Below are 224,091 nucleotides of genomic sequence, written 5' to 3'. Positions count from 1 at the left end.
GCGTGGCACGCACACCGTTGCCGGTCAGCGCGACATCGGTGACCGTGCCGACCTGCACCCCGTTGTAGGTGACGTTGGAGAATCGGTAAAGCCCCCCGGTTTCGGGCAGGTCCAGCTTGACCACCACCCGGCCGATCCCGAGCATGGTCGGCACCTGCATGTAGCCGAAAAGCATGGCTGCCACGCCGATCACCGACGCCACCAGGAACAGGATCAGCTGAATCCGGACAAAGCGTGTCAGCATCTAGCCACCGCCTCCCGAGGCCACCGCTCCCGGCGGGGCCTGACCCGATGACCGCAGAATCGGCTCTTGCAGCGGATCGTAGGAATAGTTCAGGTACCAGGGATCACCCGGCGCCGGAACCAGTTTTGCGTCCTCGTCGCCCCACTGCGTGCCGGCGAACATGGCCCGCTTGAGTCGCGGTTTGGTGAGGTCGAAGACGGCGAACAGGTTCAAGAAATCGCCCCGCACGGCGCGCTCGATCGCGTTGGGGCCGTAGGGGAAGGCCGAGGCGTAAGCCACTGCCGAGTTGAGCTCCGGTCCGATGTCGGCCAGCGAACGCAACGCCGGTTCGATGTGGATGAGGTCGGAGACCAGTTGATGCCCGGAGTCGTTGACCAGACCGGCCGATAGGTCGCTGAACTGCCCCAGCTTGGTCATCGCCGTGACGAACTTGGGGCGCTCCCTGATCAAGACGTCGATGGCCGGGGGGATCTTGTTCAGCGCACGGTTGATGGTGTCGCGCTGCCCGGCAAAAGTCGTGGCCGCCCGGTTCATCTCGCCGATGGCCTCGACGATATTGTCCCGCTGCCGGTCCAGCGCGCCGGTGAAGTTGTCCAGCCGGACGATCAGATCGCGAATGTCGGCTTCGCGTCCCGCCATGGAGGCGCTGAAGTTGTGGATGATGTCACCGATCTGACCGAGCCCGCCCCCGTTGACCAGCACCGCCAGCGACGAGAGGGTCTGCTCGGTGGACGGATAGGTCGACGAGTCGCTCAAACCGATGGTGGCCCCCGACATCAGCCGCCCCGTCGGCGCCTGCCCGATCGGCGGATTGAGCGCTAGGTGCATCGAACCGAGCAGGCTGGTCTGCCCGACGGTCGCCACCGCATTGGCCGGGACTTCGACGCCGGGGTTGACTGCGATGTCGACGTTGGCATGCCAGTTGCTGACGGTCATCTTGCCGACGCTGCCGATCACCACGTCGGAGAGCATCACCGGCGAATTGGATTCCAGTGTCCCGACATTGGCCAGCTGGACCGTGAAATGCTGCGCCCCGGCTCCGCGGCCCTGAACACCCGGCAGAGCCATCGAGTTGAGCCCACCGAAGGCGCAGCCGGTCGCAGTGCAGCAGACCAGGAAGGCGACCGCCGCGCCACGCCGCAGTGAGTGCAGACCGATCATGGCGTGGGTCCCCCTTCTGCGGGCAGCGGTCCCGGCGGTCCGGGCGGCGGGCCGGGTAGCGGCGGGCCGCCCGGCAGCAGCATTCCGTCGAACGTGGTCGGGCTCGGCAGCGGCACCCCGGGGATCAGCGGCGGTGTCGCTGCGGCGGGCAGTCCGTCCGGTGCCAAGGAGCCGCGTGGTTGTAGCGGATCCGTCCAGCCCGGGGGCGGGGGGACGTCACCGTGCAATCCGGTGTAGGCCGAGATCGACGGCTCCTGTTCGGGCAGGTTGCCCGGGTGCTCCGCGTGCGGCATCAACGCCGGGTCGGTGTAGATCAACTTCTCCGGGCTGGCCGCCTTGGTCAGATATGGGGATATCGGCAACGGGAGCCCGTTGAAATTCAGCAGCCGCAGGGCCGGCCCGAGGTATTGCTCGCACAACTTGCCGGTCTCGGTCGACGTCGCGTTGCCGATCGCGCCGGTCATCGTGCAGATCGCTTGAACCGGGTTGCTGAAGTTGGCAAACGCGAACGAACCCACCGGGGTCCCGCTGGACACGTTGTACATGTTGAGCGTATTGGCGATCGCGTTCGGGGTGATATGCAAGATGTTGCGGATCGCGTTCTTCGAATCAACCAGCGTCTGGCTGACATTGGCCACACCCTTCAGCGCCTCGGCGGTTTCGGCGCGGCTGCCCGCCACGAAATCCCGCACCGTGTCGATCGCGCCGGCGAAATCGGTGAGAGCTGCATCCAAGTTGGATCGGCTGTCGTTGACCACGCTCGTCAAGGTGGCGAGCCGGGATTCGAACACCACGATCTGCTGATCGCTGTCGCGCAGCGCAGTCACGAAGGTCTGCAGGCCCGAGATGATGTCGACGATGTTGCCGCTACCCTCGGCGAAGATCCGGGCCATGCCGGACAGCTGCGCCAACGTCTCACGCAGCTTGGCGCCGTTGCCGTCCATCGCGTTGGCCGCACTGTCGATGAAGCGCGACGCCGATGTTCCCGAGACGCCGCTGCGCGGCCCCAATTCGGCGGCAAGCCGATTCAACTGGGTCTTGACCTCGTCCCACTCGACCGGGACCGCGGTGTGCTCTCGCGGGATCACTGCGCCATCAGGCAAGGTCGGTCCGTCACCGCGATGGTAGGCGGGCGTCAACTGAACGAACCGCGCCGCCACCAGGTTGGGCGCGACGATGACAGCTTTCGCGTCGGCCGGGACCGGCACCTTGCGGTCGACCCGCAGGGTGAATTTCGCCTGCGTACCCTGCGGTTCGATGCGGTCGATGGTGCCGACCTTCACCCCGGCGACCCGGACCTCGTCACCGGGATAGATCGCGGTCGCCGAGGAGAAGTACGCGGTGATCCGGGTCGGTTTCAAGATGGTTTGGCGGACCAGGATGCCCGCACCCGCCAGCAGCAGCAGTGCCACGAGGGCGGCCGCCGCCATCTGCAGAGGTTTACGAGTCTTCATCGGGGCGGCAAGTCTCCTGGTTGCGGAATCCCGTTGATCGGGAACGGCAGTTCGGCACGCGGCCCGGCATTGTCCGGCGGTTGCCCAGCATCGACGCCGCGCCGGAAGCCAAAGATGTAGTCCATGAACGGCTGAAGCAGCTGCGGCAGGAAGATGTTCGGCACGTAAGCGCTGTAGTAGGCCCCGTTGGACACCGTCTCGCCTTGGGTGAGTTCGTATTTCGCCAGGCCGGGCAGCGCCTTGGCGAGGTTGTCCCGGTTCTTCTCCAGGATCTTGTTCAGCTCGATGATCTTGTCGAGCGTCGGTTTGAGCTGTTCGTTGTTCTGGGCGACCAGTTCGGACAGCTGCCGCGACACCGCCGACGTGCTCACCAGTAGGTTGACGATTGCTTGCCGTCGGGTGTTGAGCACTTCGACAAGGCTGTCGGCGTCCAGGATCAGCGAATTGATCTGCTTGCTGCGTTCGGAGAGCACACCGGTGAGATCCGCGGCCGACTTCAGCAGGTCGGCAAGGCCTTCGTTGCGGCTGTTCACCGCCCGGGACAGCCGGCTCAGTCCGTCGAACGTCGGCCCCAACTGCGGAGCAATCTGGTCGATGGTGTCCGAGAGGGTGTCCAGCGACCGGTTCAGCGACTCGGTGTCGGTGCCGGCGGTATTGGAGGTCAGTTCGCCGACGACGTCGACCAATGAGTACGGCGACGACGTACGCGTGAGCGGGATGGCCTCGAGCGGACGCATCTTGCCGCTGCCGGCCGGCTCCACGGTCAGCACTCGCTCGCCGAGCAGCGACCCGGTGCGGATGTGCGCGGTGGTCTGCGATCCCAGCGGGTACTTGCCGGCCAAGGTGAACGTCACCAATGCGTCGCCGTTGTCGAGGGCGACATCGGTGACCGAGCCGACCTTGATCCCCGACAGCGTGACGTCGGCACCGGTGCTCAGGCCACCGGCTTCGGCGAACCGGGCCTGGTAGCGCACGCAGGTGGCCCACTGGATCAACTGCTCGGGCTGCAGCCCGATCGCGACCACGAAGGCCACGACCACAATGCCGATCAAGCCCATCCTGCTCAGATGGCCGCCGCGATACTTCAGCATCAGCGGGCCCCCCGCCGTGCCGGCGCGGGACCGGGCAGCGTGCTGCTCACTCGGTGTCGCTGCATCGGCCCTCCTCCGCTTTGATCCACGGGAACACCGCGGTGCGTCCCTGGGTGTCGCTGACCCGGATCTGGACCGCGCAGAGGTAGTACTGGATGAACCCGCCGTAAGCGCCGAGCCGGATGGCCTTGCGGTAGTTCTCCGGCGCCTTCTGCAACGACATGTCCAGGCCGGCCAGGTCGGCGTTGATCGCGGTGGTCAACCGATCGACCTGAGTGATGGTGTGGGTCAACGGATCCCGCGCGTTGCCGAGCAGATCGGCCAGCGACGCCGTGCCGCGGTCCAGTGCCGTCACCGCGGTCCCGATCGGGTCGCGGTCGGCCGCCAGCCCGGCGACCAGCTTGCCGAGCCGGTCGATCGCCCCGGAGAACCGCTTGTCGCCGTTGGACAAAGTGGCCAGCGTCGTGCGCAGTTGGTCGATCAGGGACTCGATCACCTGGTTGTTGTCGGCCAGGGAGGTCGAGAACGACGACGTCCGCGACATCAGTGAGTCGATGGTGCCGCCTTGGCCCTGCATGATCTGGATCAACGAGGCCGTGAGCGAGTTGACGTCGGTGGGATTGAGTCCACGGATCACCGGCTTGAGGCCGTTGAGCAACAGGTCCAGATCCAGTGCGGGCGCAGTCCGCTCCAGCGGGATCTCCGAACCCACCGGCAACAGCCGGGTCGAGCCCGGCCCGTCCGTCAGTTCCAGATAGCGGTCACCGACCAGGTTCAGGTAACGCACCGAGGCCTGTGTGCCGGTGGTGAGCGGAATGTTCCGGTCGGCCCGGAATTTGACCAGCACCGTGCCGTCCGGACGCAGGGAGACGCGACCGACCGTGCCGACCCGGACTCCGGCCACCCGCACGCTGTCGCCGGCCTTGAGCCGGGAGGCGTCGGAGAAGACCGCCTGGTAGCCCGCCGTCGGTCCGGTCCGGACCTCGGCGAAGATCGCGAACAGAAATATCGTGGCCAGCACCATCACCGCGGCGTAGATGCCGAACTTGACCAGGGGTCCCAGTTCTCTTCTCATCCCGGCATCCCCACCTGGGCGCTGTTGCGAGGCGGCCCACCGATCGGTCCGAACAGCGCCTGCTTGAGGCCATCGGAGTTGAGCAGGATGCCCTGGTTGCCGTATTCGTACGGGTTCGCTCCGGTGTCGGCGATCAACGCGGGCACCCGGTATTCCGGCGGTACGTCGGGCAGGCCCAGTTCGGTGCAGTAGGAACGGTCGGAGCGGGCCGCCACCTTCGGCAGATGATCGGGGTAGCGGTAGCGTTCCTTGGCCAAGGTGAAGCTGGCCGTGATGATGATGCCGGGCACATGGAACGGCACGGACTTGGCGAACGGCACCAAGCCGCCGATCGAGCAGCCGAGTTCCTCGTGGTATTTATCCAACAGTTGCGCGGTCGGCTCCAGCACGTGCGTCAGGTCGGTCAGGGCCTGCCGGTTCTCGCCCAGCACCTCGTTGCCGGTATCGGCAAGACCGATCGCGGCCATCAGGAAGGTGTCCAGGCTGTTCTGCTCGGCCACGATGCTCTCACTCATGGTGTTGGTGGCGCCCAGCGCGGCGGTGAGATCGGGCGCCGCGTCGGCGTAAGACCGGAACACCGGTGCCATGGTGGCGGCCTCGTGTTCCAGGGTGCCCAGGCTGGGCTCGATCTCGGCCAGCAGCTTGTCGAAGTCGGTGAGCGCCTGCCCCAACTTCTGCCCGCGTCCGTTGAACGCGGTCGAGACCGCACTCAGGGTCTCGTTCAGCTTCTTCGGATCGATCTTGTCCAACACCCGCACCAGTTGCTGGAACACCGTGTTGATCTCGACGGTGACATGCTCGCCCGCCAGCACCTGGCCGGCATGCAGCCTGGTTGCATCCGGATCCGGCGGCGCCACCAACTCGACCGACTTAGCGCCGAACACGGTCGAGGAGGCGATCCGGGCGGTGACGTTCGCCGGAATCAACCGCAGTTGCTCCGGTTGCATCTCCAGCCGCAGGACCGCGGTGCCGTCCGGTTGAGGATCGATGGCCCCGACCTTGCCCACCTGAACCCCGCGCAGTTTGACCTTGGCGTCGGGATACATCACCAGACCGGCCCGCTGCGAGACCACCGTGACCGGCACCGTGCCGGTGAAGCTGCCGCGGAACAAGCCGATCGCCAGCCCGACGACCACCGCGATCGTCACGATCGTCACCAGCCCGACCAGGGGCCGCAGGTAGGCCGGCTGCTCCCGGCGCTGACCGACGGCCCGACGTCTCCGCGCGGTGGAACCCCGCTGGTCCGAGTCGTCGACTTGTCGTCCCAACGGTGGATCTGCGGTCGCCCCGAGAACCATTACCCCGCCGTCACCCTGCCGTCAGCGTGATCCATCGCCGCCCCCTTCCACGATGGTGACCGCCGATACCGCAGTCGGACCGCCGATGTTGTGCGCCAAGCCGATCCGGGCGCCATCGACCTGATTGACCGCCGTACCGCGCAACTGCTCGAAGAGTTCTACGCACTGTGCCACACCGGTGGCACCCGGGGGGTGGCCTTTGCATTTCAAACCGCCACTGGGGTTCACCGGCAGCGCGCCCCCGACGCTGGTCACCCCGGTTTCCAGCAGTTTGTAAGCCTCGAACCGTTCCGCGAACCCGAGATCTTCGTAGCTGATCAGTTCCACCCCGGTGAAATAGTCGTGCACTTCGGCGACGTCGATGTCGGCCGGCGTCAATCCGGCCATGGCGAACGCCTGCTTGGCGGCGCGCACCGTCGCCGGAAACGTCGTCATGTCGCGCTTGTGCTGGTGCATCACCGAGTCCAGGCCCAGCCCGACCCCGCGAATCCACACCGGTCGATCGGTGAAGCGGTCGACCACGTCTTCGGCGGCGAGCACCAAAGCGGCCGCGCCGTCGCTCTGCGGCGCGCAGTCATAGACGCCGAACGGCGACACCACCATGGGGGCTTCGAGGGCTTGTTCCAGGGTGATCTCGAAGCGCAGCCGAGCCTTGGGGTTGGCCACTCCGTGCCGGTGGTTCTTCACCGCCACCATCGCCAGATGTTCCCGGGTGGCGGGCGATTCGTGCAGATAGCGCTGCAGATGCAAGGCGAAACCGGCGGGGGCCACCAAGCCGAGCGGATAGTCCCACGCCATGTTGCCCACCGCCCCCTCCCAGGCCCACAGCATGTCCTTGGTGGCGATCTCACGGAGTTTGTCCGCGCCGATGACCAGGGCGACGTCGAGCGCGCCGGAGGCTACCGCGAACAGTGCGTTGCGGACCGCGTCGTTGCCGGTGGCGCAGGAGTTCTCCACCCGGGTGACGGGCAGGTCCGGCAGCCCCAGTGTGTCGGCCAGGATCCCGGACGGAAAGCCGTCGGTGGTGCCCAGCGCCCCGAACCAGGCCGCCTGGACATCGGTCTTGGCCAGTCCCTTGTCGACGGTCGCGGCGCACTCGGCGAAAGCCATCGGCAACAGGTCCTTGATGCCCAGCGCGAAATGCTCCCGGAATGGCGTCATCCCGGCGCCGACAATCGCCACGCGTCTCATGCGACCGCCTCCGGTTGATCCGCCGGGTCGAACGGCTCGAAGGCGTAGCCGTAGTCGGGCACCCCGGAGCGCACCGCGATCCGGCGCAGCACCAGCCGGCCGCGGTCGCCGATCCAGGCGCTGCCGGCCGGGGCTCCGGTCACCTTCACCAGGGCCCGGACCGCGACGTCATCGAGCTCGACGATCACCAGCGAGTAGGGCGTCCGCAGACCCGGGACCGGCAGGTGCACGCTGACCTCGGTGTAGACGGTGCCGGTGCGAGGGAGTTCCACCAGCTCGTAGTCGGTGCTCAGCGTGCTGTCCGCGCCGACCCGGTAGCGCGGCGGGAAGTCGAGTTCGTCGCTGTCGGGGTGCTTGCCCGCCTCCCAGCGCACCTTGGCCTCGAAGGCACGCTCGTAGGCCGCCAGCGAGATCGGCAGGTCCGCGCCCGGCGTCAGCACGCTCGGCGGTACCGGCCGGGCGACCGGTTCGCGGCGGTGCACCGTGACCTCACCGCCGGACACGTTGATGCCGGACAGGTTGGCCTGCTCGACCGCGATCAGCGGTCCCTCGGTCTGCGTCTCGGCCAGCACCGCCAGTGCGAACAGCCCCGAGCTGGCGCCGTTGGTCGGCAGCGGCGCCGGCTCGCCGCTGCACAAGGCGACGGCGCGCTCGTGCTCGACCCCGGCCAGCATCACCGGGGTGTCGGCCCAGGCCTGGGCCAGCGATGCCACCACTCCCCGCTCGTGCAGCAACCGCGGGTCGCCGTAGTCGTGCACCACCCCGTCATTGCGGGTACGCACCGGCAGGCTGCGTGCGATGCGGGCCGCGGTGCGCACCCGCAGCCCGTTCTCGGCGGTGAGGACCGCCACGGCGCCGCTCCCATACGGCGGTCCCAGCTTCGCCTCTCCTCCGTCGAGCCTTGCTGATCCGTCGGCCGGGACGACATCGACGCCGATGATCAGGGTCCTCGGCCGCGCCGAACTCAGGGCGTCCAGCGCGGCGGGCGCACCGCCGAGCCGCTCGACCACTTCCAGTTCGGGATCCAAGCCCAACCCGGCCAGCAGCACCGCGGCGTTGCTGCTCTCGGTCAACGGAAGGTCGCGGCTCACGATCACCAGCCGCTCCACCGCCCCGCCTTCGGCCAGCGCGGCACGGCCGGCCTCAACCGCCAGGGTGATGGCGTCCTCGTCGTCACCGGCCAGCCGCCGCAGGGCGGTTCCCCAGCACGGCAAGTAGGTGCCAATCGAAGCTACGTGCGGCATCTCGATCCCAGGCTTTCAGGTGACCGCGCCGACGGTCTTCAGTTCGATGATCCGGTCCCAGTCCAGGCCGAGGTCGGTCAGGATCTCGTCGGTCTGCTCGGCGAAGCCGGGGGCCGGGCCGGTTTCGGCGGCGGTGACGTCGAACTGCACCGGACTGGCGACCAATTCGAGCTCACCCGCCCGGATGACATAGTCGTTGGCGCGGATCTGGGCGTCCTCGGCCGCCTGCAGGGTGTCCTGGACCGGCGCCCACGGCCCGGCCAGCGTCGCGAAGCGTTCGCTCCACTCGGCCAAGGAGCGGGCGGCGATCGCCTCGGTGAGGATCTTGACCGCTTCCGCGGTGTTGGCTGCGATCTGCTCGGCGGTGGCGAACCGCGGGTCGTCGATGAGCTCGGGGCGGTCGATGTGCCGGCAGACGTCGGCCCAGAACTTGGTCGGCTGCATCATCACGAACGAGATGTAGCGCCCGTCGGCGGTGGCGTACAGACCGGTCAACGGATTGACCGGCGAGCCGTGCACGCCGGGCACCGGCGCTTCCAGCCGCTGACCGAGGTGTTTGGTGAGGGCCACCGTGTGGCCCATCGCCCACAGTCCGCTGCCCAGCAGCGACACGTCGACGACCGACGGCTCACCGGTGCGTTCCCTTTTCAGCAGCGCCGCCGCGATCCCGCCGGCCAGGTTGGTGCCGGAGATGGTGTCGCCGTAGGCGGGCCCCGGCGGCGCGATCATGCCCTCGGTCCCGGGCGGGGTGATGGTCGCCGCGGTCCCCGCCCGGCACCAGAAGGCGGTCATGTCGTAGCCGCCCTTTTCGGCCTCGGCCCCGCGCGGGCCCAGTGCGCTGCCGCGGGCATAGATGACCTTCGGGTTGATCGCCCGGATGTCGTCGACGTCGATGCCGAACTTGCGCCGGTGCGCCGGCAAGAAGCTGGTCAGGAACACATCGGCGCGGCGGGCCAGTTCATAGAGCACCTCCCGCCCTTCGGGCACCGCCATGTCCAGGCCGATGCTGCGTTTGCCGCGGTTGGCGTGTTCGATGTTGGGATTCGGGTCACCCTCCACCTTCAGCTGGCCGGTTTGGCGCAACCCGCGCTGTGGGTCTCCGGTGACCGCGTGCTCGACCTTGATGACCTCGGCGCCCCACTCGGCCAACACCGCACCGGCCGACGGAACGAAGCCGTACATCGCGACCTCGAGCACCCGGATGCCCTCCAGCGGCCTCATCCGGCCGCTCCAACGGGTGCGGCAAACGTCTTGCGCTCCAGGAACTCCTCCAGCCCGGCGACGCCCATCTCCCGTCCGATCCCGGACTGCTTGTATCCCCCGAACGGGGCGTCCGGATGAAAGTAGTTGCCGCCGTTGATCGAGAACGTTCCGGTTCGGATCCGGCGGGCCAGTGCCAGCGCCCGGTCTTGGCCGCCGAAGATCGCACCCGACAGTCCGTAGATCGAGTTGTTGGCGATCCGTACCGCGTCGTCGTCATCGTCGTAGCCGATCACCGTCAGCACCGGCCCGAAGACCTCTTCCTGGGCGATCTCACTGTCCGGATCGACTCCTGTGAGCAGCGTCGGGGTGTAGAAGAAGCCGGGATCGACCTTTTCCCCGCCGGTCACCAGGGTGGCCCCCGCTGCCACCGCCCGTTGCACCATGCCGTCGACCTTGTCGCGCTGCTTGGCACTGATCAGCGGGCCCATGTAGGTCTTCGGGTCCGTCGGGTCGCCGTAGCGCACATGCGAGAAGTTGGTCTTGATCAACTCGACGATCTCGTCGTGATGACTGTTGGGCACCAGCAACCGCGACGTCAGCGCACAGCCCTGGCCGGCGTGCGTGACCATCGAGAACGCGGCGAAGACCGCGGCCATGTTGAAGTCGGCGTCGTCGAGCACGATCGCCGCCGACTTGCCACCGAGTTCTAAGAAGACCCGCTTGAGCGTGCCGCTCGCGGCGGCCATGATCGCCCGCCCGGTCGGGGTGGATCCGGTGAAGGTGACCATGTCCACGTCCGGGTCGGTGGTCAGCACCGCGCCGACCTCCGCGTCCGACGAGCTGAGCACGTTGACCACGCCGGCCGGGATGTCGGTGTGATTGGCGATGATCTCCCCGAGCGCCAGCGTCACCAGCGGGGTGTCGGGCGCGGCCTTGAGCACCAGGGTGCAGCCGGCCGCCAGCGCCGGGGCCAGCTTCGCCAGGGCCAGCTGGTTGGGGTAGTTGTACGCGATGATCGCGGCGACGACTCCGGCGGCTTCTTTCTCCACCCAACGGTGGTGCAGCATCCCGCGGCTCTCGGCGTTGCCGAGGTCTTCGGTCATCGGATAGTCGCGGAGCAGATCGGCGTAGTAGCGCACGATCGCGATCGGCTGGTCCAGCTGGGCGCCCTGGGTCAGCGCCGCCGTGGCCCCGACTTCGGCGATGGTGAGGTCGGCGAGTTCGTCACGGTGCTCGACGAGCGCGCGGTGCAGTTGATCGAGGCAGCGGATCCGCAGCGCGGTGTCGGTCGCCCAGTCGCCGGCGTCGAAGGCGCGCCGTGCGGCCGCGACGGCGGCGGCAGCCTGCTCCACGCCGGCGTCCGGCGCATAGCCCAGGACCTCTCCGGTGGCCGGATTGAGTGATGCGTAGGTACGGTCCGCGCCCACCAGCTTGCCGTCGATGAGCAGCTGCCGGGCGGCAACCTGCTCGGTGGCCTTCGCACCGCCGGAACCATCTGCATCATTCGGCGGTCCCAGCTTCGGCTCTCCTCCGTCGAGCCTCGCTGAACCGCCGGCGACGATCGCTGCCGTTTCCTGCGAACCCATGCAAGCCTCCCGCCGGGTAACTACATTCTCATGTGCGGCGAATCATACATCTCGACAGGGAGAACTCAAGCGGGGTTGGCCGCTTGTCGGCCCGACCGCTGGGCAACGCCTCTGCGCGGCGATTCGGCATCGCCCCTGCTGGGAGCCGGTTCAGCCGAACCTTGCCAGAAACAGTTGTACGAGAGTACGATTCTCACACCTTGGAAAGGGGATTCTTTGTGACCGAGACGGGCCTCGTGAGAACGGCTGTTGTGACCGGGGGCGCCTCGGGCATCGGTGCGGCCGTGGTGAACCGTTTGCGGGCCGACGGCCACCGGGTGGCGGTCATCGATCTGAAGCCCGGCGGTTCAGCGAGCCTCGACGGAGGAGAGGCGAAGCTGGGAGCGCCGCACGGGCACGGCGAGCAGGATCTCGCCTTCGCCGCCGACGTCACCGATCGCGGCCAGATCGACGCCGCGTTGACCCAGATCCGACAGCAGCTGGGGCCGGTCACCATCCTCGTCAACGCCGCCGGCAAAGACGGCTTCAAGAAGTTCAGCCACATCAGTTTCGAGGACTGGCAGCAGATCATCGACATCAACCTCAACGGCGTCTTCCACACCATTCAGGCGGTGCTGCCCGACATGGTCGAGGCCGGCTGGGGACGCATCATCAACATCTCCTCGTCGAGCACGCACTCCGGCACTCCTTATATGGCGCACTACGTGGCGGCCAAATCCGCCGTGAACGGACTCACCAAGACCCTGGCACTGGAGTACGGCCCCAGCGGAATCACCGTCAACGCCGTGCCGCCCGGCTTCATCGACACCCCCATGCTGCGCAACGCCGCGGACCACGGGTTCCTCGGCGACATCGAGGACAACATCGCCAAGACCCCGGTGCGCCGGATGGGACGGCCCGAAGACATCGCCGCCGCGTGTGCGTTCCTGGCGTCAGAGGAGGCCGGCTACATCACCGGGCAGATCCTGGGCGTCAACGGCGGTCGCAACACCTGACACTCGCCGCACCGACGGTGTGCACCAACGAAAGGAACAGTTGTGGGACGTGTTGCCGGAAAGGTCGCATTCATCACGGGCGCAGCCCGCGGACAGGGCCGTAGCCACGCGCTGCGGCTGGCCGAAGAAGGCGCCGACATCATCGCCGTCGACCTGTGCCAAGACATCGAGACGATCGGCTATCCGATGGCACGGCCCGAGGACCTCGAGGAGACCGCCAAGCTGGTCGAGAAGACCGGCCGCGGCATCGTCACCGCGCAGGCCGACGTGCGCGACGCGGCGGCGCTGAAGAGCGCACTGGACGCCGGGCTCGCCGAATTCGGCAAGCTCGACATCGTCGTCGCCCAAGCCGGCGTGGCCGGCATGAAGGGTAACCCCCCGCTGCAGGCGTGGACCGACGTCATCAACACCAACCTGGTAGGCACCATCAACGGCATCCAGGTCGCACTGCCCCATCTGGGCGAGGGCGCATCGATCATCGCGACCTCCTCAGCGGCGGCGCTGATGGACGCCCACCAGAAGGCCAATCCCGGTAACGACCCGGGTGGAATGGCCTACATGACCTCCAAACGCCTTATCGCGCAGTACGTTCACGACTTGGCCACCGAGGTGGCGGTGCGCGGTATCCGCGCCAACGTCATCCACCCGACTAACTGCAACACCGATATGTTGCAGAGCGAGCCGATGTACCGGTCGTTCCGCCCCGACCTGGAACACCCGACGCGCGCCGACGCCGAACCGGTCTTCTACGTCCAGCAGGCGATGAAGGTGCCGTTCATCGAACCGGAGGACATCTCCAACGCGGTTCTGTGGCTCGCGTCTGACGAGGCCCGGTACGTCACCGGCATGCAGTTGCGGGTCGACGCCGGCGGATACCTCAAGTGGTACGACTACCACGTCTGATTGCGGCTGAGGCGGATTCGGCACGTTCGATAGGAGCAGCATGAAAGTTTGGGTTGACCCGGAGCGCTGTCAGGGCCACGGTCTGTGCAAGATGATCGCGCCCGATTCCTTCGACCTCGACGACATCGACGGTCACTCCACGGCGGCAAAGGAAGTCGTCCCCGCCGACCAACACGACCTGGTGCGGGAAGCCGCCCGCTCCTGCCCGGAGCAGGCGATCATCCTCACTGACGACGACAGCCAATGACAAGGGAGACAACGCGTTGAGTATCGACGAAGCAGTCACCAACAGTGATCCCAAGAAGGACCAGCCATATCACTTCGACCGGCACACCGCCGAGTACCGGCTGAACTTCGAGTCGATCACCGCGGAGATGCACACCAAGTGTCCGATGGCCTGGACCGAGGCCTACGACGGGCATTGGGTTGCCGCCGGCGGAAACGAGGTCTTTGAGCTGGCCCGGTGCCCGCACATCTCCAACGACCACGACGTCAACAACGAACGGCGGGGTTATAAGGGAATCTCCATCCCGCCGGCCAAGCGAGCAGTCGGGGTGCGCGGCGGCATGCTCGAAATGGACGGCGACGAACATCGCTTCTACCGCAACGTGGTCAACCCCTACCTGTCCCCCGCTGCGATCAAGCGGTGGGAGCCCTTCATTCACGACATCGTCCGCGCCTGCATCAACGAGAAGATCGAAGAAGGCCACATCGACTTCGTCGATGACCTGGCCAACATCGCGCCGGCCGTCTTCACGCTGGCGATGCTCGGTATTCCGCTGAAGAACTGGACGATCTACTGTGAGCCGGTCCATGCGGCGGTCTACACCCCCGAACACGATCCGGACTCGGTGCGGGTCGCCGAGCTGCACCGCCAGATGGGCCTAGATCTGCTCACCAATTACTTTGAGATCAAAGAGAACCCGCGCCCCGGCATCGTCAACGCGCTGGCGCAGGCGCGGATCGACGGGCAACCGGTACCCGACATCGATGCGCTCGGCATGGTGGGCCTGGTGATCGGCGGCGGTTTCGACACCACCACCGCGCTGACCGCCCACTCGCTGGAGTGGCTGTCGCAGCACCCCGAGGAACGTGAACGGCTCAGCCGAGACCGGGACACCCTGTTGGACCCGGCCACCGAGGAGTTCCTGCGCTACTTCACCCCGGCTCCCGGCGACGGACGTACCTTCGCCGCTGACACCGAATTGGTGGGCACCCGATTCAAGGAGGGTGAGCGACTGTGGCTCTCCTGGGCGATGGCCAACCGGGACCCCTCGATCTTCGATGACCCCAACCAACTCATCATGGACCGGAAGGGCAACCGGCACTTCAGCTTCGGCCTCGGGGTGCACCGCTGCGTCGGCTCCAACGTGGCGCGCACCGTCTTCAAGTCGATGTTGACCGCCGTACTCGACCGGATGCCCGACTATCGGTGCGACCCGGAGGGAACGGTGCACTACGACACCATCGGTGTCATCCAGGGTATGCGGCACCTGCCGGCCACGTTCACCCCCGGCAAGCGGATCGGGCCGGGTCTGGACGAGACGCTGGAGAAGCTGCAGCGGATCTGCGACGAGCAGGAGTGCGCCCGCCCGATCACCGAGCGCAAGGAAAGCGTGGTCATCGACTGAGACCGCGAACGCCCATTGTGCGGTTTCGTACGCGCTGGGCGGCGGGTTGCGTACGAAACCGCACAGCCGGCGGGGCCGGGTCAGCCTCGCGGCAGACCCAGCACCTGCTGAGCAATGATGTTGCGGTGGATCTCCGAGGTTCCCCCGGCGATGGTGCCCGAGAAGCTACGGGCATGGCGTTCAAACCAACTGGCGAAATAGCTGTCGAGGTTCATCGGCGCATACGGGCCTGAATTCGCCGGATGGACCAGGCCCGCCGACCCGGCCGCGTCCAGCGCATGACCGGATGCAACCATCTCGGCTTCTGAGCCGAGCAGCTTGAGCACCGACAGCGCCGGCACATCCTCTTCGCCGCGGGCGGCCCGAGCCAGTGCTCGGGAGCCCAGCAGGCGTAACGCCTGATAATCCATGACGGCGGTGGCGAATTGGTCGCGCTCCAACGCGCCATCGGGGCGAAAGTCGGCGATCACGTTGTCCAGTCGGTCGGCGAACCCGAGCCACATCATGGTGCGCTCATGCCCGAGGGATCCGTTGGCCACCCGCCAACCACCATTGAGCGGGCCGACGAGATTCTCGCCCGGCACCCGCACATCGGTAAAGAACACCTCGTTGAAGTCTTTGTCGTCGATTCCGCAGATGGTTGGGAACGGGCGACACACCACTCCCGGAGTGTCGGTGGGGATCAGCAACACGCTGATGCCCTTGTGCTTCGGCGCATCCGGATCGGTGCGCACGAACGTCAGCAGCACGTCGGCATCGTGCGCACCGGAGGTCCACACCTTCTGGCCGTTGACGATGTAGTCGTCTCCGTCGCGGTCCGCCCTGGTGCGCAACGACGCGAGATCCGAGCCGGCGCTCGGTTCGCTCATCCCCAGCGACGCGGTGATCTCGGCGCGCAGAATCGGCACCGCCCAGCGTTGTTTCTGCTCGTCCGTTCCGAACGAAAGCAGCGACGCCGCAATGATATTCACACCCTGTGGATTGAAGCTGTGATAGATCCGGCGCCGGCACAGCTCCTCGAGGTGGACGAACTGCTGCAGCAACGTGGCGTTGCGGCCGCCGAATTCCGGCGGGTTACCGGGCAGCAGCCAGCCGTTGTCGAACAGCAACCGCTGCCAGCGCCGCGCCCACCCCGGCATGTGCGACACCGACCGCGGGCGCTCCAACGTGTCGGCCTCGGCGGGAAGATTGGCTTCGAGGAAAGCCGCGAACTCGGCGCGGAAGTCCTCGACCTCGGCGTCAAATGTGAGTTGCAAGGTACTCCTCGGCGATGGCCGCGCGGTGCTCCGCCGCGCCACCGAGCATCAGCTCACCGGCTTTGGCCCGCTTGAGCGCGAACTGCAAGTCGTTCTCCCAGGTAAAGCCCATCGCGCCGAAAAGCTGCAGGCCGTGCCGGAAGACAACCGACTGGCATTCTCCGGCCGCGGCCTTGGCCATCGCCGCGGCCATCCGCCGCCGGGGATCGTCAGCCGCGATCGTCAGGGCCGCGAAATACGCCAGGGCACGGGCCCGCTCGATCGCCACGTGCATGTCGGCGGCCTTGTGCTGGACGGCCTGGAAAGAGCCGATCGGCACCCCGAACTGCTGCCGGCTGCGCACATGCTCAAGAGCCAGATCGAGGATGCGCTGGCAGGCGCCGACCATCGTCATCGCCATCCCGGTGAGCGCGACGTGGCGTGCCCGGTGGACATCGACGCGCATCCGCGCGGTGTCGGCTACCTCGACTCCGGCGAAGGTCACATCGGCAACATGCAACGTCGGATCGAACACCGAGGCCTTCCGCGTCGTCACCGCCGCGGCGTCGACCAGGAACACCCCGGCCTCGGCGACCACCGCCAGCCGGTCGGCCCGATCGCCGTCGAGCACGTTCAGCGCGGTTCCCTCCAGCACCCAGCCGGCTGCGTTACGGTGCGCGGTCACGCCGCTGAACACGGCCGCGCCGGTGGAGCCGTCGGGGCGATGGTGTTCGCCGACCAACGGGGCGAACTGTGTCATCGTCGCCAGAAACGGCGTGGGGTCGGTCGCGCGGCCCAGTTCCTCGAGGACGATCGCCAGCTCGACCGCGGTCTCCGGCTCGTGCAGCTCGGTCCAGCCCAGGTCGACGTAGACCTTCCACAACGAGTCGATCGCCTCGTGCGGGTCGCCGTCGGCCTCGGCGACACTGCGCACCAACGAGGGTGAGCACTGCTTGCCCACCACGTCGCGCACTGTGCCCTGCCACAGTCGCTGATCCTCATCGAACTCCAACAGCATTGCGTCACCTCCTCGACACGCGCGTTGAGAATAACATTCTCGTTAGCGAATGTAACGATCTCGAACGGAGTTACCGTGTTGTCACACCGTGTCGCGCGGTGAAGGCGGTCGCTGCGCCACCTGCCTGCATCGGCAGGGGACCTCCCGGATGAGAATCCAGTTCTTGCAAGCAAAGAATACAGCTATACAATGAGGGTCGGCCTACGGTGCGGGCGCAGGGTCCGGCGACACGGCGAAGGGCGGCGTTGATGATCGAACACCCGGACGGCACCCGTACGCCCGTCATCGATGCCAGCGTGCACATCTTCGCGGCGTCGAACGCCGACTTGCGCAGTTTCCTGCGGGAGCCCTACCGCAGCCGCGGCTTCCCCGATTACGAGATGGACTGGTACGGCGCGCCGGGGGGCGAGTACGCGCCCGGCACCGAGGGCCCGGAAGGCCAATACCCGGGTTCGGACCCCGATGTGGTTGCCGGGCACCTGTTCACCGACCGGGGTGTCGATGTGGCCGTGCTGCATCCGATGACGCGCGGGGTCATGCCGGATCGGCACCTGGGGTCGGCGATCGCCGCGGCGCACAACGAGATCCTGGTGTCACGCTGGCTGGACCACCCCGAGCACGGCCAACGTTTCCGCGGCACCATCCGGGTCAACCCCGACGACATCGCCGGAGCACTGAAGGAGATCGACCGGTGGAAGGACCATCCCCGGGTGGTGCAGATCGGTGTCCCGTTGCAGTCGCGCGAGTTGTTCGGCAAACCGCAGTTCTGGCCCCTGTGGGAGGCGGCCATCGATGCCGGCTTGCCGGTGGCCGCACACATCGAGGTGGGATCGGGCATCGCCGCCTCGCCGACGCCGTCGGGCGGCACCCGGACCTACGAGCAGTACGTCAGCTTCATGGCGTGCAACTACCTCTACCATCTGATGAACATGATCGCCGAGGGCGTCTTCGAGCGGATGCCGTCGCTGAAGTTCGTCTGGGCGGACGGCGGTGCGGATCTCCTGACCCCGTTCATCTGGCGGATGGACTGCTTCGGCAGACCGCACCTCGAACAGACTCCGTGGGCGCCGGAGATGCCCAGCGACTACCTGCCCGATCACGTGTACTTCGTCCAGGGCGCCATGGACGGCCCCGGGGACACCGAGTTCGCCGGGGAGTGGTTCGGCTACACCGGCAAGGACGACATGGTCATGTACGGGTCGAGCTATCCGCACTGGCAGCGCAACGAATTGTCGGTACCGAGCACCTTCAGCGCCGAACAGCGCGACAAGTTGTGCTGGCGCAATGCCAGTGCGCTCTACGGCATAGAAGTTCCGGCCGCCGCGGGCGCACACTAGAGAACAGCTGGGATCAAGGGAGAGCACCATGACTGTGACAGCCACAGAGCGTAAGCCGGCGGCCGAGCGTGTCGCCGTGCGATGTGTGGACTCCGATGTCCATCCGGTGCCGCGGCGCGGCGAACTGACCCAGTACATCCCCGAGCCGTGGCGCAGCAAGTACTTTCTGGCCCGCCGGATCGGCGAGCAGATCTACTACGACGCCCCCGACTACGCTCACGCCTTCGCCATGCGGGTGGACGCCTTCCCGGCCGATGGCGAATTCCCGGGCAGCAGCCCGGAGTTGGCGTTCAAGCAGTTGATCATGGAGGCGGGCGCCGATTACGCGATCCTGGAGCCCGCCGCCTACCCGGCGCGGACCCCCGAAGCACAGCATGCGATGTCGTGTGCGCTCAACGACTGGCAGGCCAACCACTGGCTGGACAGCCACAACAACTGGCATCAGCGGTGGCGAGGTTCGATCTGCGTCGCGATCGAGGACCCGTTCGGCTCCGCCGCCGAGATCGAGAGGTGGGCCGGCCACCCGTACATGGCGCAGGTTCTGATCAAGGCCGAACCGCGGCCGTCGTGGGGCGATCCCAAATACGACCCGATCTGGGCGGCGGCCACCAAGCACGACATCACCGTCAGCTGCCACCTGTCCCGCAGCCACCACGAAGAGCTGCCGATGCCGCCGGTGGGCATGCCCAGCTACAACCACGACTTCATGGTCACCTACTCGTTGCTGGCCGCCAATCAGGTGATGAGCCTGGTGTTCGACGGTGTCTTCGACCGTTTCCCGACTTTGCGCATCGTGCTCGTCGAGCACGCCTTCACCTGGATCTTGCCCCTGATGTGGCGTATGGACGCGATCTACGCCGCGCGCAAATCATGGCTGGACATCAAGCGCAAGCCCAGCGACTACGTCAAGGACCACATCAAATTCACCACCCAGCCGCTGGACTACCCGGAGGACAAGACCGAGCTGGCCCGCGCTTTGGAGTGGATGGAGTGCGAGAAGATCCTGCTGTACTCCTCCGACTACCCGCATTGGACGTTCGACGACCCGCGCTGGCTGGTCAAACACCTGCCCAAGGCGGCCCGGGAAGCGGTGATGTTCAAAAACGGCCTGCAGACCTACCACCTTCCCGACACGGTCCCGGCCCTCGAGGGTCAGGTTCGGGTGTTTTAGCATGAGCCACGACGACCAGCGGCCCCGGCTGGCCCAGGGCCGCGAGCACATCGTTGCCACCGTTGACGAAATCCCTCCCGGCACACACAAACTCGTGCCGATCGGACATCACGGCGTGGGTGTTTACAACATCAACGGGACGTTCTACGCGATCGCGAACTTCTGCCCACATCAAGGCGGGCCGCTGTGCGCCGGGCGACTGCGCGGCCGCACCGTCGTCGATGAGACCGCGCCCGGTGACGCCACGATGGTCCGGGACCTGGACTACATCTACTGCCCGTGGCATCAATGGGGTTTCGAACTAGCCACCGGCACCACCGCGGTCAAACCCGAGTGGAGCATCCGAACCTACCCGGTGCGGGTCGTCGGTAACGACGTCCTGGTCCAGGCCTAGCACACAGGAGTATTCGGTGCCCTCTGTCGAAATCAACGGCGGAAACGTTGTCTACGAGATTCTTGGTACGGCAGGTGATCTGATCGTCCTGACTCCCGGTGGCCGGTTCTCCAAAGAGATTCCGGGGCTGCGTCCGCTGGCCGACAAACTCGTCGAGGGCGGCTACCGGGTGCTGCTGTGGGACCGCCCCAACTGCGGGGCTTCCGACGTGCAGTTCTACGGCCAGTCCGAATCACATATGCGCGCCGAAACGCTGCACGGGTTGCTCACCGCTCTGGACACCGGGCCGTGCATCATCGCCGGCGGTTCGGGCGGAGCGCGCGACTCCATGCTGACCACCATGCTCTACCCGGAGCTGGCCACAAAGCTGGTGCTGTGGAACATCGTCGGCGGCGTGTACGGCACTTTCGTGCTGGGGTCCTACTACGTGGTGCCCAACATTTTGGCGGTCCGCGGTGGGGGTACCGAGGCGCTGCTGGGCCTGCGCGAATGGCAGGAACGGATCGAGGAGAACCCGGCCAACAAGCAGCGGCTGCTGGACCTGGACCGCGACGACTTCCTCAAGGTGATGCTGCGCTGGCTGGGCGCCTTCGTGTCGAAGCCGGGACAGACGATTCCCGGCGTCGACGACGAAATGTTCGACCGCATCAAGGTTCCCACGCTGATCATCCGCGGTGGCGAGAACGACTGGGACCACCCGAAGCGCACTTCGCTGGAGGTGAACTGTCTGATCAAAGGGTCCGAGCTGATCGACCCGCCGTGGCCGGAGGATGCCTGGGAGCGCGCGGGCGAGGAGCGTGCCGCCGGAAAAGTGAGTCACTTCAACATGTTCGACACCTGGGTGCAGGCCGCCCCGGCTATCCTGGAATTCCTGGGTCGTTGACGGGGTCAGCGGGTGTGGATATGAACCTCGCAGTTCAGCGACGCCTCCAACGCGGTGTGGATGCGGCTCTCTCCAACCCGCGCCACGTCTGGTTCGTCCAGCGTCACATGGACGACGTCGAGACCATGGCCTCCGGTCGTGCGGCCGATCTCGCCGGTCAATCCCAGCCCGGCCAGCACCCCGCGCGCGTCATCGTCGGTGCCCCTGCTCAGGTAGGTCACCACCCCCGGCACCGGCGTCGTGTCGAATGCCTTGGCGCACAATTGTGTTCCGGTATCGACCATTTCCGTGTCGGCTCCGGTGATCAGCAGCCGGACCTGTCGCCGACCCACCGGCATGGCCGCAACGTCGGTCGCCACCAGCTCGATGCCGACCTGACCGGCCAGGTCACGCAGCACCGCCATTCCAGCCGTCAACTGCTCGGGTGTCAGCCGCCCGGTCGGGTCCACATCGACGCGTACCACCGCCGTTCTCACGTCCGCGAGCCTAACCAAACGAGGTGGCAATGACGACAACTGCCGCGACACCGCAGATCACCGTCGCCGCCTGGCCCGGCTGTGCGCCGCGCCTGCTCACCGGCGCCGCCGAGGACGGTGCGAGCTATCTCGCCGCCGGCGGCTATGGTGCGCTCCCTGACGCCGAGGAGTTCCTCGCCGAGGTGGAACGCAGCGGGCTACTCGGGCGCGGTGGCGCGGCGTTCCCACTGGCGGTCAAGATGGCCTCGGTACGCGCCGCCGCCGTCCGCCGTGGCCAGGGCCCGGTCGTGGTCGCCAACGGCGAGGAGGGCGAACCGGCCTCGATCAAGGACCGCTGGCTGCTGCGCAACCGCCCGCACCTGGTGCTTGATGGACTGCGGCTGGCGGCCGCGGCCGTGGGCGCCACCCGCGGCTACGTCTACGTCTCGGATCCCGCAGCGGCCCGCAGCGTCGAGAATGCGCTCGCCGAGGTCGGCCCGGAAGTCTTTGGCGGACTGGCGCTCAGCGTGTTCGCCGTCGACGCCGGGTACGTCGCCGGTGAGGAGACCGCGGCGGTACGGGCGCTAAACGGCGGCCCGGCCAAACCGACCGACAAGCCACCCCGCCCCTACCAGCAGGGCGTCGACGAGCGCCCGACCCTGGTCTCCAATGTCGAGACGCTGGCCAATCTTCCGTATCTGCAGCGGCATGGCGCGGCAGCGTTCCGCTCGGCCGGGACCGCATTGTCACCGGGAACTTTCCTGGCGACGGTGACCGGCGGCGCCCGCCCACCCGTGCTCTACGAGCTGCCGCACGGAGTCGCGGTCGCCGAACTGCTGCAGTTGCATGGAATTCCGCTCGATCAAGTGCGCGGGCTGCTGATGGGCGGCTACTTCGCCGGCCTGCTGAACCGCGAGGGGCTGGACGCCACCCTGGATCACGAGACACTGCGCGCCGGCGGCAGCGGACTGGGCTGCGGGGCGATCGCGGTGCTCACCGACGACTGCCCCGTCGCAGCGGCGGCCTCGGTGCTGGCCTATTTCGGCCGGGAGAACGCCGGGCAGTGTGGGTCGTGTTTCAACGGCACCGCGGCGATGGCGGCGGTGGCCGAGGCACTGCGAGACGGGGTCGCGACGGCCGAGGAGGTCGAGCGGCTACAGCGCTGGGCCGGGGTGCTGCCCGGACGCGGCGCCTGCGGCACGCTGGACGGCGCCACCAATGTGGCGGCGAGCCTGTTGATCCGGTTCCCCGACCTGGTAGCCGACCATCTGGCCGGCGCCTGCGCGACCTGCCGCGGGGGTGCTTTCCGGGCCGAACGTCCCTACGCGGTCGAGGAGGTCACGGCATGAAGATCCGGCTGGATCGCACCATGTGCGACGGGTTCGGCTTCTGCGCCAAACACGCGGCGAAGTACTTCTCCCTCGACGATTGGGGCTATGCGTCGCTGACCGGTGACGGCTCGGTGGACGCGGGAGACGAGCGTGACGTCATGCGTGCGCTGCTGGACTGCCCGGTGCACGCCATCATCGAGATCACCGAGGAGGACGACGACCTATGAGCGCACCGGGACGTCCTCTGCCGGCGATCAGCCTGGAGAACGAGTTCTTCTGGACCGCGGGCGCCGACGGCGTGCTACGGGTCCAGGAGTGCCGGGACTGCGCGGCGCTGATCCATCCGCCGGCTCCGGTGTGCCGGTACTGCCGCGGCCAGAACATGGGTGTGCGCGACGTATCCGGGCGGGCCACCCTGGCCGGGTTCACCATCAACCACCGGTTCAGCCTGCCCGGGCTGCCGGCACCCTACGTGGTCGCGCAGGTGGCGATCGACGAGGATCCCCGGGTTCGACTGACCACCAACATCATCGACTGCGATCCGGACCGGCTCGAACTCGGCCAGCAGGTGGAGGTCGTCTTCGACAACATCGAGGATGTGTGGCTGCCGCTGTTCCGGCCGGCGGCCCAGAGCGCGCACGACTCCGCAACCAAGCCACTACCATCCGACGAGATCGCCCCCGAGGACTTCGCGCAGCACGTGCGCCCGATGGTCAGCGCCGGCAAGTTCGAGGACAAGTCGGCTATCACCGGGATCGGCGCCTCCCGGCTGGGCCGCCGGCTCATGGTCGCGCCGCTGGCGCTGACAGTGGAGGCCTGCCGAGCGGCCGTCACCGACGCCGGGCTGACCTTCGATGACATCGACGGGCTCTCCACCTATCCGAGCCTGGATGTCGCGGGCATGGGCGAAGGCGGCGTCACCGCCCTGGAGGGCGCTTTGGGATTGCGCCCGACATGGATCAACGGGGGCATGGACACCTTCGGCCCCGGCGGCTCCGTCATCGCCGCGATGATGGCCGTGGCCACCGGCCTGGCACGCCACGTGTTGTGTTTCCGAACTGTCTGGGAATCAACATTCAACGAGTTGCTGAAAGCGGGCAAAGCCTCACCCCCGGGCGGAAGGCGCACGAACAGCTGGCAGATTCCGTTCGGCGCCACCTCGGCGGCGCATACCTTGGCGCTCAACGCCCAACGGCACTTCCACCGCTACGGCACCACCCGCGAGACGCTGGGCTGGATCGCCTTGAACCAGCGGGCCAATGCCGCGCTCAACCCGACCGCGATCTACCGCGAGCCGATGACCATGGACGACTACCTGTCCGCGCGCCCGATTACCACACCGTTCGGGCTCTACGACTGCGACGTCCCCTGTGACGGCGCGGTGGCGGTGATCGTCTCCGCGGTGGATGCCGCCCGTGATCTGGCCAAGCCGCCGGTGCGCGTGGAGGCGGTCGGCACCCAGATCATCGAGCGGACCGACTGGGACCAGAGCACGTTGACCCACGAGCCGCAGGTGCTGGGTCAGGCCGCGCATTTGTGGTCGCGCACCACCCTGCGTCCGGCCGATGTCGACGTCGCAGAACTCTACGACGGGTTCAGCTTCAACTGCCTGTCCTGGATTGAGGCGCTGGGCTTTTGCGGTATCGGCGAGGCCAAGAGCTTTCTGGACGGCGGCGCCAACATCGCCCGCGACGGCGTGCTTCCGCTGAACACCCACGGCGGTCAGCTCTCGCACGGGCGCACCCACGGGATGGGGCTGATCCACGAAGCCGTCACCCAGTTGCGCGGTGACGCCGGCGAACGCCAGGTGCCCGGCGCCCGGGTCGCGGTGGCCAGCAGCGGCGGGCTGACACCCAGCGGGGTGCTGTTGCTGCGGACCGACACATGAGCCCAGACGTTCGCCCACGGACGGTCAACGCCGACGGCGTACCGATGTCGGCGCTGCTGGCCGAAGTCCCCGAGCCGCGCGCCGTGGTGGTCGCCTTGCACGGCGGCGGCACTACGTCTGCGTATTTCGACTGTCCGGGCCAACCTCAACTGTCCCTGCTGAGAACCGGTGCCGCGCTGGGCTACACGGTGATCGCCCTGGACCGGCCGGGCTACGGCAGTTCGGCGCTGTATCCGGAGGCGATGGACGCTCCGGAGCAGCGTGTCCGGCTCGCCTACCGGGCGCTCGACCGGATTCTCGGCGACCGGGCTCGCGGTGCCGGGCTGTTCGTCCTGGGCCATTCCAACGGTTGCGAACTGGCGCTGCGGATGGCCGTCGACGAACGCGGCGCCGAATTGCTCGGCCTGGAACTGGCCGGCACCGGGCTGCATTACCAGGCCGCAGCGCGCGACGCCTTGAGCACCGCCGGGCCCGGGCAGCGGCCGGTCGGCCTGCGCGAACTGCTCTGGGAGCCGGCCTCGTTGTACCCCGACGAGGTGCTGCGCGGAGTCCTTCAGGCTTCCCCGGGGGCACAATACGAGGCCGCCATGGTGACCGCTTGGCCGCGCACCGACTTCCCGGCGCTGGCCGCTCGGGTCGGGGTTCCGGTGCGCTTCACCTTCGCCGAACACGAGAGGATCTGGCAATCCGACTCGGCGGCACAGCGCGAGATCCGCGAAATCTTTACCGCCACTCCAAGCTTCACCAGCAACGAGGAGCCGGGATCCGGACACAATCTCAGTGTCGGTTTCGGCGCGCAGCGCTATCACCGGTCGGTGCTGTCATTCGTGGAGGATTGCGCCGCGAGCGTCGGCGCCGCACAGGATTCGGAGGTCAGTTGATGCGGGTCGGTTTCATCGGATTGGGCAGCCAGGGCGCGCCGATGGCGCGACGCATCGTCGAGGGCGGGTACGCCACCACACTGTGGGCCCGCCGGCCCGAGACGCTCGAACCGTTCGCCGATACCGCGGCCGGCGTCGCCGGCAGCCCCGCGGAGCTGGGCCGGGCCAGCGACCTGGTCTGTCTGTGCGTGGTCGGTGATGCCGACGTCGACGAAGTGGTTCGCGGCGAGAACGGCGTACTGGCCGGAATGCAGCCCGGCGGCATCATCGCGATCCACAGCACGGTGCACCCCGACACCTGCCGCCGGTTGGCCGAACACTGCGCGGAGCAGGGCGTTTCGGTGATCGACGCGCCGGTCAGCGGTGGAGGCCCGGCCGCCGAGGCCGGAACGCTGCTGGTGATGGTCGGCGGTGAGGAGGGCGCGGTGGAAAAGTGCCGGCCGGTGTTCGACACCTACGCCGACCCCGTCGTGCACCTCGGCGGGATCGGATCGGGGCAAGTAACCAAGTTGCTCAACAACCTGTTGTTCACGGCCAATCTGGGCACCGCCGCGACCGCTCTGGCGCTGGGCGAGCAACTCGGGGTGTCGGCGGGGCGACTCGCCGAGGTGGTGTGCCGCGGAAGTTCGAACAGCTTTGCGCTCAACAGCATCCGCGGGTCCGGAGGCACGCTGGATCGTCTCGCCGGGATGGCCGGGGCGCTGTTGCGCAAGGATGTGCGGCTGGTGGCCGACTTGGCGCAGCAGGCCGCGGCGACCCCCGGTGCGGTTCTCGACGCCGCCGATGCCGCACTTGCGTTGATGGATCACCCGCGATAACGGGGAGACTTTGGCGAATCCCCTTCCGGTATCAACCCGTATGCCTTACAGTTGGGCCTACGGTCTGACTGCCGGTCACGGCGTTTTCCAGCCGCTTCGTGCCGCTGAGGAGGATTCAATGACCAAGCCGAAGCTCGTCTTCGACCCGTTCTCCGAAGAGTATTTCAACGACCCGTTCGACATCTATCGCCGTATGCGCGTCGAAGCTCCGCTTTACTACGACGAGAAGGAGGACTTCTACGCGCTGAGCCGCCACGAGGATGTGGCGGCGGCGCTCAAGGACTTCGAGACCTACTCGTCGGCCCGGGGTTGTGACCTGGCGATGGTGCGGGGTGGCGAACCGCCGCAGAAATCCATTATCTTCATGGACCCGCCCGAACACCGACACCTGCGCAGCCTGCTCAACAAGGCGTTCACCCCCCGGGCGATCCAAGCGCAACGTGCGACCATCGTCGAGCAGGTCGAGCGTTTCCTGCGCGCCGCTGACCCGGAACGTTTCGACGTGGTGCAAGACTTCTCCGGGCCCTTCCCGGTGGAAGTGATCACCCGGATGGTCGGCGTTCCCGACGAGTACCGCCAGCAAGTGCGGCACTGGATTGACACCTCTTTGCACCGCGAGCCGGGGCAGATCGAGACCAGTGCCGAGGGCATGCAGGCCAACATGGAGACCGCGGTGTACTACTACGGTCTGGTTCAGGAGCGGCGCGCCGACCCGCAGGACGACATGCTCAGCAGGCTGATCGCCGCCGAGATCCCCGGCGAGGACGGCCAGCTGCGGCGGCTGGATGACATCGAGATCACCGCGTTCGCAACGCTACTGGGCGGTGCCGGCGCCGAGACCGTCACCAAGCTGATCGGCACCGCGGCGGTGACCTTCGCCCGTCACCCGGAGCAGTGGCGCAAGCTCCTCACCGACCGCAGCAAGGTTCCGGCCGCCGTGGAGGAACTGCTGCGCTATGAGGGTCCGGTGCAGTACAACGTGCGCTACACCCTCAAAGAGGCACACGTCAGCGGCGGCACGATTCCGGCGGGCAAGCCGGTGTTCTTGCTCAATGCCGCGGCGAACCGGGACCCGGAGGCGTTCACCGACGCCGACACCTTCGATATCGACCGGGATCAGACTGAGGCGCAGCACCTCGGCCTGGGGTACGGGATCCACAGCTGCCTCGGCGCGGCGCTGGCCCGGATGGAGAGCGCGATCGCGCTGGAGAAGCTGCTGGACTTCATGCCCCGCTACGAAGTGGATTGGGACGGGCTGCAGCGGGTGCACATGCAAAACGTCTCGGGCTGGCTTAATGTGCCGGTGCGTGTGGTCCGGTAGGGATGCCACGAATGACCACGCGAAAGGTCGTAGTCGATTACGGGCTGTGCGAGGCCAATGCGATCTGCATGGGCATCAACGCCGAGGTTTTCCATGTCGATGACGAGGACAACTTGTACATCCTCAAGCCCGACATCACCCCGGAGACCGAACGCGATGTGCACGAAGCGATCCGGAGATGCCCCCGGCAGGCGCTGTCGATCATCGAGGAGGGTGACTAGGCGACCGCAAGCGCGCGGCGGAGCCGGGCGAAGCGGGTCGCCGCCTGGGCGATCTAGCGCGCCGGGAACCCGGACAGGATGACCGCGTTGCAGTCGGCGGCGGCCTGGCGCAGCTTCGCCGCCTGCTGATAGCCCTCGGAGTGATACCAGGCCCGGGCGGCATCCACCGACTCGAACTCCAGGACCACGGTTTGATTTCCGTGCCAGTCGCCTTCGAGCACCTCAGGCTGGGTCTCGACGGCCAGGATAGTCGCGCCACCCGAAGCCATCGTCGGCTGAGCGGCTTTACCGTAGGCGATCATGCCCGCCGGGTCGTTGATGGCCTCGGTCAAAATGACATATCCCTTGGGCCCGTTGGTCATCAGTTCTCCTCTTGCGAATCGGTGACATCGTCGATGGCGTGTTCAGGGCACTGCTTGATGGCATCGCGCACGGCGCCCTGAAACTGCGGCGGCACCTCGTCGACGATGGCCTCGGAATACCCGTCGTCGTTGATGGCGAACACCTCGGGGCAGATCGTGGTGCAGATACCGTGCCCGGCACAGCGATCCGGGTCGACCCACGCCTTCATCGCGCCGCCTCCCCGGCCGGGGTGAATTCCAGATTCAGATCGATCAGACCACGCAGGATGTAGGTCGGAATGTAGCTGAACCGGCGGGCATCGGCGGGACCGTGCAGTTCGTCGGAGATCCTGATCTCGGCGGTGCGGTCCAGCAGGCGCTCGATCGCGATCCGCGTTTCGGCCCGCGCCAGCGGCGAGCCGGGGCAGCTGTGGATGCCCCGCCCGAAGGTGATGTGCTGGCGTGCGTTGGTGCGGGCAGGATCGAAGGTGTCGGGGTCGGTGAAGCGGCGCGGATCCCGATTCGCGGCAGCGCTGATCACCATCAGCGTGGTGCCGGCCGGGATCTCGACGCCACCGACTTCGGTGTCGACCCGGGAGAGCCGGAAGTCGCCCTTGACCGGGCTCTCGAAACGCAGCACCTCCTCGATGAAGTTCGGGATCAGGCTACGGTCATCACGGAGGCGCTGTTGAATGTCGGGCTGCTCGCCGATGATCTTCAGCGCGGAGCCGAGCAGGCGCACCGTGGTCTCCTGCCCCGCCGAATAGACGTTGGCCGCCACCCGGGCCACGTCCATCGGGTCCGGGACGGAGCCGTCGGGGAAGGTCGCCTCGGCCATGCCGGTGAGTACGTCCTCGCGCGGTGTGCTGCGGCGCTCGGCGACGTAGTCGGCGAAGGTGGCGTAGAGGAACTCCAGCGGACTGTGCGCCAGCGCCTTGGCATCGGTGCTGCCGACCCCGCCGCCGACGTTGTGGTGCATGTTCTTGACGAACTCGTCGCGGTCTTCCGCCGGGACGCCCAGCAGGTCGGCGATGACCAGCAGGGTGAACGGCGCCGCGAAGCCGCTGATGAACTCGCCGGTGCCGGGCGCGAGGAAGCCGTCGAGCACCGCATCGGCGAGCTCCCACATGGCGTCCTCGTTCTCCTTGAGGCGCTTGGGGGTGAGCAAGCGCATCAGCAACGCCCGGTGGTTGGTGTGCGTCGGCGGGTCCAGGGTCGGCAGTTGGTCGCTGAACGGCAATTCATCGCGGTGCTTGTCGATCAGACCGGACACGGTCTGACCGCCTAGGTCACCATCGAGCGGCACCGGGAATCCGGGGAACGGGCCGGTCACCGCGATGCATGAGGAGAACACCTCGGCATTGCCGGCCACCGCGCACGCCTCGTCCCAGCCGGTCACCATCATCACGCCGTGGTGCGGCTCCCGGGTGACCGGCGAGCGTTCCCGCAGTGCACGCAGATACGGGTAGGGGTCGGCAACCACCGCGGAGTCCTGAAAGAAGTCAATCGTGTCTGGATCCATCACGAGCCGGCTCCACTCCCTCCAAGGAACACTCTCATAAGCGAGAATCCCATTCTCATAGGTGGTCAACAGACTTTCATATGGGCGGAGGCCCGTCAACGGCGGGCCAGATCAGCTGTTGGACCGCGCGGCGTCCATCAACGCGTTGGCCTGGCGATCACCGTGCTTGTGCTGGCTCAGCGCGCGAATCTGAACGTCGTGCCCCTCGGCGGCTTTGCGCAGCGCGCCCACGGTGGCCTGCTCGCGGGCGATGTGGGCAAAGGGGTCGAAGGAGTACCAGCGCATGGCGTTCTCGTGCGTCATCTTGTTGATCTCGGCGTCGGTGACATCATTGGCGCACAAGACGTTCCACAGCTCTTCGGGCGCGCCCGGCCACATCGAGTCGCTGTGCGGATAGTCCGCCTCCCAGGCGATGTTGTCGATGCCGATCTCGTGACGCAGCTTGACACCGACCGGGTCGGAGATGAAGCAGGTCAAAAAGTGCTCCCGGAAGACCTCGGACGGCAGCTTGTCGCCGAAGTTCTGACCGGTCCAGGTCGAGTGCATCTCGTAGGTGCGGTCCACCCGCTCCAGGAAGTAGGGGATCCACCCGGTCCCGCCCTCGGACAAGGCGATTTTGAGATCCGGGTATTCCTTGACCGGCCGGGACCACAGCAGGTCGGCCGCCGCCTGCACAATGTTCATCGGCTGCAAGGTGATCATCACGTCCATCGGTGCGTCGGGTGCGGTGATCGCCAGCTTCCCCGACGACCCGATGTGCACGTTGAGCACGGTGTTGGTGTCACATAGCGCCCGCCACAACGGGTTCCAGTACTCATCGTGGAAGCTCGGGTATCCCATCGCGGCCGGGTTCTCGCTGAAGGTCAGCGCGTGTACGCCCTTCTTGGACACCCGCCGCACCTCCGCGGCGCACTTCTCGGCGTCCCAGATCACCGGCAGCGCCATCGGGATGAAGCGTGCGGGATAGGCCCCGCACCATTCGTCGATGTGCCAGTCGTTGTAGGCCTGCACCAGCGCCACCGAGAAGTCCGGGTCATCGGTGGCGAACAGCCGGCCGGCGAAGCCGGGGAACGATGGGAAGCAGATCGAGCCCAGGATGCCGCCGGCGTTCATGTCCTTGACCCGCTCGTCGACGTTGTAGCAGCCCGGCCGGATCTCGTCGAGGCCCTGAGGCTCCAGGCCGTATTCCTCCTTGGGGCGCCCCGCGACCGCGTTGAGTGCGACATTGGGGATCACCACATCACGGAACTGCCAGGTATCGGAGCCGTCGGGATTGTGCACCAGGCGCGGCGCGTCATCGAGGTACTTGCGCGGCAGGTGGTTGGCGAACATGTCCGGCGGTTCGACGGTGTGGTCATCGACGCTGATCAGAATCATGTCGTCCTTGTTCACGGCCATCCTCCGATCCGGGTCCGGCGCGACGGCCGGCCTTATGACGTCTTCAATGAAAACTAGCTTCCCCTTTTCAGAGAATCAACCTTCTGCCGATCCGGTGGTTGCGGGCGCGGCCGCTCGGCCCGGCGCGACCGACGGGCGGCTCGCCCCGCCGCGCTACCTGCGCTGACGCCCCCGTATTGACCAAACGCGAGAAACATGGAAATCTGTTGGTCAAATATGAGAATGCGATTCTCGCTAGCGAGGAGGAACCATGCGCCTGACCCCGCTGTCGGAGTCCCAGTGGGACGATGAGGCGGTCCAGCGTGCTCTCGCCCAGGTGCTGACCGCCGACCGGCGCAACTCCCGCGGCGCCGGCTCGGCGATGACCATGCTGGTTCATCACCCGAAGCTGGCCCGGGCATTCCTCAAATTCAATGTCGAGCTGCTGTACCGCGGGACGCTCCCGGGCAATCTTCGCGAGCTCGCCATCCTGCGGGCGGCCCACCGGCGCGGCTGCGAATACGAGTGGGTGCACCACATCACCATCGGCAAGGAAGCCGGCCTCACCGACGCCGACATCGAAGACCTGCAGCACGGCGCGGGACGCGACGAGCTGTACCAGGCCGTGGTGACCGCCGCCGACGAACTCGACGAGACCTCCCGGCTCTCCCCCGCCACCGAGGCGGTCCTCACCAAACACCTGGACGAGAAACAACTGATGGAACTCGTCTTCACGGTCGGCTGCTACAGCATGCTGGCCATGGCCTTCAACACCTTTGGCGTTGAACTCGACGAAGAACCCGAATCAGAGAGGTAACACCGTGCCCCATTTCCCGAAGCCGGCTGCAGGCAGCTGGACACAGGCCTATCCCGAACTCGGCACCGAACCGGTCGATTACAGCGACTCGTTCGATCCGGCGCACTTCGCCGACGAGCAGGAGGCGATCTTCAAACGCACCTGGCTACACGTCGGGCGTGTCGAGCGGCTGCCCAAAACCGGCAGCTACTTCACCCGGGAACTGCCCTCGGTATGCAAGGGCACCTCGATCATCGTCGTCAAGGGCAAAGACGGCGTGGTGCGCGCGTTCCACAACATCTGCCGGCACCGCGGAAACAAGCTGGTGTGGAACGACTTTCCCAATGAGGAGACCGAAGGCACCTGCCGCCAGTTCACCTGCAAATACCACGCCTGGCGCTACAGCCTGGACGGCGACCTCACCTTCATCCAGCAGGAAGGCGAGTTCTTCGACGTCGACAAGAGCCAGTACGGCCTGGTGCCGGTGCGCTGCGAGGTGTGGGAGGGCTTCATCTTCGTCAACTTCGACGACAACGCCGGCCCGCTCAACGAGTACCTGGGTTCACTGGCCAAGGGCATCGAGGGCTACCCGTTCGGCGAGATGACCGAGGTCTACTCCTACAAGGCCGAGATCGGCAGCAACTGGAAGCTGTTCCTCGACGCGTTCGTGGAGTTCTACCACGCGCCGATCCTGCACCAGGGCCAGTACACCAAGGAAGAAGCCGCCAAGATCCAGAAATTCGGCTACGAAGCGCTGCACTACGAGCTGGCCGGACCGCACAGCCTGCAATCGACGTGGGGTGGTCAGTCGCCACCGGCTGACCTCAACATGGTCAAGCCGTTGGACCGGGCGCTGCGCAGCGGACTGTTCGGCCCCTGGGACAAGCCGGATCTCATTGCCGACCTCGAACTGCCACCGTCGGTGAATATCAAACGAGTGCCGCAGTGGGGCATCGACTCCTTCGTGTTCTTCCCCAACTTCATGATTCTGATCTGGGAGCCGGGCTGGTACCTGACCTACCAGTACTGGCCGACCGCTGCCGACAAGCACACCTTCGAAGCGAGCCTGTACTTCGTGCCGCCGCGCAATGCCCGGGAACGTTTGGCCCAGGAACTGGCCGCGGTGACGTTCAAGGAATACGCGCTGCAGGACGCCAACACCCTGGAAGCAACCCAGACCATGATCGGCACGAAGGTCGTGGACGACTTCTTGTTGTGCGACCAGGAGATCCTGATTCGACACCTGCACAAGACCGCCCGTGACTACGTATCCGAGTACAAGAAGGAGCACGCCAATGGCGCTACCGTCTGACTTCGCTGACCTGCAGCCCTACGCCGATTGGGATCTCGCCACCGAGCCTGAGCGCTACGCCAAACGGCTGGCCTCCACCATGGGCGAGATGCAGGAGTTCTATGACGCCGCGTTCGGCCGACTGGAGGACGCGATCACCTACCTGGACAAGTTCGACCTCCATGATCTGCCCGATGAAGCCCGTTCGCTGATGCACATCATGCAGTCTTTGGTGATGGTGTCCTTCCCGATCGAGGCCTGGAAGCAGCCGCGGGTGCCCGACAGCGGTGCCGCGTGGGTGCAGTTGATCAAGGAACCGGTCGTCTAAAGGTGCTGACGCTCAAGGCAGCCGGGCTGCTCGACGTCGACTCCGGAGAGATCATCCGGCCCGGTGTTATCCGGGTCGAGGGGGACAAAATCGTCGGCATCGGCGGATCTCCGGCGTCCGGTGCGGACGACGAGGTGCTGGATCTGGGTGACCTGATCCTGATGCCCGGACTGATGGACATGGAGGTCAACCTGCTGATGGGCGGCCGGGGCGAGAACCCCGGCCTATCCCAGGTGCAGGACGATCCGCCGACGCGGGTACTGCGCGCGGTGGGCAATGCGCGGCGCACGCTGCGGGCCGGCTTCACCACGGTGCGCAACCTCGGGCTGTTCGTCAAAACCGGCGGGTATCTGCTCGACGTGGCGCTGGGCAAGGCGATCGACGCCGGCTGGATCGAGGGGCCGCGGGTGGTGCCGGCCGGTCATGCGATCACCCCGACCGGCGGCCACCTGGACCCGACGATGTTCGCGGCGTTCATGCCCGGCGTGTTGGAGCTGACCGTCGAGGAAGGCATCGCCAACGGTGTCGACGAGATCCGCAAGGCAGTCCGCTACCAGATCAAGCACGGCGCACAGCTGATCAAGGTGTGCTGCTCGGGCGGCGTGATGTCGTTGACCGGAGAGGCTGGCGCCCAACATTATTCGGATGAAGAGCTGCGCGTCATCGTCGACGAGGCACACCGGCGCGGGCTGCGGGTCGCCGCGCACACCCACGGCGCTGAGGCCGTCAAGCACGCGGTTGCCTGCGGCATCGACTGCATCGAGCACGGGTTCCTGATGGACGATGAGGCGATAGCGATGCTCGTCGAACACGACCGCTTCCTGGTCACCACCCGACGCCTGGCCGAGGCGATGGACGTGTCCAAGGCCCCGCCCGAACTGCAGGCCAAGGCTGCCGAGATGTTCCCCAAGGCGCGCACCTCGGTCAAGGCCGCCTATGAGGCGGGAGTCAAGATCGCCGTCGGCACCGACGCGCCCGCCATCCCGCACGGCCGCAACGCCGACGAACTGGTCACCTTGGTGGACTGGGGCCTGCCGCCGGCGGCAGTGCTGCGGGCCGCGACGGTGACCGCGGCTGAGCTGATCAACGTCGCCGACCGGGGCCGGCTGGCCGAGGGCCTACTCGCGGACATCATCGGGGTGCCGGGAGACCCGTTGTCCGACATCACCGTTACCCGCAACGTGAAGTTCGTCATGAAAGGCGGTCAGGTCTATGTCAACAAGAACTGACGAGCTCGTCGAGATCCAGCAGCTGCTCGCCCGCTACGCGGTGACGATCACCCAGGGCGACATCGACGGACTCGTGGCGGTGTTCACCCCGGACGGCACCTACAGTGCATTCGGCGAGACCTATTCGCTGGACCGGTTTCCGGTGCTGGTGGACGCCGCCCCCAAGGGCCTGTTCATGACCGGAACCCCGGTGATCGAGCTCGACGGCGACACCGCGACCGGTACCCAACCACTGTGCTTCATCGACCATGCCAGCCATGACATGCGGATCGGCTACTACAACGACACCTATGTGCGCACCGCGGACGGGTGGCGGCTGAAGACCCGGGCGATGACGTTCATCCGCCGCAGCGGCGCACACGACTCCGGCCGCCCACACGCGATCGGTCGGCCCTCATCGAAATGAATGTCTCTGAATTCCACGCAGATCTGCGCGCCTGGCTCGACGAGAACGACCTGACCCCTGGGCCGGATCACTCCCTGGAGGGCCACGTCCAGCAATTCGGCCGGGTCTGCGCCGCGCTGTACGAGGCCGACTGGATGCGGTACGGCTGGCCGGTCGCGGCCGGGGGGCTGGGCGGTCCGGCGATGCTGCGCGCGGTCGTCGGCGAAGAGGTCGTCGGTCGCGGGCTGGCCGAGCCCGGGCCCTACTCGATGCTGGAAGTCCTGGCGCCGACCATGATCGACTACGCGCCACCGGAGCTGGCCGCGGAGATGGTGCCTCGGCTGCTGTCCGGCCGCGAGCAATGGTGCCAGGGCTTCTCCGAGCCGGGCTCCGGCAGCGATCTGGCGTCGCTGTCCACCCGCGCCACTTCCGACGGCGACAACTGGATCATCAACGGCCAGAAGGTCTGGACCAGCTTCGCCCAGTATTCGACGCGCTGCGTGCTGCTGACCCGCACCGCTCCCGGGCATGACGGCATCACCGCGTTCTTCGTCGACATGGACGCCCCCGGCATCACCGTGCGTCCGCTACGGACGATGCACGGCGTGGACGAGTTCTGCGAGGTCTACTTCGACGACGTGGTGGTTCCCGCCGAGCGGATGCTCGGCCGGCCCGGCGACGGCTGGCAACTTGCCATGGATCTGCTGCCGTTCGAGCGCTCCACCTGCTTCTGGCAGCGAATCGCCTATCTGTATTCGCGATTGGATCGGCTCATCGCCGAGACGACCGCGGTCGATGATGCTGCGCTGGGCGAAGCCTATCTCGCGTTGCACACGTTGCGCTGCCGCTCGCGCGCCACCCAGCACCGGCTGGCCGGCGGCACGCGGCTGGGCCCGGACACCTCGATCGACAAGGTGCTGCTGGCCACTGCCGAACAGAAGCTCTTCGATACCGCGCGTGACCTGTTGCCGGGAACCATCGAGCTCGACGAGTCGTCCTGGCGCACCGAGTTCTTGTACTCGCGCGCGGCGACCATCTACGGCGGCACCTCGGAGATCCAGCGCAACATCATCGCCCGCCGCCTGCTCGACCTCGGGAAGGAATGACGATGACCACCGCGATGGATGCTGCGTCGATCGCGCTGCTGGAAGAGACCCTGCGCAAGACCATGGCGACCACTTCCGGCGCCGAGCTGGATGGCGCCCTGGCCGAACTCGGCTGGGCGGAAATGCTTTCCGAGGATCCGGACCTGGCGATCCCGCTGGTGTTCCGGCTGCTCGGCGAGACGGGGTCGCACGCCTCGGTGCTCAACGACGTGATCTTGGAGACCATCGGCGGCCTGCCCGGCGGCACTCCCCCGATGCCCTATACCGGCGGCAGCTGGGTGATCTGGGAACGAAGCGAACGCGACGGCAATCCCGTTCTTGGCGGGCTTCCGCTGCGCGAAGTACCCGGCGGCGAACTGATGCGCGTGGGTGAGGCGCGCCGCGCATTGGCGTGGTGGCTGGTCGGCTCGGCGCGGGCCATGCTGGCACTGGCCCGCCAGCACGCCGTGGACCGGGTGCAGTTCGGTAAACCGATCGCCGCCTTCCAGGCCGTTCGGCACCGGCTCGCCGAAACGCTGGTTGCCATCGAGGGCGCCGAGGCCACCCTCACCGCGCCCGCTGTCGGCAGCCCGGACCTGAGCTCCATGCTGGCCAAAGCCGCCGCGGGGAAGGCCGCGTTGACCGCGGCCAAGCACTGCCAGCAGGTGCTCGGCGGCGTCGGCTTCACCGCAGAACACGATCTGCACCGCCACATCGAGCGCGTACTGGTTCTGGACGGATTGCTCGGCACCGCCCGAGAATTGACCCGCCGGGTGGGTGGGGGTCTGCGGGCCCGCCGGTCGGCACCGCGACTGGTGCAGCTGTAGCAATTTCGGCACGGCTGCCACCGCTACGCGGGCATAACCGCGCCGAAATCGCCTGGGGCTAACCGCGCGGCAGGCCTAGCACCCGCTGCGCGATGATGTTGCGCTGGATCTCCGAGGTGCCACCGGCGATGGTGCCGGAGAAGCTGCGCAGGTAGCGATCGAACCAGCTCGACGTCGCGTAGTCCTCGTTCATCGGCGTGTAGGCCCCCGAGTTGGCCGGGTGCTTCAGGCCACCAATGCCGGCCGCGTCGAGCGCGTGCTCGGCGGCGGTCTGCACCGCCTCGGAGCCCAGCAGCTTGAGCACCGACAGCGCGGGGACGTCCTGCTCGCCACGCGCCGCCTGAGCCAAGGCCACCGAACCGAGCAGCCGCAGCGCCTGGTTGTCCATCACCAAGGTGGCGAAGCGGTCACGGTTCAGCGCCCCGACCGGCCGGAAGTCATGGATCAGGTCGCGCAATCGGTCGGCGAAGCTCATCCACAGCAGGGTGCGTTCGTGGCCGAGTGAGCCGTTGGCCACCCCCCAGCCGCCGTTGAGCGGACCCACCAGGTTCTCGACGGGCACCTTCACATCGGTGAAGAAGACCTCGTTGAAATCGACATCGTCGTGGCCACACGCCGAGGCGAACGGCCGCCGGACCACACCCGGGGTATCGGTCGGTATCAGCAGCACGCTGATGCCCTTGTGCTTCGGGGCATCCGGGTCGGTGCGCACGAAGGTCAACAGCACGTCGGCATCGTGGGCCCCCGACGTCCAGACCTTCTGGCCGTTGACCACGAAGTGATCGCCGGTGAGCACCGCGCGGGTCTGCAATCCGGCCAGGTCCGAACCGGCGCCGGGCTCGCTCATCCCCAGCGAGGCGGTGATCTCCGCGCGCAGGATCGGGACCGCCCACCGCAGCTTCTGCTCTTCGGTGCCGAACGACAGCAGCGACGCCGCGATGATGCCGACCCCCTGCGGGTTGAAGCTGGGGTAGATCCGCCGGCGAGACAGCTCCTCGGAGTGCACATACTGCTGCAGAATGGTGGCGTTGCGGCCGCCGAATTCCGGCGGATTCCCGGGCAGCAGCCAGCCGTGGTCGAACAGCAGTCGCTGCCAGCGCCGCGCCCAGTCCGGGACGTGCGAGCAGGAGCGGGACCGCTCGAGCGCCTCGGCCTCGGTGGGCAGATGCTCGTCCAGGAATGCCGAAAACTCGGCGCGGAAGCTCTCGACGTCGGAATCAAAGGCCAGTTGCACCGACACTCCTCGGTTCGGGCGTCCCGGGGTCTCCGGCTGGCGGACCGGCCCGGATATTGCCAGTCCACTTCCATAGACGCACATATGAGAATATCATTCTCGAATGGAGAAGTTACGATCTCTGAATCGTCATCCCCTTGCCGGTGTCGCGCGCCGCCGGCGGGTTACCGTCCAGTACAGTTGCGCTGTGCCCCGCCTAGCGCACACCAGCCCGGAGTGCCGGTGACCAGCCCGAGCGAAGAACCCGCGTGGAAGCAGCGTGCGGTCGAACGCTCCATCAAGACCGCGAAAATCCGCGCGGCCCAACGTGTTCAGCGCTTTCTGGATGCCGCGCAGTCGATCATCATCGAAAAAGGCAGCACCGACTTCACCGTCCAGGAAGTCGTGGACCGCTCGCGGCAGTCGCTACGCAGCTTCTACCTGCAGTTCGACGGCAAACACGAGCTGCTGCTGGCGCTCTTCGAGGACGCCCTGAGCCGCGCGGCTGAACAGATTCGCGCCGCGACAGCGAATTACGCCGATCCGCTGGAACGCCTCAAGGTCGCCGTCGAGTTGCTGTTCGAATCGTCCCGCCCCGACCCGGCCGCCAAACGGCCGCTGTTCACCGATTTCGCCCCGACCCTGCTGTTGACCCACCCCGCCGAGGTCAAGGTCGCCCACACGCCGTTGTTGGCGCTGCTCACCGAGCTGACTGAACAGGCGGCGGCCGCCGGACAGCTGCGCGCCGGGCCCAACCCCCGGCGGGCGGCCGCGATGATCATGCAGACGGTCATGTTCAACGCTCAATCCAGTCCGGCTTCAACCGATCCGGCGGCCAACCCGCTCACCGCCGACGAGGTCTGGGACTTCTGCGCACACGGCTTCGCCCGCAGCTGACCGGCCGCAGGGCGGGTGACCGCCGATTCGCACGCTCGCCCCGAACCCTGGACTTCCCCTGTCGAAACGCATAATCTCATTCAGCGAACGCAATTATCGGAATCAGAGAAGCTGATTATCCATGTCGGTGCAGACAGAGGTGATGCGCATGCCGACCGCCCCCTACCGGATCGTGCAATGGACGACCGGCAACGTCGGGAAGAGCTCCGTCCGGGCGATCGCCGCCAATCCGGATTACGAACTCGTCGGACTCTTCGCGTGGTCGGACGACAAGGTCGGTCGTGACGTCGGCGAGCTGGTCGGCATCGACCCGCTCGGCGTCACCGCCACCAACGACACCGCGGCGCTGCTGGCGCTCAAACCGGACTGCATCGTCTACAACCCGATGTGGATCAACGTCGATGAGCTGGTGGCGATCCTGTCGGCGGGCGTGAACGTGGTGACCTCGGCATCGTTCATCACCGGGCACAATCTCGGCGAGGATCGCGCCCGGCTCGACGAGGCCTGCCGCAAGGGCGGCGCCACCCTGTTCGGTTCCGGGGTCAGTCCGGGCTTCGCCGAGCTGCTGGCCATCGTGGCGGCGACGGCGTGCGACCGGATCGACAAGATCACCATCACCGAAACGGCCGATACCACGCTGTATGACTCACCCGACACCGAACGCCCGGTCGGCTTCGGCACGGCGATCGACGACCCGGATCTGGCGCCGATGGCCGCCAAGGGCACCGCGGTGTTCGCCGAGGCGGTGCAGCTGGTCGCCGACGCGATCGGCGTCGAGCTCGACGAGATCACCTGTGTGTCCGAATACGCCCAGACCACCGAAGACCTGGCCATGGCGTCGTGGACCATCCCGGCGGGGCACGTGGCCGGGGTGTTCGCCAGCTGGCGGGGAATCGCGGCCGGCGAGCCCGTGATCGACATCAACGTGCGGTGGCGCAAAGGCCAGACGCTGCAGCCGGATTGGCAGCTCGACGGCGACGGGTGGAAGATCACCATCGACGGCCGCCCGACGGTGAACATGCAGGTCGGGTTCACCCCGCCGCCGGACATGATCGCCTCGGCGAAGTCTCTCGACGACTTCTTCGAGCTCGGCCACATCATGACCGCGATGCCGCCGATCAACGCCATCCCGGCCGTGGTGGCCGCCGAACCCGGCATCGCTACCTACAACGATCTGCCGCTGAACCTGCCCCGCTGGCCGGCTCGGAAACGCTAGCGCTGTCCCGTGTCGCCCGGCGACAGCAGCCGCTCGGCCGCCGAGTACGGGTCATCGCTCCCGTCGACCACCAGCTCGGCGAGTCTGTTGAGCGCCGGGTGGGTCCGCAGCCGCGTCTGGGCCAGCGACAGGATCTGGGAGCGCGCCCGTGCCAATCGGCGCTCCCGACTGTCGGCGCGGTGGTGCGCCTCGATGGTGTCCACCAGCTCACCAAGACCCACACCCTGCGCGGCGATCAGCGTGAGAATCGGTGCGCCGGTGTGCTTCAACTCGACCCGAAGCTCGCGAACGGTTTGCTGGGCACCCTCGCGGTCGGCTTTGTTGACCACCACCACGTCGGCCACTTCCAGCAACCCGGCCTTGGCGGCCTGAACCGCATCGCCGGCACCGGGGTTGAGCACGACGACCGTCGGGTCGGCGATCGCGGCGATCTCGATCTCGGATTGCCCCACGCCGACCGTCTCCAGCAACAGCACGTCGTAGCCGAGCCCGGCCAACAGCTGGATGGCCGCGGGCACCGCTTCGGCCAGCCCGCCCAGGTGGCCGCGGGAGGCCACCGAACGGATCAGCACCGCCGGATCGTTGATGTGCGCCGCCATTCGGATGCGGTCGCCGAGCAGGGCCCCGCCACTGAACGGCGAGGACGGGTCGACGGCGAGTACCGCCACCCGCATACCGCGGGCCCGATACGCCCCGACCAGTGCCGCGATCGTGGTGGACTTGCCCGCGCCGGGCGGGCCGGTCACCCCGATGACCCGGGTGGTGGCTGGGCCGACGGCGGACAGCACCTCGACCCGCCGGCCGCTTTCGACCAGGCTGAGCAGTCGCCCGGTGGCGCGGATCGAGCCGTCCCGGGCCGCCGCGAGCAACTCGGCGATCGTCATCGGCCCATCAGTTCTTGTTCGCGGTGAGCCGATCGATGATGTGGGCGAAGTCCTCGGTTCGAAACGACTGGTCTTCGGCCATGTTCGCGAAATCCAGGGTGGCCAGCACCGAGCGCTCCAGGTGGATGTTGAGCAGCCGCTTGGTGCTCTCGACGGCCTGGCGGGGCAGCTCGGCGATGCGCTTGGCACATGAGATCGCTTCGGCCAGCGGGTCTTCCACGACGTGGTTGGCCAAGCCGAGCTCCACCGCCCGCGCGGCCGGGATGCGCGCCCCGGTCAGCGCGTACTCCTTGGCCTGCAGCAGGCTCATCTGTAGCGGCCAGGTCAGCGGGCCGCCGTCGGCGGCGACCAGGCCCACCTGCACGTGCGGATCGGCCAGATAGGCGGATTCGGCCATGTAGACGATGTCGCTGAGCGCCACCAGGCTGCAACCCAGCCCGACCGCGGGCCCGTTGACGGCGGCGATGACCGGTTTGCGGCAGCGCGCCATGCCCAGCACGATTTCGCGGCCGTGCAGAATCGTCTTGGCGCGCAGCGTCTCATCACGGCGCAGCTCGTCGAGGTAGGCGAAGTCGCCCCCGGCGGAGAATGCTCGCCCGCTTCCGGTCAACACCGCCGCGCGGGCGTCGTGGTCTTCGTCCAGCTGCGCCCAGAGTCTCGCCAGACCGGTGTGCAGCGCGTCGTTGACGGCATTGAGCGCCTCGGGGCGATTGAGCGTGATGATCCGCAGCGGACCGTCGGCGCGCACGTCGATCTCAGCAGGTATGTCGTACATTTCAAGCTCCCAATCCCAGGATTCGGCCGGCAATGATGTTCTTCTGGATCTGCGAGGTCCCGCCCATCACGCTCTGCGCGCGACTGTAAAGGTAAGCGCTGAGCAGATCGGGATCGTCGACACCGCCGACGGCCAGTGCGGCGTGGCCCACCGATTGCTCCACCCATGTCATCAGCAACTTGTCCAGCGAGCCTTCCGGGCCGTGCGACAGCCCGTCGAGCTGTTCGGAGAGCCGACGGCGCACATGCAACCGTAGCATCTCGGTTTCCACTGCCGCCCAGGCCAATTCCTCCGGAACGTCGCCAGCTACGCGCTTCGCCATCTGGCGGACCAGCTTGCCGTAGCGCGCCGAATAGCCCAGGGTCGAAGGCTCACGCTCATGGCCGACGACGGTCATCGCCAGCGCCCAACCCTCCCCCGGCGCACCGACCATCTGGCTCGCCGGAACCGTCGCGCCGTCGAACAGCACCTGACCGAATTCGGTGGTGACACCGTTGATCATCTGCAATGGCCGCTGCTCGACACCGGGCTGGTGCATGGAGATGATGAACGCCGAGATGCCCCGGTGCCGGGGGGCGTCCTTGTCGGTGCGAGCCAGCAGCAGACACCAGTCGGCGACATCGGAGTAACTGGTCCAGATCTTGTGCCCTGCAATGACGTAGTTGTCGCCGTCACGGGTCGCGGTGGTGGTCAGCGACGCCAAATCCGACCCGGCCCCGGGCTCGGAGAAGCCCTGGCACCAACGCTGCGTGCCGTCGATCATCCCCGGCAGAAATCGTTGCTGCAGTTCTTTACTGGCGTGCCGGCCCAGGCCCACGACCAGATAGCCCAGGCTCGGCCGCGGCGGAGCCCCGGCGGCAGCCAACTCTTCGTCGACGATCACGTCATAGACCGGCGGCAGCTCCTGGCCGCCGTACGCGCGCGGCCAGGACACGCCGAAGAAGCCGGCACCGTAGAGGGCTTGATGCCATTCGCCTTGGCGCGCCCAGTACTCGTCGTCTCCGGCCGCGGGGAAGGTCCCGGCCCGCTCGGTCAGCCAGGCCCGAAGCCGGCTGCGGAAGTCGGCTTCGGCGGGCGAGTCACGAAAGTCCATCAGCGATCTCCCTAATCGTCACGGGCCACAGGCCGGTCGAGGTCAGTGCGCGCCGCAGGTACACGTGCGCAAGGCATTCCCAGGTGTTGCCGATACCGCCGTGAACCTGGATCGCGGTCTCGCAGACGGTCCGAGCGGTGCGGGCGCAATAGATCTTGGCGATGCGCGCTGCGCGCACCGCGTCGGCCGGGGCTGCTTCATCGACCGCCCACGCGGCGTGCCGCAGCACGCTAACCGAGCCCTCGATCAGGGCCAGTCCCTCGGCGAGCAGGTGGGCGATGGCCTGATAGCTGCCGATGGGTTTGCCGTACTGCTCCCGGAGCTTGGCGTAGTCACACGCCAGCGCGTGCGCACCACGCGCGGTGCCGACCAGATCGGCACAGGTTGTCACCAGCGCCAGCGCCTGCCAGGCCGCGACATCCTCGGCGCCGAGTTCGCCGGCCTGCTGCAGCGCACCGGCCAGCTCGGCTCCGGGCCGGGTCAGGTCGGCGCCGGTGCGCGCCGCGCCGACCGGGGCGGTCAGCACCGCGTGCTCGTGCACCGTCGCGGCGTGCGCCGCGCCGCGGGCGTCGATGGCGACCTGCTGGAACGCCACCGTGGCCGGACCCGCGCCCAGTGCCACATGCCGGCCCAGATCGTCGGCGAGCACCGGGCCGAGGAACGGCACGTCGACCAGGCCGCGTCCGAACTCCTCGGCGACGATCGCCACCTCCACCCCGGATGCCCCGTCAGAGCGCAGCGAGCGCCAACCGGTCTGGGCGACAGCCTTTTCCAGCCGCGTCACGCGACCGGCATCGTCGAGTTCGGCGACCGAGCCCGGCCCCAGGTCGTCGGCGAGCTTGGCTGCAGCATCCCGCAGTTGTCGCTGCTCAGCATTCAGCCGGACATCCATAGGCGCTCCTTCAGTAGTCGACGCAACAGCTTTCCGGACGGCAACCGGGGGATCTCGGGCACGACCACCACCCGGCTGAGGCGTTTGTAGGACGCGAGGCGGTCGCCCACCAGCGCGGTCAGCTCGGCGTCGCTGACCGGCGCGCGCAGTGCGACCGCCGCGACGATGGCCTCCCCGTCGCCCCGGTCAGGCACCCCGAACACGCCGCAGTCGGCGACGGCTGGATGCTCGTGCAGCACCGCCTCGATTTCTGCGGGGGCGACCTGAAAGCCGCGGACCTTGATCATCTCCTTGCAGCGGTCGGTGATCCGCAGCCGACCGTCGGCGTCGAGGTAGCCGATATCCCCGGTGTGAAACCAGCCGCCGCGCAACACTTCCGAGCTCGCCTCGGCGGGAAGGTAACCGGCCATCAGTGAATCGGACCGGGCCAGGATCTCACCCGGGGCGCCTGGGGGCAGCGGCTCGCCGGTATCGACATCCACCACCTGAACCTCGACTCCGGGCACCGGCCGCCCGACGGTGGACAACACCGCCTCGTCCGAGCCGGCGCCGTCGGGCGGACTGCAGGCGATCACCGGCAGTTCGCTGGTGCCGTAGGCCGGTACCCAGCCCACCCCGGTGCGCCGGGTGACCTGCTCGGCGACGGCGACGGTGACGGGGGTGGCGCCCCACATGATGAAACGCAGCGACGACAAGTCGAACGACTCCAGGTCCGGATGCCCGGCGATGGCCAGCGCGATCGGCGCCACCGCCATCTCGACGGTGATCCGGTCGTCGCCGATCGTTCGCAGCATCACGTCGACGTCGAACCGGCGGTGCAGGCGCACCCGCGCTCCGACGCTCAGCGCGGTCAGGATGTTGAGCAGGCCGAGGATGTGCGACGGCGGGGTCATGACCTGGATCCGATCAGCGGCGGTCAGCCCCAACGCATCCCGCCAGTGCCGCACCCCCGCGGCCAGCGAGGCGTGCGTGTGCCGCACCGCTTTGGGCAAACCGGTGGTGCCGGAGCTGAACACCAACAGGGCGTCGGCGTCGGCGGGCGGCGGATCGCCGCCCCAGGTTCCGTCGGGTAGCGCGGCCGTAGTTTCGTCGAGGTGCCGCATCGGCATCAGCTCGGCCAGCACCGGATGGTCACCCAGGGCGTAGCGGGGCTCGACCAGCGCCAGCGCGTGCGCCACCTCGGCGCGCTTCCAGGCGGGGCTGATCAGGGCGGCGACCGCACGCAGTCGCCAGATGGCGTGCACGGCGACGACGAACTCCGGCCGGTTCGACGCCATCAGCGCCACCCGGTCACCGGCGGCCACGCCGTCGGCGGCAAGGGCAGCGGCCAGCGCGCCGGCCGCTGCGTCGATGTCCGGCAGCGACAACTGCCGGTCCTCGAACGCAACCACCGCGGTGGATGACGCAGGCGACCCAGACGACATTTGAGAAGATCCTATCGGTTTGAGAGAATAGTATTCTCTGTAACGAAGAACGCAAACCGGAAGGGGTGGTCATGGCGGTCACTCATGTTTTCCAGCGGGCGACCGTGACCCGCATCGTCAAGGAGACCGCCGAGGCGTACACGTTCGTCCTGGCGCCGCACGGGGGGGCGTTTCCCTACCGGGCCGGTCAGTACTCGACGTTTCAGGTGAAGGTCGGCGGCGAGGAGCTGTACCGGTCTTACTCGATGTCGAGCGCGCCGGAGACCGACTCCGAGCTGATGACCACCGTCAAACGTGTTCCCGGCGGGAAAGTGTCGAACTGGTTGCTGGACAACGTCGCCGAAGGCGACCAGTTGACGATGACCCGCGCCGCGGGGACCTTCTGCCTGGATTCCTCGGACGCTCCGCTGCTGGGGTTCTCCGGCGGCAGCGGGATCACCCCGATCCTGTCGCTGGCCAAGAGCGCGCTGGCGGCCACCGACCGCCCGGTACGGCTGCTCTGCGCCGACCGGGATGCCGCGTCGGCGATCTTCGACGAGGCGCTGAACCGGCTCGCAGACCGATATCCGGGCCGGCTGTCGGTGCAGCGGCATCGCGACGACACCGACGGCCTGCTGGATGCCGCCGCCGTCACCGCGTTCGTCGGCGACGACACCGGCGCCGACTGCTATCTGTGCGGCCCGGAAGGATTCATGGCGGTGGTGCGGCAGGCCTGGCCGGGCCCGGGCCGGCTGTTCGTCGAGGACTTCGACATGGCCGTCCCAGCGGCACCGGCGACACCTGCCATCGACACCGCCACCGAGGTGAGCGGCACGGTAACGATCCACCTCGGGCGCAAGCAGGCGTCGGTGCCGCGGGTCGCCGGCGAGACCCTGCTGCAAAGCGCCCGGCGGGCCGGGCTGGCCCCGCCGTTCTCGTGCGAGGCCGGCAACTGCGGAACCTGCATCGCCCACATCAGCGAGGGCAGCGCGACAATGATCGCCAACACGGCTCTCGACGATGACGAGGTCGCCGACGGCTACATCCTGACCTGTCAGGGTGTTCCCGAAGGCGGCTCGATCACCGTGCACTACGAGTAGGTTTCGCCGCCTCAGCCCGCCGCCGCGCCCAGCGTGCTCTTGGTCTCCAGGTACTCCTGGAACCCGGCGTCGCTCCATTCCCGGCCGTTGCCGCTGCGCTTGTAACCGCCGAACGGCGCGTTCATGTCGAAAGCGTGGTTGATGGTCACCCAGCCGGCCCGGATCCGCCGGGCCACCGCACGCGCCGCCTCCACGTCGGCGGCCGAGACGTAGCCCGCCAGGCCGTAATCGGTGTCATTGGCGATCTCCACCGCCTCGTCCACGTCGTCGTAGCCCAGGATGCACAGCACCGGCCCGAAGATCTCCTCGCGCGCGATCGTCATCTGGTTGTTCACGTGCGCGAAGACCGTCGGTTTGACGTAGTAACCGGTGTCCAGCCCGGCCGGACGTCCGGGTCCGCCGGCGGCGACCGTCGCGCCTTCGGCAATACCCTTCTCGATCAGCCCCTGCACCTTCTCGAACTGCATCTTCGACGCCACCGGCCCGATGGCGCGCGCATCCTCCGGATCGCCCACCTTGACCTGTCCGGCCACCGCGTTCGCGATCGCGATCGCCTCCTCCATCCGCGAGTTCGGCACCAGCATGCGCGACGGCGCATTGCAGCTCTGCCCGGAGTTGACCATCATGTTCGCCACGCCGGCGGTGACGCTGTCGACGAACGCGTCGTCATCGAGCACGATGTTGGGGCTCTTACCGCCGAGCTCCTGAGTCACCCGCTTCACCGTGGGTGCGGCGTGCTCGGCCACCGAGACGCCCGCGCGGGTCGACCCGGTAAACGACACCATGTCGATGTCGGGGTGCTGCGCCAGTGCCACCCCCACCCCGGGGCCGTCGCCGTTGACCATGTTGTACACACCGGCCGGAACGCCTGCGGCGGCCATGATCTCGGTGAAGATGTAGGCAGAGAACGGCGCCACCTCCGAGGGCTTCAGCACCATGGTGCAGCCGGTCGCCAATGCCGGATAGACCTTCACCGCGATCTGGTTCAACGGCCAGTTCCACGGTGTGATCAGGCCGCACACTCCGATCGGTTCCCTGGTCACCAGCGTCTGGCCACGCTGCTCTTCGAACGAGAAGTTCTTCAGCGCGTCGATCGCGGTGACCATGTGGCCGATGCCCAACTGCACCTGCGCCCCGGCGGCCAGCGCCGGCGGGGCACCCATCTCCTCGTGCACCGCGTCGGCGAGATCGCCGCTGCGACGCTGGTATTCGGCGAGGATCGCCTGCATGAGGTCCAGGCGCTCGGCGCGGCTGGTCTGCGACCAGCCGCCAAATGCCCGGCGGGCCGCCGCGACCGCGCGGTCGACATCGGCTGCGGAACCGAGGGCGATCTTGCCGCAGACCTGCTCGGTGGCCGGGTTCTCCACGTCGAGGGTCTTCGGCTCGGCCGGATCCACCCACTGCCCGTCGATGTAGAACTTGACGTATTCGCGCATCACAACACTCCTTTGTGCTACCGGGTTTCCTCGGGCTGGCGCCGAAGGCGGCCGGCGTGTGCCAGGCCGAAGCTGTATCGGATGTGGTCGGCATGACCGTCCGGCACCACCGGGAAGATCACCGGCGCACCGATATCCCGGATCTGTGCGATCCGTTCCCCGACCTCGCCGATGGTCCACCGCGGCTGGTACACGCCCGGGCTTTCGGCCACCACCGCCCGGGCCACCCGGCCCGCCAGTGCGATCAGCACTTCGCCGGTGACCGAACAGGATTCGTGGGCAAGCCAGCCCACCACGGGTGCGACCAGCTCCGGCTTCATCGGCGGATAACCGGAGGTGTCGATGCCCTCAGCCATCCGCGTCACCGCCGCCGGCACCACGACATTGCACCTGACACCGGAAGCTGCGCCCTCCAGCGCCGCGACGTTGCTCAGCCCGATCACACCCGCTTTGGCGGCCGCATAGTTGGCCACCTCGAAGTTGCCGTACAAGCCGCCGATCGACGAAGTCAACACGATGCGACCGTAACCCGCATCGCACATCACCGGAAAGGCCGGACGCACGACATGGAAGGCACCGCGCAGATGCACGTCGAGGACGGCATCGAAATCGGTATAGCTCATCTGCCGCAACGAGGCCCGCCGAACGTTTCCGGCGTTGTGGATCACGACGTCGAGTCGGCCGTAGTGCTCCAGCGCGGACCCGATGATGTCCTGCCCGCCCTGCGGTGTGGCGACCGACGCGGTGCAGGCGACCGCGTCGCCCCCGTCCGCCCGGATCGCCGCGGCGACCTCCTCGGCCGGGTCCACGCGCATGCCGTCGCCGGTGAGGTCGGCCCCGGTGTCGTTGACGACGACGCGGGCCCCCCGCGCCGCCAGCAGTTGCGCGTAGGCGCGGCCCAGCCCCCGCCCGGCACCGGTCACGACGGCGACCCGGCCGTCGAACCCGAGGTCGTCAGATCCGCTCAAGCGAAGGGTTCCTCACCGGCGAGCTTGGTCCGGTGCAGCATCCGGCCCGAGGCCGCATCGTAGGGGCGGGCCCGGTGCATCGTGCCGGTGTTGTCCCACATGACCAGGTCACCGACCGACCACTGGTGCCGGTAGACAAATTGCGGCTGGGTGGCCCAGTCGCGCAGTCGCACCAGGGTTTTGGTGCTCTCGGAGTAGTCCATGCCGACGATGTGGCTGGCGGTGCAGCCGAGGATCAACGACTTGCGCCCGGAGCGGTGCGTCCAGACCAGCGGCAGCTCGCACTGGCCGATCGCCATCATCTGTTGCAGCGTAGCGGCGTCCGGCTCGGGGTCGTAGTACAACAGTGAATTCCACGCCGAGTGCATCGCCCGCAGCGACTCCAGCCGCTGCTTGTCCTCGTCAGGCAGCTCCTCATAGGCGGCATAGGTGTTGCAGAACTCGGTGTCGCCGCCACCACCGGCCGGCAGCACCTTGCTGAGCAGCAGCGACGCCAGGATCGGCACCTGGTTCATCGTGCCATCCAGGTGCCAGTAGAAGGAACCTTTGAGGTAATCGGCCTGCTTGTTGATCTCGGTGTCCAACGTGACGTCGTAGACGGCCGCACCGTCGCGCTCGGGCGCCAGCGTGCCCAACGTCTCGGTGAAGGCGACCTGTTCGGCGTCGGTGAACCCGATCTGCGGGAACACCAGGACACCGCGCTGTTCGAGAAGCTCACGGATCGCCCCGGCATGGTCACCGGACAGCAGCGCGTCCTTGTCGGCGCGGATCTCGGTGGCGATCCGCGGGGTGAGATCGCGGGTGGTCAGCGTCATCGCGGTCATCTACTCCAGAACCAGACCCTTCAAATCGCCGGCCGCGCGCCAATCGCGCAGCAGGTCTTCGAACGCATAGAAACCCGGGCCGTAGGGCTCACCTAGATGCGAACGGATCTTCTCACCGCCCCCGCCGCCCTCGTTGTTGTAATAGCCGGGCGTGCACTGTTGTTCGAACGCTGAATTGTCGACAGCGGTCTCCCGGATGGTGCGGCACCAGTCCTCTTGAGCCTCCGATTCCGGTTCCACCGTGCTCGCTCCCCGCGCCAGCGCTTCGGCGATGATGTAGGCGATGTGTTCACCTTGAAGCTCGTAATTCGCCGCGATGTTGGCCGAGATGCCCACCTGGGTGAAGCCGGTGAAGAACTGGTTGGGGAAACCCCGGCTGGTCATGCCGTGCAACGTCCGGTAACCGTCGCGCCAGTGGTCGTACAGCGACAGCCCATCGCGGCCCTCGATCGTGTCGATCGAGTAGCGGCGGCTGATATCGGTGGTGATCTCGAAACCGCTGGCATAGATGATGCAGTCGACCTCGTACTCGACGCCGCCGGCGACCAGCCCCGTGGCGGTGGCCCGTTCCACGCCCTTGGCGTCTGAGACGTCGACAAGTGTCACGTTAGGCCGGTTGAACGTATCGAGATAGTCGTCGTTGGAACAGGGACGCTTACACAGGAACCGGTAGTACGGCTTGAGCGCTTCGGCGGTCGCGCGGTCGGCGACGATGTCGTCGATGCGGCGGCGCAACCGCTCCATGATCTTGTAGTCCTCGACCTCCCGGATCGCCATGAATTGCTCCGGGGTCATCGCCGCCGGGTCTTCCAGGGCCAGCACCTGCTCAGCAGTGTTGCGGCCCAGCTCGGTCCAGAAATCGCAGACCAGGTCCGGTTGTCCCAGCGCCATGCCTTCGAACGTCCAGGCGTGGAAGTTGCGCTGCCGCTCCCGCTGCCAGCCGGGCTTCAGCGTCTTCACCCACTCCGGATCGGTGGGCTTGTTGCCCCGGAAGTCGACGGTCGAAGGCGTGCGCTGAAACACGTACAGATGCTTGGCATATTCGCCCAGGAACGGGACCACCTGCACCCCGGTGGCACCGGTGCCGACCAGCGCGACCCGTTTGTCGGCAAGCTTGTGCAGTCCCCCGGTGCTGTCCCCGCCGGTGTAGGCGTAGTCCCAGCGCGCGGTGTGGAAGCTGTGGCCGGTGAACTCCTTGATGCCCGGAATGCCGGGCAGCTTCGGCCGGTGGAACGGCCCCGACGCCATCACCACGAAGCGCGCCCGGATGTCGTCGCCCCGGTTGGTGGTGATCTGCCAGCGGCAGGTCTGTTCCTGCCAGCGCAGCTCACGGACCTGGGTGGAGAAGATCGCCGAGTCGTACAGGCCGAAATGCTTGCCGATGCGCCGGCAGTGCTCGTAGATCTCCGGACCGTCAGCGAACTTCTTGCTCGGGATGAAGTCCAGCTCTTCGAGGAGCGGGATGTAGCAATAGGATTCGTTGTCGCACTGGATTCCGGGGAAGCGGTTCCAGTACCACACCCCGCCGAAGTCGCCGCCGAGCTCGATGACCCGGACATCGTCGACGCCGGCCTTTTTCAGGTGCGCCGCCGACAGCAGTCCGGCGAACCCGCCGCCGAGCACCGCGACGTCGATGTCCTCCACGATCGGGTCGCGCGGTGTTACCGGCGTGTACGGGTCGACCTCGTAGTAGTCGGCGAAGTCATCCTCGACCTCGATGTATTGACGGGAGCCGTCGGTGCGCAGCCGCTTGGCCCGCTCAGCGGCGTATTTCGCTCGTAGCGCGTCGATGTCGAAATCGTCCGGTGTGTGGGTCGGCGGGCACTCCGTCATCGATTGTTTCCTTTCGGGAGCTCCTGCGGTTCACCGGAGCCCATGTACTTCGCCAGCTGGTGGTGCAGGTTGACGATGGCGCGCTCCCGATATGGGTTGGGCTTCGCACCCTGGTAGCCAAGGGATTTCATGCCCTGCTGAACCGCGGCCATGTTGGAGAAGTCCTGCGGCAGCACCGAGCGCCAGCCCGGGTCGCCGACCGGGGTGTACTCCCAATCGGTCTGCGGTTCTTCACCTTTGGGGAAGAGCTCGAACACCGAGACCTCGAAGATGCATTTGTCGGGGTTGTAGCTCGGGTGCGGCCGGGCGCTGTAGCACAGCGCACTGGTGAGGCCCTGGCCGATCTGGAAGTTCGGGAAGATCTGCCACGCGGTGCCGGCCTGGCCGAGCACATCGGCGGGGATCGTCGGCCAGATGACGCCGCGGGCCGCGTCGTCGCGGCGTGCCGATGCCAGCCAGTGTTGCAGGACCTGGTCGGCCGGAGTGCCCTCGGGAAGCTCGTCGACCAGCCGCTTGGCGGCGTTCACCAGGGTCGTCGTGGTGGTGGCGTTGGTCTCCTCCATGGTGTAGATCTGCATCTCGGCAGTCGACACCCGTGGGTCGGCGCCGGTGCCCAGGCGGATCTTGGACTTCGTCGTCTCCAGGTCATCGGGGGCGTCGTAGCCGATGTTGCTGTGCTTGCCCTGCACTTTGGCCCAGCCCTTGAACTCGCCGAACTTGTTGAACTCCGGGTGGGTGGTATAGACGTGGTAGGTCTCGTTGAAGGCCTCCATGGCGACCTTCCAGTTGCAGTCGAATTCCAGCCACCGGCGCCACTTGTAGCGCATGTTCTCCAGCCCGAACGGGTCGAGGATCTTGGCCGCGGGAAACAGGTAGTCGGCCAGCGATTCGCAGTCCGGATCCATATTGATCCAGATCCAGCCACCCCAGGTGTCGACGCGCACCGGCCGCAGGTGAGTGTTCGCCGGCGTCAGCGTGCCCTGCCAGTCGTCCTGTTCGCGAATGTGGGTGCACGCCCCGTCCAGCCCGTAGGTCCACCCGTGGAAGCCGCAGACGAAAGACTTGCGGGTGCGCGCGCAGGCGTTCTTCGCCCCGGTCGGGGTGTCGATCAGCCGGCGGCCGCGGTGCATGCAGACGTTGTGGTGAGCCGCAAAGGTTTCCGCGCCGGTGCGCACCACGATGATCGAGTCGTCGAGGATGTCGTAGGTGAGGTAGCTACCGATCTCCGGCAAGTCCTCGACTCGCCCGACCTGCTGCCACACCTTGCGCCATAGCTTGTCGCGTTCGGCGCGGGCATAGTCGCCGCAGGTGTAGGCCTCCACGCCGATCGTCATCGGTTGCGACAGTTCTTCGGCCGGATCGGCGGTGCGCGCCGGATCGGTCATCACATCCTCCTCATTGCCGCGCGGAAGGTTTCGTCCTTGAGGAACAGCGAGGTGTTGTCGTCGGCGAGGTGACTCCATTTGAGGTCGAGCCCGCCGTCGACCAGCAGCGTCTGGCCGGTGATGTAGCTGGACAGATCCGACAGCAGAAACAGGATCGGCCCGGCCTGCTCGTCGGGCCGTCCCCGGCGCCCCATGGCGATCGCCCGCCGGTCGCGATCGGGATCGTCGTCGACATAGGTGCCCGACGCCGCGGTCTCGGTGACCCCCGGAGCCACCGCGTTGACCCGGATCCCGGCCGCCGCAAGTTCGAGCGCCATGGTGCGGGTCATCGCGGCGATGCCGGCCTTGGCTGTGCCGTAGGCGATGTGGAACGGCGCGGTGTTCATGCCGCTGATCGAGGAGATCGACACGATCGAGCCCGGCAGCCGCTGGGACACCAGTTCGGCGGCGACGGCCCGGCTCATGAAGAACGCGGTCTCGAGGTTCTGCGCGAAGATTTCGCGCCAATCGGAGCGGGCGACCCGGGTAGCGGGCATCCAGGTCGCCGGCGCGGCCCCGCCGGCGACGTTGACCAGCCCGTAGAGCGGCCCGTCGGCCTGCCGCGCCGCATCGAGCACCGCAGCGATGCCTTCGTCGGTGGCGGCGTCGGCCGCCACCGGCAGCACCGACAGGCCTTGGGCGGCCAGCGGCGCGACATGCTCGGCGAGGTTGGCCGCGGACCGGCTCACCGCGATCACCGTGGCTCCGGCGGTTGCCGCCATCGCGGTGATCGTGGTGCCGATGCCGCCGCCGCCGGCCCCGGACACCACGACGACACGGCCATCAAGGCCCAGGAGGTCCGAGTGGCCCAGGAGGCTGGAGTGATCCGCCATGACCCGCTTTCTCCTGGCACCGGCAGCAGATCGGCACGCCCGTCAGACGGGATATGCCGATTTGTCCGGACAACATACGTCATTCTTCGTTCTGAAGAACACTATTCCGCAGCACTGTGCGCGCAGTCAAGGGCGCATCGGGGCGCCCCGGCGGTTTTATTGTCTGGACTAACGCGGGCAGTGGCACTGCGCCACGGGAGCGGGCTCGTCGTCGCGGCGGTCAGCACGTCACGCTTGTCGAACAGCGGAAGCGCACGCGCCGAGGCGTGCGCCAGGGGCTACGATCGTTGTCAAACTGGACCTTAGGAGATTGAAGTGCCGTCCGGTCAACGCCGGGGCCGTTGGTCCGGGGTCCCCCTGAAAGACCGTCAGGCCCTGCGCCGCGACGCATTCATCGCGGCCGGCGTACAACTGCTCGGCGGCGAGAACGGGCCCACGCTGACCATCCGGTCGGTCTGCCGCGCTGCGGCGCTGACCGAGCGCTACTTCTACGAAAGCTTCGCCGACCGCGATGAATTCGTCCGCGCCGTCTACGACGACGTGTGTACCCGCGCGATGGCGGCCCTGCTGTCGGCACATACGCCGCGGGAAGCCGTGGAAGGCTTCGTTGCCCTGATGGTCGACGACCCGGTGCGCGGCCGGGTGCTGCTACTGGCTCCGGAGACCGAGCCGGTCCTGACCCACTCCGGTGCGCAATGGATGCCGACGTTCATCGAGATGCTGCAGCGCAAGCTCACCCGAATCGGTGATCCCGGCCTACAGAACATGGTGGCGACCGGGCTGATCGGCGCCCTGACCGCCTTGTTCACCGCCTATCTCAACGGGCGGCTGGTGGCCAGCCGGACACAGTTCATCGACTTCTGCGTCGACATGCTGCTCAACACCGGCCGGGTCGAAGATGCGGACAATGGTTAGCACAACACGCCCCCGCGAACTTGCTGCTACCGGCATACACAGATATATTGCCTGCAACTAGCGGACACAGATACTCAGGAGCTGTTATGACGCGTGAGTGGACTGACCTCGAGTTGCTGCACGAGCTCGAGCCGGTCGTCGAGAACGCGGTCAACCGCCACTTCTCCATGACCAAAGACTGGAATCCCCACGACTACGTCCCGTGGTCGGAGGGCAAGAACTACTACGCCCTCGGCGGGCAGGACTGGGACCCGGAGCAGTCGAAGCTCTCCGAGGTCGCGCGCACCGCCATGGTGCAGAACTTGCTGACCGAGGACAACCTGCCGTCGTATCACCGCGAGATCGCGATGAACTTCACCATGGACGCCCCGTGGGGCACCTGGGTCAACCGATGGACCGCCGAGGAGAACCGCCACGGCATCGCGCTGCGCGACTACCTCGTCGTCACCCGCAACTGCGACCCGATCGAGTTGGAGACCCTGCGGATGGAGACCGTCAACCGCGGCTTCAGCCCGGGGCAGAACCACCAGGTCCAGGACGATCTGTTCGCCGAGAGCCTGTTCGACTCGGTCATCTACGTGACGTTCCAGGAGCTGGCCACCCGGATCTCGCACCGCAACACCGGCCGGGCCTGCAATGACCCGGTCGCCGATCAGCTGCTGGCCCGGATCTCGGCCGACGAGAACCTGCACATGATCTTCTACCGCGACATCAGCGCGGTCGGGTTCGACATCGCGCCGGACCGGGCGATGTACTCGCTGCACCGGGTGCTGGCCAACTTCCAGATGCCCGGATTCGTGGTCCCGGAGTTCCGCCGCAAAGCGGTCATCATCGCCGTCGGCGGTGTCTACGACCCGATCATCCACCGCGACGACGTGGTGATGCCGGTGCTGAAGAAGTGGCGCATCCTCGAGCGCGAGTTCAGCGGCGAGGCGGCCCGCTACCAGGACGAGATCGGCAAGATCGTCGCCGAGCTGGATGAGACGTGCGAGAAGTTCGAGGTGGCCAAGCAGCGCCGGCTCGAGCGGGAGGCCAAGATGGCCGAGAAGCGCGCCGCCAAGAAGGTGCTGGAGCCATCAGCGCCGTAGTCGGCAGCGGCGAACTGCGGCGCCCAGCTCCGCCGCGCTTGCAGTCCGCGCTGAAGATCGGTTCGATCCGGCTGGCCAGCCCGGTGGTGCTGGCCCCGATGGCCGGCGTCACCAACGTGGCCTTCCGCACCCTCTGCCGCGAGCTGGAGCAGGCCCGGGCCGGCACGGTCAGCGGACTGTACGTGTGCGAGATGGTGACCGCCCGGGCGCTCGTCGAACGGCACCCGGCCACCCTGCACATGACGACGTTCGCGCCGGAGGAGTCCCCGCGCTCGCTGCAGCTCTACACCGTCGACCCCGACACCACCTACGCCGCGGCGAAAATGATCGCCGACGAAGGCCTGGCCGACCACATCGACATGAACTTCGGCTGCCCGGTGCCCAAGGTGACCCGGCTCGGCGGCGGCTCGGCGCTGCCCTACAAGCGCCGGCTGTTCGGCAACATCGTCGCCGCGGCAGTGCGCGGCACCGCCGGCACCGATATTCCGGTGACCGTGAAATTCCGGATCGGCATCGACGACGCCCACCACACCCACCTCGACGCCGGGCGCATCGCCGAGGCCGAGGGCGCGGCCGCGGTGGCCCTGCACGCCCGGACCGCCGCGCAGCGCTACTCCGGTACCGCCGACTGGGCGCAGATCGCCGCGCTCAAAGCGCAGGTGCGCTCGATTCCGGTGCTCGGCAACGGCGACATCTTCGAAGCCGGTGACGCGCTGGCCATGATGGCCGCCACCGGCTGCGACGGCGTCGTCATCGGCCGAGGCTGCCTGGGCCGGCCCTGGTTGTTCGCCGAGCTGTCCGCGGCCTTCGCCGGCCGTCCGGCCCCGACCCCGCCCACGCTGGGCGAAGTCGCCGACATCATCCGCCGCCACGGCGAGCTGTTGGCGTCGCATTTCGGCGAGGACAAGGGCATGCGGGAGATCCGCAAGCACGTCGCCTGGTATCTGCACGGGTTCCCGGCCGGGTCGGAGTTGCGCCGCAGGTTGGCCATGGTCACCACACTGGCCGAACTCGACACGCTGCTCACACAGCTCGACGGGTCCATCCCGTTCCCCGCCGCCGCGACCGGGCCGCGCGGCCGACAGGGGTCAGCGGCCAAGGTTGCTCTTCCTGAAGGATGGCTGACCGACCCGGACGACTGCGCGGTGCCGACCGGGGCTGACATTATGCACTCAGGTGGCTGAAATGAGACGTTCTCGACATCGCGTGTCTGGAAACTTCTCAGTAGAATAAGTAGCTTGTTGCCCCAGGTGGGTTCGTCCCTGCGGGGGCGGAACGGTACGGAGAATCAACGGTGATCATCCGTGCACGCTGACGTGCGAGCGACGCCCGTCAGTCCGAAGACGCGGAGGCCCGTGAAGACATGAGTGACGGCGACAACGCCACTCCTGGTCACTGGCCTGGAGACGGCGGGGACGACGGTGACCATCAGCTGATGACGATGACCCCGCCCGGACCCGCGCCCTGGGAGCGTTGGCAGACCCCGGCCCCGGATGCAGCACCGGCCCCCCGCCGTTCGGCGTCGTCCCGCCGCCGCAACGGCGGTGACGGGTCGGTGACCGTCGCCGACCTGATCGCCAAGGTCAACGGCGGCGTCCCGCCGTCTGGCGGCCGCAGCCGGCGCCGCGCCGCCCCGGCGGCCGCGGAGCCCGCAGAACCCCCAGCAGCCGAAGACCCCGCGGACCCCGCGCCGGAATCGTGGCCGGCCTTCGAAGTCGTGGACGCACCGGCTTTCGACGCCACCGACATCGAGGTCGCCTATCCGTCGGAGTTGCCCGATCTCGACCTGATTCACGGCACCGAGCTGGCCGACGCCGACGACATCGACTGGGGTGTCTGGGACGGGTTCGAGCCCACCACCGAACTGCCGGACGTGGCGGGCGAGATGGTGCGCATCGACGCGCCGGGCACCGACGACGAAACCGACAGCGAATCCGACCAGCCGTACCCGCGCAAGACCCGCCGCCGGGCGATGGCGGCGGGCCGGATGGTGGCGGCCATGCTGGCGGTTCTGGCCCTGGTGCTGACCGGCTCGGCGTGGCAGTGGAGCACGTCGAAGAACCGCAGCCTCAACCACGTCAACGCGCTAGACCCCGATTCGCACGACATCCTCGACGCAGCCGGCCAGTACGGCGACGAGAACTTCCTGATCGTGGGCGCCGACACCCGCGCCGGCGCCAACAGCGACATCGGTGCGGGCACCACCGAGGACGCCGAAGGTGCCCGATCCGACACGATCATGCTGGTCAACATCCCGGCCAACCGCAAACGCGTGGTGGTGGTGTCATTTCCTCGCGACCTGGCCATCACGCCGATCCAGTGTGAGGTCTGGAATCCCGAGACCGGTGCCTACGGCCGGATCTACGACCCCGACACCGGCTCCTACAGCGCCGAGACCGTCTACACCGAGACCAAGCTCAACTCGACATATGCCTTCGGTGGCCCGAAGTGTCTGGTCAAAGAGATCCAGAAGCTGTCCGGGCTGGCGGTCAACCGGTTCATGGCCGTCGACTTCGTCGGCTTCGGCAAGATGGTCGACGCGCTCGGCGGCGTCGAGGTGTGCACCACCAGCCCGCTCTACGACCTCGAGCTGGGCAGCGTGCTGGAGCACAGCGGCCGGCAGCGGGTCAACGGTGCGACAGCGCTGAGCTACGTGCGGGCGCGCAACGTCACCACCGAGGACAACGGCGACTACGGCCGCATCAAACGCCAGCAGCTGTTCCTGTCGTCGCTGCTGCGCTCGCTGATCTCCACGAACACCTTCTTCTCGCCGACCAAGCTCAACAACGTGGTCAACATGTTCATCGGCGACAGCTACGTCGACAACGTCAAGACGAAGGACCTGGTGAACCTCGGGCAGTCGCTGCAGAAGGTGGCGGCCGGGCACATCACCTTCGTGACCGTACCGACCAGTGAGACCGACGAGAACGGCGACGAGGTTCCGCGGTTGGACGACATGCGGGCGCTGTTCGACGCCATCATCAACGACGACCCGCTGCCCGGCGAGAACGACCACAACGCCACGACGATCTCGACCACCACGGCCAGCCCCACCACGCAGTCCCCCGCCCAGTCCTCGACCAACGCCGCCAGCCCGGCCGCCAAGCCGCAGAGCGAGCAGGTGCGGGCGGTCACCACTTCCCCCGGTGAGGTCACCGTGCGGGTGTCCAACGCCACCGACGTCTCGGGCCTGGCCGCCTCCACCTCGGCAGGTCTGCAGCGGTGGGGTTTTGACGTCGACAGCGCCGACGACTACCCGGGTACGGTCAAGGCCACCAAAGTCCTGTTCTCCCCGGGCAACGAACAGGCCGCGGCCACCGTTGCCTCAGCACTGTCCGGCGCGCCGATCGAGCGGGTCACCGGGTTGGGCAACATCGTGCGGGTAGTGCTGGGTTCGGATTTCCGGAGCGTCAGCAAGCCGGCCGCCGTCGGCTCCCAGGTCACCGTGCAGCTCAACCGCGGCGCCAGCGTCGAGCCGACCGAGCTGCCCGCCGACCTGACGGTCACCAACGCCGCCGACACCACCTGCGAGTAGTCGCCGCAGCGCCGTCGGGCGCCGCCCAGGTTAGTCTTGAGGGCATGCGAACCGCCTATCACGAGCAACTCTCGGACTTGGCCGAACAGCTCGGCACGATGTGCGGCCTGGCCGGGATCGCCATGGAACGTGCCACTCAGGCCCTGCTGCAGGCCGACCTGGTGGTCGCCGAGCAGGTGATCACCGACCACGAGAAGATCGCGTCGATGAGCGCCCGTGCCGAGGAGAGCGCCTTCGTGCTGCTGGCGTTGCAGGCGCCGGTCGCCGGGGATCTGCGCGCGATAGTCAGCTCCATCCAGATGGTCGCCGACATCGACCGGATGGGCGCGCTGGCGCTGCACGTCGCCAAGATCGCCCGCCGCCGCCACCCGCAACACGCACTCCCCGAAGAGGTCAACGGATATTTCGCCGAAATGGGCCGGGTGGCAGTGGATTTGGGCAACAGTGCACAGGAGGTACTGCTGTCGCGCGACCCGGAGAAGGCCGCCCGGATTCGCGAGGAAGACGACGCGATGGACGACCTGCACCGGCATCTGTTCTCGGTGATGATGGACAAGGAGTGGCGGCACGGCGTCGCGGCGGCCGTCGATGTGACACTGCTCGGCCGCTTCTACGAGCGGTTCGCCGACCACGCCGTGGAGGTCGCCCGCCGGGTGATCTTCCAGGCCACCGGCAAGTTCCCGGACGAGAACACGCTGCCCTCACCCGGGTAGCACCGGCTCACCCAATGGCGGCGAGCCGCTTCAATCGACTCCGCCGGCCTCGCGCTGCCCGCTAGCCGAAGCGGCCGGAGATGTAGTCCTCGGTTTCCTTGCGGCTCGGATTGGAGAAGATCTTCTCGGTGCCGTCGATCTCGATCAGCCGGCCCGGTTTGCCGACATCGGCCAGGTTGAAGAACGCCGTCTGATCACTCACCCGGGCCGCCTGCTGCATGTTGTGGGTGACGATGACGATGGTGTACTGCTGCTTGAGCTGGGCGATCAGCTCTTCGATGGCCATCGTCGAGATCGGATCCAGCGCCGAACACGGTTCGTCCATCAACAGCACGTCGGGTTGCACCGCGATGGCGCGGGCGATGCACAGGCGCTGCTGCTGCCCCCCGGAGAGGCCGCCGCCCGGCTTGTCCAGCCGGTCTTTGACCTCGTTCCACAGGTTGGCGCCGCGCAGCGAGAATTCGGCGGTCTCGTCGAGGGTGCGGCGGTTGCGGATGCCCTGCAGTTTGAGCCCGGCCACCACGTTGTCGCGAATCGACATGGTGGGGAAGGGATTCGGGCGCTGAAACACCATACCGACGGCCTTGCGTACGCCCACCGGGTCGATTTCGGGCCGGTAGATGTCCTCGCCGTCGAGCAGCACCGAACCCTCGATTCGGGCGCCCGGGGTGATCTCGTGCATCCGATTGAGGGTGCGCAACACGGTCGACTTGCCGCATCCGGACGGACCGATGAACGCGGTCACACTGCGCGGCGCGACCGAGAGCGTCACGTCGGCGACGGCGTGGAACGACCCGTAATAGATGTTCAGGTCGGCTAGGTCCAACCTTTTAGCCACCGTGCAGCACTCCTCTAAACCTCATCGAAATTTCACACCCACCGCTTCGCGCACGCTGGATTGCCGACAGACTAGAACTTCTTGGGCGCCAACAGGCGCGCTCCGAACCTGGCCGCGATGTTGAGGATCGCGATCAGGATGATGAGCGTCAGGGCAGCACCCCAGAGCCGGTCGGTGGGGACGGCGCTGGTGCCCGCGCCCGCCGACGTCTGGTCGTACATCATGCCCGGCAACGACCCCATGAAACCGTGGAACATGTCGAAGTTCATCGCCTGCGAATAGCCGACCAAGATCAGCAGCGGCGCCGTCTCGCCCATCACCCGTGCCAGCGCCAGCAGGATCCCGGTGATGATCCCGGACAGCGCCGTCGGGATCACGATGCTGGTGATGGTCTTCCACTTCGGCGCGCCCAGCGCGTAGCTGGCCTCCCGCAGATCCATCGGAATGATCCGGAGCATCTCCTCGGTCGCCCGCACGATCACCGGCACCATCAGCAGCACCAGCGACAACGACACCGCTAAGCCGGAGCGGTGAAAACCGAGGGTGGCCACCCACAGGGCATAGACGAACAGCGCCGCCACGATCGAGGGCACCCCGGTCAAGATGTCGACCATGAAGGTCGCGACCTTGCCGAGGCGGGTCCCGGCACCGTATTCGACCAGGTAGATCGCGACGAAGATGCCGAGCGGGATGGACAGCGCCGCGCACACCAGTCCCTGCAGCAGCGTCCCGACAATCGCGTGGTAGGCGCCGCCTCCCGCCACGAACGCCGTCATGCCGGCCTGCGAGTGCGTCCACCAGGCGCTGGAGCTGATCGCGGTGAACCCGTGTTCGATCACCGAATACATCACCCACACCAGCGGGACCAGCGCCACCGCCATCGCCAGGGTGACCAGCACCGTCGCGACGGCGTTGGCCACCCGGCGCCGCAGGCTGACCGCCGCGAACGTGCGCTCCTTGACCGGCCGGTCCAGCAGGGCGGTCATCAGTGCACCTTCTTCGTGATAGCCGCGCGCGCCAACGCGTTGACCACCAGCGTCAGCACGAACAGCACCAGCCCGGCCGCGATGTAAGCGCCGGCCTTGTACTGGTCGTTGAACTCCGATGCGGTGGCGGCGATCTTGGTGGCGAACGTGGAGCCGCCGTCGAACAACGACCAGTTGAACGCCTTCTGGGTGGCCCGCAGGATGATCAGCAGCGCCACCGTCTCGCCGAGGGCACGTCCCAGGCCAAGCATCGCGGCGCTGATGTATCCGGACCGCCCGAACGGCAACACCACTGTCTTGACCACTTCCCACCGCGTCGCTCCCAGCGCCAGCGCCGCCTCGATCTGGCCGCGGGGCGTCTGGGCCAGCACCTCGCGCGTGACCGCGGTGATGATCGGCAGGATCATCACCGCCAGCACGATCCCGCCGGTGAAGATGGTGCCGCCGCCAGCCACCGATGCGTTGCCCGTCGCGAACAGGAAGAACCCGCCGAGGTGCTCGTTGAGCCATTGCGCGGTGCCACGCAACTGCGGCGCCAGCACATATAACCCCCATGCCCCATAGATGATCGACGGCACGGCGGCAAGAAGTTCGACCATGTACGCGAGCGGCCCGACGAGCCGTCGAGGGGCGTATTCGGCGAGATAGATCGCGACCCCGAGGGCCACCGGCATGGCCAGCAGCAGCGCGAACACCGAGACGAACACCGTCACCCGCAGCATCTCGGCAATGCCGAAATGCATGGCGGAGGTGTCGGTGGTCACCCAGCTGCCGGCGAAGGTGAAGAAATTCTCCTGGTTACGCCGCAACGCCGGAATCGCCCGCAGCAGCAGGAAGCCGCCGACAGCGGTGATCAAGACGATGATCAGCACACCGGAGCCCTCCGCCACCAGGCGGAACAGCCGGTCGGGCAGGCGGCTTCCGGTGGAACGCGTCACCGCCGGCCTGACCAGTGGCCCGGCTAAGCCGGATGACTTCGACGACTCCGACGACGTGGTACCAAACGACTCGGCGACGTTAGACACCTCCCATCGCGTGCGGCACAGCGGCTACTGAATCGCGTCGATCGCAGCGCTCAGGCGCCGCTGGAACTGGTCGGGGAGCCGGACGTATCCCGCACCGGACAAGCCGTCCTGACCGCCGGTCGACGCCGACTTCAGGAAGGACTTCACGGCCGCCGACGTGTCCGGGTCGTAGCCCTTGGAGCAGACGATCTCATAGGTCACCAAGACTAGCGGGTAGGCGGCCGGTTGCCTGGTGCCGTAGAGCGACTTCAGGTCCAGGCGCATGTCGTTGCTGTCCTCGGAGACGAACCCGGCCGACTGAATGGCCACCCCGGCCGCCTCGTCGGTGGCGGCGACCACTCCGGCGCCCGAATCGATCATCGCCGACCGGAGATTGGCCTGGTCGGCGAAGCCCTTCTCGACGTAGCCGATGGCACCGGGCGTGCTCTGGACCGCCTGCACCACCCCGGCCGACTTCTGCGCGCCTTCTCCGACACCGCCCTGGAACTCACTGCCCTCGCCCTTGGTCCAGCTCTGCGGCGCGGCGGCACTGAGGTACTTCTGGAAGTTGTCGGTGGTGCCCGAGGAGTCCGATCGGTAGATCGGCGTGATGGCGGTGGCCGGCAGCTCCACACCGGGGTTCAGGGCGACCAGCGCGGGGTCGTTCCAGCTGGTGATCGCTCCGCTGAAGATCCGCGCCAACACATCGCCGTTGAGCACCAGATGCTCGACCCCGTCGAGGTGGTAGGCCATGCTGACCGGGCCGAAGACCAGCGGCAGGTGCCACGCCGGGTTGCCGCCGCCGCAGCGGGCGGCCGCCTGGGCGACCTGGGCCTCGCTCAGCGGGGAATCGGATCCGGCGAAATCGACGTGCCCGGCGATGAACTGTTCGCGGCCCGCGCCCGATCCGGTCGGGTTGTAGGACAGGTTCTTGCCCGCGCACTCCTGGCCCCAGACCTGGTTGAACACCGCGATCGCGTTCTGCTGCGCCGTGGACCCCTCGGCGGTCAGGGTGTTCTTCCCGGCGCACGCGGCCGACCCCGAACCGGCGGCGCCGGCCGAGCCGCCGGTGTTGTCGTCGCTGCCGCAGCCGCTCAGCGCCAGACCCAAGGTCGCCGCCAACAGTGCAAGGCCCGCCGTTTTGGGCTTCATCGTTTCTCGCTTTCCCACGCTCGTTCCGGTACGAATCCCCCCGGAACGTATGCGGCACTTATGGATGGCATCCACCCGGCAGGTGAACGCGTGGTGAATAGATCGCCCGCCAGTCAGCCACGATCAACCGCGGCGTAGGCGGTGTCGACGCTGTGCACAGTGAAACCCAGCTGCTCATAGGTCCGCAACGCCGCGGTGTTGTCCGCTTCGACGTAGAGCAGCACGGTCGGCGAGTCGACGTCGGCGAGCCGGTCGGCCAGGTAGGCCAGACCCACTTCGGTCAGCGCCCGCCCCAGGCCGCGGCCCTGAGCGGCTGGATCGACCCCGACGACGTACACCTCGCCGATGGGTGTCGCGCCGGGGTGGATCTTGGTCCAGTGGAACCCCAGCAGATGCGGCTCGGCGGCCCCGTGGAGCTCGTCGAACGCCAGGAAGAGCCCGTGCGGATCGAACCACCCCTCGGCGCGCCGCTCGGCCACGTCCGCGGCCGTCCAGCCGCCCTGCTCCGGGTGCCAGGCGAAGGCCGCGTTGTTGACCCGGAGCAATTCGGCGTCGTCGGCCTGCCCCGCGTAGCTGCGAATCGAGACCCCGGCCGGCAGCGACGGCTCCGGCACCCCGCGCAGCGACCGGCGCATCTGCAGCAGCTCGCGCACCGCGGTCAAGCCCAGCGCCGCGGCGGTGGCCCGGGCCGCGGGCAGTGTGCCGTGCGCCCAGAACCGGTTGTGTCCTTCGGTTTTCGCCCATGCGGCGCGGGCCATCGCGGATCCGATGCCGCGCCGGCGGGCCTGCGGCGCCACCACCAGCTCGGCCATCGGCGCGGTGCCATCCGGCGGTGCGCTCAGCTGCAGGTAGCCCAGCACCGCACCGCCGTCCGCCGTGACCAGGTGCCCGACACGATCACCGGTGAGCTCGCGCACCACCTGCTCACCGACCGGGGCGACGCCGTCGTACTCGGTGGCGGCGGTGATCAGCTCCCGGATCTGCCGCTGCTCGTCGTCGGTGAGTGCGGCGCGCCATTGCGGGACGGTCACTGGCTGGCCAGCGACTCGGGCGCACCGCCGTCGGCACCGTCGAGGTCATCGACCGCCTCGTCCTCGCCGTCCCCCTCGTCGGACGCGCCCGCCGGTTTGCCCCGCACCGGCCGGACCGCCTTGTAGCCGACGTTGCGTACCGTGCCGATCAACGACTCGTATTCCGGGCCGAGCTTGGCCCGAAGCCGCCGGACGTGCACGTCGACGGTGCGGGTGCCGCCGAAGAAGTCATACCCCCACACCTCCTGCAGCAGCTGCGCGCGGGTGAAGACCCGCCCGACGTGCTGGGTGAGGTACTTGAGGAGCTCGAATTCCTTGTAGGTCAGGTCCAGCGGCCGCCCCCGCAGCCGCGCGGTGTAGGTGCCTTCGTCGATGACCAGCTCACCGAGTTTGGTCTGGCCGGACGCCTGTTCGGCAGCCGGAGCGCCCCGACGGCCGGTCAACAGTCGCAACCGGGCGTCGGTCTCGGCCGGCCCGGTCCCCGGCAGCAGGATCTCGTCGATGCCCCACTCGGCATTGACGGCGACCAGCCCACCCTCGGTAACCACCGCCACCACCGGTACCGATCCTGCGGTGGTGCTCAGCAGCCGGCACAACCCCCGGGCCCCGGCCAGATCGGTGCGCGCGTCGACGATCACCACCTCCGCCGAACCGGCCTCAAGCAGCGCGGAGACCTCCGGCGACGCTGTCCGCACGGTGTGTGCCAGCAGCGACAGCGACGGCAGCACCGCTTCAGGGTGCAGGTCAGCAGTCAACAGCAGTAGCTCCAACGAGGCCCTCCAGCGTCCCAGGTGATCTAACGATAGCGTGCGACCTGCCAGAATGGCCGGGTGCGCAGGGTGCTTATCGGGATATCGGCCGTGATCGCGGCTCTGATCGTCGCAGCAGCCGGGGTCGATTTCGGCACCAGCGTCTACGCCGAATACCAACTGTCCCGGGCGGTTCGGCGAGCCACCGACCTCGGTTCGGACCCCTTCGTGGCGATCCTGGGGTTCCCGTTCCTCCCGCAGGCACGCCGCGATCACTACGACGAAGTGGAGATCAAGGCCCCGGCTGTCGAGCAGCCGATGATCGGCAAGGCGATGCTGGAGGCCACCATGCATTCGGTCGACCTGAGCGAGGCGTCCTGGCGGTTCCGCCCCGGCGCCAAGATCCCGGTCGCCAAACTGGAGAGCCGGATCATCATCGGCTCGGTGTATCTGGGCCGCTATCTGGGCATTCGCGATCTGATGGTGGAGGCACCACCGAGCGAGACCAACGACGCCACCGGCGGCACCACCGAGTCGGGGATCTCCAGCAGTCACGGCCTGGTGTTCACCGGCACACCGGCCGGCTACGGCAAGCGGGTCAGCGTCGCGGTGGACCTGTCGATCGCCGGCGCCGACCACAGCACGCTGGTGATCACCCCGACCGGGGTGCTCACCGGGCCGGACACCGCCAACCAGCACGTTCCCGATGAGCAGCGGGCGGCGGTGCTGGCGGCCTTCGGCGGCAGCCTGCCCCAACAACGGCTCCCGTTCGGCCTGATCCCCACCAGCCAGGGGGCGCGCGGCTCCGACGTGATCATCGAGGGCATCGCCGGGGATATGACCATCACCCTGCCCGAATTCCGCCAGCCATGAGCGTGATCGCGATCGTCGCCGGCCTGACGCTCGCGGGCGCGGTCGGGTGGTGGCTCAACCGCCGGGCCGGGGTGCTGCGGGAGACGCCCGACGGCGCCGGACCCGACACCGCCGATCTGGGCCTGGCCCGTGGCGGGCCGACCGTGGTGCACTTCTCCGCGCCATGGTGTGGACCGTGCGCCGGGGTGCGCCGGGTCGTCGAGCAGGTCTGCGGCGAGCTCGGCGGCGTCGCGCACCGCGAGATCGACATCGACGCCGATCCGGGTGCTGCGCGGAGGTTTTCGGTGCTGTCGCTGCCCACCACGCTGATCTTCGATGCCGACGGCCGGCAGCGCTATCGGGCTTCCGGGGTCCCCACGGCCGCTGCCCTGCGGTCGGCGCTGGCGCCGCTATTGGCTTGAACACCTCCGCATTGGGTACGCTGTACGGCGTGTTCGCCCGCCTTGAGCTTGTGCTCACCAAGCGCCGCACAGTCGACCTGTGCCGCACCGCGGGCTGCTGCTGTTGTCGCTGTCGCTGAGTCGCCGCGTTTTCGCGTCGCTCGAGGAGTCGCCCGGACGGAATCCGTGGCATGTCTCCACCAGCCGATTTCCATGACAGCCAGGGAGCAGCAAAGATGTCGAACCCCGACACCAGCACCGCGCCGGTAGACGTCCGGGGCCCCCGCTTCGCCGCCTGGGTTACCACCGCGGTTCTGGTGGCCGTCCTGCTCATGTCCGAGCTCAGCCCGGGCGCCGCCACCGTCGTGCTGACGGGCCAGGCCGTGGTGTTCGCGGTCGGCGCGGCGTTGGGCCCCCGCCGCCACCCCTACGGAATGCTCTACGCGCGCCTGCTGGCGCCGCGACTCGGTCCGGTGAGCGTGCGCGAGCCGGTGGCGCCGCTGCGCTTCGCCCAGCTCGTCGGCCTGGTGTTCGCGGTGACCGGAATCGCCGGTTTCGCCGCCGCCCCGGCGGTGGGGCTGGCCGCGACGGCCGCCGCGCTGGCGGCGGCCTTCCTGAATGCCGCCTTCGGCATCTGCCTGGGCTGTCAGCTCTACCCGCTCGTCGTGCGGCTGCGCCCGGCACCCGCGGCTGAGCTCGCTACGAAGTCGTTCGCCTCGAAGTAATCGGAAAGGATTCCATCCATGGCCCGCTCCGACGTCCTGGTCTCCACCGACTGGGCCGAGCGCAATCTCGACGCACCCGACACCGTCTTCGTCGAAGTCGATGAGGACACCAGCGTCTACGACACCAACCACATCCCCGGCGCGATCCGGTTGGACTGGCGCAAGGATCTGCAGGACCCGGTCCGGCGCGACGTCATCGACGCCGCCGCGTTCTCCAAATTGCTTTCCGAGCGCGGTATCTCAGTCGACGACACCGTGATCCTCTACGGCGGCAACAACAATTGGTTCGCCGCGTTCGCCTACTGGTACTTCAAGCTCTACGGGCACGAGAACGTAAAGCTGCTCGACGGAGGGCGCAAGAAGTGGGAACTCGACGGGCGCCCCCTGTCCAGCGAGAAGGTCACCCGGCCGGCGACGTCATACACGGCCAAGCCGTTGGACGAGTCGCTGCGGGCCCGGCGCGACGAGGTGATCGCGGCGATCAACACCAAGAACCTCGTCGATGTGCGCTCCCCGGAGGAGTTCTCCGGCAAGATCCTGGCGCCGGCGCACCTGCCCCAGGAGCAGAGCCAGCAGCGCGGCCACATCCCCAGCGCAATCAACGTGCCGTGGAGCCGCGCCGCCAACGAGGACGGCACCTTCAAATCCGACGAGGAGCTGGCCAAGCTGTACGCCGACGCCGGCCTGGACGGCGAGAAGGAGACCATCGCGTACTGCCGGATCGGTGAGCGTTCGTCGCACACCTGGTTCGTGCTGCGCGAGCTGCTCGGACACCGCAACGTCAAGAACTACGACGGCAGTTGGATGGAATACGGCTCCCTGGTGGGCGCCCCGATCGAATTGGGAAGCTGATATGTGCTCTGGACCGAAACAAGGACTCGCCTTGCCGGCCAACGTCGACCTGGAGAAGGAGACGGTGATCACCGGCCGCGTGGTGGACAGCTCCGGTCAGACCGTCGGCGGCGCGTTCGTGCGGCTGCTCGACTCCTCCGACGAGTTCACCGCGGAGGTCGTCGCCTCGGCCACCGGTGACTTCCGGTTCTTCGCCGCCCCCGGATCGTGGACGGTGCGGGCGCTGTCGTCGGCCGGCAACGGCGATGCGGTGGTCACGCCGTCCGGGGCGGGCATCCACGAGGTCGACATCAAAGTCGCCTGACGGTTCGCGATAGACTGCCCCCGTGGTGCTGTTCTTCGAGTTGATGCTGGTGGCGGCTACGGGCCTGATCACCTGGTTCGCGCTGTACACGCTGTATCGGCTGATCACCGACGAGATGTGAGTGCCCCCGACGGTGGCGCGCCGGGCGGCGGTGACCGTCCGGTCATCCCGGGATCCGGTGACCGCGCGGTAGCTGCCGCCGCGGAACGGGCCAAACAGACCGCGGCGCGCAACATCCCGGTCTTCCCGGTCTCTGCGGACCTGCCGATCCGCGACACCGCCAACCTGCGTGAAGGCCCGAACCTGCACGACGACCTGTTGGCGCTGCTGCCGCTGGTCGGGGTGTGGCGCGGGGAAGGTGTGGGCCACGGCGCGCACGGCGACTACCGGTTCGGCCAGCAGATCGTGGTCTCCCACGACGGCGGCGACTACCTGAACTGGGAAGCGCGCTCCTGGCCGCTCGAGGAGGCCGCCGAAGTCACCGGTCCGGCGCTGCGCGAGACCGGCTTCTGGCGGTTCATCGACGACCCTGAGGATCCAGACGAGACGCAGGCCATCGAGCTGCTGCTGGCGCATGCGAGCGGCTATGTGGAGCTGTTCTACGGGCGGCCACACGGCCCGGCGTCGTGGGAGTTGGTCACCGACGCCCTGGCGCGCAGCAAGTCCGGGGCGCTGATCGGCGGCGCCAAGCGGCTCTACGGGATCGTCGAGGACGGCGACCTGGCCTACGTCGAAGAGCGGGTGGACGCCGACGGCCAACTGGTGCCGCACCTGTCAGCCCGGCTGGCCCGCTTCGTCGGCTGACGGCCCCGCGTTGACTATGGCGGCATCCACCAGGGCGGTGACCTCGGCGTCGGGCACCCGCGGGTGCAGTACCCGGCCGTCCAGGGTGTGTACCCGCGCCGCCAAGGTGATGCTGGAGATCAGCCAGATATCCTGCGCCGCAGCAAGATCGGTGTCCCGCAACGGCGTGTACTCGCACCGGTAACCTGCGCCGCGAGCGGTTTGAAACAGCGCCTCGGCGGTGGTGCCACGCAGGATCGGCTGCGACGACGGCGGCGTGACCATGCGCCCCGGTTCGACCAGGACGACGGTGGAGCGCGGGCCCTCCAAGACGTAGCCGTCGGAGCTGAGGAAGATCACGTCGTCCGCGCCGTGCTTGGCGGCGTGACGCAATGCCGCCATGTTGACCGCGTAGGACAGGGTTTTGGCGCCGGCCAGCAGCCACGGCATCGCCGGTCCCTGCGCCGGCATGCCGCGGTCCAGGCTCAGCGCGGCCACGCCGTGCCGGCGGGCCTCGGCGATGCGCACCGGCAACGGCGTGATCATCACGTATGCCGTTGGCTGCGGGTCGGTTTGGGAACCGCTTTCCCGGCCCCGGCTGTAGATCATCCGCAGCGCACCTTCGCCGGCCGCCGGCCACTGACGCACCGCCGTATCGACGGCGCGCCGCCACTGGTCCAGATCCGGGGCGGGCAGATCCATCAACTCCGCCGAGCGGGCCAGCCGCTGCAGGTGCGCCGCTAGCAAACACGCTCGGCCGTCGCGCACCAACAGGGTTTCAAACACCCCGTCACCGCGCAGCAGGCCCAGATCGTCGGCATGGACCAGGGGGACGTTCGGCTCCGCCGGCCCGCCACCCACGGTGACGATCGTCACGGGGTGATCGGCGGGCATGGACCCTGAGCGTAGCGGCTCCGTAGAGTTGACCTGTGTCCGCGGTACCCGCTCCCGATCCCGGTCCCGACGCCGGCGCCGTCTGGCACTACGGCGACCCGTTCGGCGAACAGCGAAGTGCCCAAAGCGAAGCCGTGCTGGTGGACCGATCCCATCGGGCGGTGCTCGCCGTCGGCGGCCCGGAGCGCAAGACGTGGCTGCACACCCTGTGCACCCAGCACGTGGCCGAACTGCCCGACGGTGCCAGCACCGAGAACCTGATCCTGGACGCCCACGGCCACATCACCGATCACTGGGTCCAGACCGAACTGGACGGCACCACCTACCTCGACACCGAGCCATGGCGGGGCGAACCGCTGACCGCACACCTGCGCAAGATGGTGTTCTGGGCCGACGTGACGATCCAACCGGCCGACCTCGCGGTGCTGTCACTGCTGGGGCCGCGCCTCGCCGACCCGGCGGTGCGCGACGCACTGGGCGTGGCCGCGCTGCCCGACACCGAGGCGGTGGCGATCGGAGACTCCGGTGCCTTCCTGCGACCCGGGCCGGGTGGGCACACCCTGGAGCTGCTGGTGCCGCCCGCCGAGAAGGGCGGCTGGCAGCGCCGGCTGACCCAGGCCGGGGTGAGGCCGGCCGGGGTGTGGACCTACGAGGCCGCGCGGGTGGCGGCGCGACGGCCGCGGCTGGGCCTGGACACCGACGAGCGCAGCATCCCGCACGAGGTGAACTGGATCGGCGGACCGGGCGTCGGCGCGGTGCACCTGAACAAGGGGTGCTACAGCGGGCAGGAGACGGTGGCGCGGGTGCATAACTTGGGCAAGCCGCCCCGGATGCTGGTGCTGCTGCACCTGGACGGGTCGGTGGACCGTCCCGCCACCGGCGATCCGATCAGCTCCGGGGGCCGCCCGGTGGGCCGGCTGGGCACCGTGGTGGACCACTTCGAACTGGGCCCGATCGCCCTGGCGCTGCTCAAGCGCGGGCTACCGGCCGACACCCCGCTGTCGACCGGCCCCGGCGCGGAGGTCAGCGCGGTGATCGACGCCGAATCCCTGCCGCCGCCGGACGTGCGGGGCGCGGGCCGCGTCGCCGTCGACCGGCTGCGGGGCCGGGTTTGATGGTGGTCACACCGCACAGGCCAGCTCGGCAGCCGAGCGGACGGCACGGTAAGCTGTCGGCAGGACAATAAACACACTCAGATCGGAGCCGCCTGCTCGTGGGGCCGCTCCGTTATTGCGCGAGGGGGTCCCCCCATGGGCCGCGGCCGGGCTAAGGCGAAGCAGACCAAGGTTGCTCGAGAGCTCAAGTACAGCTCACCGTCGACCGATTTCACCCAGCTCCAACGTGAGCTGGCTGGGGCTGATGTCAACGACACCGACGGTGACGACTCGTGGAACGGTGACGACGACTGGCGCCGCTGAGCGCTGAGGGCTGAACCGCGGGGCCCAGCTATGCGGCGGTCCCAGCTTCGCCTCTCCTCCGTCGAGCCTCGCTGAACCGCCGGGTTTGATACGGCGGTCCCAGCTTCGCCTCTCCTTCGTCGAGCCTCGCTGAACCGCCGGGTCTATGCGGCGGTCCCAGCTTCGCCTCTCCCCGGGCTAGAACCTCGGGTGCTGCCCGACGAGCTTGGCGCCCGCGCCCGCCTCACCCTGGGCGTTCTTGCCGGCTTTGGCCACCGTGCCGAGCGGCCAGCAGTCGACGTGACGGGCGGTCAAAATCGCCAGCGCCCGGTCGGTGTCCTCCGGCGCGACCACCGCGACCATGCCGACACCGAGGTTGAACGTCTTCTCCATCTCGGCCCGACTCACCCGGCCGCGTTGCGCAATCATCGCGAACACCGGAGCCGGAGTCCAGGTGCCGCGGTCCACCTCGGCGATCAACCCGTCCGGCATGACCCGGGCCAGGTTGCCGGCCAGGCCGCCGCCGGTGACGTGGCAGAAAGTCCGCACCTGGGTCTCGGCGGCCAGCGCCAGACAGTCCTTGGCGTAGATGCGGGTCGGCTCCAGCAGCTCCTCCCCCAACGTACGGCCGAACTCCTCGACATGGCCGGCCAGATTCATCCGGTCAATGTCGAGCAACACCGCCCGTGCCAGCGAGTAGCCGTTGGAGTGCAGCCCCGAGGAGCCCATCGCGATCAGCACGTCACCGGGGCGAACGCGGTCCGGCCCCAGCACGTCGTCGGCTTCCACCACACCGACACCGGTCGCCGAGATGTCGTAGTGGTCCGGTTCCATCAGGCCCGGGTGCTCGGCGGTCTCGCCGCCGATCAGCGCACAGCCGGCCTGCACGCACCCTTCGGCGATGCCGGAGACGATCGCACTGACCCGTTCCGGCACCGTGCGGCCGACGGCGATGTAGTCCTGCAGGAACAGCGGCTCGGCACCGCACACCACCAGGTCGTCGACCACCATCGCGACCAGGTCGATGCCCACGGTGTCGTGCTTGTCCATCGCCTGGGCGATCGCCAGCTTGGTGCCCACGCCGTCGGTGGACGACGCCAGCAACGGCTCGCGATAGTCGTTGCGCAGGGCGAACAGCCCGGCGAATCCGCCGAGGCCGCCCCGCACCTCCGGCCGGGTGGCCCGGGCGGCCAGCGGTTTGATCAGTTCGACGGCCCTGTCACCGGCGTCGATGTCCACACCTGCCGAAGCGTAGGTGACGCCCTGGGCGCTCGAATGTGCTGCGGGTTCCGTCATCGCGGTAAAGGCTACCGTGCTCAGGGCCGGCGCGGTCAGGCCCTGTTGTGTCGCACCTGGTTGAAGGGGACACCCCGGTCGGCGGCGTATTCGCGGGGCAGGCCCAGCACGCGCTCGGCGATGACATTGCGGGCCATCTCATTGCTGCCGCCCCCGAGGGCCACCGTCTGGCGCGACAGGTACCGCTTTCCGACTTTGAGCAGCTGTGCGTCGCCGTCGACGACCCCGAGCGGCCCGGCGACCTCGGTGGCCGTATCGACCTCCAGGAAAGTCACATCGGAGTGGAACAGCCGGATGAGCGAGCCGGCCGCCGGTGGCAGCGCCCCGGTGCGCATGGCGCGTCCGACATAGTCGACGAGACAATCGCGCACCATCCGCCGGGCCAGCACCCGGCCGATCTTGTCCTGGATCAGCGGGTCGTCGACGGTTCCGGCGTCGGCGGCCAGGACCAGGAAGTCACCGGCGGCCATTTCCGCGCGTTCGGGGCCGCGTCCGCTGGCGAACTCCGAGCCCTGCCCGACGGCGCGGCGCTCGTGGAACAGCAAGCGGGAGGCGACGTCCCAGCCCTTGTTGACCTCGCCGACGACCGCGTCGTCGCCGAGGCGCAGGCCGTCGAAGAACTCCTCACAGAACTCGTTGGTGCCGTCGACCTGTTCGATACGCCGCAGTGTGACGCCGGGAGCGTCGATCGGCATCAGGAACATCGTCAGGCCGTCGTGTTTGGGCACCGTGGAATCGGTGCGGGCCAGCAATAGTCCGTAGTCGGCGGCGAAGGCACTGGTGCTCCAGGTCTTGGCGCCGCTGATCACCCAGCTGTCCCCGTTACGATCGGCGCGGGTGATCAGACCCGCCAGGTCGGACCCACCGCTGGGTTCCGAGAGCAGCTGGACGAGCACCTCCTCCCCACGCAGCGCGGCATGGATGTGCCGGCGCTTCTGCTCCTCACTGCCGGTGTCGAGCAGCGTCGCGCAGCAGATGGTGAAGGTCGGGACGTTGAGTATCAACGGCATCTCGTAGCCGTCGGATTCGATGTCGAAGGCCTTCTGATAGCGGGTGTCCAAGCCCAGGCCGCCGTATTCGCGCGGGAAGCAGATCCCGGCGAATCCGCCGTCATACAGGCGCCGCTGCAGCTCCCGCGCCCGCTGCCAGGCGCCCTCGTCGTCGCGCCCGTTGCGCGGCGGGTGCTGCGGATCGAGACGCGGCATGTTGGCCGCCAGCCAGCTGCGCGCCCGGGCAGCGAACTCGGTGACGGTGAACTCTTCGGTCGCGGTGGTCTGGCTCATGCGGCCGGCTCCGTGGTGGTCGCGGCCCGGACGATGGCCTGGTGGTGTTCGCCCGCTGTGCCGAACAGGCCGGCATACAAGGTGATCCGGCGCAGGTACACGTGCAGGTCGTGTTCCCACGTGACGCCGATGCCGCCGTGCAGTTGGACGCACTCCTGGACCAGCAACCCGGCGTGTTCGCCCAAATAGGATTTGGCGGCGCTGACCCACATCCCGGCGTCCGGGGCGCGCGCGGCCACCTTATCCACGGCGCCGGCGGCGATCGCGCGGCCGGCGTGCATCCACATGGTCATATCGGCGAGCCGGTGTTTGAGCGCCTGGTAGGACGCCAGCGGCCGGCCGAAGCTGTACCGGTCCCGGGTCCATGCAAGGGTCATCGCCAGTACGGCGTCCAGAATTCCCACGGTCTCGGCGCACGTCAGGGCGATCGCGACCTCGGTCTGGCGGTCGATGAGTTGCGGTGTCTGCGCGGCGCTGCCCACGACTGCCTCGACCTCGACGTCGTCGAGCTCGAGGCGCGCGTACTGCTTCACCAGGTCGATGCAGGGCTGCGGGTGCACCGTCACGCCCGGGGCGTCGGCGCGGATCAAAAACTGCCGCAGCGCGCCGTCGTCGGTGCGGGCGCCGACGAGGATCAGATCGGCCTGCGCACCTGCCTCGACCCGGTCCTTGACGCCGTTGAGCCGGTAGCCGGTTCCGGTGGCGGCGACGGCCGACTGGTGCGGCCGAAAGCCTCGGCCCGGCTCGTCGGCCGCCCAGGTCGCTACCTGCTCACCGGAGATCAGTGCGGCGATGGTCGCGGCGTGGTCGGCGCGGTTGTCGGCGTCGACCAAGCCGGCCAGCACGGTGCTCACCGGGTACAGCGGCCCGGGCGCGACCGTGCGCCCGATCGCTTCGGCGAGCGCCGCGAGGTCGTGCAGGCCGCTGTCGGAGACGCTGCCCCCGCCGAGTTCCTCGGGCACCAACAAGCCGGCCCACCCCAGTTCGGCGGCCTGCGTCCACCACTGTGGATCGTAGGAGCGGCCCTGGGCGTGTAGGTCACGTTGCCCGCTCAGCGGCGCGGTCTTGTCGAGAAACGCGCGGGCCGTGGCGACAAACAGCTCGCTCTCTGTGGACAAGTCGGTCATAGAGTCTCCTTCTGGACGCCAACGGCGTTGACCGCCTTGACCGGCAGGCTATCGCCGCAACCGTTCTGCGGCAGCGGTCCGGGGCGGGTCACCGGATGGGCTCGTCACCGAGCACCGTGGTGCGCAGCATTTCCCGCGGGGAGCCGGGGTCGTACGGGGCGGCGCGATGCAGCACACCCCGGTTGTCCCAGATGACGGTGTCGCCCACCGACCACTTGTGCCGATAGACCTTGTCGGGCACCGTGGCGCGCCTTAGCAGTTCGGCCAGCAGTGCGCGGCCCTCGTCGAGATCCATCCCGACGATGTAGTCGGTGGAGGCGCCCAGCACCAGCGACTTCCGGCCGGTGCGGTGGGTCCACACCAGGGGGTGGGTGTGGGTGGGCCGAGCCCGCCACCGGGCCAGCTCTTCCGGTGTCGGGTCGGGTGTAACCCTGCGCTGGGACGCTTCCAGCGAGTGCACCACCCGCAGCGAGCCGAAGCGCTGTTTCTCGTCGTCGGTGAGCACGTCGTAGGCGGCGTAGGAGCTGGCGAACTCGGTCTCGCCGCCACGCTCGGCCACCTGCACCGCGGAGAGCACGGTGGCCTTCTGCGGGCACTCGTCGCCCATCGGCGTGCAGCCGTCGATATGCCAGTCGAAGGTGGCGCGCAGGTAGCTCGCCGCGGAATTCTTCGCGGTGTTCAACGTGATCGGATAGATGCCGGCGACCTCGTGGTGGCCGTCCGAGGAGAAGTCGACGCTGCCCAGCCGCGTGCAGAACGCCACCTGATCCCGGGGTTTGAGCTGCAGGTCGGGGAAGACCAGCACCCCGTTGTCCTCGAGTGCGTCGAGCACCGCGGCGGCGAGCTCATCGTCGTCGACCAGCCGTTGCGGGTCGACGCCGACGACCTCGGCGCCGACGGAGGAGGTGAGTTTGTTGATCGTGAGCAGACTCATCGGCTGCGTCCTTTCGGGCGATGGATTTCCGGTGGTCACGGAACCGGCCAGCCGGTGCGGATCATGACGGCGTCGGCAGCGTCGACGGGAGCGGGCTGGCCCATGACTTCCACCGCCATCGCCACCATGACCAGCGAATAGATCAGCTGCAGCAGGTTGAGGGCGTCCTCGGGGAGCTCGTCCAGCGTGAACTTGTCGCAGTAGTCGATCGCTTCCTCCAACCGCGGGAAGAACGCGTCGTAGAAGACCCGCAGCTCTGGGATGGTGCTGGCCAGCCTCTGGTTGAAACGTTCGGTTTCGGTTGGTAGACACCAGGTTTCGGTGAACTTCTCCAGTTCGGCGAAGGCGCTGGGCAGCCTCTTGACGGTCATCGGATCGCTCCTGCGCCGGCGGGGTCTTTCCGGTAGTCGTCCACCCAGTCGACGACCACCTTGTGCAGGTGGCGAACCAGGATCTCCTGATCGTTGAGGGGAAAATCGTCGACGATGCCGTACTCCAACGCGGCCTGGGTGCCGCCGAGCATGCCGGCGTCCTGCAGCGCGAACTCTTTGAGCACCACCGCCGCGACCTCGTGCTCGATGCGTTCGCGCACGGTGCGGGCCGGATGGAAGTAGGTATGGGCCTCGAACCGGTGGGTGTTGTGCGAGGTCGGCCAGTACCGGTACAGCAGGTACCAGCCGCCGTAGATGAGGATCTCGGTATTGGGAAAAATCTGGAAGTTGCTGATCCCCCACGGCTCGATACCGCCCGGATTCACCCCGGCCGGCAGCTCGCCGATGTCGGGGGTCTGCCAGGGGCCGACCAGCCCGCTGCGGGTTGCCCGCTCGATCGGGTACATGTACTCCGGGGGCAGCAGCCAGCGGCGCCGGCCGGCGGTGGACACCAACCGGTGCGGCCCGTCGAGCTGGAAGTGACCGCAGGTGAAGCCGGCGCCGGGTACCCGCACCGCAGCGGGAACCTGCTGGGAGTGCAGCGCCGGCACGTGGTAGTACTCCTGGAAGGCGTCGGCGAAGATCTTCCAGTTGCTGTTGTTGTGCGCCACCCAGTCGTAGCGTTCGGTCAGTTTGGCGAACGGGTAGTCGTCGAGACCGGTGATCATCGGCCCGAGAAATTCGCGCAGGCCCTGCCGTGGTTCGCGTGCGAAGTTGATGAAGATGAAGCCGTTCCAGATGTCGCAGTGCACGGCGATCAGGTCCGGGTCGGTGCCGTCGAATCCGTGGCTGCGGCGGCAGCGTTTGCAGGTGAACTCCTGACATTGCCCGGCGGTCTCGCGATCCGGGAAGTCGTCCCAGACCAGCTTCGTCGCACACCGCGGGCAGACATTGTGGAAGGCGCGCATCCCGCAGTCCGCGTGGACCAGGATGACCGACGCCCGGGCCGCTTCGATTTCCTTGGTGGCATAGCTGCCGTGGTCGGGAGCCTCCTCGACGCGGCCGACGTTGAGCCAGGCGCGCTTGAACACCGCCTCACGCTCGATCTCGTAGAACTCGCGCGACGTGGAATCGGCGAACGAGACCGGCCCGGTGCCGAGATCGTAGTGCTCGGTCCACGAACCCTCCGCGGGCCTACCGGATCGTTGCATCTGAACCTCCCTGTTTGCCTGGCGCCGGCGAAATTCGCTGTGTCACATCACTGATCCGCCGTTGACGCCCAGCACCTGCCCGGTGATGAAGCCTGCCTCCTGTGAGCACAGGAATCCGACCGCGGCGGCGATGTCGTCGGCGGTGCCCAACCGGCCCAGCGGGATGTTGGCGGCGATCTGTTCGCTGGGCGGCAGGTAACCGGCTGCCTGCGATTGGTACTGCATGGGCGTCTCGATACCCGAGGGCGGAATGTTGTTGACCGTGATGCCGTGCACGGCGTACTCGCGGGCCAGCGACTTGGTCAAGGTGATCACCGCGCCTTTGGATGCGGCGTAATGGGCGGCGAACGGCGTTCCCCGCTGGGCAGACGACGACGAGATCATCACGATGCGGCCCCAGCCGGCGTCGACCATGTCCGGCAACGCGGCCTGACAGCAGTGGAAGGTACCGGTGAGGTTGACGTCGAGGATTCGGGCCCACTCCTGCGGGGTGATGTCGGCGAAGGCGGAGTAGCCGAAGACGCCGGCGCTGGTGACCAGGGCGGCGACCGGACCGAGCTCACTGCGCACTTTGGCGAAGGCGTCGTCGACGATGGCGCGATCGGTGACGTCGACGCCGATGCCCAGCGCAGTCACGCCTACGCCGCGCAGGTCATCGGAGACCCGCTGTGCGGCTTGGTCATTGATATCCAGGACGGCGACCCGATAACCGCGCCGGCCCAGCTCGTGGCAGGAGGCCTCGCCCATGCCCGAGGCCCCGCCGGTGACGACGGCGACCCGCGGCGACACCACTGTGGTTGCATCCATCCCAGAGATATTATCAAGTACTTGTCATTAATCTCAAGTACTGGTTATCGACGCCGGTGACCACCGGTCAGGGCAGCTTGATCATCGAGACGTACATCGCGACCACCGGCCGGTAGAGGTCGATGTCGTCGAGTTGGCTGGCCAGCACGGCGGAATCGCTGGTGGCGACGAGCACCTGGGCCAGCGTGCGCGCCGGGATCAGCAGGGTCCCGCCGAGCCGTTCGACGCCGTCGACGATGAACTTCGCCAGCTGCTCGACGACCTCGGCCCGCTTGCCGGCGACCCGCTCGCGGGCTTCGGGGTTGCGCAGCAGGTACAGCGCGAACTCATGCCCGAGCGCGGCGTGCTCTGCGCCGCGGTCCTGGCTCAGCTGGCGCCAACGCTCGGCGATGTCGTCGAGCTCGCGCTCCCCGACCTGGCTCGCGTTCGTCATCACCTCGGCGAAATTGTCGAAATAGCGGCGCCAGTACCGGTCGCTGACAGCCAGGAAGAGTTCCTCCTTGCCGGCGAAGTGCTTGTAGATGGCGCCCTTGGTGTACCCGGCGGCCTGGGCGATGTCATCGAGAGTCGCTGTATTAAAGCCCTTTTCGGCGAATACTTCCTCGGCGGCATCCAGCAGCAGCGAACGGGTGTGGGCCAGCCTTCGCTCCCGGGTCCACCGCTCCACCATGGTCGAGATTATCCCACAGAATCTTCGATACCCCTTGGCAGCTGAGATACCGATGAGTATATTTTGCTCCACTGCGCCATCGGGAAGGGGACCGCATTATGAGTAGCGGCGTGTCGAGTCAGAAGAACGTTGTCGCCGAGCCGAAATCGCCGGTCCGCTCCGGCGGCGGGGCGATCCGGATCTGGGCGGCCGTGGGCGGGGCGCTGCTGGCGCTACAGCTGTATGTGTGGGCGCGGTGGATCACCGGCCCGTTCTTCGAACGAGTCCCGGTAGGGCCGAACGATCCGCCGATGTACATGAAGGTGCCCCTGATCGCCAACGCCGTCGTGTTGTGGGTCGGCCTGCCGTTCGCCATCTGGTGGTTTTTCATCCGGCCCTGGCGCCGCGAGCGGCGAATCACGCTGGACGGCATGCTGTTTGCATCGATGGGCCTGATGTTCTTCCAGGACCCGCTGCTCAATTACTTCAATACCTGGTGCACCTACAACACCTGGCTGTTCAACCGGGGTTCGTGGACGTCGCACATTCCGGGATGGGTGTCACCCGAGGAACCCGGCCGCCAGGTCGCCGAGCCGCTGTTGACGAACGTGCCGGGCTACGCCTACGGGGTGCTGCTGATCACCATCGTCGGATGCGCGGTGATGCGCAAGATCAAGGCGCGCTGGCCGGGCATCAGCAATCTTCGCCTGATCGCCGTCACCTATGCGATCTCGTTCGTCTTCGACTTCGTCATGGAGGGTCTGGTCCTGCTGCCGACCGGCTTGTACACCTACCCCGGGGCGATCCGCTCGGTGTCGATCAATGCCGACACCTACTACCAATGGCCCGTCTACGAGGGACTGATGTGGGGAGCCGTGCAGGCGGCGCTGTGTTCGCTGCGCTACTTCACCGACGACCGCGGCCGCACCGTCGTCGAGCGCGGACTCGATCAGGTCCGAGGCGGGTTCGCGCGGCAGCAGTTCACCCGGTTCCTGGCGATCTTCGCCGGGGTCAGCGCGTGCTTCTTCGCCTTCTACATGGGGCCCGCGCAATGGATCGCCCTGCACGCCGATCCGTGGCCACAAGACCACCAGAAGCGCTCCTACTTCACCGGCGGCATCTGCGGTGACGGCACCGACAAGCCGTGCCCGCATCCCGTTCTGCCGATGCCGACCAATCGCTCCGGCTACGTCAATGTCGACGGCCAACTGGTGATGCCCGAGGGCGTTTCGGTGCCCCCGATCGTACCGTTCGAGCCCGGGAACTGAGAAGGTGCGGCCCAACAGTCATTCTTCGGCGGTCGAAAGTCCCACTGCGGCGCCGTTTTACCGCGCGGTCGGCGACGAGGTGGAGGTCTTCCGGGCCGCGGCACGTCGCGGATTGCCGGTGTTGTTGAAGGGGCCCACCGGATGCGGGAAGACCCGGTTCGTGGAGGCCATGGCCCATCAGCTGGGCCGCGACCTGATCACCGTCGCCGGTCACGAGGACATGACGTCGGCGGATCTGGTAGGCCGGTTCCTGCTCAAAGGTTCAGAGACGGTCTGGGTGGACGGGCCGTTGACCCGCGCCGTACGCGAAGGAGCCATCTTCTATCTGGACGAGGTGGTGGAGGCGCGCCAGGACACCACCGTGGTGATCCATCCCCTGGCTGATCACCGCCGTGAGCTTCCGGTCGATCGACTCGGTACGACGGTGCCTGCGGCACCGGGGTTTCAGCTGGTGATCTCCTACAACCCCGGATACCAAAGCGTGCTGAAGAACCTCAAGGAGTCGACCCGCCAGCGGTTCGTCGCCATCGAGCTCGGCTTTCCGCCCGCCGAGATCGAGACCGAGATCGTTGCACGCGAAGCCGGGATCGACCCGCAGACTGCACGTGCGCTGGTCGCGCTCGGCAACGCCATCCGGAACCTGGACGGCTCACCGCTGCGGGAAGGATCCTCCACCCGGATGCTGATCCTGGCCGGCGGTCTCGTCGCCGAAGGGCTCGGCCTGCGCAGTGCCGTCCAGTCCGCCATCGTCGAAATTCTCTCCGACGACGCCGACGTCATCCGCGCGCTGGGGGAACTCGTCGACGCCGTTCTCCCCCCGCTGTGACCGAAACCCCGGACCGCCTCAGGTTCATCGCCAGCTACGTCGCGGGCCGGGCCCTCGACGTCTCGCAGGCGCCTGCGGGTGAAGCCGCCTATACGAACGGCCGCGCCGTCTTCGTGTCGGCGGGAGCCGGCTTGGCGACGCAGCGCCGCGAGATGCTCGTCCAAGCCGCTCTGCTCGGTGCCGGAAGCCTGAATCCGCGGCTGGTGAAGGCATTACGGGCGCGCCCGACGGTGGCCCGGCGCTACCTGGCACTCGAAGGCGACCGGGTGCTGGCCGAACTCGCCGACCGGCTTCCGCTGGCAGCGACACTGCGCTCCGGGCCGCGCCCGCGTACGGCGTGTTCCGAAGAATCACTTCAGGCGGCCAGGAGCCGGGTGAAGGTCGACGATCCGCCGGAGTGGTTCGGTGTCATCAAACCCTCGCAGCTGTTGACGTCACCGTCTGGCGCGAAGGCCACCGATGCGGACCTGCGCGCGGAACTCGACTTCGCCGAGGCGCCCGAGGACGCCGACGGCGACGGGTCGGGCGACAGCAGAATTCTCAAACTCTTCGACAATCCGGTCTTCAATTCGCCAGCGCTCTCGGACTTTCTGCGAAAGCTTCTCGGCGCCTCGCGTTCGGCCGGGGACAGCAACTCCGGCGGAGAGATGCCGGTGCGCACCCTGCGGCGGTCGCACTCAGTGGGTGCGACCGCCCGGCCGCTGCCGACGCGGATCCGATTCAGCGACGACGGAAGGCCCGCCGCGACGGTAGGCGTCGGCGGCGCCTGGTATCCCGAGTGGGATGTCTTCAACAACACCTACCGGCCCAACTGGTGCCGGGTGGTTGATTTCCCGTTCACTGTTGCTGCCGATGCCGCCGAAGCCGGTGTGCTCCACGATGAGGTGCTCCGGCGACGTCTGGCGCGTGTCGGGTTGGGCCCCAAGGCGTTACGTCGCCGCGCTGACGGCGACGAGCTCGACCTCGAGGCGCTCATCGAGTTGGTCGTCGACCTGCGCTCCGGCTATTCGCCGCCCGAACACATCTACACCGAACGCCGCAAGCTGGCCCGCAATCTCGGCGTGCTCATCCTGCTGGATGCCTCCGGGTCGGCGACCGATACCGATCCGGGTGGCCTGGCGGTACACGACCATCAGCGACGGGCGGCGGCCACCCTGGCCGTCACGCTTGAAGAGCTCGGCGATCGAGTAGCCGTCTACGCATTTCGGTCACAGGGCCGGCACTTGGTTCAGCTGCCGGCGATCAAGACATTCGGGCAACCTTTCGGCGCCCTCGGGCGAGCCCGACTCAACGGCCTTCAACCGTCGGGCTACACCCGGCTCGGCGCTGGAATCCGCGGCGCAGGACAGATTCTCAAGGCCGAGGCGGGTACCCCGAACCGTCTGCTGCTCGTCCTGTCGGACGGTTTCCCCTACGACGTCGGCTACGAAGGCCGTTACGCGCAAGCCGATGTCGGCAAGGCCATCGAGGAACTCCGCGCAGACGGCGTGGCCTGCCTCTGCCTCACCATCGGCGCCGCCGAGGCCAGTCGGCAGGTGTTCGGCGCTGCCAGCCACGCCAGCGCCATGACGCTGGCCGAGTTGAGCCCGCAGATGGACCAGTTGTTCTCGGCTGCGCTCGCCGAACTCGCCGCGCCGAAGCCGGCCCGGTGAGAGCGGCGGTCAGGGGTCTACGTGGTCACCGAACAGGGTATGACCGGTCCCCTGCTCGACCACGCGGGTCAGCAGCGCGCGCAGTGTCTCCTGCTCCTTTGGTGTCAGCACACCGAAGACCTTGTCGTGCGCGGCGATCGCGTCGGCGACAACCTCCGAGGCCACCGAGCGCCCCTCGTCGGTGAGATACGCCCGCAGAATCCGGCCGTGCCGCGGATCCTGTTTGCGCTCCACCAGACCGCGGCCCTCGAGCGCACTCAACGCCAGTTGCACCCCTTGGGGGGTGATCAGCAGCCGGCGGGCCAACTCGGCGCCGGACAGCCCGGGTTCACCGGACAGCTGACGTAACAACCCGATCTGCGCGGTGCTCACCCCGTGATCGCTGATCGCCTCGTTCACCGTCGTCAGCGAATAGTAGAAGGCCTGCTTGAGCAGCCACAGGGTATTGCGGGTGGGATCCATGCCCCTCCGATCAGCTGCGCTTGTAGATTCGGCCGTCCTTCATGACGAAACGCACGTCACCGGTGGTGCCGATGTCCCGGGTCGGATCTCCCGGTACCGCGATGATATCGGCGCGGTAGCCGGGCGCCAGCCGCCCCAGTTCGTCCGCGGCGTCGATGAGCTCGGCGCTGGTGACGGTCGCCGCGCGCAGTGCCTGCAGCGGTGTCATGCCGCGCTGCACCAGCGCGGACAGTTCCTTGGCGTTCTGGCCGTGCGGGATGGCCGGCGCGTCGGTGCCGCACGCGATGCGTACGCCCGCCTCGATCGCCCGGGGCAACATGGCCTTGGCTTGCGGGAACACCTCGGCGGCCTTCTTGCGCAGTTCGGGCGCAATCCGGTCGACGGCCATCGCGTCGGTCAAGTAGGTGGTGGAGACCAGGAACGTACCGTGCTCGACCATCATCTCCAAAGTGGCGTCGGTGGCCAGGAAGCCGTGCTCGATGCAGTCGATGCCGGCCCGGATACACGCCCGGATCGCGTTGTCGCCGATGGCATGGGCGGCCACCCGCACCCCCGCACGGTGCGCCTCGTCGGCGATCGCCGCCAGCTCGGCATCGGAGTACTGCTGGGCTCCCGGAGACGTGCTGTGCGACATCACCCCGCCCGAGGCCGACACCTTGATCAGCTTGGCGCCGTGGCGGATCTGGTAGCGCACGCAGGCGGTCACGTCGGGAACGCCGTTGGCGATGCCCTCGGCGACCGACAGCGGCATGACACCCGGCGCGAGCCGTTGGAAGACCGTCGGATCCAGGTGCCCGCCGTAGGGGGTGACGGCATGACCGGCGGGATAGATACGCGGACCGACGTGCCAACCCTGGTCGATGGCGCGCTGCAGGGCGACATCGAGAAGGTACCCACCGGTCTTGACCATCAGGCCCAGGTTGCGCACGGTGGTGAACCCGGCTTCCAGGGTGGTCCGCGCATTGACCGCGGCCCGCAGCGTGCGGTAGGCCGGGTCATCCTGCACCCCGTGCAGCGGCGTGGGAAGCCCTTCGGGGCTGCCCGGGCCGCCGATGAGCAGGTTGAGCTCCATGTCCATCAGGCCGGGCAGCAACGTGACGTCGCCGAGGTCGATGTCGTCGGCGGAAACGTCTACGGGTGCTTCGGAATTGATCGCGGTGATCCGGCCGTCCTCGATCACGACGACGGCCGGTGAGCGCACCATCCCGGCGTCGATGTCGAGCCACCGGGCGGCTCGCAGCACGGTGGTTTCGGTCATGCTCACGGGAACGGCTCGGAGACGCACTCGATGACAGCGGCACCCGAGTCGGGGACTCGCGGCTGCTTCCAGGATTCGGCCGGAAACGCCACCGTGATCATGGAGTACAACAGGTGCATCAGGTTCAGCACATCCTCGGGCATGTCGTCGAGGCTGAACTTGTCGCAGTAGGCGAGTGCATCTTCGGCGCGGGCCGTGATGGCGTCGTAGAAGGCCTGCATGTCGGCCATGGAACTGTTCATGCGCTTGGCGTAGCGCTCCGGTTCAGTGCCGAGACACCAGTCGTTGAACGGCTCGAGGTCGCCGAATTCTCTCGGCAGCATAGTGGTCATCAACACTCACACCCTCGCGTTCGCCTGTTCGTATTCGGCGATCCACTTGGCGGTTTCGCAGTGGAAATGCCGGATCAGCACCTCCTGGTCGTTGAGCAGGAAGCGGTCCACCGCGCCGGTGCTGAGCATCGTGTGGGTCGCCTCCAAGGTGCTGGCATCCTGCAACCCGTACTCCTTGAACGACACCGCCGCGAGCTCCTGGGCGACCCGCTCGCGCGGCGTACGAGGCTGCGGAAAGTACAGCGTGCCTTCGAAAATGTGCGAGTCGTGCGACGTCGGCCAGTAGTGGTAGGTCAGATACCAGCCCTGGCCCCAGAACAGAATGGTGAAGTTGGGGAAGATCTGGAACGAATCCAAGCCCCAGGGATCGCATTTCGCCGGGTTCAGGCCCTCCGGCATCGGCCCGATGTCCGGCGCGTCCCATGGGCCGAACAACCCGCTCTGGCAGATCTCCTCGATGGGCTTGCGCATCTCCGCGGACATCTCCCAGGCCCGCACCCCCGAGGTGCTCACCAGCCGATGCGGCCCTTCCAGACGGTAGTGGGGTGCTTCGAAGCCGGCTTCTTCGGCGGCCACCCGGAAGGCCACTGGCGTCTGGTTCCCGTGCAGTACCGGCGCGTGATAGAACTCCTGGAACGCGTCCAGGAACAGCTTCCAGTTGGAGTTGACGGCCGATCGGTACTGCCACCGTGACGTCATCATCCCGAACGGGTAGCCGTCCAATGCCGTGACCATCGGCCCGAGGAATTCGCGCAGCGATTGTTCGGGCTCCCGCGCGAAGTTGACGAAGATGAAGCCTTCCCAGACTTCGCAGTGCACGCCGACCAGCCCGTAGCGGCTCTTGTCCAGGTCGAAGAACTCCTCTTCCTGCTGCACGTAGGTCAGGTTGCCGTCGAGGTCGTAGCGCCAGCCGTGGTATTTGCAGGTGAACTGGCGGCAGTTCCCGCTGGTCTCCTCCAGCGGCATGGTGTCCCAGACCAGCTTGTTGCCGCGGTGACGGCAGACGTTGTGGTAGGCCTTGACCTCGTCAGATGCCGTGCGCACCACGATGATTGAGGTGTTGACGACCTTGAGTTCCTTGGTGTAGTAGCTGCCCTTTCGCGGAAGCTGTTCTACTCGACCGACATTCAGCCAGGCCCGCCGGAAGATCGCCGCCCGCTCCTTCTCGTAGACCTCCGGCGTGACGGAATCCCGGTAGGACACGGGTCCGGTACCGAGTTCGGGATAGTGCTGGGTCCAACTGCCCTCGGGCGGCTTCGGAAAACGCGCCACAACCACTCCTGTCCTAGCCGACTCAGCTCACGAGCCTCGATGGCGCCGACGCTATCGACTACCCCGTTCAATGTCAAGTAGTTGATACTGGCGGCGGTATCGCCTCGTGGGGCTCCGGGAAAGGAAGTTCGGCCTTTAGGGCTGGCTCAGCGCCGGATCGTTGCCGCTCTCGGCCTGCAATGCGGTGGTGGCCAGCATCTGCTCGACCACGTTCTTGCCCAGGGCACTGTCGCCGGGCAGCTCGATCGGATAGTTGCCGTCGAAGCAGGCACTGCACAGCCGCGAGCGGGGCTGCTCGGTGGCCGCGATCATGTCTTCCAGCCCGACGTAACCCAGGCTGTCCGCGCCGATGGCGCGGCGCACCGCCTCGAGCATCTCGGCCTCGTCCTCGACGACGTTGGCGATCAGCTCGGCGGGCGAGGCGAAGTCGATGCCGTAGAAGCACGGCCACTTCACCGGCGGGGAGGCGATCCGCACGTGCACCTCGATCGCGCCGGCCTCCCGGAGCATCCGCACCAGCGCCCGCTGGGTGTTGCCCCGCACGATCGAGTCGTCGACGACGATGAGCCGCTTCCCGCGAATGATCTCCCGCAGCGGGTTGAGTTTGAGTCGGATACCGAGCTGGCGGATGGTCTGCGACGGCTGGATGAACGTCCGTCCGACATAGGCGTTTTTGGTCAGGCCCTGCCCGTAGGCGATGCCGGACTCCTGGGCGTATCCGACCGCGGCCGGGGTGCCGGACTCCGGCACCCCGATGACCAGGTCGGCGTCGACCGGATGCTGGCGGGCCAGCCGCCGGCCGATCTCCACCCGGGTGGCGTGCACCGAACGGCCACCGATGGTGCTGTCGGGCCGGGCCAGATAGACGTACTCGAACACACAGCCCTTGGGGGTGGGGTTGGCGAACCGGGTGGAGCGCACCCCGTCGGCGTCGATCGCCAGCAGCTCACCGGGCTCGATGTCCCGGACGAACGAGGCGCCGACGATGTCGAGCGCGGCGGTCTCGGAGGCGACCACCCAGCCGCGATCCAGCCGCCCCAGCGACAACGGCCGCACCCCCCACGGGTCACGGGCGGCGTAGAGGGTGTTCTCGTCCATGAACGTCAGGCAGAAGGCGCCGCGCGCCGTCGGCAACAGCTCCAGCGCCGCCTGCTCCAGGGTGATATCGGCGGCCCCGTGCGCCAGCAGCGCACCCAGGATGTCGGAGTCGGTGGTGGCGACGCCGGGACGGCGGGTGTCGAGCAGGCCCAGTTCGCGGGCGCGGCCGGCCAGTTCGGTGGTGTTGACCAGGTTGCCGTTGTGGCCCAGCGCCACCCCGGTGCCGGCCGCGGTGTTGCGGAACACCGGCTGGGCGTTCTCCCAGGTGGTTTCGCCGGTGGTGGAATAGCGGCAGTGTCCGATCGCCACGTGGCCCGACATCGCCGCCAGCGTCTGCTCCTCGAATACCTGGCTGACCAGGCCGAGATCCTTGAACACCAGCACCTGCGAGCCGTCGCCGACCGCGATCCCGGCGGCCTCCTGGCCGCGGTGCTGCAGCGCATACAGGCCGTAATATGTGAGCTTCGCTACTTCTTCACCGGGAGCCCAGACACCGAAGACACCGCATTCTTCGCGGGGCGGGTTTTCAGGGTCTTCCGCCTGCTGGTCAAGCACGTTGTGTCTGCTCCCGGGGGCGCGCGTAGATGACAGCGTTCAGTCTACGGTCAATCTGCGCCGAGTTTCACCAACGGCAGCCACTCGGCGATCTCGCCGGCCCGCGAGCCCGACAACCGCAGCTTTCCGGCGGCGGTCGCCGCGCCCGGCGAAAGCAGCCCGGCGACCAACAGCAGCCAGCTGCGCGGATCGGTTTCGACGACGTTCGGCGGGGTGCCGCGGGTGTGTCGCGGCCCGGCGATGCACTGCACGGCCACGAACGGCGGCACCCGCACTTCGACGCTGGCGCCCGGGGCCAGCGCGGCCAGGGTGCGCGCGGTCAGGCGGACCGCGGCGGCCAGCGCGGGGCGGTCCGGGGCGGGCAGGCGCTCGTCGCGCAGCCACTCGGCGAGCGCCAGGACGGCTTGGCGGGTCTGCGCCGGGTCGACTGCTGCGGGCATGTGCCTCAGGGTATGCCGGGCCGCCTAGGACACCGGGCCTTCGGTTCCCCGGGCCGCACGCAACGCGGTCCGGATCCGCTCGGTGTCCTGCGGCTGCCACCCGTCCGGCGGCAGCACGGCCACCCAGCCGTCCAAGATGGTGTCCGCGTAATTGTGCCCGTGCCCGGTCGGCATCGACTCGCCGTGCGCCAGGTCGGCGCTGACCTGCCAGAACGTCACCACCGGATACCAGCGCATGGACGCGGTACGGTCCGGGCCGGGCGGCTCGGTCAGCCAGTCCGGCCGGGCGAACAGCAGGTCCGGCGACCACCAGACCACCGGGTCGGAGGCGTGCTGTAGGAACAGCACCCGGGTGCCCAGCCACGGCGGCGCGGCGATCCGGGCGATCTCAGCGGGCAACGTGCCCTGGGAGAACCGGACGGTACGGCCGTTGTCGTAACGGGGCAACGTTGCGGTGCTGCCGGGATCGCGCCGCACCAGCAGCGCGTGCCACAGTGGGCTGGCCTGCGGGGGGCCCACCCACAACACCGCCTCGAACCCCATCTCGGCGATGTCGGGCAGCCAGTCGAACGCGGCCTGACCGGCCATCGCCCCCAGGCTTTCCCCATAGAGCACCAGCTTGGGACGGTGCTCGGCGGGCAGACGTTGCCAGCGTTCGGCGATGGTGTGCACCAGCAGCCGGCCGGAGTCCATCGACTTGCGCTGGTCGGCCAGGAACGAGATCCAGCTCGGCAGATAGGAATACTGCACAGCGACGATCGCGCTATCGCCGTTGTAGAGCATCTCCAGCGCGTCGGCCGCGGCCGGATTGACCCAACCGGTGCCGGTGGTCGGCACCACGACCAGCACCTGGCGGTCGAAGGCGTGCGTGCGTTCCAGTTCGTCGACCAACAGCTCCATCCGGGCCTGGTCGTCGCCGGCGCTGTGCAGCCCGGCGTAGACGCGGATGGGTTCGCGGGCCGGCCGCCCGTTGATCCGGCTCAGTTCGGCAGCGTGCGCTCCCCCCGAGACGAAGCTGCGGCCCTGGCTGCCCAGGGTCTCCCATGGCGCCAGCGACGCCGGGCTGCCGGAGCGCTCCGGCTGCTGGGGCTGGATAGCCCAGGGCTGGGTGGCGCTGTTCTCCGGCTGAAACACCGCGCTGGCACCCGCGAAGAACCCGCGGATCAGCACCCCGTTGATCAGGGTGATCAGGACGACGACGACGATTGCGGTGCCGATGAACAGGGCGACCTCGCTGTGCAGGTGCCAGCGCCGGATCAATGCGCGCGCCACCAGCCGGCTGGCGTCGATCAGGGTGCGGACCGCCGACACCAGGGCGGCGGCGACACCGATGGCGAGACCGAGGGTGCGCAGGTAGCCCAGCGTCGCCGGGCCCTCGATGCCCAGCAGCTCCGACACCTGCCGTTGCCAGCCGGCGGCCGGAAGCACCATCAGCACGCATGCGGTCGGCGCCGCCACCACCACGGCCGCCTTCAGGGCGAACAACACCCGCTGCGACGGCGGCCACCACCGGGCACCGCGCAGCACGAGCCGGTCGACCACCGCCCCGATCACCACGCCCAGCCCGTACCCGAAGGCAGCGTTGATGCCGCCGATCAGCCCCTGGAACAGCCAGTCGCGCGGCAACAGCGACGGAGTCAGCGACAGGCAGAAGAACAAGGCGCCGAACGCCACCCCGACGAACTTCAGCCGCAGCAGCCCCCACGCCCACACCAGCAGCGGGTGCCTGCCCCGCGGTGCGACCGTGGTCCCCATGCCGGTGCGGCTATCCGAAGATCCCCGGCAGCACCGCCTCGGATGTGCTGCGCAGTTCCGCCAGCGACACACTGAACTGGCCCTGAACCTCCACCTCCGCGGAGCCATGGTCGACCACGCCGACGCGCGTGATCGGCAGCCCGCGGGCCTCGCACATCGACGTAAACCGGCTCTCCTCGGTGCGGGGCACCGCGACCAGTGCCCGCCCCGCTGACTCGGAGAACAAGAAGACGAACGGATCTGCATCTTCGGGAAGCACGATGCGGCAACCGGTTTCGCCGGCGATCGCCGATTCGACCACGGCCTGGATGAAGCCGCCCTCACTCAGATCATGCGCCCCGGAGACCAATCCGTCGCGCGATGCCGCACACAGCACCTCGGCGAGCAGCTTCTCGCGCTCCAGATCGACTTTCGGGGGCAACCCGCCCAGGTGGTCGGCGGTGACCTGCGCCCAGATGGAGCCGTCGAACTCGTCGCGGGTGTCACCGAGCAACATCAGCGTCTCACCCGGTTCGACGCCGAACGCCGACGGCAGCCGGCGTTCCACGTCGTCGATGACACCGAGCACCCCGACCACCGGGGTGGGGTGGATCGGCGTCGCGCCGGTCTGGTTGTAGAAACTCACGTTGCCGCCCGTGACCGGAATCCCCAGGGCCGCACAGCCATCCGCCAGCCCGCGCACCGCCTCGGCGAACTGCCACATCACCCCCGGGTCCTCCGGGGACCCGAAGTTCAAGCAGTTGGTGACAGCGATCGGGGTGGCGCCGGTGACGGCCACGTTGCGGTACGCCTCAGCCAGCGCCAACTGGGCACCGGTGTAGGGGTCCAGCTTGGTGTAGCGCCCCGAGGCGTCGGTGGAGATGGCGATTCCGCGCCGGGATTCCTCGTCGATGCGCAGCATCCCGCCGTCGGCGTGCTCGGCCAGCACAGTGTTGCCGCGCACGTAGCGGTCGTACTGCTCGGTGATGAACGCCCGGCTGCACAGGTGCGGACTGGAAAGCAGCGCAAGCAGCGTCGCGCGCAGCTGCTCACCGGTGACCGGCCGCGGCAGCTTGTCCGAGCGGTCGGCGTTGAGCGCGTCCTGGGTGGTCGGGCGGGCCACCGGGCGGTGATAGATCGGGCCCTCGTGGGCCACCGTGCGCGGCGGGACGTCGACGACGGTCTGGCCGTGCCAGGTGATCTGCAGCCGGTCGCCGTCGGTGACCTCACCGATCACCGTGGCCAGCACATCCCACTTGGCGCACACCGCCATGAAGGCCTCCACGTTCTCCGGGGCCACCACCGCGCACATGCGCTCCTGCGACTCACTGGAGAGCACCTCGGCCGGGGTCATGTTCGCCGCGCGCAGCGGCACCTTGTCCAGCTCGATCGCCATGCCGCCGTCACCGGCGGACGCCAATTCGGAAGTGGCACAGGATAATCCGGCGCCGCCGAGGTCCTGGATACCGACCACCAGCCCGGCGGCGTACAGCTCCAGGCAGCACTCGATGAGCACCTTCTCGGTGAACGGGTCGCCGACCTGAACCGACGGCAGTTTCTTCCTGCCGGAACCGGTTTCATCCCCGCCGAAGGTGTCCGACGCCAGCACCGAGACCCCGCCGATGCCGTCCAGGCCGGTGCGCGCCCCGAACAGGATGATCTTGTTGCCGGTGCCCGACGCGAACGCCAGATGCAGGTCTTCTTTCTTGAGCACACCGACACACAGCGCGTTGACCAGTGGGTTGCCGGCGTAGCAGGCGTCGAAGACCGTTTCGCCGCCGATGTTGGGCAGCCCCAGGGAGTTGCCGTAGCCGCCGATGCCGCGCACCACCCCGTCGAGCACCCGGCGGGTGTCGGGGGCGTCGGCGGCGCCGAAGCGCAGCTGGTCCATCACCGCTACCGGGCGGGCGCCCATCGCCATGATGTCGCGCACGATCCCGCCCACCCCGGTGGCCGCGCCCTGATAGGGCTCCACATACGACGGGTGGTTGTGCGACTCCACCTTGAAGGTCACCGCCCAGCCGTCGCCGATGTCGACCACGCCGGCGTTCTCCCCGATGCCGGCCAGCATGGCCTTGCGCATCTCGTCGGTGGTGGTCTCACCGAAGTAGCGCAGGTGCACCTTGGACGACTTGTAGGAGCAGTGCTCACTCCACATCACCGAGTACATGGCCAGCTCGGCGTCGGTGGGACGGCGGCCCAGGATGTCGCGGATGCGCTGGTACTCGTCGTCTTTGAGGCCCAGCTCGGCAAACGGTTGCGGGTGATCGGGGGTGGCCGCGGCGTGTTCGACGGTGTCGAGCGTGGTCGGGGACGTCACAGGCATGAGTGTATGGCACCGATTTCGGCTCAGTCGGGCGCCAGGAAGGCGGTCAGGGCGGCCGCGTAGGAGGCGACGTCGTGCGCACCCATCAGCTCGCGCGCCGAATGCATGGCCAACTGCGGGGCGCCCACGTCGACGGTGGGGATGCCGGTGCGCGCGGCGCTCATCGGACCGATGGTCGACCCGCACGGCAGGTCGGCCCGGTGCTCGTAGCGCTGCAGCGCCACTCCGGCCTGGTCGCAGGCCAGCGCGAAGGTGGCGGCGGTGCGGCCGTCGGTGGCGTAGCGCAGGTTCGGTTGCACCTTGAGCACCGGCCCGGCATTGATCGCGATCTGATGGCCCGGTTCGTGACGGTCCGGGTAGTTGGGATGGGTGGCATGGGCCATGTCCGCCGACGCCAGCGTCGAGCCGGCCAGCCGGCGCAGAAAGTCCTCCCGATCCCCGCCGGCGGCCAGCGTGATCCGCTCCAGCACGGTCAGCAGCAGCTCCGAGCCGGCGCCGTGATCCGACGTCGAGCCGACTTCCTCGTGGTCGAACAGCGCCAGCACCGGCAGGTAGCGGCCGCCCCGCGCGGACAGCAGCGCTTCCAGGCCGGCGTAGCAGCTGGCCTGGTTGTCCAGCCGCGGCGCGCTGACGAAGTCCTGGCCCGCCCCGGTCACCGCCGACGGCGCCAGGTCGTGGGTCATCAGGTCGAACCCGAGCACGTCGCGCCGCTGCACGCCGGCGCGTTCGGCCACGTAGCCCAGGAAGTCCCGGGGCGCGCCGCCGGCGGCCCAGACCGCGTTCAGGTGCCGCTGGGGGTCCAGCTTGACTGCTGCGCGATCCTCGGCCAGGTGGATCGCCAGCTGCGGCACCCGCAGGATCGGCTCGTCGACGCGGACCAGCTGGTGAGACCCGTCACGCACCGACAGCCGCCCGCTGACGCCCAGGTCGCGGTCCAGCCAGGAGTTCAGCCAGGCACCGCCGTACGGCGCCAACGCCACCAGCTGCCAACCGGCCACCTCCCGGGCCGGATGCTGCTTGACCCGCAGGTTCGGGCTGTCGGTGTGCGCGCCGATGATCCGGAACGCGGCATCGGTGCCACCCTGCTCAGAACTGTCCCAGGCCACCACCGACCCGGCCCGGATCGTGAAGTACCGCCCGGGCTGCTGCGGCCAGCGGTCGGTCTCTGCGACCGCGGTGTAGCCGGCGGCGCGCAGCCGTTCGGCCACGGTCACGCAGGCGTGAAACGGCGACGGTGAGGCGTCGATGAACTCGCATAATCCGGTTGCGGTGGCCGCCATGGGCTCAAGTCTTTCGCATCTGGACGTCGGTGGGGGCGTTAGGGTCGATACCGTGCCGTCCGTTCAGCCCGTCACCGCTCCCCTGACCTGTGCGGCTATTTTCCTGGTCGCCACCATCGATGAGGGCGGTGAGCCCACCGTCCACGAGGCGTTGCCGGAGCTGGCGGGTTTCGCCCGGGCGATCGGCTTTCGTGACCCGAGCAAGCGGCTGTCGCTGGTGACCTCGATCGGCTCGGACGCCTGGGACCGGTTGTTCACCGGTCCCCGCCCGGCGCAGCTGCATCCGTTCGTCGAGCTGGTTGGCCCCCGGCACACCGCGCCGGCCACCCCGGGGGATCTGCTGTTCCACGTCAAGGGCGAGACGTTGGACGTCTGCTTCGAGCTCGCGGGCCGCATCGTCAAGGCGATGGCCGGTGCGATCACCGTGGTCGACGAGGTGCACGGCTTCCGGTTCTTCGACAATCGCGACCTGCTCGGCTTCGTCGACGGCACCGAGAACCCGGTCGGCGACGAGGCGCTGGCCGCCACCGCCGTCGGCGACGAGGACCCGGACTTCGCCGGCGGGTCCTACGTGCACGTCCAGAAGTACCTGCACGACATGGCCGCCTGGGAAGCGCTGCCGGTCACCGAACAGGAGCGGGTGATCGGCCGCACCAAGGCCGACGACCTCGAGTTCGACGACGCGGTGAAGCCGGCCAACTCGCACATCGCGCTGAACGTGATCACCGACGAGGACGGCAACGAGCTGGATATCGTGCGGCACAACATGCCGTTCGGCACGGTGGGCGACGGCGGGTCCGGCACCTACTACATCGCCTACGCGCGCAGCCCGGAGATCACCGAGCAGATGCTGCGCAACATGTTCTTCGGTGACCCGCCCGGCAACACCGACCGGATCCTGGACTTCTCCACCGCGATCACCGGCGGACTGTTCTTCACCCCCACCGCCGACTTCCTCGACGATCCGCCGCCGCTCCCCGGCTCGGCGGCTCCGACCCCGGCTGAGCCCGTCGAGCCCACCGTTGACGGCTCACTGAATATCGGCAGCCTGAAAGGAAATTCGCAATGAACAACCTGTATCGCGATCTGGCCCCGGTCACCGACGCGGCCTGGGCCGACATCGAGCAGGAGGCGGCCCGGACATTCAAGCGGCACATCGCCGGGCGCCGGGTCGTCGACGTGAGCGAACCGGCCGGTCCGACGGCCGCCGCGGTGGGCACCGGTCGGCTGACCGGGATCGGCGCCCCGGCCGATGGGGTGGAAGCGCACCTGCGCGACAGCAAACCGCTGGTACGCCTGCGGGTTCCGTTCACGCTGTCGCGGGCGGAGATCGACGATGTCGAGCGGGGCTCACAGGACGCCGACTGGGACCCGGTGAAGGACGCGGCCAAGAAGCTGGCATTCGCCGAGGACCAGATCATCTTCGGGGGCTACCCGGCCGCTTCGGTGGAGGGCATCCGCAACGCGAGTTCGAATGCGCCGCTGCCCCTGCCGGAGGATCCGCGGGACATCCCGGACGCGATCAGCCAGGCGCTGTCGGCGCTGCGACTGGCCGGGGTGGACGGCCCGTATTCGGTGCTGCTGTCGGCCGATGCCTACACCAAGGTCAGCGAAACCTCCGATCACGGCTACCCGATCCGCGAGCACCTGCGCCGGCTGGTCACCGGCGACATCATCTGGGCGCCGGCGATCGACGGCGCATTCGTGCTGACCACCCGCGGCGGCGACTTCGACTTGCGCCTGGGCACCGACGTGTCGATCGGTTACCTGTCGCACGACGCCGAGAACGTGCAGCTGTACCTGCAGGAGACATGTACGTTCCTGTGCTACACCGCCGAAGCCGCGGTCGCCTTGACCTGCTAACCCGGGAGGCCGGCCCGGCCCGGGGCGCCGCCGGCTCCCGGGGCACCGGTCTGGCCGTCGGGTTCGCCGTGCGCGCCACTGCCGGCCTCGCCACCGGCACCACCGGCGCCGCCCTGCGGCCCGCTGCCTGCGCTGCCGCCGGTCACCCCGGATCCGCCGTTGCCGCCGTCGCCGCTGGCGCCACCGATCCCACCGGTCCCACCGTCACCCCCCGCGCCGGGGAAGAGGGTGCCCCCGTAGCCGGCACCGCCGGTGCCACCGCCACCGCCGGTACCGCCCTTACCGCCGTCGCCGGCGTTGCCGCCCACCGCTCCGGTTGACGCCCCACCGTCGCCGCCATTGCCGCCGGCACCCCCGGTGCCCCCGCTGCCGCCGGTGGTACCCGACTGGTTGACCACGGCGCCCCGGGCACCGACGGCACCGTTGCCGCCCACGCCGCCGCCGCCACCGGTGCCGCCCCGGCCGCCGTTGCCGTCGGTGCCGTGGGCGGAGATACCGCCCTGCCCACCCGCGCCGGCATTGCCGCCGTGGCCCCCGCTGCCGCCGTCACCGGCGGAAACCACTGTCGAACCGACGCCGCCGGCACCACCGGCGCCACCGGTTCCGCCATTGCCGCCGGCGCCCCCATGGCCGGCGGCGCCGGACTGGGCGGCGCCGCCCGCACCTCCGGCACCGCCGGTGCCGCCATGGCCACCACCGCCGCCGTCCCCACCCACTCCGGCGTTGGGGATGCCCCCGGCGCCCTCATGCCCGGCACCGCCACGACCGCCGTTCCCGCCGGCGCCGCCCACGCCGCCGTTGCCGGAATGGCTACCGCCGGCGCCGCCCGCACCCCCGGCACCGCCGTTACCGCCGTCAGCCCCGCCGACGCCGACAGTCAGACCGTTGGAGCCGTCTCCGCCGGCGCCGCCCGCGCCTCCGGCGCCGCCGTTGCCATCGGTGCCGCCGGTGCCGCCGTCGCCGCCGCGCCCCCCATTTCCGGCATGGCCCACAGCGGTCAGCGTGTCGAACCCGTCTCCACCCTTGCCGCCGTTGCCGCCGGAGGCGGTGGCACCGCCGGACCCGGCCTGGTGAGCGCCGTTGCCGTCCAGGCCGCCGGCCCCGGCCGACCCCGCGTTACCGCCGGAACCGCCGCGACCTCCATCGGCTTGCACCGATGAGATGCCGGAAGAGCCGTCACCGCCGTTGCCGCCGTCGCCGGCCGCGCCGCCGAACCCGCCGGCGCCGACCACACCGAGCACCGCCGCGCCGCCCTTGCCGCCGGCACCTCCGTTGCCGCCTCCGCCGCCGTTACCGCCGGCACCGATCGCGCCGCCACCGAGCACCCCGGAGCCGCCGTGGCCGCCGTCACCGCCCGCCCCGCCGGCACCACCGGCGCCGCCGTCGCTGAACCACGACGTGGTGGCCCCGCCGGCCCCGCCGTTTCCACCGTGACCGCCCGCCGTGCCGTGCTCACCGAGCGCGGCCAAGCCGTTGAAGCCATGGCCGCCGCGGCCCCCGGCGCCGCCTGCGCCGCCGTTGCCGAACAGCCAGCCCGCACCCGCGCCGCCGGCACCACCGTTGCCGCCGTCGGTTGCCGGCCGGCCGAGCACGATGTTGTCGTAGCCGTTGCCGCCGGCGCCGCCGTCACCGCCGTTGCCCATGACCGATCCGCCGGCGCCGCCGTTCCCCCCGGCGGTGCCGTTGACGCCGGTCAGCAGGCTGTCGTAGCCGTGACCGCCCGCCCCGCCGTCACCGAAGAGGCCGGCGTTGCCGCCGTTGCCGCCGGCCACCCCCGGCAGCAGGCTGTCGTAGCCGTCGCCGCCGTCACCGAGCCACAGCCCGCCGTTGAAGCCGTCCGGGTGCAGGGCGTTGCCGTCGGCACCGTCGCCGATCAGGAATTGGCCCGCCATGGTGTTGATGAAGCCGGCAGCGACGAGACCGAAGGGGCTGTTGATCCACGACTCGACGGCCTCGTGCAGTGGCGTGTAGACCCACTGGGCATAGAACCCCGCGAAGTCCGGCGGGTAGGACGCCGCCGCGATACCGAGCTCAGCCCAGTCCGGCTCGGCGCCGGCGGTCGGCGCGGGCGCCGGGCCGAACAGTTCTGCGAACCAGTCGAGGTCGAACGCGTCCGCGCGGGCGGTGGGCGTGCTCGTCACGGCCAGCAACGCCGCCACGGCCGCGCCACCGACCGAGCGGCGCCGCTTCGCGCTGTGTTTCCCGCCGGCCATGTGCCCTCCCGCCCGTCGCCGAATCTCCGCGACGTGGGACATTATCAAAGCCTGAGATGACTGAGCGAATTCTTGGCAATGCGGCGGACTCGATCAGGTTGTGCGCGGTCAGGCCGACTGCGGTCACAGCAAACACCCAGTAAATGCCTGATTGACGCTGCGGCTACGCCGCCAGCACCGCGTCCAGCGCGGAGTAGAACAGCCCCAGCCCGTCGTCGCTGGGACCCGTCAGGGCTTCGATGGCGTGTTCGGGGTGCGGCATCAGGCCCACGACCCGGCCGTTGGGCGAGCTCACCCCGGCGATGTCGCGCAGCGAGCCGTTGACGTTGTCCAGGTAGCGGAACACCACCCGGCCCTCGCCCTCCAGCTCGTCGAGCACCTGCCGGGAGGCCACATAGCGCCCCTCGCCGGACTTCAGCGGCACCAGCAGGTCGGCGTCGGCCTCGAACCGGGACGTCCAGGCCGTCTCGGTGGAAGCCACCCGCAGCCAGACGTCGCGGCAGACGAAGTGCAGACCGGCGTTGCGGGTCAGCGCGCCGGGCAACAGTCCGGCCTCGCACAACACCTGGAAACCATTGCAGATGCCCAGCACCGGCAGACCGCGGCCGGCCGCCGCGATGACCTCCCCCATCACCGGGGCGAATCGGGCGATCGCGCCGGCGCGCAGGTAGTCGCCGTAGGAGAAACCGCCGGGGACGACGACCGCGTCGACCCCCTTCAGGTCGGCGTCGGCGTGCCACAGGTTGACCGGTTCGGCACCGACGAACCGGACGGCGCGCACCGCGTCGACGTCGTCGAGGGTGCCGGGGAAGGTGATCACACCGACCCGGGCGCTCACGGCGTCTCCCGGCTGACGGTCCAATCCTCGATCACCGTGTTGGCCAGCAGTGTCTCGGCGATCTCGGCCAGCGCGGCGTCGTCGACCGAATCGTCGACCTCGAGTTCGAAGCGCTTGCCCTGCCGCACGTCCGACACGCCGGTGTGCCCGAGCCGGGAAAGCGCCCCGACAATCGCCTGCCCCTGCGGGTCGAGAATCTCGGCTTTGGGCATCACGTGCACAACCACCCGGGCCACGCGCGCTCCTACTGTCGACGGGGAATCGGTCGCGTCAACAATACCGATGCCCGTCCGCGACGCCGGAGCGCACAATCGAAGGCATGCGACTGACCCACTTCGGCCACTCCTGCCTGCTCGCCGATTTCGTCGACACCACGGTGCTGTTCGACCCCGGCAACTTCTCGCACGGCTTCGAGGGCATCACCGGGTTGTCGGCCATCCTGATCACCCATCAGCACCCCGACCACGTCGATGTGGAGCGGCTGCCGGCCCTGCTCGACGCCAATCCGGACGCGGCGCTCTACGCCGACCCGCAGACCGCCGCCCAGCTGGGACCGCCGTGGCGAGCTGTGCACGCCGGGGACTCCTTCGACCTCGGCTCACTGCGGGTGCGCGGGGTCGGCGGCCAGCACGCGGTGATCCATCCGGAGATCCCGATGATCGACAACATCTCCTATCTCGTCGGCGACGCCGGGCACCCGGCCCGGTTGATGCACCCCGGCGATGCGCTGTTCGTGCCGGACGAGCCGGTGGATGTCCTGGCCGCCCCGGCCGCGGCGCCCTGGATGAAGATCTCCGAGGCGGTGGACTACCTGCGCGCCGTGGCGCCGCGCGCCGCGGTGCCGATCCACCAGGGCATCATCGCCGCCGACGCCCGCGGTATCTACCACGGCCGGCTAGCCGAGATGGGGCGCACCGACTTTCAGGTACTGCCCGCCGAGAGCGCCGTCGCCTTCTAGGTGCCTGCCTACCGCCGAACGTGAAGTTAGCTTCACGCTGAGGCGTCGAGCGTGAAGTTACCTTCACGCTCGGCGGGGGTGCGGCTGGCGCGGGCCCACGCTAAGCGATATCGGCGGCGGCGCCCCGGCCGGCGGCCCGCCCGGAGAAGATGCACCCACCCAGGAAGGTGCCCTCCAGCGCCCGGTAGCCGTGCACCCCGCCACCGCCGAAGCCGGCCACCTCGCCGGCCGCATACAGCCCGTCGATCGGCTTGCCGTCGCCGCCCAGCACCCGCGAGTCCAAGTCGGTCTCCAAGCCGCCCAACGTTTTCCGCGTCAGGATGTGCAGCTTGACCGCGATCAGCGGCCCGGCGGCCGGATCGGTCAACCGGTGTGGGGCCACCACCCGGCCCAGCCGGTCACCCAAGTAGGCACGCGCCCCGCGGATCGCGGTGACCTGACCGTCCTTACTGAACCGATTGGCCACCTCGCGGTCGCGGGCGGTGACCTGGGCGGCCACCGTCGCGTAGTCCAACGGAACCACGTCGGGCAGATCGTTCATGCGCAAGACCAGATCGCGCAGCGAATCGGCATGGACGAAGTCCACCCCGCGGTCGACGAACGCCTGCACCGGTGGCGGCGGCCCCGACCGTACCCGGGACGCGACCAGCTGACGCAGGCTACGTCCGGTCAGGTCCGGGTTCTGCTCCTGACCCGACAGCGCGAATTCCTTCTCGATGATCCTGCGGTTCAACACGAACCAGGTGTAGTCCTGCCCGGAGCGGGCGATGTGCTCCAAGGTGCCCAGGGTGTCGAAGCCGGGATACAGCGGCCCGGGCAGCCGGGCGCCGGTCGCGTCCAGCCACAGCGGCGACGGGCCGGGAATGATCCGGATACCGTGGCCCGGCCAGATCGGGTCGTAGTTGGTGATGCCCTCGGTGTAGTGCCACATCCGGTCCCGGTTGATCACCCGCCCGCCGGCCGCCTCGGTGATGCCGATCATCCGGCCGTCGACGTGGGCGGGCACGCCGGCCAGAAGCTGGGCGGGGACGCGGCCCATCCGCTCCGGCCAGTTCTGGCGCACCAGGTCGATGTTGCCGCCGATGCCGCCACTGGTCACCAGCACGGCGGAAGCACGGAACTCGAACTCCCCCACGATGGTTCGCGACGACGCCACACCGCGTGGCGCGGACGACGGTTCCAGGACGCTGCCCCGCACGCCGGTCACCCGGCCCTCTTCGACGATCAGTTCGTCGACCCGGTGCCGGTGGGCGAAGCGGACTCGCGACCGGCCCCGCAGCCGGCCCGCGAAGATCTCGACCAGGGCGGGCCCGGTCCCCCAGGTGATGTGGAACCGGGGCACCGAATTGCCGTGCCCGATCGCCCCGTATCCGCCGCGCTCGGCCCAACCGACCAACGGGAAGACCTTCAGCCCGCGCGCGGTCAGCCAGCTGCGCTTCTCACCGGCGGCGAAGTCGACGTAGGCGTGCGCCCATTGGCGCGGCCAGTGGTCGCACGCGCGGTCGAAGCCCGCGGTACCCAACCAATCCTGCAGTGCCAGTTCATGGCTGTCGCGGACGCCGAGCCGCCGCTGTTCGGGGCTGTCGACGAAGAACAGGCCCCCGAAGGACCAGAACGCCTGACCGCCCAGGTTCGCGCTGTTCTCCTGGTCGAGTATCAGCACCCGCTGGCCGCGTTCCACCAGTTCGCAGGCCGCCACCAAGCCGGCCAGACCCGCCCCGACGATGATCGCGTCGGCGTCCGCCTTACCGCTCATGGCGTTCCAGGGTAACGACTCAGGCACTCAGCCCGGAGGCCACATCGACCGCGACCGGCCACCGGTAGCGCTCCGGCCGGCAGCCGTGTCCCAGCGCCGCATCGACCGCATCCAGCATGGCCGCCACGACGGCCGGTTCGCTCAGCTGACGAGCGCCCACCGACAGCCGCACCACGCCGCCGCGGCGTGCGATGCGTTCACTGGTCGCCACCACCATCCGGCACCACCAGGGCGTGGTCAAAAACCCGGCCCCCACGCCGATGACCCGGGCCCGCACGGTGCGGTCCAACACCAGATCCGTCACCGTATGCAGCCCGGCGAGCAGGCGGAACCCGTTGCGCGGCAACGCCTGCACTGTTCCTGCTGACACGGTCCAGCCGGGCGCGGCGAACAGCCGGGTGCGCAACCCCAGGTGCTCGAGCACGCGGTCCGCGCCGAGCAGCCGCAGGTTGGCCTCGTGGGCGCCCAAGGTGGCGAACTCGCCGCGGCGCCTTTTGGTGGCGGCCTCGTCAAAACCCGTGCAGGACGATGGCGGCCCCCTCGACCCGCCGGCGCACCAGCCAGTCGACGGTACGCGGGTCGCGGTCCAGCCGATAGTCGGCCCCCAGCCGCGGCGCCACCAGCAGCGATACCGGTACCCCGCGGGCGTCCAGCTGCGCGCAGAACGCCTCGGTGTCGGCGCGGGTGCGTTCGCCGATCCCCGAGACGGAGACGATCAGCTCTCCGGTCACCTCACCAGTGTGGCCGGTGCAGGTGTCCGGGCGGTGACATAGAGGAAGACGTCAGCTAGCCCTACGGGGTCATCCGGCGACGGCTGTGGTTGGCCGGGTCGGTGCTGTTGGCGATCGCCTGCAGTCGCGCCAGGTCGCGGGCATGCAGGTCCGGCGCCTTGGCAAGGGATTCCAGCAGCAGGTCGGCCTGCTCCCGCAGTGCCGGAATGTGTTCGGTGCGGCCCTGTTCTTCGACGTGGACGACCAGCATCCGCAGCACCCGCAGGATTGTCGCCGCGACCAGGGGCTGAGACGGTGCGACCTGACGGAGCTGATCGAAGCCGTGTGCGATGTACTCCTTGGCGTTAAGACCCCACGGCCGCAGCAGTACCCGCCCCTCCGAACCGGCCACCGCCACCAACGGCAACGGCACGACCAGCAGTCGGCGCAGCAGGCTGCCGACGCGCAGGGTGGCCTCCACCGCGGTGGTCGGGTCGTTGATCGCCGAGCTCAGCGCGCGCAGGCCGATGTCGACGAGCTGCCGGAACGCGAAGTCGATGTCCTCCTGCATGGTGCGGCTGTCGCTGACGGCGATCGCGCGGGTCAGCTTCTGGCGCACCCGGTCCGGGTGAGCCGGCGGCGGCCAGATCGTGACCAGCGGCTGGCCGAGGTGGATGTAGGCGCCGACGCGGGTGTCCAACCGGATCGTGGTGTTCGGTGGAATGGCGGCCAACAGCCGCTGGGTGTCGACCCGGCTGATCCAGCCGTTGCCGGGCGAGGTCAGCCGCAGCGCCTCCGGCGGAGCCTCCATGTCGGTGTCGGGGGCCGGCTGCTCGTCGGCCGCGGCGGCCACCACGGTGTCGATCACCATCGAGCCCTCCGCGGCGATCTCGCGCACCACCTGACCGACCTCGAGCCGATGGGCCAGGTGGTCGACGTGGGCGATGATGGTGATCACGGTGACGATCGTCAGCACGACGGCGATGGTCACCGTCACCGGCGGAGCGGGCAGCGGCGAAGAACCGTCCAGATCCGGCAGGCTCAGCACGCAGTAGACGAATGTCGCGACCAGCAGGCCGATCACCACTTGACTGAGCCGGTCGCGGATGAACCAGCGCATCACCCGCGGCGAGAGCTGCGAACTCGCCAGCTGCAGGCTCACGATGGTCAGCGAGAAGATGACCCCGGCGGTGGTGATCGTTGCGCCGGCGATCGTGGACAGCAACGTGGTGGCCACTCCGCTGTCCATCTTCAGCAGAAAGCGGGGCGACGGGCCGATACGATGGTCGGCCGCACGGCAGAGAATGGCCAGCAGCATGCCGCCGAACACGATCAGCAGCGGCAGGAGGAACAGGCTCTCGCGGAACCTATAGGCCAGCGCCAACGCCCTAACACTCGGGAAGCGCTCCGAGCGGGTGCGCATCAGTTCGGCAGTACGGCCTCGATGGCGGCGATCACCTCGGGCGCGTCCGGCACCGTGGTGGGCCGGAACCGGTTGACCACCACGCCGGAGGGGGCGAGCAGAAACTTCTCGAAGTTCCATTGCACGTCACCGGCGGAACCGTCGGCGTCAGCGGTCTTGGTCAGCCCCGCGTACAGCGGGTGGCGGTCATCGCCGTTGACGTCGGTCTTGGCCAGCAGCGGAAAGGTCACCCCGTAGGTGGTGGAGCAGAAGGTCTGGATCTCCTCGGGCGTGCCGGGCTCTTGGCCCATGAACTGGTTGCAGGGCACGCCGAGCACCGTCAGCCCGCGGTCGGCGTAGTCGCGGGCCAGCTTCTCCAGGGCGCTGTACTGCGGGGTGAGCCCGCATTTGGAGGCGACGTTGACGACCAGCACCGCGCGGCCGGCGTAATCCGCCAGCGAGGTGGGGCGCCCGTCGAGGGTGGTCAGGGGGATATCAGCGAGGCTCATGGCCGCGAGGTTACCCGCAGCCGGCCGTCGCCAGCAGCCAGGCGTATTGGAACGCGATCTCCTTCCAGCGTTCGTAGCGCCCGGAGATGCCGCCGTGGCCGGCGTTCATCTGCGTCTTGAGCAGCACCGGATTGGCGTCGGTCTTGGTTTGCCGCAGCGCCGCAACCCACTTCGCCGGCTCGACGTAATACACCCGAGTGTCGTGCAGCGACGTCATCGCCAGGATCGGCGGGTAGTCCCGGGCGGTGATGTTCTCATAGGGCGAGTAGGACTTCATGTAGAAGTAGACGTCTTTGTCGTCCAACGGGTTTCCCCACTCGTCCCACTCGGTGACGGTCAACGGCAGCGACGGATCCAGGATGGTGGTCAGCGGATCGACGAACGGAACTTGGGCCACCACGCCGGCGAACAGTTCCGGTGCCACGTTGGTAGCCGCGCCGACTAACAGCCCCCCGGCGCTGCCGCCCATCGCCACCAGATGCGCCGGCTTGCAGACGCCAGCCCCGATCAGATGCCGGCCCGCCGCCACGAAGTCGGTGAAGCTGTTCTTCTTCTCCAGCAGCTTGCCGTGCTCGTACCACAGCCGGCCCAGCTCGCCGCCGCCGCGGACATGCGCGACGGCGAACACCATGCCCCGGTCCAGCAGGGACAGTCGGGCGATCGAGAACTGCGGGTCCTCGCACATCTCATAGGCACCGTAGCCGTAAAGCAGTGCGGGAGCAGGCAATTCAATACCGGCCCGGTGCACGACCGACACCGGGACTCGGGTGCCATCCTCGGCATAGGCCCAGTCCCGGTACTCGACGTAGTCTTCTCGGCGGTATTCGCCGAGCACCGGCTGCTCCCGCAGCAAGGTGCGTTCGCCGGTCGCGAAGTCGATGTCATAGATCCGCACCGGGGTGATGAACGAGGTGGTGCCGACCCGGAGTTTCGGGCCATCCCAGTTCGGGTTGGCCCCCAGGCCCGACGAAGCCAGTTCGGTATCGAAGGTGATCTCCTGCGGCGGCAGGTACTCGCCGTCGCTGCCGATCGGCCACAGCTGAAGGCGCGGCAGCCCCTCGGCTCGGTAGCCGACGACGAGGTGGTGCGCGAAGGCGTCCACCGAATCGAGCCGCACATCATCACGTCCGGCGATCAGAATCTGCTGCGCAGACGGGTCGTCCACCGGGGCCTGCGCCAGGGTGAAGTTGATCGCACCATCGTTGTGCAGGATGAGAAACCGGTCCCGGCCGTCGAGGATGGCGTGCTCCACCGAGTACTCAACGCCTTCGCGGCGGGGCAGCACCACGGTGAACGGCGCCTGCGGGTCGGCCGCGTCGGCGTAGCGGACCTCGGAGGTGATCGACGATCCCGCCGCGATCAGCACATAGGCGTCGCTGCGGGTACGCCCCACCGACAGCCAGAACCGTTCGTCGGTCTCGTGGTAGACCTGCTCGGCGGGTTGGCCGGCGCCGATCCGGTAGCGCCACACGGTGTCCGGGCGCCAGGCCGCGTCGACGGTGACGTAGTAGACCGTGCGGTTATCGGTCGCCCAGGTGACTCCGGCGCCGATTCCGGTGATCTCGTCGGGCAACAGCTCACCGGTGCGCAGGTCGGAGAACCGCAGCGTGTACCGCTCGTCACCGACGACGTCGACGGAGTAGGCCAAGATGTTGCCGTCCGGGCTGACGCTGGCGGCGCCGAGCGCGAAGAAGTCATGGCCCTCGGCCTCGGCGTTCTGATCCAGCAGCACTTGCTCGCCGGGGATCTCGGTGGCCTCATCGAGCAGGGGCGGGTCCCAGTCGTCGGGAGACCGGACGGGACAGCGGCATTGGACGCCGTACTGCTTTCCCTCGAAGGTGCGCCCGTAGTACCACCAGTCGCCACGGCGGGCGGGCACCGACAGGTCGGTCTCCTTGGTGCGGGCCTTGATCTCGCCGAAGATGCTCTGCCGCAACGGTTCCAGGTGCGCTGTCGCCGCGTCGGTGTAAGCGTTCTCGGCTTCTAGGTGAGCGAGCACCGCCGGGTCGGACTTGTCACGCAGCCATTCATAGGGGTCGACGAAGACATCCCCATGGTGGGCACGGGTGGTTTCCACCCGCTTGGCCGAAGGGGGATCCGGCAGCGTCTGCGTGACGTCGGTCATGCCCCGGGGCCGACCCAGTCATCGAAGGACAGACCGGAGATTCGTTCATAGGCCTCGACATAACGGGCACGGGTGGCATCGATGACGTCGTCCGGCAGCGGCGGGGGCGGTTGGCTACCGGCCCGATCCCAGCCGGATTCCGGGCCGGTGAGCCAGTTGCGCACGAACTGCTTGTCGAAGCTCTCCTGCACGACCCCGGCCTGATAGTGGTCGGCCGGCCAGTACCGCGACGAGTCGGGGGTGAACACCTCATCGGCCAGCACCAGATTGTCGTGTTCGTCGAGGCCGAACTCGAACTTGGTGTCGGCGATGATGATTCCCTTCCTCAGGGCGTGGTCGGCCGCCTGCACATAGGTCTGCATGGTGCGGTCGCGCAGCTGGCCGGCCCGTACCGGTCCGACCAGCTCGATCACCTGCGCGAACGAGATGTTCTCGTCGTGTTCGCCGATCTCGGCCTTGGTGGCCGGGGTGAACAGCGGGTTGGCGAACTTGCTGGCCTCCACCAGGCCCGGCGGCAGCGGGATGCCGCATACCGAGCCGCTGCGCTGGTAGTCCAGCAGGCCCGAGCCGGTCAGGTAGCCGCGCGCCACGCACTCGATCGGCATCATCTGCAGCTGGCGCACCACCAGCGCCCGGCCCAGCACCTCCTCGGGGATACGCGGGTCATCGGGGGGGCCGGCCAGGTGGTTGGGCGCATCGACCAGGTCGAAGAAGAAGACGCTCATCGCGGTCAGGATGCGGCCCTTGTCCGGGATCTGGCTGTCCAGGATGTAGTCGAACGCCGAGATCCGGTCGGTGGCGACGAACAACAGGTGCTTGTCGTCGATCCGATACAGTTCGCGGACTTTGCCGCTGGCCAGGTGCTGGTAATCGGAGAGCGCGGGACGCGACATCTGGCCAGCCTAACCGCTGGTCGTGTGCTGGGATCAACGACATGACTTCCCGGTTGCTGCCCTACGCCACTACCCCCGGCCGCCTGTTGGCCCAACTGTTCAGCGACGCCGTCGTCGCGGCATGGACCTTCCTGTGGGTGCTGGTGGCCCTCGCGGTGCACGGGGCGGTGGCCGCCATCGCCGGAGTCGGGCGGCAGTTCGAGCGGGGCGCCAACGGGGTGGCCGAGAGCCTGGCCTCGGCCGGGCACAGCGCCGATCGCATACCGCTGGTGGGCGATGCGGTGAGCAAGCCACTCACGGCTGCCGGGGAAGCGGCGGTCGACATCGCCGGTGCCGGCCACAGCCTGGACACCACCGCCGGCTGGCTGGCCTACCTACTGGCGATCGCGGTCGCCGCACCGCCGATCCTGGCGGTGGCGATGCCCTGGCTGACCTTGCGGCTGCGGTTCTTTCTGCGCAAGCGGGCGGTGCTGACACTGGCCGCGACCCCGGCCGGTGAACAGCTGTTGGCGTTGCGGGCGCTGACCAACCGGCCGCTGGGTAAACTCACCGCGGTCAGTCCCGATCCGGTCGGGGCGTGGCGGCACGCCGACCCGGCCGTGATCGGCGGTCTGGCCGCCCTCGAGTTGCGCTCGGCGGGCCTGGCCCGGCGCGCCCCTGCGCGATAGCCGCGCGGGAGAAATCGCGCCGGAACCGCAGCAGCCCGGCGACCACCACGATCACCCAGGCCGTCAACGCATTCCAGAAGAACACCAGCGCCACCGTGTTCAGCGCAGGCATCCGGAGTTCGGCGGACATCGCGCCGGTGGCCACCGAGTACATCCCCAACGGGAAGACCAGCGCCCACCACGCGCCGGTGAGTTGCAGCACCGCCGGACGCCGGTTGACCCGGTGCAGCACGAAGTAGATCAGCGGCGGAATCCATCCGCTGGCTGCCACCCACGTCACGATCGTGACCGCACGCACCGGCCCGCCCAGCCAATCCGCTGTCACCGCGTGGATGGTGTCGCCGGCCAGGGTGGCGATCGCCAACGCCCCCATCAGGATCCAGTCGTCGGGCGCGAACCCCTCGCGGTCCTGGCGTTCGACGGCGGTGCGCCACAAGATCAGCCAGGCCATCACGGCGTAGATCGCGATCGCCAGCAACCACGCCGCCACCGCCGCAGGCGCCCACCCGCGATCACCGGTGTGCCGGGCGACCTGCGTGGCGACGATAGCCAGCCCCGACGTCCCGACGCTGGCCAACTCCCAGGCCCCGTGGGCATGGCCGCGCAACGGGACCAGCCCGCGTGCAACCATGTTGCGGCCGGTCAGGATGGCCAGCGCCAGCCATGCCGTCAGCGCCACTACGCCCAGCCCGCGCGCCACCACCGGGTGGGCGACCAGCCGGGAATCCAGGACGGCGCACGCGGCCACGAAGGTGAACAGCCGCAGCGTCACGTCGGGGTCGCGAAGATCCCAGCGCGGGGCGGCGCGCACGGCGGCCGGCGTGAGGACCACCAGCATGACGGTGGCCAGCACCCCCAAAGTGTCCGAGAGCCAACGATAGTGGTGGTCACGCGCGGCGATCGAGAGTATGCCGGTGGCCATCACGACCGCGAACGCGTCCGGTGCCGGCAACCTGGTCACGGCCGCAGTTCCACCATCATGTGGCGCATGCCGGTGTGCCGGTTGCTCCGGGTCCATTCCACCGGTGCCACCACCGCCACCTTGCCGAACCGGCTCAGCAGCTCCTCGTAGAGCACCCGCATCTCCAGGCGGGCCAGATGCGCCCCCAGGCAGAAATGCGATCCATGACCGAATCCGATGTGGGGATTGGGTTTTCGGGTCACATCGAACTCATCGGCCCGGTCGAAGACGGCCGGATCGCGATTCGCCGAGCCCTCCCACACCAGTACCTTCTGGCCGGCTTGGATGATCTTGCCGCCCAGCACCGCCCGCCGGGTGGCCGTGCGCCGCTTCGACGGGGACGGTGAGGTCCAGCGGATGATCTCCTCGACGGCGGTGGGCAGCAGACCGAAATCGCCACGCAGCGCATGCCATTGGTCGGGGTGCTGAGCCAGCGCCAGCAGGCCGCCGGCGAGGGCGTTGCGGGTGGTCTCCGCGCCGGCGCTGAACAGCAGCTGGAAGAACAGATACACCTCCAGGTCGGTGAGCTGCGGGTCAGCAGAGTTGGCCACCACCGACAGCATGTCCTCGCTCGGCGCGGCCCGTTTGGCCGCGATGAGTTCTCGGCCGTAGGTGTAGACCGGGTTGTCGGCGTCCGAGCTCGACAGTCGGGGAACCACGGCCGCGCGCGAACCGCGGAAGTCGAAGCTGGGCTCGATCGCCTCGAACAACCAGTGCCGGTCGGCTTCGGGCACACCGAGCAGGATGCAGATCATCTGCATCGGCAGCTCGGCGGCGACCTCGACCAGGAAGTCGAACGGCACGCCCGGCTCAACCGCGTCCAGCAGCAGCCGCGCACGACACCGCAGATCCTCTTCCACGCGGCGGATCATCCGCGGCGTCAGACCCGAGCTGACCAGCCGGCGGACCTCGGCGTGCCCGGGGTCGTCCATCATGTTGAGCAGCCGGCCGGCGATCGGCAGGTCTTGCAGCACCGTGCCGCCGAATGGTCTGGAACCGCCGGTCACCGAGGAGTAGGTCTGGTTATCGCGCAGGACTTCGAGGGTTTGGGCGTGGCTGGCCACCGACCAGAAGCCCTGGGCGTCTGGGGTGTGCGCGGTGGGCTCGTGCCAGTACACCGGCGCGAATTGGCGGTGCAGCGCGAACAGCTCGTGCGGGAAGCCGCTCGCGAAGTTGTCCAGATCGGTGAAGTCGATCGTCGCGAGCTGCTGGACGCTCATCGCCGGTTAGAGAATCGCGCCCGGGGTGTAGGCGGCCGCCTCGGGATACCGCTCGGCCAGTTCGCTCACCGCGGCCGCGACCTGGTCGACCTGGTCGGCGGCCGCGCCGGTGAACGCCTGCCGGTCGGCGATGGCGGCCTCCAGCGCGGCCCGGTCCAGCGGCAGCCGCTCGTCGGCGGCCAGCCGGTCCAGCAGGTCGGGTTCGGCGCCGCGTTCGCGCATCGCCAGGGCGACGGCGACCGCGTGTTCCTTGATCACCTCGTGGGCGGCTTCGCGGCCCATGCCGGCACGCACCGCGGCGATCAGCACCTTGGTGGTGGCCAAAAACGGCAGGTAGCGGTCCAGTTCGCGGGTGATCACCGCCGGGTAGGCGCCGAACTCGTCGAGCACGGTCAGAAACGTCTCGGTCTGTCCGTCGAGGGCGAAGAACGCATCCGGCAGCGCGACGCGGCGCACCACCGAGCAGAACACGTCGCCCTCGTTCCACTGGGCACCGGCCAGCTCGGCGGCCATCGACGCGTAGCCGCGCAGCACCACCTGCAGGCCGTTGACCCGTTCGCAGCTGCGGGTGTTCATCTTGTGCGGCATCGCCGAGGAGCCCACCTGGCCGGGTGCGAAGCCTTCGGTGACCAGTTCGTGTCCGGCCATCAAGCGGATGGTGTGGGCCAGCGAGGACGGGCCGGCGCCGAGTTGCACCAGGGCGGAGACGACGTCGTGGTCCAGCGAGCGGGGGTAGACCTGACCGACGCTGGTGAAAACATTTGAGAAGCCCAGAAATTCGGCGACCCGCCGTTCCAGCTCGGCCAGTTTGGCGGTGTCGCCGTCGAACAGGTCCAGCATGTCCTGAGCGGTGCCCATCGGCCCCTTGATGCCGCGCAGCGGGTAGCGGTCGATCAGTTCGCGCACCCTGCTCAGCGCCAGCAGCGTTTCCTCGGCGGCCGAGGCGAACCGCTTGCCCAGCGTGGTGGCCTGCGCGGCGACGTTGTGGCTGCGTCCGGCCATCACCAGCTCGCGGTAGGCCACCGCGTGCCGGGCCAGGCGGGCCGCCACCGCCACCCCGTGGTCGTGCACCAGCTGCAGCGACTGGCGGATCTGCAGCTGTTCGACGTTCTCGGTCAGGTCGCGGCTGGTCATCCCCTTGTGCACGTGCTCGTGGCCGGCCAGCGCATTGAACTCCTCGATGCGGGCCTTCACGTCGTGGCGGGTGACCCGCTCACGCGCGGCGATCGACGCCAGGTCGACGTCTTCGAGGACGGCTTCGTAGTCGGCGATCGCCTGTGCGGGCACGGGCACACCCAGTTCGGCCTGGGCGCGCAGCACCGCCAGCCACAGCCGGCGTTCGGCGACGATCTTGGCTTCGGGCGACCAGATGTCGGTCATCGCGGTGCTGGCGTAGCGAGTCGCCAGGACGTTGGGGATGCTCACGGGCAATCAGCCTAGAGCGCGTGCAGGATGTCCTCGACCCGGTCCTTGGCGTCGCCGAACAACATGGCCGAGTTCTGCCGGAAGAACAGCGGGTTCTGCACGCCGGCGTAGCCGGATGCCATGGAGCGCTTGAAGACGATCACGTTGTCGGCTTCCCAGACGGTCAGCACCGGCATACCCGCGATCGGGCTGGACGGGTCTTCGGCGGCAGCGGGGTTGACGGTGTCGTTGGCGCCGATCACCAGGACGACGGACGTGTCGTCGAAGTCATCGTTGATCTCGTCCATCTCCAGCACGATGTCGTAGGGCACCTTGGCCTCGGCCAGCAGCACATTCATGTGGCCGGGCAACCGGCCGGCGACCGGGTGGATGCCGAAGCGCACGTTGATGCCGCGCTCGCGCAGTTTGCGGGTGAGTTCGGCGACACCGTACTGGGCCTGCGCGACGGCCATCCCGTAGCCCGGGGTGATGATCACCGAGTCGGCGCCGGCCAGCAGCTCGGCGACCCCTTCGGCGGTGATCTCGCGGTGCTCGCCGTAGTCCTTGTCGTCCGATGGGCCGGCCTCGATCCCGAACCCGCCGGCGATCACCGAGATGAACGACCGGTTCATCGCCTTGCACATGATGTAGGACAGGTAGGCACCCGAGGAGCCGACCAGCGCGCCGGTGATGATCAGCAGGTCGTTGGAGAGCAGGAAGCCCGACGCCGCCGCGGCCCAACCGGAGTAGCTGTTGAGCATCGAGACCACCACCGGCATGTCGCCGCCGCCGATGGAGGCCACCAGGTGCCAGCCCAGCGCCAGCGCCAGCACGGTGACCACGATCAGCAGCCACAGCTGCGGTGAGTACACGAACCACACCGTCAGCGCGACGAACGCCACCACGGCGCCGACGTTGAGGAAGTTCTTGCCGGGCAGCATCAGCGGGTTGGACTTCATCCGCGCCGACAGCTTGAGGTTGGCCACGATCGAACCGGTGAAGGTGACCGCACCGATGAACACCCCGATGAACACCTCGGCGGAGTGGATGCCGAACATCCCCGAGGCGGCCAGTTCCCGGGCCGCCGAACCACACGGGCGGTTCTCGACGTGCAGGTAGCCGTTCCAGCCGACCAGCACGGCGGCCAGACCGACGAAGGAGTGCAGCAGTGCGATCAGCTCGGGCATGCCGGTCATCTCGACCACCTTCGCCCGCCACAGCCCGATCGCCGCGCCCACCACGGTGGCCCCGATCAACAATGCCAGCCCGACCGTCCCGATGCCGTGATGCACGGCCAAGGCAATCGTCGCTGCCAGCGCCACCGCCATGCCAACGATGCCGAAACTGTTGCCGGCCTTGGATGTTTCGTGCTTGCTCAGCCCGGCCAGCGCCAGGATGAACAACAGCGCCGCGACGATGTATGCCGCCGAGGCGGCGGTGTCAACAGAGAACATAAGCGGGGTCTACTCCAACTTTTCAGGCGTCTTGGGCAGGCTCTAGCTGCGGGAGAACATGGCCAGCATGCGGCGGGTCACCGCGAAACCACCGAAGATGTTGATGCTGGCCAGCAGGATCGCCGCGGCCGCCAGCGCCGTGATCGCCGGGTCGTCGTGGCCGATCTGCAGCAGCGCACCGACCACGATGATTCCCGAGATGGCATTGGTCACCGACATCAGCGGCGTGTGCAGCGCGTGGTGCACATGCCCGATCACGTAGTAGCCGATCACAATCGCCAGCGCGAACACCGTCAGGTGCACCTGCAACGCCGCGGGCGCCAATGCCACCAGCGCGAACAACACCGCCGCCGCCGAGACCACCAATCCCAGCCGGCGCGCGGGCGACATCGGCGCCTTCGACGCCGGCGCGGCCACCGGGACCTCGGCGGCCTTGGCCGGCGCGGCCGAGACCTGCACCGGCGGGGGCGGCCACGTCGATTCACCGTCGCGCACCACAGTCATCGACCGCTGCACCACGTCGTCGAAGTCGAGCACCAGCTGGCCGTCCTTGCCCGGCGTCATCAACTTCATCAGGTTGACCAGGTTGGTGCCGTAGAGCTGCGAGGCCTGCGCGGGCAGCCGCCCGGCGAGATCGGTGTAGCCGATGATCGTCACCCCGTTGTCGGTGACGATCGCCTGGTCGGCGACCGTGCCCTCGACGTTGCCGCCGTTGGCCGCGGCCATGTCCACGATCACGCTGCCCGGCTTCATCGACGCCACCATCTCGGCAGTGATGATCCGCGGCGCGGGCTTACCCGGAATGAGCGCGGTGGTGATGATGATGTCGACGTCTTTGCACTGCTCGGAATAGAGCTCCGCTTCCCGAGCCTTGTAGTCGTCGCCCATCTCCTTGGCGTAGCCGGTCGCCGAGACCTCCGCCTCGGGGTCCTCGATCGACAGGTATTCCCCGCCGAGCGATTTGACCTGGTCGGCCACCTCCGGACGCGGGTCGGTGGCGCGCACGATCGCCCCCAGGCTGCCGGCCGCACCGATCGCGGCCAGCCCGGCCACCCCGGCACCGACCACCAGCACCTTGGCCGGCGGCACCTTGCCGGCGGCGGTCACCTGACCGGTGAAGAAGCGGCCGAAGACATGGGCGGCCTCCACCACGGCGCGGTAGCCGGCGATGTTGGCCATCGAGCTCAGCACGTCCAGTGACTGCGCCCGCGAAATCCGGGGCACCGCGTCCATCGACAGCGCCGTGATCGGCCGGCGGGCCAGATCCTCCACCCGGTCCGGGTTGAGCGCCGGCGCCAGCAGGCTGATCAGCGTCGCGCCCGGCTTCATCCCGTCCAGCTGCTCGGTCGAGGGTGCGTTGACCCCGAAGACGATGTCAGCGGCGCGGGCGTCGCCGATGGTCGCGCCGGCGTCGACATACGCTTGGTCGGTGAACGACGACGCCTCACCGGCGCCGGCATCGACCACCACGTCGTAACCGAGCTTGGTCAACTGCGCGACCGTCGCCGGCGTCGCCGACACACGCGTCTCCCCGGGCTGCGCCTCGGATAGGACACCGATATTCATGCCGTAGCTCTCCGCATTCGCTTCTCGTAGGCGTTTCTAGGCGTGTTGACACCCTCGGTTACCCGCCAGTAGCAAACTGGCGACAAAGGGGTCGCCGCAGCATACCGTGTGAGCTTCTCAGGCTGACACGGCGCGTTGGTCCAACGGCGCGAGCAGGTCGATGACATCGATGACCGCCGCGCGGGCAACGGTCCGCGGGCCCTGGCGATCATCGACCAGGGCCGCCATCACCGCCCCGTCGACGAGGCAGACCAGGGCGTATGCCATCTCCACCCGGGCGACCCGCCCGGAACGTTCGACGGCTTCGGTGACGGCGTCGGACCGCTGGTGCAGGATGCGGCGCTGGATTTCGCGCAGGGCGGGCTGCCGGGCGCAGATGATGGACCGCTCATACCGGGAGATGAGCTGCTCGGTGAGTTGCGGGCCGTTGCCCGGGTTCTCTTGCGACCCCACCAACAGATCCACCAGCATGTCAGCGGTGGTCTCGGCGCTACGCCGCCGCCGCGACAGCCCGGCGATGCGGGCGCGCAACTGGGCGACCTCCAACATCCCGATATGTTCGACCGCACTGGCGATCAGGTCGTCCAGGGAGGAGAAGTAGTAGGTAGTCGACGCCAAGGGGAGACCTGCGCGCTGCGCCACCGCGCGGTGCCGCACCGCCTCGAACCCGCCCTCACGTAAGAGCTCGGCGGCCGCGCTGATCAGCGCATACCGCCGGCGCTCCCCCTTGGGCGTGACCGCTGTCATCACGCCTAGAGATGCTGCCAGCACAGCTATCGCCGCATCATGGGTTTCCGCCTTTTCGCACAAACGGCCCCCGCTGGCATGATGACCGCCATGCCGGAGTTGAGCCGACGGGCGGCGCTGCGCCTCGGGGCGGCGGTGGGGGCTTTCTCTTCCTGGGGAGCGGGCGAGCTGCTCAGCGCTCGGCCCGCGCGGGCCACCCCGGCGCTTCCAACGATGACAACCGGCTCATTCCCGTCTGCGGCGCGCGGCGGCATCACCACCAACTGGGCGATCGCCCGTCCACCGGGACAGACCGAGCCACTGCGTCCGCTGATCGCGTTGCACGGCAAAGGCAGCGACGCCGCGACGGTGATGGCCGGCGGCGTGGAGCAGGGACTGGCCGAGGCGGTCGCGGCCGGGCTGCCGCCGTTCGCGGTGGTGGCCGTCGACGGCGGCGGCAGCTACTGGCACCGGCGCGCCACCGGGGAGGACTCCGGCGCGATGGTGACCGACGAGTTGCTGCCGCTGCTGGCCGACCAGGGCCTGGACACGTCCCGGGTAGCGTTCATCGGCTGGTCGATGGGCGGATATGGCGCACTGCTGCTCGGGGGCCGCCTCGGTGCACGCCGGACGGCGGCGATCTGCGCAGTAAGCCCGGCACTGTGGCTGTCGCCCGGCGCCACCGCACCCGGGGCGTTCGACGGCGCGACGGACTTCGCAGCTAACTCGGTCTTCGGGATGCCGGCTCACGCGTCGATCCCGATCCGGGTGGACTGTGGAACCTCTGATCCGTTCTCGTCGGCGACCCAGGCCTTCATCGATCAGCTGCCCCATCCTCCGGCAGGCGGGTTCTCCCCCGGCGGCCACGATGGGTCGTTCTGGAGTGCCCAACTTCCGGCCGAGTTGACCTGGATCGCCCCACTCCTGGCGGCCTGAGCCCCGAGTCCACCTGAATTGGGCATTTCTCAGGTTACGGAGTCAAGAACGCCTGTCGGGGTTCCGTAATCCAGTCGAACCGTCCCGTGAATTCGCCAATCAGTCCGCAATTCCGCCGCATTTTCCGGTCTTTTGGAGTCATTTGGCCGGTTTACTGGTGGCAAATCCCTTGTGTGACGAAGAACACTCGGCGTAAATTCGCAAGCGTACTCATAAGTAACTCACCTGTTTCTGGGCCCGGCACGAACAGATTGGAAGACTGTGATGACGAATCGACGGATGCAGGCGGTCGCTGTTGCCGCCACCGCGGGTGGCGGACTCCTGACTGCAGCATTCCTGCAAGCCGCAGTCGCTACCGCCGCGCCCGGTGCGGACGCCTTCACCATCGACGGCACCACCTTCGACCCCTTCACCACCGACAGCACCGGCACCCAGACCGAGGGCTTCGACCTGGTGGGACCACTCAACCTGGCTCCGCCGCTGCTGGGGCTCGGTGGCGGCAAGGCTCTCGGCATCCTGAACCTCGCCCCGCAGAGCTTCGATCTCTACAACGGAACCACGTCGCTCGGCACCGTCGACACCAACGAGACCGTCTCGACCCTGCTTGGCCTGCACAACACCGCGTTCACCGTGCTGAGCAGCACCGCCGCCGACGGCGTCGACGCCTCGCAGCTACCGGTGGAGGGAACGGTCTACGACGTGCTCAACCTGGGCGGCGGCTTCTACAACGTCTACGTCGCGACCCCCGGCGAGCACGGCACCGTCACCGACACGCTGGTGACCCCGTTCGGCAACACCGATCTGAGCGCGCTGTTCGCCGGCATGAACGCCGCCAACCCGCTGCAGCCCGGCGACGCCTTCGCCGCGCTGCAGGCCGGCGACAGCAGCATCGGCGACGACGCCTTCACTATCGGCGGCTTCACCTTCAACCCGTTCAGCACCGGGACCGACGGCACCGTGACCGACGGTTTCACCCCGGTGGACTCCCTCGCCAGCATCCCGCCGCTGTTGAACCTCGGCGGCGGCCAATTGACCCTCAGTACGTCGTTCCCCGAGGCCCAGCCGCAAGCCTTCGCTCCCCAAGACTTCGAGGTCTACAGCGGCACCGGATCGGAGGCCACCGAGCTCGGCAGCGTCAAGACGGCGGTGGACGTGACGAACCTGTTGGGCATGACCAACACGCAGTTCATCGTCCAGGGTGTCACCGCGGCCGACGGGGTGGACGCCGAAAAGCTGCCGGTGCTGGGATCGGTCTACGACGCGTTCAACCTCGGCAACGGCTGGGCCAACGTCTACACCGCCACCCCGGACGTCGTCGCCGAAGACGGCACCGTCACGCACGGCACCGTTCACGACACCCTGGTGACCCCGTTCGGCAACATCGACCTGAGTTCGCTGTTCGGCGGCTTCAACGCCGCCAACCCGCTCGACCCGGGCGACGCCTTCACCGGCCTGCATGTGGCCGACAGCAGCCTGGGCGACGACGCCTTCAGCCTGGGAGGCTACGTCTTCGACCCGTTCACCGGGTCGGGTGACACCATGACCGAGGGCTTCCACGTCATCCCGGCGCTGCTCGGCGCCGCGCCGCTGCTGAGCCTCGGCGGCGCCACCGTCGGTCTCGGTGACTCCACGCCGATCAACTTTGCGCCGCAAGACTTCACCATCTACGGCGGGACCGACGACGCCGACCTCGGAACCATCAGGGCCAGCGTGAACGTCTCGAATCTGGTGGGGTTTGCCAACACCGAGTTCACCGTCCAAAGCATCACGGCCGCAGGCGGTGTGGAGGACGCGTTGCTGCCGGCGAAGGGAACGGTCTACGACGTCCTCAACTTCGGCGGCGGTTGGCAGAACATCTACATCGCCACCCCCGGCGAAGACGGCACCATCACGGACACCCTGGTCACCCCGTTCGGCAACGTCGACCTGAGTTCGCTGTTCGACATGTTCAACGCAGCCAACCCGCTCGACCCGGGCGACGCCTTCACCGGTCTCGACGAGGCAATGTCAACGGCCGCAGGCAGTTTCGACCTCTTCGACCCGAGCAGCTGGTTCTGACGTTCGGTCCCCGCTAACAGATTGAAAGGTATGTGTCGATGAATCGACGTGTCCAAGCGGCCGCCGTTGCCGCCACAGCCGGTGGCGGGCTGCTGACCGCAGCGTTTCTGCACGCGGCGGTCGCGGTCGCTGACAGCGGATCCAACGCCGGCTTCACCATCGGCGATATCAGCTTCACCGACCCGGTGGCGATCGACGCGCTGACCGGCACGCAGACCGACGGGTATGAAGCCCTCACCCCGATGTTCGCCAACGCCCCGCTGCTCTCGCTCGGCAGCGACAGCCTGCTGGGTCTCTTCAGCCTCGGGTCGCAGCAGTTCACCATCGAGGACAGCAGCGGTGAAACGCTCGGCACCTTGCTGACCTCGACCAACGTTCAGAATCTCCTGGGCATCGTCACCGCGCAGTTCACCGTCACCAGCAGCACTGCGGCCGACGGCCTGACCGCCGCTCAAGCCGCCGAGCTGCCCACCGACGGCACGGTGTACAGCATCACCAACTTCGGCGGCGGATTCGCGAACGTCTACGTGGCCGTGCCCAACGCCGACGGCACGGCCGCGTCCAGCATCACCAACACGTTCGTGACTCCGTTCGGCAACTTCGACCTACCGACCCCCTATGACGCCATCGCACCGCTGGACCCGGGCGCCCCCCTGGAGGCCCTCGGCAACACGTCGGGCGTCAGCGGGCTCAGCGACAACGCGTTCACCATCGGCGGCACCACCTTCGACCCGGGCGGCGACGGCATCGACCTCCCGACACCGCTGTCCTTGTCCAGCTTTGCGCCGCTGCTGAGTTTGCAAGCCAGCGCCATCAATATCTCCGGTGGCGGCCTGGAAGGTACCCAAGCGGATCAGGAATTCGCGGTGTACTCCAACGGCGCCGACGCCGGCACCATCCACAGCTTTCTCTGGTACTCCGACGTGCTGGGGATCGACAGCACACAGTTCACCGTCGGCGCCATCGCCCCGGCCAGCTCCGCACTCGAAAGCGCCCTGGCCGCCAACCTCGACTTCAGCGGTGCCGATTTCACCGCAGAAGACCTGGCGAATGCCCTGGCCGCCAACAGCGCGGTCCTGCACTACGGCACCGGCGAGATCACCAGCAATGACGTTCTCGTCTCTCTTCTGCCCAGCGACCTCAACCTCGCCGGCAGCGGCATCACCAACGATGAAATCGCCAGCGTGCTCAACAACATCAGCCTTGCCGACCTGCCCACCGTCGGGACGGTCTACAGCGTCACCGACCTCGGCGGTGGCTTCGCCAACGTCTACGAAGCCGCCCCGGGAACCGACGGCGCGCCGGCCACCATCACCGACACCTTGGTCACCCCGTTCGGCAACCTCAATATTCCGACGACCTTTGACGCGACCGCACCGCTGGATCCGGCTGCGCCGCTGGGGGCACTCGCCGCGACGTCTGACAGCGCCGCCCTGAGCGACAACGCGTTCACCATCGGCGGCACCACCTTCGACCCGGGCGCCGACGGGTTCAGCACCGATGCCAGCTATCCGCTGTTCGGTATCGCACCGCTGCTGCAGATTGCCGGCGTCAACGCACTGGGGGCATTCCTGCCTACCCAGGACGGCATCTCGGTGTACGACGACAGCGGTGCCGCCCTGGGCACGGTCAGTTTCGGCGAGAACATGTCGAACATTCTCGGGATCGAGACCACTCAGTTCACCGTCACCTCGGTCGACGCCGCCTCCGGTCTGAGCGACGCGCAGCTTGCCGACCTGCCGACGCTGGGCACGGTCTACAGCGTTACCGACCTCTGGGGCTTCACCAACGTCTACGAGGCCATCCCGAACGCCGACGGCACGGGCGCAGCGAGCATCACCGACACGTTGATCACACCGTTCGGCAACATCGACCTGTCGAGCATGTTCAGCATGTTCGATGCCGTCGCACCGCTTGACGCGGGCGATGCGGTGTCGGGCATCGACGTCGCCGGCGCCGCCGCGGCCAGCTTCGACCTCTTCGACCCGGGCACCTGGTTCTGACCGGGACGCCCGGGGCGGTTACTGGCAGAGCTTGCCCAGTTCCGCGATCCGCGCGTCGAGATCGCGCCCCAGCTGCTCCCGATCCGAATTAGGTTGCCCGACAAGGTAACTGAGGTTCAGGTGCTCAAGTTCGCTGGCCATCGCGCGGGCAGCGTTCACGACCTCGTGCGGAGCGGCCGGGTTGGCTTCCAGCCGGCCCCGCAGGTATGCGGCACCCGCAGTCAGCGACAACCGCGCGTTGGCGGCCACCGCGAGTTGGGCAACCGGGTTCTGGGGGTCCGGGTTCTTCAGGTGCATATTGTTGGCCACCGCCTGACGCGCGAGGACTGCTGCGGCGCACACGTCCTTTGTCGCCTCGTGGGCATGCTGGCCGGACTTGGCCGACGTTCCGGTTCCCGGATGCCACCAGGTGGCCACCGCCGCACCGCCGAGGGCCCCGGTGACCAGCGCCACCGCCGCCGCCGTCGCCAATGGCCGCCAGCCCGATCTCACCGGCGCCTTGTCCGATGGTCTTTTCGCTTTGCCCGCCGGGCTTTTCGCAACTTCCGCGTGGTCGGTCGAGGTTTCTTGGGGGGCCGACTCCACGGAGTCCGGCTGGCTTTCGTCAGACATACTGAGCAATCCTACCGTCGGCGTGGCCGTCACGGCCGGGGTCGGTGTGGCCGGTTAGATCCGAATCTTGCCTTCGGCGGCGGCCAATCCGATATCGGTGCGGAAGTGGCTTCCTGGCAAGCGAATCGAGCCGAGCGTCCGGTAGGCGGCCGCGCGAGCCGCGGCCAGGTCGTCGCCGGTGCCCACCACCGACAGCACCCGGCCGCCGGAGGACACCACCGCCCCGTCGTCGCGGTGGGTGGTCCCGGCGTGCAACACGTCGTCGCCGTCGGCGCCCACGATCACGTCGCCGACCCGAGGCCGGCCCGGATAGTTCTCGGCGGCCAGCACGACGGTGACCGCCGCGCCGTCTCGCCAGCGCAGCGCACCGAATTCACCGAGTCCGCCGGTGGCCGCGGCGTACAGCAACTGCCCCAGCGGCGACTCCAACAGGGCCAGCACTGCCTGGGTCTCCGGGTCGCCGAAGCGACAGTTGAATTCCACCACCGCCGGCCCGGTCGACGTCATCGCCAGACCGGCGTACAGCAGCCCGGCGAACCGGCTGCCCCGGCGCACCAGTTCGGCCGCGACCGGCTTGACGATGTCGGCGACGATGCCCGCCGCGGCCTCCCGGGACAGCCACGGCAGCGGGGCATAGGCCCCCATACCGCCGGTGTTGGGGCCGCTGTCGCCGTCGCCGACGCGTTTGAAGTCCTGTGCCGGCAACAACGGCACCACGGTCTCGCCGTCGACAACGCAGAACAGCGAGAGTTCGGGCCCATCGAGAAATGATTCCAGCAGCACCGGGTGCCCGGCATCGAGCAGCCCGGCAGCGTGGGCGCGTGCCGCAGCCCGATCGGGAGTCACCACCACGCCCTTGCCGGCGGCCAGCCCGTCGTCCTTGACCACCCAGGCCGCCTCGCCGGCGTCCGGGCCGAACCGGCTCAGCGCGGCATCCAGGTCGGCGGGGTTGTCGACGATCTCCGAGCGGGCAGTGCGCACGCCCGCTGCGGCCATCACGTCCTTGGCGAACGCCTTGGAGCCTTCGATGCGGGCGGCGTCTTTCGACGGCCCGAAACAGGCGATGCCGGCGGCACGTACCGCGTCGGCGACGCCCAGCACCAGCGGCACTTCCGGCCCGATCACCACCAGGTCGGCCTCGACCTCGCGGGCCAGGGCGGTGACCGCCGGACCGGAGGTGATGTCGACGTCACGCTGCTCGGCCACCGCCGCGGTGCCGGCGTTGCCGGGGGCGATCACCAGGTGGTCGACCTTCGGATCATTGCGAAGGGCCCGCAGCAAGGCGTGCTCGCGCGCACCGGAACCGATCACCAGAACGCGCACAGGCTCCGCTCCTCACTCGTCATCTTCGCCGCTGACCACGGAGCCTAGTTCAGGCGCATCACCGTCGAGGATGCGGCGGACCTGGTCGGCTTCGGCAGGTAGCCGGTGCACCAGCGCGTTCCAGATGATCTCGTAGTCGATTTGCTCGTACCGGTGGCCGATATTGCGGGTGTACGCTGCGATGTTGGGTTGCGCGACGCCGGAGCGCAGCGCTAACTCGTCCTGGGTCAGTCCCGCCGCAGGGCCTATGTCTCGCACCTCGGCCGTGTCGTCCGTCATATCGTTTGATATGTGTCGGCTACTGGTCTTTCCGCTTACCCGCCACCATGGCGTGCAGGTCGGTGATGGACCACGGCGAAGAGCCGTGGTGATCGCGGTAGCCCAGCACCGCGGGAACGGGACGGTCGAATCGGCCGACGAAGCCCCCGGAGGCCAGGAACACCGATCCGGTCACGCCGGCTGCCAGGTCACTGGCCAGGTAGGCATACAGCGGGGCCACATAGCCGGCCGGCGCCGGGTCCAGCGACGCGGCCATGGTGAACTCGTCCAGCAGGCCCCGGGCGTGCAGGTCGCGGATGTGTTGTTCGTAGTCGGCGCCGGTCGACAGTCGGGTCTTCGCACCGGGGCAGATGACGTTGGCTCGTACGCCGTACTCGGCGAGCTCGGCCGCGATCGCCAGCGTCAACGCGTTGATCGCCCCTTTGCCGGCCGGGTATCCGGTGCCGCCGTAGTCGCCCAGGAAGGCAGCCGAACCGCTGTTGACGATCGACCCGCGTCGCTGCTCAGCCATGATCGGGGCGGCGGCCCGGCAGGTGTGGAAGACCGTGCCGAGGTGAGCGTCGAGCAGTTCGGAGAATTCCGCGCCGGATATCGACAGGATCGAGGAGCCGGGGGGTTCGGCGACCCCGGCGCAATTGATGAGAACGTCGACGCTGCCGTACTCGTCGCGGCAGGCCGCCATGAGCGCCGCGGCGGTCGCCTCGTCGCCGGCGGCGCCGGCCACGCCGATGGCTCGTCCGCCCGAGCCGGTGATCGCCTCGACGGCGCTGTCCACCGCAGCCGGGTCCCGCCCGTTGACCACCACTCCGGCGCCGCACGCCGCCAGAGCTTCGGCGACAGCCCGGCCGATGCCTCGGCTGCCCCCGACCACGACGGCTCCCCGTGCGGCGAGCAAGGTTTCGTCGGTCACGGCGTCGAGGTGAAGGCCGCCAGCGCTTCGGCGTTGGCGCCGGCGCCCATGAGCTCGGCGAAGAAGGCGTTCTCCCGCTCGCGGGCGGCCGCCACGTCGGGAAGCGTCGGTGCGGTGATGGCCTGTTTGACCGCCATCAGGCTGGCCAGCGGGCGCGCCGCGAGGATCTCGGCGTGCCGCAGCGCCTGCGGCATCAGGTCTTCGGGCTCGCAGACCTTCCAGACCAGTCCCATCTCGAGGGCCTGCTGGGCGGTGATCCACTCCGAGGACATCAGCAGCCATGCGGCGTTCTGGCGACCCACCAATTGCGGCAGCAGATACGACGACGCCGCCTCGGGCGCGACACCGAGGCTGGTGAACGGGCACATCAGCCGCGCGGTCGCGGACATGAATGCCAAGTCGGCGTATCCGAGAATCGTGGCGCCGATCCCGATGCCGAGTCCGTTGACCGCACAGATCAACGGTTTGGGGAACGCGGCGAGCGCGTCGATCAGCCCCAGGAAGCCGTGTCGGCCCGGGGTGAAATCCGTTGCGGTGACGCGCGCCTGCATCTCCTTGAGGTCGGTGCCGGCGCTGAAGGCCCGCCCGGTGCCGGTGAGCACCACGACCGCCACCTCGGGATCCGCGGCTGCTTGCAGCAGCGCCTCGGTGGTGGCGTCGTAGAGCGCCTCGTTGAAGGCGTTGAGCGCATCGGGCCGGGCCAGCGTCAAGGTCCGCACTCGCCCGGCGGTGGTGATCTCCAGTGTCATGCTGCTCTGGTGCCTCTCACGCGGTGCCGTGTTTGCCGAGCGCGGCGTCGACGTTGGCCTTCTTGTCTTCGGGCTTGCCCGCGGCGGCGGCCTTGCGGCGCTTGGCGATCACCTGTTCGACCACGCCGTTGAGCACCGAACCGAGCGGGAAGCCGACGTAGTGGGTCAAAAAGATCGGCAGCTCGCGCAGCTCGTCCTCGGTCAGTTCGGAGTTGTGCAGCGCGGCATTGACCTGGATCTCGGCCAGGTCTTTGAGTCCGAGGGCGGTGACCACCGACAAGGTCATCAATCGCTTGTCGCGCATGGAGAGTCCGGGTCGGGTCCAGATCCGGCCGAACAGGTGGTCGGCGGTGAGCGCGAAGTAGTCGCCGGGCATGTCCGGCATCTCCCAGGCGTAGACCTCGTTCATCTTGGCCAGGCCGGTGCGGCGCAGTTCGTCCATCAGATCTCTCCTAGTCGTTGGTATGCGGCACGCCCAGGCCGGCGGCGAGTTCGGCCAGCGCCACCTGGGCAAGCGGAAGGTCCACGCCGGTGGCCCGCCCCAGCCCCAGTGCCAGGCTGAGGTCTTTCTCCCCGAGCCCGCGGGTGTGGGTGAACGCGTCGCGCAGGAAGTGGTCTTCGGCCAGGGGCGCCGTCGAGTCGAGCAGCATGATCGCCCCCGGCCCGCCGGTGAGCGCATCGGTGTGCCGCACCACGCGGCCCAGCGCCTGCAGATCCAGCCCGGCTGCTTCGGCCAGTTTCATGGCCTCTCCGGCCGCTGCGTAGCCGGTGAAGGTCAACATGTTGCGCGCCAGCTTCATTCGGGTACCGGCACCGGGCTCACCGGCGTGGATGACTAGCGACGCCCAGCACTTGAACGCCGGCTTGACCTGTTCGTAGACGCTGCGCTCGGCCCCGACCATGGTGGCCAACTGGCCCTGGTCGGCGGCTCCGGCGCCACCGCTGACCGGTGCGTCGATGACGTGGAGACCCTGCGGCTTGAGCTGCTCGGCCAGCTCGGCGGCCGTGGTGTCGGCGATCGTGGAGTGGATCGCGATGACGGTGCCGGGTTTGGCATGAGCCGCCAGTTCGGCGACCACCTCGCGGACCTGGGCGTCGTCGAGCACCGTGACGCTGATGATGTCGGCGCTCGCCCCGACGTCGGCGACGCTGTGGGCGGCGCCGGCCCCGGCCTCGGCGAGCGGCGTCATCGCCTCGGCCCTCAGGTCGAATACCGTTACGCCGCCGGGCCAATCGAGAAGACGCTTGGCCATCGGTGCGCCCATGTTCCCCAGCCCGATGTAGCCGAGGCGGGGTTGCGCATCAGTTGTGTTCATGACCGGATGATCTGTCCGCCGTCGACATTGAAGATCTGCCCGGTGATCCACGATGCCGAATCCGACAGCAGGAACAGGCACATCGGAACCAGATCTTCGGGCGTGCCCATCCGGGCCAGCGGCAGCTGCTGCACCATCTGCTTGACGATGGCCTGCGGGGTGGTGGTCCGGTTGGCCTCGGTGTCGATCGGGCCGGGCGCGATCGCGTTGATCCGGATGTTGCGCCAGCCCAGTTCGCGGGAGAGCTGCTGGGTCAAGCCGTTGATGCCCACCTTGGCCAGCCCGTAGAAGTTCGAGTAAACCCATGCGGCGGTGGAGGACTGGTTGACGATGGCACCGCCACCGCGCTTGGTCATGTGCTCGTAGACCGCGCGGGTACAGATCAGCGCGCCGTCCAGATTCACCCGCATGAATTTCTCGTAGTAGTCCCACGGCACGGTCAGCAGACCGTCGAGCTTCATGCCGCCGAAGATCGCGGCGTTGTTGACCAGATAGTCGATCCCGCCGAACTCGGCCACCGCGGCATCCGCCATGGCCTGCGCCGACTCGGGATCGGAGACGTCGACGCGCACCGCGATCGCCTTGCCGCCGTCGGCGACGATCTGCTTGGCCACGCTCTGCGCACCGTCGGTATTGATGTCGGCGACCACCACCGCGGCCCCCTGCGCGGCCAACGCCTGGGCATATGCCTGGCCGATCCCGCCACCGGAACCGGTGACGATGGCCACCTTGTCGTCGAATTGCCCCATCTGCTGCATCTCCCTTGTTGCTCGTCAGTTCGCCGCTGTCGCAATGGCTTTGATTTCCAGGTACTCCTCGAACCCGGCCACACCCATCTCCCGGCCGTTGCCGGACTGCTTGTATCCGCCGAACGGCATGTCCGCGGAGTACCAGACCCCGCCGTTGATGTTGACGGTGCCGGCGCGAAGCCGGGCCGCTACCCGGGCGGCCCGGTCGGCGTCTGCACCGTAGACCGTTGCCGACAACCCGTAGGGCGAGTCGTTGGCGATGCGCACCGCGTCGTCGTCGCCGTCGTGGGCGATCACGGTGAGCACCGGGCCGAAGATCTCTTCGCGGGCCACCCGAGCGTCGTTGGTCAGCCCGGCGATCACGGTGGGTTCGATGAAGAAGCCGGCGGGCTGGTCGGCCGGGCGCCCACCACCGCAGGCGAATTCACCGCCCTCGGCCAGCGCCAGATCCAGGTAGCTTTGCACCCGGTCACGCTGGCGCGCCGAGATGACCGGGCCGCAGACCGTTCCGGGCTTGGTGGGATCACCCGGCTTGATCGAGCCCATGGTGCCGGCGGCGATGGCGACCGCCTCGTCGTAGCGGGCCCGCGGCACCACCAGCCGGGTGGTGATCGCGCAGCCCTGCCCGGCGTGCAGGCAGACCGAGAACCCGGCCACCGAGCAGGCCCCGGCCAGATCGGCATCGTCGAGCACCACGAAGGCGGATTTGCCGCCCAGCTCCAAGAAGACCTTCTTGATGGTCGCGGCCGCATCCGCCATCACGCTGCGGCCGGTGGCCGTTGACCCGGTGAACGAGACCATGTCCACTCGAGGGTCTCCTGCGAGCATCGCACCCAGGGTGTGGTCGGTGGAGGTGACGATGTTGACCACGCCGGGCGGGATGTCGGTGTGCTCGGCGATCAACTCTCCGAGCACCGCGGCGACCCACGGGGTATCCGGTGCGGGCTTGAGCACTATCGTGTTGCCGGCGGCCAGCGCCGGGCCGAGCTTGGCCAGGTTGATCTGGTGCGGGAAGTTCCACGGGGTGATGGCGCCGACGACGCCGACCGCCTCGCGCACCACCGAGCGCCGGGTGGGAATGCCCAGCGGGGTGGCATGGCCGAGATCCTGGGTCCATTCGTAGCTTTCGGCGGTGTCCGCGGCGAACCCGAGGTCAGCGATCGGGCCTTCGAGCTGCGCGCCGGCGGTGAGCATCCGCGGGGCACCGACCTCGGCGATGGTCAGCTCCCGGAGCTCTTCGACGTGCTCGCGCAGCACGTCACGCAGCTGGCGTATGCAGCGCACCCGCAGCTCGGTGTTGGTCGACCAGTCGGTGTCGTCGAAAGCCCGCCGTGCCGCGTCGATGGCGCGGTCCATGTCGGCGGCGTCCGCGTTGGCCGCCTCGCCGAGCACCTCCTCGGTGGCCGGGTTGACCGTGGCGAAGCCGCCGGCCCCGCCGGAGGTCAGCTTTCCGTCGATGAGCAGTCGGCTCGTGCCGTCAATCAGCGCCATCAGTCACTCCCACGCTTGGTGCCCCGGCCAAATTGGACACTTGTCCGTTATCGCTGGGTGGAACCCTAACCGCAGACTTGCCGGGACCGCAACCCGGAAGGCGAGAAACCGTTCTCCCCCAGCGGACTTGCCTAACCAAACCACCTTCAGTTACGTTGGACAGGTGTCCAGTGAATCGGTGGCAGCCGTCACATCGATGAACGGCGCGCCCCGCAATCGTCGCCAGGAGGAGACCTTCCGCAAAGTGCTGACCGCCGGCGTCGAGATGTTGCGGGAGAAGTCATATGCGGACTTGACCGTCCGCGCGGTCGCCGCACGGGCCAAGGTCGCTCCGGCAACCGCCTACACCTACTTCTCGTCGAAGAACCACCTGATCGCCGAGGTCTACCTGGATCTGGTCCGTCAGGTGCCCTACTTCACCGACGTCAACGAGCCGATGCCGAGTCGGGTCAACCAGGCGCTGCGGCACCTGGCGCTGGTGGTCGCCGACGAGCCCGAGGTCGCCGCGGCCTGCACGGCGGCGCTGCTCAGCGGCAGCGGCGACCCAGCGGTCCGCACGGTGCGCGACCGGATCGGCGCGGAGATCCACCGTCGCATCACCTCGGCGATCGGCCCGGGCGCAGATCCGCGGACCGTCTCGGCTTTGGAGATGACGTTCTTCGGCGCCCTGGTCAATGCCGGCAGCGGCGCCGTCACCTACCACCAGATCACCGATCGGCTGGCCTACGTGGTCAGCCTGATCCTCGAAGCAGGAGCATCGCGATGAGTCTTCAGACCGCGCCGCCGGTCCTCAACCCCTACGACTACGACTTCCATGAGGACCCGTTCCCGTACTACCGGCGGCTACGCGACGAAGCCCCGGTGTATCACAACGAAGAGCTGAACTTCTGGGCGATCTCGCGGCACACCGATGTGCTGCACGGGTTCCGCAACAGCGAGGCGCTGTCCAACCGCGACGGTGTCTCACTGGACCCGGTCTCCCGCGGCCCACATGCCCAGCTGGTGATGTCGTTTCTGGCGATGGACGATCCGCAGCATCTGCGGCTTCGCACCCTGGTGTCCAAGGGCTTCACCCCGCGCCGGATCCGCGAGCTCGAACCGCAGGTGGTGCGGCTGGCGCGTCAGCATCTCGACGCCGCGATCCAGCCCGGCTCCGACGGCACCTGTTCGTTCGACTTCATCAACGATTTCGCCGGCAAGCTGCCGATGGACGTCATCTCCGAGCTGATGGGGGTTCCCGAGGCCGACCGGGCGCGGATCCGGGAACTCGCCGACGGGGTGCTGCACCGCGAGGACGGGGTGACCGACGTCCCGCCGTCGGCGATTCAGGCGTCGGTGGATCTGATGACCTACTACACCGAGATGATCGCCGACTTCAAGAAGAACCCGGCCGACAATCTGACCTCGGCGCTGCTGGAGACCGAGGTCGACGGGGACCGCTTGGGCGACCAGGAGATCCTGGCGTTTCTGTTCCTGATGGTGATCGCCGGCAACGAGACCACCACCAAGCTGCTGGGCAGCTCGGTCTACTGGGGCCACCGCAACCGCGACCAGCTGGCCTCGGTGTTCGCCGACCGCTCCCGGATCCCGCTGTGGGTGGAGGAGACGCTGCGCTATGACACGCCCAGCCAGATCCTGGCACGCACCGCCGCGCAGGATTACACCCTGCACGGCACCACGATCCCCGCTGATTCGGTGGTACTGCTGTTGCCCGGCTCCGGAAACCGCGACGAACGGGTCTTCGACGACCCCGACGAATTCCGGATCGGCCGCGACATCGGCTCCAAGCTGCTCAGTTTCGGCAGCGGCGCCCACTTCTGCCTCGGAGCGCACCTGGCCCGGATGGAGGCCCGGGTGGCGCTCGAGGAACTGCTCAACCGGATCAGTGACTACCAGGTCGATGAGGCCAACGCCGTGCGGGTGCATTCCTCCAACGTGCGGGGCTTCGCCGACCTCCCGATCACCATCAAGGAGGCGTAAATGCCACGTTTCGATCCACCTCCGGCCCGCCGGCCCGCCATCGTCGCCGGCGCGTCTTCCGGTATCGGTGCGGCCACCGCGGAAGAGCTGGCGAGCCGCGGATTCCCGGTGGCGCTCGGTGCCCGACGCACCGACAAACTCGCCGATCTGGTCGCCAAGATCCGCGACGACGGCGGTGAAGCGGTTGCGTTCCCGCTGGATGTCACCGACGCCGATTCCGTCAAATCGTTTGTGGCGCAGAGTATCGAGGCTCTCGGTGAGATCGAGCTGCTGGTCTCGGGCGCCGGCGACATGTTCCCGGGCCGTATCCACGAGATGAGCACCGAGGCGTTCAACGACCAGATCCAGGTTCACCTGATCGGCGCCAACCGGCTCGCCACCGCAGTGGTGCCCGACATGGTGGCCCGCCGCCGCGGCGACGTGATCTTCGTCGGCTCCGATGTCGCACTGCAGCAGCGCCCACACATGGGCGCCTACGGCGCTGCCAAATCCGCGCTGGTTGCCATGGTGAACAACATGCGGATGGAGTTGGAGGGCACCGGGGTTCGGGCTTCAATCGTGCACCCCGGTCCGACTCTGACCGAGATGGGCTGGAAGCTGTCGGCCGAGCAGGTGGGGCCGATGCTGGAGGACTGGGCCAAGTGGGGTCAGGCTCGGCACAGCTACTTTCTTCGGCCACAAGACCTGGCTCGCGCCATCGCGTTCGTCGCCGAAACTCCTCGCGGCGCACACATCGTCGACATGGAGGTGCAGCCGGAGGCCCCGCTGCACGACACCGCCTCCGACCGCCAGCACCTGCAATTGGGCGAGGAAGGAATGCCGAAATCATGACCGTCACGACTGAGGTTCCGCGGGTCTCCGGTGGTGAAGCCGAGCACGGCCACCTCGAAGAGTTCCGCACCGACCCGATCGGCTTGATGCAGCGGGTCCGCGACGAATGCGGAGATGTCGGCTGGTTCGATCTGGCCGGCCGCAAAGTGGTGCTGCTCACCGGCGCCGAAGCCAACGAGTTCTTCTTTCGATCCACCGACGACGAACTCGACCAGGCCGCCGCCTACCCGTTCATGACGCCGATCTTCGGCAACGGCGTGGTATTCGACGCGCCACCGGAACGGCGCGCGGAGATGCTGCACAACACCGCCCTTCGCGGCGACCACATGAAGAGCCACGCCAGCACCATCGAGCACGAAGTGCGCCAGATGATCGCCGACTGGGGCGACGAAGGCGAGATCGACTTACTGGAGTTCTTCGCCGAGCTGACCATCTACACCTCGACGGCCTGCCTGATCGGGCGAAAGTTCCGCGAGGAACTCGACCACCGGTTCGCCGAGCTGTACTACGAACTCGAACGCGGTACCGACCCGCTGTGCTACGTCGACCCGTACCTGCCGATCGAGAGCTTCCGGCGCCGTGACGAGGCCCGCGTCAAGCTGGTCGAACTGGTGCAGGGCATCATGAACGGCCGGATCGCCAATCCGGAGACCGACAAGAAGCGCCGCGACATGATCGATGTCATGGTCTCGATCCCCGACGAGGACGGCAACCCGCGGTTCTCCGCCGATGAGATCACCGGGATCATCATCTCGATCATGTTCGCCGGGCACCACACCAGCTCCGGAACCTCGGCGTGGACACTGATCGAGATGCTGCGCCACCCCGACGCCCTCGCCGCGGTGCAAAAGGAGCTCGACGAGCTCTACGCCGACGGCGGTGAGGTGAGTTTCCATGCCCTGCGCCAGATTCCGAATCTGGAGAACGTGCTCAAGGAGACTCTGCGACTGCACCCGCCGCTGATCATCCTGATGCGCATGGCCAAAGGCGAGTTCGAGGTCTGCGGCTACCCGATCCACTCCGGCGACATGGTGGCGGCCTCACCGGCGGTCTCCAACCGGATCCCGGAATCGTTCCCGGAGCCGAACGAGTTCGTGCCGGAACGCTACAACGAGCCGCGTGAGGAAGACGTCATCCACCGCTGGACCTGGATTCCGTTCGGGGCCGGCCGGCACCGTTGTGTGGGCGCGGCGTTCGCCACCATGCAGATCAAGGCGATCTTCTCGGTTCTGCTGCGCGAGTATGACTTCGAGATGTCGCAGCCACCGGAGACCTACCGCAACGACCATTCCAAGATGGTGGTGCAGCTGGCCCGGCCGGCCAAGGTGCGCTACCGCCGCCGTAGCGCATAAGGAGGCCGGTGCCCATGACATTTCACGTCAAAGTCGACTTGGATCTGTGCCAGGGCCACGCGATGTGCGAGCTGGAGGCACCCGACTATTTCCGGGTGCCCAAACGCGGCAAGGTCGAGATCCTCAACGGCGAACCGCCGGATGACGACCGCCGCCAGGTCGAAGAGGCCGTACGGGCCTGCCCCACCAGAGCGTTGTCCATTCACGAGAAGAAGGATTGAGAGATGCCGTCGTTCCCCCGCGAAGAACTCGAAGATGTCGTCGAACGCTGGTTGCAGGCCAACCGCGAAGCCGAAAAGGCCGGCGACTGGCGCAATCTGGCCGCCTTCTACACCGATGACGCGACCTACGGCTGGAACATCGGCCCCAAGGAAGACGTCATGTGCGTCGGCATCGACGAGATCCGCGACATCGCCCTGGGCCAGGAGATGGACGGACTGCACGGCTGGACCTACCCCTACCAGAAGGTGATCATCGACGACCGGCAGGGCGAGGTGGTCGGCTTCTGGAAGCAGGTCGCCAAAATAGGTGAAGCAGCCGACGACGTGCGCGAGATCTACGGGATCGGCGGCAGCTGGTTCCGTTACGCCGGCAACGGCAAGTTCAACTGGCAGCGCGACTTCTTCGACTTCGGCCACGTCTCAGCGCTCTACATGGAACTGATCAAGGCGGGCAAGCTGTCGGCGGGCATGCAGAAGCGCATCGAACGCAGTATGGCCGGCGAGAAGATTCCCGGCTACTACCCGCTGGGCCAGTCGCCCGTTCCGCTCTGGTAGCCCACCGCGGACACCCAGGAGAACACGTGGCCATACGCGTCGCTCTGATCGGCACCGGTAATGCGGGGCGCATCGCCCTGCGGAGCCTGATCAGCAATCCCGCCTACGAGCTCACCGGGGTGTGGGTCTCAACGGCCGCCAAGGTGGGCCGAGACGCCGGTGACCTGGCCGGCCTCGAGGTGCACACCGGAATCGCCGCCACCGACGACTTCGATGCGATCATCGCCGCCAAACCCGACGCCGCGGTCTACTGCGCCATGGGTGATACCCGGCTGCCCGGTGCGCTGCGGGACGTCTGCCGGCTGCTCGCCGCCGGGGTCAACGTCATCGGGACGGCTCCCGGTGTCCTGCAGTATCCCTGGGGCGTCATCCCGGACAAGTTCATCGGCCCCGTCGAAGACGCCGCCCGGCAAGGCGATTCGAGTGTCTACGTCAACGGGGTAGATCCCGGCTTCATCAATGACCTGGTGCCCTTGGCGTTCGCCAGCACGTGCCAGCGCGTGGAGCAGATCCGCTGCCTGGAGATCGCCGACTACGCGACCTACGACGGCGCCGAGGTCATGTTCGACGTGATGGGCTTCGGGAGTTCACTCGACGACGTCCCGATGCTGCTCCAGCCCGGTATCTTGAGCATCGCGTGGGGCGCCGCGATCCGCGAACTCGCCACCGGGTTGGGCGTCACCCTGGATGCCATCACCGACTCGTGCGAGCGGGAGCCGGCGCCGGAGGCATTCGACATCGCCGCCGGGCATATCCCCAAGGGCGGCGTCGCCGCACTCAAATTCGAGATCCGCGGCATCGTCGACGGGCACCCGCTGATCGTGGTGGAGCACGTCACCCGGCTGCGCAGCGACCTGCGGCCGGACTGGGCGCAGCCTTCCCAACCGGGTGGCTGCTATCGGGTGGAGCTCACCGGCGAGCCGTCGTATGCGGTCGACATCCGCCCGACCAGCCGCCACGGCGACCACAACTACGCGGCGATCGCCGCCGGGGTGGGCCGGGTCGTCAACGCCGTGCCCGCCGTAGTCGCGGCGCCGGCCGGCATCGTCACCACACTTGATCTACCGCTGGCCGCCCGTGGCGTGCAGCTAACCACCGAATCACCGAAAGGCTGAGCACAACTATGGGACGTGTGGACGGAAAAGTCGTTCTGATCAGTGGCGGCGCGCGCGGGATGGGCGCGTCCCACGCCCGGATGCTGGTCGCCGAAGGCGCCAAAGTGGTCATCGGCGACGTACTCGATGACGAGGGCGCCGCGCTGGCCGGCGAACTCGGCGACGCCGCGGCCTACGTACACCTCGACGTCCGCGACCCCGAGCAGTGGGCCGCCGCCGTGGCGGCCGCGGTCAGCGGGTTCGGCAAGCTGAACGTATTGGTCAATAATGCCGGGACCGTCGCGTTGGGGTCGCTGCGCAAGTTCGATCTGGACCAGTGGCACAACGTGATCGACGTCAACCTCAACGGCACCTTTCTGGGCATGCGCGCGGTGATCGACTCGATGATCGCGGCGGGCGGCGGATCCATCATCAACGTGTCCTCGATCGAGGGCCTGCGCGGGGCGCCGATGGTGCACCCCTACGTGGCGTCGAAGTGGGCGGTGCGCGGGCTGTCCAAATCCGCCGCACTTGAACTGGCGCGTCACAACATTCGGGTCAATTCACTGCATCCCGGGTTCATCCGCACCCCGATGACCGAGCACCTGCCCGAAGACATGGTCACGATCCCGCTCGGCCGACCCGGCGAATCCGAGGAGGTCTCCACCTTCGTGGTGTTTCTGGCCAGCGACGAATCCTCCTACGCCACCGGCTCGGAGTTCGTCATGGACGGCGGTCTGGTCACCGACGTTCCGCACAAGACCGGTTGACACTAGGTCATACACATGGCCATGATGTGTATGCCCGGCGCCGGCTCGGCGCCCCGCGACAATCAGAGGTGTTCGTCTTGACATCAACGCAATCAGGCTGTCCGTTCGGCCCGGGTTTCGACTTCACCGACCCGGATGTCCTGCTGCACGGCATGCCGATCGCCGAGTTCGCCCAACTGCGTAAGACCGCGCCAGTCTGGTGGAACGAACAACCCGCGCACAGCAACATCTTCGATGACGGCGGCTACTGGGTCGTCAGCAAACACCAACACATCAAAGAGATCTCGCGCGACAATGAGGTGTGGTCGACCAACGCCAAGGGCGCGGTGATGCGGCTGCCCGACGGCATCACCGCCGACCAGCTGGAGCTGACCAAGGCGCTGCTGATCAACCATGACCCACCCGAGCACACCCGGCTGCGCAAGCTGGTGTCACGGTTGTTCACCCCGCGATCGGTCGGCGCGCTGGAGGACAAGCTCGCGCGTTCGGCCCGCGACATCGTTGCCGCCGCCGCCGAGAAGGACAGCGGCAACTTCGTCGACGACATCGCGATGAAGCTGCCGCTGTTGGCGATCGCCGACTTGATCGGGGTTCCCGAGGCCGACCGGGAGAAGCTGTTTGCATGGACCAACTCGATCATGAACACCGACGACCCGGATTTCGACTCCGATCCGGCGATGGCCAACGCCGAGTTGATGGGCTACGCCTACACCATGGCCGAGGAGCGGCGGCGCTGTCCGGCTGACGACATCGTCACGCGCTTGGTGCAGGCCGACATCGACGGCGAATCCCTCGGCGAGACCGAGTTCGCGTTCTTCGTGATCCTGTTGGCGGTGGCGGGCAACGAGACCACCCGCAACGCCATCACCCACGGCATCAACGCGTTCGCGGAGAACCCGGACCAGTGGGAGCTCTACAAGCGCGAACGCCCGGAGACCGCCGTCGACGAGATCGTCCGGTGGGCCACCCCGGTGCACTGCTTCCAGCGCACCGCGAAGGTCGACACCGAGGTCGGCGGCGTGGCCATCGCGCGGGGACAGCGGGTCGGCCTGTTCTACAGCTCGGCCAACTACGACGAAGAGGTCTTCGACCGGCCGTTCGACTTCGACATCCGGCGCGACCCCAACCCGCATCTGGCGTTCGGCGGGCAGGGCACGCACTACTGCATCGGCGCCAACCTGGCCCGCATGGAGATCCGGTTGATGTTCGACGAGATCGCCACCCAGCTGCCCGATATCGCCAAACTGGCCGAGCCGCAACGACTCCGCTCCGGCTGGATCAACGGTGTCAAAGAACTGCAGGTCTCCTACCACGGCTGACCGCGGCGATGCGCGCGATTCGAACAGAACCTTCCCGCGAGGTGGTGGTCGGCTATAGGCTGCCACGAGTGGGCTGCCCGACGTCCCGAGCCAGGCCCGGGGCCGTTCTCTAGCCGGATATCGAAAGATGAAAGCAGGTTCTTAGGTGAAGACAAAGGGTGCGTTGCTCTGGGAGTTCAACAAGCCGTGGTCGGTCGAGGAGATCGAGATCGGCGACCCCCAGAAAGACGAGGTCAAGATCCAGCTGGAGGCGGCCGGCATGTGCCACTCCGACCACCACCTGATGACCGGCGGCATCCCGATGGCCGGCTTCCCCGTCCTGGGCGGCCACGAAGGCGCCGGCATCGTCACCGAAGTCGGTCCCGGCGTCGAGGACATCGCGCCCGGCGACCACGTCGTGCTGTCCTTCATCCCGTCCTGTGGCCGGTGTCCGACCTGTCAGGCCGGGATGCGTAACCTGTGCGACCTGGGCGCCGGGCTGCTCAACGGCGTGGCGGTCAGCGACGGCACCTTCCGGATCACCGCCCGCGGCCAGGGTGTCTACCCGATGACGCTGCTGGGCACCTTCTCGCCGTGGATGGTGGTGCACAAGACGTCGGTGGTGAAGATCGACCCGTCGATCCCGTTCGAGGTGGCCTGCCTGGTGGGCTGCGGCGTCACCACCGGCTACGGCTCGGCGGTGCGCACCGCTGATATCCGACCCGGCGAGGACGTCGCGATCGTCGGCGTCGGGGGGGTCGGCATGTCGGCCCTGCAAGGTGCGGTCAATGCCGGCGCCCGCAACGTCTTCGTCATCGACCCGGTGGACTGGAAGCGTGATCAGGCACTGAAGTTCGGTGCCACCCATGTGTATCCGGACATCATGGCCGCGATGGGCGGGATGATGGAGGTCACCGCCGGGCTGATGGCCAAGAAGGTGATCGTCACCGTCGGCGAGGTGCACGGCGCCGACATCGACAACTACATGATCCTGACCGCCAAGGGCGGCACCTGCGTGCTGACCGCCATGGGCAGCATGCTCGACAACCAGGTCACGCTCAACCTGTCGATGCTGACCCTGCTGCAAAAGAACCTGCAGGGCACCATCTTCGGCGGCGGCAATCCGCAGTACGACATCCCGCAGCTGTTGTCGATGTACAAGGCCGGCAAGCTCAATCTCGACGACATGGTGACCCGCCAGTACAAGCTGGAGCAGATCAACGACGGCTACCAGGACATGCTGGACGGCAAGAACATTCGCGGCATCATCCGCTACACCGACGACGATCGGTAATTCCGATTGACTCTGCGTTGAGGGCGGAGAAGCGCGAGAAGCGCCCGCCCTCAGCGCAGAGTCAACGCCGGGTTAGGCCTTCCGGAACACCAGGCTGGCCCGCAGCCTGGTTCGGTTGCCGACCATGCCCAAGAAGTTGCCCTCCACGGCGAACTGCTTGCGGGTCACGGTCGTCTCGGTGGTCAGCCGCACCGCCCCGTTACCGAGCGGGGTGATGTCGACCTTGAGCGGTAACGGTCCGGTGATGCCCTTGACGGTCAGTTCGGCGTCCAGGCGGGCGGCGTCACCACCGGCCGGCTCCCCGCTGGTGACCACGACGGTGATGTCGGGGAAGCGGTCGGTGTCGAAGAAGTTCGACCGGCGCAGGTCATGGTCGCGGGTGCCCAGGCCGGTGTTGATCGAGGCGGCCTTGATGTCGACACGCCCGGATACCGTCTTGGCGTCCTTGATCTCGCCGCTGCCCGAAAAATCGGTGAAAGCGCCACGCACCTTCAGCGCACCCCACATCGTGCCGTTCTCGAACCGGATACTGGACTCCCCGGCATCCAGGTTCCAGGTGCCGACCGCCTCGGGGCTGCTGAGAAATGTTGTGACAGCTGACATCTCATCTCCTCTACCGGTGGCGTGGCGAGCCCGGACCGGGGGCACCAGCTCGTTGTCGATAATACGCAGCAGCGGCCGCTAAATCCGCGACTCGACGCATATGCTGAAGCTCATGAGCACCGTCTTCACCAAGATCATCAACCGGGAACTGCCGGGCCGGTTCGTCTACGAGGATGACGACGTCGTCGGTTTCCTGACCATCGAGCCGATGACCCAAGGCCACACGCTGGTGGTGCCCCGCGCCGAGATCGACCAGTGGCAGGACGTCGACGGCGCCGTCTTCGCCCAGGTGATGGCCGTGGCGCAGCGCATCGGCAAGGCGGTGTGCCGGGCGTTCGACACCGAGCGTGCCGGCCTGATCATCGCCGGCCTGGAGGTGCCCCACCTGCACGTCCACGTCTTCCCGACCCGGAGCCTGGCCGACTTCGGCTTCGCCGGCGTGGACCGCAATCCCACACCGGAATCCCTGGACGAGGCGCAAGCCAAGATCAAGGCTGCGCTCGCCGAACTGTCCTGAGGCTCAGCGGATCTCGGCGGGAATCTCGGCTCTTTCGGCCGACGTGTCGGCGAGTCGCGGCACCGCGACCCGGAACGTGCAGCCCTGACCGGGCGGGGAACTCACCGTGACGGTGCCGCCATGCGCCCGGGTCAGCGAGTCGACGATCGAGAGCCCCAGCCCGGTGCCACCGCTGGCCCGCGCCCGCGACGAGTCGGTGCGGAAGAACCGCTCGAAGGCCCGCTGCACGTCCTGTTCGCTCATCCCGGGCCCCTGGTCGACGACCTCGAGGATCGCGTCGTCGCCCTCGGTGCCGACCCGCACCCTGATGGCGGCGTCCTCCGGGGTGTGCTGCAGCGCGTTGGACACCAGATTGCTCAGCACCTGACGCAGCCGGGCTTCGTCACCGAGCACCTCCGGGGTGCCCGGGCCGTCGAAGACCTCCAGTTCGATGGTCCGATTCGGCGCGATGGCCCGCGCATCGTGCACCGCGTCGGTGGCCAGCACCAGCAGGTCGACCCAGGTGCGTTCCAGCGGCCGCTGGGCGTCCATCCGGGCCAGCAGCAGCAGATCCTCGACGAGCAGGCCCATCCGACTGGCTTCGCTTTCGATCCGCGACATCAGCAACTCGACGTCGCGGGCCGCGCCCTGGCGGTACAACTCGGCGAAGCCACGGATCGTGGTCAGCGGTGTGCGTAGCTCGTGGCTGGCATCGGTGATGAACCGCCGCATCCTCTCCTCGGAGACCCGCGCGTTGTCCGCCGAGGCCGCCGAGGACGCCACCGCCTGCTGAATCTGCGCCAGCATGCCGTTGAGCGCCAGCGAGAGCCGCCCGACCTCGGTACGCGGATCACGCTCGGGCACCCGGCGATCCAACTGGCCGGCGGCGATCGCCGCGGCGGTCCGCTCGACCTCGGCCAGCGGACGCAGGCTGCGGTTGACCACCACATAGCCGGCGGCACCGAGCACCAGCAGCACCCCCATGCCGATCGCCACCCGCGACCAGGCCAGGTAGCGCAGCGTGGCCCGCGGATCGGACAAGTCCCGGGCGACCGTGATCAGCCTGCCGTTCTCACCGTGCACCGACAGCGCCCGCCACTGCACCCCCGAGCCGTCGACCGACCCGATCGTCACCGGCACCGATCCCACGTCGTTGTCCGGCGGCAACAGCGGCTCGGCGTTCTGGTCGTTGACGACCGTCCAGATGCTGCCATCCGGGTCGACGTCGCGGACATAGAAGCTTGTCGGCGGCCGGCCGGGATTCGGGTCCTCGTCCTCCTGCAATGGCGCCCGGCCACGTTGTTCCAGCGCCCAGCCGTGCGCGGCGTCGATGAGCGTCGCGTCGATCCGGCTGATCAGCCGGTGCCGCAGGATGGTGGTGACGGCATACCCCTGCGCCAGCAAGCCGATGGCCACCATGGCCAAGGTGGCGGCGACCAGACTGACCCGGAGTGGCAGGACGCCGCGGGGGACCACTACCTTTCCCCTGACCGAAGAGCGTCGGTCACCGCGGCTCGCGCAGCACATAGCCCACCCCGCGCAGCGTGTGCAGCAGGCGCTTCTCGCCGGTATCGATCTTGCGGCGCAGATAGGACACGTAGGACTCCACCACGTTGACGTCGCCACCGAAGTCGTAGCGCCAGACGTGGTCGAGGATCTTGGGCTTGCTCAACACGGTGCCGGCGTTGATCACGAAATAGCGCAGCAAGGTGAACTCGGTCGGCGACAGCGATACCGGCTGGCCGGCCTTCCACACCTCATGGGTGTCCTCGTCGAGTTCGATGTCGGCGAAGGTCAGCCGGGAGTTGCGCGGCTCCCCGGCACCCTTGCCGGCCCGGCGCAGGATGACCCGCAGCCGGGCCACCACCTCCTCCAGGCTGAACGGCTTGGTCACGTAGTCGTCGCCGCCGAGAGTGAGGCCGGTGATCTTGTCCTGCAGCGAGTCGCGCGCGGTCAAGAACAACGCCGGGGCGTCGATGCCGTCGGCGCGCAGCCGGCGCAGCACCCCGAACCCGTCCATCCCGGGCATCATCACGTCCAGGATCACCGCATCCGGTCGCACCTCGCGCGCACGGTCCAACGCCGCCGGCCCGCTGGAGGCGGTGTAGACCTCGAATCCCTGGAATTTGAGGCTGACCGACAGCAACTCGACGATGTTCGTCTCGTCATCGACGACCAGGACACGGGCCTCCGGCGCAGCGTCATGCGCAGCTGTTGCTCCCATAGGGTCAATTCCCTCGTGGTCGGGTGAAAATGAACTGGATATCAGCTGTGTGTTTGTTGTCAATCAAACTACCTGATATCGGTCCCGGATCGCCCCTACACTGGCCGGATGAGCCTGGCCAAACAGCTGATCGCCGTATCGACCGCTCCGGCGCGGATCGGTCTGTCGATCGCCGACGCCGGGCTCGGGGTCGCCACGGCCGCCCTCGGGCTGGCCCGCCAGACGCTCGGGGAATCCCCCACCCAGGGGCCGGCCAACTCGATGGCGCAGATGCTGGGCCTGGAGGACACCATCGCCCGGGCCAATCGGCTGGCCAAGCTGATGGACGACGACGCCCCGCTGGGGCGCGCGCTGGCGCCGGGCGGCCCGGTGGACCGGCTGCTGAGCCCGGGCGGGCTGGTCGACCAGCTGACCGGGCCGGGCGGCGTGCTCGACCGGCTCACCGCCGAGGGCGGCGGATTGCAGCGAGCGCTGCAGCCGGGCGGGCTGGTGGATCAACTGACCGATGAGGACGGGTTGATCGAGCGCCTGCTCTCCGAGGACGGCCTGGCCGACCGGCTGCTGGCCGAGGGCGGGCTGGTCGACAAGCTCACCGCGCGCAACGGCCCGCTGGAGCAACTCGCGAACGTCGCCGACACGTTGAGCCGGCTGGCACCGGGGATGGAGGCGCTGGAGCCGGCCATCGAGACGCTGCAAGAGGCCGTTATCGCGCTGACGTTGGTGGTCAACCCGCTGAGCAATATCGCCGAGCGGATCCCGCTGCTGCCCCGCCGGTCCGGCCGGCGCTCCTCGTCGCGGCCGGTGCGCTCCCAGCGGGTGATCGAGTCCGATCCCGCCGACGTCGAGTGACGGGCCAGGCATGGAGCCGCGTGAGAGACTCGAACTCTCGACATCCGCTTTACAAGAGCGACGCTCTACCAACTGAGCTAACGCGGCCGGGGCTGGCTCGATGAGCCATGGCGATTGTACGACGGGGTGGTGCCGGCGGGCCGCCCGCTCCCGCGAGCACAAGTAGACGCCGTCAGCGGCGCAGGAAGTCCAGCACCACCGACTCGAAGGCGTCCTTGGCCTCGATCATGGCCCAGTGCCCGCAGTTGGGGAACACATGAAACTCCGCATTGGGCATGGTGCGCATCGGGATCAGCGCCATGTCCAGCGGGCTGACCCGGTCGTCGCGGCCCCAGGTGACCAGGGTCGGGCACTGGACCCGGTGCAGCATCGCCCACGGCATCGGCCCCTTAGACGCGGCCATCATCTGCATCATCGCGGTGTAGGCCTTCTTGCCGTACATCCGTCGGGCACTGGCCAGCGTCTCCGGGTCGGTGGCCAGCGCCCAGCGCTCCTCGATGAGCTCCTCGGTCACCACGGCCGGGTCGTAGACCATCGACTCCAGCCAGCGCACCAGCGATTCGCGGCTCGGGTTGTCGGTGAAGTCCTGCAGCAGCCGGACACCCTCGGTGGGACCCGGCGTCAGCAGATTGGTGCCGATGCCACCGATCGTCACCAGCTTGCGCACCTTGTCGGGGTTGGCGGTCGCGTAGTTGACGCCGACGCCGCCGCCCATCGAGTTGCCGACGATGCTCACCTGCTCCAAGCCGAGCGCGTCGACGAACGCCGGCACCGCGCCGAATGCGCTGACCATCGGGTGCCCGCCGAAGTCGTCGCTGACGCCGAACCCGGGGAACTCCAGCACCAGGCAGCGGAAGTGCTCGGCGAAGGCCGGCAGCACGCCGCGGTAGTTGCGCCACCCGGTCACGCCCGGCCCGGACCCGTGCAGCAGCAGCAGCGTCGGGCCGTCACCGGCCTCGTGGTAGCGCAGCACCCCCTGCTCGGTGGTGACCTCACGCAGGGTCTCGTCGTGGCTCAGCTCTGCCGGCATGATGTCTCCTCACAAGGTCCCGAAACTCTTAGACAGGCTAACGCCGGACGACGCCGGTCACGGTGTCGGGGTCGGGACCCTGCCCGCGCTGGCCCCGCCGTCGACGGCCAGTTCGGCCCCGGTGACGTACGCCGACGCGTCCGAGGCCAGGAACGCGACGACGTCGGCGACTTCAGATGGCAGGCCGATCCGGGCCAGCGGCGCTCCGGGATGACCGCCCGGGCCGTGCTGGACGCCCAGGTGCGCCACCATCGGGGTGTCGATCAGTCCGGGATGCACCGAATTGACCCGGATCGCGTACGGCCCGAGTTCGATCGCGGCGACCTTGGTCAAGCCGCGCAGCCCCCACTTCGATGCCCCGTAGGCGCTGTAGCCGGACAGGCCCTGCAACCCGGCCTGCGACGACACGTTGATCACCGAGCCGCCGCCCGCGGCGCGCATCGGCTCCACCACGGCTTTGATGCCGAGGAACGCGCCGATCAGGTTGACCCGCAGCATCGTCTCGAAGTCGTCGGCGGACTGTTCGACCAGCGGAATCGACCGGCAGATCGCGGCATTGTTGACCAGCACGTCCAGGCGCCCGAACGCGCTGACCGCGGTGTCGACGACGGCCGCCCAACCGGCCTCGTCGCCGACGTCATGAGGCACGAAACGGGCCCCGATCTCGGCGGCAACAGCGGCCCCCTCGTCGGCCAGCACGTCGGTCAGCACCACCTGAGCGCCCAGCGCGGTGAACAGCCGGGCCTCCGCCGCCCCCTGGCCGCGGGCCGCCCCGGTGATGACGGCGACCTTGCCGGTCAGGTCGGTCAGCGCCATCGTGCCTAGTCCCCGTCCTGGTCGATGCCGGTCAGCATGATCTCCGAGACCCGGCGCGGGAACTCGGTGAACTTGGCCATCAGCGTGATGCTGCGCGGCAGGATGACATGTCGGCGGTTGCGGTCGATTGCGTCCGCGATCGCGGTGGCGACGACGTCGGGCTCCATCGCGGGCGCGGTCATGCGCAGCTTCTCCGCCCGCTCGATGGTGCGCCGCGCCGGCCCGAACGCCCGGATCTGGTCGATCATGTCGGTCTTGACCTCACCGAGCTGCACCAGCGTGGTGTTCACCGGCTTGCCACGCAGCTCGGATCGGATGCCGGCGGTGAAATGACTCAGCCCGGCCTTCGAGGCGCCGTACAAGGTGACGCCGGGCCCGGTCGAGATCGCCCCGAACGACGAGACGTTGACGATATGGCCGCGGCCGCGGGCCACCATGCGCGGCATCAACTGCCGACACAGCTCCATCGGGGCGGCGAGGTTGACCTGCAGTAGGTCGCGCACCTGCTGGGCGCTGGCCTCCGGGAACCGACCGACCCGGTCGATGCCGGCGTTGTTGATCAGCACATCCACCGGACCGTCGGCCTCGACCCGGTCGATCAGCGCCTCCACGGCCGCCGGGTCGCACAGGTCGGTCGGGTAGGCCTTGCCCTCAATCTCCTTGGCCAGGATCTCCAACGCCGCAGCATCGCGCGCCACCAGCGCCACGGCGGCGCCACGCGCGGCCGCCACCTCGGCGATGCTCTTGCCGAGACCGCGGCTGGCACCGGTGACCAGGACCCGAGCGTTCCTCAGTTGCATGCCGATCCTTCCGGTAGGGCCGCGCGGAGCACCGCGCAGACGTCGTCGCTGGCCCGGGCGGCCAACGGCAGATGATCCGCCAGGTTGAAGAAGCCGTGGAAGCCATGCTGGTAGCGCTGCACGCTGGCCGGGACGCCCGCGGATTGCAGGCGCCGCGCATACTCCTCCCCCTCCTCGCAGAGCGGGTCCAGCGAGCCGGTGACGACGTGAGCCGGTGGCAGACCGGCGAGTTCGCCCAGGATCGGGGAGACCAGCGGGTTGCTGCGGTCGCCGTCACGGCCGAGGTACTGCTCGGTGAACCACTGCATGTGGTCCGCGGTGAGCGTCCCGCTCGGGCCGCGCCGGCCACGCGACGCCGACGCCTGCTTACGGCGCTGATCAACGACGGGATAGATCAGCAGCTGGAATGCGATCGGCGGGCCGCCACGATCCCGGGCCAGCATCGCCACCACGGCAGCGAGGTTGCCCCCGGCGCTGTCGCCGGCGACCACCAGCCGCGACGGATCACCGCCCAGTTCGGCCAGCTGGCCGGCCACCCACTGGGTGGCCGCCCAGGCGTCTTCGATCGCGGCGGGAAACGGCGACTCGGGCGCCAGCCGGTAATCGACCGACACCACGATCGCCCCGGCACCGTTGGCCAGCCGGCGGCAGCAGGAGTCGTGCGAATCCAGGTCGCACAGCACGAAGCCGCCGCCGTGGAAGTAGACCAGCACCGGCAGTTGCTCGCGGGACGGGCCCGGGTCGAGCGGGAAGTAGATGCGCGCCGGAAGCGGGCCGGCGGGCCCGGGAATGTGGCACTCGTCGACCCAACCGACCGGGACGGGTCTGGCGGGCCGCCGGGTGGCTTTCAGACTGGCCCGCACCTGGACCGCGTTGCCGACCCCGGCCGCGACGGACGCGAAGGCCGCGCTCATCCGGTCGGCGAGCTCGGACTGCATCGAGGCGATTTCGGTCACGCAGCGCAAGGTAGAGCGGCGACCGCCACGGCAAATCCCGAAGTCTCACTGGCCGAGACAACGTGTCGGCCCGCGCACAGCAACGGCCTACAAGTGAACCAGGCCACATCTGATCGGTGAGCGGAGGACCAATGCGGCGTTTGACCGGCGAGGACAACAGCTTTCTGGCGTGGGAGAACGCCGCCCAACCGCAACACACCATCAAGGTGCTGGTGCTCGACCCGATCCGCGGCCCGCGGCCGCTGACCTTCGAGGCCGTCAAGGCGCTGGTCCCGGACCTGGTCGCCCGGGTCGAACCGCTGCAGTGGCAGTTGCTGGCGCCGCGGCTGCGGTTCGGCCGGCCTTGGTGGATCGCCAGGCCCCACGTCGACGTCGACCGCCACCTGCGGCGGATCACCCTGGCCTCGCCCGGCGGCGATCACGAACTCGCGGCGGCAATCGAGGCGATCTTCCACGACCGGCTCGAGCGTGGTCGCCCAGCTTGGCAGTTGTGCTACGTCGACGGGCTGGCCGACGGCCGGATCGCGCTGATCTGGAAGATTCACCACGCCGTCGCCGACGGCACCGCCTCACTGCGCATCCTGGAAGCGCTGTGCAGCAATGGAAGTCCCCCCTCCACACCGCCGCGCGACGAGCGCCGGCCGGCGCTGTGGCGCTGGCTGCCGATGGTGGCCCGCCACCAGCTCGCCGCGTTGATCGGCCTACCGCGGCTGATCGCCCGCACCGGGGCGGTCACCCGCACCATCCTGCGCCGCCGCAAGGCCGGCAAACCCGGCTACGCCGAAGCGTTCGCCGCACCCGGTGCCCGCTTCAACGCGCCGCTGACAGCCCAGCGCCGCTTCGCCTTCCGCGGCTGCGACATGGACACCATCAAACGGGTCGCCCGGGCTTTCGGCGTGACGGTCAACGACGTGTTCCTCGCGGTCTGCAGCGGTGCGCTGCGCGCCTACCTGGACCGGCACGGGGAGCTGGCCGACGAGTCGCTGACCGCGGTGGTGCCGGTGTCGATGCGCCCGCCCGACGGCGATCCCTGGGGCAACAAGGTGGCACGCTGGAACGTGGCGCTGGCCACCGACGTGGCCGATCCGGTCGACCGGCTGGCGGCCATCGCGGCGGCGACCCGCACCGCCCGGGAGGTGCAGGCCGAACGCGACCTGTGGCTGCAGCACGACTGGATGGAGTACTGGCCGCTGTTCTGGTTCTACTCCCGCGCCCTGCCGCTGATCGGCGAACGCACCACGCACCGGCCGACATTCAGTCTGATCGCCTCGAATATGCGCGGGCCCCAACAGCTTTGCTTCGAGGGCGCACCGGTCGAACGGTTGATCTCGTCGGGTCCGCTGGTGTTCCCGATGGGGCTGAACTTCACCGGCTGGAGCTACGAGGGCAAGCTGACGATCGGGGTGCTGGCCTGCGGTGACCACGTGGCCGACGCATGGGAGATCGCCGATCAACTGCCGGTTGCCCTCGCCGAGCTGGCAGCGTCAGTCGAGGGCGTCGAGCAACTCACATGTGAGCCGGCACCCGGTGTGAACGTCGCGCCACAAGCTCGCGACCGGGTCTGAGGCGTCCAGCGCGTGGCCGCGGCTACTGCTCAGCACGCGGTCGGCGGCGGCGCGCGCCCGGGCAGCGGCCTGGCGCTGAGCCCGCGCCGCTGACCGCGGGTGCTGCGACAACGACGCCCGGATCTGCAGGGTCGCGGCGTCGATGTCGGACGCGGCCAGCGCGACCTGCCGGGTCGACACCGTCAGATCCCCGACTTCCGCGCTGCCGTAGGAGGCGGCCAACCGCTGGCGGACCTGGGCGACGTGCGCTTGCCACAGCCCGTCGGCGGCGCCGGCCACCGCGGCCGCCGCGGCGGCGCCGCCGACCACCGCGGCGCCGTCGTCCCGCGCCGCAAAGACCCGCTCGGCATCAACCGGCAGCTCAACGACCTGCACGTCGGCGATTCCGGCATCGGGCAGTCCGGTCGGTGCGGTGCGAGGCGACACCGCCACGTCGGCGCGTGCCACCAGCACCAGACGGTCGCCGTCAGCGGCCAGCAACAGCCAGTCGGCGACGTCGGCGCCGGTGACCTCAGACCAGTGCCCGCTCAACCGCCGGCCGTCCACCAGCCGGCCACCCGGGCCAAGGCCCACCGCGACCCGGGCGCCCGGATCGGCACCCCAGATGTCGGCGCCGGCGTGATCAGGCAGTGCGCCCGCCCGGTGGGCGGCAGCGTTGGCCATCGCGCAACGCCACCCCGAGGACCCGTCGCGGGCGGCCAAGGCGGCCACCGCAGAGACGAACTCGTCGGCGGGCAACGCCTCGCCGCCGAATCGCCTGGGCTGCAACATCTGCCAGGCACCCATCGATATCTCCTCGCGGACTCCGGCCCAGCGCCACAATGAATGCTATCGGCGACACGAAAGGGCGGTGAGCATGCGTGTGCTGACGGCGATTCGGCCGTTGTTGCCGGCTATTGCCGCGGCCGCCGACACCGTCGACCGCAACGCGGCGGTGGCACCGGATACCGTTGCGAGCCTGCGGGAGGCGGGCGTCTTCGCACTGTTGCAGCCAGCGGACTTCGGCGGCCGGCAGTCCGACCCCGGGAGCTATCTGGCGGTGGTGCGGGAGATCTCGTCGGCGTGCACCTCGACCGGGTGGCTGGCCGCGGCGCTGGGCGTCAACGCCTGGCACCTGGCCCTGTTCGACATTGCCGCCCAGCACGATGTCTGGGGTGGCGACCCCGGTGCGCTGATCTGCTCGGCCTATGCCCCGACCGGTCGGCTCGAACGCGCCGGTGACGGTTTCCGCCTGTCGGGGCGGTGGAGCCGCTGCGCCGGGGTGCAGCACGCCTCGTGGCTGATCGCCGGGGCGTTGGTGGTGGGGGCCGATGGCGCCGCTGAAGACTTCACCGTGGCGCTGGTGCCCCGCGAGCACTACGCCATCGAGGCGACCTGGAATGGCCTGGGGCTGCGTGGGATCGGAGCGGACGACGTCGTGGTGTCCGGCGCTCCGGTGCCCGCCTATCGCTGTTTCGGCTGGGTCAGTGATGCGCAGCGGGCCGCCCTGCCCCCGCTGTACCGCCTGCCGCAACCCACGCTCTACACCCACGCCGGCGCCGCCCCACTGCTCGGCGCAGCGCACGGGATCCTGGACCGCGCCCGGCCGGCCGATCCGGTGAGCGCCGTCGCCATGGCGGCGGCGGGACTGGAGGTCTCGGCACTGCAGATCAGCCGTAACCTGGCCGACCTCAGCGCGTGCGCCCGAACCGGCGCCGTGCCCGACGCCGAGCTGATGTTGCGGGCCCGCCGCGATCAGGTGCTGGCCTTCGAGCGGGCGATGCAGGCGGTCGGGTTGTGTGTCGAGCAAGCCGGCGCCGGCGCGCACCCCCGGCTGGAGCGCGTCTGGCGCGACATGCAGACGGCGCGATTGCACGCCGCCAACGACGTGGAGCGGGTACTGACGGCGGTGGGACAGTTCGCGTTCGGGCTGCCGGTCGATGACTTGATCCTGTAACGGCTCAGACCCACGCGTCGGCGGAGATGGTGCGCAGCACCCGGGACAGCATGCTGTCGGTCTCGGCGTCCCGCTCAGCTCCATCGGCCGGCACGAAGCCCCTGAGGTCGTGGGAGATCCGGCCCGCGGCGCGCATCACGAACGGCGCGGTGCGTTGCAGCCGGTGCATCGGGACCGCGCCGGTCAGGGACAGCCCGGCGATCTGACCGTCGCGGCCCCCGATGGGGGCGGCCACACTCGACAATCCGACCGCCAGTTCCTCGGTGTCGTAGGCCAGCCCGTGCCGGCTGCGGATCCGGGCCAGCTCCCGGTGCAGGGTGGCGCGATCACCGATGGTGGCCCGGGTGCGCTTCGGCAGGACGTCGCCGACGAGCGCATCCACCTCCTCGGCGGGCAGCCGCGCCAGCAGCGCCTTCCCCAACGCGCTGGCATGCGCGGGGGTGCGGCCGGCCACCCGGGTCGGCACCAGCGCACCGCCGTCCCCGGCGACCTTGTCGAGGTAGACGACGTCACCGCCGAGGAGCACCCCCAGGTGCACCACCAGCCGGGTGTCGGAGTGCAGCCGCGCCAGGGTCGTCGAGGCCACTCCGCGCAGTTCGGCGTGGTCGACGATCTGCGCGACGGGCAGCGGCGAGGCAGCCATGCCGTAACCGTCGGGCCGGTGCTGCACCAGGCCGGCCGAGTCCAGTTGGGTCAGGATCCGGTGCACCGAGGAGCGCGGCAGCCCGGTGCGGGCCACCACCTGGTCGAGCCGCAGTCGCTTGCCGGGTTCGTCGAACTGGTTGATGATCAGCGCCACCCGCGCCACCATCGACGTCGCCTCCATACCGGGTGATTATTCCCGCGCCGTCACTGCCCCAGTACGTATTTCACGGTCGGCCCGGCGGTCCAGCCGCCGTCGACGGCGATCTCCGCGCCGGTGACGTAGGCGGCGTCGTCGGACAACAGGAAACTGACGGCCCCGGCGATCTCCTCGGGCACGCCGACCCGGCCCATCGGGGTATTCGGGAAGCCGCCGTCTCCGGGCTCGATACCGATCTCGGCGGTCATCGGGGTGTAAGTCATGCCCGGATGCACGGAGTTGACCCGGACCTTCTCCCCGGCCAGTTCGACGGCCGCGATCTTGGTCAGCCCCCGCACGCCCCACTTGGACGCTCCGTAGCCGGCGGTCAACGCCAGGCCCATCAATCCGGCGGCCGACGAGATGTTGACGATCGAGCCGCCGCCGGCCTCCCGCATGGGCGCGATCACGGCCTGAATTCCGTTGAACACCCCGACCAGGTTGATCTCCAGCACGCTGCGGAAGTGCTCGACGGGTTCGTGCTCGATGAACTGCCCGGTCGCCACCCCGGCGTTGTTGACCAGCCCGGTCAGCCCGCCGAATTCGGTGAGCGCGACCTGCACCGCGGCCGCCCAACCGGCCGGCTCGGTGACGTCGAGGTGCACGTAGCGCGCGGAGTCGCCGATCTCGGCGGCCAGGCGGGTGCCCTCATCGTCGAGGATGTCGCCGATCACCACCCGCCCGCCGCCGGCGACGAGATGACGGGCGAACGCGGCGCCCAGGCCGCGGGCACCGCCGGTGATCAGGATGACTTTGCCGGCCAAGCGGGCGGTTTCGGTGAGCATGGCCACAGCATCGACTCGGGCGACCCGCACGTCACCGGGAGTCTCACACAGCGGGACAATCGCTGGGTGGGCGCGACCGGCTGCTCGTAGCGTCGCGCGTTATGGAGACCGATGTGGATGTGGTGGTGATCGGGGCGGGTTTCGCCGGCCTCTACGCGCTGCACCGCCTGCGCGGCGACGGGCTGACCGTGCGGGTGTTCGAGGCGGCCGACGGGGTCGGCGGCGTCTGGTACTGGAACCGCTATCCGGGCGCGCGCTGCGACGTCGAAAGCGTCGACTACTCCTACTCCTTCGACGCCCAGCTGCAGCAGGACTGGGACTGGAGCGAGAAGTACGCCACCCAGCCGGAGATCCTGCGCTACCTCAACCATGTCGCCGATCGCTTCGACCTGCGCCGCGACATCTCGTTCAGGACGCGGGTGACGGGCATGGTCCTCGACGAGGCCACCTTGAGCTGGCAAGTCCGCACCGACGCCGGCGAGGTGGTGACCGCACGGTTCTGCGTGCTCGCGGTCGGTCCGCTGTCCAATGCCAATGTCCCGGCGATCGAGGGGTTGGCGTCCTTCACCGGCGAGACGTACCACACGGCGCACTGGCCGCACCGCGGTGTGGACTTCACCGGCAAGCGGGTCGGCGTGATCGGCACCGGCTCCTCGGGCATTCAGGTGATCCCGCCGATCGCCAACGAGGCGGCACACCTGACGGTATTCCAGCGCACCGCCAACTACAGCATCCCGGCCGGCAACGCGCCCCTGGACGAGGCGACCCGGCGCAAACACAAGGCGGGGTATGCCGAACGCCGCCGTCGCTCGATGGCCAGTGGTGGCGGCTCGCCGCACGAGCCGCACCCCTGCTCGGCGCTGGAGGTGTCCGACGACGAGCGGGAGGCCGCCTACGAACGACGGTGGCAACTCGGCGGGGTGCTGTTCTCCAAGACCTTCCCGGATCAACTGGTCACCATCGCGGCCAACGACACCGCCCGGAGGTTCTGGGAGAAGAAGATCCGCGCGATAGTCGACGATCCGGCTACCGCGCAGCTGCTGATCCCGCGTGACCATCCGATCGGAGCGAAGCGGATCTGCACCGACGACAACTACTTCGCGACGTTCAACCGCGACCACGTACAGCTGGTGGACCTGCGCGCCACCCCGATCGAGCGGATCGATGCGCGCGGCATCTGCACCACCGCGGCGCACCATGACCTGGACGTCCTGGTCCTGGCGACCGGATTCGACGCCATGACCGGGTCGGTCGCCAAGATCGACATCGTCGGCCGCGGCGGCGCGACGCTCAACGAGACCTGGGCCGGCGGGCCGGTCACCTACCTGGGGTTGAGCATCCCGGGATTCCCGAACCTGTTCAACATGACCGGGCCGGGCAGTCCCTCGGTGCTCGCCAACATGGTGCTGCACTCCGAGCTGCACGTCGACTGGGTCGCCGACGCGATCGGATACCTCGACGCGCACGGCGCGGCCGCCTTGGAGGCGCGCAGTGACGCGGCCGCCGAGTGGGGCGCCGAATGCACCCGGCGCGCAGCGGAGACCCTGATGCCGCAGGCCAATTCGTGGTATTTGGGGGCCAATATCGCCGGGCGTCCGCGCGTGTTCATGCCGTTCGTCGGCGGCTTCGGCACCTACGGCCGCATCATCGCCGAGGTGGCGGCCGCCGGCTACAAGGGCTTCGACGTCCTGGAGAACGACCTCATCCGCATCAGATAGCGCCCCACCTGCCGCACCGGCACGGCGGTCGGCCAGTCGTCGGCGCGGAAGTAGGCGTCCGAACCGCCGTCGACGAAGATCACGCTGCCGCAGAGGAAGTCGGCGGCGTCGGAGAGCATGAACAGCATCCAGTCGGCCAGTTGGCCGGGGTCGCCGAAACCCCCTACCGGCACCGGGAAGCTGCGCACGGCCTTGTCCTGGCCCGGGGTGGCGAGCTGTTTCTCCAGCAGCGGCGTCATGATCGCGCCCGGCGCCAGGGCGTTGAGCCGGATACCCTCGCCCGCCCAGGACGGCTCGACCGCCCGCCGGCGCACCCAGCGCGACACCGCGATCTTGGAAGCCGCGTACGCCAACGACGGCGCACCCGGCCCGAACGGGCGCAGCCAGCGCAGCGCCTTGGCCGCATCCCCGGCGAGCAGGGCCCGCACCGCCAACCGCGGCACCGCCGGCACCGTGGTGGTCGAATTACTGGCGATCACCACGACTTTGGCGCGCTCAGCGGCCGCCAGCGCCGGGCGCCACGCCTGCAGCAGGTCGACCACCCCGAAGAAGTTGACCTGCAGGATCAGCGGCGTCGCCCGCGGGGTGGGTCCGACGCCGGCCGCCAGCACGGCACCGTCCAACCGGCCCCCGGCTAAGGTCAGCACCCGCTCGGCCGCCGCGGCCCGACCGTGCGGTCCGGACAGATCAGCGACGACGTCGGCGTCGCGCAGGTCCACCCCGATCACGGTGTGGCCGGCCGCCTGCAGCTTCTCCGCCGCCTGTCGGCCCATACCGGAGGCCGCCCCGGTGACCGCATAGACGCCCACGGCTACTCCGCGACGACGCCGCGCAAGCCGTCCGCGCCGAACGCCGGCTCCAGCATTGCGGTGAAGTCCGGACCGCGGCGCAGCATCTGCCCGCCGTCGACGTTGATGACCTGGCCGGTGATGTAGCCCGCCGCGTCACTGAGCAAGAACAGCGCCAGGTTGGCGACGTCCTCGACCTCCCCGGGCCGGGGCAGCGGGGTACAGACGCGGTAGTCCTCGGAGAGTTCCGGCGAGTCCAGGATCGGGGCGACCAGCTCGGTGCGGGTCAGGCCCGGGCGGATGCTGTTGACCCGCACCCAGGACGCCCCCAGCTCGTCGGCGGCCAGTTGCATCAGGTGATCCAGCGCCGATTTGGTCGGGCCGTAGGCGCCGAACCAACGGTGGGTGTTGCTGGCCGCGATCGAGGAGATCCCGACGAACGAGCCGCCGCCACCGCGCACCAGGGCCCGGCCGGCGTGCTTGAGCACATACATCGAACCGTTGATGTTGAGGTCGACGGTGCGCCGCCACGCCGCCGAGTCGATCTGGGTGATCGGTCCGATGGTCTGCGAACCACCGGCGCAGTGCACCACGCCGTGCAGTCGGCCGTGCCGACCCTCGGCGGCCTCGACGGCGGCGATCACGCTTTCCTCGTCGGTGACGTCGGCCGGGAAGTGCCGTGCCCCGATCTCGGCGGCCACCGCGGCCAGCCGGTCTGCCCCGCGGCCGAGGATCAGAACGTCGGCGCCGGCGGCGGCCAGGCCGGCTGCGACCGCCTTGCCGATGCCGCTGCCGCCTCCGGTGACCAGGTAGCTACGGTCTTCGAACGAGAGCTGCACACCGACCCCTCAGATCAAAACTGGAACGTGTTCTACCTATCCAAGCACGTGGTCGACGCCGCCCGCTACGGCTGATCGCGGCGAGCCAGGTCGGTGGCCTTGGCGGTGCGCCAGTCCGGCACCTCCGGCGGCAGCGCCACCGGGAACTTGTTGTCGTTGTGCGCCGACCAATGCGCGTGGCCCAGCTGATGAATATGGAACCCGTGTTTCAGCGCCTCGGTGAAACCCATCGCGTCGGCGGCGGCGTTCACCGAGTCCTTGATCAACAAAGCGGCCATCGTCGGCAGCTGCGCGATGCGGCGGGCGAATTCCAGAGTCTTGTCGGCCAGCTCGTCGACGCCGAACACCTTGGACACCATGCCCAGCCGGTAGGCCTCGTCGGCGTCCAGGGAATCCCCGGTCAGCAGCAGCTCCTTGGCCTTGCGCGGGCCGAATTCCCAAGGATGGGCATAGTATTCGACGCCGGGCATGCCGAGGCGCACCCCGACCACGTCGGAGAACCGGGCGTTGTCGGCGGCAACGATCAGGTCGCACGCCCAGATCAGCATCAATCCCGCGGAGATGGCGTTGCCCTGCACCTGCGCGATGGTGATCTTGCGCAGGTCCCGCCAGCGGCAGGTGTTCGAGAAGTAGTAGTGCCACTCCTGCAGGTAGGTCTTCTCGACGACCGGTTCCCGGGTGCCGCCGTGGCTGCGGAAGCTCGGGTGCTGATCCGGGCCGGGCCGCCGCTCGGCCAGGGCGCCCTCTGAGCCGAGGTCGTGGCCGGCGGAGAAGTTCGCACCGCGCGCCGCCAGGATCACCACCCGCACGGTGTCGTCGGCTTCGGCACGGGCGAACGCGTCGTCGAGCTGCACCAGCAGGGTGCGACTCTGCGCGTTGTGGGTCTCCGGGCGGTTCAGCCAGATCCGGGCGATGCGCCCGTCGTCGAGGGTTTCATAGTCGACGAGATCGCTCATGCAGCCTCCGCCCTGGTTGTCGTCCGCCTCACAGGTTACGGCGCACTTCGCTAGAGTCGACTCATGCCTGCTAAATCCGAACACGCCGACATCGAGGACGTGGAGCCGCTGGCCGACAGCACCGCACGTCAGGCCCGGCGAGTCGTGGCCGCCTACGCCGAGGACGCCGACGAATGCCGGGTGTTTTTGTCCATGCTCGGGATCGGTCCGGCGAATACCGAGAAGCACGGGGCGTAAATGCCGGGGTCGGGGGGTCTGGCTGCGTCGGCCGGAGAATCCGATTTCGTCGTGGTGGCCAACCGGCTGCCCATCGACATCGAGGTGTCCCCCGACGGAACAACGGCCTGGAAACGCAGCCCGGGCGGACTGGTCACCGCCCTGGAGCCGCTGCTGCGTAAGCGGCGCGGCGCCTGGGTGGGCTGGCCGGGCAGCCCGGACGTGCCCGATGCGCCGATCGATATCGAAGACCTGCGGCTGTATCCGGTCGCGCTCAGCGCCACCGACATCGCCGACTATTACGAGGGCTTCTCCAACGCCACCTTGTGGCCGCTGTATCACGATGTGATCGTCAAACCGATCTACCACCGGCAGTGGTGGGAGCGCTATGTCGACGTCAACCGCCGGTTCGCCGAGGCGACATCGCGGGCTGCCGCCCCGGGAGCCACCGTGTGGGTCCAGGACTATCAGCTGCAGCTGGTGCCGAAGATGCTGCGGACCCTGCGCCCCGACCTGACCATCGGCTTCTTTCTGCACATCCCGTTCCCGCCGGTGGAGCTGTTCATGCAGCTGCCCTGGCGCAAGGAGATCGTCGACGGCCTGCTCGGCGCCGACCTGGTCGGATTCCATCTGGCCGGTGGCGCCCAGAATTTCCTCTTCCTGGCACGCAATCTGACCGGCGCAGCCACCTCGCGGGGCGCGGTCGGGGTGCGCAGCCGGTTCGGCCAGGTGAGTCTGGCCGACCGCACCGTGCGAGTCGGCGCCTTTCCGATCTCGATCGACTCCGGCGAACTCGACCGCAAGGCACGCGAGCGGGGAATCCGGCGACGGGCCAAGGAGATCCGGGCCGAACTGGGCCACCCGCGCAAGATCCTGCTCGGGGTGGATCGCCTGGACTACACCAAGGGCATCGACGTGCGACTCAAGGCGTTCCACGAGCTGCTCGCCGAAGGCCGCGCCAAGCGGGACGACACGGTGCTGGTGCAGCTGGCGACGCCCAGCCGGGAACGGGTGGAGAGCTACCAGATCCTGCGTGACGACATCGAGCGCCAGGTCGGCCACATCAACGGCGAGTACAGCGAGGTCGGCCACCCGGTGGTGCACTACCTGCACCGACCGGTCCCCCGCGACGAACTGATCGCGTTCTTCGTGGCCAGCGACGTCATGCTGGTGACTCCGCTGCGCGACGGGATGAACCTGGTCGCCAAGGAGTACGTGGCATGCCGCAGCGACCTGGGCGGCGCCCTGGTGTTGAGTGAATTCACCGGGGCGGCAGCCGAATTGCGGCAGGCCTACCTGGTCAACCCGCACGATCTCGAAGGCGTCAAGGACGTCATCGAGGCGGCGGTCAACCAAACCGCCGAAGAGGGCCGCCGGCGCATGCGCGCCCTGCGCCGCCAGGTGCTGGCCCACGACGTGGACCGCTGGGCACGGTCCTTCCTCGACGCGCTCGCTGAGTCCGGGTGACTCAGCTGCACAGGTGGATCGGGTTGTCCTGACAGGTCAGCGGGTAGTGCACCACCGGGTTCGGCAGCGGTGAGACGAACGTCAGCGTGAACGGATGCTTGTCCAGCCCGGGCTGCTCGCCGCAGACGGCGGCGTGCGACTGGGTGTAGGTGCCGCGCAGGGACGTGTCGAACTGGTACATCTCCTCGCTGGCGGCGGTTTTACCATCCGGGCATTTCTTACCGGCCAGCAGCGGCGTGTGGTAGCTCCACAGGCCGTTGGACAACCGGTAGGCCCCGGCCTGTCCCGGAGGGCCGTCGCTTTCCACCTGCAGCTTGCAGCCGACCGCCAGGTGCAGCGGCACCCGCCCGTCACCCACCGTCGGGACGCACAGCGGATAGATCTTCCACGTCGCCGTGATACCGGCGCCGTTGTAGGTGTAGATGCCCTCCAGCGTGCCTTCCGGCGCCGCGTCGTCGTCGGCGCTGGCCTCGGCAGCCAGCCCGCCGCTCGCCGCCATCGCGACAACGCACGCGATCAGCCCGCGAACGAGTCTCCTCATGCCGCTCATCCTCTCAGCTAGATCGGTGCGATGTTGCTGATCAGCCACTTGCGGTCGACCTTGCGGAAGTCGACCCGCAACCGACTGCCCTCGTAGAGCTTCTCTTTGGATTTGCCCGTCACGGTGCGGTTGATGAAGACCAGCACCGAACCGGTGGTGCGGCGGGCCGCCAGGGTACCGACGCCGACGACGTCGACCTGGTTGACCAGTTGCTTCTCCCGGGCCTGCGGGATGATCTCGTTGACGGCCCGGGCCTCGAACTCGCGCCGGTACTCGCCGGTGAACATCGGGTAGGTCTCGGTCAGGCTGCGTTCCACGGTCTTGTACTCGTAGCCGAGCACCTTGGGGATCTCATCGATCGACAGCTTGACCAGTTCAGCGCTGGCCAGCTGTTCGCCGCGCGTCTCGACCCGGCTCCAATACAGCGTTCCCGCGGTGGCCCCCAGCCCCACGAACACTCCGAGAATTGCCACCAGGGCGGCCAGCACCCACCAACGCTTGCTCATCGGGTGCTACCGTCCGGCCATTTGAGGTCGTAGGCCGTCATGTTCCCGGCGTCGTCCTCATGGACGATGATCCGTAGCGCGTACGGCTGCGACGGCTTGTTGACGCCCTCGCTGTCGGTCGCGGTCGCGCGCATCGCCACCAGGACCGAGGCGTTGCCGGCAACGTCGTCCACGCCCTCCAGGGCGGCGGCGTTGACCACCGCCTCGGAGCTGTGCTTGGTCTCGCGCAGCAGCGCCTTGAGGTTGTCGGCGTTGGCCGCCATGGTGTCGCGCAGCGGGCCGCTGGTGCCGGCCACGAAACGGTCCACCTGGTCGTTGATGGTGTCAGGTGTGTAGGTGTACATGTTGAGCACGGTCTGCACCGCGGTGTCGACGAAGCGCTGGTCCCGGCTGTCGGCTGCGGCGGCGTGCCGGTGCTGCACCAGCAGGACGGCGACCAGCCCGCCCAGCACCGTGCTCGCCACCAGGGCGGCGACACCGGCGACGAGGGCGGTCTGCCGCGCGTTGGCCCGACGCCGCGGCGGTGGGCCGACCGGCCGGGCCGCCCGCACCGCCGCCGGGCTGGGAACCGGCACCCGCACCGCTGCGGCCTCGGCGGCGTCACCGGCCGGGCCGGCCGCCCGCGAGGCCCGACGACGGGTCCGGGTGTCGTCCGGACCGCTCACGTCTGCCTCGGCTCGAGCATCAAGTCCGCCCAGTTCTCCGCCGGCAGCCATTTATCCGAGCCGGAGACGAACACCCCGGTGCCGCCGGCCGGGTCCACGAACCTGCCGGTGCGCTGGTCGTAGCTGCTGTAGGCGACCCCGTTGGCCTGGGCCGGCGCCTCGGCCGGCATCGGACCGGGTGCCGGGCCGGGAGCCGGGTCGCGGCCGTAGGCGGGCAGGCCGCCGTTACCGCCCGGGCTGGTCGGCATGTTCTGGTCCGGCGGGGCGTAGTACGGCCACGGTGCCGGCGGATTCGGACCGAGCTCATTCGGCGGGTACGGCAGCGGGTACGGCGGATTGGGTGCCGGACCCGGGCCGGCGGGTACCCCCGGGGGCAGCGCCACCACGGGCGGGCCGGGGTCGTAATCCGATTCCGGCGGGATGTAGGGGAACTTGTTCATCGGCTGGCGCATCCGCGGGTCGGTGATCGGGGTGTCGTAGGGCACCGGCGGGCCACGCCAGGCGTTGCTGCCGATCGGAATGAAGCCCTTGGGGTCCCGGCAGAGCTGAATGGTAGGCGCCCGCTTGCCCGGGTATTCCATGCAGGGGTAGTTGCGCGCACCCCGGACCGCAGTCGGATCGTTCTGAGCCGCTTTGCAGTACAGGCCCTTCGGCAGCTCACGCACCGTCTCGTCGGCCGGCGTGCGCATCTCGGTGAACGGCACGAACCCGACCGTGCACGGTGGCGGGTCGTGCATGTCGATCTTGAAATCGAGCTTGACGCCCTCTTCCATCGGCACCCCACCGGCGACGGTGAGCAGGGCGGCCATCAGGGCGGGGAAGACCACCAGTGCATGTTCGATCGAGTTGCGATAGATGACCCCGACCCGACCGAAGTTGGCGATGCTGGCCGCCAGCGTCGGGAACGACGCCTGAATTCCACTGAACGTGGTGTTCGCCGCGTCGGTGACCGAAGGCAGCGTCTGCAGTACTTCACGCAGCTGCGGGTCGGCGTTACGCACCTCGGTGGTGACCGCCGCCAGTGACTTGGTGAGCGTCTTGATGTCCTCACCGCTGCGGATCTGGGCGTCCAGGAACGGCTCGAACTGGTCGAGCAGGCTGTAGATCGCGTCGAAGTTGGCGTTGGCCTCGTCGACCAGCTGCCGCGATGACGCGATCATCCGGGCCAGCTCCTGCCCCGAACCGCTGAATCCCTGAAACGCGTTGCGCAGCAGATCCCGCAGCCGACTGTTGGCGACGCTGTTGACCAGCGTCTGGGCCTGATCGAGCAGTCCGGCGATGTCCTGGCCGATCGCGGTGCGGTCCTGGCCGATTCGTGCGCCGTTGTGCAGCGTCCCGGCAGCCGGGGCGCCTGCGGGGGGAACCAGATCGATGTACTGCTCACCGATGGCGGACATGCTCTTGACGGTGGCGGTGACATTGCCCGGGACCTTGGTGCCGCTGTTGAGCCGCATCTGCGCGTCGACGCCGTGGTCGGTGAGACGGACGTCTTCCACCCGGCCCACCGTCACCCCCCGGTAGGTGACGTTGGCGCTCTTGTAGATTCCACCGCCGCCGATGAAATCGGCGGTCACCTGGTAGGTCCCGATCCCCATCCGGCTCGGCGCGTGCAGGTACAGGATCGAGATCGCACCGACGGCCAGCACGGTGACCACGGCGAAGATCCCGAGTTGGATTCGAACCAGACGAGTCAGCATTGGTCAGTCTCCATAGTTCGGAGCCGTGCCGGGCGGGATCTTGAACGGGTCGGCCGCCTGCCCGGACAGGTTGGCCATCTCACCGATCAGGAAGTCCGGTGGGTTCAGGATGTCGTGCATGTGCGGCATGTTCGGGTCGAAGGCGCCGGTGGTGAACACCGACTCGCCGAGCCGGCGCAGCGTGAAGTCGAAGGTGACGTAGACGTTGAGGAAGTCCCCGCGGACCGCGTTGCGCAGGTACATCGACGGGAACGGGAACGTCGGGATGAACGGGAAGGCGGTCACCAGCTCGTTGGCGTTGTCGGCGAAGGCCTTGACGACCGGGTAGAGGTCCTTGATGTCGGCGGCAAAGTCCTCTTTTGTTTCGGTCATGATCCGCGACCCGACGTCGGCCAGGCGACCCAGCGCACCGAACGCGTCGATGATGCTGGAGCGGTTGTCGTTGAGCACCTGAAGCGCGGCCGGCATGGTCTCCAGCGCCCGCCCCAGGCTGGGGGAGCTGCGGGCCAGGGTCACCCCGATCCGGTTCAGGCCCTCGGCGGCGGCGATGATGTCGTGGGCCTGGCGGTCCAGCGATGCGGTGAGCTCGGCCAGCCGCGGTATCAGCCCGGCGAGGGTGCCGGCCCGGCCGGCGACCGCCGCGTACGCCTCCTCGGTGATGTCTTGCAGCGCACCGAGATTGCCCTGGTTGACCACCACCCCCAGTGACGACAGCACCTCTTCGGTGCTGGGGTAGCGTCCGGTCCGGCTGAGCGGAATCTGGTCGCCGGGCGCCAGTTTGCCGACGGGGGGCTCGTCGTACGGTTCGGACAACTCGATGTGTTGGGAGCCCAACAGTGAGGTCTGCGCGACCTTCGCCACCGCGTTAGCCGGAAGCACCACGTTGCCGTCCAGTGACAGCTTGACCGCCGCGTAGAAGCTGCCGTCGGGCTGTTGCACCGCCTGTAGGCCTGAGACGCTGCCCACGGTGACGTCGTGGACCATCACCGGCGAGTTCTGCGGCAATGTGGTCACATCCGGCAGCTGCACCGTGATGTTGTAGGACCCCCGCCCGTGGCCCGCAGTGCCCGGCATGTTCAGCGAGTTCAACCCACCGAACTGGCATCCGGACAACACCAGCGCCCCAGCGCCCAGAGCCGCGCTGCGCCGCCCGGCCCGCCTGACGGCGCCGGCTAGAGACTTCACGCTCATCTGCCCTCCCGCGGTGCGCCGGCCCCGGGTTGCTGCGGGCCGGTCGGCCCGGGCGCCTGGCCCAACTGCCCCGGCGCCGGCGGCGGCAGGAACAGTGCGGCGACGTCGTCGGTGCTCGGCGGGGTGACACCCGGCGCCGGCATCCACTTCAGGTACGGCACCGGAGTCTGCGCCTTGGCCTCGGTTGCCGGGGTGTCGTAGATGATCTGGCCCTTGTAGGCAGTGATCGAGTTGATCGGGTGGAACAGGAACGGCACGAAGTTCATCGCCCAGCGCCGCATGACCGGCCCCATCCGTTCCTTGCAGATCTCCGCCCGCTTGAAGTTGTCCGGCACTGAGCCGATATCGAAGATGCCACCGCAGATGAATTGCACCGGGTTGGCAAGGTCGGGCAGCGACAGCAGACCACTCAACGTGCCCTGCGCCGGGTTGTAGATGTTGTAGAAGTTGGTCAACCCGTGCGGGGTGATGTGCAGCACCTGCTCGAAGTTCTCACTCTGATCGCTGAGCACCTTGGCGAACTCCGACAGCTTGTTGACCTGGCTGATCAACGCGTCGTTGTTGTCGTGCAGGAAGCCCCGCACGTCGCGCAGCGCCTGGTTCAGCGTGCCCAGCGTGACGTCCAGGTCGGCCGAGCTGTCGGCCAGCACCGCCGAGACCGCCGCGACGTGGTCGGTGAACTGCACGATCTGTTCGTTGCTTCCCGACAGCGCGTCGACCAGTACCTGCAGGTTCTTCACGGTGCCGAACAAGTCGGTACGTGAGTCTCCCAGCCGGCCGGCGGTCGCCGACAACTCCCGCAGGGCGCTGCGGAAGGAGTCGCCCTTGCCGTCGAAGGTATCGGCGGCCTGGTTGACGAAGGCGCTCAGCGCACCGTTGAGCTTGCCCTGCTCGGGTGCCAGTTGCGCGCTGAGCTGGGTCAGCTCCTGCTTGACCTCGTCCCACTCCACCGGCACCGCGGTGCGGTTTTCGTCCAGCACCGCCCCGTCGGCCAGTTTCTCACCGCCGGTGTAGGCCGGAGCCAGCTGAATCACCCTCGCCGAGACGATGTTCGGCGCCATGAGCACCGCGCGCACGTCGGCCGGCAACGGGACGTCCCTGTTCACCGTCATGGTGATCTTGACGTTCTCCGGGCCCGGTTCGATGGACTCGATCCGGCCGACCGGTACGCCGACCACCCGGACGTCATCACCGGGATACAGGCCCACCGCCGAGGCGAAGTAACCCGTGATCCGGTAGCCGCGCTGCGCGGGCAGCACCAGGTATACGCCGGCGGCCAGTAGCGCGGCCAGCGCCCCGGTGAGCAGGATTCGTAACGTGGGACGCGTCATGGTGACTTCGGCTTGATGAAGGTGCGGTCGGTGATCATTCCGCGCAGGTAGTCGGCCAGGCTGTCCGGAAGCTTGCCCGGTTGGAAGTACAGGTCAAGTATCACCTCCGACATGGTGGGCGGCGGCATCCCGTAGAGGTTGATCTGGAAGCCGGGGCCCGAGGCGACCACCTCGCCGAGCGTGGTCGCATAGCCGGGCAGCCGGTCCAGGGCCCCGGCGATGCGGTCTTTGCGCTCGATCATGTTGTCGAGTACCAGGTTGAGCTTCTTCAGGGTCGGCCCGATCTGCGTCTGATTGTCGGCAACGAAGCCGGAAAGCTGTTGGGAGACATCTTCAATGCCGCCGATCAGCGCGCCCAGCGCCTGGCGGCGTTCGTCTAGCGCGGCGAACAATTGGTTGCCGTCGAGCACCAAGCGGTTGACCTGGGCGGCACGCTGGTTGAGCACACCGGTGACCGACTTGGCGTGGGTGAGCAACTGACCCAGCGCTTCATCGCGGCGGTTGATGCTGCGTGACAGCGCCGCCACCCCGTCCAGCGCCCCGCGCAGCTGCGGGGTCGCCTCGCGCATCGACTCCGTCAGCACCGCAAGCGCCTCTTCGAAACGCGGCTTGTCCAGGTCGCGGACGTTGCCGCCGAGGTCCTGCAGCGCGTTGTTGAGCGTGTAGGGCGCGCGAGTACGTTCCAACGGGATCTCGGTGACCGAGCCGGCCCCACCAGGAGTGATCGACAGGGCCTTCTCGCCCAGCACGGTATCGGTGCGGATCGCTGCCAGCGACTGGTCGCCGACCCGAACTTTGCGGTCGACGGTGAAACTCACCTTCGCGCTGGCCCCGGCCAACGCCACCTTGGTCACTTTGCCCACCCGGATACCCGACACCGTCACGTCGTTGCCGGACATGATGCCGCCGGCGTCAGCGAAGTAACCGTGATACGTCTTGCCCTGCGGCCAGAACGGCAAGCTGGTGTAGCCGAACGACACGAAAACCAGGCATGCGACCAGCGCGATGCCCAATGTTCCGGTGCGAACCGGGTTTACGCGGTCAACTCTTGACAGGAGAGCACCTCCCCTTGCTGGTATCGGTCTGGCCACCCATCGGCAGGATGATGTCGCTACCGGCAGGCCCGTTGAGCTTCATCGAGACCGTGCAGTAGTTGATGTTGAAGAACGAGCCGTAGGCGCCCAGCGCGTTGAGCCGCAGGTAGTTCTCTTCCAGCGGGTCGATCACCGCGTTGAGTTCGTCCTTGCGCTTGTCGAGCACCGTGGCCAGCGGCCGGGCGTTCTCGATCACGCCTTGCAGCGGCCGCCGGGTGCGGCGCAGCGTGTCGGTGAGATCGGTCTCGACGGTGGCCAGCGGACCGATTGCGCCGGCGATCGCGTCCTTGCCCTGAGCCAGTCCGGTGATGAGCTGCTGCAATCGGTCGACGGTGGCGTCGAACTGCTCGCTCTTCTCATCGACGGTCGCCAGCACCGTGTTGAGGTTGTTGATCACGTCGCCGATCAGCTGGTCACGGGAGGCCAGCGTGGTGGTGAACGAGCTGGTGCTGGCCAGCATCTGCGACAGTGCGCCGCCTTGACCTTGCAGCAGCTCGATGATCGCGTTGCTGATCTCGTTGATCTTGGTGCCGTCGAGTCCCTTGAGCACCGGGCGCATGCCGCCCAGCAGCGCGTCGAGATCCAGTGCCGGCTGGGTGTGTTCCCGGCTGATGGTGCCACCGGGCGGCAGCTTGCGCAGGTCGCCGGCGCCCGACGCGATCTCCAGGTAGCGGTCACCGACCAGGTTCTCGTACCGGATCAGCGCGCGGGTCGAGTCGTAGAGCTGGTAGCGCTTGTCCACGTCGAAGGTGACGTTGACGCTGTTGTTCGGCGTCAGCTCCACGCGTTTCACCGTGCCGACCGGGATGCCGGCGATCCGCACGTCCTCCCCGCCCTTGAGCCGGGAGGCGCTGGCGAAGTCGGCGTGGTAGGTGTGGTTGGAGGCGAACCGGAACTCGCCGAACACCACCACCAGGCCTGCCGACACCAGCAGCATCGCCGCGGTGAAGATGGCGACTTTGATCAGGGTGCTCCGGGTGTTCATCAGTATTCGTCCCGTTCCGCGAAGGCGCCGTTGAAGAGGAACTGCGCGGTGGACGGTGCGTCGAACTGCACCTCGGTGTTCGGCTGGAACGGGATGTAGGCGTTGTCGGTCACCAGGAACGGTGACCGGAACCAGGAACCGCCGTACTGCTTGCTCGGGATATCCGGCAGACCGCGACAGTTCGGCCCACCGCTTGCATTGGCCACCGGCAGACTCTCCGGATAGGTGTAGGCCGGTGCGCCCGGGATGAAGTTGGAGTGCACGTACAGCGCCGGCTTGGTACCGCCCAGCGACGGACCGAACTTCTCCAACGCCCCCTTGATCCCCTTGAAAAGGCAGCCGAACTCCGGCGAGTACTCGGCCAGCAAGCTGGACAATGCCCGGAACCGCTGGATACCGGCGATGAAGTCATCAGCGGCCGGCGCGAAGGTGTCGTAGCCGTTGTTGGCCAGGCCGGTTGTCGCCAGCAGCGCCTTGTTCAGGTTGTCGCGCTGGTCGACCAGGGTCTTACTGACGGTCGGGACGTTGTCGAAGGTCGCCGCCAGGTCGGGCGCGGCGTCGCCGTAGATGTTGCCGACGACCGCGGTCTTGGCGAAGCCCGTCTGCAGTTGCGGCAGTTTGGGATTGAACTTGTCCAGGTAGCCGTTGAGCCCGGACAATAACCCGCCCAGGTTGTCGCCGTTGCCCCGCAGCCCTTCGGCCAGCGCACTGATGGTCCCGTTGAGCTGCACCGGGTCGATCTTGTCGAGCACGTCGGTGAGCTTCTGGAACAGCGTGTTGACCTCGAGCTGCACGTCGGACGCCTGCACGTTGGCGCCGTTGCGCAACCCGCTTCCCGACGGCACCGGCGGCGGCACGAACTCCACCGACTTGGCGCCGAAGATGGTGTTGCTGGCGATGTGCACAGCGGCGTTCGACGGGATGTGGGACATCGCCGAGCTGTCCATGGCCAAGACGAGTTTGGCCTGTTCGCCTTGGTATTTGATCGCCTTGACCTTGCCGACCTGGATGCCGCGGTACTTGACCTTGGCGTCCTGCTCCATCACCAGCCCGGCGCGCGGCGAGGTGACGGTGACCTTGTCGGTGGAGGTGAAGACAGAGGTATAGGAAAGGTAGGTGAACGCGGTGGCGGCAAGCAGGATCGCACCGAGGATTGCCGCGGCAATCCGCACCTGGGTACGACTCGATCCCGTGTTCACCTGCATTCCCTTGCTATCCCGAGAGGTTGAAGTTACCGGACCCGCCGTAGACGGCAAGTGAAACGAACAAGGTGATGACCACCACCACCACCAGGGAGGTCCGCACCGCCTGACCCACCGCGATGCCCACGCCGACCGGCCCCCCGGCGGCGTTGAAGCCGTAGTTGGTGTGCACCAGCATCACCGCGATCGACATGATGATCGCCTGCAGAAAGGACCACAGCAAATCGGTCGGGATGAGGAAGGTGTCGAAGTAGTGGTCGTAGAGACCGGGCGACTGCGAGTTGATGAACACCGTGGTGGACCGGGCCGCAAAGAACGCCGCCAGCACCGACAGTGAGTACAGCGGGATGATCGCGATCAGGCCGGCCACCAGCCGGGTGGACACCAGATACGACACCGCATGCACCGCCATCGATTCGACGGCGTCGATCTCCTCGGCGACCCGCATGGCGCCGAGCTGCGCGGTGGTGCCGGCGCCGATGGTGGCGGCCAGTGCGATCCCGGCGACCACCGGCGCCACGATCCGCACGTTGAGGAACGCCGAGAGGAAGCCCGTCAGCGCCTCGATGCCGATGTTGCCCAGCGAGGAGAAGCCCTGCACCGCGATCACGCCGCCGGAGGCCAGGGTCAAGAAGGTGGCCACCCCGACGGTGCCGCCGATGATCGCCAGCGCTCCGGTGCCCATGGTGATCTCGGCGATCAGCCGGACCGTCTCCTTGCGGTACTTGGTCACCGCGTTGGGGACGTAGCGGATCGAGTCGCCGTAGAACAGCGCCTGCTCACCGAAATTGTCGACGGCCTTGGGCACCCAGCGGAACATCCGCTTGAACCGGAGCGTGGCGTCGTAGCTCATGGCTCGACTCCCGCTCGCTCGTTCCTCGCTCGCCGGAGCACTCGCGCGCTCATTTGACCAGCACCCGCACGCTGATCGCGGTCATGACGACGTTGATGACGAACAGACAGATGAAGGCGTAGACGACGGTCTCGTTGACCGCGTTGCCGACTCCTTGCGGACCGCCCTTGGCGGTCAGTCCGCGATAGCACCCGATCAGTCCGGCGGCCGTACCGAACAGCAGCGCCTTGATCTCGGCCATCACCAGCTCGCCCAGCCCGGTCAGCACGGTCAGCCCGTTGATGAACGCGCCCGGGTTCACGCCTTGCAGGAAGACGGAGAACACGTAGCCACCGACCAGTCCGATCGCACACACCAGGCCGTTGAGCAGCAGCGCGACGAACGTCGACGCCAGCGCGCGCGGCACCACCAGCCGCTGGATCGGGTCGATGCCGAGCACTCGCATGGCGTCGATCTCTTCGCGGATGGTGCGCGCCCCCAGGTCGGCACAGATGGCGGTGGCACCGGCACCGGCCACCACCAGCACGGTCACCACGGGCCCCAGCTGGGTGATGGTCCCGAACGCCGTCCCGGCGCCGGAGAGGTCGGCCGCACCGATCTCACGCAGCAGGATGTTGAGGGTGAACGCCACCAGCACGGTGAACGGGATGGCGACCAGCAGGGTCGGCACCAGCGAGACGCGGGCGATCATCCAGGTCTGGTCGAGGAACTCGCGGTACTGGAACGGCCGGCGGAACATACCCCGGAATGTCTCAATAGACATCTCGACGAATCCGCCCACGGCCCGGGCCGGAACCGTGAGCTGTTCGATCAAGGCTCGTCCTTCCGGTCGGGGCATCCGGGCTGCCGGTGGTCGCAAAACTGTATCCGGATACGGCGGGAGACCGGCGTCGTTCGCGCGATTACGACGCCGCCTCGCGTGAGCCGGATCATATTAACTAGAACAAGTTCGCAGTGTCAAAGGACACGTTTCTACTAGCTAGACTGCCTATTTGTCCTGGTCAGCGCGATTGTGATCCACGCCTCGCTGAAACGCGTTCTAATCGGCGTCCATGAGCTCCGAGGCGGAGAACGTCCGCCGCGGGTCCCGGCCGGAGAAGTAGTTCGCCAGCGTGTCCGACAGCACCGCCGGGTCCCAGGCCTGCCCGTCGGCGCTGAACTTCCGTTCCACCGTCGGCGCCGCCATCAGCGTGACCTCGGGTCCGTAGACCACGAAAACCTGGCCGTTGACCGACGCCGACGCCGGGGACGCCAGGAACCGGACCAGGGTCACCACGTGCTCGGGCGACAAAGGATCGACTTCGCCGGCGCCGACTTCCGGGGCTTCACCGAACACCTCGGCGGTCATCGCGGTACGGGCTCGCGGGCAGATCGCGTTGGCGGTGACGCCATAGCGGCTCAGCGCGCGGCTCGCCGACAACGTCAGGGCGGTGATCCCCGCCTTGGCCGCGCCGTAGTTGGCCTGCCCGACCGGGCCCATCAGGCCGGCCTCCGAGGAGGTGTTGACGATGCGGCCATAAACAGTCCCGCCGGTCCCCTCAGCCTCCTTGGCCTTCTGCCGCCAGTAGGCGGCCGCGTTACGGGTCAGCAGGAAGTGTCCGCGCAGATGCACCGCGATCACGGCATCGAAGTCGTCGTCGGACATGTTGAACAGCATCCGGTCCCGGGTGATGCCGGCGTTGTTGACGACGATGCTCAGCCCGCCCAGGCCATCGGCGGTGGTCACCAACTCATCGGCGGTGGAGCGTTGGCTGATGTCACCGGGCACCGCGACGCCCTTGCCGCCGGCGGCGGCGATCTGGTCGATCACGTCGGAGGAGTCCAGCGCCGGCGCGATGTCGTTGACGACCACCGTCGCCCCGGAGCGGGCCAGTCCGATCGCCTCGGCCCGGCCCAACCCGGCGGCCGCGCCGGTCACCACGGCGACCTTTCCGGACAGATCGGTCACGTTGTCGTTCGCAGTCATCTACGCCGCTCCTGGTTAAGCGCCGGCGCCCCGCGGACGCCGGCGGTTATGAATACCTCTAGTTGTCGTCGCTGAGAGGTTAGTCCTCGACCCGGCGCAGTGCGGCCCGCGGGCACTCGGCGATGGCCTGCATGGCGTGGGCCTCGCGGTCGGCCGGGATCGGTGCCATCTTGACGACGGCCTGCTCGTCATCGTTCAGATCGAAGAGGTCGGGGTCGATTCCGACGCAAATCGCGTTGCCCTCGCAACGATCCAGATCCACCTCAACTCGCATGACATCTCCTGACCGTCATTGTCCGCTACTGTCACCATAGGATCCAACAGCTCCCCCGCACACCGCGCTAGGGGGCCCCGGAGGACTTCGGCCCCTTGTTGAACCCCGAGACTAGAACGTGTTACAACGGGCTGTCGAACAGAATCCTATCGTGACACCGATCACCAGCGAAGGACGCACCCGATGCAGATCAGTTACACGCCCGCCCAAGAAGAGCTGCGTCGCGAACTGCGGTCCTACTTCACCACGCTGATGACCCCGGAGCGTCGTGAGGCACTGAGTTCGACCCAGGGCGAATACGGCACCGGCAACGTCTACCGCGACACCGTCGCCCAGATGGGTCACGACGGCTGGCTCACGCTGAGCTGGCCCAAAGAGTATGGCGGCCAGGCACGCTCGGCGATGGATCAGTTGATCTTCACCGACGAGGCCGCGATCGCCGGTGCCCCGGTGCCGTTCCTGACGATCAACAGCGTCGCCCCGACGATCATGGCGTTCGGCACCGAGGAGCAGAAGAAGTTCTTCCTGCCCAAGATCGCCGCCGGCGAGCTGCACTTCGCGATCGGGTACTCCGAGCCGGGCGCCGGCACCGACCTCGCCTCGCTGCGCACCACCGCGGTCCGCGACGGCGACGAGTACGTGATCAACGGCCAGAAGATGTGGACGTCGCTGATCGCCTACGCCGACTACGTGTGGCTGGCGGCCCGGACGAACCCGGAGGCCAAGAAGCATCGTGGGATCTCGATGCTGATCGTTCCCACCACCGCCGAGGGTTTCTCCTGGACGCCGGTGCACACCATGGCCGGCCCGGACACCAGCGCCACCTATTACCAGGACGTCCGGGTGCCGGTGACCAATCTGGTCGGCGAGGAGCATGCGGGCTGGAAGCTGGTGACCAACCAGCTCAACCACGAACGGGTCGCACTGGTGTCGGCGCAGCCGATCTTCGTTGCGCTCGACGAGGTCCGCGAGTGGGCACAGAACACCAAAGACGCGCACGGCAACCGGATCATCGACTCGCAGTGGGTACAGCTGAACCTGGCTCGGGTGCTCGCCAAGGCCGAGGTGCTCAAGCTCATCAACTGGGAGCTGGCGTCATCGTCCGACGCTGCTCCGTCACCGGCGGACGCCTCGGCGGCAAAGGTGTTCGGCACCGAGCTGGCCACCGAGGCCTACCGGTTGCTGATGGAGGTGCTCGGCACCGCCGCCACCCTGCGCCAGGACTCCCCCGGCGCGCTGCTGCGCGGCCGGGTGGAACGGATGCACCGGGCGTGCTTGATTCTGACGTTCGGCGGCGGCACCAACGAGGTGCAGCGCGACATCATCGGCATGGTGGCCCTGGGCTTGCCCCGCAACCGGTAAAGGACTCGTTATGGATTTCAACACAACCGAAGCAGCACAGGACCTTTCGGGTCTGGTCGGCACTATCGTGGATGCGGTCTGCACCCCGGAGCACCAGCGCGAGCTGGACGGGTTGGAGCAGCGCTTCGACACCGGGCTGTGGCGCAAGCTCGTCGACGCCGACGTGGTGTCCAGTGCCGCGAGCGAGTCACTCGGCGGCGGCGGGTTCGGCGTCCTGGAGCAGGCGGCGATCCTGACCGCGCTGGGCCGCCAACTGGCCGCGGTGCCCTACCTGGAGTCGGTGGTGCTGGGCGCGGAGACGTTGGCCAAATTCGGCTCTGCCGGGTTGCAGCAGGCCTGGGGAGCACCGGCCGTGGCCGGCGAGAAGATCCTCACCGCCGCACTCGACGGGGACATGGGCGAAGGCCCGGTGCGCGCCGCGACGACCGACGCAGGCTTCCGGCTCACCGGGACTCGCACCCAGGTCTCGTTCGCCCCGGTGGCCGACGCGTTCCTGGTGCCGGCCGAAACCGATTCCGGTACCGAAGTTTTCCTGGTGGCTGCCGCCGATCCCGGCGTGACGGTGACCCCGCTGGCGACCACCGGCCTGGGCAGCGTCGGACACCTCGAGCTGTCCGGGACGGAGCTGGAGGCGGGCCGGCGCGTCGGCGGGGTCGAGGTGCTCGACCACCTGCGCAACCTGGCGGCGCTGGGGCACAGCGCCTACCAGTTGGGGGTGCTGGAGCGCGGCCTGGCCCTGACCGCCGAATACGCCCGCGAGCGCGAACAGTTCGACAAGCCGATCGGCAGCTTCCAGGCCGTCTCCCAGCGGCTGGCCGACGGCTACATCGACGTCAAGGGCCTGCGGCTCACCCTGACCCAGGCCGCTTGGCGCGTCGGTGAAGGGCTGCCGGCGACCAGCGAGGTGGCAACGGCCGCGTTCTGGGCGGCCGAGGCCGGGCATCGAGTGGCGCACAGCATCGTTCACGTCCACGGCGGGGTCGGCATCGACATCGACCACCCGATCCACCGGTACTTCCTGGCCGCCAAGCAGACCGAGTTCGCGCTCGGCGGGGCCACCGGCCAGCTGCTGGCGATCGGCCGCGAGCTGGCCGAGACCCCGGTCTGAGCGGTCCGGCCTGAGCGGCCGGCTCCGGTGATCACAGCGGCCTTGCCGTCGAGCCGAAACGGTCCGGGCTCTCACGCTCCCTTGGCTGCTGAATACCGCTGGCTGGGGTCGAGGACGCAATGCGTCCGTCCGAACACCGTCACCATGCACTTGTTGCAGTGGCTACACCGGCTTGGCACCGACGGGTCATCCATCATGCGGCGAACCAAGTCGGGTTCGCGCAGCAGCGCGCGGGCCATCGCGACGAAGTCGAAACCCTCCCGCAGGCCGGTGACCAGATGATCGTGGTTGGTGATGCCGCCCAACAGGATCAGTTTGGTGTTCTTCATCAAAGGCACGAACTGGCGGGCCGATTCGAGCATGTAGAGATCTTCGTAGGGGTATTCGCCCAGCATCTTCCTGCCGAACGCCCGAACCCCGGCTTTCAGCGGCTGCGGCATCAACGCGGCGAACTCGTCAACCGGAACGTCACCGCGGAACAGATACATCTGCCGGGACACCGATGAGCCCTGGGTGAGTTCGATCGCGTCGAGATTCGCATCCTCGTCCAGCAATTGGGCGGTCCGCAGCGATTCGGCAAGCCAGATGCCGCCGGGGATGCCGTCGTCCATGCTGATCTTGGCGATCACCGCGATCTTCTCGCCGACGGTTTCCCGGACCCGACGGGCGATCTCTCGCACGAACCGACTGCGGTCGTCGATGCTGCCGCCGTAGGAGTCCTTGCGCCGGTTGAGCTTCGAACTCAGGAACGAGCTGGGCAGGTAGAGGTGACCGAAATGCAGTTCGACCGCGTCGAAGCCGGATTCGACGGCGACGTCGGCCGCTTCCGCGAACTGGTCGACGACTCGGGCGATCTCAGCGGCGGTGATCTCGCGGCAGTATTGGAGGCTCGACGGGTTGAAGAACCGGCTCGGCGCCATCGGGGTTCTGCCGGTGATCTTCTTGGAGGCCACCACACCGGCGTGGCCCAACTGCGCGGAGACCGCCGCGCCACCTTCGTGCATGGTGTCGGTGAACTTCTTCAGGCCCGGTATCGCCTTGCGTCCCATCAGGATCTGCCCCGGGGCGCTGGCACCTTCCGGCGCGACACAGCAGTAGGCCAGCGTCGTCATGCCCACTCCGCCGTCGACGTAGCGGCGGTGGAACTCGATGAGTTCGTCGGTGACCAAGCCTTTCGGCGAGCGGCCTTCCGATGTGGCGGCTTTGATGATCCGATTCCGCAGCTGAACGGGTCCCAGAGCCGCCGGTGTGAACGGGTCGAGGGTCGGGTTGATCGCCATGGCCGCAAGTTTGGGGCGCGCGAAAACAGGCGGTCAATCGGCGATACCGGTCAGCGAGATGGGCTGCTAACGCAACGCCTGTGATGTCTGGGCGGCCGCTTCGGCGACCAGCGGCGCTACCCGTTCGATCGGCACCGAGTTCGCCGCACCCGCCAGGCAGATCGCCGCGACCGGCCCGTCGGCACCGTGGACGGCGACGGCCACACTGGGCAGTTCTGACCCGAAGAGCAACCGGGCGCGGGCGCCGCGGTCGATCGAGATGCCGTGCGCCAGCCGGATGTGAGCCAGTTCGATATGCAGGGCGGTCAGATCCCAGGGTGTGCCGCCGCCGGAACGCGGTAACAGCCCCCCGAATCGGGCGTCGACCTCCTCGGGCGGCAGCCACGCGAGCATCGCTCGCCCACCGGTGGTCAGGTAGGCCGGCTGCCGGGTGCCGACCTTCGACGGAAGGATCGCCGCAAAATGACCGCCGATCTTGTCCAGATAGACCTCGTCGGAGCCCTCCAGCGCCGCCAGGTGCACCACCAGTCCGGTACGCAGATGGAGTTGATGCAGATGCTCCGCGGCCGCCTTGCGGATCTCGCCGTGCAGCCCATCTTGGCCACCAAGGCCCAACGCTCGCGGGCCCAAACGGTAGTGGGCGTCGCGGTATTGGAGCCACTGCAGCCCGACCAGCTGCCGCAGGATGCGGTGGGTTGTCGACCTCGGCAATCCGGTGCGGGCAGCGACCTGATCCAGGTTCAGCCGGGCCGTCGGTCGCTGCTCGAACGCGTCGAGAATCGCCGTCACCCGCTGCACCATCGAGGGCGGAGCCAGTTCTTGACCCTCAGCGCCGACGGGCCTGGACATTCCTCGAACCTAGCAGTGCAGCGCCTCACCGGGCGTCACCTTGAAACCGGCAAGGCCCGACAGCGGCATGGTGGCGTCATACGTGCGCTGATAGCCGGTGTCGCTGATCTTCCAGCCGTCGGCGGTGCGGCGGTACCGATCGTGGTAGAAGGCGGCGCCGATCAGCATCAGGTCATAGTCGGGCATGATCACCCGGTCCTGCAGGTACCAGATGCCCGATGCGGTGTCCGGCCCGGTCAGCGTGATCTCCGGGTGGCTGACCCGGTGCTCGCTGATGACATTGGCCGGCAGCGAGGACCGCATGAAGTCCACCAGCGAGTCGCGGTCGGTGAACTTGTGCTCGGTGCCCATCGACTTGCCGTAGTCGGCGGTGACGTCCTCGGCCAGCGTGGCAGCGAAGTCATCCCAGTGCTTGGTGTCCAATGCCCGCAGGTAGCGGTATTTGACCTGCTTGATTGCCTCGATGTTTTCCAGTTCGCTCACGCCGACCATTGGAGCATGCCGGACCATGGTGGCGGCGGGATATCCCAACCACCGAGATGGCCCGCCCGCGAAACCACCGCAGAGGCGACGATGTTGGCCATGACTGGCCGGCCTGAACGGAGGGACCCGATGAGGTTGGGTGGCAAGGTCGCCATCGTCACCGGCGGTGCAGGCGGCATAGGCCGGGGGATCACCCGCGCGTTCGTCAAGGAGGGCGCCCGGGTGCTGGTGGTCGATATCAATGACGAGGCCGGGCATGCGCTGGAATCCGAACTCGGCTCGGCGATAGCCTATTTCAGCGTCGACATCGCCCAGCAGGCCAGCGCCGAGGCCATCCGTGACGCCGCATTGGACCGGTTCGGCTCGTTGAGCGTGCTGGTGAACAACGCGCATGCCTCACGGCAGGCACCGCTGTTGGCGAGCACCCAGGAGATGTTCGACCTGTCGTTCTCCACCGGCTTCTACCCCACCTTGTGGCTGATGCAGGCCTGTCATGAGCAGCTGAAGACCGCCGCCGGCTCGGTGATCAACTTCGCATCGGGTGCCGGCATCGAGGGCCAACCCAATCAGGCGTCCTACGCCGCAGCCAAGGAGGCGATCCGGGCGATCAGCCGGGTGGCGGCCAATGAGTGGGCGGGCGACGGCATCAACGTCAACGTCATCTCCCCGCTGGCACTCACCGAAGGGGTGCAGGCCTACCTTGCGGCCAACCCCGGTATTGAGGACCGGCTGCTGGCCGGCACCCCGATGCACCGGTTCGGCGACCCGGAGGCCGACATCGGCCGCGTCGCTGTGTTCCTGGCCAGCGACGACGCCCGCTACATGACCGGACAGACCCTGATGGTCGACGGCGGCACCATCAAGCTGCGCTGAGCGCCTACCCTAATCTGGCCCCATGTCGACACCGGTGTTACCCGACGCGACCGCCAACGTCACCGGCCTGCTGGCGCCGCTGGCCGAGGTCGATGACCGCGGCGTGTATTTTGAGGACTCGTTTACCAGCTGGCGCGACCACATCGCCGCAGGGGCCCGGTTGGGCGCGGCGCTTCGGGCACGGCTCGACCCGTCCCAGCCCCCGCACGTCGGTGTGCTGCTGGGCAATACCCCGTTCTTCTCCACAGTGCTGGTGGCGGCGGCGCTGACCGGGCTGGTCCCGGTGGGGTTGAACCCCACCCGTCGGGGGGCGGCTCTGGAGCGCGATGTGGCCCACGCCGACTGCCAATTCGTCCTGACCGACAACAGCACCGGCGCCGTCGTTCCGGGTGCGATTGATGTCGAGTCGTCCTCGTGGGCTTCGGACTTGGCATCCTACGACGGCGCACCGGTGGCGTTCCGCGACGCCGATCCCGACGACCTATTCATGCTGATCTTCACCTCGGGCACCAGTGGCGACCCGAAAGCGGTGCGCTGCACGCAGTGGAAGGCGGCCTTCCCCGGGGTGATGCTCTCGCAGCGGTTCGGGCTGGGCCCCTCCGATGTCTGCTACCTGTCGATGCCCCTGTTCCACTCCAACGCGGTGATGGCGGGTTGGTCGGTGGCGGTGGCCGCGGGTGCGTCGATCGCGTTACGGCGCAAGTTCTCCGCATCCGGGTTCATTCCCGATGTGCGCCGCTTCGGCGCCACCTACGCCAATTACGTCGGCAAGCCGCTGTCGTATGTACTGGCCACGCCGCCACAGGCCGATGACGCCGACAACCCGCTTCGGCTGCTGTACGGCAACGAGGGCGCGCCGCGGGACCTGGAACGGTTCGCGGACCGGTTCGGCTGTACTGTCATCGACGCGTTCGGTTCCACCGAGGGCGGGGTGGCGATCGGTCGCACGCCGGACACCCCGCCCGGAGCGCTGGGGCCACTGATCGACGGGAATGCGATCGTCGACGTCGAGACCGGCCAGGAGTGCCCGCCCGGCGTGGTGGGCGAGCTGGTGAATCTGAGCGGGCGCGGACAGTTCCGGGGCTACTACCGCGACCCCGACGCCGAGGCTGCACGGATGGCCGGCGGGATCTACCACTCGGGTGATCTGGCCTACCGCGACGAAGCCGGCTACGCATATTTCGCCGGCCGCCTCGGGGATTGGATGCGGGTGGACGGCGAGAATCTCGGCACCGCGCCAATCGAGCGGATCCTGCTGCGGCACAACGCGGTCGCTCAGGTGGCGGTGTATCCGATCCCGGATCCGGCGGTGGGCGATCAGGTGATGGCCGCACTGGTGCTGGCCGACGGGACGTCGTTCGATCTTGCGGAGTTTCGGGCATTCCTGTCCGAGCAGCCCGATCTGGGCCCCAAGCAGTGGCCGTCGTACGTCCGGGTAGCCGACGAGCTGCCGCGCACCGAGACGTTCAAGGTTCTCAAGCGGGTGCTCTCCGCTGAGGGAGTGGACTGCGCCGACCCGGTGTACCGGATCCTCTAGAAGGGCGGATCGTCGGGCAGCGGCGGTGACGGTGGCGGCGGCTGCCAATCCGGCGGCAGCTCTTCGGGTTCGTGGGGGTCGTTGATCCAGCCGCAGAAGGGACTTGCGCTCTTCGTGCCTTTAAGCAAAAACAGCGTGTCACGCATCCGGTTTCGCCACTTGCGGTCCTCGATCTCGCGTCGCCGAGCCGCGTAGCGCTCATTGGCGGCACGCCGGGCGCGGTTATGACGGCGGACCCGCGCCACCTGGGCGGCACGTTGACGAGCGCGACTGCGGCATCGCTGCGGCAGCGGACGCTGGACAGTGAGGCTCAGCGCGTCGGCAAGTTCGGGAATGACATCGGCGCTTCCGGGTTTGGTTTCAAAGCTCACCCCGGTTGGGCTCGTCCAGATCACGGTTCCGTCGGGCGACTGCCGATCCGACCACCCGCCGAAGGTCTTCATGCGGTGATGAAACCGGCACAGGCACTTGAGGTTCCAGGCTGCCGTCGGCCCGCCGGCAGCTGGGTCGTCATGGTTGAACGGGACAGTGTGGTCCAAATCGCAGATGGTGGCCCGGCGGTGGCACCCGGGAAACCGGCACGTCAAATCTCGACACCTGACGGCCCGCGCCAGCTGCACCGACGGCCGGTAGCGTAATGCCGCCGCAGCGTCGACAGTGGCGTCGATTACCCAGCGCGAGGCCGACTCGGCCAAGGCGCGCACCTGATCGGCATCGATGACACCGAATCCCTCCAGATACCCGGGACGATCGCTGCAGCCGCCGATCGTGTCGGCGGTAGCCACAACGTTGAGAATGACCCGAGTTCCCGAGCCGGGCGATGGCCGGTCCGCCGCTCGGGCCGGGCAGTCGGACCGCCCGCACGCGCAGATCAGGGGCAGGCCTTCTGCCAATGCGTTCAAAGCGTCCACCCGACGCTGGTCGAGGCTGCGAGGATCGTCGGCGCAGACGTCATTGGCCATCTGAGTGAGGCGCCTGTCGAACGCCGCGCCCTGCGCGGCCGCGATCTTGCCCTTGATCTCGGCCATGCCGTCGCGCTCTGGGGAGACCCAGAGGTAGCGGTCGTTGTCGGCCTCTTTGCGGCGCTGCCGGGCGGCGTCGGGGTCGACCTCCAGCACCGCGGCATCGACTGCGTTGATGATGCGCCGCCGCGACCAGCTGCTCCAACCACCTGCCCGGGCGGCCAGGTGTTCGTCGAGGCCGCCGATCAGATCGTCGTCGACCAGGTCGGTGCGGGTGATGATCAGTTGCACGGTGTGCCAATCAAGGTGTCCGCGCGCAAAGAGCTCGCCAACCCGCGGTAGCCGGTTATCCAATGCCGCCGCGTAATGCACCTGTCGGCCGGCTGCCGCGGGGGCCAGGTTCATCAGCGCAGAGACCTGCGCGCAGGTCCGCTCGTAACCGGTGACGGTCTCGTGGTCCTGCTCGAACTCCCAGGGGTCGGCGCCACCGTGCCGGCGAAGCAGAGCGGCAATGGCGCCGAGCCGGCGGGCCACCAGCACCGATTCGGTCCGATGAACCGCCGCGATCAGCTCGCCCAGTTGGGCCGGCGACAGGCCGGCCGGTGCCGTGGGCGAGAGCAGATCACTCGCTGTTTCGAACATACGTTCGATACTACCCGAGCCGGCCGACGCGTGCCACCGTTATCCGCAACCCCGGCCGACACCCGTCGCAGCAGCATGGATCCGGCCACCGGGCGCGCAATACTGAGGCAATGCCTGCTGCCCGCCGAGCACTCATCGCGGCCCTGACCGTCGTCGCAAGCCTGGTCTTGAACCTGACCGGGGCCTCCCCCGCGGCCGCCGAGCCACTGCAGGCCGGCTTCGCGAGGCTGGCCAACACGATCCCCGCCACCGTCGGGATCGCCTATGCCCCGGTTGGGCAGAACCAGGCGGGCACGCTCGGCACCCTGCAGAACGGGGTGGCCTGGTCGACAATCAAAGTCCCGCTGGCGATCGCGGCGATTCACGCCAACCGTCCCAATGCGCAGGACCTGGCCGCCAGGGCCGTCACCGCGTCCGACAACGACGCCGCCGAGCAGTTGTGGTCCGAGCTCGGGCCGGCCCCCCAGGCCGCCCAACAGGTGCAGGCCGTGCTGCGAGCCGGCGGGGACACCGGCACCGCGGTCGAATCCCGGCGGCTGCGGCCCGAATTCAGCGCCTTCGGCCAGACCCAGTGGCCGCTGGCCCGCCAGGCCGTGTTCGCCGCCCACCTCCCGTGCATGGCCGCTGCCGCACCGGTCTACAGCCTGATGAGCAACACCGTGCCCAACCAGCGCTGGGGTCTGGCCGGCCTCGGCGCCCCCACCAAGGGCGGCTGGGGCCCCGGCCCGGGCGGGGGCTACCTGGTGCGGCAGTTCGGCGTAGTGGGCACGCCCAACGGCGGCCAGCTCGCGGTGGCGTTGGCCGCCCAACCCAACGACGGCAGCTTCGATTCCGGGGTGGCTGCGCTCAACCAGATGACCCAGTGGCTCAGCGCCAATGCCGCCCAGCTACCGGGTGGCCGCTGCGCGAGGTAGGTTGGCGGCTAACCACGTGTTACCCGCGAGTAGGAGACAGCCATGCCCGCTCCGTCCGCCGCAGACTTCGACCGGCTGCGTGCACTGGTCGCCATCGACGACATCGACGCCCGGCAATCGAAGACCATCGACGAGGTCTTCACCGGCAAGGCGTTGACCACCATCCCGATCGGCACCGCCGAGGATGTAACGGCGGCCTTCGCCAAGGCCCGCGTCGCACAGCAGCAGTGGGCCGCGCGCAGCGTCAAGGAGCGCTGCGCGATCATCGAGCGCTACCGCGACCTGGTGATCGCCCACCGGGACTTCCTCATGGACGTCGCCCAGGCCGAGACCGGCAAAGCCCGCTCGGCGGCCCAGGAGGAGATCGTCGACATCATGCTCAACGCGCGCTACTACGCGCGCCAGGCCGCCAAGTTGCTGGCTTCTAAGCGGGTGCAGGGCCTGCTGCCCGGCATCGTCAAGACTGTGGTCAACCACCACCCCAAGGGGGTCGTCGGCGTCATCTCGCCGTGGAATTACCCGATGACACTGTCGATTTCGGATGCCATCCCGGCACTGCTGGCCGGTAACGCGGTGGTGGTCAAGCCGGACAGCCAGACCCCGTACTGCACGCTGGCCAATGCGGAACTGCTGTATCAGGCCGGGTTGCCGCGTGAGCTGTTCGCGGTGGTGCCCGGGCCGGGGTCGGTGGTGGGCACCGCGATCGTGCAGCAATGCGACTACCTGATGTTCACCGGCTCCAGCGCCACCGGCCGTTCGCTGGCCGAACAGTGCGGCGCCCGGTTGATCGGGTTCTCCGCGGAGCTGGGCGGCAAGAACCCGATGATCGTCACCAAGGGCGCGAATCTGACCGAGGTCGCCAAGGCCGCCACCCGCGCCTGCTTCTCCAACGCCGGGCAGCTGTGCATCTCGATCGAGCGGATCTACGTCGAGCGCGAGATCGCCGACGAGTTCGCCGCGAAGTTCGCCGAGCAGGTGCGTGCCATGAAGCTGTCGGGCGCCTATGACTTCTCCGCCGACATGGGCAGCCTGATCTCCGAAGACCAGATCAAGACCGTCTCCAACCATGTCGATGACGCAAAGGCCAAGGGCGCCAAGGTCGTTGCCGGCGGCAACGCCCGCCCTGACATCGGGCCGCTGTTCTTCGAACCCACAGTGCTGACCGACGTCACCGACGAGATGGAGTGCGGGCGCAATGAGACGTTCGGCCCGGTGGTCTCCATCTACCCGGTCGACAGCATCGATGAGGCGATCGCACGCGCCAACGACACCGAATACGGGCTCAACGCCAGCGTATGGGCCGCGACCAAGGCCCAGGGTGAGGCGATCGCCGCTCGCATCAAGTCGGGCACCGTCAACGTCGACGAAGGCTACGCGCTGGCATTCGGCAGCACCGCCGCACCGATGGGTGGCATGAAGGCCTCCGGGGTGGGTCGCCGGCACGGCGCCGACGGCATTCTCAAGTACACCGAGTCGCAGACGGTCTCCACCGCCCGGATCCTGAACCTGGACCCGCCGCTGGGCATTTCGGGTCCGCTGTGGCAGAAACTGCTGACCCCGATGATCCGGCTGGTGCAGGCGCTACCTGGCCGGTAGCTGAGAGCGGCCTGTAGCCCCTTGTAGGGGTCTACTGAGAGGTTTAGCGTCACTTCGTAGGCCATCCCTGCGAAGGAGGCGGACATGCAGCACGCAGTTCGGCCCTGTCTCACGACCGCGGTTCTGGGCGCCGGGATCATCGCCGCACCCGCGGCCGCGCCCCAAAGCGTCCATACCGCTCCGGTCCGGCTGGCCAGCGGGGAGAACATCGCGTTCGTCATCGGCGGCAGCGGCGATCCCATCCCGTCGGACCAGTACGTGGACACCAACAACACCCTCTACGTGCAACCCAACTTCCCCGGCTACATCCCGCAGGCGCTGTTCACCCCGGAGGGCAACTATGCGCTCTACACCGGAGTCAAGAGCCTGACGCTGGATCAATCCGAAGCCCAGGGCGTGACGATCCTCAAGGATGCGATCGAAAAGCAGATCGCGGCGGGCAACCACGTCGCCGTGCTCGGCGACTCGCAGAGTTCCACCATCTCCTCGATGGTCATGAGCGAGCTTGCGGCCGATCGCATCTCGAAAGACGACGTCGGTTTCGTGCTGCTGGCCGACCCCAACCAGCCCGACGGCGGGTTGTTCGAGCGGTTGACCGGGGTGACCATCCCGAGCCTGGGCATCACGTTCAACGGCGCCACCCCCGACGACCTCTACCCGACCACCATCTACATGCAGGCCTACGACGGGTTTTCGGACATCCCGCGCTACCCGATCAACTTTCTGGCCGACCTGAATTCGATTCTCGGCATCCAGTTCGTACATCCCACCTACCAGGATCTGACCCCCGAGCAACTGGCGTCCGCGGTCAAGCTGGACACCGTCGGCGACACCATGACCACCTACTACGGGATTCCGCTCAGCGACGAGACGGTTCCGTATCTGCCGCTGCTGCAACCGCTGCTGCTCGTCCCCGGCCTCGGCAAGCCGCTGGCCGACCTGCTGCAGCCGATCCTGACCCCGCTGGTGAACCTGGGCTACGGCGACCCGGACTTCGGCTGGGACACCGGTCCGGCGAACGTGCCGACCCCGTTCGGGTTGTTTCCGGACACCGACATGGTGGTCAAGGCTTTCCAGGAGGCGGCGGCCGGGGTGCCGACCGGAATCCAGGCGTTCACCGATGACCTGGGTTCGCTGGATCTGTCGAACCTGTCCAGCTCGGCGGCCTCGGAGGTGGCCGGCAGCTTCAATCTGACCGACTTCGTGAACTCCCTGACCGCGGCGTTCTCCACGGCGTATGCGGCGCTGCTGCCGACCGCCGATGTGATCACCGGAGTCACCACCACAATCCCGACCTATGACCTGCAATGGTTCACCGACGGCCTGCAGTCGGGCAACCTGCTGGAGGCGATATTTCAGCCGATCGCCAACAACACCTACCTGTACACGCTGGCCGCCGGATTCGAAGCCTTCGCGCTGATCAGCACGGCCGAATCGATCAGCGCCGACCTGTCCGGGCTTTTCCCCGGTTAGCGGCCCGCTCCAACTCGGCCAACGCCGGCTCGATCGCGTCGGCCATCTCGTCGATGTCGTCGGCGACCTCCGGCGTGGTGACGAACCCGAAGTCGAGGTGGTCGCGGTAGGAGAAGCAGGTGATGTTCAGCGCCACGTCGAGCACCGGCGGGCCAAGTGGCACCAGCGATTCCAGTTCCGCTCCAGCCATGTAGAGCGGGAACGACGGGCCGGGAACGTTGGAGACGACGAGGTTGATGGGCGCCAACCGATTCGACAGCCCGGTCGCGGTGTAGGCGCGCGCGGCAAGCTGCAGTAGTCCGGGCGGGGTGGTGTCGGTCAGTCCCATGATCTGATGCGCCGAGAGCGCCTTGGCCATCTGCTTGGCGCTCTGGGTGTTCTCGTGAATCATCTTGAGCCGATGGTTGGGCCCTTCGATGTCGGTGGCCAACGACACCGTCATCGAACTGACCTTGTTACCGACCTCGCCCTGACTGTCCTCGGTGCGGGTCGACACCGGGATCTGGGCGACCAGCGGCTTCTCGGGCAGCTCGCCCCGCTTGCTCAGATAATCGCGGGCGGCACCGGCGACCATGGCGAGCACCACGTCGTTGAGCTTCACACCGTAGGCGTCTTTGACCGCCTTGACCCGCTCGAGTTCGACTCGGGCGCCGGTGATCCGGCGATGTGGCGACACACTGGCATTGAATCGGGTCACCGGAGCATCGAAGTAGCGCGGAGGTTTGCGGCTCACACCCAGGCCGATCGTGGCGATCTGCTGGCGGACGGTCTGCTGCAGCAGCCGGCCGATGCGAAACGGCGTTTTGACGGCGACGTTGACCAGCGCTCCGACCGCTTGGCGCTCGAAGCTGGGAACGCTCTCCCCGGTCAGCGATCCGACCGCTTCCGGTTGCGGCGGACGCGGTTCCGGGGTGACGTCGAGCATGATCTCGGACAAGCCGGCGCCGGAGACGCCGTCGACGATCGCGTGATGCATCTTGGTTAGGGTCGCAACCCGGCCGCCTTCGACCCCTTCGATCACCCACACTTCCCACAGCGGCCGGGAGCGGTCGAGCTTGTAGGACATCAGCCGGCCCACCAGCTCTTCGACTTCGCGGCGCCCACCCGGCGCGGGAACGCCGATGCGCCGCACGTGAAAGTCGATGTCGAGTTCGTCGTCCTCGACGAACCACGGCCGGTCCAGCCCCAGCGGTGCCCCGCTGACTCGCCAGCGCAGCTGCGGCAGTTGTGGTAGCCGCTCGATCAGCAGTTGGCGGACCAGCGCAAAGCTGTAATTCGGCGCATTGCTGGGATCCAGGATCGCCAGACCACCGATGTGCATGTGCCAGCCGGCCGTTTCGGCTGACCAGAACGCCGCGTCGACGCCCGAAAGTCGCTGCATCGACCGAGACTAACGCCGCACCCGGGTCGCTGGACGCGGATCGCCGGGGAAAGCGGGCAAACTAGCTGTCGGCCGTCACATGCTTGGCGTGCACCTCGTCGGCGGGGCGCGCCTCGGTTTGCTCCTTGGCCCAGCGGTAGTCCGGCTTGCCGGCCGGTGAGCGCTTCACTTCGTCGACGAACCACAGGCTGCGGGGCACCTTGTAGCCGGCGATTTCGGTGCGGGCGCAGGTATTGATCTCCTCAAGGGACGGCCGGGCGTTCCCGCGCGCCTGCACCACCGCGGCCACGTGCTGGCCGTAGCGGGCGTCGGGCACGCCGACCACCAGGGCGTCGAACACGTCCGGGTGAGTCTTGAGCGCGGCTTCGACCTCCTCGGGGTAGATCTTCTCGCCCCCGGAGTTGATCGACACCGAGCCGCGACCCAGCATGGTGACGGTGCCGTCGGCCTCGACCTGCGCGAAGTCGCCGGGGATCGCGTAGCGCACGCCGTTGATGGTGCGGAACGTCTCGGCGGTCTTCTTCTCGTCCTTGTAGTAGCCGACCGGGATGTGACCACGCTTGGCGATGATGCCGCGCACGCCGGAGCCGGGTTGGACCTCGTTGCCGTCGTCGTCGAGCACCACGGTGTTCTTGTCGATGGTGACCCGGGGGCCCCCGGTGTGCGCTTCGCCCTTGGCGACGATGCTGGTGCCGCCGAAGCCGGTCTCGCTCGACCCGATGGAGTCGGTGATGATCCGGTTGGGCAGCAACTCCAGCAGTCGTTCCTTGATGCTGGGGCTGAACAGCGCTGCGGTGGACGCCAACAGGAACAGCGACGACAGGTCATACTCGTTACCCGCGTCTTGGTGGGCCAGCAGCGCATCCAGCAGCGGGCGCGCCATCGCGTCCCCGGTGAAGAACAACAGGTTGACCTTGTGGTCGTGGATGGTGCGCCATACCGCGTCGGCGTCGAATTCCGGTGCCAGAACGACGGTTTGACCGCTGAACAGCGACATCCAGGTCGCCGACTGGGTGGCGCCGTGGATCATCGGCGGGATCGGGTGGCGGACCATCGGCGGGTTGGCGACGGCCTGCTTGGCCAGATCGTACTCGTCGGCGATCGGCTCGCCGGTGGCGAAGTCGGTGCCGCCGAATAGCACCCGGTAGATGTCCTCGTGCCGCCACATCACGCCCTTGGGGAAGCCGGTGGTGCCGCCGGTGTAGAGCAGGTAGATGTCGTCGGCGCTGCGCGGCCCGAAGTCACGCTCCGGCGAACTCTGCGCCAGCGCCGCTTCGAACTCCACCCCGCCGTAGCGGCCGTAGTCCAGGTCGCTGCCGTCCTCGACCACCAGGATGGTCTTGACCTTCGGGGTGTCAGGCAGCACGTTGGCGACCCGGTCGCAGTACTGGCGCTCGTGCACCAGCGCGACCATGTCCGAGTTGTCGAACAGGTAGCGCAGCTCGCCCTCGACGTAACGGAAGTTGACGTTGACCAGGATGGCGCCGGCCTTGATGATGCCGAGCATCGCAACGACGATCTCGTTGCGGTTGCGGCAGTACAGGCCGACCTTGTCGTCCTTCTTGACGCCCTGGCTGATCAGGTAGTGCGCTAGCCGGTTGGCCTTCTCTTCCAGCTGCCCATAGGTCAGCTTCTCGTCCCCACAGATCAGGGCGACCCGATCCGGAACGGCATCGATGGCGTGTTCGGCGAGATCCGCGATGTTGAGAGCCACAACACACAAACTAGAACGTGTTACATTTCGTTTTCAAGTCGAGGCCCCAACCCGGAAAGGCGGACGCCGGTGAGCGAGTCGTCACAACAGCCCCACGCCCTGGTTGAACAGCGCGGACACACGCTGATCGTCACGCTTAACCGGCCGGAGTCCCGCAACGCGTTGAGCGGCGAAATGCTGGCGATCATGGTCGAGGCATGGGACCGGGTGGACAACGACGACGAGATCCGCTCGTGCATCCTGACCGGGGCCGGCGGCTACTTCTGCGCCGGCATGGATCTCAAGGCGGCCAACAAGAAGGCGCCCGGCGACTCTTTCAAAGACGGCAGCTACGACCCGTCGCGCATCGACGGCCTGCTCAAGGGTCGCCGGCTGACCAAGCCGCTGATCGCCGCGGTGGAGGGACCCGCCATCGCCGGCGGCACCGAGATCCTGCAGGGCACCGACATCCGTATCGCCGGCGAAAGCGCCAAGTTCGGGATCTCCGAGGCGAAGTGGAGCCTGTATCCGATGGGCGGCTCCGCGGTGCGCCTCGTGCGCCAGATTCCCTACACGATGGCGTGCGACCTGCTGTTCACCGGCCGGCACATCACCGCCGCTGAGGCGTTGGAGATGGGCCTGATCGGCCACGTGGTGCCGGACGGTTCCGCGCTGGACAAGGCGCTGGAGATCGCCGAGCAGATCAACAACAACGGTCCGCTGGCGGTGCAGGCGATGCTGCGCACGATCCGCGAGACCGAGGGCATGCACGAGAACGACGCCTTCAAGATCGACACCCAGATCGGCATCAAGGTGTTCTTGAGCGAGGACGCCAAGGAAGGCCCGCGTGCGTTCGCCGAGAAGCGCAAGCCCGAGTTCAAGAACCGCTGATGCAGATCGCAGTCACCGGCGGCACCGGCTACCTCGGCGCCCACACCGTCAAGGCGCTGCTGGAAGCCGGGCATTCGGTACGACTGCTGGTCGCGCCGGGCTGCGGTTCCGAGCCCGTCATTCCACGGTTGCGCGAGCTGGGCACGCTGGAGGTGCTCGACGGCGACATCCGTGATGCCGACGTGGTGGGGACGCTGTTGGACGGCTGCGACTCGGTGTTGCACGCCGCCGGGGTGGTCGGCACTAATGACCGCCTGGAAAAGCTGATGTGGGAGATCAACGCCCACGCCACCGAAGCGATCCTGACCCGAGCGGTGGCCGCCGGCCTGGATCCGGTGGTGTCGGTCAGCAGCTACAGCGCGCTGTTCCCGCCCCCCAACGGGGTCATCGGCCCGGACTCACCGACCGTGCCCGGGCGCAGCGCCTACGCGCGCACCAAGGCTTACGGCGAGCGGGTGGCCCGCCGGTTGCAGGACGAGGGCGCGCCGGTGGTGGTCACCTATCCCTCCAGCGTGGTCGGGCCGGCGTTCTGGACGGCGCCCGGGGTCACCGAGCGCGGCTGGGCGCCGATCGTGCGCTACCGGGTGGCGCCGGTGGTGCGCGGCGGGATGGCGATGGTCGACGTCCGCGACGTCGGTCTGGTGCATTCGTCTTTGATGAAGCCCGGTCGAGGTCCGCACCGCTATCTGTGCGGCGGGATCATGGTCGGCTTCGACGAGATGATCGCCGCGGTGGAGGTCGGATTGGGTGCTTCGGTTCGCCGAATCCGGGTGGCCCCCAGTGTCTTCAAGGGCATCGGGCGGGTCAGCGACCTGGCCAGCAAACTGCTGCCGCTGCCGGAGTCGCTGAGTTACGAGGCGGCGTGGCTGCTGACGTCGGCCACCCCGACCGACGACTCGGCGACGTTGGCCGATCTGGGGTTGGCGTGGCGTTCGCCGATCGAGGCGATCGTGGAGTCGCTGCGGGCGGGGTCCCAGCCCGTCTCGCCGAACGTGTAACCACTGCGAAAATCCGGCCGGATTTTCGCAACCATTACACGTTCGGCGTAGGTGTCGGTATCGCTTGGCAGACTCCCGCCATGGCGACACCGTTCCTGGGCAGCGAGGCGGTCCGAAGCGGCCGGTTGACGCCGTACGCCTTGCGGAGCCGGTTCGTCGCGATCCATCCGGACGTTTATGTTCCAGCCGGTACTCGACCCACCGCGGTCTTGCGAGCCCAAGCCGCCTGGCTGTGGTCGCGGCGGCGTGGGGTGGTCGCGGGCCAGTCGGCCGCCGCATTGCACGGCGCGAAGTGGGTTGATGACCACGCGCCGGCGGAGGTGCTCTATGACTGTCGCCGGCCACCCAAGCACATCCACACCTGGTCGGACCGGTTCGACGACGACGAGGTGCAGCTGATCGGCGGCATATTGGTGACCACGCCCGCCCGCACCGCATTCGACCTGGCCTGCCGCTATCCCCAGGTCAAGGCCGTCGCAGCCATCGATGCCCTCGGGCAGGCCACCGACCTCAAAATCACCGACGTCGAGCTGCTGGCCGAACGATACCGGGGCCGCCGCGGGATCTGCGATGCCCGAATCGTACTGCCGCTCGTCGACACCGGTTCTGACTCGCCACAGGAGTCCCGGCTGCGGCTGTTTCTCATCCGATCCGGCTACCCGCCGCCGCAGACCCAGATTCCGGTTTACGACGAATGGCACCAGCTTGTCGCGGTGCTGGACATGGGCTGGGAGGAGATCATGGTCGGCCTGGACTACGAAGGCGAACATCACCGCACCAGCACCCGGCGCTTCAACCAGGACATCCGCCGCCACGAGACGGTGACCGGGCTCGGCTGGATCGACCTGCGGATCACCCTGGAAGACACCGAAGGCGGCATCCTCGGCCGGGTCGCGGACGCCTGGGCACGACGAGCGTGTACTCCCAGCGATTTTCGGGCTCGGTTTTCACGCTGATTACACGCTCGCCTATACCAGCACCGGCTTGGTCGGCGTGAACACGACCGGCATCGCTTCCGGACCGGACACGAAGTTCGCCGGCCGCAGCGGCACCTCGGCTCCGTCGGCCAGGCGCAGATCCGGCAGCCGCTGAAGTACTCGCTCGGTCATCAGCGAAAGCTCCAGCCGGGCCAGCTGATTGCCCATACAGAAGTGGGTGCCGAAGCCGAACGCGAGATGGCTGTTGGGGTTGCGCTGGATGTCGAACCGCTCGGGCTCGTCGAACACCGCCTCATCGAAGTTCGCCGATTCGAACAGCAGCATGATCTTCTCGCCCTGCTTGAGCTGGGTGCCGTGGAACTCGGTGTCGGCGGTCAGCGTGCGGCACATGTTCTTCACCGGCGAGGTCCAGCGCAGCATCTCCTCGATGGCCCCGGGCAGCAGGCTTGAGTCGGCGCGCAGCATCTCCCACTGATCGCGGTGGCGCAGCAGCTGTTCGGTGCCGCCGGACAACGTGTGCCGGGTCGTTTCGTCGCCGCCGATCAGAATCAGCAGGGTCTCGAAGATGATCTCGTCGTCCGACATCTGGGCGCCGTCCACCTCGGCGTTGACCAGTACCGAGAACAGGTCGTCAGTCGGTTCGGCCCGGCGTTTAGTGATGATGTTTCTGGTGAACTCGGTCCAACCGGCGAACGCCTCCATGACCGCCTGGAACGTCGCCGATTCCGGATCCAGGTGTGAGCTCTGCCCGGCCACCAGGTCGTCGGACCACTTGAGCAGCATCGAGCGTTCTTCGGGCAGGACGCCGAGCATGTCGCCGATCACCGCCATCGGCAGCGGCGCGGCGATATCGCGGACGAAGTCGCACTCGCCGCGCTCGCAGACCGCGTCGATCAACGTGTCACACAGTGTCCCGATGGACGGCAGCTGGGCGTGCACCCGCTTGCGGGTGAAGCCGGCGTTGACCAGCTTGCGGCGCACCAGGTGCTCGGGGTCGTCCATGTCGATCATGTACGGCATTCCCGGCTGGTCGGGCCGGATGCCACCGGTGCTGGAGAACAGCTCCGCGTTGCGCTCGGCGTCGATCACCGCGGCATAGCTGGCCGCGGCGGCCTGCCCGTTGCGGTCCCGGAACACCGGCTCGTGCGCCCGCATCCACTTGTAGGCGGCACGCGCCCCACCGTCGGAGTAGAACGTGCCGTCGGTCAGGTCGACGTCGGGCTTGGTCGCCGGCCTTGGATCGGCCATTACCTCGGTCATCAGCGTCCTCCGGATTACAGTGGGCGTCATGGCTCTTTCGCAGCACACCATCGCTGGCACTGTGCTTACCATGCCCGTCCGCATCCGTCAGGCAGATGTGCATAGCGCGATGTTCTCGGTTCCGGCGGACGCCGCCCAGGCGATGATCGACTACAGCGGTCTGCAGGTCTTCCAGCACCGGCCGGGACAGGCCGTGGTCAACCTGATGCTGGCCCGCTACATCGACGGTGATCTCGGCAAGTACCACGAATTCGGGACCGCGGTGATGATCAACCCGCCGGGTACATCGGCGCGCGGCTGGAGTGCGCTGGGTTCCGCCGGTGCGTTCATCCACCACCTGCCGGTGGATCAGAAGTTCACCCTGGAGGCCGGTCGCACCATCTGGGGCTTCCCGAAGATCATGGCGGACTTCACCGTTCGCGACGGCAAGCAGCTCGGTTTCGACGTCGCCGCCGACGGCCAGCACATCGCCACCATGGAATTCGGGCGCGGGCTGCCGGTCCCGGGCCTTTTCACGTCCCGTCCCCGGACGCTGCAGGCCTTCAGCCACCTCGACGGCGTGACCCGGCAGATTCCCTGGGAGATGCGGATTTCCGGGGTACGCGGGGCGTTGGGCGGTACGACACTGCGGCTGGGCACCCATCCCTACGCTCGCGAGCTGGCCGAGTTGGGCCTGCCGAAGCGGCCGATGATGTCGTCGACGGTCGGGCACGTCGCGATGACGTTCGGGGATGCTGAGGTGATGGGTCGTTAGCGCCGGCTGACTGGCATCGCCGCCGAACACCGGAGCCGACTGGCTGTACCGAAGTGTGCCCGACCGGTGAATTGACGGCTCTGCGGTCGCCGGTACTGTCAGTGCGCAGCCTGAGTACAGCGGGAAGGCCGAAAATGTCGATCGATGCGGATGCGCTGCGCGCCGAGATCGCTTGAGACCGACCGTGGCGCGCCCTTATCTGGAGTATGTCCAAGTTGATGACCTCATCGGCCACGCCGGCGGTGACCCCTGGGCCGTAGATGAAAGTCTGCAGTCGGGCAGCCCCACTCAGATCAACTTTCTGGCCCAGGCGTTCCATCAGGCTGCGGGCTCCGCCACCGCGGCCGAGGAGACCTTTCAGATCGCGCAACAGCACTTCCAGGAGTACAACCGCGAGAACGGCGAGCAGCCGATCAACAACGGTGCCGAGGTGCAGCGGGTGAAAGACGGGCTGCAGGCCACCACGGAACAACTCGGGCGGATCGCCGCCGACCTGGAAAGTATCGCTGAGGCACTGGCTAAAGCTCGACAAACGTCGCACGACAACATCGAGGCACTTAACTCCAACCTACAAACGGTCGACAACATGATCGGCTACTACCGATCCTTGGAAACCGATGGCATCAACTGCGACACCGAGATCAGCCAGTGGCGTCAGCAAGCCAACGATGACACCTCAGTCGGGCTGGAGAATGAAAACGTAATCCGCAACGCGTACGCCAAGACGCTGCAGCAGGCCCTGGATAACCTACGGGCGAAAGATGGCTACGACTTGCAAGGCCTAGTGCCCCGGGACATCCTCCGGAAGCAAGATATGGCCACCACGGTTCGCGACGTTCGTGAACACATCGGCCCGGACGGCCGTCTACACAAAACGCTCACCATGCTGGACGGCAGTCGCCACGAACTTGTCGAAGGCCAGATCCCTGTGTACAGCCACCCGGGCTACGGTACTCGCTACCTCAGCGACACCTACTTCGACAGGAATGGAAACCGTGTGTCGAGCAGCATTACGGAACACAGGCTCACTGATACCGCTAGCTCTCGAGAATTCGATCTGACAGAAATTCGTTTCGCGGACGGTACCGCGGTGACGATGAGAAGTTGGTCAGACGGCACAGTAACCGGCGACGTCACTACCGCCGCGGGCAAGCATGGCGTTTTGCCAGATGAATTCTTCTCACAGCCGATTCCCACCCTCGCGGGTAGTTCTCTCTCCGGTCTGGAAAAGCAGGCTCAGCGCGGGATTCCATTACTCAGCGCCTCTGCGATCGAAAATGTTAAGGCGGGCGCAAAATGGGGCGGCCCTGCGGTGGGCGTCGCGACAGGCATTTACAACGTAGTGGGCGCGGAAACGGTTCACGATGCTTGTGTTGCTTCCTGGCAGGCCGCCGCTGGAACGGCTGGCGGTATTGGGGCAGACCTATTAGTGGGTGCCTTCGCGCCAGAAACCCTACCCATCGTAGCTACGGGCGCTAATATAGGCGGAAGCTGGACGTTCGGGTATCTCGGGGGCATCATCGGGAACCTCACGTGTCTGCCATAAAGTTCTGGACAGGACTATCATTTCTGACCGCAATTCTGGGTAGCGTCGGGTTGTTATGCCTGGGGTGGGGCGTTTATTCGGTTGCGCGGGGTGATTACCTGACAACTGTTACAGTACTTGGGTTTGCAGTATTTTCACTAGGTACGCTCCTACCGCTGTATGTTATCAAATTCGGTCGAATACGGCCGCGTTGTGAAAAAAATACAACTGGCACCGTGGTTCGCCCCGACCGAACCGTCGATGTCATATTTCAGGTCGCAGCAGCATCGGAATGCCTTGCGATGGGGTTATACGCAATCTTCACACCCTTGGGGATGGTCCATATTCCGGTCCCCGGCGGGATGCGGCACTATTTCCTGATCGCCGCGGCCATAGCGGCGGTTTGGAGCTTCCCCAGCCTATTGAAAATGTTCTGTCGCGGTGGCGTGAGCTCCCTGCGATTGACGGCCGAGGGTTTTGAAATCCGACAAGGGCTGTCCTCCGCGAAAGGCGCATGGGAGGAGGTGCAAGCCATTACGGCTCGGCCTCCGCGCGGTCCGATGCCGGTACGCGGCACCATCTTCATTGTTTTTTCCGATGGGCAAAGCCGTTCGCTGGCCGCCGACTCCTACACGCCCGGTGGCCATGCGTTGCGTGAATGGGTGCTTTTCTACTGGACACACCCTGACCAACGCGTCGAACTGACCGATGGTCGTGCCCTTGGCAGACTCCGCAGCCTGCGGTGAGCGGTCAGGGCCCAGGCGATTTCGCAGCTCCCGAAAATCCGGGCTAGCGGAGATTGCCTTTGGTGATCCGCGGTGGAGGCGGACGCTCTGCAACGTCGAACCCGTGTGCAGCAAGCCATTTGGCGGCGTCATCAACGCTGCCAGCAGCATCGAGAAGCTGTTGGATGACACCGATGATTCTCGTCACCGCGGCACGACTGGCGCCGGTGGCGTCGCTGTTGACGCGGTCCTTGATGGCGTTGAGCTGGGTGAGCTTGTCCTCATCCGGTGAGGCGGAGGCCGCAGCTGCGTTGCAGGCTTCATTGCCCGCTTCGCAGATTTCGGTGAGCCGTGGCGCGTAGGTGGTTGACCGCGGCGACGGCTGTCGTCCACGCCCGCTTCTTATCCGCTCGATCCAGGCGCGCCAGCGTCTCGGATTCCAGCAACCGGTTCAGGCCGGCCATCGCCACGTCACACGCTGAACCGTCCGGGGCACTCATGCGGCGTGCCTGGCCGGGGCAACGGCCTGATGCCACGCCAGGTGATAGCGGGCGAGTTCTTCGCTTCCGTCGATCAGGGCATCGATGGCCGCCAACAGCATCCAGTCGGCGACATCTCTGGACAGGTGATGCGGATAGGCCGACAGTACCTTGGTTGCGGTGTCGGTTAGGACGTTGCGGAACCGATCGATTTCGTTGTCGGCCACACCAGACCTGCGGGCCACGGCGTGGGCGACGGTCTGCACTATGCGCGGTAGCCGAGAGCTGGCGCCCGCCGCATCGGTGAGTGTGGGTCCGAGTTCGTCGATGCGCTGGCCATAGCGGGCGCGCTCCCCGGCCCCGGGAAGCGGATCGTTGGGGCCGGCTTCAGCTACGTAAGTGTTGGGCTGATGTGTCGCGGTGGCGACGACCGCACCGAGCAGATCGACCACGCTCAGGTCGTGTCTGCGCTGGGCCGGAGCCAGCAGCGTGACACCGGGCGGCAACAAAACGCCAGGCGGGATCCAGCCCCCGGCCAGGTCGGTCACCAGTACGGTGGTGGTCTCGTCATCGCGCAGCCCAGCCGCCCAAGCGAGGTTGGGTGCCTGGCGCGCCACCGCCTCGACTTTGCGCTGCACATCGTCCTGCTCGGCCATGCGTTTGGCGGCGGTGCCGGCCCCCGCTCCGGCCGTACCCCCGGCGGCCGCGCCGCCGGCCAGCGCCGCACCCGACTGCCCACTTGTGCTCGCGGTTGGTTTGCCCGGCGCAGGACGATCACCCGAGGACGCGACGGTGGTACCACCGGAGGTGGGTGTGGTGGGGCCGCCAGGCGCTGAGGGAGACACAGGAGGTGGACCAGCCGTCGGCGTGGGTGCGGCTGGTGCTGCAGCACCAGCTGGGCGAAGGTCCGCGCCGTAGCCCGGCAGCGGACCCGACGGGGCTGCCGGGCCGGCGCTGATCGGCGCGGACGGCACCGATGTCGGCCCAGCGGTCATGGGCGGAGCCGCTGCCGGTGTCGGCGTCGTCGCTCCCGTGGTCGAAGCTGTCGGAGCAACCTCTGGGCTGGAGGCCCCGAGATTTCCCAGATTGCCGAGCACCCCGCCCGCCATCGGTGTCACCGATGGTGAGGGCGGCACCTGCGGACCTGACGATTGACCGAATCCGCCGGAGCCCGAACCCCCTTGCGCCCATGGCGGTGTACCGCCCAGCCCTCCTGGACCAGCCGGACCCCCGGGAGTACCCGATGCAAATGCTTGGCTCAATCCGCCGCTCTGGAGGCCCTGCGGTGTCGCGCCGCCCCCACCGCCGCCGAGGCCTGGCGTGGAGGAGGTTAGGGGTGATGTACCGCCAAGTCCGCCACCCATCCCGCCGCCACTGGACGGGCCGAAGCCAACGCCGCCTCCCGGGCTTCCACCGGCAGCGCCTGGGAAGCCAGCGTTGCTTCCTGCGCTGCCCGACCCAGCATTGCTGACATTGCCACCACTGCCGCCCGACCCAGCATTGCCGCCACTGCCACCACTGCCGCCCGACCCAGCATGACTGACATTGCCACCACTGCCGCCCAACGCAGCATCTCTGCCACTGCCACCACTGCCGCCCGACCCAGCATGACTGACATTGCCATCACTGCCGCTCAACGCAGCATTGCTGAGATTGCCACCACTGCCGCCCGACCCAGCATGGCTGACATTGCCACCGTTGCCGCCCGCATTGCTGGCTGCAGAGTTGGTTGTAGACCCACCTCCGGCTCCAGGGGTACCGGCGGCGCCTCCGCCGCCACTGCCGCTAACGACTGCTGGCGTACCTGCTCCAGGCGCCCCCCGCCCACCGTCCGCACCGGTTCCGCCGGCGGCAGCAGGCGCCATGGGCGCAGGCGCGCCGAATCCCACTGAACCTTTCCCACCATCAGCGCCGTTGGTCTCAGATGCGCCGCCGCTGGTTCCGCCCTGGCCGCCGTCGGCGCCAGCGCCGTGTGTGGATGCAGGAGCGGCTGCACCGGTTCCGCTTTGGTCTCCCGCTCCACCGTCACCGCTGGCTTTCCCATTGGTCGGCTGTGTGCTGGTGGCATTCGGGTAACCGCTGGCGCCCCCACCGCCGTCAGCGCTCGCCTTGTTCGTGAGTTCCTCGGCTGTGATGGGCGGCTTGCGGGGCGGTGAATCAAAGTTCGCACCGTGGTCTTTCAGCCACTGCCGAGCATCCCCGCCGATGTCGGTTTCATTGAACAGCTGCTGGGTGGCATTCCTAATCGCCTCGAGTGCGGCCTGTCCGGCAGTGTCGGCCGCATTATTTTTCTCACTGATAACGCCCTGTACTTCTGTGAGCTTGACCTCGAGCGGCTTGTTTCCGGAAAGGATTTCTTGGATTTTGTCATTGCCAGACTTCGCGATTCCGGTTAGCGTGGTACGCAATTGAGTCACCGCCTCGGCTACGCTCTTATTTGCCTCACTCTTGCGCTGGCAATGCGCCGCGACGTCCAGCAACCGTCGCTCGCCGATTGCGAGGCGCGTCATCATGTCTTCGGCGGTATGGCCAGTGTTTGACTTCCCGAATTTGAGTCGATCATTTCGGATTTGTTGGCGCTCTTGGTTTTTGACCTGCGAATGTTGCTGCCAGTAAGCGGCCGCTTCCTCGAGTTGAGTCGGGAGCGCTGGCCACCACGCGCCAACTAATAGGTAGGTGAACGGCCTCGGATCTGGTGAGTCAATCACCACACAAGTCCTTCATTACACGCCCTTTTTCGTTGGTCTCGTCAACTGCGGCCAGGAACGCAGGATCGTCCCTCCCATTAGTACCCAGGGCAGTCTCCGTTAGTAGTGCAGTCGCCAAAGCACGTGCAGCGTCGCGGAGTTCGCCACTCAATGCCGGATTGTCAGCCGCATCCTGGATAATGACCGCACCGTTGGTTTCAGCAATACGAGCCAACGCGACATTGTCCGGTGCTGCTGTCTCCACCTGCACGGAATGCACGGCGACCTTGTATCTGGCGCACAATTTCGATTTCGCCTCGGCCTTCTGCGTGGCCGTGTATGTCGGAGTCGAGCCCGATCCAGTCCGGGTGAGCGCTACGAGCAAGGCCACCGCAGCGAGGACGACGGCCAGCGCAGCCAATGTCGCTGTCAGCCAGTTGCGGGATCGAACTGGTGCGGGCGGTGCGGGCCAGGGCTGTGTCATGGTCACGTCACGGATGGTATCTCCGAGGGTCGATTCTTCGCTTACATCATCGTTTCCAAAATGTGGGCACAGGTCCGAACAACGGGCGCAGTACTGCGACTGTCCAGGACCACGCACCGTCTAGAACACCGGCGACAATCACCCTCGGAGGCCGCCGCGCAAAACTGAATTGACCCCGAAGGGCCGCCCTGTCAAGGTTGTTAACGACCGATCTGAGCGGGGTTCCGGATGTTCGTCGATCCGGCGATGCTGCGTTCCGGGGCGGCGGATACCCATAGCGCCGGCGCACACGCCCAGGCCGGGGCGACGCTGCTAAACCAGACCTCCGTAGCAGCGGGCATTTTCGGCGGCTTCGGCGCCGCGGACGTCTTCCACAACGCGATTTCCGCAGCCCACACCGAGCACATCACCACCCTCAGTGGCCACCGCCGGACCCTGGCCGACGTCGGCGACAAAGCCCACCATGCCGCGCGCGAGTTCACCGGCATGGATCAGCGCAACGCAGCCCAGCTTCGTGCGGTGCGGTGCAACTCCAGCACATAAACCCGGCGCTGCTGACCGAAGCCGCCGGCGGCGACCCGTGGCAGGTCAACAACACGCTGCAAAGCGGTAACCCGGCTGTCATCGACGAGCTGGCGCAGGCCTTCCACGACGCCGGCGCCTGCACCGCCGAGGCCAGTGCCGCGTTCGCCCAAGCCCGCCAACGCTTTCAGGCCGCCTGGAACCGGGAGAACGGCGACCACCCGATCAACGACTCCGCCGAAGTCCAGCGCGCCACCAATACCTTGCATCTGCAGCAGACCCAGCTGGCCGCGATCGGCACCGATCTGGAAACCATCGCCGCCGCGCTGGCCGAGGCCCAGAAGGCGGCGGCCGCGAAGATCAACGCGCTGCAGATCCAGCTCCAAGACATCGACAATCGCATCGGCATGTACCAGCAGGCGCAGCTCGACACCTCCGAACTGGAGCAGGTGGCGATCGACGACACCGCTGGCATCCTGCATCAACTCGAAAAGCTCCGCGACGACTACGCCGCAGTCCTACAAGACGCCACCAGCAAACTGCTCTCCGATGGCTACGAGCCGGCACCGCTGCACGGCTACGACGGCGACGGGCAACCCACCCAAGACCAACAAGCCGGTCGCGCTGCCGATGCCTACGGCACTACCGAGCGTGATCGCGACCAGCAATTGGTGGACAGTGCGGGCGAGATGACGCCCGAGAAGGCTGCAGCGGCCGCGCGGCTGCGGGACTACGCCACCGCTACCGACCCGGCCGCCGATCCGCAGGCCCGGCGCCTGGCCGGCGAGCGCCTCGACGACTACCGGATGGCCAACTTCATCGGCCCGCTGCCGATGGACCCGTTCCTGGGTGGAGAGGCTCGAACCCGCGCCCAAACACGGCTGGAGCTGCAGAAGGATCTCGAACGGGGGATGGCCGACGGCCGAGCTTTCACCCCGGATCAGGCCACCCAGCTACTCGACACCGCGGAACAGAATGCCCGAGTCATCGTGACCCGGCAGGCAATCGACGCCCTCGTCCGAAACGGCGGAATGTCGCACCAAGGCGCGACGCAACTCATCGGCGACATCGCGCGAGGCCGAGTTGGCCACATCCTGCGGGATGGCGGCGACGCCGCGGGGATCTCTGCCAGTGCCGGCAAGGCGGCCCTCAACGCGTTTGCCGACAAGGTTCCCACCGGAAAGCATTGGGCACCGGGGGTTGCTTACAGCGCGGAAGACATCGCCGCGATCAAGAATCTGTCGAAGCGCATGGGCTTCGCCGGCAACGTGCTCGGGTCCGCCGTCGGATTCTACGACGTGTTCGTCGACCACAAGCCGTTCGTGGACACCGCGGCCACAAGCGCGGGGGGTTTCGGAGGCGGAATCGCAGGTGCAGAATTGGGGGCCTCCGTTGGTGCCCTCGCCGGGCCAGTGGGCGCTTTCGTTGGCGCACTGGCCTTCGGGGTTGTCGGTTCGGTGTCTGGAGAGAAGGTCATGGAAAACCTCCTCGAGCTGGCGAGGAATTGACGTGCGAGCGGTGCGACGTTTAGCGTTAAAATCGTGAACCCGGTCGCGGGCTTTGCCAGCATGGATCAGCTGGTTGCGTTCGTGGGCGCCCTTGTCTGCGCAATAATAGCCTTTATTCCGGACTCGTCTGACCGCGAAAATCTAAGCCGAAATAGACGGATCTTCTGGGGAGCCACTGGCGCAGCAATGGTATTCGCATTCCTCGGTCTGCTGCCCGACTGGAGATATAGCCTCGAAGCAGCGTTCGCGGTTGGCGCTCTGTTCTTCCTCCTTGCGTTCCGGGATACGCCTTACATTAAGGTCCGCGGAAAGGTATACGCATGGTGGAGATCTGACCGCCTGGCGGAATCCGATGAGCAAAACGAGGAACCAGGCCACGATCCGATTCCCGACTCATACACTGGTTCGTCTACCGCCAATCAAACCTGGTGGATGACGATCGGAGCTTATGCGATATGCATGTTCGTGATCTACGACGACTTCGTCGCGCATAACATTCACTTTGCCGGAATTCCGGCGGCCATCATTTTTATATATGTGCCACTCTACTTTGGCTACTGGGATGCGAGTTGGGACTACCCGATAGCCCGCGGACAGCTAGCGCAATTAGCTACCTTGACTATCATGACGGCGGGAATCTTCGCAGCGCTCTATTTCCCCGGATTCTACGCCGGAAAGCGCTGGCCGCGACGCCCCAAGAGATCCATGGAGTACCGGATACATCCCCGTCACTGGAAGCAGGACAACGGTGACGACCCCTAGATCTTCGCTTCCCGCCCCTCCCAGTACGGGTCCCGCAATTTCCGCTTGTACAGCTTGCCGTTGGGGTCGCGCGGCATTTCGGCGATGTAGTCAATGCTCTTGGGCAGCTTGAACTTCGCCAACCGCGCGCTCGCGTACTCCATCAGCTCCGCAGTCAGCGCGTCGTCGCCCACCACCCCCTCGGCGGGCTGCACGACAGCCTTGATCGACTCGCCCCAGTCCTCATCGGGCACCCCGAACACCGCGACGTCGAGCACCTTCGGGTGCATGATCAGCTCGTTCTCGATCTCGGCCGGGTAGACGTTGACCCCGCCGGAGATGATCATGTTGGTCTTGCGGTCCTGCAGGTACAGGTAGCCCTCGGCGTCGAGGTAGCCGACGTCGCCGACGGTGAACAGGTCACCGGCGCGGTTCTCCTGGGTCTTCTTCTCGTCGTTGTGGTAGGCGAAGCTGGATCCGCCCATCTGCATGTAGACAGTGCCGACCTCACCGGGCGGCAGTTCGTTGCCGTCGTCGTCGAGCACCTTGACCACCGAATACGGCCAGGCCTTGCCTACCGAGCCGGGGTGGGCCAGCCACTCCTCGCCGCTGATCTTGGTGCCGCCGCCCTCGGTGGCGGCGTAGTACTCGGTGATCACCGGACCCCACCAGTCCAGCATCTGGCGCTTGACCTCGGGCGGGCACGGTGCTGCACCGTGGATGACGTTGCGCAGCGAGGACACGTCGTAGCGTTCCCGCACCTGCACCGGCAGCGCCAGCAGCCGGCGGAACTGGGTCGGCACCATGTGGCTGTGGGTCACCCGGTGCTCAGCGATCAGGGAAAGCATCTCCTCGGGGTCCCACTTGTCCATCAGCACCACCTTGTGGCCCAGTTGGATGGAGATGGCCGAGAAGTTCAGCACCGCAGTGTGATACAGCGGCGAACCACAGATGTGCACATGGTTGTCGAACGGCGCCAGGTCATACAGCGCGAAGAAGCCCGCGGAGGCAACCGGCACCGCGTCGGGGTCGGCTCCGGTCAGCGGGCGCTTGACGCCCTTGGGCTTGCCGGTGGTGCCGGAGGTGTAGAGCATCGCCGCGCCCATGGTGCGGACATCGGGGCGACCCTCCTCGCCGGCGCCCAGCGCCGACAGCGGGGCGAAGCCCTCGATGTCGCCGACGGCGAACCGGCGGTCGGCGGCCAACCCGGCCTCGTCCGCGGCGGTCTTCGACGCTTCGGCGAACCGCTCATGGGCGACAAGAGCTTTGGCGCCGCTGTCGGAGAGGATGTAGCCGATCTCCGGGCCGGTCAGATGCCAGTTGATCGCGACGATGTACAGCCCGGTCTGCATGGCCGCGAAGTACACCGCCAGCGTGTCGACGATGTTGGGCAGCACCATCACCAGCACATCGCCGGGCTCCAGGCCCAGCGCCTGCAGGCCGCGGCCGTAGCGGTCGGCGCGGGCAGCCAACTCACCGTAGGTCAGCTGACCACCCAGCACGTCGACCACCGCGGCGGCGTCGGGGGTGTCACGGGCGATGTTCCACAGGCCGGCTTCGCTCATCCGGCCAATCTAGAACGTGTTCTAGTCCGGGTGCAAGGCGAGGCGCCAACACGCAGGCGGCGCTACGCCGACGTGCCGGCCCGGATCGCCCTCAGCATGTAGTTGGTGGCTACGACGTGAAGCCCGGTACCGATAACGAGGGCACGGTAAGCGCGGCCATGGAGCCCGGGGAACGACGCATAGCTGTGGGCGTGTACCAGGCTGCCGCCGCCGGGGGCGTCGGTGATCTCGAAGACCAGCCGATAGCGCGAGAACCGGTGTCGCCCAACCAAAACGATGCGCCGCTGCGGTGTGCTCTCGGCGATCGCAAAGCCGGCGCGGGGCTTTGGGCCGAGCACTACCAGCAGCGGATTGCGTTCGACGCTGCGCAGCAAAGACGCCGTATACCGCTGCAGGGCGGTCCATACCAGCTCTCGTGGCGCATGGACCGCCACCGTGTGCTCGTCGATGTACGGCAGTTCGTCGTCCATGTCGCGTCCTCCCACAGTCGAGACGGGTGGTCAACCCCTCACTGCGGTAGACGATCCAGCGCCGCCGGTTGTGACAGCAGACCCTGTCACCGGCGAACTGACGAGCGCCGGGCCCGAACTCAGATCAGCGACGCCAGCTGCTGAACCTGTGCGGTGTCGCGCGCGGTGACCACCATCATCGTCACCCCGGCGGCCTCCCAAACTTTGATTTGCTTACGGACGTAGTCGATGTCGCCGACGATCACGGCGTCGTCGACCAGCTCGTCCGGAATGACCTTGGCCGCCTCATCCTTGCGATCCGAGCGGAACAGCTTGGTGACGTCGTCGACGACCTCGGAGTAGCCCATCCGACGGTAGACCTCGGCGTGGAAGTTGGTGTCCTCAGACCCCATCCCGCCCATGTAGAGCGCCAGGTAGGGCTTGATGCCGGCGAACGCCGCGGCACGGTCGTCGGTGATGACCACCTGCGCGGTCGCGCAGATCTCGAAGTCCGCACGACTACGCCGCGCTCCGGGCCGGGCGAAGCCCTCGTCCAGCCACTCGTTGTACATGTCGGCCAGCCGGGGGGCGTAGAAGATCGGCAGCCAGCCATCGGCGATCTCGGCGGCCAGCGCGACGTTCTTGGGTCCTTCGGCACCCAGCATCACCGGAATGTCGGCACGCCGCGGGTGGGTGATCGGTTTCAAAGCCTTGCCCAGCCCGGTGGTGCCCTCACCGGAAAGCGGCAGCGGGTAGTGCGGGCCGGCGCTGGTCACCGGGGCCTCGCGGGCCCACACCTGGCGCAGGATGTCGATGTACTCGCGGGTGCGCGCCAGCGGCTTGCCGAAGCGCTGGCCGTACCAGCCCTCCACCACCTGCGGCCCGGAGACGCCGAGGCCGAGGATGTGCCGGCCGCCCGAGAGGTGATCCAGCGTCAGGGCAGCCATCGCGCACGCGGTCGGAGTACGCGCGCTCAACTGCACCACCGAAGTGCCCAGCCGCACCCGCGACGTCGACGAGCCCCACCATGCCAACGGCGTGTAGGCGTCGGAGCCCCAGGCCTCCGCGGTGAAGATCGCGTCGAAGCCGGCGTCCTCGGCCGCGGTCACCAGTTCCGCGTGGTTGGCTGGCGGCTGCGCGCCCCAATATCCCAGTTGCAGTCCCAGCTTCATCCTTGGCTCCTTGCTCGCATGCTTGCCACCATTGTTAGAACCTGTTCTACTCGATGCCGTGACTGCCAGCCAAAGCAACCGCGCGCAGATCGATGAGCACGAGCCACCCCTTTCTGCGCCGCTGAAGTTGTCCTTCGACTACACACGTTCAGTCGGCCCTACCCTCGGCGCATTCTTCACCGCTCTGCGTGAGCGCCGCATCGTCGGCGTCCGAGGTTCCGACGGTCGGGTGTACGTGCCGCCCGTCGAATACGACCCGGTCAGCTACGAACAGCTCACCGAGATCGTACCGGTGGCCAGTGTCGGCACGGTGGTGTCGTGGACCTGGCAGCCGGCCCCACTGCAGGGCCAGCCGCTGGACACGCCGTTCGCCTGGGCGCTGATCAAGCTCGACGGCGCCGACGTGCCGTTGCTGCACGCAGTGGCGGCGGACAGCCCCAAAGCGATCACGACCGGCACCCGGGTGCACGTGCACTGGGCCGACGAGCCCGTCGGAGCGATCACCGACATCGCCTACTTCGAGATCGGTGAGGACGCCGAGCCGGTAACGCAGACCACCGACGACCGGGACCCGGTGACCATGGTGGTGATCCCGTCCAGCCTCGAGATCCAGCACACCGCCTCGCTCCCGGAGAGCGCATATCTGCGCGCCCTGCAGGACGGCAAGCTGCTCGGAGCGCGCACCGGCACCGAGGGCAAGCTGTACTTCCCGCCCAAAGAAGCCGATCCGGCCACCGGCCTGCCATTGGACAACTTCGTCGAGCTGCCCGACAAGGGCACGGTGACCACGTTCGCCATCATCAACATCCCGTTCGCCGGGCAGCGCATCAAGCCGCCGTATGTGGCGGCCTACGTGCTGCTCGACGGCGCCGACATCCCGTTCCTGCACCTGGTGTCCGACATCGACGCCCACGAGGTGCGGATGGGCATGCGCGTTGAGGCGGTGTGGAAGCCCCGCGAGGAGTGGGGCCTGGGCATCGACAACATCGAATACTTCCGGCCTACCGGCGAGCCGGACGCCGACTACGACACCTACAAGCACCACCTGTAAGGGGAACCCGCCAGATGAGCACTCGCGATGTCGCGGTGGTGGGCTTTGCCCACGCCCCGCACGTCCGCCGCACCGACGGCACCACCAACGGCGTCGAAATGCTGATGCCGTGTTTCGCACAGCTCTACCGTGATCTGGGCATCGAACGGGCCGACATCGGCTTCTGGTGTTCCGGTTCGTCGGATTACCTTGCCGGGCGGGCTTTCTCGTTCATCTCGGCGATCGACTCGATCGGCGCGGTTCCGCCGATCAACGAGTCGCACGTGGAGATGGACGGCGCCTGGGCGCTGTACGAGGCCTACATCAAGATCCTCACCGGGGAGGTCGACACCGCGCTGGCCTACGGATTCGGGAAGTCCTCGGCCGGGCAGCTGCGCCGGGTCCTGGCGCTGCAGACCGATCCTTACAGCGTCGCGCCGCTGTGGCCGGACTCGGTGTCGATCGCCGGGCTGCAGGCCCGGCTCGGGCTCGACGGCGGCCAGTGGACCGCCGAGCAGATGGCGCGGGTGGCACTGGATTCGTTCGCGGTCGCCGACCGGGTCGATTCGGTGGAGTCGGCCACCAGTCTCGATGAACTGCTGGACCGACCGTTCTTCGCCGACCCGCTGCGCCGGCACGACATCGCGCCGATCACCGACGGCGCCGCCGCGATCGTCCTGGCCGCCGGCGACAAGGCCCGCGAACTGTGCGAAAACCCGGCCTGGATCACCGGTTTCGAGCACCGCATCGAGTCGCCGGTGCTCGGCAGCCGGGACCTGACCCGTTCACCGTCGACCACCGCGTCGGCGCGCGCGGCGAGCGGCGACGACATTCCCGCGGTCGACGTCGCCGAGATCCATGCACCGTTCACCCACCAGCACTTGATCCTGACCGAGTCGATGCGGCTGCCGTCGCGCGCGAAGGTGAATCCGTCGGGTGGCGCGCTGGCGGCCAATCCGATGTTCGTCGCCGGGCTGGAGCGGATCGGTTTCGCCGCCCAGCACATCTTCAATGGCTCGGCGGGCCGGGTGCTGGCGCACGCCACCAGCGGGCCTGCGCTGCAGCAGAATCTGGTCGCCGTGATGGAAGGACGCAACTGATGGGTCAACTGGCTGCGGTGCTGGGCACTGGGCAGACCAAGTACGTCGCCAAACGCCAGGACGTCTCGATGAACGGCCTGGTGCGTGAGGCCATCGACCGCGCGCTGACCGACTCGGGCTCGACGTTCGACGACATCGACGCGGTTGTGGTCGGCAAGGCGCCGGACTTCTTCGAAGGCGTCATGATGCCGGAGCTGTTCATGGCCGACGCCGTGGGCGCCACCGGCAAGCCGCTGATCCGGGTGCACACCGCCGGTTCGGTGGGCGGGTCGACCGCGGTCGTGGCGGCCAGCCTGGTGAAGTCCGGCAAGTACCGGCGCGTGCTCGCGATGGCGTGGGAGAAGCAGTCGGAGTCCAATGCCATGTGGGCGTTGAGCATTCCGGTGCCGTTCACCAAGCCGGTGGGTGCCGGCGCCGGCGGCTACTTCGCCCCGCACGTGCGCGCCTACATCCGTCGTTCCGGCGCGCCGACCGACATCGGCGCAATGGTCGCGGTCAAAGACCGGCTCAACGGTGCCCGCAACCCGCTCGCGCACCTGCACCAACCCGACATCACCGTCGAGAAGGTGATGGCGTCCCAGATGCTGTGGGACCCGATCCGTTTCGACGAGACCTGCCCGTCCTCGGACGGCGCATGCGCGGTCGTGATCGGCTCTGAAGACGCAGCGGACGCGCGCATCAATGCCGGTGAGCCGGTGGCCTGGATTCACGCCACCGCGTTGCGCACCGAACCGCTGGCTTACGCCGGTCGCGACCAGGTCAATCCGCAGGCCGGCCGCGACGCTGCGGCCGCACTGTGGCGCGACGCCGGGATCACCAGCCCGATCGACGAGATCGACGCGGCGGAGATCTACGTGCCGTTCTCCTGGTTCGAGCCTATGTGGCTGGAGAACTTGGGTTTTGCACCGGTCGGCGAGGGCTGGAAGCTCACCCAGGCCGGTGAGACCGCGATCGGCGGGCGGCTGCCGGTGAACCCCTCCGGCGGGGTGCTGTCCTCCAACCCGATCGGCGCCTCAGGGATGATCCGGTTCGCCGAATCGGCGATCCAGGTGATGGGCAAGGCCGGTGACCACCAGGTTCCGAACGCCCGCAAGGCGTTGGGGCACGCCTATGGCGGCGGCTCGCAGTACTACTCGATGTGGGTGGTCGGCAGCGAGAAGCCCGGCACACCTTCCGCATGATGAAATACACCCTCAGCGTGGCGATGGGGCCAGTCGAGGAACTGGTCGCGCTGGCGCAATGCGCCGAGGAGGTGGGTTTCGACGCGATCGCACTGCCCGACTCGCTGTTCTTCATGGAGAAGGCTGCCGCGGACTACCCCTACACCCCGGACGGCTCGCGGATGTGGAACGCCGACACCCCGTGGGTGGATCCACTGATCGCCGCCGCCGCGATGGGAGCGGTCACCTCGACGCTGCGGTTCTACACCAACGTGCTCAAGCTGGGGTCGCGCAATCCGCTGCTGCTGGCCCGTCAGGTCGGCTCGGTGGCCAACCTGACCGGGAACCGGTTCGGTCTGGGTGTCGGAATCGGCTGGGCGCCGGAGGAATTCGAGTGGTGCGGGGTTCCGTACGCTCGCCGCGGCGCCCGGGTCGACGAGATGATCGACGTCATCAAACTCGTGCTGGCCGGTGGGATGGTCGAATTCCACGGCGAGTTCTACGACTTCGACCGGTTGCAGATGAGCCCGGCGCCCAGCGCGCCGGTGCCGTTCTACGTGGGCGGGCACACCGACGTCGCACTCAAGCGTGCGGCCCGGATCGGCGACGGCTGGACGTCGGCGATGATGACCGGCGCGCAGCTGGCCGAGACCATCGGCAAGCTCCAGGCGCTGCTGGCCGAACACGACCGCGCCGACGTGCCGTTCGAGTACCAGGCGGTCTGTATCGACAAGTTCGGCGTGGACGGGCACCGTGAGTTGGCCGCAACCGGCGTCACCGACAACATTGTGATCCCCTGGATGCTCGACGGATTGGGCTTCGACGCGCCGCTGGCCGCCAAGCAGGATTCGCTGAAACGTTTCGCCGACACCTACATCCACTCCGGCTGGCAGGAGAAGTAATGAATACTGATCACCCCGCCCACATCGCAGGCCAACGCTCCCGCGACGCGGTGGCGGCCCGCGACAAGGAGGCCTGGCTGTCGGTATTCGCCGACGACGCCATCGTCGAGGACCCGATCGGCCCGTCGCCGTTCGACCCGGACGGCAAGGGCCACCGCGGCCGCGACGCGATCTCGGCGTTCTGGGACAAGGCGATCGCCCCAACCGACAAGATCGAGTTCAACTTCGTCGACACCTTCCAGTGCGGCAACGAGGAAGCCAACACCGGAAACATCACGATCACCATGGGAGACCACCAGATCGTCACCGAGGGAGTGTTCACCTACCGGGCCAACGAGCAGGGTGAGCTCGTCGCACTGCGCGCCTACTGGGAACTGGAGCGGGCCGCCAAGACCGCCCGCAAGATCTAGATCGGCTCCAGCCCGTCGCGGTAGCGCTGCGCCAGGTCCTGGTAGTACTTCGGGTTCGCGTTGATCCACATCTCGGCGCCGGTTCCGGCGAGCGGGCCCTTGACGACGGCGGGCGCACCGGTCACCAGGACCCCGTCCGGGATCTTGGTACCGGCGAGCACCGTGGCACCGGCCGCGATCAGACTGCGGCTGCCGATGACCGCACCGTCGAGCACCGTGGCGTGGTTGCCGATCAGCGCCTCGGCGCCCACGTGCGCCCCGTGGATCAGGCACATGTGCGCCACGGTCGCACCGGGGCCGATGTCCACCGGAACACCGGGCGGCACGTGCAACACCGAGCCGTCCTGCACGTTGGCACCCTCCCGCACCACAATGGGGGCATCGTCGCCGCGCAGCACGGCACCGAACCACACTGAGGCGCCGGCCTCGATGGTGACGTCGCCGATCAAGGTGGCGGTCGGTGCGACGAACGCGGTGGGGTCGATCCGCGGAGAACGCCCGTTGAAGGAGAAGAGCTGCATTGTTCAGATATACCTCAGGGCCGAAAGACCCCGAACCAGCAGGCTTTATTGCGAAACCCCGGAGAAAAACTGTAACGTGTTCTAGTTAGAAGCAACGGGTTGGAGGCAACAGGTGAGCACTGACAACGCCGAGGTCGGCGTCCGCGAAATCGACACGGGGACACTGCCGGATCGTTACGCCAGGGGCTGGCACTGCCTTGGCCCGGTGAAGGACTTCCGGGACGGCAAACCGCACGCCATCCACGCGTTCGGCGCCAAGCTGGTGGTGTTCGCCGACTCGCAGGGTGACCTGCACGTCTTGGACGCCTACTGCCGCCACATGGGCGGTGACCTGAGTCGCGGCACCATCAAGGGCGACGAGGTCGCCTGCCCGTTCCACGACTGGCGTTGGGGCGGCGACGGCCGCTGCAAGCTGGTCCCCTACTCCAAGCGGACGCCGCGGGTGGCCCGCACCCGCTCGTTCCCGACCGACGTGCGCGGCGGTTTGCTGTTCATGTGGCACGACCCGGAGGGCAACCCGCCGCCGGACGAGGTGCGGATCCCGGAGATCCCGGAGTGGTCCAGCGGAGAGTGGACCGACTGGCGCTGGAATTCCATGGTGATCGATTCGAACTGCCGCGACATCATCGACAACGTCACCGACTTCGCGCACTTCTTCTACATCCACTACGGCCTGCCGACGTCGTTCAAGAACGTATTCGAAGGCCACATCGCCTCGCAGTACCTGCACAACGTCGGGCGTCCCGACGTTCCCGGGCTGGGCACCAGCTATGCCGGTGCCGAGCTGGATTCGGAGGCGTCCTACTTCGGGCCGTCGTTCATGATCAATTGGCTGCACAACAGCTACAGCGGTTTCAAGTCCGAGTCGATCCTGATCAACTGCCACTACCCGATCAGCCACGACCAGTTCAAGCTGATGTGGGGTGTGATCGTGCAGAAGCCCAAGGGCCTGGACGACGAGACCACCGAGAAGCTCGCCGAGGTGATGACCGAAGGCGTCAGCAAGGGCTTCCTGCAGGACGTCGAGATCTGGACGCACAAGAGCCGGATCGAGAACCCGCTGCTGGTCGAGGAGGACGGTGCGGTCTACCAGCTGCGCCGTTGGTACTCGCAGTTCTACGTCGACGTCGCCGACGTCACCCCGGAGATGACCGACCGCTTCGAGATCGAGATCGACGCGACGGTGGCCAACGAGAAGTGGAACGCCGAGGTCGCCGAGAACCTGCGGGAACAGGCCGAGGCAGACGCCGACACCGTCAAGGCCGAGTAACACCGCCATGGCCCCGGAGGAACGCGGCGTCCCGGGCGTTGAAGACCTGGCTCGGTCCATGCTGATGCTCTACGGCCCGCATGACGACCACGACGACGAGCCCGGTGCCGGCGATCCCGGTCCTGACACCCGGTACGCGCGGCAACCGCTGTTCCCGGTTGATCCGGCGCGCTATGAAGCGATACGTGCTGCGACCCAACGGGACTCGGACCGCTATCTGCATTCCGGTCTGGTTCCGGTGGAATGCCGGCACTGCCGCGCCACCGTCGAGGTGAAGAAGCTGGGACCCGGATACACCTCGGTGCAGTGGAACTCGGCTTCGTTGCAGCAGTGCGCGTACTTCGCCGCCGAACGCGAAGCCGGCAACCCGAGCAGCCGCGCTCGCGGCTGCCCGAACCTGACGAAGAGTATTCGGCACGCCGTCGCCGAGGGGCACCTGGAGGAGACTTCCAGCGCCCCGCCCCCCGGCGACGGCGACTGAGCGCACCGGCTCACAACCCGGCGAAGCGCTCCCGGACCTGCTCGGTGGTCAGGCCGTAATCCTCCAGCGAGTAATGGTGTTTGGGCGCGCGCGGTCCGGTCTTGCTCGCGGCGTAGTCGTCGGCCATCGCCTGACGTGCGGCATCCGAGAGCGGCAGCCCGAAGCGTTCGTAGATGCCGGCCGCGGTGGCCACCGGATCGGCGACGAACTCGTGGTAGTCGATATCGCAGAACTGGGCCTGATCGTATTGGCGGCGTTGGCTGTTGAACAGCTCCAACCCGCGAGCCCAGGTCTCCATCTCGTCGGCGCCGATCTGCGCGCCGACAAAGGTGTTCGACTGGCCTTCGGTGGTGTGCTGGGCCAGTGAGCACATCGACGCCAGGATGGTCTCAACCGGCCGGTGGCACTGCACGATGAGCGCATCGGGGTAGACGGCCATGATCGCGTCCAGGGCGAACAGGTGGCTGGGATTCTTGAGCACCCACCGCTTGTCCGGGTCGTTGAGCCCGATCAGTTGCAGGTTGCGGCGGTGCCGCTGATACGACGGCGTCCAATCCTGCTCGGAAAGCCAGCGCGAATAGCTCGGCAGGTGCGCCAGGGTCTCATAGGACACCGAGTGCAGCGACTGGCGCAGCAACTGCCAGCACTCCTCCAGACCATCGGCGGTCATGAAGTGCAGCCCGGTGTAATCGGGGTTTTCTTCGTGGTGCCGGGCGAACTGAGCCTGCATCTGGGCGAAGACCGGATTGGTCTCCCAGGTCTCGCGTGGCGGCCGGGGCTGCGGGAACTCGGCCAGCCACATCTCCAGGCCCTGATGGGCCGGGTCGGCGCCCAGCAGCCGGTGCAGCGCGGTGGTGCCGGTGCGGGGCAGCCCAGTGACGAAAATCGGCCGCTCGATGGCGACGTCGGCGTATTCGGGATGCTGCTTCCACCCGGCCTGCGACAGCAGCCGGGCCACCAGCGCCCCGCGCAGGAAGAACCGGTTCATCTTGCTACCCAGCTCGGTGAGGTCGGCCTCGTTGCGGTAGGAGTCCAGCAGCACGCCGAGAGCTTCGCGGTAGTTGTCGTCGTCGGGTCCGAAGTCGTCGAGGCCGACCATCTTGGTGGCCGAGGCGTGTAGATCTTCGACGGTGCCGACATCGGTGCGTGCTGTCATCAGTTGTGGTACTCCCCGCAGTTGACGTCGAGGACCTGGCCGCTGATGCCGCTGGCCAGATCGCTGGCCAGGAACAGCACCGCCGAGGCCACCTCGTCCTCGGTGGGCAGGCGCTTCAGGTCGGAGTTCGCGGCGGTGGCGGCGTAGATCTGCTCCACGGTGGTGCCGTACTTGCCGGCCTGGTGGGCGAAGTAGCTCTGCAATGTCTCGCCCCAGATATAGCCGGGCGCAACGGAGTTGACCCGGATGCCCTGCTCCCCGAGTTCGGAGGCCAACGACTGCGACATCGCCAGCAACGCGGCCTTGGCCATCTTGTAGGCGCCGTACTTGGGCTGCGAGTGCCGGATCACCATCGAGTTCAGGTTGACAATCGAGCCGTGGGCCTCGGCCAGAGCCGGCGTGAACGCCTGGGTCAGGCGCAGTGCGCCGAGCCCACTGAGCTCGATGGCGTCTCGAATGTGCTGAAAGGTGGTCTGCGCCAGCGGCTTCATCGACGGCACCCGGAAGGCGTTGTTGATCAGCACGTCGATGTGGTCATACTCGGCCGACGCCACCTGCACCAGGTTGGCGACCTGGTCGTCGTCGGTGATGTCGGCCGGCACCGCCAGTGCCCGCCGCCCGGTGGCGGTGACCTCTTTAGCCACCTCCTCGAGACGATCCGCACTGCGGGCCACCAGCACCAGGTCGGCACCGTCGGCCGCGAATCGGTGCGCCAGGGTACTGCCCAGCCCAGGTCCCACCCCGCTGATCACCACGACTTTGCCGTCGAGCATTCCCGTCATCTTCACCCCAGCATCCTGTTAGCGATTTGCCGCTGGCGCTGCGCGATACGCGCCCGCCAGCCGTCTTGCGCGATCTTGTTGTGGTCGTAGTAAGGCAGTATCGCCGGCACCGAGTCGACATCGACGAGTTCGACGGTCGGTCCGTCGGCCTCGGTCAGCTGTCGCGACACCCGCTGCCAGCGGAACTGCAGGAAACCGCGGCGATGACCCAGGGTCTCGACCCAGTTGGTGACGCCGGGGTTGGTGTCAGACACCACGATCCGGATCTTGCCGTCCGGATCCGCTTGCGCCTGCGTGCCGTTCAGGGAGGTCTGGTGGTTGATGTAGTCCAGCGAGATGTACCACAGGCTGCCCAACTGGAAGCCCAGGTAGGGCGCATCGGTCACCGGCAGGGTGATCAGCAGTGCCTCGTTGGGCTGCAACTCGTAGTGCCCGGCCGAGGAGTACTGGGTGGCCAGCCCGCCGGGGGTGAGCCGCGGCGCCACCATGGTGTTGACCGGGAGGTTGAGATAGAACCACTGGGGAAACGCCAGCCAGGTCTTGACCCGGTTGATCAGTTGCTTTCCCGCTGCCGCATAGCGCTTCTCGATGAGTTCGCGGGTCAGGGGCGGCGGCGCGGTGCCCTCAGTGTCGGCCCGGGCGATCGAGAGTGTGCCACGCTGGGCGTCCCAGTCGTTGTAGACCTCGCGGATCACCAGTTGCGCCGGCGTCTTCGGCTGGAAGCGCCAGGTGAAGCTGCCGTCGGCGGCGACGTCGAGTTCGCGGTCATCGAACGCCGCTTCGCTGGCCGGAACGTTGTCATCGGTGTATTCGCCGCCGAGCAGCTGGAAGCTCAGGTCAGTCGTGGTCCCGCGCCGGCCGGTGACGACATAGTCGTTGCCAGGCCGCACGACGGTGCCGAAGTACAGCGTGTCGGGATTGTCCAGGCCCATCTTGGTGAACGGTCCGGTGCCCGACAGCAGGAACGGATGATCGCGTTCGGAGTTGAATGCGGCATGCACGCACGCTTCGACACCGCCGGCCAGGTACTGCAGACCTTCCAGCAGGTCTGCTTCGGTGTCGATGTGGGCAGCGGCGGCAACCAGCTTCTCCGCCTCGGCGATCGCGGCCGAAAGGGGTTCGGAGTACGTCGAGGACATCTCAGTAGCACCTCGCTGACAGTCGAGCGGTTCAATATTGGACCACATTGGTAGATATCTCGAACCGAGGTTAAACCGTCGGGGTAGCATGCTGCAATGCCGGAAGCCCAACAATCCGTTCGGTCGTCTCCGCCGACCGAGCGGGTGGTGAGTGTCCTGGACTTTCTGGCCTGTCACCCCGACCAGCGCTTCGGCCTGTCCGAGCTGGCCCGCCGGACCGGCCTGTCCAAGCCGACCTGTCTGGGGATCGCCACCACCCTGACCGATGCCGGCTACCTGATCCGTGACGATGCGGACAAGGCCTACCGGTTGGGGCCGGCCCTGATCTCCCTGGGCCGCGCCGCCCAGCAGTCGCTGCGGGTCGGCCCGGAGGCGCGCGAGGAACTGCGCCGACTCGCCCATGATTTCGCGACGTCCGCGGCATTGAGCGCGGTGGTCGAGGACCGGATCACGGTGCTGGAGCTGGTCGCGGCACCCAACGCGCATCTGGGGGTACAGGCCGGCCAGAGTTATCCGTTTGCGCCGCCGGTGGGGCTGATGTTCGTGCTCTGGGACGATGCTGCCCTGCAGGACTGGCTGGCCCGGCAACCCACGATCCCGCTGCGTGCTGAGAGCGAGCGTCTCGCGCGCGTCGTCGCCGAATGCCGGGCCGACGGTTATCTGGTCGAGCGGCTGACGCCGGGCGGGCAGCGGCTCTACGCCCTGATGGCCGGCCTGTCCAGCGAGCTGCCCGACGAGCTGCGGGCCTTATTGGGCGAACTGGTGTCGGCGATCGGCGAGCGGGTGTACCTGCGCGGCGAAGCCGGCGGCCGGGGGCGCCACGACATCAGCGTGATCTCGGCGCCGGTCTACGACCATCATCAGCGCCAGGCGATGGTCGTGTCGCTGCACGCCCAGCGGGCCCTGACCGACACCGAGATCAGCAAGTGGGCCCGCGGACTGCTGCGGACCGCCGAGGCGCTCACCGCGCAACTCGGCGGGACCAAGCCGACGCTAGATTCGGCGTCATGACGTTGACCGTCGCCGATCAACTGGAGCTGTCCGGCCTCGTGCACCGCTATGCCGGGTATGTCGACGCCCGTCGGTTCGACGAGCTCGCCGAATTGTTCACCGCCGATACGGAGCTGATCCTGCCGAAGCCGCCGGAGCACCTGGAGCCGTGCCTGCGCCACAATGGCCACGCCGGCGTGCACGCCGCGATGGCCGCCCTGGCCGGAGTGGCCAAAACCCACCACGGCATCGTCGGCGAGTTCTACACCGGCGCCGGCGATGTGGCGACCGGTGCCATCACCGGTGTGGCGCACCACTGGATCTCCCATGATGGCCAGTTCACCGACCACGTCTGGTATCTGCGCTACAGCGACGTCTACCGCCGCGGTGAGCAGGGCTGGCGGATTGCGGTGCGCACCCTGTCCATCGACGCCATCGAGACCCGCCCGGCCCGCCAGGTGCGATCATGACCAGACCCCAGATCTCAATGCAGCTGCGGACTTTCACCGAGGATCCCGGACACGACTGGGACAGCACACTCGCACTCGGGCGGGCGATGGACGTCGCCGGGGTGGATCGTGTCGTGGTCTCCGACCATGTGGTGTTCGGCGAGAACCCGGACGCCTACGCCGACCCCCGCCTTGGCGGGATCGTCGGCGGGCGACAGCCGACCGGTCCCGACGGCCAGTGGCTGGACCCGTTGATCGTGTTGACCGCGCTGGCCGCGACCACCACCCGGATCCGGCTCGGCACCGCGGTGCTGCTGGCCGCGCTACGCCGGCCGGCGGTGTTGGCCAAACAGTTGGCCACACTGGATGTGCTGTCCGGCGGGCGACTCGACCTCGGTGTGGGTGTCGGCTGGCAGCGCGAGGAGTATGAGGCCGCCGGCCTGGCCTTCGAGCGGCGCGGCCGGCTGCTGGATCACACCCTGGAGGTGTGCCAGACGCTTTGGACCCACCAACGGAGCAGCTATACCTCGCCGGAGTTGTCGTTCGAGAACATCCACCAGATGCCCAAACCCGTTCAACCCGGCGGGGTTCCGATCTGGGTCAGTGGCACCGTCAACGATGCGGCGGCACGCCGGCTGGCCCGGTTCGGCTCCGGCTGGATCCCGTGGGGTCCGGCGATCCAGGATCCGGCCGGCGCCATTGCGGCGATGAAGGATCGCATCGCCGGTCTCGGTGGCGATCCGACCGGGCTACAGGTGCTGGGCCACGCGAAAACCGTCAAACGCGCCGACGGTTCCGTGGACACCGCGGCCACCGCGGCGTCGGCGCCGGCGCTGGTGGCTGCCGGCGTCACCGATGTGCGGGTCACCTGCTCACTGCCACGCGACGCCGGCCGGGCAATGGAACTGCTGAGTGAACTCGTCGAGGCGTTTCGCGCCGCAACCGATTAGGAGACAGCCGTGGAAAAAGTGGTGATCATCGCGCGCACAACGGATTCCAGCGACGAATGGTGCCAGAGGTTGCGCGGGCCGGTCGCCGACGAACTGCTGGCGCTGGGGCTACCGGGGCTGGCGATCAACGTCCGCGACGAGCCGGTGCGCGACGCCATGATGACCCTGACCACGCTGGACCCGCCGGCCGGCGCAGTGGTCAGCCTGTGGACTGAGCAGTATTACGGGAAGCAGGCCCGCGCCGCCATCGGGCTGATCGCCGCCGAGTCCGACTCGGCGGCAGCGTATCTGGTGACCGAATCGACGCCGATGCCGCCACCAGACGCCGGCAACGGCGCACGCACGCCAGGCCTGGCCAACGTGGCGCTGTTACGCCGCCCCGCCGACCTGGACCACGAGACCTGGCTGCACCGCTGGCACATCGACCACACCCAGGTCGCGATCGACACGCAGGCGACCTTCGGCTACACCCAGAACGTCGTGGTGCGCGCGCTCACCGACGACGCGCCCCCGATCGACGGCATCGTCGAGGAACTGTTCCCCGACGCGGCGGTGTCGGATCCCTACGCGTTCTACGGCGCGGCCGACGAAGCCGATCTCACCGACCGGGTGGGCCGGATGATCGCCAGTGTCAGCGCGTTCGGGGCGCACCAGAACATCGACACGGTCCCGACCAGCCGCTACGTGTTCCGGTCCCCGTTTGTCACACGCACTGCTGGGAGAGTGTGATCAGCGCCTGCCGCACGTTGGGGTGCCGCTCCAGATAAGCCAGCACCGGGTTCGGGGCGCCTGGGTCTTCCTGGCGTCCCTTCTCGTCCAGTTCGGCCCGGACGTCCGGGTGCCGGTTCAGGTAGGAGTCGATGGACTCGCCGACGGTTTGATCGCACGGTGCCGCGGTGGCCACCGGTGCCAGTAGCCCGGCCACGCTCAGTAGTCCGACCGCGATCGCTCGAGAAATGCCGCTCATCACTCGACGGTACCTGCGCGCTCAGTTCACGCTGGCCAGCGCGAAGGGCAGCACCTGTGGGGCGCCCGCGGCGCGCAGCACCCGGGCCGCCATCGTCAGCGTCCAGCCGGTGTCGGCCACGTCGTCGACGAGCAGCACCGGGCCGACGCCCGCCGGCAGGTCGGCGGGCGGCTGCCAGCAGCCGTGCAGGGCGGCGACCCGGTAGGCCGAGTTCGCTGCGGTACTCGCTCGCCGGCCCGGCGCGTAGCGCAGCGTGTCCAGCCGGGTCAGCCGGCCCAGCTCGGCCAGCCGGTCGACCAGCGACTCGATCAGCTTCGGGTGGGTGCCCGAATCCAGGCCCACCACCGCGGTCGGCCTGGTCTGCCAGTCCCAGCCCGCCAGCACCGCCACCGCCGCACGCACCACCTCGTCGGGAACCTGCTGATCCGGCTCGTCGAGCAGCCGCCGCAGCCGGGCCCCCCAGCCCAGGTCGGTGAGTCGGCCGATGACCCGGCCCGGCTCCGGCCCGTCGGTGATCCGCCCGGACAGATCGACGCCGAGTTTGCCCAGACCGGAGGGCCACTGGCGGCGCGGGGTGAGCTCAACCCCGGGACGCATCAGCCGCTCCCGGGTGGCCGCGGCGGCGGCCGCATCCACCTCGGCGTCGAACCGCGGCCCGGCGCAGTTGTCGCACCGCCCGCAGCGTTCCCCGGGGCTCAGCTGTGGGTCGTTGAGCTGGGCCCGCAGGAAGCTCATCCGGCACTCGCCGGTGCGCTGATAGTCGAGCATGGCCTGCTGTTCGGCGCGGCGCAGCTCTGCGAGGTTGCGGTAGCGCTGCTCGTCGTAAAGCCACGGTTTGCCGGTGCCCAGCCAGCCGCCTTTGACCCGGCGCACCGCGCCGTCGACGTCGAGGACTTTGAGCACCATCTCCAGTCGCGAGCGATTCAAGTCCACCAGCGGTTCCAGGGCCGGCGTCGACAACGGCCGTTCACCGGAGAGTTCGCCGAGCACCTTGCGCACCACCACTTCGGGCGGGAACGCCAGCGACGCGAAGTAACGCCAGATGTCCTGATCCTCCGGGCCGGGCAGCAGGATGACCTCCGCGCTGGCCGTGGAGCGCCCCGCTCGCCCCACCTGCTGGTAGTAGGCGATCGGTGAGGACGGCGCGCCCAGGTGGATGACGAATCCCAGGTCGGGTTTGTCGAACCCCATGCCCAGCGCCGACGTGGCGATCAGCGCTTTGACCCGGTTGGCCAATAGGTCGGCCTCGAGCTGTTCCCGGTCGGCCGCTTCGGTGGAACCGGTGTAGGCGGCCACCGCGAACCCCTGCGCACGCAGGTCGGCGGCCACATCGTGGGCCTGGGCCACGGTGAGCGTGTAGACGATCCCGGATCCGGGCAGCTTCTCCAGGTGCGCGCCGATCCAGGCGGCACGCTGCGCCGGACCACCGGCGTGCACCACCGAGAGCCGCAGCGACTCCCGGTCCAGGCCGCCACGCAGCACCAGCGTGTCGTGGTCGTTCGGGCCACCCATGCCGAGTTGGCCGGCGACGTCGTCGACCACCCGGTCGTTGGCGGTCGCGGTGGTCGCCAGCACCGGAACTCCCGCGCCCAGGTCGGCGATCAGGGTGCGGATGCGCCGGTAGTCCGGCCGGAAATCGTGGCCCCAGTCCGAGACGCAGTGGGCCTCGTCGACCACCACCAGCCCGGCCCGGGCCGCCAGCGCGGGCAGCACGTCGTCGCGGAAATCGGGGTTGTTGAGCCGTTCGGGACTGACCAGCAGTACATCGAGGTCGCCGGCGCCGATCCTGGCCTGCACCTCGGCCCACTCGGTCATGTTCGACGAGTTGATGGTGGCGGCGTGCACCCCGGCGCGCTCGGCGGCGGCGACCTGGTTGCGCATCAACGCCAGCAGCGGTGACACGATGACCGTCGGCCCATCGCCGCGCTGCCGCAGCAGCTTGGCCGCGATGAAATACACCGCCGATTTGCCCCACCCGGTGCGCTGCACCACCAGTGCGCGCCGGCGCCCCACCACCAGCGCCTCGATTGCCGTCCACTGGTCGTCACGCAGCCGCGCCTGCGGTCCGGCCAGCTGTTCCAGGATCGCCTGGGCGTCGGCGCGTGTGGTCGAGTTGGTCACGGCCCCATCGTGCCGGACCACCCCGACAGCTGCTTACTTCGCGGCCCGCTCTCGTTGGATCTCTAGTGCGATGTCGATGAGTTGGTCTTCTTGGCCGCCGATGAGTTTGCGTTGGCCGGCGCGGTGGAGCAGTTCGTGGGCGGGCACGCCGTAGCGTTCGCCTTGGCGTACGGCGTGTTTGAGGAAGCTGGAGTAGACCCCGGAGTAGCCCATGATCAGTGCGTTGCGGTCCAGCACGCACTCGGCGGGCATGGCGGGGCGTACCACGTCCTCGGCGGCATCGGCGATGTCGAAGAAGTCGATGCCGGTCTTGATCCCGACCTTGTCGAACACCCCGATCAACGCCTCCACCGGGGCGTTGCCCGCCCCGGCGCCGAACCGGCGCACCGAGCCGTCGATCTGCTTGGCACCAGCGCGCACCGCCTCCAACGAGTTGGCCACCCCCAACCCGAGGTTCTCATGCCCATGAAAGCCCACCTGGGCGTCATCGCCGAGTTCGGCGACCAATGCAGCCACCCGATCACGCACCCCTTCGAGCACCAGCGCCCCGGCCGAATCCACCACATACACACACTGGCAGCCGGCGTCGGCCATGATGCGGGCCTGGCCGGCCAGCTTCTCCGGGGACACAGTGTGGGCCATCATCAAAAACCCGACCGTCTCCAGCCCGAGCTCACGGGCCAGCCCGAAGTGCTGGATGGACACGTCAGCCTCGGTGCAGTGGGTGGCGATCCGGCAGATCTGACCGCCGTTGCCCTGCGCGGTCTTCATGTCGTCCTTGGTCGCCACCCCGGGCAGCATCAAAAACGCGATCTTGGCGTCCTTGGCGGTCCGCGCCGCCAACGCGATCAGCTCCTGATCCGGGGTCTTGGAAAACCCGTAGTTGAAGCTCGAGCCACCGAGGCCATCACCGTGGGTGACCTCGATGACCGGCACCCCGGCCGCGTCAATCGCCGCAACGATCGCCGCGACCTCCTCGGCACTGAACTGGTGACGCTTGTGATGGGAGCCGTCCCGCAAGCTGGTGTCGGTGATCCGTACATCGAAAATGTGATCAGACATAGTCCCTACGCTCCTGCGGCCTTGGCGGTCGCCATCTCACGGGCGATCTCCTCACCCACCTTGGTGGCCGCCGCCGTCATGATGTCCAGATTGCCCGCATACGGGGGCAGGTAATCGCCGGCACCCTCGACCTCCACAAAGGTGGTGACCACCGCCCGTCCGCCGGAGTTCAGCGACGGCGCGTCGAACTGCGGCTCGTTGAGCAACCGATAACCCGGCACATAAGACTGCACCTGAGCCACCACCTCCTTGATGGACGCGGTGATCGCGGCGTGGTCGGCATCCTCGGGGATCTGGCAGAAAATGGTGTCGCGCATGATCATCGGCGGATCGGCCGGATTCAAAATGATGATCGCCTTGCCCTGCTGCGCCCCACCGATGGTCTCCACCCCCCGCGACGTGGTCTTGGTGAACTCATCGATATTGGCCCGCGTGCCCGGCCCCGCCGACACACTGGCGACGCTGGCCACGATCTCGGCATAGGGCACCGTGCCGCCCTGCTCGGCCACCGCCCGAGTCACCGCATACACGATCGGGATGGTGGCCTGCCCCCCGCAAGTGATCATGTTGACGTTCGGGGCGCCCACATGCTCATGCAGATTCGCCGGCGGGATCACCGCCGGACCCACCGCCGCCGGCGTCAAGTCAATCGCCCGGATCCCCGCCGCCTCATACTTAGGCGCATACGCCTTATGCACATACGCGCTGGTGGCCTCAAAAACAAAGTCCGGCAACTCATCCTGGGCCAACAACCAATCCGCCCCCTCGGCAGAGGTCTCCAAACCCAACCTGCGCGCCCGCGCCAAACCCTCCGACTCCGGATCGATACCGATCATCCACCGCGGCTCGAGCCACTCCGAACGCAACAACTTGTACAACAGATCGGTACTGATATTGCCCGACCCGACGATCGCGACTGACGCTTTGTCGGCCATGAGCGCTCCTCTACTCGAAAACCAGCCGGACCGAACCCAGCCCGGAGAAATCGGCGACGCAGTCGTCGCCGGCGTGCACGTCGATGGCCCGGGTCGCGGTGCCCGGCAGCACGATGTCGCCGGCCTTCAACCGCACCCCGAAGCTCTCCACCTTGCGAGCCAACCAGGCCACCGCGGTGACCGGGTTGCCCAGCACCGCGTCACTGCGGCCCTCGGCGACCACTTCGCCGTTCTTGGTCAGCGAGGCGTCAATGGCCCGGATATCGATGTCGCCCGGCTTGACCCGCTGCTTGCCGAGGACGAAACCGGCCGAGGAGGCGTTGTCGGCGATGGTGTCGCAGAGTTTGATCTTCCAGTCGGTGATCCGGCTGTCGATCAACTCGATCGCCGGGGCGAACGCCTCGGTCGCGGCCAGCACGTGCTCCTCGGTGCAGTCTGCGCCCGGCAGATCCTCGGCCAGGATGAACGCCACTTCGACCTCGACCCGCGGGTACAGGTAGTTCGCCGCTTTGACCGGGGTGTCCTCGAACACCTGCATCTCGTTGAGCAGGTGCCCGTAATCCGGCTCGTCGACGCCCATCATCTGCTGCATCGCCTCGCTGGACAGCCCGACCTTGTGCCCGACCACCCGAGCGCCCTCGGCGATCCGCTGGCGGATGTTGATCAGCTGGATCTCGTAGGCGTCGACCACGTCGATGTCCGGGTGCGCCGCGGTCAACGGCGAGATCGGGACCCGGCTGCGCTCGGCTTGCGCCAACTCGGCGGCGAGTTCGTCGCGGATCTGGGCGCTGAGCATCTTCGAAGAGTCCCCTCGGGTGTCGTGCGGGTGAAACCGAGCCGCTGGCCAAAATTCTATAACGTGTTCTAACTTTTGGCTCGGGCGGTCCGGTAGCGACGGAGGGCCGGCGGCATGTTAGCCGCCGGCCCCCGCCGTAGCCGTGAGCTAGGACTGGCCGAGGTAGTCGACCTGCCAGTGCTTGATCCCGTTGAGCCAGCCCGAGCGTAGCCGCTTGGGGCTTTCCAGCGGCTTGAGGTCCGGGATGTGGTCGGCGATGGCGTTGAACATCAGCCCGATGGTCATCCGGGCCAGGTGGGTGCCGATGCAGTAGTGCGCCCCAGTGCCGCCGAAGCCGACGTGCGGGTTGGGGTCGCGCAGGATGTTGAACTGCTGCGGGTTGTCGAAGACCTCGGGGTCGAAGTTGGCGGCGCGGTAGAACATCACCACCCGCTGGCCCTTCTTGATCAGGGTGCCGTTGAGCTCGTGGTCACAGGTGGCGGTGCGCTGGAATGAGGTCACCGGGGTGGCCCAGCGCACCACCTCGTCGGCGGTGGTCTCCGGGCGCTCCTTTTTGAACAGCTCCCACTGGTCGGGATTCTCGGTGAAGGCCATCATGCCCTGGGTGATCGAGTTGCGGGTCGTCTCGCTGCCGGCCACCGCCAGCAGGATGATGAAGTAGCCCAGCTCGTCGTCGTTGAGTTTCTCGCCGTCGATGTCGGCCTCGATCAGCGTGGTGACGATGTCGTTGCCGGGGTTCTGCCGCTTCTGCTCGGCCAGCTGCAGCCCGTAGGTGATGATCTCCATCGCCGAGGCCGCGGGGTCATAGTGGGCGTACTCCGGGTCGTCGTAGGACGTCATCTGATTGGTCCACTCGAACAACTTGCCGCGGTCCTCCTGCGGCACCCCCATCAGGCCGGCGATCGCCTGCAGCGGCAGCTCGGAGGCCACCTCCACCACGAAGTCACCGGTGCCGCGGGCCTGCGCCTCCTTGGCGATAGCCTGGGCGCGCTGCTCGAGCTGGTCGCGCAGCGGCAGGATGTGGCGCGGGGTGAAACCGCGCGAGATGATCCGGCGCTGGCGGGTGTGATGTGGGGCGTCCTGGTTGAGCATCAGGATGCGCTGCGCATCGATCGCCTCGCGCTGGATGTCGTCGTTGAACCGCGGAATGGCGGTGTTGATCTCGCTGGAGAAGATGCTGTCGAGCCGCGAGACCTCTTTGACGTCCTCGTGCCGGGTGATCGCCCAGTAGCCGCCGTCATTGAAGCCACCGACCCCGTCCGGTTGCTCGATCCACTTGATCGGCTCGCTGGTACGCAGCTGGGCCAGCTCCTCGTCCGGAATCCGCTCGGCGTAGATCTCCGGATCGGTCGGGTCGAACCCGGCGGGCAGGTTGGGGGCGGAAGGGACAGTGGGGCTGGCCACGCTGATACTCCTAACTCAGGGCACGTGAAAGCACGATGCATGCTCGTGCCAGTAAAACATGCCTCCGCCGCAGACGAAAGGCGGGAACGCGTCCTCGCCGGTAGTTAAAATGAAACACGTTCTACTGAGCGGAAGCGGGCTTCCGGGTGGCCGTGACAGCGAAACCGCCAGCCAACTGGCGCCCGGGCGGGGCAATTCTATAACGTGTTCTACATGGCCGAACAGGAGTACGACGTCGTCGTGGTCGGAAGCGGCGGCGCCGGGATGGTTGCCGCCCTGACCGCCGCCCACCGGGGACTGTCAACGATCGTCATCGAGAAAGCCGCCCACTACGGCGGTTCGACCGCCCGCTCCGGCGGCGGCGTGTGGATTCCCAACAACGAGGTGCTCCAGCGCGCCGGTGTCAAGGACACCCCCGAAGCCGCCCGTACCTACCTGCACACCATCGTCGGTGACGTGGTACCGGCCGAGAAGATCGACACCTACCTGCAGCGCGGCCCGGAGATGCTGTCGTTCGTGCTGAAGCACTCACCGCTGAAGATGTGCTGGGTTCCCGGTTACGCCGACTACTACCCCGAGCAGCCGGGCGGCAAGCCCACCGGCCGCTCGATCGAGCCGAAGCCGTTCAATGCCAAGAAACTCGGCGCCGACATGGCCGGCCTGGAACCGGCTTACGGCAAGGTGCCACTGAATGTCGTTGTGATGCAGCAGGACTATGTCCGGCTCAACCAGCTCAAGCGCCACCCCCGCGGGGTGCTGCGCAGCCTGAAGGTGGGGCTGCGCACCATGTGGGCCCAGGCCACCGGTAAGAACCTGGTCGGCATGGGGCGCGCCTTGATCGCCCCGCTGCGGATCGGCCTGCGCAACGCCGGCGTTCCGGTGGAACTGAACACCGCGCTGACCGACCTCTACGTCGAAGACGGCGTGGTCCGCGGCGTCTACGTCCGCGACACCAATGCGTCGGAGACCACTGAGCCGCGGCTGATCCGGGCGGGACGCGGGGTCATCCTGGCCAGCGGCGGATTCGAGCACAACGAGCAGATGCGGGTGAAGTACCAGCGCGCTCCGATCACCACCGAGTGGACCGTGGGAGCCAAGGCCAACACCGGCGAGGGCATCCTGGCCGGTGAGAAACTCGGTGCTGCACTGGACATCATGGAGGACTCCTGGTGGGGGCCGACGGTGCCGCTGCCGGGTTCGCCGTGGTTCGCACTGTCGGAGCGCAACTCGCCCGGGTCGATCATCGTGAACATGGCCGGCAAGCGGTTCATGAACGAGTCGATGCCCTACGTCGAGGCGTGCCACCACATGTACGGCGGTCAGTACGGGCAGGGTCCGGGTCCCGGCGAGAACATCCCGGCCTGGCTGGTGTTCGACCAGCGCTACCGCAACAACTACATCTTCGCGGGATTGCAGCCCGGGCAACGCATCCCGAAGAAGTGGCTGGAGTCCGGCGTGATCGTCACCGCCGACACCCTCGAAGAACTGGCCGGCAAGACCGGGGTACCGGCCGCGGCGTTGACCGCGACCGTCGAGCGGTTCAACGAGTTCGCCCGTACCGGCGTCGACGAGGACTTCCACCGCGGCCAGAGCGCCTACGACCGCTACTACGGCGACCCGACCAATAAGCCGAACCCGAACCTGGGACCGATCGCGCAGGGCCCGTTCTATGCGGCCAAGATGGTTCCCGGCGATCTGGGCACCAAGGGCGGGATCCGCACCGATGTGCGCGGACGGGCGCTGCGCGACGACAACAGCGTCATCGAGGGGCTCTACGCCGCGGGCAACGTGAGCGCCCCGGTCATGGGCCACACCTACCCGGGGCCCGGCGGCACCATCGGACCCGCCATGACCTTCGGTTACCTGGCCGCACTCGACATCGCCGACTCACCGGCTGGGAGGGCCTAGACATGCCAATCGATCTCGATGTCGCCCGGGGCGCGGAGTTCGGCCGGGTCGAATTCTCCTGGACCGCAACCAATGTGCAGCTCTACAACCTGGCACTGGGTGCGGGGTCGGACCCGATGGACCCGCGTGAGCTGAGCTACGTCGTCGACGGGACCCCCCAGGTGCTGCCGACGTTCGGCTGCGTCGCGGCGTCCTTCAACGATGTCGACCCCCCCAAGGTCAGCTGGCCGGGCGTCGAGATCGACCTGGCCAAGATCTTGCATGCCTCCGAGAAGGTGATCGTTCCGGCACCGCTACCGCCGGCCGGCAGCGCGCGGGCGGTCAGCCGAATCGTCGATGTCTGGGACAAGGGCAAAGCCGCCGTCGTCGTACTCGAGACGACCGTCACCAGCACCGACGGAACGCCGCTGTGGACGCAGCAGCGGTCCATCTTCGCCCGGGGCGAGGGCGGTTTCGGCGGTGAGCGCGGCCCGGCGTCGTCTTCCGAAAGTCCCGACCGCGCACCGGATTTCGAAGTCGACATCCCGGTGGCACCGCAGCAGGCACTGCTGTACCGACTCTGCGGCGACCGCAACCCGCTGCACTCGGACCCGAAGTTCGCCGCCGCGGCGGGCTTCGACCGGCCGATCCTGCACGGGCTGTGCACCTACGGCATGACCTGCAAGGCCGCGGTGGACACCGTGCTCGGCGGCGACGCGGGCGCGGTGCGCTCCTTCGGCGCGCGGTTCGCCGGAGTCGTCTTCCCGGGCGAGACCCTGCGCGCCCACCTCTGGAAAGAGGACGGCCGGCTGATCGGCAACGTGGTCGCGCCCTCGCGCGACGATGCCGCTGTGCTGAGCGACGTGGAGTTGGTCTCGGCGTAGCGACGCCACCCGGCGACGTTCGTCGTCGCGATCCGTAGAGCTGCGCGCCCTCGTCGCTGCCTTTATTGAAAATGATTGTCATCTTCGCTAAGGTCTGCGTCGTGAAGCGACGAGCGAGGACGGCCCGGTGACGGCTCCGGTGTGGATGGCCTCGCCACCGGAGGTG

The 224,091-nt window shown here is 67.8% G+C and carries 224 protein-coding genes, 1 tRNA gene and 1 pseudogene (2 of these 226 cut by a window edge); 98 read left to right on the top strand and 128 right to left on the bottom strand.

The window, feature by feature from the left end:
• The 10 genes in view from AC5Y4Q_RS01650 to AC5Y4Q_RS01605 are tightly spaced (at most 46 nt apart) and all read right to left on the bottom strand, a layout consistent with a single transcriptional unit that may run on beyond the window.
• A protein-coding gene (locus tag AC5Y4Q_RS01650; RefSeq protein ID WP_064922544.1) for an MCE family protein crosses the window boundary here: on the bottom strand, positions 1-244 show its 5' end (the start). 1,301 nt of this gene lie to the left of the window's left edge; only the first 244 of its 1,545 coding nucleotides appear in the window; its start codon is at positions 242-244; the stop codon falls past the left edge of the window.
• A complete protein-coding gene (locus tag AC5Y4Q_RS01645) occupies positions 245-1,405 on the bottom strand; it encodes an MCE family protein (protein ID WP_064922543.1) in 1,161 nt (386 codons plus the stop codon).
• Positions 1,402-2,859: an MCE family protein gene (locus AC5Y4Q_RS01640; RefSeq protein ID WP_064922542.1), complete on the bottom strand. Its 1,458-nt coding sequence runs from the start codon at positions 2,857-2,859 to the stop codon at positions 1,402-1,404. Before AC5Y4Q_RS01640 ends, AC5Y4Q_RS01645 begins: the two co-directional genes overlap by 4 nt.
• Positions 2,856-3,950 carry an MCE family protein gene (locus AC5Y4Q_RS01635; RefSeq protein ID WP_064922541.1) on the bottom strand — a complete coding sequence of 365 codons (1,095 nt, stop codon included), beginning with the start codon at positions 3,948-3,950 and terminating at the stop codon, positions 2,856-2,858. Before AC5Y4Q_RS01635 ends, AC5Y4Q_RS01640 begins: the two co-directional genes overlap by 4 nt.
• 46 nt (positions 3,951-3,996) lie before the next feature.
• Complete coding sequence (locus AC5Y4Q_RS01630; RefSeq protein ID WP_064922540.1) at positions 3,997-5,025, bottom strand: MCE family protein; 1,029 nt, start codon at positions 5,023-5,025, stop codon at positions 3,997-3,999.
• Entirely contained in the window at positions 5,022-6,323 is a 1,302-nt protein-coding gene (locus tag AC5Y4Q_RS01625; protein ID WP_234786593.1) for an MCE family protein, read from the bottom strand. Before AC5Y4Q_RS01625 ends, AC5Y4Q_RS01630 begins: the two co-directional genes overlap by 4 nt.
• A gap of 21 nt (positions 6,324-6,344) precedes the next feature.
• Complete coding sequence (locus tag AC5Y4Q_RS01620) at positions 6,345-7,514, bottom strand: thiolase C-terminal domain-containing protein (RefSeq protein ID WP_064922539.1); 1,170 nt, start codon at positions 7,512-7,514, stop codon at positions 6,345-6,347.
• Positions 7,511-8,758 (bottom strand): OB-fold domain-containing protein, encoded by a 1,248-nt coding sequence (locus tag AC5Y4Q_RS01615; protein WP_065019556.1) that lies wholly within the window; start codon positions 8,756-8,758, stop codon positions 7,511-7,513. The genes AC5Y4Q_RS01620 and AC5Y4Q_RS01615 overlap by 4 nt, the downstream gene beginning before the upstream one ends.
• Positions 8,759-8,773: 15 nt before the next feature.
• Positions 8,774-9,979, bottom strand: a complete 1,206-nt coding sequence (locus AC5Y4Q_RS01610; RefSeq protein ID WP_064921637.1) for a CaiB/BaiF CoA transferase family protein — start codon at positions 9,977-9,979, stop codon at positions 8,774-8,776.
• Positions 9,976-11,547: an aldehyde dehydrogenase family protein gene (locus AC5Y4Q_RS01605; RefSeq protein WP_234786592.1), complete on the bottom strand. Its 1,572-nt coding sequence runs from the start codon at positions 11,545-11,547 to the stop codon at positions 9,976-9,978. The genes AC5Y4Q_RS01610 and AC5Y4Q_RS01605 overlap by 4 nt, the downstream gene beginning before the upstream one ends.
• Before the next feature lie 236 nt (positions 11,548-11,783).
• Between AC5Y4Q_RS01605 and AC5Y4Q_RS01600 the strand changes: the two genes are divergently transcribed.
• Genes AC5Y4Q_RS01600 through AC5Y4Q_RS01585 form a run of 4 tightly spaced genes read left to right on the top strand, consistent with a single transcriptional unit; the run spans position 11,784 to position 15,076 of the window.
• A complete protein-coding gene (locus AC5Y4Q_RS01600) occupies positions 11,784-12,542 on the top strand; it encodes an SDR family NAD(P)-dependent oxidoreductase (protein ID WP_064921642.1) in 759 nt (252 codons plus the stop codon).
• Positions 12,543-12,584: 42 nt separating this feature from the next.
• Entirely contained in the window at positions 12,585-13,445 is an 861-nt protein-coding gene (locus AC5Y4Q_RS01595; RefSeq protein WP_064921636.1) for a mycofactocin-coupled SDR family oxidoreductase, read from the top strand.
• Between the two features lie 40 nt (positions 13,446-13,485).
• A complete protein-coding gene (locus AC5Y4Q_RS01590) occupies positions 13,486-13,692 on the top strand; it encodes a ferredoxin (protein ID WP_064921635.1) in 207 nt (68 codons plus the stop codon).
• 16 nt (positions 13,693-13,708) lie between these two features.
• Positions 13,709-15,076 carry a cytochrome P450 gene (locus AC5Y4Q_RS01585; protein ID WP_499957701.1) on the top strand — a complete coding sequence of 456 codons (1,368 nt, stop codon included), beginning with the start codon at positions 13,709-13,711 and terminating at the stop codon, positions 15,074-15,076.
• Between the two features lie 80 nt (positions 15,077-15,156).
• Here AC5Y4Q_RS01585 and AC5Y4Q_RS01580 read toward each other — a convergent pair whose 3' ends face one another.
• Together AC5Y4Q_RS01580 and AC5Y4Q_RS01575 are read right to left on the bottom strand one after the other, a co-directional pair.
• A complete protein-coding gene (locus AC5Y4Q_RS01580) occupies positions 15,157-16,332 on the bottom strand; it encodes an acyl-CoA dehydrogenase family protein (RefSeq protein ID WP_064921633.1) in 1,176 nt (391 codons plus the stop codon).
• On the bottom strand, positions 16,316-17,329 hold the full coding sequence (locus AC5Y4Q_RS01575) for an acyl-CoA dehydrogenase family protein (RefSeq protein ID WP_064921632.1): 1,014 nt from the start codon (positions 17,327-17,329) through the stop codon (positions 16,316-16,318). Before AC5Y4Q_RS01575 ends, AC5Y4Q_RS01580 begins: the two co-directional genes overlap by 17 nt.
• 248 nt (positions 17,330-17,577) lie before the next feature.
• Here AC5Y4Q_RS01575 and AC5Y4Q_RS01570 point away from each other — a divergent pair, with 248 nt between their 5' ends.
• Genes AC5Y4Q_RS01570 through AC5Y4Q_RS01555 form a run of 4 tightly spaced genes read left to right on the top strand, consistent with a single transcriptional unit; the run spans position 17,578 to position 21,114 of the window.
• A complete protein-coding gene (locus AC5Y4Q_RS01570) occupies positions 17,578-18,666 on the top strand; it encodes an amidohydrolase family protein (protein WP_499957698.1) in 1,089 nt (362 codons plus the stop codon).
• 28 nt (positions 18,667-18,694) lie between these two features.
• Complete coding sequence (locus AC5Y4Q_RS01565) at positions 18,695-19,837, top strand: amidohydrolase family protein (protein ID WP_064921630.1); 1,143 nt, start codon at positions 18,695-18,697, stop codon at positions 19,835-19,837.
• Position 19,838: 1 nt separating this feature from the next.
• Positions 19,839-20,231 carry a Rieske (2Fe-2S) protein gene (locus AC5Y4Q_RS01560; protein ID WP_499957695.1) on the top strand — a complete coding sequence of 131 codons (393 nt, stop codon included), beginning with the start codon at positions 19,839-19,841 and terminating at the stop codon, positions 20,229-20,231.
• Positions 20,232-20,247: 16 nt separating this feature from the next.
• Positions 20,248-21,114: an alpha/beta fold hydrolase gene (locus AC5Y4Q_RS01555; protein ID WP_499957693.1), complete on the top strand. Its 867-nt coding sequence runs from the start codon at positions 20,248-20,250 to the stop codon at positions 21,112-21,114.
• A 5-nt stretch (positions 21,115-21,119) separates the two neighbouring features.
• Here AC5Y4Q_RS01555 and AC5Y4Q_RS01550 read toward each other — a convergent pair whose 3' ends face one another.
• Positions 21,120-21,590, bottom strand: a complete 471-nt coding sequence (locus AC5Y4Q_RS01550; RefSeq protein WP_499957691.1) for a hypothetical protein — start codon at positions 21,588-21,590, stop codon at positions 21,120-21,122.
• Positions 21,591-21,619: 29 nt separating this feature from the next.
• Here AC5Y4Q_RS01550 and AC5Y4Q_RS01545 point away from each other — a divergent pair, with 29 nt between their 5' ends.
• The 7 genes from AC5Y4Q_RS01545 (at position 21,620) to AC5Y4Q_RS01515 (ending at position 28,029) form a co-directional block, all read left to right on the top strand.
• Positions 21,620-22,918 (top strand): NADH-ubiquinone oxidoreductase-F iron-sulfur binding region domain-containing protein, encoded by a 1,299-nt coding sequence (locus AC5Y4Q_RS01545; protein WP_499957689.1) that lies wholly within the window; start codon positions 21,620-21,622, stop codon positions 22,916-22,918.
• Entirely contained in the window at positions 22,915-23,127 is a 213-nt protein-coding gene (locus AC5Y4Q_RS01540; protein WP_064921626.1) for a ferredoxin, read from the top strand. Before AC5Y4Q_RS01545 ends, AC5Y4Q_RS01540 begins: the two co-directional genes overlap by 4 nt.
• Entirely contained in the window at positions 23,124-24,788 is a 1,665-nt protein-coding gene (locus tag AC5Y4Q_RS01535; RefSeq protein WP_064921625.1) for a thiolase C-terminal domain-containing protein, read from the top strand. The genes AC5Y4Q_RS01540 and AC5Y4Q_RS01535 overlap by 4 nt, the downstream gene beginning before the upstream one ends.
• Positions 24,785-25,669, top strand: coding sequence for an alpha/beta fold hydrolase (locus AC5Y4Q_RS01530; RefSeq protein WP_499957685.1), 885 nt, complete (start codon positions 24,785-24,787; stop codon positions 25,667-25,669). Before AC5Y4Q_RS01535 ends, AC5Y4Q_RS01530 begins: the two co-directional genes overlap by 4 nt.
• Positions 25,669-26,487 carry an NAD(P)-dependent oxidoreductase gene (locus AC5Y4Q_RS01525; protein WP_064921623.1) on the top strand — a complete coding sequence of 273 codons (819 nt, stop codon included), beginning with the start codon at positions 25,669-25,671 and terminating at the stop codon, positions 26,485-26,487. The genes AC5Y4Q_RS01530 and AC5Y4Q_RS01525 overlap by 1 nt, the downstream gene beginning before the upstream one ends.
• Positions 26,488-26,605: 118 nt before the next feature.
• Positions 26,606-27,808, top strand: coding sequence for a cytochrome P450 (locus AC5Y4Q_RS01520; protein WP_499957683.1), 1,203 nt, complete (start codon positions 26,606-26,608; stop codon positions 27,806-27,808).
• 11 nt (positions 27,809-27,819) lie between these two features.
• Entirely contained in the window at positions 27,820-28,029 is a 210-nt protein-coding gene (locus tag AC5Y4Q_RS01515; protein ID WP_064921621.1) for a ferredoxin, read from the top strand.
• Between the two features lie 53 nt (positions 28,030-28,082).
• On the opposite strand, the gene AC5Y4Q_RS01510 is transcribed toward AC5Y4Q_RS01515, so the two are convergent.
• From AC5Y4Q_RS01510 to AC5Y4Q_RS01495, 4 genes are all read right to left on the bottom strand, one after another.
• Positions 28,083-28,391 carry a DUF1330 domain-containing protein gene (locus AC5Y4Q_RS01510; RefSeq protein WP_064921620.1) on the bottom strand — a complete coding sequence of 103 codons (309 nt, stop codon included), beginning with the start codon at positions 28,389-28,391 and terminating at the stop codon, positions 28,083-28,085.
• Positions 28,391-28,600, bottom strand: coding sequence for a ferredoxin (locus tag AC5Y4Q_RS01505; RefSeq protein ID WP_064921619.1), 210 nt, complete (start codon positions 28,598-28,600; stop codon positions 28,391-28,393). Before AC5Y4Q_RS01505 ends, AC5Y4Q_RS01510 begins: the two co-directional genes overlap by 1 nt.
• Positions 28,597-29,892, bottom strand: a complete 1,296-nt coding sequence (locus AC5Y4Q_RS01500) for a cytochrome P450 (protein WP_499958288.1) — start codon at positions 29,890-29,892, stop codon at positions 28,597-28,599. The genes AC5Y4Q_RS01505 and AC5Y4Q_RS01500 overlap by 4 nt, the downstream gene beginning before the upstream one ends.
• A gap of 111 nt (positions 29,893-30,003) precedes the next feature.
• Positions 30,004-31,284, bottom strand: coding sequence for an amidohydrolase family protein (locus AC5Y4Q_RS01495; protein WP_064921641.1), 1,281 nt, complete (start codon positions 31,282-31,284; stop codon positions 30,004-30,006).
• 256 nt (positions 31,285-31,540) lie between these two features.
• Between AC5Y4Q_RS01495 and AC5Y4Q_RS01490 the strand changes: the two genes are divergently transcribed.
• The 7 genes from AC5Y4Q_RS01490 to AC5Y4Q_RS01460 are packed head-to-tail and all read left to right on the top strand — an operon-like array spanning position 31,541 to position 37,210.
• Positions 31,541-32,086, top strand: a complete 546-nt coding sequence (locus AC5Y4Q_RS01490; RefSeq protein WP_064921617.1) for a carboxymuconolactone decarboxylase family protein — start codon at positions 31,541-31,543, stop codon at positions 32,084-32,086.
• A 4-nt stretch (positions 32,087-32,090) separates the two neighbouring features.
• Complete coding sequence (locus tag AC5Y4Q_RS01485; RefSeq protein WP_064921616.1) at positions 32,091-33,377, top strand: aromatic ring-hydroxylating oxygenase subunit alpha; 1,287 nt, start codon at positions 32,091-32,093, stop codon at positions 33,375-33,377.
• Positions 33,361-33,684, top strand: a complete 324-nt coding sequence (locus AC5Y4Q_RS01480) for a hypothetical protein (protein ID WP_064921615.1) — start codon at positions 33,361-33,363, stop codon at positions 33,682-33,684. The genes AC5Y4Q_RS01485 and AC5Y4Q_RS01480 overlap by 17 nt, the downstream gene beginning before the upstream one ends.
• Before the next feature lie 2 nt (positions 33,685-33,686).
• The gene (locus AC5Y4Q_RS01475) at positions 33,687-34,913 is read left to right on the top strand and encodes a metal-dependent hydrolase family protein (protein WP_499957679.1); all 1,227 of its coding nucleotides are present in this window, start codon (positions 33,687-33,689) and stop codon (positions 34,911-34,913) included.
• Positions 34,897-35,319 carry a nuclear transport factor 2 family protein gene (locus AC5Y4Q_RS01470; protein ID WP_064921613.1) on the top strand — a complete coding sequence of 141 codons (423 nt, stop codon included), beginning with the start codon at positions 34,897-34,899 and terminating at the stop codon, positions 35,317-35,319. The genes AC5Y4Q_RS01475 and AC5Y4Q_RS01470 overlap by 17 nt, the downstream gene beginning before the upstream one ends.
• Positions 35,316-36,404, top strand: coding sequence for an acyl-CoA dehydrogenase family protein (locus tag AC5Y4Q_RS01465; protein WP_499957677.1), 1,089 nt, complete (start codon positions 35,316-35,318; stop codon positions 36,402-36,404). The genes AC5Y4Q_RS01470 and AC5Y4Q_RS01465 overlap by 4 nt, the downstream gene beginning before the upstream one ends.
• Positions 36,405-36,406: 2 nt before the next feature.
• Positions 36,407-37,210 carry an acyl-CoA dehydrogenase family protein gene (locus tag AC5Y4Q_RS01460; protein ID WP_499957675.1) on the top strand — a complete coding sequence of 268 codons (804 nt, stop codon included), beginning with the start codon at positions 36,407-36,409 and terminating at the stop codon, positions 37,208-37,210.
• A 58-nt stretch (positions 37,211-37,268) separates the two neighbouring features.
• Here AC5Y4Q_RS01460 and AC5Y4Q_RS01455 read toward each other — a convergent pair whose 3' ends face one another.
• Entirely contained in the window at positions 37,269-38,444 is a 1,176-nt protein-coding gene (locus AC5Y4Q_RS01455) for an acyl-CoA dehydrogenase family protein (protein WP_499957673.1), read from the bottom strand.
• 222 nt (positions 38,445-38,666) lie between these two features.
• On the opposite strand from AC5Y4Q_RS01455, the gene AC5Y4Q_RS01450 reads away from it, so the two are divergent.
• On the top strand, positions 38,667-39,320 hold the full coding sequence (locus AC5Y4Q_RS01450) for a TetR/AcrR family transcriptional regulator (RefSeq protein ID WP_499957671.1): 654 nt from the start codon (positions 38,667-38,669) through the stop codon (positions 39,318-39,320).
• 148 nt (positions 39,321-39,468) lie between these two features.
• Positions 39,469-40,536 carry an NAD(P)H-dependent amine dehydrogenase family protein gene (locus AC5Y4Q_RS01445; protein WP_499958285.1) on the top strand — a complete coding sequence of 356 codons (1,068 nt, stop codon included), beginning with the start codon at positions 39,469-39,471 and terminating at the stop codon, positions 40,534-40,536.
• Here AC5Y4Q_RS01445 and meaB read toward each other — a convergent pair.
• From meaB to AC5Y4Q_RS01420, 5 genes are read right to left on the bottom strand one after another with little or no spacing between them, the layout of a single operon-like run.
• Positions 40,533-41,420, bottom strand: a complete 888-nt coding sequence (meaB, locus tag AC5Y4Q_RS01440) for a methylmalonyl Co-A mutase-associated GTPase MeaB (RefSeq protein WP_499957669.1) — start codon at positions 41,418-41,420, stop codon at positions 40,533-40,535. The two genes, AC5Y4Q_RS01445 and meaB, sit on opposite strands and share 4 nt — an antisense overlap.
• Before the next feature lie 7 nt (positions 41,421-41,427).
• On the bottom strand, positions 41,428-42,195 hold the full coding sequence (locus AC5Y4Q_RS01435) for an enoyl-CoA hydratase/isomerase family protein (RefSeq protein WP_125225365.1): 768 nt from the start codon (positions 42,193-42,195) through the stop codon (positions 41,428-41,430).
• Position 42,196: 1 nt separating this feature from the next.
• On the bottom strand, positions 42,197-43,288 hold the full coding sequence (locus AC5Y4Q_RS01430; protein ID WP_064921607.1) for an acyl-CoA dehydrogenase family protein: 1,092 nt from the start codon (positions 43,286-43,288) through the stop codon (positions 42,197-42,199).
• Positions 43,275-44,180, bottom strand: a complete 906-nt coding sequence (locus AC5Y4Q_RS01425) for an acyl-CoA dehydrogenase family protein (RefSeq protein WP_064921606.1) — start codon at positions 44,178-44,180, stop codon at positions 43,275-43,277. Before AC5Y4Q_RS01425 ends, AC5Y4Q_RS01430 begins: the two co-directional genes overlap by 14 nt.
• Positions 44,165-45,604, bottom strand: coding sequence for a class I adenylate-forming enzyme family protein (locus AC5Y4Q_RS01420; RefSeq protein WP_125225363.1), 1,440 nt, complete (start codon positions 45,602-45,604; stop codon positions 44,165-44,167). The genes AC5Y4Q_RS01425 and AC5Y4Q_RS01420 overlap by 16 nt, the downstream gene beginning before the upstream one ends.
• 71 nt (positions 45,605-45,675) lie before the next feature.
• On the opposite strand from AC5Y4Q_RS01420, the gene AC5Y4Q_RS01415 reads away from it, so the two are divergent.
• Positions 45,676-46,683, top strand: coding sequence for a ferredoxin--NADP reductase (locus tag AC5Y4Q_RS01415; RefSeq protein WP_125225362.1), 1,008 nt, complete (start codon positions 45,676-45,678; stop codon positions 46,681-46,683).
• Between the two features lie 11 nt (positions 46,684-46,694).
• Here the strand turns inward: AC5Y4Q_RS01415 and AC5Y4Q_RS01410 are convergent, their stop codons facing one another.
• Genes AC5Y4Q_RS01410 through AC5Y4Q_RS01385 form a run of 6 tightly spaced genes read right to left on the bottom strand, consistent with a single transcriptional unit; the run spans position 46,695 to position 54,001 of the window.
• Positions 46,695-48,119: an aldehyde dehydrogenase family protein gene (locus AC5Y4Q_RS01410; RefSeq protein WP_125225361.1), complete on the bottom strand. Its 1,425-nt coding sequence runs from the start codon at positions 48,117-48,119 to the stop codon at positions 46,695-46,697.
• Positions 48,120-48,136: 17 nt separating this feature from the next.
• Positions 48,137-49,087, bottom strand: coding sequence for an SDR family NAD(P)-dependent oxidoreductase (locus AC5Y4Q_RS01405; RefSeq protein WP_499957665.1), 951 nt, complete (start codon positions 49,085-49,087; stop codon positions 48,137-48,139).
• A complete protein-coding gene (locus AC5Y4Q_RS01400; RefSeq protein WP_064921465.1) occupies positions 49,084-49,911 on the bottom strand; it encodes a TauD/TfdA dioxygenase family protein in 828 nt (275 codons plus the stop codon). Before AC5Y4Q_RS01400 ends, AC5Y4Q_RS01405 begins: the two co-directional genes overlap by 4 nt.
• On the bottom strand, positions 49,912-51,744 hold the full coding sequence (locus AC5Y4Q_RS01395; RefSeq protein WP_064921464.1) for a flavin-containing monooxygenase: 1,833 nt from the start codon (positions 51,742-51,744) through the stop codon (positions 49,912-49,914).
• A complete protein-coding gene (locus AC5Y4Q_RS01390) occupies positions 51,741-53,129 on the bottom strand; it encodes an aromatic ring-hydroxylating oxygenase subunit alpha (RefSeq protein WP_499957662.1) in 1,389 nt (462 codons plus the stop codon). The genes AC5Y4Q_RS01395 and AC5Y4Q_RS01390 overlap by 4 nt, the downstream gene beginning before the upstream one ends.
• Positions 53,129-54,001, bottom strand: a complete 873-nt coding sequence (locus AC5Y4Q_RS01385; protein ID WP_499957660.1) for an SDR family NAD(P)-dependent oxidoreductase — start codon at positions 53,999-54,001, stop codon at positions 53,129-53,131. The genes AC5Y4Q_RS01390 and AC5Y4Q_RS01385 overlap by 1 nt, the downstream gene beginning before the upstream one ends.
• Before the next feature lie 315 nt (positions 54,002-54,316).
• Between AC5Y4Q_RS01385 and AC5Y4Q_RS01380 the strand changes: the two genes are divergently transcribed.
• The 5 genes from AC5Y4Q_RS01380 to phoU all read left to right on the top strand — a co-directional run bounded on the left by AC5Y4Q_RS01380 (position 54,317) and on the right by phoU (position 60,252).
• Entirely contained in the window at positions 54,317-54,916 is a 600-nt protein-coding gene (locus AC5Y4Q_RS01380) for a TetR/AcrR family transcriptional regulator (protein WP_125225358.1), read from the top strand.
• Positions 54,917-55,002: 86 nt separating this feature from the next.
• On the top strand, positions 55,003-56,004 hold the full coding sequence (locus AC5Y4Q_RS01375; RefSeq protein ID WP_064921460.1) for an acyl-ACP desaturase: 1,002 nt from the start codon (positions 55,003-55,005) through the stop codon (positions 56,002-56,004).
• Between the two features lie 14 nt (positions 56,005-56,018).
• On the top strand, positions 56,019-57,188 hold the full coding sequence (gene dusB, locus AC5Y4Q_RS01370) for a tRNA dihydrouridine synthase DusB (protein WP_499958283.1): 1,170 nt from the start codon (positions 56,019-56,021) through the stop codon (positions 57,186-57,188).
• Between the two features lie 251 nt (positions 57,189-57,439).
• On the top strand, positions 57,440-59,539 hold the full coding sequence (locus AC5Y4Q_RS01365; RefSeq protein WP_499957657.1) for an LCP family protein: 2,100 nt from the start codon (positions 57,440-57,442) through the stop codon (positions 59,537-59,539).
• A gap of 44 nt (positions 59,540-59,583) precedes the next feature.
• Positions 59,584-60,252 (top strand): phosphate signaling complex protein PhoU, encoded by a 669-nt coding sequence (gene phoU, locus AC5Y4Q_RS01360; RefSeq protein WP_064921458.1) that lies wholly within the window; start codon positions 59,584-59,586, stop codon positions 60,250-60,252.
• A gap of 61 nt (positions 60,253-60,313) precedes the next feature.
• Here phoU and pstB read toward each other — a convergent pair whose 3' ends face one another.
• The 6 genes from pstB to AC5Y4Q_RS01330 form a co-directional block, all read right to left on the bottom strand.
• On the bottom strand, positions 60,314-61,090 hold the full coding sequence (gene pstB / locus AC5Y4Q_RS01355; protein ID WP_064921457.1) for a phosphate ABC transporter ATP-binding protein PstB: 777 nt from the start codon (positions 61,088-61,090) through the stop codon (positions 60,314-60,316).
• A gap of 71 nt (positions 61,091-61,161) precedes the next feature.
• Complete coding sequence (gene pstA, locus AC5Y4Q_RS01350) at positions 61,162-62,076, bottom strand: phosphate ABC transporter permease PstA (protein WP_064921456.1); 915 nt, start codon at positions 62,074-62,076, stop codon at positions 61,162-61,164.
• Entirely contained in the window at positions 62,076-63,014 is a 939-nt protein-coding gene (gene pstC, locus AC5Y4Q_RS01345; RefSeq protein ID WP_234786433.1) for a phosphate ABC transporter permease subunit PstC, read from the bottom strand. The genes pstA and pstC overlap by 1 nt, the downstream gene beginning before the upstream one ends.
• A gap of 111 nt (positions 63,015-63,125) precedes the next feature.
• The gene (gene pstS, locus AC5Y4Q_RS01340; protein WP_064921455.1) at positions 63,126-64,232 is read right to left on the bottom strand and encodes a phosphate ABC transporter substrate-binding protein PstS; all 1,107 of its coding nucleotides are present in this window, start codon (positions 64,230-64,232) and stop codon (positions 63,126-63,128) included.
• A gap of 113 nt (positions 64,233-64,345) precedes the next feature.
• The gene (gene mshD, locus AC5Y4Q_RS01335) at positions 64,346-65,263 is read right to left on the bottom strand and encodes a mycothiol synthase (RefSeq protein ID WP_499957648.1); all 918 of its coding nucleotides are present in this window, start codon (positions 65,261-65,263) and stop codon (positions 64,346-64,348) included.
• Positions 65,260-66,033, bottom strand: coding sequence for a winged helix-turn-helix transcriptional regulator (locus tag AC5Y4Q_RS01330; protein WP_064921453.1), 774 nt, complete (start codon positions 66,031-66,033; stop codon positions 65,260-65,262). The genes mshD and AC5Y4Q_RS01330 overlap by 4 nt, the downstream gene beginning before the upstream one ends.
• 60 nt (positions 66,034-66,093) lie before the next feature.
• On the opposite strand from AC5Y4Q_RS01330, the gene lmeA reads away from it, so the two are divergent.
• From lmeA to AC5Y4Q_RS01295, 7 genes are all read left to right on the top strand, one after another.
• Positions 66,094-66,885 (top strand): mannan chain length control protein LmeA, encoded by a 792-nt coding sequence (gene lmeA, locus AC5Y4Q_RS01325; protein WP_125225353.1) that lies wholly within the window; start codon positions 66,094-66,096, stop codon positions 66,883-66,885.
• Positions 66,882-67,286 carry a thioredoxin family protein gene (locus AC5Y4Q_RS01320; protein ID WP_064921451.1) on the top strand — a complete coding sequence of 135 codons (405 nt, stop codon included), beginning with the start codon at positions 66,882-66,884 and terminating at the stop codon, positions 67,284-67,286. The genes lmeA and AC5Y4Q_RS01320 overlap by 4 nt, the downstream gene beginning before the upstream one ends.
• A gap of 29 nt (positions 67,287-67,315) precedes the next feature.
• On the top strand, positions 67,316-67,405 hold the full coding sequence (locus AC5Y4Q_RS01315; RefSeq protein WP_369127102.1) for a putative leader peptide: 90 nt from the start codon (positions 67,316-67,318) through the stop codon (positions 67,403-67,405).
• A 96-nt stretch (positions 67,406-67,501) separates the two neighbouring features.
• A complete protein-coding gene (locus tag AC5Y4Q_RS01310) occupies positions 67,502-67,990 on the top strand; it encodes a DUF4395 domain-containing protein (RefSeq protein ID WP_125225352.1) in 489 nt (162 codons plus the stop codon).
• Positions 67,991-68,008: 18 nt separating this feature from the next.
• The gene (locus AC5Y4Q_RS01305) at positions 68,009-68,842 is read left to right on the top strand and encodes a sulfurtransferase (protein ID WP_125225351.1); all 834 of its coding nucleotides are present in this window, start codon (positions 68,009-68,011) and stop codon (positions 68,840-68,842) included.
• 1 nt (position 68,843) lies between these two features.
• Positions 68,844-69,146: a DUF1416 domain-containing protein gene (locus AC5Y4Q_RS01300; protein ID WP_064921448.1), complete on the top strand. Its 303-nt coding sequence runs from the start codon at positions 68,844-68,846 to the stop codon at positions 69,144-69,146.
• A gap of 117 nt (positions 69,147-69,263) precedes the next feature.
• Positions 69,264-69,950 carry a heme-binding beta-barrel domain-containing protein gene (locus AC5Y4Q_RS01295; protein ID WP_064921447.1) on the top strand — a complete coding sequence of 229 codons (687 nt, stop codon included), beginning with the start codon at positions 69,264-69,266 and terminating at the stop codon, positions 69,948-69,950.
• On the opposite strand, the gene AC5Y4Q_RS01290 is transcribed toward AC5Y4Q_RS01295, so the two are convergent.
• On the bottom strand, positions 69,921-70,823 hold the full coding sequence (locus tag AC5Y4Q_RS01290) for an aminodeoxychorismate lyase (protein ID WP_499957641.1): 903 nt from the start codon (positions 70,821-70,823) through the stop codon (positions 69,921-69,923). The two genes, AC5Y4Q_RS01295 and AC5Y4Q_RS01290, sit on opposite strands and share 30 nt — an antisense overlap.
• Positions 70,824-70,858: 35 nt before the next feature.
• Here AC5Y4Q_RS01290 and ygfZ point away from each other — a divergent pair, with 35 nt between their 5' ends.
• Entirely contained in the window at positions 70,859-71,938 is a 1,080-nt protein-coding gene (gene ygfZ, locus AC5Y4Q_RS01285; protein ID WP_499957639.1) for a CAF17-like 4Fe-4S cluster assembly/insertion protein YgfZ, read from the top strand.
• A 135-nt stretch (positions 71,939-72,073) separates the two neighbouring features.
• A complete protein-coding gene (locus AC5Y4Q_RS01280; protein ID WP_082952585.1) occupies positions 72,074-72,241 on the top strand; it encodes a DUF3073 domain-containing protein in 168 nt (55 codons plus the stop codon).
• A gap of 177 nt (positions 72,242-72,418) precedes the next feature.
• Here AC5Y4Q_RS01280 and purM read toward each other — a convergent pair whose 3' ends face one another.
• The 8 genes from purM to AC5Y4Q_RS01240 all read right to left on the bottom strand — a co-directional run bounded on the left by purM (position 72,419) and on the right by AC5Y4Q_RS01240 (position 79,919).
• Positions 72,419-73,516 (bottom strand): phosphoribosylformylglycinamidine cyclo-ligase, encoded by a 1,098-nt coding sequence (gene purM, locus AC5Y4Q_RS01275; RefSeq protein WP_064921444.1) that lies wholly within the window; start codon positions 73,514-73,516, stop codon positions 72,419-72,421.
• Positions 73,517-73,551: 35 nt separating this feature from the next.
• The gene (locus AC5Y4Q_RS01270) at positions 73,552-74,799 is read right to left on the bottom strand and encodes an acyl-CoA dehydrogenase family protein (RefSeq protein ID WP_499957636.1); all 1,248 of its coding nucleotides are present in this window, start codon (positions 74,797-74,799) and stop codon (positions 73,552-73,554) included.
• Positions 74,796-75,926, bottom strand: a complete 1,131-nt coding sequence (locus tag AC5Y4Q_RS01265) for an acyl-CoA dehydrogenase family protein (RefSeq protein ID WP_499957634.1) — start codon at positions 75,924-75,926, stop codon at positions 74,796-74,798. The genes AC5Y4Q_RS01270 and AC5Y4Q_RS01265 overlap by 4 nt, the downstream gene beginning before the upstream one ends.
• An 88-nt stretch (positions 75,927-76,014) precedes the next feature.
• The gene (locus AC5Y4Q_RS01260) at positions 76,015-76,860 is read right to left on the bottom strand and encodes a TauD/TfdA dioxygenase family protein (RefSeq protein WP_499957632.1); all 846 of its coding nucleotides are present in this window, start codon (positions 76,858-76,860) and stop codon (positions 76,015-76,017) included.
• Positions 76,861-76,895: 35 nt separating this feature from the next.
• Positions 76,896-77,231, bottom strand: coding sequence for a hypothetical protein (locus AC5Y4Q_RS01255; protein WP_064921440.1), 336 nt, complete (start codon positions 77,229-77,231; stop codon positions 76,896-76,898).
• Positions 77,228-78,442, bottom strand: coding sequence for an aromatic ring-hydroxylating dioxygenase subunit alpha (locus tag AC5Y4Q_RS01250; protein ID WP_064921439.1), 1,215 nt, complete (start codon positions 78,440-78,442; stop codon positions 77,228-77,230). Before AC5Y4Q_RS01250 ends, AC5Y4Q_RS01255 begins: the two co-directional genes overlap by 4 nt.
• A 42-nt stretch (positions 78,443-78,484) precedes the next feature.
• Positions 78,485-79,249 (bottom strand): SDR family NAD(P)-dependent oxidoreductase, encoded by a 765-nt coding sequence (locus AC5Y4Q_RS01245; RefSeq protein WP_499957629.1) that lies wholly within the window; start codon positions 79,247-79,249, stop codon positions 78,485-78,487.
• 67 nt (positions 79,250-79,316) lie between these two features.
• Positions 79,317-79,919, bottom strand: a complete 603-nt coding sequence (locus tag AC5Y4Q_RS01240) for a TetR/AcrR family transcriptional regulator (RefSeq protein WP_064921437.1) — start codon at positions 79,917-79,919, stop codon at positions 79,317-79,319.
• Positions 79,920-80,017: 98 nt separating this feature from the next.
• On the opposite strand from AC5Y4Q_RS01240, the gene AC5Y4Q_RS01235 reads away from it, so the two are divergent.
• From AC5Y4Q_RS01235 to AC5Y4Q_RS01225, 3 genes are read left to right on the top strand one after another with little or no spacing between them, the layout of a single operon-like run.
• The gene (locus AC5Y4Q_RS01235) at positions 80,018-81,166 is read left to right on the top strand and encodes a spirocyclase AveC family protein (RefSeq protein WP_082952584.1); all 1,149 of its coding nucleotides are present in this window, start codon (positions 80,018-80,020) and stop codon (positions 81,164-81,166) included.
• A gap of 4 nt (positions 81,167-81,170) precedes the next feature.
• Positions 81,171-81,992: a CbbQ/NirQ/NorQ/GpvN family protein gene (locus AC5Y4Q_RS01230; protein ID WP_499957625.1), complete on the top strand. Its 822-nt coding sequence runs from the start codon at positions 81,171-81,173 to the stop codon at positions 81,990-81,992.
• Positions 81,989-83,644, top strand: coding sequence for a nitric oxide reductase activation protein NorD (locus AC5Y4Q_RS01225; protein ID WP_499957623.1), 1,656 nt, complete (start codon positions 81,989-81,991; stop codon positions 83,642-83,644). Before AC5Y4Q_RS01230 ends, AC5Y4Q_RS01225 begins: the two co-directional genes overlap by 4 nt.
• 9 nt (positions 83,645-83,653) lie before the next feature.
• Here the strand turns inward: AC5Y4Q_RS01225 and AC5Y4Q_RS01220 are convergent, their stop codons facing one another.
• From AC5Y4Q_RS01220 to AC5Y4Q_RS01180, 9 genes are all read right to left on the bottom strand, one after another.
• Positions 83,654-84,106, bottom strand: a complete 453-nt coding sequence (locus AC5Y4Q_RS01220; protein WP_064921433.1) for a MarR family winged helix-turn-helix transcriptional regulator — start codon at positions 84,104-84,106, stop codon at positions 83,654-83,656.
• Between the two features lie 10 nt (positions 84,107-84,116).
• Positions 84,117-85,364 carry a metal-dependent hydrolase family protein gene (locus tag AC5Y4Q_RS01215; protein WP_125225366.1) on the bottom strand — a complete coding sequence of 416 codons (1,248 nt, stop codon included), beginning with the start codon at positions 85,362-85,364 and terminating at the stop codon, positions 84,117-84,119.
• Between the two features lie 2 nt (positions 85,365-85,366).
• Entirely contained in the window at positions 85,367-85,696 is a 330-nt protein-coding gene (locus AC5Y4Q_RS01210; RefSeq protein WP_125225343.1) for a hypothetical protein, read from the bottom strand.
• A 6-nt stretch (positions 85,697-85,702) separates the two neighbouring features.
• Positions 85,703-86,968 carry an aromatic ring-hydroxylating oxygenase subunit alpha gene (locus tag AC5Y4Q_RS01205; RefSeq protein WP_125225342.1) on the bottom strand — a complete coding sequence of 422 codons (1,266 nt, stop codon included), beginning with the start codon at positions 86,966-86,968 and terminating at the stop codon, positions 85,703-85,705.
• 135 nt (positions 86,969-87,103) lie between these two features.
• The gene (gene purF / locus AC5Y4Q_RS01200) at positions 87,104-88,621 is read right to left on the bottom strand and encodes an amidophosphoribosyltransferase (protein ID WP_064921430.1); all 1,518 of its coding nucleotides are present in this window, start codon (positions 88,619-88,621) and stop codon (positions 87,104-87,106) included.
• Between the two features lie 50 nt (positions 88,622-88,671).
• Complete coding sequence (locus tag AC5Y4Q_RS01195; protein ID WP_064921429.1) at positions 88,672-89,061, bottom strand: sterol carrier family protein; 390 nt, start codon at positions 89,059-89,061, stop codon at positions 88,672-88,674.
• Positions 89,062-89,085: 24 nt separating this feature from the next.
• On the bottom strand, positions 89,086-90,816 hold the full coding sequence (locus AC5Y4Q_RS01190) for an alpha/beta hydrolase (RefSeq protein WP_125225341.1): 1,731 nt from the start codon (positions 90,814-90,816) through the stop codon (positions 89,086-89,088).
• A 10-nt stretch (positions 90,817-90,826) separates the two neighbouring features.
• Positions 90,827-93,121, bottom strand: coding sequence for a phosphoribosylformylglycinamidine synthase subunit PurL (gene purL, locus AC5Y4Q_RS01185; protein WP_125225340.1), 2,295 nt, complete (start codon positions 93,119-93,121; stop codon positions 90,827-90,829).
• A 23-nt stretch (positions 93,122-93,144) separates the two neighbouring features.
• Positions 93,145-94,401, bottom strand: coding sequence for a M18 family aminopeptidase (locus AC5Y4Q_RS01180; protein ID WP_499957618.1), 1,257 nt, complete (start codon positions 94,399-94,401; stop codon positions 93,145-93,147).
• Here AC5Y4Q_RS01180 and AC5Y4Q_RS01175 point away from each other — a divergent pair.
• A complete protein-coding gene (locus AC5Y4Q_RS01175; protein WP_499958281.1) occupies positions 94,400-95,470 on the top strand; it encodes a Dyp-type peroxidase in 1,071 nt (356 codons plus the stop codon). The two genes, AC5Y4Q_RS01180 and AC5Y4Q_RS01175, sit on opposite strands and share 2 nt — an antisense overlap.
• Positions 95,467-96,264 (top strand): family 1 encapsulin nanocompartment shell protein, encoded by a 798-nt coding sequence (locus AC5Y4Q_RS01170; RefSeq protein WP_064921424.1) that lies wholly within the window; start codon positions 95,467-95,469, stop codon positions 96,262-96,264. The genes AC5Y4Q_RS01175 and AC5Y4Q_RS01170 overlap by 4 nt, the downstream gene beginning before the upstream one ends.
• Here AC5Y4Q_RS01170 and AC5Y4Q_RS01165 read toward each other — a convergent pair.
• The 3 genes from AC5Y4Q_RS01165 to purS form a co-directional block, all read right to left on the bottom strand.
• Positions 96,261-98,477: a PGRS repeat-containing protein gene (locus AC5Y4Q_RS01165; protein ID WP_499957616.1), complete on the bottom strand. Its 2,217-nt coding sequence runs from the start codon at positions 98,475-98,477 to the stop codon at positions 96,261-96,263. The two genes, AC5Y4Q_RS01170 and AC5Y4Q_RS01165, sit on opposite strands and share 4 nt — an antisense overlap.
• Before the next feature lie 163 nt (positions 98,478-98,640).
• Positions 98,641-99,315 (bottom strand): phosphoribosylformylglycinamidine synthase subunit PurQ, encoded by a 675-nt coding sequence (gene purQ / locus AC5Y4Q_RS01160; RefSeq protein ID WP_499957614.1) that lies wholly within the window; start codon positions 99,313-99,315, stop codon positions 98,641-98,643.
• Entirely contained in the window at positions 99,312-99,551 is a 240-nt protein-coding gene (purS, locus tag AC5Y4Q_RS01155) for a phosphoribosylformylglycinamidine synthase subunit PurS (protein WP_019737534.1), read from the bottom strand. Before purS ends, purQ begins: the two co-directional genes overlap by 4 nt.
• Positions 99,552-99,634: 83 nt before the next feature.
• Here purS and AC5Y4Q_RS01150 point away from each other — a divergent pair, with 83 nt between their 5' ends.
• Entirely contained in the window at positions 99,635-100,273 is a 639-nt protein-coding gene (locus AC5Y4Q_RS01150) for an MBL fold metallo-hydrolase (RefSeq protein WP_064924057.1), read from the top strand.
• A gap of 100 nt (positions 100,274-100,373) precedes the next feature.
• On the opposite strand, the gene AC5Y4Q_RS01145 is transcribed toward AC5Y4Q_RS01150, so the two are convergent.
• The 6 genes and pseudogenes from AC5Y4Q_RS01145 to AC5Y4Q_RS01120 form a co-directional block, all read right to left on the bottom strand.
• A complete protein-coding gene (locus AC5Y4Q_RS01145; RefSeq protein ID WP_499957611.1) occupies positions 100,374-102,029 on the bottom strand; it encodes an FAD-binding dehydrogenase in 1,656 nt (551 codons plus the stop codon).
• 19 nt (positions 102,030-102,048) lie between these two features.
• Positions 102,049-102,760, bottom strand: a pseudogene (locus AC5Y4Q_RS01140) (DUF2334 domain-containing protein).
• 61 nt (positions 102,761-102,821) lie between these two features.
• Positions 102,822-104,162 (bottom strand): DUF2254 domain-containing protein, encoded by a 1,341-nt coding sequence (locus tag AC5Y4Q_RS01135; RefSeq protein WP_064924060.1) that lies wholly within the window; start codon positions 104,160-104,162, stop codon positions 102,822-102,824.
• Positions 104,162-104,650, bottom strand: a complete 489-nt coding sequence (locus AC5Y4Q_RS01130; RefSeq protein ID WP_125224812.1) for a glutathione peroxidase — start codon at positions 104,648-104,650, stop codon at positions 104,162-104,164. Before AC5Y4Q_RS01130 ends, AC5Y4Q_RS01135 begins: the two co-directional genes overlap by 1 nt.
• A 10-nt stretch (positions 104,651-104,660) precedes the next feature.
• Positions 104,661-106,775, bottom strand: a complete 2,115-nt coding sequence (locus AC5Y4Q_RS01125) for a S9 family peptidase (RefSeq protein WP_499957608.1) — start codon at positions 106,773-106,775, stop codon at positions 104,661-104,663.
• The gene (locus AC5Y4Q_RS01120) at positions 106,772-107,668 is read right to left on the bottom strand and encodes a phosphoribosylaminoimidazolesuccinocarboxamide synthase (protein ID WP_064924063.1); all 897 of its coding nucleotides are present in this window, start codon (positions 107,666-107,668) and stop codon (positions 106,772-106,774) included. Before AC5Y4Q_RS01120 ends, AC5Y4Q_RS01125 begins: the two co-directional genes overlap by 4 nt.
• A gap of 41 nt (positions 107,669-107,709) precedes the next feature.
• On the opposite strand from AC5Y4Q_RS01120, the gene AC5Y4Q_RS01115 reads away from it, so the two are divergent.
• Entirely contained in the window at positions 107,710-108,336 is a 627-nt protein-coding gene (locus AC5Y4Q_RS01115) for a hypothetical protein (protein ID WP_125224810.1), read from the top strand.
• Here AC5Y4Q_RS01115 and AC5Y4Q_RS01110 read toward each other — a convergent pair.
• From AC5Y4Q_RS01110 to AC5Y4Q_RS01085, 6 genes are all read right to left on the bottom strand, one after another.
• On the bottom strand, positions 108,224-109,297 hold the full coding sequence (locus AC5Y4Q_RS01110; protein ID WP_499957605.1) for a tellurite resistance/C4-dicarboxylate transporter family protein: 1,074 nt from the start codon (positions 109,295-109,297) through the stop codon (positions 108,224-108,226). The genes AC5Y4Q_RS01115 and AC5Y4Q_RS01110 overlap by 113 nt on opposite strands.
• The gene (locus tag AC5Y4Q_RS01105) at positions 109,294-110,517 is read right to left on the bottom strand and encodes a cytochrome P450 (RefSeq protein ID WP_499957603.1); all 1,224 of its coding nucleotides are present in this window, start codon (positions 110,515-110,517) and stop codon (positions 109,294-109,296) included. Before AC5Y4Q_RS01105 ends, AC5Y4Q_RS01110 begins: the two co-directional genes overlap by 4 nt.
• 6 nt (positions 110,518-110,523) lie before the next feature.
• Positions 110,524-111,942 carry an adenylosuccinate lyase gene (gene purB / locus AC5Y4Q_RS01100; protein WP_064924066.1) on the bottom strand — a complete coding sequence of 473 codons (1,419 nt, stop codon included), beginning with the start codon at positions 111,940-111,942 and terminating at the stop codon, positions 110,524-110,526.
• 11 nt (positions 111,943-111,953) lie between these two features.
• The gene (gene pntB, locus AC5Y4Q_RS01095; RefSeq protein ID WP_064924067.1) at positions 111,954-113,375 is read right to left on the bottom strand and encodes a Re/Si-specific NAD(P)(+) transhydrogenase subunit beta; all 1,422 of its coding nucleotides are present in this window, start codon (positions 113,373-113,375) and stop codon (positions 111,954-111,956) included.
• A gap of 42 nt (positions 113,376-113,417) precedes the next feature.
• Positions 113,418-114,941 carry a Re/Si-specific NAD(P)(+) transhydrogenase subunit alpha gene (locus AC5Y4Q_RS01090; RefSeq protein ID WP_064924068.1) on the bottom strand — a complete coding sequence of 508 codons (1,524 nt, stop codon included), beginning with the start codon at positions 114,939-114,941 and terminating at the stop codon, positions 113,418-113,420.
• A gap of 117 nt (positions 114,942-115,058) precedes the next feature.
• The gene (locus AC5Y4Q_RS01085; RefSeq protein ID WP_064924069.1) at positions 115,059-115,688 is read right to left on the bottom strand and encodes a TetR/AcrR family transcriptional regulator; all 630 of its coding nucleotides are present in this window, start codon (positions 115,686-115,688) and stop codon (positions 115,059-115,061) included.
• A gap of 78 nt (positions 115,689-115,766) precedes the next feature.
• Here AC5Y4Q_RS01085 and AC5Y4Q_RS01080 point away from each other — a divergent pair, with 78 nt between their 5' ends.
• The 3 genes from AC5Y4Q_RS01080 (at position 115,767) to AC5Y4Q_RS01070 (ending at position 120,664) form a co-directional block, all read left to right on the top strand.
• On the top strand, positions 115,767-116,603 hold the full coding sequence (locus AC5Y4Q_RS01080; RefSeq protein WP_064924070.1) for an alpha/beta hydrolase-fold protein: 837 nt from the start codon (positions 115,767-115,769) through the stop codon (positions 116,601-116,603).
• A 264-nt stretch (positions 116,604-116,867) separates the two neighbouring features.
• The gene (locus tag AC5Y4Q_RS01075) at positions 116,868-118,661 is read left to right on the top strand and encodes a hypothetical protein (RefSeq protein ID WP_125224806.1); all 1,794 of its coding nucleotides are present in this window, start codon (positions 116,868-116,870) and stop codon (positions 118,659-118,661) included.
• Positions 118,662-118,699: 38 nt separating this feature from the next.
• Positions 118,700-120,664, top strand: coding sequence for a hypothetical protein (locus AC5Y4Q_RS01070; RefSeq protein WP_499957599.1), 1,965 nt, complete (start codon positions 118,700-118,702; stop codon positions 120,662-120,664).
• A gap of 18 nt (positions 120,665-120,682) precedes the next feature.
• Here the strand turns inward: AC5Y4Q_RS01070 and AC5Y4Q_RS01065 are convergent, their stop codons facing one another.
• The 9 genes from AC5Y4Q_RS01065 to AC5Y4Q_RS01025 form a co-directional block, all read right to left on the bottom strand.
• Positions 120,683-121,117 (bottom strand): hypothetical protein, encoded by a 435-nt coding sequence (locus tag AC5Y4Q_RS01065; RefSeq protein WP_499957597.1) that lies wholly within the window; start codon positions 121,115-121,117, stop codon positions 120,683-120,685.
• A 213-nt stretch (positions 121,118-121,330) separates the two neighbouring features.
• Positions 121,331-122,599 carry a phosphoribosylamine--glycine ligase gene (gene purD, locus AC5Y4Q_RS01060; protein WP_064924074.1) on the bottom strand — a complete coding sequence of 423 codons (1,269 nt, stop codon included), beginning with the start codon at positions 122,597-122,599 and terminating at the stop codon, positions 121,331-121,333.
• Between the two features lie 12 nt (positions 122,600-122,611).
• A complete protein-coding gene (locus AC5Y4Q_RS01055; RefSeq protein WP_499957594.1) occupies positions 122,612-122,878 on the bottom strand; it encodes a ribonuclease HepT family protein in 267 nt (88 codons plus the stop codon).
• A 19-nt stretch (positions 122,879-122,897) separates the two neighbouring features.
• The gene (locus AC5Y4Q_RS01050) at positions 122,898-123,788 is read right to left on the bottom strand and encodes an SDR family NAD(P)-dependent oxidoreductase (protein WP_064924076.1); all 891 of its coding nucleotides are present in this window, start codon (positions 123,786-123,788) and stop codon (positions 122,898-122,900) included.
• The gene (locus tag AC5Y4Q_RS01045) at positions 123,785-124,537 is read right to left on the bottom strand and encodes an enoyl-CoA hydratase/isomerase family protein (protein WP_064924077.1); all 753 of its coding nucleotides are present in this window, start codon (positions 124,535-124,537) and stop codon (positions 123,785-123,787) included. The genes AC5Y4Q_RS01050 and AC5Y4Q_RS01045 overlap by 4 nt, the downstream gene beginning before the upstream one ends.
• Before the next feature lie 16 nt (positions 124,538-124,553).
• The gene (locus AC5Y4Q_RS01040; protein WP_064924078.1) at positions 124,554-124,979 is read right to left on the bottom strand and encodes a carboxymuconolactone decarboxylase family protein; all 426 of its coding nucleotides are present in this window, start codon (positions 124,977-124,979) and stop codon (positions 124,554-124,556) included.
• Between the two features lie 10 nt (positions 124,980-124,989).
• Positions 124,990-125,853 carry an NAD(P)-dependent oxidoreductase gene (locus AC5Y4Q_RS01035; RefSeq protein WP_125224803.1) on the bottom strand — a complete coding sequence of 288 codons (864 nt, stop codon included), beginning with the start codon at positions 125,851-125,853 and terminating at the stop codon, positions 124,990-124,992.
• A complete protein-coding gene (locus tag AC5Y4Q_RS01030) occupies positions 125,850-126,602 on the bottom strand; it encodes an SDR family oxidoreductase (RefSeq protein WP_109535776.1) in 753 nt (250 codons plus the stop codon). Before AC5Y4Q_RS01030 ends, AC5Y4Q_RS01035 begins: the two co-directional genes overlap by 4 nt.
• Before the next feature lie 24 nt (positions 126,603-126,626).
• Positions 126,627-128,093, bottom strand: a complete 1,467-nt coding sequence (locus AC5Y4Q_RS01025; RefSeq protein ID WP_125224802.1) for an aldehyde dehydrogenase — start codon at positions 128,091-128,093, stop codon at positions 126,627-126,629.
• Between the two features lie 196 nt (positions 128,094-128,289).
• On the opposite strand from AC5Y4Q_RS01025, the gene AC5Y4Q_RS01020 reads away from it, so the two are divergent.
• The 10 genes from AC5Y4Q_RS01020 to AC5Y4Q_RS00975 all read left to right on the top strand — a co-directional run bounded on the left by AC5Y4Q_RS01020 (position 128,290) and on the right by AC5Y4Q_RS00975 (position 137,488).
• A complete protein-coding gene (locus tag AC5Y4Q_RS01020; RefSeq protein ID WP_419179718.1) occupies positions 128,290-128,859 on the top strand; it encodes a TetR family transcriptional regulator in 570 nt (189 codons plus the stop codon).
• Positions 128,856-130,073, top strand: a complete 1,218-nt coding sequence (locus AC5Y4Q_RS01015) for a cytochrome P450 (protein WP_125224801.1) — start codon at positions 128,856-128,858, stop codon at positions 130,071-130,073. Before AC5Y4Q_RS01020 ends, AC5Y4Q_RS01015 begins: the two co-directional genes overlap by 4 nt.
• The gene (locus AC5Y4Q_RS01010; protein ID WP_064924084.1) at positions 130,074-130,904 is read left to right on the top strand and encodes an SDR family oxidoreductase; all 831 of its coding nucleotides are present in this window, start codon (positions 130,074-130,076) and stop codon (positions 130,902-130,904) included. It begins immediately after the preceding gene.
• Positions 130,901-132,256, top strand: a complete 1,356-nt coding sequence (gene cyp51 / locus AC5Y4Q_RS01005; protein WP_125224800.1) for a lanosterol 14-alpha demethylase — start codon at positions 130,901-130,903, stop codon at positions 132,254-132,256. Before AC5Y4Q_RS01010 ends, cyp51 begins: the two co-directional genes overlap by 4 nt.
• Before the next feature lie 14 nt (positions 132,257-132,270).
• The gene (locus tag AC5Y4Q_RS01000) at positions 132,271-132,477 is read left to right on the top strand and encodes a ferredoxin (protein WP_064924086.1); all 207 of its coding nucleotides are present in this window, start codon (positions 132,271-132,273) and stop codon (positions 132,475-132,477) included.
• Between the two features lie 3 nt (positions 132,478-132,480).
• Positions 132,481-133,032 carry a Cif family virulence factor gene (locus AC5Y4Q_RS00995; protein ID WP_064924087.1) on the top strand — a complete coding sequence of 184 codons (552 nt, stop codon included), beginning with the start codon at positions 132,481-132,483 and terminating at the stop codon, positions 133,030-133,032.
• A gap of 26 nt (positions 133,033-133,058) precedes the next feature.
• Positions 133,059-134,147: an NAD(P)H-dependent amine dehydrogenase family protein gene (locus tag AC5Y4Q_RS00990; protein WP_125224799.1), complete on the top strand. Its 1,089-nt coding sequence runs from the start codon at positions 133,059-133,061 to the stop codon at positions 134,145-134,147.
• A gap of 8 nt (positions 134,148-134,155) precedes the next feature.
• Entirely contained in the window at positions 134,156-134,896 is a 741-nt protein-coding gene (locus tag AC5Y4Q_RS00985) for a glucose 1-dehydrogenase (RefSeq protein WP_125224798.1), read from the top strand.
• Between the two features lie 68 nt (positions 134,897-134,964).
• Entirely contained in the window at positions 134,965-136,215 is a 1,251-nt protein-coding gene (locus tag AC5Y4Q_RS00980) for a cytochrome P450 (protein WP_419179716.1), read from the top strand.
• A gap of 145 nt (positions 136,216-136,360) precedes the next feature.
• Complete coding sequence (locus tag AC5Y4Q_RS00975; protein ID WP_125224797.1) at positions 136,361-137,488, top strand: NDMA-dependent alcohol dehydrogenase; 1,128 nt, start codon at positions 136,361-136,363, stop codon at positions 137,486-137,488.
• Positions 137,489-137,560: 72 nt separating this feature from the next.
• On the opposite strand, the gene AC5Y4Q_RS00970 is transcribed toward AC5Y4Q_RS00975, so the two are convergent.
• Complete coding sequence (locus tag AC5Y4Q_RS00970) at positions 137,561-138,091, bottom strand: YceI family protein (RefSeq protein ID WP_125224796.1); 531 nt, start codon at positions 138,089-138,091, stop codon at positions 137,561-137,563.
• A gap of 112 nt (positions 138,092-138,203) precedes the next feature.
• Between AC5Y4Q_RS00970 and AC5Y4Q_RS00965 the strand changes: the two genes are divergently transcribed.
• Positions 138,204-138,608 (top strand): HIT family protein, encoded by a 405-nt coding sequence (locus AC5Y4Q_RS00965; RefSeq protein WP_185746592.1) that lies wholly within the window; start codon positions 138,204-138,206, stop codon positions 138,606-138,608.
• A 3-nt stretch (positions 138,609-138,611) separates the two neighbouring features.
• Here the strand turns inward: AC5Y4Q_RS00965 and AC5Y4Q_RS00960 are convergent, their stop codons facing one another.
• Both AC5Y4Q_RS00960 and AC5Y4Q_RS00955 read right to left on the bottom strand, forming a co-directional pair.
• Complete coding sequence (locus AC5Y4Q_RS00960; RefSeq protein WP_125224794.1) at positions 138,612-140,114, bottom strand: sensor histidine kinase; 1,503 nt, start codon at positions 140,112-140,114, stop codon at positions 138,612-138,614.
• On the bottom strand, positions 140,092-140,811 hold the full coding sequence (locus AC5Y4Q_RS00955) for a response regulator transcription factor (RefSeq protein ID WP_064924093.1): 720 nt from the start codon (positions 140,809-140,811) through the stop codon (positions 140,092-140,094). Before AC5Y4Q_RS00955 ends, AC5Y4Q_RS00960 begins: the two co-directional genes overlap by 23 nt.
• Before the next feature lie 108 nt (positions 140,812-140,919).
• On the opposite strand from AC5Y4Q_RS00955, the gene AC5Y4Q_RS00950 reads away from it, so the two are divergent.
• The gene (locus AC5Y4Q_RS00950) at positions 140,920-141,660 is read left to right on the top strand and encodes a hypothetical protein (protein WP_064924094.1); all 741 of its coding nucleotides are present in this window, start codon (positions 140,920-140,922) and stop codon (positions 141,658-141,660) included.
• 11 nt (positions 141,661-141,671) lie between these two features.
• On the opposite strand, the gene AC5Y4Q_RS00945 is transcribed toward AC5Y4Q_RS00950, so the two are convergent.
• From AC5Y4Q_RS00945 to AC5Y4Q_RS00925, 5 genes are all read right to left on the bottom strand, one after another.
• Positions 141,672-141,747, bottom strand: a tRNA-Thr gene (locus AC5Y4Q_RS00945).
• Between the two features lie 85 nt (positions 141,748-141,832).
• Positions 141,833-142,690: an alpha/beta fold hydrolase gene (locus AC5Y4Q_RS00940; protein ID WP_064924095.1), complete on the bottom strand. Its 858-nt coding sequence runs from the start codon at positions 142,688-142,690 to the stop codon at positions 141,833-141,835.
• A 57-nt stretch (positions 142,691-142,747) separates the two neighbouring features.
• Positions 142,748-143,506: a glucose 1-dehydrogenase gene (locus tag AC5Y4Q_RS00935; protein WP_064924096.1), complete on the bottom strand. Its 759-nt coding sequence runs from the start codon at positions 143,504-143,506 to the stop codon at positions 142,748-142,750.
• 5 nt (positions 143,507-143,511) lie between these two features.
• Positions 143,512-144,306 (bottom strand): SDR family NAD(P)-dependent oxidoreductase, encoded by a 795-nt coding sequence (locus AC5Y4Q_RS00930; protein WP_064924097.1) that lies wholly within the window; start codon positions 144,304-144,306, stop codon positions 143,512-143,514.
• Entirely contained in the window at positions 144,297-145,262 is a 966-nt protein-coding gene (locus AC5Y4Q_RS00925) for an alpha/beta hydrolase (RefSeq protein ID WP_235663885.1), read from the bottom strand. Before AC5Y4Q_RS00925 ends, AC5Y4Q_RS00930 begins: the two co-directional genes overlap by 10 nt.
• A gap of 131 nt (positions 145,263-145,393) precedes the next feature.
• Between AC5Y4Q_RS00925 and AC5Y4Q_RS00920 the strand changes: the two genes are divergently transcribed.
• Positions 145,394-146,827 carry a wax ester/triacylglycerol synthase family O-acyltransferase gene (locus tag AC5Y4Q_RS00920; RefSeq protein WP_125224793.1) on the top strand — a complete coding sequence of 478 codons (1,434 nt, stop codon included), beginning with the start codon at positions 145,394-145,396 and terminating at the stop codon, positions 146,825-146,827.
• On the opposite strand, the gene AC5Y4Q_RS00915 is transcribed toward AC5Y4Q_RS00920, so the two are convergent.
• Complete coding sequence (locus AC5Y4Q_RS00915) at positions 146,747-147,613, bottom strand: acyl-CoA dehydrogenase family protein (protein WP_125224792.1); 867 nt, start codon at positions 147,611-147,613, stop codon at positions 146,747-146,749. The two genes, AC5Y4Q_RS00920 and AC5Y4Q_RS00915, sit on opposite strands and share 81 nt — an antisense overlap.
• Positions 147,614-147,683: 70 nt before the next feature.
• Between AC5Y4Q_RS00915 and AC5Y4Q_RS00910 the strand changes: the two genes are divergently transcribed.
• Positions 147,684-148,763, top strand: a complete 1,080-nt coding sequence (locus AC5Y4Q_RS00910) for an acyl-CoA dehydrogenase family protein (protein WP_125224791.1) — start codon at positions 147,684-147,686, stop codon at positions 148,761-148,763.
• A 4-nt stretch (positions 148,764-148,767) separates the two neighbouring features.
• Here AC5Y4Q_RS00910 and AC5Y4Q_RS00905 read toward each other — a convergent pair whose 3' ends face one another.
• Positions 148,768-149,589 (bottom strand): IclR family transcriptional regulator, encoded by an 822-nt coding sequence (locus tag AC5Y4Q_RS00905; protein WP_235663884.1) that lies wholly within the window; start codon positions 149,587-149,589, stop codon positions 148,768-148,770.
• A gap of 23 nt (positions 149,590-149,612) precedes the next feature.
• Positions 149,613-150,389: a glucose 1-dehydrogenase gene (locus AC5Y4Q_RS00900; protein WP_125224790.1), complete on the bottom strand. Its 777-nt coding sequence runs from the start codon at positions 150,387-150,389 to the stop codon at positions 149,613-149,615.
• A 101-nt stretch (positions 150,390-150,490) separates the two neighbouring features.
• Here AC5Y4Q_RS00900 and AC5Y4Q_RS00895 point away from each other — a divergent pair, with 101 nt between their 5' ends.
• Positions 150,491-152,107, top strand: a complete 1,617-nt coding sequence (locus AC5Y4Q_RS00895) for a flavin-containing monooxygenase (protein WP_125224789.1) — start codon at positions 150,491-150,493, stop codon at positions 152,105-152,107.
• Here AC5Y4Q_RS00895 and AC5Y4Q_RS00890 read toward each other — a convergent pair.
• The 3 genes from AC5Y4Q_RS00890 to AC5Y4Q_RS00880 all read right to left on the bottom strand — a co-directional run bounded on the left by AC5Y4Q_RS00890 (position 152,059) and on the right by AC5Y4Q_RS00880 (position 154,690).
• Positions 152,059-152,916, bottom strand: coding sequence for an SDR family oxidoreductase (locus tag AC5Y4Q_RS00890; protein WP_125224788.1), 858 nt, complete (start codon positions 152,914-152,916; stop codon positions 152,059-152,061). The genes AC5Y4Q_RS00895 and AC5Y4Q_RS00890 overlap by 49 nt on opposite strands.
• 2 nt (positions 152,917-152,918) lie before the next feature.
• The gene (locus tag AC5Y4Q_RS00885; RefSeq protein WP_125224787.1) at positions 152,919-153,734 is read right to left on the bottom strand and encodes an SDR family oxidoreductase; all 816 of its coding nucleotides are present in this window, start codon (positions 153,732-153,734) and stop codon (positions 152,919-152,921) included.
• A 65-nt stretch (positions 153,735-153,799) separates the two neighbouring features.
• On the bottom strand, positions 153,800-154,690 hold the full coding sequence (locus AC5Y4Q_RS00880) for an enoyl-CoA hydratase (RefSeq protein ID WP_064924104.1): 891 nt from the start codon (positions 154,688-154,690) through the stop codon (positions 153,800-153,802).
• A gap of 63 nt (positions 154,691-154,753) precedes the next feature.
• On the opposite strand from AC5Y4Q_RS00880, the gene AC5Y4Q_RS00875 reads away from it, so the two are divergent.
• The gene (locus AC5Y4Q_RS00875) at positions 154,754-154,927 is read left to right on the top strand and encodes a hypothetical protein (protein WP_109535775.1); all 174 of its coding nucleotides are present in this window, start codon (positions 154,754-154,756) and stop codon (positions 154,925-154,927) included.
• Entirely contained in the window at positions 154,928-156,373 is a 1,446-nt protein-coding gene (locus tag AC5Y4Q_RS00870; RefSeq protein WP_064924105.1) for an alpha,alpha-trehalose-phosphate synthase (UDP-forming), read from the top strand.
• Position 156,374: 1 nt separating this feature from the next.
• On the opposite strand, the gene AC5Y4Q_RS00865 is transcribed toward AC5Y4Q_RS00870, so the two are convergent.
• From AC5Y4Q_RS00865 to AC5Y4Q_RS00805, 13 genes are all read right to left on the bottom strand, one after another.
• The gene (locus AC5Y4Q_RS00865; RefSeq protein WP_125224786.1) at positions 156,375-156,914 is read right to left on the bottom strand and encodes a hypothetical protein; all 540 of its coding nucleotides are present in this window, start codon (positions 156,912-156,914) and stop codon (positions 156,375-156,377) included.
• 17 nt (positions 156,915-156,931) lie between these two features.
• Positions 156,932-157,420, bottom strand: a complete 489-nt coding sequence (locus AC5Y4Q_RS00860; RefSeq protein WP_064924106.1) for a hypothetical protein — start codon at positions 157,418-157,420, stop codon at positions 156,932-156,934.
• Entirely contained in the window at positions 157,417-158,085 is a 669-nt protein-coding gene (locus tag AC5Y4Q_RS00855) for an Rv1363c family protein (protein WP_065019312.1), read from the bottom strand. Before AC5Y4Q_RS00855 ends, AC5Y4Q_RS00860 begins: the two co-directional genes overlap by 4 nt.
• Positions 158,082-159,782: an MCE family protein gene (locus tag AC5Y4Q_RS00850; protein ID WP_125224785.1), complete on the bottom strand. Its 1,701-nt coding sequence runs from the start codon at positions 159,780-159,782 to the stop codon at positions 158,082-158,084. The genes AC5Y4Q_RS00855 and AC5Y4Q_RS00850 overlap by 4 nt, the downstream gene beginning before the upstream one ends.
• Before the next feature lie 3 nt (positions 159,783-159,785).
• Positions 159,786-160,973 (bottom strand): MCE family protein, encoded by a 1,188-nt coding sequence (locus AC5Y4Q_RS00845; RefSeq protein WP_064924109.1) that lies wholly within the window; start codon positions 160,971-160,973, stop codon positions 159,786-159,788.
• The gene (locus AC5Y4Q_RS00840) at positions 160,970-162,304 is read right to left on the bottom strand and encodes an MCE family protein (RefSeq protein ID WP_499957572.1); all 1,335 of its coding nucleotides are present in this window, start codon (positions 162,302-162,304) and stop codon (positions 160,970-160,972) included. The genes AC5Y4Q_RS00845 and AC5Y4Q_RS00840 overlap by 4 nt, the downstream gene beginning before the upstream one ends.
• Positions 162,301-163,359, bottom strand: a complete 1,059-nt coding sequence (locus tag AC5Y4Q_RS00835; protein ID WP_064924130.1) for an MCE family protein — start codon at positions 163,357-163,359, stop codon at positions 162,301-162,303. Before AC5Y4Q_RS00835 ends, AC5Y4Q_RS00840 begins: the two co-directional genes overlap by 4 nt.
• Positions 163,346-164,383, bottom strand: a complete 1,038-nt coding sequence (locus AC5Y4Q_RS00830; protein ID WP_064924111.1) for an MCE family protein — start codon at positions 164,381-164,383, stop codon at positions 163,346-163,348. The genes AC5Y4Q_RS00835 and AC5Y4Q_RS00830 overlap by 14 nt, the downstream gene beginning before the upstream one ends.
• Positions 164,383-165,555, bottom strand: coding sequence for an MCE family protein (locus AC5Y4Q_RS00825; protein WP_064924129.1), 1,173 nt, complete (start codon positions 165,553-165,555; stop codon positions 164,383-164,385). Before AC5Y4Q_RS00825 ends, AC5Y4Q_RS00830 begins: the two co-directional genes overlap by 1 nt.
• Positions 165,556-165,595: 40 nt before the next feature.
• Positions 165,596-166,438, bottom strand: coding sequence for an MlaE family ABC transporter permease (locus AC5Y4Q_RS00820; RefSeq protein WP_064924112.1), 843 nt, complete (start codon positions 166,436-166,438; stop codon positions 165,596-165,598).
• Positions 166,439-166,487: 49 nt separating this feature from the next.
• On the bottom strand, positions 166,488-167,252 hold the full coding sequence (locus AC5Y4Q_RS00815) for an MlaE family ABC transporter permease (protein ID WP_064924113.1): 765 nt from the start codon (positions 167,250-167,252) through the stop codon (positions 166,488-166,490).
• Between the two features lie 225 nt (positions 167,253-167,477).
• Positions 167,478-168,404, bottom strand: a complete 927-nt coding sequence (locus AC5Y4Q_RS00810) for a 3-oxoacyl-ACP reductase (RefSeq protein ID WP_064924114.1) — start codon at positions 168,402-168,404, stop codon at positions 167,478-167,480.
• 79 nt (positions 168,405-168,483) lie between these two features.
• Positions 168,484-168,678 carry a ferredoxin gene (locus AC5Y4Q_RS00805; RefSeq protein WP_064924115.1) on the bottom strand — a complete coding sequence of 65 codons (195 nt, stop codon included), beginning with the start codon at positions 168,676-168,678 and terminating at the stop codon, positions 168,484-168,486.
• Between the two features lie 183 nt (positions 168,679-168,861).
• On the opposite strand from AC5Y4Q_RS00805, the gene AC5Y4Q_RS00800 reads away from it, so the two are divergent.
• Positions 168,862-170,040 (top strand): acyl-CoA dehydrogenase family protein, encoded by a 1,179-nt coding sequence (locus AC5Y4Q_RS00800; RefSeq protein WP_064924116.1) that lies wholly within the window; start codon positions 168,862-168,864, stop codon positions 170,038-170,040.
• A 10-nt stretch (positions 170,041-170,050) separates the two neighbouring features.
• Complete coding sequence (locus AC5Y4Q_RS00795; protein WP_064924117.1) at positions 170,051-171,148, top strand: acyl-CoA dehydrogenase family protein; 1,098 nt, start codon at positions 170,051-170,053, stop codon at positions 171,146-171,148.
• 71 nt (positions 171,149-171,219) lie between these two features.
• Here the strand turns inward: AC5Y4Q_RS00795 and AC5Y4Q_RS00790 are convergent, their stop codons facing one another.
• The 3 genes from AC5Y4Q_RS00790 to AC5Y4Q_RS00780 all read right to left on the bottom strand — a co-directional run bounded on the left by AC5Y4Q_RS00790 (position 171,220) and on the right by AC5Y4Q_RS00780 (position 173,760).
• Positions 171,220-172,428 carry an NADH:flavin oxidoreductase gene (locus AC5Y4Q_RS00790; RefSeq protein WP_064924118.1) on the bottom strand — a complete coding sequence of 403 codons (1,209 nt, stop codon included), beginning with the start codon at positions 172,426-172,428 and terminating at the stop codon, positions 171,220-171,222.
• 66 nt (positions 172,429-172,494) lie between these two features.
• Complete coding sequence (locus AC5Y4Q_RS00785; RefSeq protein WP_082952773.1) at positions 172,495-173,277, bottom strand: IclR family transcriptional regulator; 783 nt, start codon at positions 173,275-173,277, stop codon at positions 172,495-172,497.
• A 9-nt stretch (positions 173,278-173,286) separates the two neighbouring features.
• Positions 173,287-173,760, bottom strand: a complete 474-nt coding sequence (locus tag AC5Y4Q_RS00780) for a nuclear transport factor 2 family protein (RefSeq protein WP_428844289.1) — start codon at positions 173,758-173,760, stop codon at positions 173,287-173,289.
• 129 nt (positions 173,761-173,889) lie between these two features.
• On the opposite strand from AC5Y4Q_RS00780, the gene AC5Y4Q_RS00775 reads away from it, so the two are divergent.
• Positions 173,890-174,633, top strand: coding sequence for an SDR family NAD(P)-dependent oxidoreductase (locus AC5Y4Q_RS00775; protein ID WP_499957565.1), 744 nt, complete (start codon positions 173,890-173,892; stop codon positions 174,631-174,633).
• Positions 174,634-174,655: 22 nt separating this feature from the next.
• Entirely contained in the window at positions 174,656-176,170 is a 1,515-nt protein-coding gene (gene fadD17 / locus AC5Y4Q_RS00770; RefSeq protein WP_499957563.1) for a long-chain-fatty-acid--CoA ligase FadD17, read from the top strand.
• Here fadD17 and AC5Y4Q_RS00765 read toward each other — a convergent pair.
• Entirely contained in the window at positions 176,167-177,774 is a 1,608-nt protein-coding gene (locus AC5Y4Q_RS00765; protein ID WP_499957561.1) for an HNH endonuclease signature motif containing protein, read from the bottom strand. The genes fadD17 and AC5Y4Q_RS00765 overlap by 4 nt on opposite strands.
• A gap of 110 nt (positions 177,775-177,884) precedes the next feature.
• Between AC5Y4Q_RS00765 and AC5Y4Q_RS00760 the strand changes: the two genes are divergently transcribed.
• From AC5Y4Q_RS00760 to AC5Y4Q_RS00750, 3 genes are all read left to right on the top strand, one after another.
• Positions 177,885-178,688, top strand: coding sequence for a serine hydrolase (locus AC5Y4Q_RS00760; protein WP_234786497.1), 804 nt, complete (start codon positions 177,885-177,887; stop codon positions 178,686-178,688).
• A 42-nt stretch (positions 178,689-178,730) separates the two neighbouring features.
• Positions 178,731-180,284: a succinic semialdehyde dehydrogenase gene (locus tag AC5Y4Q_RS00755; RefSeq protein WP_125224780.1), complete on the top strand. Its 1,554-nt coding sequence runs from the start codon at positions 178,731-178,733 to the stop codon at positions 180,282-180,284.
• 84 nt (positions 180,285-180,368) lie between these two features.
• Positions 180,369-181,757 carry a PE-PPE domain-containing protein gene (locus AC5Y4Q_RS00750; protein WP_125224779.1) on the top strand — a complete coding sequence of 463 codons (1,389 nt, stop codon included), beginning with the start codon at positions 180,369-180,371 and terminating at the stop codon, positions 181,755-181,757.
• Here AC5Y4Q_RS00750 and AC5Y4Q_RS00745 read toward each other — a convergent pair.
• Together AC5Y4Q_RS00745 and AC5Y4Q_RS00740 are read right to left on the bottom strand one after the other, a co-directional pair.
• Positions 181,723-183,138: a WS/DGAT/MGAT family O-acyltransferase gene (locus AC5Y4Q_RS00745; RefSeq protein ID WP_064921924.1), complete on the bottom strand. Its 1,416-nt coding sequence runs from the start codon at positions 183,136-183,138 to the stop codon at positions 181,723-181,725. The two genes, AC5Y4Q_RS00750 and AC5Y4Q_RS00745, sit on opposite strands and share 35 nt — an antisense overlap.
• 61 nt (positions 183,139-183,199) lie before the next feature.
• A complete protein-coding gene (locus tag AC5Y4Q_RS00740; RefSeq protein ID WP_064921925.1) occupies positions 183,200-184,852 on the bottom strand; it encodes an acyl-CoA synthetase in 1,653 nt (550 codons plus the stop codon).
• 69 nt (positions 184,853-184,921) lie between these two features.
• On the opposite strand from AC5Y4Q_RS00740, the gene AC5Y4Q_RS00735 reads away from it, so the two are divergent.
• The 3 genes from AC5Y4Q_RS00735 to AC5Y4Q_RS00725 all read left to right on the top strand — a co-directional run bounded on the left by AC5Y4Q_RS00735 (position 184,922) and on the right by AC5Y4Q_RS00725 (position 187,676).
• The gene (locus tag AC5Y4Q_RS00735; protein WP_499957556.1) at positions 184,922-185,722 is read left to right on the top strand and encodes a crotonase/enoyl-CoA hydratase family protein; all 801 of its coding nucleotides are present in this window, start codon (positions 184,922-184,924) and stop codon (positions 185,720-185,722) included.
• Positions 185,722-186,720: an NAD-dependent epimerase/dehydratase family protein gene (locus AC5Y4Q_RS00730; RefSeq protein WP_499957554.1), complete on the top strand. Its 999-nt coding sequence runs from the start codon at positions 185,722-185,724 to the stop codon at positions 186,718-186,720. Before AC5Y4Q_RS00735 ends, AC5Y4Q_RS00730 begins: the two co-directional genes overlap by 1 nt.
• An 80-nt stretch (positions 186,721-186,800) precedes the next feature.
• Complete coding sequence (locus AC5Y4Q_RS00725; RefSeq protein ID WP_064921928.1) at positions 186,801-187,676, top strand: type IV toxin-antitoxin system AbiEi family antitoxin; 876 nt, start codon at positions 186,801-186,803, stop codon at positions 187,674-187,676.
• A gap of 12 nt (positions 187,677-187,688) precedes the next feature.
• Here the strand turns inward: AC5Y4Q_RS00725 and AC5Y4Q_RS00720 are convergent, their stop codons facing one another.
• Positions 187,689-188,906: a cytochrome P450 gene (locus AC5Y4Q_RS00720; protein ID WP_499958278.1), complete on the bottom strand. Its 1,218-nt coding sequence runs from the start codon at positions 188,904-188,906 to the stop codon at positions 187,689-187,691.
• A gap of 40 nt (positions 188,907-188,946) precedes the next feature.
• Between AC5Y4Q_RS00720 and AC5Y4Q_RS00715 the strand changes: the two genes are divergently transcribed.
• The 4 genes from AC5Y4Q_RS00715 (at position 188,947) to AC5Y4Q_RS00700 (ending at position 192,214) form a co-directional block, all read left to right on the top strand.
• On the top strand, positions 188,947-189,672 hold the full coding sequence (locus AC5Y4Q_RS00715) for an acetoacetate decarboxylase family protein (protein ID WP_125224777.1): 726 nt from the start codon (positions 188,947-188,949) through the stop codon (positions 189,670-189,672).
• A 184-nt stretch (positions 189,673-189,856) separates the two neighbouring features.
• Positions 189,857-191,218, top strand: a complete 1,362-nt coding sequence (locus AC5Y4Q_RS00710; protein ID WP_125224776.1) for a putative alpha/beta hydrolase — start codon at positions 189,857-189,859, stop codon at positions 191,216-191,218.
• 215 nt (positions 191,219-191,433) lie between these two features.
• The gene (locus tag AC5Y4Q_RS00705; protein WP_125224775.1) at positions 191,434-191,943 is read left to right on the top strand and encodes a hypothetical protein; all 510 of its coding nucleotides are present in this window, start codon (positions 191,434-191,436) and stop codon (positions 191,941-191,943) included.
• 103 nt (positions 191,944-192,046) lie between these two features.
• Complete coding sequence (locus AC5Y4Q_RS00700; RefSeq protein ID WP_185746590.1) at positions 192,047-192,214, top strand: hypothetical protein; 168 nt, start codon at positions 192,047-192,049, stop codon at positions 192,212-192,214.
• 28 nt (positions 192,215-192,242) lie between these two features.
• Here the strand turns inward: AC5Y4Q_RS00700 and AC5Y4Q_RS00695 are convergent, their stop codons facing one another.
• The 3 genes from AC5Y4Q_RS00695 to AC5Y4Q_RS00685 all read right to left on the bottom strand — a co-directional run bounded on the left by AC5Y4Q_RS00695 (position 192,243) and on the right by AC5Y4Q_RS00685 (position 194,025).
• Entirely contained in the window at positions 192,243-192,422 is a 180-nt protein-coding gene (locus tag AC5Y4Q_RS00695; RefSeq protein WP_125224774.1) for a hypothetical protein, read from the bottom strand.
• A complete protein-coding gene (locus AC5Y4Q_RS00690) occupies positions 192,419-193,246 on the bottom strand; it encodes a DUF5631 domain-containing protein (protein ID WP_235663883.1) in 828 nt (275 codons plus the stop codon). The genes AC5Y4Q_RS00695 and AC5Y4Q_RS00690 overlap by 4 nt, the downstream gene beginning before the upstream one ends.
• 485 nt (positions 193,247-193,731) lie before the next feature.
• Positions 193,732-194,025, bottom strand: coding sequence for a hypothetical protein (locus AC5Y4Q_RS00685; RefSeq protein WP_235663882.1), 294 nt, complete (start codon positions 194,023-194,025; stop codon positions 193,732-193,734).
• Positions 194,026-194,572: 547 nt separating this feature from the next.
• Between AC5Y4Q_RS00685 and AC5Y4Q_RS00680 the strand changes: the two genes are divergently transcribed.
• Positions 194,573-194,797: a hypothetical protein gene (locus AC5Y4Q_RS00680; RefSeq protein ID WP_125224772.1), complete on the top strand. Its 225-nt coding sequence runs from the start codon at positions 194,573-194,575 to the stop codon at positions 194,795-194,797.
• A 304-nt stretch (positions 194,798-195,101) separates the two neighbouring features.
• Here the strand turns inward: AC5Y4Q_RS00680 and AC5Y4Q_RS00675 are convergent, their stop codons facing one another.
• Complete coding sequence (locus AC5Y4Q_RS00675; RefSeq protein WP_125224815.1) at positions 195,102-195,572, bottom strand: hypothetical protein; 471 nt, start codon at positions 195,570-195,572, stop codon at positions 195,102-195,104.
• Between the two features lie 228 nt (positions 195,573-195,800).
• Here AC5Y4Q_RS00675 and AC5Y4Q_RS00670 point away from each other — a divergent pair, with 228 nt between their 5' ends.
• From AC5Y4Q_RS00670 to AC5Y4Q_RS00660, 3 genes are read left to right on the top strand one after another with little or no spacing between them, the layout of a single operon-like run.
• Complete coding sequence (locus AC5Y4Q_RS00670; RefSeq protein WP_064921934.1) at positions 195,801-196,115, top strand: DUF2563 family protein; 315 nt, start codon at positions 195,801-195,803, stop codon at positions 196,113-196,115.
• Positions 196,097-197,602 carry a putative alpha/beta hydrolase gene (locus AC5Y4Q_RS00665; protein WP_499957548.1) on the top strand — a complete coding sequence of 502 codons (1,506 nt, stop codon included), beginning with the start codon at positions 196,097-196,099 and terminating at the stop codon, positions 197,600-197,602. Before AC5Y4Q_RS00670 ends, AC5Y4Q_RS00665 begins: the two co-directional genes overlap by 19 nt.
• A 33-nt stretch (positions 197,603-197,635) precedes the next feature.
• Complete coding sequence (locus AC5Y4Q_RS00660; RefSeq protein WP_125224769.1) at positions 197,636-198,364, top strand: hypothetical protein; 729 nt, start codon at positions 197,636-197,638, stop codon at positions 198,362-198,364.
• Here the strand turns inward: AC5Y4Q_RS00660 and AC5Y4Q_RS00655 are convergent.
• From AC5Y4Q_RS00655 to AC5Y4Q_RS00645, 3 genes are all read right to left on the bottom strand, one after another.
• Positions 198,361-199,908, bottom strand: coding sequence for an acyl-CoA synthetase (locus tag AC5Y4Q_RS00655; protein WP_499957545.1), 1,548 nt, complete (start codon positions 199,906-199,908; stop codon positions 198,361-198,363). The two genes, AC5Y4Q_RS00660 and AC5Y4Q_RS00655, sit on opposite strands and share 4 nt — an antisense overlap.
• 62 nt (positions 199,909-199,970) lie before the next feature.
• The gene (locus tag AC5Y4Q_RS00650) at positions 199,971-200,378 is read right to left on the bottom strand and encodes a hypothetical protein (RefSeq protein WP_499957543.1); all 408 of its coding nucleotides are present in this window, start codon (positions 200,376-200,378) and stop codon (positions 199,971-199,973) included.
• A gap of 119 nt (positions 200,379-200,497) precedes the next feature.
• Entirely contained in the window at positions 200,498-201,529 is a 1,032-nt protein-coding gene (locus tag AC5Y4Q_RS00645) for an LLM class F420-dependent oxidoreductase (RefSeq protein WP_064921938.1), read from the bottom strand.
• 58 nt (positions 201,530-201,587) lie between these two features.
• Here AC5Y4Q_RS00645 and AC5Y4Q_RS00640 point away from each other — a divergent pair, with 58 nt between their 5' ends.
• Genes AC5Y4Q_RS00640 through AC5Y4Q_RS00620 form a run of 5 tightly spaced genes read left to right on the top strand, consistent with a single transcriptional unit; the run spans position 201,588 to position 206,131 of the window.
• Complete coding sequence (locus tag AC5Y4Q_RS00640) at positions 201,588-202,580, top strand: Zn-ribbon domain-containing OB-fold protein (RefSeq protein WP_064921939.1); 993 nt, start codon at positions 201,588-201,590, stop codon at positions 202,578-202,580.
• Positions 202,581-202,594: 14 nt separating this feature from the next.
• Positions 202,595-203,659 (top strand): thiolase family protein, encoded by a 1,065-nt coding sequence (locus AC5Y4Q_RS00635; protein WP_064921940.1) that lies wholly within the window; start codon positions 202,595-202,597, stop codon positions 203,657-203,659.
• Positions 203,656-204,840, top strand: a complete 1,185-nt coding sequence (locus AC5Y4Q_RS00630) for a thiolase family protein (protein ID WP_499958276.1) — start codon at positions 203,656-203,658, stop codon at positions 204,838-204,840. The genes AC5Y4Q_RS00635 and AC5Y4Q_RS00630 overlap by 4 nt, the downstream gene beginning before the upstream one ends.
• Positions 204,840-205,721 carry a TIGR03619 family F420-dependent LLM class oxidoreductase gene (locus tag AC5Y4Q_RS00625; protein ID WP_064921942.1) on the top strand — a complete coding sequence of 294 codons (882 nt, stop codon included), beginning with the start codon at positions 204,840-204,842 and terminating at the stop codon, positions 205,719-205,721. The genes AC5Y4Q_RS00630 and AC5Y4Q_RS00625 overlap by 1 nt, the downstream gene beginning before the upstream one ends.
• Entirely contained in the window at positions 205,721-206,131 is a 411-nt protein-coding gene (locus AC5Y4Q_RS00620; protein ID WP_064921943.1) for a nuclear transport factor 2 family protein, read from the top strand. Before AC5Y4Q_RS00625 ends, AC5Y4Q_RS00620 begins: the two co-directional genes overlap by 1 nt.
• Here the strand turns inward: AC5Y4Q_RS00620 and AC5Y4Q_RS00615 are convergent.
• Complete coding sequence (locus tag AC5Y4Q_RS00615; RefSeq protein WP_064921944.1) at positions 206,128-206,652, bottom strand: gamma carbonic anhydrase family protein; 525 nt, start codon at positions 206,650-206,652, stop codon at positions 206,128-206,130. The genes AC5Y4Q_RS00620 and AC5Y4Q_RS00615 overlap by 4 nt on opposite strands.
• A gap of 112 nt (positions 206,653-206,764) precedes the next feature.
• Between AC5Y4Q_RS00615 and AC5Y4Q_RS00610 the strand changes: the two genes are divergently transcribed.
• Together AC5Y4Q_RS00610 and AC5Y4Q_RS00605 are read left to right on the top strand one after the other, a co-directional pair.
• Positions 206,765-207,922, top strand: coding sequence for a 3-ketosteroid-9-alpha-monooxygenase, oxygenase component (locus AC5Y4Q_RS00610; RefSeq protein ID WP_064921945.1), 1,158 nt, complete (start codon positions 206,765-206,767; stop codon positions 207,920-207,922).
• Between the two features lie 7 nt (positions 207,923-207,929).
• Entirely contained in the window at positions 207,930-208,403 is a 474-nt protein-coding gene (locus tag AC5Y4Q_RS00605; protein WP_064921946.1) for a hypothetical protein, read from the top strand.
• Between the two features lie 10 nt (positions 208,404-208,413).
• Here the strand turns inward: AC5Y4Q_RS00605 and AC5Y4Q_RS00600 are convergent, their stop codons facing one another.
• From AC5Y4Q_RS00600 to AC5Y4Q_RS00590, 3 genes are read right to left on the bottom strand one after another with little or no spacing between them, the layout of a single operon-like run.
• On the bottom strand, positions 208,414-209,559 hold the full coding sequence (locus AC5Y4Q_RS00600; RefSeq protein WP_064921947.1) for a sulfotransferase family protein: 1,146 nt from the start codon (positions 209,557-209,559) through the stop codon (positions 208,414-208,416).
• Complete coding sequence (locus AC5Y4Q_RS00595) at positions 209,559-210,341, bottom strand: SDR family oxidoreductase (protein ID WP_125224814.1); 783 nt, start codon at positions 210,339-210,341, stop codon at positions 209,559-209,561. The genes AC5Y4Q_RS00600 and AC5Y4Q_RS00595 overlap by 1 nt, the downstream gene beginning before the upstream one ends.
• Before the next feature lie 2 nt (positions 210,342-210,343).
• A complete protein-coding gene (locus AC5Y4Q_RS00590) occupies positions 210,344-211,480 on the bottom strand; it encodes a hypothetical protein (RefSeq protein ID WP_064922066.1) in 1,137 nt (378 codons plus the stop codon).
• Positions 211,481-211,576: 96 nt separating this feature from the next.
• Between AC5Y4Q_RS00590 and AC5Y4Q_RS00585 the strand changes: the two genes are divergently transcribed.
• The 4 genes from AC5Y4Q_RS00585 to AC5Y4Q_RS00570 are packed head-to-tail and all read left to right on the top strand — an operon-like array spanning position 211,577 to position 214,598.
• Entirely contained in the window at positions 211,577-212,491 is a 915-nt protein-coding gene (locus AC5Y4Q_RS00585) for an IclR family transcriptional regulator (RefSeq protein WP_064922067.1), read from the top strand.
• The gene (locus tag AC5Y4Q_RS00580; protein ID WP_064922068.1) at positions 212,488-212,940 is read left to right on the top strand and encodes a nuclear transport factor 2 family protein; all 453 of its coding nucleotides are present in this window, start codon (positions 212,488-212,490) and stop codon (positions 212,938-212,940) included. The genes AC5Y4Q_RS00585 and AC5Y4Q_RS00580 overlap by 4 nt, the downstream gene beginning before the upstream one ends.
• Complete coding sequence (locus tag AC5Y4Q_RS00575; protein ID WP_499957535.1) at positions 212,937-213,869, top strand: TIGR03619 family F420-dependent LLM class oxidoreductase; 933 nt, start codon at positions 212,937-212,939, stop codon at positions 213,867-213,869. Before AC5Y4Q_RS00580 ends, AC5Y4Q_RS00575 begins: the two co-directional genes overlap by 4 nt.
• 9 nt (positions 213,870-213,878) lie before the next feature.
• Positions 213,879-214,598 (top strand): EthD domain-containing protein, encoded by a 720-nt coding sequence (locus AC5Y4Q_RS00570; protein WP_064922070.1) that lies wholly within the window; start codon positions 213,879-213,881, stop codon positions 214,596-214,598.
• Here the strand turns inward: AC5Y4Q_RS00570 and AC5Y4Q_RS00565 are convergent.
• The 6 genes from AC5Y4Q_RS00565 to AC5Y4Q_RS00540 form a co-directional block, all read right to left on the bottom strand.
• Positions 214,573-214,836 (bottom strand): hypothetical protein, encoded by a 264-nt coding sequence (locus AC5Y4Q_RS00565; protein WP_499957533.1) that lies wholly within the window; start codon positions 214,834-214,836, stop codon positions 214,573-214,575. The genes AC5Y4Q_RS00570 and AC5Y4Q_RS00565 overlap by 26 nt on opposite strands.
• A 21-nt stretch (positions 214,837-214,857) precedes the next feature.
• The gene (locus AC5Y4Q_RS00560) at positions 214,858-216,957 is read right to left on the bottom strand and encodes a RecQ family ATP-dependent DNA helicase (protein ID WP_499957531.1); all 2,100 of its coding nucleotides are present in this window, start codon (positions 216,955-216,957) and stop codon (positions 214,858-214,860) included.
• 33 nt (positions 216,958-216,990) lie between these two features.
• Positions 216,991-218,019: a 4-hydroxy-2-oxovalerate aldolase gene (dmpG, locus tag AC5Y4Q_RS00555; protein ID WP_499957529.1), complete on the bottom strand. Its 1,029-nt coding sequence runs from the start codon at positions 218,017-218,019 to the stop codon at positions 216,991-216,993.
• A 5-nt stretch (positions 218,020-218,024) separates the two neighbouring features.
• Positions 218,025-218,954, bottom strand: a complete 930-nt coding sequence (locus tag AC5Y4Q_RS00550) for an acetaldehyde dehydrogenase (acetylating) (RefSeq protein WP_499957527.1) — start codon at positions 218,952-218,954, stop codon at positions 218,025-218,027.
• Positions 218,955-218,964: 10 nt separating this feature from the next.
• Positions 218,965-219,750: a 2-keto-4-pentenoate hydratase gene (locus AC5Y4Q_RS00545; protein WP_064922074.1), complete on the bottom strand. Its 786-nt coding sequence runs from the start codon at positions 219,748-219,750 to the stop codon at positions 218,965-218,967.
• 147 nt (positions 219,751-219,897) lie between these two features.
• On the bottom strand, positions 219,898-221,154 hold the full coding sequence (locus AC5Y4Q_RS00540) for a cytochrome P450 (RefSeq protein ID WP_082952635.1): 1,257 nt from the start codon (positions 221,152-221,154) through the stop codon (positions 219,898-219,900).
• 213 nt (positions 221,155-221,367) lie between these two features.
• Between AC5Y4Q_RS00540 and kstD the strand changes: the two genes are divergently transcribed.
• The 3 genes from kstD to AC5Y4Q_RS00525 all read left to right on the top strand — a co-directional run.
• Positions 221,368-223,062: a 3-oxosteroid 1-dehydrogenase gene (gene kstD / locus AC5Y4Q_RS00535; protein WP_499957524.1), complete on the top strand. Its 1,695-nt coding sequence runs from the start codon at positions 221,368-221,370 to the stop codon at positions 223,060-223,062.
• Positions 223,063-223,064: 2 nt separating this feature from the next.
• Complete coding sequence (gene chsH3, locus AC5Y4Q_RS00530) at positions 223,065-223,925, top strand: enoyl-CoA hydratase ChsH3 (protein WP_499957522.1); 861 nt, start codon at positions 223,065-223,067, stop codon at positions 223,923-223,925.
• A gap of 145 nt (positions 223,926-224,070) precedes the next feature.
• A protein-coding gene (locus AC5Y4Q_RS00525) for a PPE family protein (RefSeq protein ID WP_499958273.1) crosses the window boundary here: on the top strand, positions 224,071-224,091 show its 5' portion. The gene runs 1,407 nt beyond the window's last position; only the first 21 of its 1,428 coding nucleotides appear in the window; it begins with the start codon at positions 224,071-224,073; its stop codon lies beyond the right edge, outside the window.

It is taken from the genome of Mycobacterium sp. NGS16, assembly GCF_059813225.1.
The sequence above is the reverse complement of the archived record's forward strand: the minus strand, read 5'-3'. Positions and strand labels throughout refer to the sequence as shown.

Bases quoted from the DNA above. Each gene is read 5' to 3' on its own strand.
- AC5Y4Q_RS01190 (WP_125225341.1), bottom strand. From the start codon at position 90,816: ATGGGGACCACGGTCGCACCGCGGGGCAGGCACCCGCTGCTGGTGTGG.
- AC5Y4Q_RS00910 (WP_125224791.1), top strand. From the start codon at position 147,684: ATGCGTGTGCTGACGGCGATTCGGCCGTTGTTGCCGGCTATTGCCGCG.
- AC5Y4Q_RS01640 (WP_064922542.1), bottom strand. From the start codon at position 2,859: ATGAAGACTCGTAAACCTCTGCAGATGGCGGCGGCCGCCCTCGTGGCA.
- AC5Y4Q_RS01220 (WP_064921433.1), bottom strand. From the start codon at position 84,106: ATGGATCCCACCCGCAATACCCTGTGGCTGCTCAAGCAGGCCTTCTAC.
- AC5Y4Q_RS00795 (WP_064924117.1), top strand. From the start codon at position 170,051: ATGGATTTCAACACAACCGAAGCAGCACAGGACCTTTCGGGTCTGGTC.
- chsH3 (WP_499957522.1), top strand. From the start codon at position 223,065: ATGCCAATCGATCTCGATGTCGCCCGGGGCGCGGAGTTCGGCCGGGTC.
- AC5Y4Q_RS00755 (WP_125224780.1), top strand. From the start codon at position 178,731: ATGCCCGCTCCGTCCGCCGCAGACTTCGACCGGCTGCGTGCACTGGTC.
- AC5Y4Q_RS00995 (WP_064924087.1), top strand. From the start codon at position 132,481: ATGCCGTCGTTCCCCCGCGAAGAACTCGAAGATGTCGTCGAACGCTGG.
- AC5Y4Q_RS01570 (WP_499957698.1), top strand. From the start codon at position 17,578: ATGATCGAACACCCGGACGGCACCCGTACGCCCGTCATCGATGCCAGC.
- AC5Y4Q_RS01290 (WP_499957641.1), bottom strand. From the start codon at position 70,823: ATGCCCGCCGATCACCCCGTGACGATCGTCACCGTGGGTGGCGGGCCG.
- AC5Y4Q_RS00730 (WP_499957554.1), top strand. From the start codon at position 185,722: ATGCAGATCGCAGTCACCGGCGGCACCGGCTACCTCGGCGCCCACACC.
- AC5Y4Q_RS01210 (WP_125225343.1), bottom strand. From the start codon at position 85,696: ATGACCACTATGCTGCCGAGAGAATTCGGCGACCTCGAGCCGTTCAAC.
- AC5Y4Q_RS01105 (WP_499957603.1), bottom strand. From the start codon at position 110,517: ATGAGCGTCCAGCAGCTCGCGACGATCGACTTCACCGATCTGGACAAC.
- AC5Y4Q_RS01320 (WP_064921451.1), top strand. From the start codon at position 66,882: ATGAGCGTGATCGCGATCGTCGCCGGCCTGACGCTCGCGGGCGCGGTC.
- AC5Y4Q_RS01010 (WP_064924084.1), top strand. From the start codon at position 130,074: ATGCCACGTTTCGATCCACCTCCGGCCCGCCGGCCCGCCATCGTCGCC.
- AC5Y4Q_RS00955 (WP_064924093.1), bottom strand. From the start codon at position 140,811: ATGGGAGCAACAGCTGCGCATGACGCTGCGCCGGAGGCCCGTGTCCTG.
- AC5Y4Q_RS00605 (WP_064921946.1), top strand. From the start codon at position 207,930: ATGGCCCCGGAGGAACGCGGCGTCCCGGGCGTTGAAGACCTGGCTCGG.
- AC5Y4Q_RS00750 (WP_125224779.1), top strand. From the start codon at position 180,369: ATGCAGCACGCAGTTCGGCCCTGTCTCACGACCGCGGTTCTGGGCGCC.
- AC5Y4Q_RS01030 (WP_109535776.1), bottom strand. From the start codon at position 126,602: ATGGGGCAATTCGACGACAAGGTGGCCATCGTCACCGGTTCCGGTGGC.
- AC5Y4Q_RS01610 (WP_064921637.1), bottom strand. From the start codon at position 9,979: ATGAGGCCGCTGGAGGGCATCCGGGTGCTCGAGGTCGCGATGTACGGC.
- AC5Y4Q_RS00650 (WP_499957543.1), bottom strand. From the start codon at position 200,378: ATGGACGACGAACTGCCGTACATCGACGAGCACACGGTGGCGGTCCAT.
- AC5Y4Q_RS00860 (WP_064924106.1), bottom strand. From the start codon at position 157,420: ATGAGCAAGCGTTGGTGGGTGCTGGCCGCCCTGGTGGCAATTCTCGGA.
- AC5Y4Q_RS01245 (WP_499957629.1), bottom strand. From the start codon at position 79,249: ATGGATGCAACCACAGTGGTGTCGCCGCGGGTCGCCGTCGTCACCGGC.
- pstA (WP_064921456.1), bottom strand. From the start codon at position 62,076: ATGACCGCCCTGCTGGACCGGCCGGTCAAGGAGCGCACGTTCGCGGCG.
- AC5Y4Q_RS01545 (WP_499957689.1), top strand. From the start codon at position 21,620: ATGACGACAACTGCCGCGACACCGCAGATCACCGTCGCCGCCTGGCCC.
- purM (WP_064921444.1), bottom strand. From the start codon at position 73,516: ATGACGGAACCCGCAGCACATTCGAGCGCCCAGGGCGTCACCTACGCT.
- AC5Y4Q_RS01565 (WP_064921630.1), top strand. From the start codon at position 18,695: ATGACTGTGACAGCCACAGAGCGTAAGCCGGCGGCCGAGCGTGTCGCC.
- AC5Y4Q_RS01040 (WP_064924078.1), bottom strand. From the start codon at position 124,979: ATGGACGAACTGCGCCGCACCGGCCTGGCCAAGATGAACGAGGTCTAC.
- AC5Y4Q_RS00725 (WP_064921928.1), top strand. From the start codon at position 186,801: ATGGCGACACCGTTCCTGGGCAGCGAGGCGGTCCGAAGCGGCCGGTTG.
- AC5Y4Q_RS00810 (WP_064924114.1), bottom strand. From the start codon at position 168,404: ATGACTGCGAACGACAACGTGACCGATCTGTCCGGAAAGGTCGCCGTG.
- AC5Y4Q_RS00905 (WP_235663884.1), bottom strand. From the start codon at position 149,589: ATGGAGGCGACGTCGATGGTGGCGCGGGTGGCGCTGATCATCAACCAG.
- AC5Y4Q_RS00865 (WP_125224786.1), bottom strand. From the start codon at position 156,914: ATGAGGAGACTCGTTCGCGGGCTGATCGCGTGCGTTGTCGCGATGGCG.
- AC5Y4Q_RS01365 (WP_499957657.1), top strand. From the start codon at position 57,440: ATGACGATGACCCCGCCCGGACCCGCGCCCTGGGAGCGTTGGCAGACC.
- AC5Y4Q_RS01135 (WP_064924060.1), bottom strand. From the start codon at position 104,162: ATGCGCACCCGCTCGGAGCGCTTCCCGAGTGTTAGGGCGTTGGCGCTG.
- AC5Y4Q_RS00915 (WP_125224792.1), bottom strand. From the start codon at position 147,613: ATGGGTGCCTGGCAGATGTTGCAGCCCAGGCGATTCGGCGGCGAGGCG.
- AC5Y4Q_RS01150 (WP_064924057.1), top strand. From the start codon at position 99,635: ATGCGACTGACCCACTTCGGCCACTCCTGCCTGCTCGCCGATTTCGTC.
- AC5Y4Q_RS01415 (WP_125225362.1), top strand. From the start codon at position 45,676: ATGGCGGTCACTCATGTTTTCCAGCGGGCGACCGTGACCCGCATCGTC.
- pstS (WP_064921455.1), bottom strand. From the start codon at position 64,232: ATGAAGCCCAAAACGGCGGGCCTTGCACTGTTGGCGGCGACCTTGGGT.
- AC5Y4Q_RS01170 (WP_064921424.1), top strand. From the start codon at position 95,467: ATGAACAACCTGTATCGCGATCTGGCCCCGGTCACCGACGCGGCCTGG.
- AC5Y4Q_RS01055 (WP_499957594.1), bottom strand. From the start codon at position 122,878: ATGACGGACGACACGGCCGAGGTGCGAGACATAGGCCCTGCGGCGGGA.
- AC5Y4Q_RS01575 (WP_064921632.1), bottom strand. From the start codon at position 17,329: ATGCTGTTGGAGTTCGATGAGGATCAGCGACTGTGGCAGGGCACAGTG.
- AC5Y4Q_RS00820 (WP_064924112.1), bottom strand. From the start codon at position 166,438: ATGAGCTACGACGCCACGCTCCGGTTCAAGCGGATGTTCCGCTGGGTG.
- AC5Y4Q_RS01045 (WP_064924077.1), bottom strand. From the start codon at position 124,537: ATGACACTGGAGATCACCACCGCCGGGCGAGTGCGGACCTTGACGCTG.
- AC5Y4Q_RS00900 (WP_125224790.1), bottom strand. From the start codon at position 150,389: ATGCTCACCGAAACCGCCCGCTTGGCCGGCAAAGTCATCCTGATCACC.
- AC5Y4Q_RS00635 (WP_064921940.1), top strand. From the start codon at position 202,595: ATGAGCACTCGCGATGTCGCGGTGGTGGGCTTTGCCCACGCCCCGCAC.
- dmpG (WP_499957529.1), bottom strand. From the start codon at position 218,019: ATGTCTGATCACATTTTCGATGTACGGATCACCGACACCAGCTTGCGG.
- AC5Y4Q_RS01130 (WP_125224812.1), bottom strand. From the start codon at position 104,650: ATGAGCCTCGCTGATATCCCCCTGACCACCCTCGACGGGCGCCCCACC.
- AC5Y4Q_RS01175 (WP_499958281.1), top strand. From the start codon at position 94,400: ATGGGCTCAAGTCTTTCGCATCTGGACGTCGGTGGGGGCGTTAGGGTC.
- AC5Y4Q_RS00565 (WP_499957533.1), bottom strand. From the start codon at position 214,836: ATGAGCGGCATTTCTCGAGCGATCGCGGTCGGACTACTGAGCGTGGCC.
- AC5Y4Q_RS00800 (WP_064924116.1), top strand. From the start codon at position 168,862: ATGCAGATCAGTTACACGCCCGCCCAAGAAGAGCTGCGTCGCGAACTG.
- AC5Y4Q_RS01460 (WP_499957675.1), top strand. From the start codon at position 36,407: ATGACCACCGCGATGGATGCTGCGTCGATCGCGCTGCTGGAAGAGACC.
- AC5Y4Q_RS01000 (WP_064924086.1), top strand. From the start codon at position 132,271: ATGACATTTCACGTCAAAGTCGACTTGGATCTGTGCCAGGGCCACGCG.
- AC5Y4Q_RS01265 (WP_499957634.1), bottom strand. From the start codon at position 75,926: ATGACCGACTTGTCCACAGAGAGCGAGCTGTTTGTCGCCACGGCCCGC.
- phoU (WP_064921458.1), top strand. From the start codon at position 59,584: ATGCGAACCGCCTATCACGAGCAACTCTCGGACTTGGCCGAACAGCTC.
- AC5Y4Q_RS01195 (WP_064921429.1), bottom strand. From the start codon at position 89,061: ATGCCCGCAGCAGTCGACCCGGCGCAGACCCGCCAAGCCGTCCTGGCG.
- AC5Y4Q_RS00875 (WP_109535775.1), top strand. From the start codon at position 154,754: ATGCCTGCTAAATCCGAACACGCCGACATCGAGGACGTGGAGCCGCTG.
- AC5Y4Q_RS01375 (WP_064921460.1), top strand. From the start codon at position 55,003: ATGACGCGTGAGTGGACTGACCTCGAGTTGCTGCACGAGCTCGAGCCG.
- AC5Y4Q_RS01510 (WP_064921620.1), bottom strand. From the start codon at position 28,391: ATGACCAACGGGCCCAAGGGATATGTCATTTTGACCGAGGCCATCAAC.
- AC5Y4Q_RS01080 (WP_064924070.1), top strand. From the start codon at position 115,767: ATGATGACCGCCATGCCGGAGTTGAGCCGACGGGCGGCGCTGCGCCTC.
- AC5Y4Q_RS01625 (WP_234786593.1), bottom strand. From the start codon at position 6,323: ATGGTTCTCGGGGCGACCGCAGATCCACCGTTGGGACGACAAGTCGAC.
- AC5Y4Q_RS00600 (WP_064921947.1), bottom strand. From the start codon at position 209,559: ATGACAGCACGCACCGATGTCGGCACCGTCGAAGATCTACACGCCTCG.
- AC5Y4Q_RS01465 (WP_499957677.1), top strand. From the start codon at position 35,316: ATGAATGTCTCTGAATTCCACGCAGATCTGCGCGCCTGGCTCGACGAG.
- AC5Y4Q_RS01260 (WP_499957632.1), bottom strand. From the start codon at position 76,860: ATGAGTCTGCTCACGATCAACAAACTCACCTCCTCCGTCGGCGCCGAG.
- AC5Y4Q_RS00765 (WP_499957561.1), bottom strand. From the start codon at position 177,774: ATGTTCGAAACAGCGAGTGATCTGCTCTCGCCCACGGCACCGGCCGGC.
- AC5Y4Q_RS00845 (WP_064924109.1), bottom strand. From the start codon at position 160,973: ATGAGCGTGAAGTCTCTAGCCGGCGCCGTCAGGCGGGCCGGGCGGCGC.
- AC5Y4Q_RS01400 (WP_064921465.1), bottom strand. From the start codon at position 49,911: ATGACCGCGATGACGCTGACCACCCGCGATCTCACCCCGCGGATCGCC.
- fadD17 (WP_499957563.1), top strand. From the start codon at position 174,656: ATGTCGACACCGGTGTTACCCGACGCGACCGCCAACGTCACCGGCCTG.
- AC5Y4Q_RS01310 (WP_125225352.1), top strand. From the start codon at position 67,502: ATGTCGAACCCCGACACCAGCACCGCGCCGGTAGACGTCCGGGGCCCC.
- AC5Y4Q_RS00960 (WP_125224794.1), bottom strand. From the start codon at position 140,114: ATGTGCTGCGCGAGCCGCGGTGACCGACGCTCTTCGGTCAGGGGAAAG.
- AC5Y4Q_RS01250 (WP_064921439.1), bottom strand. From the start codon at position 78,442: ATGCAACGATCCGGTAGGCCCGCGGAGGGTTCGTGGACCGAGCACTAC.
- AC5Y4Q_RS01530 (WP_499957685.1), top strand. From the start codon at position 24,785: ATGAGCCCAGACGTTCGCCCACGGACGGTCAACGCCGACGGCGTACCG.
- AC5Y4Q_RS00940 (WP_064924095.1), bottom strand. From the start codon at position 142,690: ATGCCGGCAGAGCTGAGCCACGACGAGACCCTGCGTGAGGTCACCACC.
- AC5Y4Q_RS01280 (WP_082952585.1), top strand. From the start codon at position 72,074: ATGGGCCGCGGCCGGGCTAAGGCGAAGCAGACCAAGGTTGCTCGAGAG.
- AC5Y4Q_RS01435 (WP_125225365.1), bottom strand. From the start codon at position 42,195: ATGTACGACATACCTGCTGAGATCGACGTGCGCGCCGACGGTCCGCTG.
- AC5Y4Q_RS01035 (WP_125224803.1), bottom strand. From the start codon at position 125,853: ATGAACACAACTGATGCGCAACCCCGCCTCGGCTACATCGGGCTGGGG.
- AC5Y4Q_RS00745 (WP_064921924.1), bottom strand. From the start codon at position 183,138: ATGCAGCGACTTTCGGGCGTCGACGCGGCGTTCTGGTCAGCCGAAACG.
- AC5Y4Q_RS00620 (WP_064921943.1), top strand. From the start codon at position 205,721: ATGAATACTGATCACCCCGCCCACATCGCAGGCCAACGCTCCCGCGAC.
- AC5Y4Q_RS01630 (WP_064922540.1), bottom strand. From the start codon at position 5,025: ATGAGAAGAGAACTGGGACCCCTGGTCAAGTTCGGCATCTACGCCGCG.
- AC5Y4Q_RS01535 (WP_064921625.1), top strand. From the start codon at position 23,124: ATGAGCGCACCGGGACGTCCTCTGCCGGCGATCAGCCTGGAGAACGAG.
- AC5Y4Q_RS01430 (WP_064921607.1), bottom strand. From the start codon at position 43,288: ATGGACTTTCGTGACTCGCCCGCCGAAGCCGACTTCCGCAGCCGGCTT.
- AC5Y4Q_RS00920 (WP_125224793.1), top strand. From the start codon at position 145,394: ATGCGGCGTTTGACCGGCGAGGACAACAGCTTTCTGGCGTGGGAGAAC.
- AC5Y4Q_RS00850 (WP_125224785.1), bottom strand. From the start codon at position 159,782: ATGCTGACTCGTCTGGTTCGAATCCAACTCGGGATCTTCGCCGTGGTC.
- AC5Y4Q_RS00950 (WP_064924094.1), top strand. From the start codon at position 140,920: ATGAGCCTGGCCAAACAGCTGATCGCCGTATCGACCGCTCCGGCGCGG.
- purL (WP_125225340.1), bottom strand. From the start codon at position 93,121: ATGCCTGTGACGTCCCCGACCACGCTCGACACCGTCGAACACGCCGCG.
- AC5Y4Q_RS01120 (WP_064924063.1), bottom strand. From the start codon at position 107,668: ATGTCGCGTCCCGCGCTCTCCGATTACCAGCACCTGGCCAGCGGCAAA.
- AC5Y4Q_RS01165 (WP_499957616.1), bottom strand. From the start codon at position 98,477: ATGGCCGGCGGGAAACACAGCGCGAAGCGGCGCCGCTCGGTCGGTGGC.
- AC5Y4Q_RS00720 (WP_499958278.1), bottom strand. From the start codon at position 188,906: ATGGCCGATCCAAGGCCGGCGACCAAGCCCGACGTCGACCTGACCGAC.
- AC5Y4Q_RS01425 (WP_064921606.1), bottom strand. From the start codon at position 44,180: ATGGATGTCCGGCTGAATGCTGAGCAGCGACAACTGCGGGATGCTGCA.
- AC5Y4Q_RS00970 (WP_125224796.1), bottom strand. From the start codon at position 138,091: ATGTCAGCTGTCACAACATTTCTCAGCAGCCCCGAGGCGGTCGGCACC.
- AC5Y4Q_RS01215 (WP_125225366.1), bottom strand. From the start codon at position 85,364: ATGACCGAAACCACCGTGCTGCGAGCCGCCCGGTGGCTCGACATCGAC.
- AC5Y4Q_RS01490 (WP_064921617.1), top strand. From the start codon at position 31,541: ATGCGCCTGACCCCGCTGTCGGAGTCCCAGTGGGACGATGAGGCGGTC.
- AC5Y4Q_RS01500 (WP_499958288.1), bottom strand. From the start codon at position 29,892: ATGGATCCAGACACGATTGACTTCTTTCAGGACTCCGCGGTGGTTGCC.
- AC5Y4Q_RS01270 (WP_499957636.1), bottom strand. From the start codon at position 74,799: ATGAGCCAGACCACCGCGACCGAAGAGTTCACCGTCACCGAGTTCGCT.
- AC5Y4Q_RS01420 (WP_125225363.1), bottom strand. From the start codon at position 45,604: ATGTCGTCTGGGTCGCCTGCGTCATCCACCGCGGTGGTTGCGTTCGAG.
- AC5Y4Q_RS01390 (WP_499957662.1), bottom strand. From the start codon at position 53,129: ATGACCGATCCGGCGCGCACCGCCGATCCGGCCGAAGAACTGTCGCAA.
- AC5Y4Q_RS01180 (WP_499957618.1), bottom strand. From the start codon at position 94,401: ATGGCGGCCACCGCAACCGGATTATGCGAGTTCATCGACGCCTCACCG.
- AC5Y4Q_RS01385 (WP_499957660.1), bottom strand. From the start codon at position 54,001: ATGGCGGATCACTCCAGCCTCCTGGGCCACTCGGACCTCCTGGGCCTT.
- AC5Y4Q_RS00985 (WP_125224798.1), top strand. From the start codon at position 134,156: ATGGGACGTGTGGACGGAAAAGTCGTTCTGATCAGTGGCGGCGCGCGC.
- AC5Y4Q_RS01300 (WP_064921448.1), top strand. From the start codon at position 68,844: ATGTGCTCTGGACCGAAACAAGGACTCGCCTTGCCGGCCAACGTCGAC.
- AC5Y4Q_RS00880 (WP_064924104.1), bottom strand. From the start codon at position 154,690: ATGAGCGATCTCGTCGACTATGAAACCCTCGACGACGGGCGCATCGCC.
- AC5Y4Q_RS00965 (WP_185746592.1), top strand. From the start codon at position 138,204: ATGAGCACCGTCTTCACCAAGATCATCAACCGGGAACTGCCGGGCCGG.
- AC5Y4Q_RS01615 (WP_065019556.1), bottom strand. From the start codon at position 8,758: ATGCCGCACGTAGCTTCGATTGGCACCTACTTGCCGTGCTGGGGAACC.
- AC5Y4Q_RS01070 (WP_499957599.1), top strand. From the start codon at position 118,700: ATGAATCGACGTGTCCAAGCGGCCGCCGTTGCCGCCACAGCCGGTGGC.
- AC5Y4Q_RS00675 (WP_125224815.1), bottom strand. From the start codon at position 195,572: ATGACACAGCCCTGGCCCGCACCGCCCGCACCAGTTCGATCCCGCAAC.
- AC5Y4Q_RS00785 (WP_082952773.1), bottom strand. From the start codon at position 173,277: ATGTCCAGGCCCGTCGGCGCTGAGGGTCAAGAACTGGCTCCGCCCTCG.
- AC5Y4Q_RS01505 (WP_064921619.1), bottom strand. From the start codon at position 28,600: ATGAAGGCGTGGGTCGACCCGGATCGCTGTGCCGGGCACGGTATCTGC.
- AC5Y4Q_RS00545 (WP_064922074.1), bottom strand. From the start codon at position 219,750: ATGCTCAGCGCCCAGATCCGCGACGAACTCGCCGCCGAGTTGGCGCAA.
- AC5Y4Q_RS00655 (WP_499957545.1), bottom strand. From the start codon at position 199,908: ATGAGCGAAGCCGGCCTGTGGAACATCGCCCGTGACACCCCCGACGCC.
- AC5Y4Q_RS01255 (WP_064921440.1), bottom strand. From the start codon at position 77,231: ATGACCGTCAAGAGGCTGCCCAGCGCCTTCGCCGAACTGGAGAAGTTC.
- AC5Y4Q_RS01620 (WP_064922539.1), bottom strand. From the start codon at position 7,514: ATGAGACGCGTGGCGATTGTCGGCGCCGGGATGACGCCATTCCGGGAG.
- AC5Y4Q_RS01560 (WP_499957695.1), top strand. From the start codon at position 19,839: ATGAGCCACGACGACCAGCGGCCCCGGCTGGCCCAGGGCCGCGAGCAC.
- AC5Y4Q_RS00670 (WP_064921934.1), top strand. From the start codon at position 195,801: ATGTTCGTCGATCCGGCGATGCTGCGTTCCGGGGCGGCGGATACCCAT.
- AC5Y4Q_RS01470 (WP_064921613.1), top strand. From the start codon at position 34,897: ATGTCAACAAGAACTGACGAGCTCGTCGAGATCCAGCAGCTGCTCGCC.
- AC5Y4Q_RS00615 (WP_064921944.1), bottom strand. From the start codon at position 206,652: ATGCAGCTCTTCTCCTTCAACGGGCGTTCTCCGCGGATCGACCCCACC.
- AC5Y4Q_RS01085 (WP_064924069.1), bottom strand. From the start codon at position 115,688: ATGACAGCGGTCACGCCCAAGGGGGAGCGCCGGCGGTATGCGCTGATC.
- AC5Y4Q_RS01025 (WP_125224802.1), bottom strand. From the start codon at position 128,093: ATGGCGCTGATTGACGGCACGAGCCGACTGCTCATCGACGGAAAGCTG.
- AC5Y4Q_RS01125 (WP_499957608.1), bottom strand. From the start codon at position 106,775: ATGACCGACGTCACGCAGACGCTGCCGGATCCCCCTTCGGCCAAGCGG.
- AC5Y4Q_RS00590 (WP_064922066.1), bottom strand. From the start codon at position 211,480: ATGTCCTCGACGTACTCCGAACCCCTTTCGGCCGCGATCGCCGAGGCG.
- AC5Y4Q_RS01480 (WP_064921615.1), top strand. From the start codon at position 33,361: ATGGCGCTACCGTCTGACTTCGCTGACCTGCAGCCCTACGCCGATTGG.
- AC5Y4Q_RS01525 (WP_064921623.1), top strand. From the start codon at position 25,669: ATGCGGGTCGGTTTCATCGGATTGGGCAGCCAGGGCGCGCCGATGGCG.
- AC5Y4Q_RS00760 (WP_234786497.1), top strand. From the start codon at position 177,885: ATGCCTGCTGCCCGCCGAGCACTCATCGCGGCCCTGACCGTCGTCGCA.
- AC5Y4Q_RS01605 (WP_234786592.1), bottom strand. From the start codon at position 11,547: ATGGGTTCGCAGGAAACGGCAGCGATCGTCGCCGGCGGTTCAGCGAGG.
- AC5Y4Q_RS00585 (WP_064922067.1), top strand. From the start codon at position 211,577: ATGCCGGAAGCCCAACAATCCGTTCGGTCGTCTCCGCCGACCGAGCGG.
- AC5Y4Q_RS01115 (WP_125224810.1), top strand. From the start codon at position 107,710: ATGACTTCCCGGTTGCTGCCCTACGCCACTACCCCCGGCCGCCTGTTG.
- AC5Y4Q_RS01635 (WP_064922541.1), bottom strand. From the start codon at position 3,950: ATGCTGAAGTATCGCGGCGGCCATCTGAGCAGGATGGGCTTGATCGGC.
- AC5Y4Q_RS00930 (WP_064924097.1), bottom strand. From the start codon at position 144,306: ATGCAACTGAGGAACGCTCGGGTCCTGGTCACCGGTGCCAGCCGCGGT.
- AC5Y4Q_RS00775 (WP_499957565.1), top strand. From the start codon at position 173,890: ATGAGGTTGGGTGGCAAGGTCGCCATCGTCACCGGCGGTGCAGGCGGC.
- AC5Y4Q_RS01410 (WP_125225361.1), bottom strand. From the start codon at position 48,119: ATGCGCGAATACGTCAAGTTCTACATCGACGGGCAGTGGGTGGATCCG.
- AC5Y4Q_RS01590 (WP_064921635.1), top strand. From the start codon at position 13,486: ATGAAAGTTTGGGTTGACCCGGAGCGCTGTCAGGGCCACGGTCTGTGC.
- AC5Y4Q_RS00580 (WP_064922068.1), top strand. From the start codon at position 212,488: ATGACGTTGACCGTCGCCGATCAACTGGAGCTGTCCGGCCTCGTGCAC.
- AC5Y4Q_RS00805 (WP_064924115.1), bottom strand. From the start codon at position 168,678: ATGCGAGTTGAGGTGGATCTGGATCGTTGCGAGGGCAACGCGATTTGC.
- pntB (WP_064924067.1), bottom strand. From the start codon at position 113,375: ATGTTCTCTGTTGACACCGCCGCCTCGGCGGCATACATCGTCGCGGCG.
- AC5Y4Q_RS01445 (WP_499958285.1), top strand. From the start codon at position 39,469: ATGCCGACCGCCCCCTACCGGATCGTGCAATGGACGACCGGCAACGTC.
- AC5Y4Q_RS01145 (WP_499957611.1), bottom strand. From the start codon at position 102,029: ATGAGCGGTAAGGCGGACGCCGACGCGATCATCGTCGGGGCGGGTCTG.
- AC5Y4Q_RS01395 (WP_064921464.1), bottom strand. From the start codon at position 51,744: ATGACGGAGTGCCCGCCGACCCACACACCGGACGATTTCGACATCGAC.
- AC5Y4Q_RS01515 (WP_064921621.1), top strand. From the start codon at position 27,820: ATGACCACGCGAAAGGTCGTAGTCGATTACGGGCTGTGCGAGGCCAAT.
- AC5Y4Q_RS01020 (WP_419179718.1), top strand. From the start codon at position 128,290: ATGAACGGCGCGCCCCGCAATCGTCGCCAGGAGGAGACCTTCCGCAAA.
- AC5Y4Q_RS01520 (WP_499957683.1), top strand. From the start codon at position 26,606: ATGACCAAGCCGAAGCTCGTCTTCGACCCGTTCTCCGAAGAGTATTTC.
- AC5Y4Q_RS01240 (WP_064921437.1), bottom strand. From the start codon at position 79,919: ATGGTGGAGCGGTGGACCCGGGAGCGAAGGCTGGCCCACACCCGTTCG.
- AC5Y4Q_RS00595 (WP_125224814.1), bottom strand. From the start codon at position 210,341: ATGACGGGAATGCTCGACGGCAAAGTCGTGGTGATCAGCGGGGTGGGA.
- AC5Y4Q_RS01090 (WP_064924068.1), bottom strand. From the start codon at position 114,941: ATGAATATCGGTGTCCTATCCGAGGCGCAGCCCGGGGAGACGCGTGTG.
- AC5Y4Q_RS00790 (WP_064924118.1), bottom strand. From the start codon at position 172,428: ATGGCGATCAACCCGACCCTCGACCCGTTCACACCGGCGGCTCTGGGA.
- AC5Y4Q_RS00575 (WP_499957535.1), top strand. From the start codon at position 212,937: ATGACCAGACCCCAGATCTCAATGCAGCTGCGGACTTTCACCGAGGAT.
- AC5Y4Q_RS00870 (WP_064924105.1), top strand. From the start codon at position 154,928: ATGCCGGGGTCGGGGGGTCTGGCTGCGTCGGCCGGAGAATCCGATTTC.
- AC5Y4Q_RS00840 (WP_499957572.1), bottom strand. From the start codon at position 162,304: ATGACGCGTCCCACGTTACGAATCCTGCTCACCGGGGCGCTGGCCGCG.
- AC5Y4Q_RS01235 (WP_082952584.1), top strand. From the start codon at position 80,018: ATGAGTAGCGGCGTGTCGAGTCAGAAGAACGTTGTCGCCGAGCCGAAA.
- AC5Y4Q_RS01075 (WP_125224806.1), top strand. From the start codon at position 116,868: ATGACGAATCGACGGATGCAGGCGGTCGCTGTTGCCGCCACCGCGGGT.
- AC5Y4Q_RS00695 (WP_125224774.1), bottom strand. From the start codon at position 192,422: ATGAGTGCCCCGGACGGTTCAGCGTGTGACGTGGCGATGGCCGGCCTG.
- AC5Y4Q_RS01305 (WP_125225351.1), top strand. From the start codon at position 68,009: ATGGCCCGCTCCGACGTCCTGGTCTCCACCGACTGGGCCGAGCGCAAT.
- meaB (WP_499957669.1), bottom strand. From the start codon at position 41,420: ATGACGATCGCCGAGTTGCTCGCGGCGGCCCGGGACGGCTCGATCCGC.
- AC5Y4Q_RS00550 (WP_499957527.1), bottom strand. From the start codon at position 218,954: ATGGCCGACAAAGCGTCAGTCGCGATCGTCGGGTCGGGCAATATCAGT.
- AC5Y4Q_RS01645 (WP_064922543.1), bottom strand. From the start codon at position 1,405: ATGATCGGTCTGCACTCACTGCGGCGTGGCGCGGCGGTCGCCTTCCTG.
- AC5Y4Q_RS00715 (WP_125224777.1), top strand. From the start codon at position 188,947: ATGGCTCTTTCGCAGCACACCATCGCTGGCACTGTGCTTACCATGCCC.
- AC5Y4Q_RS00935 (WP_064924096.1), bottom strand. From the start codon at position 143,506: ATGGCGCTGACCGACCTGACCGGCAAGGTCGCCGTCATCACCGGGGCG.
- AC5Y4Q_RS01015 (WP_125224801.1), top strand. From the start codon at position 128,856: ATGAGTCTTCAGACCGCGCCGCCGGTCCTCAACCCCTACGACTACGAC.
- kstD (WP_499957524.1), top strand. From the start codon at position 221,368: ATGGCCGAACAGGAGTACGACGTCGTCGTGGTCGGAAGCGGCGGCGCC.
- cyp51 (WP_125224800.1), top strand. From the start codon at position 130,901: ATGACCGTCACGACTGAGGTTCCGCGGGTCTCCGGTGGTGAAGCCGAG.
- AC5Y4Q_RS00830 (WP_064924111.1), bottom strand. From the start codon at position 164,383: ATGAACACCCGGAGCACCCTGATCAAAGTCGCCATCTTCACCGCGGCG.
- AC5Y4Q_RS01540 (WP_064921626.1), top strand. From the start codon at position 22,915: ATGAAGATCCGGCTGGATCGCACCATGTGCGACGGGTTCGGCTTCTGC.
- AC5Y4Q_RS00685 (WP_235663882.1), bottom strand. From the start codon at position 194,025: ATGGCAATGTCAGTCATGCTGGGTCGGGCGGCAGTGGTGGCAGTGGCA.
- AC5Y4Q_RS00625 (WP_064921942.1), top strand. From the start codon at position 204,840: ATGAAATACACCCTCAGCGTGGCGATGGGGCCAGTCGAGGAACTGGTC.
- AC5Y4Q_RS00895 (WP_125224789.1), top strand. From the start codon at position 150,491: ATGGAGACCGATGTGGATGTGGTGGTGATCGGGGCGGGTTTCGCCGGC.
- AC5Y4Q_RS00645 (WP_064921938.1), bottom strand. From the start codon at position 201,529: ATGAAGCTGGGACTGCAACTGGGATATTGGGGCGCGCAGCCGCCAGCC.